We start from the raw sequence: 230,075 nt of genomic DNA, 5'->3' as shown, positions 1-230,075 counted from the left end.
CACCTCGGCGTGGGGCGGCTCCGGGCGGTCGTCGGCGGCAGCGTCGGCGGGATGAACGCCTTGGAGTGGGCGAAGCGGTACCCGGACGACGTCGACCGCGTGGTCGCGATCGCGACGGCCGGACGCCTCGACGCGCAGTGTCTCGCGCTCGACGCGGTGGCGCGCCGGGCGATCCGCGCGGACGCGGACTGGAACGGGGGCGACTACTACGGCGACGACCGGCCGGCCCCGACCGAGGGGCTCGCGATCGCCCGCCAGATCGGCCACATCATGTACCTCTCGAAGGCGTCGATGGAGCGGAAGTTCGGGCGCCGGTCGGCCGGCCGCGACTCCCTGACGCGCGAGGACGGGGACCTCGGGCTGCCGCCGGAGCCGACGGCCGGGTTCTTCCCGTACCGCGAGGTCGAGTCGTACCTCGACTACCAGGCGGAGGGGTTCGGCGACCGCTTCGACGCGAACAGCTACCTCTATCTGACGCGCGCGATGGACGAGTACGACCTCGCCGCCGGCCACGGGACCGACGCCGACGCCCTCGCCGCGTTCGAGGGCGAGACGCTGCTGATGAGCTTCACCGCCGACTGGCACTTCACCGTCGAGCAGTCGGCGTCGTTGGGCGACGCGTTCCGCGAGGCCGGAGTGCCGGTCGCCCACCACGTGGTCGACTCCGACCACGGCCACGACGCGTTCCTCGTCGAGCCGGAACACGTCGGCCCGCCGGTCCGAGACTTCCTCGCCGACGGCGTCGACGGCCGCGCCGTCTCCGACGAGGACGGCGACGACGGCGACGACCCGCGGCCCGACTCCGACCACGCGCCGGTCCACGCGAGCCTGTTTCGGGGGTAATCCACTCGCTTGAATTGGGTGCGGTGGCGCGCGCCTCCGAGCGGGCCACCGGCCCGCGAGGAGCGCGTGCGAGGTCGCCGGCGCTACGCGCCGGCTGCCGGGGAATATTCGATTCTCGCTGGAGTCGGCCGACCGGAGCGAAGCGGAGGGAGGCCGACGAGGCTGGGGCGGCGTGAGGTGCGGTGCTGTGCGGTGCGGGGCGGGACGCGAAGGGGCAGCCGCGAGGCGGCCGCAGGCGACGTAAGCACCGCAGGAGCGACTGACACGAGCGACGGGGTGCGTGGTGCGAGACGCCAGAGGCGTCTCGTCATCACGAAAGGCGCTCCGGACCTTTCGACCGGCAGCGAGCGTACGCCCGCCTCGCGGCTGGGGCTCCGGTGGTGTTCGTGTCGATCGGCCATTTATATGCAGATGCGTAGAGACAGGCGTCCGGGGCTTCGGCGGCGTCCACCGAGGATCCGCGATCAATCAGTTACTCGTAAAGAATCACGATCAATCATGATAACGTTCATAGTTCCAGACCGCGTGAGGTGAGAGGTATGCCAGGCGGACACGCGCAGACCCTGCGACCGTTCATGTGGCGCGCCGAGCGACTGTACCCCGACACCGAGATCGTCTCGCGGACGCACGAGGGGCGGACGCGGCACACGTATGCCGAGTACGCCGACCGGACGGCCCGGCTCGCGAACGCCTTAGACGACCACGGGATCGAGCGCGGCGACCGCGTCGCGACGTTCTGTTGGAACCACACGCGGCACTTCGAGACGTACTTCGGCGTCCCGAACACGGGCGCGCAGCTCCACACGATCAACCCGCTGCTGCCCGACGAGCACATCCGGTACATCGTCGACGACGCCCAAGACGAGATCATCTTCGTCGACCCGTCGCTCGCCGAGAAGATCGCGGGCGCCGCGGAGGGGGCGGAAGAGTTCGACGGCGTCGACTTCGTCGCGATGGGCTCGGAGGGCATCGACGCGCTCGACGCGCCCGCCTACGAGGAGTTCATCGCGGACCACTCGACCGAGTACGACTGGCCGGACCTCGACGGCGACCAGCCCGCCGGCCTCTGTTACACCTCCGGCACGACGGGGAAGCCGAAGGGGGTCGAGTACACCCACTCGATGCTGTGGAGCCACACGATGGCCTCCCAGACCCCGCAGGGGATCCCGATGGAGGACTCCGACGTGGTGATGCCCGTCGTTCCCATGTTCCACGTCAACGCGTGGGGGATGCCGTTCACCGCCGCCGCCGCGGGCGCGAAGCACGTCTACCCCGGTCCCTCGCCGGACCCCGCGGACCTCGCGGCGCTGATCGAAGAGGAGGGCGTGACCATCTCCGCGGGCGTGCCGACGGTGTGGCTCGGCCTCCGCGAGTACATCGAGGAGGGTAACGAGGTAGACCTCTCGACGCTCGACACCGTGATCATCGGCGGCGCGGCCGCGCCGCAGGCGCTGATCGAGTGGTACGACGAGCGCGACGTGGAGGTGCTCCACGCGTGGGGGATGACGGAGCTGTCGCCGATCGGCACCGTCTCGCATCTCAAAGACGACCTTCGCGACGCCGAGTACGAGACTCAGGTGAACAAGCGCTCGAAGCAGGGGCTCGTCGCTCCCGGCCTGGAGTTCGAGGTCATCGACGAGGACGGCGAGGAGATCCCGTGGGACGGCGAGGCGTTCGGCGAGCTCCGGATCCGCGGCCCGTGGGTCACGAAGGAGTACTTCAAGCGCCCCGAGGCGAACGAGGAGGAGTTCGTCGACGGCTGGCTGAAGACCGGCGACGTGGTCACCGTCGACGAGGACGGCTACATGCAGCTCGTCGACCGGACGAAGGACGTGATCAAGTCCGGCGGCGAGTGGATCTCCAGCGTCGAGTTGGAGAACGCGATCATGGCCTACGACGGCGTCAGCGAGGCGGCCGTCGTCGGCGTGCCCCACGAGCGCTGGCAGGAGCGCCCCGTGGCGTTCATCGTCGTGGCCGAGGGCGTCGACCGCGACGAGCTCGTCGAGCGGATCGAGACCGGGCTCCGCGAGGAGTACCCCAAGTGGTGGGTCCCGGACGCGGTGGAGTTCATCGACGAGGTTCCCAAGACCGCCACCGGGAAGTTCTCGAAGAAGGACCTCCGGGAGCAGTACGGCGACCAGTCGCTCGTCGAGGGGGCCGTCCCGGAAGACGACGCGCCCGAGCAGGAGTAGTCGAGCCGAGCGGGTAGCCGGTCGCTCGGCGGGCTTTCAGTCGTCGCGGTCGCCGACGACCCACTTGTGCGAGTAGCTCTCGCCGCAGGTACAGTGAGCGTACGCGTGGACCACGTCGCCCTCGGCGTAGAGGCCGCCGACCTCCTCGTTTTGCGCCTCGGCGAACGCGAAGATGAACTGGATGTCGTGGTCGGCTTCGGGATCCTCGCTCGCGTCGTCCGCGTCCGGGCCGTCCGCGAACGGACACGCGCCGTCGTCGAGCGAGCGCGCGATCTCGCCCTCCGCGGCCATCGCCGTCTTCGCGAACTCCATCGCGCCCATGCCCGTGCCGGCCTGGAACGCCGACCGCCCGGTCTCGCCGTCGAGGATCAGCCGCACGCCGCCGGCGGTCTCGGTGCCGACCTCGCGCAGCCGGGAGTCGTCGTCGAGGTACGCGTCGCTCAGGTAGAAGACCACGTCGTCGAGCCGCTCGCCCGCGAGGAACTCGTCGAGGTTGCTCATGCCGGCCGGAGGCGCGTGAGCGGTAAAAGGCGTGCGTGTCGCCCCGAGCGGAACCGGCTCCGGTCGCGGGCGATCGCGGAGCGGCGATCCGCCGAGCAGATAATAGATCGTGTGGAATCGGGGTAACTGTTAATACGCACCACGGAGATCCGTCGCGTGATGAGCACGCAGAACAGATCCGACGACCGGCTCGCGGAGTGGGCGCAGCTGGTCGACGAGGACGTTCCGGAGGAGCTCCGAGAGGAGCGTTCCGTCGACGGATAACTTTCACCCCGCTTCGCGAAGGCTTTAGGCCGACGGCGGCGAAGCACCGCCGATGGCGACCGAGGCCGCCGGGATCGACAGACCCCTGCTCGTCGACGACTTCCTCCAGCGGCGCCGCTACCAGCTCCAGCTGGCGGACGCCGCCGCCGACGAACACACGCTGGTCTGTCTCCCGACCGGCCTCGGCAAGACGACGGTCAGCCTGCTCGTCACCGTCGAGCGCCTCCACGAGGCGGGCGGGAAGGCGCTCTTCTTGGCCCCCACGAAGCCCCTCGTCCAGCAGCACGCGGACTTCTACCGCGAGGCGCTTGAGATTCCGGACGACGAGATCGTCGTGTTCACCGGCGACGTGAAGCCCGACGACCGTGCCGCGCTCTGGGACGACGCGCGCATCGCGATCGCGACGCCGCAGGTCGTCGAGAACGACCTCGTCGGCAACCGGATCTCGCTGCGCGACGTGACCCACCTCACCTTCGACGAGTGCCACCGCGCGACCGGCGACTACGCGTACGTCTACATCGCGGAGCGGTACCACGCCGACGCGGCCGACCCCCTCGTCACCGGGATGTCGGCCTCGCCGGGCGGCGACACCGAGGAGATCGAGACGGTCTGCGAGAACCTCGGGCTCGTCAACGTCGAGGTGATGACCGAGGAGGACGCCGACGTCGACGAGTACACTCACGACACCGACGTCCAGTGGGAGCAAGTCACCTTGCCGGACGAGGTGCTCGCGATCCGGGACGCGCTCAACGAGGTGATCACGGACCGGCTGGAGAAGCTGAAACAGCTCGGCGTGACGAACACGACGAACCCCGACCTCTCGCAGAAGGACCTCAACAAGATGCGGGGGCAGCTGAAACAGATGATGGACAACGACCAGTCGGAGGGGTACAAGGGGATGAGTACCCACGCCGAGGTGATGAAGCTCCGGCGCGCGACCGAGCTTGTCGAGACGCAGTCCGTCGAGTCCGTGCGTCGCTACTTCGAGCGCCAGCGCGAGGCCGCCCGGTCGTCGGGCGCGTCGAAGGCGAGCCAGCGCATGGTCGCGGACCCCAAAGTGAGAGAAGCGATGCGGAAGGCGGAGTCGTTCGACGGGCTCCACCCGAAGTTCTCGAAGGCCCGCATCCTGCTGGCGGAGACGCTCGGGATCAACGAGGGCGAGCGCGCCATCCTGTTCACCGAGTCCCGCGACACCGCCGAGGCGCTCGTGGAGTTCCTCTCCGCCAGCTTCGACGTGCGCAAGTTCGTCGGACAGGGCGACAAGGACGGCTCCGACGGGATGAGCCAGAAACAGCAACAGGAGACGCTCGACGAGTTCAAGGCGGGCGAGTTCGAGGTGCTCGTCTCCACCTCGGTCGCGGAGGAGGGCCTCGACGTGCCCGAGGTCGACCTCGTCTGCTTCTACGAGCCGGTCCCCACTGCGATCCGCTCGATCCAGCGCAAGGGGCGGACGGGCCGGCAGGCCGAGGGAAAGGTCGTCGTCCTGATGGCCGAGGACACCCGCGACGAGGCGTTCTTCTGGATCTCACGGCGCCGCGAAAAGAAGATGGCCAGCCAGCTCGCCGAGCTGAAGGAGGCCACCGACGACATCGAGGAGTCAGTCGGCGACGAGGGACAGGCGGGCCTCGACGCGTTCGCCGGCGGGTCCGCGAGCGAGGGCGACTCTGGCGAAGGCGGCTCGGGCGATGACCAGGGTGAGGCTGAGGGCGAAGTCGATGGTGACGATGAAGGCGAGATCGGCGGTGACGACGAGGGCGACGCCGGTCTCACCGACTTCGCTGCGGAAGCGCGGGAGGGAGAAGACGACGTGGACGACGTGGAGGCCGAGGCTGACGGAGAGACGGAGGTCGAGGGAGAGACGGACGCAGGCGACGACGGCGTCGTCGCCACCGCCGGCGTCGACGAGGGCGTCGAGGTCGTCGTCGACCAGCGCGAGCTCGACTCCTCGATCGCGAAGGACCTCTCGACGCGCGACGGCCTCGTCACCCGGCTGGAGACGCTCGCGGTCGGCGACTACGCCCTCTCGGACCGCGTCGCGGTCGAGCGCAAGTCGGCGGCCGACTTCGTCGACTCGATGCTCGATTCCGACCGGTCGATGTTCGAGCAAGTGGGCGAGCTCTCGCGGGCGTACGCTCGCCCCGTCATGGTCGTCGAAGGGACGAACCTCTACGGCCAGCGCGATATCGACCCGAACGCGATCCGCGGCGCGCTCGCGTCGCTCGCGGTCGACTTCGACGTGAGCGTCCTCCGCACCGAGGGCGAGGAGGACACCACCGAGCTGCTCGCGACGATCGCCAAGCGGGAGCAGGAGACGCGCGACCGCGAGGTGAGCGTCCACGGCGAGAAGACGACGAAGACCCGCGCGGAACAGCAGGAGTACGTCGTCTCCTCGATCGCCGACATCGGGCCCGTGACGGCGCGGACGCTGCTGGAACACTTCGGCACCGTCGAGGCCGTGATGACCGCGCCCGAAGACGACTTACTGGACGTCGACGGCGTCGGCCCGGTGACCGCGGAGCGCATCCGCGAGGTCGTCGGGACCGAGTACGAGTGAGGCCGGACCGGCCGCGGAGTTAGTCGAACCCGCTCACCAGCGTCACCACCCACTGCCCGAGGTCGTACTCCGACCGGACCTCCACGCGCGTCACCCATTTCACCCACTGGAAACCCCGGCGGTCGGGCGCGACCAGTCGGGCGGGCGCGCCGTGCCCGTGGCTCAGCCGCTCTCCGCCCACGTGCGTCGCGAGCAGCGCGTCCTCGGCCTCGTCGAGGGGGAGACTCCAGCGGTAGCCGGTGACGGACGTGAACCGGACGTAGGCCGCGTCGTCGTCGATATCTCCGGCCGCGTCGAGCAGGTCGCCGACGCGGATCCCGCCCCACTCCTGGACCGTGTACCAGCCGCTCGTACAGTCGAGCAGCGCCTCCGTCTCGTGACCCGCCGCCAGCTCGTCGGCGGTCAGTTCGACGGCGTCGCTCACGAGGCCGTCGACCGCCAGCCGGTACGCGTCGCGGTCGATCGGGTCGGGGTCGTCGGCGACCCACGAGGTGATCGGGAAGGCGCCGTTTCCGTCGCCCTCGCGGGGCTGCGAGCCGGTGAACCGCCGGTCTGCCCCGGCCGTGTCGAGCGCGTCGTTGATCCCCTGCTGGAGGCGGTAGGTCGTGCCGCCGGCCGCGAGCAGCGCGAAGTAGGTGACTGCGGTCCGACGGCGCTCGAAGTCGACGCGCCGAGGCGGGCGGAACCGGGTGGCGGCGTGCGCGGCCACGAGCGGGACGAGCGCGAGCCCGAACCCGACGTGAACGGAGAGGAGCGTCCAGTAGGAGAGCCGCACGTCAAGGCCGAACACCCACGTGGTGCCGGTCGCGAGTGCGCCGACCGCGGCGACGAGCGTCAGGACGGAGAGCGCGGTCGACCGCCGCCACAGGTTCGGGTCGGTGAGCCGACGCCGGACGCGGGCGAGCTTCCACCCGAGCAGCGCGACGATGCCGACGCCGAGCGCGCGGTGGAGCCAGAACAGCGGCCACCCTTCCGGGACGCCGACGGTGAAGGAGACCAGCCCGGTGGCCGCCTCGGCGACGACGAACGCGAACAGCGACCAGTCGACCGCGCGCGGCGGCGGCTCCAAGCGGTCGAGCGCGGTTCGGAGTCGGTCCGTCGCGGCCATCTACGCGTGCTACGTGCTAGCGAGACAAAAGGATACAGCCCGCGGAGAATCGCCGTGCTCGCTACAGCTCGTACACCTCGCCGTCGACCGCGAGCGGCTCCTCGAACGCCTCGTCGGCGGGGTAGTAGTGGGCGAGGTGGACGAGCCGCGTCCGGTCGGGGTCGAGCTCGTCCGCGAGCGCGAGCGCCCCCTCCCGGGTCATGTGCTTCGTGCCGAACGTGCGGGCGACGCCGTCCGGCCCCTCGTGTCGGCCGCCGATCGGGTGGTGTTCACAGAGCGAGGCGGGGACGATGGCGTCGGCGAGGAGGAGGTCCGCGCCGGCGAGCGCCTCGCGGGAGCGTTCGGGAACGTCGTAGCTGGTGTCGCCCGTGAGCGAGAGTTTCGCGCCGGTCACCGGATCTCGGACGACGACCCCGTAACAGACGAGCGGCGGGTGGTCGACCGGGACGAACCGCACCTCGAAGCCGCAGGTCTCGAAGGGCTCGAAGGGGTCGCGGGCGTGGACGCCGATCCGGTCTTCGAGGTAGTCGTACTTGTCTCGGATCGTCTCCGCGACGCTCTCGTCGGTCGCTGGGTCGGTCTCCGCTGGCGCGTGGACCGGCAGCCCGTCGACGAGCCGGTAGACGTTCCCCAGCCCGTCGAGGTGGTCGAAGTGGATGTGCGTCACGAGGCCGGCGTCCGGCAGCGGGACGTCGGCCGCGAGGAACTGCTGTCTGAAGTCGGGGCTGAAGTCGACGAGCAGCGACTCGCCGGTCCGCTCGTTGGCGACGTGGACGGAGAAGCGCGACCGCGACACCCCGCGCTCGCGAGCCGTCTCGCAGGTGTCGCAGTCGCAGCCGACCGTCGGCGTCCCCGTCGTGTCGCCCGTCCCGAGCAGGGTGACGCGCATGGAACGTGGTGTGCGGGCCACGGCCTTAGCGTCCGCGGTCGGACGGGGGTCCGTAGGGGTCAGAGTCACACCCGGACGTATAACTCCGAGCCGGCCCGAGCCGCTCGCATGCACACAAGTCGCAGCCTCACCCTCGCGCGGCTCCCGTCGGGCGTGCCGATCCGGACGACCGTCCACGCCTACGGCGAGGGGGAGATCGTCCACGGAGACGGCGGGCCAGAGCTCGACGCGCCCGGAGACGCGCCCGTGGTGTACGCGCAGGCGGCTCAGCACGGTCGGGAGGTGAACGGGACCGCGGTGCTCCGGCGGCTCCACGACCGGCTCGTCGGCGACGGCGCCGAGGGCGCGTCCGGAGCCGAAACCGGGGACGGAGCCGAGCCCACGGCCGCCGGTCTCACCGGCACGCTCGTGACGGTCCCCGTCGCCGACCCGCTCACCTTCGACCGGGTCTCGTACACGACGCCGGAGTCGCTCGACTCGCGCCAGCCGAACATGAACCGATGCTGGCCCGGCGACCCGGAGGGGTCGCTCCACGACCGGATGGCCGCCCGGCTCTGGGCGTTCGCGGGCGAGGCGGACGCGATCGTCGACCTCCACACCGGGTCGCCGTCGATGGCGACCCACGCGGTGTACATGCGCGGTGACGACGCCTGCCGCGGGCTCGCGGAGGCGTTCGGCACCGACCTGCTGCTCGCGGAGGCGGCCGGAGACGACGCGGACACGGAGTGGGACGAGCGCGGGTTCGCCGGGAAGCTCCGGGTCGCGGCCACCCGCGAGGGGATCCCGACGATCACGCCCGAGCTCGCCCACAGCCGGGAGGTCGTCCCGGCGGCGGTCGAGACCGGCGTGGCCGGGATGATCGGCGCGCTGCGACACGAGGGGCTGCTCGACGGCGAGCCCGAGCCGTGGGACGGCGTCGTCGCGCGCAACCACCTCGGGCGGGTGACCGCCGGCGACTCCGGGCTGTTCGTCCCCGAGCCAGACCTCGCCGTCGGGGACCGGGTGACCGAGGGCGACCGCGTCGGCGAGGTGTTCGACCCGACGACGTTCGAGACGCATCAGGTCGCGCGCGCCGACCGCGGCGGGATCGCGTACTCGGTCGCCCGCGAGGCAACGGTCACCGCGGGCGCGACGCTCGTCGGCGTCGCGGAGCGGATCGACGTGGAGTGAGAGAGCGGAAACCGACTGCGGCGCGAGGCTACGGCCGCCGGACGCGGATCTGCCCGTCGGCGGCGACCGTGACGAACAGCCGGTTGCGGACCTCGCGGCCGTGGACCGCGTCGCCCGCGCGGTCGCCGATCGCCTTCATCAGCTCCGGGGCGGTCTGGTTCACCTTGACGCCCGCCTCGTCGCAGGCGTCGTACACCCGCTTCGGCGCGTCGTAGAGGTCGGTTCCCGCCTCGATCTCGACGCGGACCGGCGAGGACAGCGCCTCCGCGAACGCGACCGTCTCGCGGGCGCGCTCGACGTTGTCGCGGGCGCTCGCCTCGACGCTGGAGACGTTCGCGCGCGAGGTGCCGAGTCGGTCGGCGATGTCCGACTGTCGGAGCCCGCGCTCGCGGAGCGCTAACACCTCCGCCTGCCGGCGCGTGAGCACGCTCTCGTCGGCGTCGAACCCGGCCCCCTCCAGGATCGAGTCGGCGTCGACGTCGGCCGGCTCCGGCTGCTCGTCGTCTGCCACCATGTGGTCATCGACGGGCCGGTCGGTCAAAAAACGGCGGTTTCAGGCGACGGGCGTCGCGGGAGTCGGGCGGCGGAGAATCGCGCGACGGATCGACGGCGTCCGGACTGTCCGTGGGGCGGGGCTCCCCCGAGACGCCGTCACTTGCCCCAGAAGTTCTCGCGGCTGCCGAGCCGTTCGCGGTCCGGGCGGTCGCGGCGACTGCGACCCTCGTCGTCCTCGCTCTCCTCTTCGTCGTTCCCCTCGGCGTCCGCGTCGTCGTCGGACTCCTCGGCGTCCGGGTCGTCGGGGAGGCGCTCGACGACTTCCTGCGCCGTCGCGTGGCTGGACTTCACGCGGTGGATCTTGACCTCGGCGCGCGCCGGGGGGAGGAGCCCGTCGACGAGGACGATGAACCCGTCGTCGGTGCGGCCGACGCCAGCACCGCTCTCGTGGATGTCGTCGACCTCGACGACGACCGCCTCGCCGGGCTGGACCGGCTGCTGTTTCAGCTCGTAGATCGGCATGTCGTAGTGGTTACACCACTCCGCGCCGCCTTTGTTGCCGTAGTGTTGACACCCCATCCCCTGGATCCGTTCGTCGAAGCTGGGGCAGTCGTCGGCGAGTGGACAGTCCGCCATACCGTAGGGGAGACCGGCCGCTGTTGTAAACGTTTTCGACTCTCAGACCGAAGTTCGCGAAAAACGTCGCCTCACGCGGGCGAGCGGCGGCTGTTTCGGTGGGGTCCGACGACGCAGAGCGGCGGCAGAGAAGCTTCGACGCTCGGCGGCGCGGGCGGCGGCCTCAGAGGAACTCGCGGACCTCGGAGTACCACATGTCGTGGTGGTCGACGGCGTCGAGCGCGTCCGCGACGTCGACCGCGATGGCGTGCCAGCAGCGCTCGTCGGGGTCGTCGGCGTCGAGGTTGTACGTCGCGTCCGCGCAGGTACACTCCCCGTCTTCGACCACGTACTCGTCCTCGTGGCCGACGACGACGGTGAAATCGCGGTACCGCTTCACGCGCCCCTCGCCGACGGCCTCGATCGCGCGCTGGCCGCGGTCGCCGTGGGCCTCGACGAGGGCCGCGGCGATCGGGCCGGTCAGCTCGCCGGCCTCGGCGATCGCCGACCGCCAGTCGTCGACCGGTTCCATACCCCCTCGTTCTCGGGCGTTCGGTTAAACAGCGTCGGTCAGATCGGCCCGACCGACGTCGCGGTCCCCCCGCTCCGACTCGGGTGCGGCCCTACGCGGCCGCGTCGAACTCGAACCGCGCGCCGCCGTCGCTCCCCTCCGTCACGGCGACCGTCCAGCCGTGCGCCTCCGCGATGTCGGCCACGATCGAGAGCCCGAAGCCGGTCCCTCCGTCGCTGGACGTGACGCCGTGACGGAGCACCTCGTCGCGTCGATCCGGCGGGATCCCGCTCCCGTCGTCCTCCACGTAGAAGCCCCCGTCACCGTCCAGCCGCCCGACGGTCACCGAGACGGTCGACCCGCCGTGTTCGACCGCGTTCCGGAAGAGGTTCTCGAAGAGCTGCGTCAGGCGCCCCGGATCGCCGGTGACCGTCGGGACGGCGTCCGCGACCGCGAGCGCCGCCTCGTCCGTGTCGACGTACCCCCACGCCTCCGTCGTCACGGTCCCGAGGTCCACGGTCTCGGCGTCCTCGACCGCGGTCTCGCCGCGAGCCAGCGCGAGCAGGTCGTCGATGAGCCGCTCGGTCCGGTCGTGCGCCGACTGTACCCGGTCGAAGTGGTCCGGGTCGCCCGTCTCCGCCGCGATTTCGAGGAATCCCTGCGCGACGGTGATCGGGTTCCTGAGGTCGTGGGCGACGACGCTCGCGAACTCGTCGAGCCGCTCGTTCTGTCGCTGGAGCTCCGCCTCACGGCTCGCCCGCGCGAAGGCCGCCTCGACGGTCGCGCCGAGGATCCGGAACAGGTCGACGTCGGTCTCGGAGAACTCGCGGGGCGACGTCGACCCGGTGATCATGACGCCGTACTCGCCCAGCGGGACGATGACCACGCTCTGGATCGCCGTGTCGGGGTCGTATCGGCGGTCCGCGTCGTCGAGGTCGTCGTACACCCGCGTCTCCCCCGACTCGAACGCGTCCCACGCGAGCCCCTCGCCGCGGTCTAACCGAGGCGCCGCTCCGAACAGGTCCGTCGTCGCCGGCGTTTCGCTGATCGGGACGAGCGCGTCCGCCCGCTCGTCGTGCTCCCACGCCGCGGTGACGTCGAGGCCGAGCACGTCGGCCGCGGCGTCGACGGCGACGGAGCCGATCGCCCCGGCGGACTCGGCGCTGCTGAGCCGCTGAGCGGTCTCCTGGAGCGCCCGGAGCCGGCCCTCCAGCTGCTTCTGGTTGGAGATGTCCTCGACGACGGCGAGCGTGCCCGTGACCTCGGCGTCGGGATCCGTTATCGGGGCGATAGACAGGAGGAGATCCAGCTCCGCCCCGGCCCTCGTCTCCAGCCGTACCTCCTCGGCGCGGACCCGCTCGCCGCGGAGCGCCCGCCGCCGGTGCGCGGCGAACTCGTCCCACCGCTCCGCCGAGACGAGCGGGTTCTCCTCGCCGCGCACCTCCTCGTGGGACCAGCCGAACATGGTCTCGGCCTCCTCGTTCCAGCGGACGACGCTCCCGTCGGCGTCGACTTCCATGACGGTGAGCGGGGTCGCCTCGATGAGCGACTCCAGTCGCTGGTTCGTCGCCTCGAGCTCCCGCTCCCGTTCGACCCGCTCGGTCACGTTCCGGGCGATACCCACGAGCCGGACCGTCTCGCCGTCGACGATCACCGGTGCGAGGCTGGTCTCCCAGAAGCGGCCGTCGGCGACGGTCTCGAGCTCCTCGCTGTACGATATCGGCTCGCCTTCCGCGACGCAGCGGGCGTAGTTGGCCGCGAGTTCGGCCCCCTGCTCCTCCCCGAACACCGCCCGCGGCGTCTCGCCCCGGACGTCCGCGGTCGTGAGCCCGGTCTGCGACTCGTAGCCGGGGCTGAGTCGGGCGAACTCGAACGACGGCTCGTCGCCGGCGGCGTCGACGTCGAGCAGGAATATCGCGTCGCCGGACGTCTCCAGCAGCGCCGCGTACTCCTCCGCGAGCGCCTGGTGTTCGCGCCGCTTCGCCTCCCGCTCCGTCACGTCTTGGAACACGCCGCGAAGCGCCGCGTCGCCCCGCCGCGCGTCCTCGACGTACTCCCCCCACGCTCGGACGTCGCGCACCTCGCCGTCCGTCCGCTCGATCCGGAGGTCGAGGTCGTACCGCTCCCCGTCCTCGACCGCGGCCTCGACCGCGTCGGTGATCGTCGCGCGGTCGTCCGGATGGTAGAACTCGACCGCGTTGTCGATCGACGGCTCGTACCCCGCGTCGACGCCGTGGATCCGGCGCGTCCCGTCCGACCACGTGAGCTCCTCTCGCGACGGGAAGTACTCCCAGACGCCGATGTCCGCGATGTCCTGGACGCGGTCGAAGAGGAACTCCTGTCGCTCCAGTTCGGCGCGGTCTCGCGCCCGGGAGAGCTCGGCGCTCACGAGCTCGGCCAACAGCTCGACGAACGTCCGTTCGAGCGCCCCGAACGGGGCAACCCGCGTCGTCGGGCTCGAGAAGTTGACCGTCCCGTAGCGGGCGTCGTCGACGACGAGCGGCACGCCGATGTACGACTCGAGTTCGAGGTCGCGGTACGCGGGATGCGTCTCCTTCCCGTCGCTGACCGCGTCGGCGAACGAGCAGACGGAGTCGGTCTCGACGACTTCCGCGCAGTACGTCGTTTCGAGGTCGAACCGATCGCCGGCCTCGAGGTCGGCGTCCGGCGCGTGAACCGCTTCGACCGTGTAGTCGTCGTCGCGGATCCGCGAGACGATGCCGATCTCGAGCCCGAGCGTCCGGCAGCCGACACGGAGGAGGTCCCGGAGGCGAGCCGTGGCCGAGATGTCGTTTTTCCCCATGACGGTCTGGAGCTCTCGGAGCGCGTCTCGCTCCCGTTCCAGCTGGCGTTTCGCCCCGCTCTGTTCGGTCAAGTCGCGGGCGACGACGAGCACCTGGTTGGTCGATCGGCGCTGGAACGGCGTCAGCCGAATGTCGAACGTCCGCTGGCCGCCTCCGACGGCGACGTCCATCTGGAGGTCTGCGTCGTAGAACCCTGAGGTCCCGCCGTCGCTCTCCATCTCGTCGAGCGTCAGGTCGACGGTCTCGGAGAACGCGCGAGCGTCCGACTCGCCGACGCGGTCGCCGACGAGGTCGGAGAGCCGCTCCCCCGTGAGGTCCGCCGACCGATCGTCCGACAGCAGTCGGCCCGCGGCCGCGTTCGCGAAGACGACGGACCGGTCCTCGTCGACGACCGTCACCGCGTCGTGGACGTTCTCCAGTACCGCTTCGCTGCGCTCCAGCTCCAGTTCGCGTTCCCGGTCGTCAGTGATCTCCCGCGAGAAGACGGTGAGCCCGTCCTCGTCCGGGAACGCCCGCACCTCGACCCAGTAGTCGAACGGCTCGCCGAGCCGCTGCTCGAACGACGCCGGTTCCCCGGTGGCCATCGCCGTGCGATACCGCTCTTCGAGCTCCGTTCCCACTATCGACGGGAACGCCTCCCAGATCGTGTTCCCGACGATACGCTCCGGGTCGCGGTCGACCCGCTCGGCCATCGTGTCGTTCATGTACTCCACCCGCCAGTCGTCGTCGACCGCGTAGATCGCGTCGGTGGCGCGTTCGAGCGTCCGCTGGAAGCGGTCCGACAACAGCTCGGCGGCCGCCTGCTTGCGCGCCGCGTCGACGAGCGTCCGGATCCGCCCGGCGAGCAGTTCGAAGCTGTCCTGGGTCCCGTGGATCGGGATGTAGTCCGACACGCCGGCCTGAGTCGCCTCGCTGGCGATCCGTTCGCTGCCCCTCCCGGTGAAGAGGACCGTCGGCAGGTCGGGGCGCTCGGTCTCGACTCGCGAGACGAGGTCGATCCCGGTCCCCTCCGGCAGCGAGTACGAGGTGACGAGGCAGTCGGCGGAGCCCTCGATCGCCCGATCGAGGGCGCCCCGCGCGTCGCCGACGGTCGTCACCGTGACTCGCGGGGCGATCCGTTCGAGTTTCGCCCGGGCGAGTTCGGCGAAGTCGGCGTCGCCGTTCACGTACAGCACGTGAATCCGCTCCGGGTGTTCGTCGCTCGGGTGTTCCATTACGGACTCTCGGCGACGCGGTCGTATCAATCATTCCCGCCGATTATTTCCAGTGATAGAGCCACCGAGAGTGCCGTGAGAGACGGGTTCGTCACCGAGGAAACGCGCGAAGCGACTCGCGGGGACGGGAGTCCGACTACTCCAACACGATCAGCACGTCGCCCATGTCGACGCTGTCGCCCTCCGCGACGTGGACCCCCGCGACGGTGCCGCCGCGCTCGGCGACCACGTCGTTCTCCATCTTCATCGCCTCGAGGACGCAGACCACGTCGCCGGCGGCGACCTCGTCGCCCTCCGCGACGTCGACCGAGAGGATCGTTCCCTGCATCTCCGCGTCGATCGCCTCGCCGCCCTCCGCGACGTCGACGTCGCCCTCGTCGCCGCCGTCGTCGGATTTCGCTTGCGGCGGGCGTTGCTGGCCGCTCCCACCGCCCTCCGGGACCGGGATCGCGGGCGCGCCGCGCTCCTCTAACTCGACGTCGAAGCGCTTGCCGTTCACCTCGACGGTGAATTCGCGTTCGGTCACCTCCTCGTCGTCGTCCGCGGCGCCGACCGTCTCGGAGCCCCAGCGCTCCTGCGCCTCGGCGACCAGCTCCCGGTCGAGCTCCTCGTCGAGGTACTTCGTCGTGTGCGTCCCGTCGACGAAGCGCTCGTCGTCGAGCATGAGCCGGTGGAACGGGACGATGGTGACGACGCCGTCGATGTCGTACTCCGCGAGCGCGCGCTTCGAGCGGGCAAGACAGGTCTCGCGGTCGCCGGCTCGTACGATCAGCTTCGCGATCATCGAGTCGTAGTCCGTGACAAGCTCGTCGCCCTGCCGGAGCGCGTCGTCGACGCGGACGCCGATCCCGCCCGGCGGGTCGTACGTGTCCAGCGACCCCTCGTTGGCGGGCTGGAAGTCGTCCGCGGCGTTCTCGGCGTTGATCCGGAACTCGATCGCGTGGCCCTCCAGCTCGACGTCGTCCTGCGAGACGGAGAGCCCCTCGCCGCTGGCGACCCGGAGCTGCTCTTTGACGATGTCGATCCCGGTCAGCTCCTCGGTGACGGTGTGTTCGACCTGAATCCGAGTGTTGACCTCGAGGAAGTAGAATGGGGTGTCGGGCCCGAGCGGCTCCGACGGGTCGCGGTCGGGGTCCTCCTCGACGAGGAACTCGACGGTGCCGGCGTTGGTGTAGTCGGCGGCGGCGACGCCCCGGCGGGCGGCCTCGCCGATCTTCTCGCGCAGCTCGTCGGAGAGCGCGGGGGAGGGCCCCTCCTCGATCACCTTCTGGTGGCGGCGCTGGAGCGAGCAGTCGCGCTCGCCGAGGTGGACCACGTCGGACGTGTCGGCGGGGCCCTCGCCGTCGTCGCCCTCGTCGGCGACGATCTGGACCTCGACGTGGCGGGGGGTCTGGAGGTAGCGTTCGAGGTACACCGAGTCGTTCGAGAAGTACGCCTCGCCCTCGCGTTTGGCGGATTCGAGCGCCTCCTCGGCCTCGTCGGCGCTCTCGACGACCTTCATCCCGCGGCCGCCGCCGCCGCCCTCCGCTTTGATCGCGACGGGGTAGCCGTACTCGTCGCCGAACGCCGTGACGGCCTCCACGTCGGTGACCGGCTCCGTCGTCCCGGGGACGATCGGCACGTCCGCGTCGTCCATCACGCGGCGCGCGTGCGTCTTCTCGCCGAGCCGCTCCATCGCGTCGCTCGCGGGACCGATCCACGTGATCCCGTCGGCGGCCTCGACGCGGGCGGCGAACTCGGCGTTCTCAGCGAGGAAGCCGTAGCCGGGGTGGATCGCGTCGGCGCCGGCGGACCGCGCCGCGTCGACGACCGCCTCGCCGTCGAGGTACGAGTCGGCTGCGCGGGCGGGCCCGACGTTGTACGCCTCGTCCGCGTACCGGACGTGGCCGCCGTGCTTGTCGGCGTCGCTGTAGACGGCGACGGTGTCGACGCCGAGCTCTTCACAGGCGCGCATCACGCGGACCGCGATCTCGCCGCGGTTCGCCACGAGAACCTTATCGAACATTCCTGTCGGTTCTTCCACGAACTGCTACCAAACTCTGTCGGTCCGTGCCGAGACGGTTAAGAGGGCGGCGGGCGCCACGGTGAGGTATGCTCGACGCCGGGAACCCGTACATGCTGCCGTCGGTCCTCGTCGGCGCCGCCGTCTACCTCGGACTCACGGTAGCGACCGACGCGTCGCTGTTGGTCCGAGTCGGCGCCCTCCTCGCCTTCGTGGTCGTCGTTCCGATGGTCCTCAACCGGCTGTTCGGCGACCGGGGTGGGCCGTCGACCTCCGGCGGCGACGAGCTCGGAGAGGAGTGACCGACCGCGAGAGAGACTACCACAGGTATATATGTCAGTGGACGGATCTACGAACGCGCCCTGAGTCAGGGCCGGGTCGACGGCGCGACGGGTCGACGGCGCGCCGTCGGGGGAATGTACGCGGCCGGACGCCACCGCGTCCGGCGACGCTATTCGACGTGTCGAGTGTCCGACCAGCGACGGCGCGAGCGACCGTCTGAACTCGACCGTCACAGAGCGAAGCGAAGTGGGTCTGGCGAGAAGTCGGGGTCGGTCGCCTCCGCCGAGAGGGTCAGAACCGGTCGCTCCGACCGGCCGCGGTCCACGGCTCCGTCGGCGCGTCGACGGGGACGCGCACCCGGCGGCGGTGGAGCCGGTCGATCCGGGCGGCGAAGCCCCAGCGGTCCTCGTCGCGGTCGTCGTCCGCGTCGCTCGCGGCGGCCGCCGCGGCGAGTTCGCCGTCCCGGAGGTGCGCGGCGACCGCGGCGGCGATCGCGGCCGCCTCGTCGTCGCGGGCGTCGTCGGGGATCGAGAGGCCGGCGAGCGCGGGCGCCGGATCTGTGGTCGGAGCCTCGTCGGCCGCACCCTCGCCCGCCGACCCCTCGCGGCCCGGTTCGTGGTCGGTCGCCATCAGATCGGGATGTTGCCGTGCTTCTTCGCGGGCTGGTCCGAGCGCTTCCCCTTCAGCATTTTCAGGTCCTCGATCAGGCGGGCGCGCGTCTCGGTCGGTTCGATCACGTCGTCGACGAAGCCGCGGTCGGCGGCGGTGTAGGGGTTCGCGAACTCCTCGCGGTACTCGTCGATGAGCTCCTGTCTGCGCGCGTCGGGGTCGTCCGCCTCGGCCAGCTCCTCGCGGTAGAGGACGTTGACCGCGCCTTTCGGTCCCATCACCGCGATCTCCGCGGTGGGCCACGCGTAGTTGACGTCCCCGCCGATGTGCTTCGACGACATCACGCAGTAGGCGCCGCCGTACGCCTTCCGGGTGATGACGGTGAGCAGCGGGACGGTCGCCTCGGAGAAGGCGTACAGCAGCTTCGCGCCGTGGCGGATGATCCCGTTGTGCTCCTGATCCGTGCCGGGCATGAACCCGGGCACGTCCTCGAAGGTGACGATGGGGATGTTGAACGCGTCGCAGAAGCGGACGAACCGCGCGCCCTTCTGGCTCGACTCGATGTCGAGGGTGCCGGCGTTCACGCGGGGGTTGTTCGCGACGACGCCGACGGAGTGGCCGTCGAGCCGGGCGAAGCCGACCACGATGTTCTTCGCGAAGTTCTCCTGAACCTCGAAGAAGGAGCCCTCGTCGGTGACGCTCTCGATCACGTCTTTCATGTCGTACGGCTTCCGGGGGGCGTCGGGGACGATCTCGGCGAGCGCGTCGTCCGCGCGCTCCGGGTCGTCCCACGGCTCGACGCGCGGCGGGTCCTCCACGTTGTTCGCCGGGAGGTACGACAGCAGCCGCGCGATGTTGTCCAGCGCCTCCTCCTCGCTCTCCTCGGCGAAGTGCGCCACGCCGGATGTCGACGAGTGGGTCACTGCGCCGCCCAGCTCCTCGAAGCTCACCTCCTCGCCGGTGACCGTCTCGATGACGTCCGGCCCGGTGATGAACATGTGCGACGTGTCTTTCACCATGAAGGTGAAGTCCGTGATCGCCGGGGAGTACACCGCGCCGCCGGCGCACGGCCCCATGATCGCCGATATCTGGGGGATCACGCCCGAGGCCTCCGTGTTGCGCCGGAAGATCTCGGCGAAGCCGCCGAGCGAGGCGACCCCCTCCTGAATGCGGGCGCCCGCGGAGTCGTTGAGGCCGACGACCGGCGCGCCCACGTCCATCGCCTTGTCCATCACCTTACACACCTTCTCGGCGAACACCTCGCCGAGGGACCCGCCGAAGACGGTGAAGTCGTGCGCGAAGACGAACGTCTTCCGGCCGTTCACCTCGCCGTAGCCGGTCACCACGCCGTCGCCCGGGATCTGCTTCTCCTCCATCCCGAAGGTGTGGTTGCGGTGGGTGCGGAACCGGTCGAACTCGTGGAACGTGCCGTCGTCGAGGAAGTAGTCGATCCGCTCGCGAGCGGTCATCTTCCCCTTGTCGTGTTGCGACTGGATCCGGTCTTCGCCGCCGCCCTTGGCCGCCCGCTCGCGGCGGTCCCGGAGGTCGTCGATGCGGTCGTCCATCGTCACGGCGGACCACCCTGCGTCATTACTTCGTGGGTCGAAGAGCGCCGTCAAAAGGGTTCCCCTATCCGACGTTTTGGCGTTCGACGCCCGTCGAATCCGAGTCCTGCGGCCCGGCGAAGCGGGCGCGACCGCGTGACCGCCGGCGAGCGGCCCTGCCTCCGGTTCACACGGCGACCGGCGGTTCGACGCTTTTAAACCTCCGATGAACCACTCTCCGATGAGACAGGCTTCGCCTGTTTCACTGACCCGTAGGAGCGACCTGCGTACTACGGAGGTGAAAATGGCAGACACAATACAAGAGGCCGTAACCCTCGCACTCGACGATGCGCCCGAGCGGAACTTCCGCGAGACCGTGGACATCGCGATCAACCTGCGAGACCTCGACCTCAACGATCCGTCGAACCGTATCGACGAGTCCGTCGTGCTGCCGGCTGGAACGGGGCAGGAGACACAGATCGTCGTCTTCGCGGAGGGCGAAACCGCCGTCCGCGCAGAGGAGGTCGCTGACGAAGTGCTGGACAGCGACGACCTCGAAGACTTAGGAGACGACGACGACCGCGCAAAGGACCTCGCCGGCGAGACCGACTTCTTCGTCGCGGAGGCCAACCTGATGCAGGACATCGGTCGGTACCTCGGTACCGTCCTCGGTCCGCGCGGGAAGATGCCTACCCCACTGCAGCCGGACGACGACGTCGTCGACACAGTCAACCGGATGAAGAACACGGTGCAGCTCCGGTCGCGCGACCGGCGCACGTTCCACACCCGCGTGGGCGCCGAGGACATGGGCGCCGACGCGATCTCGGACAACATCGACGTCATCATCCGGCGACTCGAAGCAGACCTCGAGAAGGGCCCGCTCAACATCGACGGGATCTACGTGAAGACCACGATGGGTCCCGCGAAGGAGGTGCCCGTATGAGCTCGGTCCGCAAGACCGAGACGATCCCCGAGTGGAAACGGGAGGAAGTCGACGAGCTCGTCGAGTTCATCGACTCCTACCAGTCCGTCGGGATCGTCGGCGTGGCCGGCATCCCGAGCCGGCAGCTCCAGGCCATGCGCCGGGAGCTCCACGGCTCGGCCGCCGTCCGCATGAGCCGCAACACGCTCACGACCCGAGCGCTCGAGGAGGTCGGCGACAGCGTCGAGGCGCTGACGGAGTACGTCAGCGGCCAGGTGGCGCTCGTCGGCACCAACGACAACCCGTTCGGCCTCTTCAAGCAGCTCGAAGCCTCGAAGACCCCCGCCCCGATCAACGCGGGCGAGGTGGCCCCCAACGACATCGTGATCCCCGAGGGCGACACCGGCGTCGACCCGGGACCGTTCGTCGGCGAGCTCCAGACGGTCGGCGCGTCCGCCCGCATCATGGACGGCTCGATCAAGGTGACCGAGGACTCGACCGTGCTGGAGGAGGGCGAGGTCGTCGACGACGACCTCGCGAACGTCCTCGTCGAGCTCGGCATCGAGCCCAAGGAGGTCGGTCTCGACCTGCGCGCCGTCTACTCCGAGGGCGTCCTGTTCGAGCCGGAAGAACTCGAACTCGACGTCGACGAGTACGAGGCGGACATCCGGTCCGCCGCGGCCGCCGCGCGAAACCTCTCGGTCAACGCCGCGTACCCGACGGCCGCCACCGCCGGCACCCTTCTCACGAAGGCGTCCGGCGAGGCGAAGTCCGTCGGGTTGTTCGCGGAGATCGAGAGCCCGGACGTCGTGCCCGACCTGATCGGGAAGGCCGACGCCCAGCTGCGCGCGCTCGCGGCGCAGATCGACGACGACGAGGCGCTCCCCGAGGAGCTCCAGGGCGTCGAGGCCGCGCCGGCGGCGGAGCCGGCGACGGACGACGCCGACGACGAGGAGGAACAGGCGGACGACAACACGGAAGACGCCGAGGAGGCCGACGCCGACGACGCCGACGAGGACGACGGCGACGACGGCGGCGACGGTCTCGGCGCGATGTTCGGATAACACGAGGTACACACCAATGGAATACGTTTACGCTGCGCTCATCCTGAACGAGACTGGCGAAGAGATCAACGAAGACAACGTCACCGGCGTGCTGGAAGCCGCCGGCGTCGACGTCGAGGAGTCCCGCGTCAAGGCGCTCGTCGCCGCGCTGGAGGACGTCGACATCGAGGAGGCCATCGAGACGGCCGCCGCGGCCCCGGCCGCCGGCGCGTCCGCCGGTGGCGCCGCCGACGCCGACGCCGCCGACGAGGCGGACGACGACGAGGAGGAAGAGGCCGACGAGGCCGAGGAGGCCGACGAGGCCGACGACGACGAAGAGGACGGCGACGGCGGCGAGGGCCTCGGCGAGCTCTTCGGCTAACGCCGGAGTCTACCGACCCCCGACCGCATCGACCGACGCTCGAACGCGATTTTTTCGACCGCCGATATCCGGAGTGATAACGCCGGCCGCGATTTTATGTACGGATCCCGGGTACCGAGAGGCGATGAAGATCGTCGACGGCGACAAGGCGGAGTGCGACCGGTGCGAGTCGGTGTTCCCGCTCGAAGACGTCTCCCTGTTGGAGAAGGAAACGAACCGCGACTACGAGCGGGTGCTGTGCGCCGACTGCCTGGAGGTCGTCGGCGTGCCGCGGGGGTACAGCCTGCGGCGGGACATCACCCATCTCGCGCGGTGAGCCGCCGGGCGGGACGCCCATCGAAGTCCTTTTTTAGCGGCGACGGGAAGCCGCAGCCATGGAAATCGACGCGGAACTCCGTCGGCAGATCACCGTCTCGCTGGCGGCGGCCGCGGTGTTCATCGTCGGGTTAGTCGGGATCGGGGTCACCTTCGGCGGGTCGACGGTCCTCCCCGAGGCAGGGGCGATCGCGCTCATCGCGCTGCTGGCCGGATTCGTCCTGCTGATGGCCGGCATCGGGACGTACCTGATGCGCGCGAAAGACGAGCCGTAGCCGGTCCGACCTCGCCGACTCTTTCTCCGCGTCCGGGGCGTCGCGTTCACGCCCCGGTCGTCTCGTCCGGGCGTCGCTCGGCCCGCCAGTCCGTCACCTCGTCGGCGGCCGCCACGCGCTTCTCGTAGTACGAGAGCGGGTCGACCGCGACCTGCATGTGGTCGTCCTCGTTGTGGCAGATCCCGTAGTTCGCGAGCGTCTCGCAGGTCGGCGGGGGGTACTGGGTGCCCCGGTCGTCGGTCAGGAACTCGGTCTGGTAGCGGATCCCCTCGGCGTCGAGGCTCGTGTCGGCACAGAAGGCGACGACCTCATCGGGCGTCATCCCGATGCCGACGAGGAACGCCATCAGCGCGAACGACTCGGCCGACGAGAGCGCGGCGTCGCGCTCGGCCTTCTCGACCAGGTTGGTCATACACGGCGGGAACAGCGGGGGGGCGACCACGTCCGGCGGTTCGGCGTACGTCCGCTCGGAGAGCAGGCGCCGGAGGTCGGCCACGCGGGACTCCAGCGCCTCGGCGAGCGATTCCCCGAGGTCCTCGAACGGGAGCCCCTCGGCGACGCGCTCCTCGACGGCGGCCTCCAGCGCCGCCAGTAGCTCGTCGCGCGTGACGCGCACCGCGCCGTCGGCGAGCGCGCGGTTGACGAGCCGCCACGAGTCCCCCCACTCGGGCGAGGTGAGCCGGAGGTAGGATCCGACGTCGATCCGGTAGTGGTCGGGGTCGCGGCCCGCGGCGTTCCCGGTCGGTCCCCCGGCCGCGCCGCCCCTCGAACCGCCGCTGACGCCGGCGGGGGCGCTACGGTCGGGGCGCACCGCGTCCGCGAGGTCGAACTCGGCGAGCAGGTCGTCGAGCGCAACCGTCGCGGTCGACACCGACCGCAACTCGTCGTCGGTCTCGAGGTCGCGACGAACCCGGTCCATGGCAGTCGCCGCCTCAGCGGCGGCGTACTTCTCGATGGCGGGGTCGGAGTCGAGCAGCGAGACGAGGATCCGGGCGATGGGGTACGAGAGGAGTTCGGCCTGTACGTCGTACGCCGACTCGCCGGGGAACGCGCCGCTCTCCGAGGCGACCGTTCCTTCGAGGAGCGCGCGCTCGACGCGCTCGCGGGCGCGCTCGACGGCCGGGGCGTCGGCCGCGACGAGGTCGGGCAGCGACACCCCGGCGGACGCGACCGCCTCGCGGGCGCTCGCGAAGAACGGGTACTTGGCGTCGAGCGCGTCCATGTCGGCCCGAGGTAGTGAGGGCCGGCGAATAAGCGGTGCGGTCCGCGGTCGGTCGAGCGGGATCGGACCGGGCGGGTCGAAGCCGCGGACCGGGCGGGCGGTGCTACTCCTCGGATCCCTCGGCGTCTCCGGGCTCCTCGACGGCCGCGCCCGGCGCGTTCGACTTGACGCTGCGCAGCCCCTGTTTCGCCTTCTGTTTGGAGGCGTACCCCTGTCCCCCGTCGGCGATGACGTTGCCGTTGTCGTGCCGGAGCCGCCAGCGGTACTTGTCCGCCTTGTCGCGGAACAGCTCGAAGACGGCGTCGCTGCCTCCCTCGTCTGGCGCCTCCTCGTCGCGCGAGACGTCGACGACGTGCGCGCCCGGGGCGTTCCGCTGGACGCTCTCGATCCCCGAGCGGGCGTCGCGCTTGTCGGCGTACCCCTCACCGCCGTCGGCGATGATGTTCCCGTTGTCGTGTCGGAGCCGCCAGCGGTACTGGTCGGCGCTGTCGGCGTACAGCTCGAACGTGGCCTTGCTCGCAGTCGCGTCGGCGTCGACCGCGGCCTCCTCGTCGGGCCACTCCATCTCGACCTCGAGGTGGACCGTCTCGTCGTCGCGTTCGAGTTCGACCTCGACATCGCCGGTGGCGGCCGCGTCGACGGTCACCGTGCCGGCCTCGTCGACCGGCACCGGCTCGCCGCGTCCCAGCGCCCGAGCGATCCGGCGGAGGTACGTGGCCAGCCCCTGTCGGGTCCGCGACCGCTTCGACTCGTGGATGGTATCGTCTGACATACGCGATAACGGTCACTGCCGCGAAACAAAAGCGTATGCCCGAACTCGGATGTCGGTCGTGCGGTCCGAGGCGACGCCCGACTCGACGCCGTGCGCGACAGCGCCGCGCGAGGGGTCCGGAGCCGTTCGACCGCGTCGCGCAAGGGAGCTAAGGATCGTCCGGCCGCTCCGCGATGATCGTCTCGCCCGCGCGCACGCCGTCGCCCTCCCTGACGAGGAGGTCGTCGCGCGTCACGTCCGCGGGCAACACGACGTCCGCGCGCGAGCCGAAGGAGACGTGTCCGACGCGGTCGCCGCGCTCGACCCGGTCGCCCGCCTCGACCGAGGGGTGGATCCGGCGGGCGAACCAGCCGGCGATGACGAGCAGTTCGTAGTCGCCGAAGTCGATCGCGACCTGCTCGTTGCGGTCCGACTCCTTGTCGAACGCGGGGCGGTTCGCGCCGGGGCGGTGGCGGACCTCCGTGACCTCGCCCGCGATCGGCGCGCGGTTGACGTGGACGTCGGTGACGTTCATGAACACGCCGACGCGGATCCGCGAGCCCTCCTCGCGCACGACGGAGACCGTGCCGTCGGCGGGGGAGACGACCGCTTCCTCCGGGTCGGGCGGATCGCGTTCCGGGTCGCGGTGGAACCAGAGGATCCCGACCGCGAGCGCGACGAGCGCGACGCCGACCGGCGAGAGGACGGGCAGCGCGACGGCGCCCGCGAGCGCCGGGACGAGCGCCAGGTCCCACGCGGCGTCGACCACCGGGAACGGGAGGAGCCGCGAGAGCGGCGGCGCGCGGCTCACGGGGGCACCTCCGCGTCCCGCAGTCCGGGCGAGAGCTCGGTCCGTCCCGCGGCCCACGCCGCGAGCAGGTGGACGAGGTGCGTCGTGTCGTCGAGCCCGTCTGTCATGTCGAGGTCGGCCTCGCCGGCGAGCGCGTGGAGCCGCGCGAGGTCGTCGCCGCCGAACTCGGAGCCGGCGCGGGCGACGCGGAGCGTCTCGCGGAGCAGCTCCTGCCCGCTGTACCCCTCGTCGAGGAGGTCGTCGAGCGTCGAGCGCGCGCCCTTCAGGTCGCCGTCGCGGGCGGCGGCGAGCGCCTCGCGGAGCGCGTCGTCGTCGCCGACCTCGCCGAGCGTCTCGTAGGCGGTCGACATGGTGATCTCGTCGCCCTCCACGGCGGTCGCCTGCGCCGAGAGGATCGCCTCTCGGAGGTCGCCGCCGGCCGCGCTGGCGACGAACTCCAGCCCGTCGCCGTCGTAGTCGACGCCCTCGCGGTCGCAGATCGTTTCGAGGACGTCGATTGTCTCGTCGGTCGTCGGGGAACGCACGCGGACCGGGAAGCAGCGCGACCGGATCGGGGCGATGAGCTTCGAGGGCTGGCGGGTCGCGATCACGAACTGCGTGGTCCGATGGTGCTTCTCCATCACGCGGCGCAGCGCCTGCTGGAAGTCCTCGCGGATCGCCTCCGCGTTGTCCAACAGGACCGTCTTGTACTCGCCGGACATCGGCGCGTACGACGCGGACTCCTTCAGGACGCGGTTTATCATGTCGCGTTTCGCCATGCCGCTCCGCCCCGCGAGGAAGCCCTCGAACCGCGGGTCGGTGCGGATCTCTTTTTTCGTCCGGCCGAAGAAGTCGGCGACGTTGATCTCGATCAGGTCGGCGTCCGGGTCGGCGTGCGACGCGTCGGCGAGCGCGCGCGCGGCCGCCGTCTTCCCGACCCCCGGCGGCCCCTGAACGACGAGGTTCATCGGCTCGTCGACGGCCCGGCGCAGGCGGTCGCGGGCCTCGTCTTGCCGGATCTCGTCGAGATCTGGCGCGTGCGTGTCTATCCACAGCGGTCCCTGCATTACCGTCACCTCCGGGCCGCCCGGTCAAGAATCGGTCGGTCGCGGCGCCCCCGGGGCGTGCGTTCGGCGGCCGACGGGCGCGGCCTACCGTCGCCTCGCGCGCTCGACGGCGCGACCCAGGAGGTACGCGGCCACGAGAAGGCCGTACGCGAGGACGAGGGTCCCGGCGAGGGGGCCGAGACGCGACAGGGTGAACAGCGCGCCGCCGACCCCGACGGTGACCACGAGCGCGGTGAAGCCGAGCGTCCAGCCGAAGAAATACGCCGCGTGTCCGGCGACCGGGCGGACGGCGTCCGGGGAGAACGCTCCGCGGAGCGACCCCTCGCGCCCGTACACGGTCAACGCGATCGGCGCGAGATACGTGCCGAGGATGCCGAGGAAGAGGACGGCCGTCGAGCCGGCGAGGATCCGACCGACAGGCGCGTTCGCGCCGGGTTCCAGCGAGACGACCCCGTAGAGCGTCACGAGGAGGGCGGCGAGCGGAACGCCGAGGTACGCCAGACAGACGACCGCTCCCCCGATCGACCGACGAACGAGCGTCCGCGGCTCGGAGAGGAACGGCGGGATCGACTCGCCGCGCTCGCTGGCGGCCAACACGCGGACGAGGTAGCCGACGACCGGCACCGCCGGGAGCACGGGGACGACGACCGACAGCGCGAACAGCAGCCAGACGGCAAGCAGCGGTCGCTCGGCGGCGTCGCCGGCGATCGGGTACGTGACGGCGGCGATCGAGGGGCGCATGAGTACGCTCATCGCCCGAACCGTGGTATGCCCGTCGGTCCCGGGTCGCTCGGGACAGAAACCGTCCGTAAAGAAATCCGTCAGAAATAGTTCTAAAAAAATGAGTAAGTATATATGCCAAAGATCCATTGTACATCGTGAAGTACCATGACAGATCAAGACAAGCGGTTGTCGCGGCGACACTTCGTCGGAGCGACGGGGGCAGCGACGCTCGCAGGCCTCGCTGGCTGTTCCGGCGGCAACGGCGGCGACGGTAGCGACGGCGGCGACGGCGACGGAAGTGACGGCGGCGACGGCGGGAGCGGTAACACGCTCGAAGTGCTCCACGCGTGGACCGGCGGCGACGGCGCCCGCGCGGCCGAAGCACTCGTCGCGGCCTTCGAGGAGGAGTATCCGGACGTCGACCACGAGTTCAACCCGATCGGCGGCGGCGGGAATCAGAACCTCGACGCGGTCGTCGCGAACCGGCTCCAGAACGGCGACCCGCCGAGTTCCTTCGCCAACTGGCCCGGCCCGAACCTCCAGCGGTACGAGGGCGTGCTGGGCGAGGTCGGCGGCGTCTGGGAGTCCGAAGGCTTCGAGGACGTGATGGTCGACGAGGCGGTCGACCTCCACCAGTACAACGGCGCGTACCGGGCCGTTCCGCTCGGTTCGCACCGGCTGAACTGCCTGTTCTACAACACGTCGGTCGTCGAGGAGGCGGGCGTCGACCCCGACTCGCTGACGAGCGTCTCGGCGCTGATCGACGCGCTGGAGACGGTCCAGAGCGAGACCGACGCGATTCCGATGACCCACGGCGCGAGCGGCACCTGGACGACGACCCAGCTGTTCGCCTCGACGATGCTCGGACAGGAGGGGTACGACGCGTACATGAGCTTCCTCGACGGGAGCCCGGACGAGGCCGCCGTCCGCGCGACCTTCGAGTCGCTCGCGGAGATCCTCGGGAACTACATCAACGATGACGCCTCCTCGATCGGACTCACCGAGTCCAACCAGAACATCATCGAGGGGAACGCGGCGTTCATCCACCAGGGGAACTGGGCGGCCGGCGCCTACCGGAACGCCGAGGACTTCAATTACGACGAGGACTGGGGCTTCAAGACGTACCCCGGCTCGGAGGGCATGTACATGCTCCACTTCGACTCGTTCCTCTACCCCTCGGACAACCCGAGTCCGGAGGCCACGGAGCAGTTCATGGCCTTCGTCGGGAGCGAGGCGGCACAGGTCGCGTTCAACCAGTATAAGGGCTCGATCCCCACGCGCACCGACGTGGACATGAGCCAGTTCGGCCCGTACCTCCAGGAGACGCAGGAGGACTTCGCCAGCGCGGACCAGCGACCGCCGAACCTCCAGCACGGTCTCGGCGTCCCCTCGGAGACCATGACGTCGCTGAACGACGTGATCTCCAGCGAATTCTCCGGACCGTACGACGTCGACGCCGCCACGCAAGGATTCGTCGACGCGGTCTCTAACTGACTCCGGTCCACGATGCGACCGGATTTCGGCGGTTTCGGCGCACGAAGAACCATATGACACGAAATACTGACACCGGCGACGACAGTGGCGACGCGGTCACGGACGGCGGCGTCGCCGAGGACGGGCAGCGCTCCGGGTTCAGTCCGATCGCCGCGCTGAACGAGCGCTTCGGCAGCGACTTCGTGGAGTCGTCGCAGTTCTGGCTCCCGCCGTTCCTGTTGGTGGGACTGTTCGTCTACGGAGCGATCATCTGGAACCTCCTGATATCGCTGACGGACTTCACCGGATTCGGGACCCCGGACTACAGCGACCTCGACCTCCAGATGTACAGCCGCGCGTTGGCGGACAGCGGGTTCGTCGACGCCGCGATCAACACCTTCATCCTGCTCGTCGGGTTCACCCTCGTGACGCTGGCGCTCGGGCTCGGGCTGGCGATCCTCATCGACCGGAACATCCGGTTCGAGAACACCTTCCGGACGATCTACCTGCTGCCGATGAGCCTCTCGTTCGTCGTCACCGCCCAGTTCTGGGCGTGGATGTTCAACTTCAACAACGGGGTGATCAACATCGTGATCACGTCGCTCGGACTCGGCCGAGTCGACTGGATCGGGAACCCGGACATCGTCCTCTGGGCGGTCATGTTCGCGCTGATGTGGCAGTTCGCTGGGTACGCGATGGTCGTGTTCCTCGCGGGCCTACGGGCGATTCCGAACGAACACTACGAGGCGGCGAAGGTCGACGGGGCCTCCACGGTCAGGATGTACTGGCGCGTGATCATCCCCCAGCTGAAGGGGTCGACGATCAGCGCCTCGGTCGTCCTGATGGTGTTCGCGCTGAAGGCGTTCGACTTCCTCTACTCGCTCGTCGGCGGGTACCGACCACCGAACGGGGCCGACATCCTCGCGACGAAGATGGTCCGCGAGGCGTACGCGAACCTGAACTGGGCGTACGCGTCCGCGGTCGCCATCACCCTGTTCGTGATGACGCTCGGCATCGTCGGTCCGTACCTCTACTACCAGTACAACCGAGGGAACCTATGAGCAACGACGCACGAACCGACGGCGGTACGGTAACGGAAGCGGACCCCGGAGCGTCCGCTGGACTACTCTCGGGCCTCGACGCGTACCGGGTCCTCCTGTACCTCGGGCTGCTCGGGATGTTGACGTTCTTCCTGATCCCGATCGAGTCGGGGCTCGTCACCTCGTTCAAGACGGCCAGCGGCGTGAGCGGGTCCCTTCCCTTCGCGCCGCCGACGGGCGGTACGTTCACGTTTGAGAAGTGGCGGGCGGCGTTCGACGCGCTCGGCCGGGGACTCATCAACAGCGCGCTGTACGCGATCCCGGCGACCGTCATCTCGGCGCTCCTCGGGAGTTTCACCGCCTACGGGCTCACCCAGTCGAACTGGAAGCAGAAGTACAAGGCGCCGGTCCTCGCGCTGTTGGTCGCCGGGGTATTCATTCCCTATCAGGCCGTTCTCGTGCCGCTCTCGCAGTTCTGGTCGATGATCCCGCTCCAGGAGTGGTTAGGGTTCCTGTGGGCGCTCGGGATCAACAACGACTACGCCAGCGTCATCGAACTGATCATCACGCACGTGGCGTACGGCCTGCCGATCTGTACTGTTCTGTTCAGGTCGTACTACAAGAACATGAGCGACGAGATGATCGAGGCGGCGCGGCTGGACGGCGCGTCGATTCGCCGGATCTACCGCCGCATCGTGCTCCCGCTCTCGGGACCGATGTTCGCGGTGGTCCTGATCTATCAGTTCACACAGATCTGGAACGACCTCCTGTTCACCCTCGTGTTGGTCCAAACGGAGTCCAGCGCGGCCGCGCCGATCGTGTTGATCCTCGCGGGACTGGGAACGTCGCTCGAAGGCCAAGACTTCGCGCTCCGCATGGCGGGCGCGTTCATCGCCGCCCTCCCGACGCTCGCGGTGTACATCGCGTTCGGCGAGGAGTTCGCCGAGGGGGTGGCGACGTGACCGCCATCGCTCGCCAGCAGCAATCTATGACTCGACAGCACTCACGCAGCCGACCGGAGGAATCGCTCTCAAACCGCCGCGCCGACTCGCGGGGGCGATAGGATGGGAACGCTCGAACTCGACGGCGTGACGAAGGTGTTCCCCGACGGCGACGGCGAGATTGTCGCCGTCGACGACGTCGACATCGAGATGCGCGACGGCGAGTTCCTCGTCGTCGTCGGTCCCTCGGGCTGTGGCAAGTCGACGACGCTCCGGATGGTCGCTGGCCTTGAAACGATCTCCAGCGGGGAGATCCGCCTCGCGGGCCAGCGGGTCAACGACGTGAAACCGCAGCACCGGGACATCGCGATGGTGTTCCAGTCGTACGCCCTGTACCCCCACATGACCGTGGAGGAGAACATGGCGTTCGGGTTAGAGGAGTCGACGGATCTCTCCGACGGGGAGATCGAGACGCGCGTCGCCGACGCCGCGGAGACGATGGGCATCGCCGAGCTGCTGGACCGGAAGCCAGCCGACCTCTCCGGCGGCCAGCGGCAGCGGGTGGCGCTCGGGCGGGCGATCGTCCGCGACCCGGAGGTGTTTCTCATGGACGAGCCGCTCAGCAACCTCGACGCCAAGCTCCGGTCGGAGATGCGGACGGAGCTTCAGCGCCTCCAAGACGAGCTCGACGTGACGACGATGTACGTCACGCACGACCAGACCGAGGCGATGACGATGGGCGACCGGATCGCGATCCTCAACGCCGGCGAGCTCCAGCAGGTCGCGACGCCGCTGGAGTGTTACCACGAGCCGGCGAACCGGTTCGTCGCCGGGTTCATCGGCGACCCGTCGATGAACTTCTTCCCCGTCGAGCGGGACGGCGAGACCCTCATCGGCGACATGTTCGACTACCCGCTCTCGGGGTCGACGCTCGACGACGTGGGCGACGTGACCGACCTCACCCTCGGGGTCCGTCCGGAGGACATCTCGCTGGCCGGCGACTCGGCCGGCGACCACACCTTCTCGACGGTCGTCGAGGTCGTCGAGCCGATGGGCGACGAGAACACCGTGTACCTCCGGTTCGCGGACGCACCGGAGGGCGAGACGTTCATCGCCACCGTCGGCGGCCTCCAGCAGGTCTCGGCCGGCGACGAGATCACCGTCGAGATCCCCGAAGAGACGATCCACCTCTTCGACGGGACCTCCGGCGAAGCGGTCCACAACCGCGAGATCGACGAGTAACGCGCCGGAATCGCTTTCGGGAGGTGGCCTCGTTTTCACTCCCGCAGCCGCTCTACCTCGCGCCGGACGCCCTCGCGGACCCTGTTCGCGACATCCTCGCCGGGGGCGTCGACCGTCTCGGCGTCCTCGGTTTCGAGGAGGCGGTCCAGCTTGCGTTCGAACTCGCGTTCGTCGATGTCGCCGTTCGCGTAGCGCTCGCGGAGGGCGTCGAGCGCGGGGTCGCCGGTCGCGTGCGCGTCCTCGTCGGAGCCGTCGTCCGGGACCGGCTTCACCAGCGTGTGGAGGATCGGGAGCGCGATGAAGAGGCCGAAGAACCACACGAGCGGGAGCCACCACCAGACGCCGGTGAGGAGGGGCGCGGCGACGCCGGCGCCGACGACGCAGAGCGCGAACATCCGCCGCCAGCGGTGGCGGAGGTTCCACGCGATCCGGGCGGGGAGTCCGGTCATGGTCGTGGCGACGCCGGCGAGGCTGAAAGCGGTTTCGTCGCCGGGCGCGACCGCGGCGCCGCGGCGTCACTCGCGGTCGATCACCAGTCGGTCGCCGGGGTCGACGCCGTGGCGCTCGCTCCACCCGCGGGGGACTTCGAGGACGTACTTCCCGGTGCCCTCGTAGCGCGTGAGCGAGCCTGACTCCGGCGCGGCCTCGTGGATCGTCGTGACGGTCCCGTCGGTATCGACGAAGACGATATCGATTGGGAACGCCATGTCGCGCATCACGTAGGCGCGCTCGGCGGCGTCGCCGTGAACGAACAGCATCCCCTCGCCCGCGTCGAGGTCGTCGGTCGCGGAGAGTCCGACGTACTGCTTCAGGAAGCCGTCGGCGACGCGGGCCTCGACCGTCGCGAGCGACTCCCCGGTGTCGCCGTCGACGGCCTCAACCGTGGTCGTGTCGTAGCCGGTGATCAGGAACGCGGGATTGGTCGCGGCGACGGCGGCGACGGCGAGGAGGACGAGCGCGAGCGCGGCCGCGACCCCGGCGAGACGGCGGTTCACGGTCGATCGTCGCGCCGGAGAAAGAAACCGTTTTCCGCTCCCGGTGGGTTCAGACGGGTGAGGGCTCGTGGTCTAGCTGGTTATGACGCGGCCTTTACAAGGCTGAGATCGGCGGTTCGAACCCGCCCGAGCCCACTTATATACCTGTCGCCTACAATCGACGTAAGGCGTCGGGGTTGGGGGTTATAAACGCTGCCTGAATCACAGAGTCCAACAACTCTGTTAGCGCCCCTTTCTGCCATCTGCTGATTCTGTTAAGATTATGCGCCCGAGCGAACTAGGTTGTTACGGTATGGTTTAGCATAGCTATTTTAGTCGTGTAGTCTCAGGAATAACTTGATGTCTGAAGCCAGAAAAGAGGAAGTCCGAGAAGTGTTGGAAGAGTATATGGAGGTAGAAGGTAGGGAAATCATCCGACAGGAAGTTGATAGAGAAACAGTTGATAAAGAAGAGTTAGTTGAAGAAATTGCGGATGAAGTAGAGAGTCGTCTACGCTAAATCCAATCGACCTTAGCGATTTCTTCCGATTGGTGTTCTTCTGAAAAGTCCTGTAAGTAGTGGTCTCGAAAGGTCTGCCAATCATCCCAACCACCCCACATCATCACTTGTAACGGACTCACGTCATCGTCCAATAATGCGTTAGCCCATGTTCTACGTCCGTCGTGTAAACTGATGTAGTTCCAACCTTCGTCAGAGAAGCCTTCAGCTGCTGCTTGGATGTGACGACTGACTGTCCGCATTGATGACGATATCACTTCATCACTCTCCTGCTCTGCTACTGTCTCCGCTATAGTGTTGATTTGAACAGCAAGCTCACTCGGAACAGGTGTCTCTCTGTATTTGGAACGTTTCGCTCCATCTTCCCAGACCCTCAAGACCCAATCGCCTGTATCTCTCTTCTTGATGTCTTTAAATCGGACGTGTTCAATCTCTTGCCGACGTAGACCGCATTGGGATGCTAGTTTCCAACCAATACGGCTGTCCGTTTCTTCAACCTCGTCGCTTAGTTTCTCCCTCTCTTTTTCAGATAGAACTATTCGATATCCATCTTGGTTTTCATAATTCTCTAACCTCATGTGTCAAATATACAATATTTAAGGACAAAGGTTTACTGGCGAACCCAGATTCAGGGCGATATAGCGGTCTAAGTTGGTTTAGATGAGGTCAAACCGTAGGGTTTTGTCCAACTTCACAGTATTCTTAGACAAAACAAGAAGTCAATTATCAGGCGGATAGTTGAACTCATCATACTCATACGTCTGTTCGAACTCTGTTAGTTCCTCATTACGTGTGGAAATCGTAATATCGTAGTTAGTGATTTCGTCGTAGAGGTCTGGAGTTGTATCTACTAGTCCCATATCATCGGTTTCAGTTGTACCAGCTGGTAGGTCTCCGATACTCAAGCCACCATCATCTACTCGCTCATCATCGACGTACAAGTTCGCATCAATACTGATTAAGTCGAGAGTGTTTTCGCTCACGTTCTCGACTGTTACTTCTAACAGAATCCCACTACCTACTTGTGTGGGTTTAAATTCGTGACCTTGTAGTTGAACATAGTCTTCAAGACCTTCGCTTTCTTCACCATCTCCAGATTCTCCGTCGTCTGTCTCACCACTACAACCTGCTAATACCCCAACGAATCCAACACCAGCAGTTGTAAGGTACTGTCTTCGATTCATATTTTAACTAACAAACCCCTTCATAAATCAGTTTTCGGTGTCAGATTCTTCGCTCTCGGATTCTCGAAGTTCCTGTTTTAGTTCCTGCTGCTTCTCGAAGTCCTCTGGATTGGTGAATAAGTAAACATCTCCTTCTACGTGTCCGATTATATCACCGCCATGATTCTCAACAGTTTCAGGGTCGATTTCCTCAGCATAGAGCATTTGATTGTTATACTGCCGAATTCCGACATTCGACTCGTCGTCATCCTGAAGAAACTGATACACATCAATCAGAGTTTTCACACTACTAACGAGCAGGATTCCAACAGAAACATCGAATGCTGTTACTGACTGTCGCTTCATTTCTCCCCCATACTCAATCTCATCTTCAGCGTCTAACTGTTGAGCGAGGTCTTCTACTAACTCTCGCCGTTCTTCTTCTGTGAAGTCTTCCTCAGTATCAAGAAGCCATTCAATCTTGTATTGGTCTGTCTCCATACCTTCCATTATGATATTTAACATACATAAGTGTCCATCTATAGGTATCTCACCCCCTCCTCCCCGTACACACTCCAATGCGCCCGAGCGCACGTGCGCACGAGTCCCCGAGTTTTGACTCCACCCCCTGCTTTGAGTCAATAAAATCCGACTTACCTCCCCTCTATCTGCTAAAAATAGCCGCTATCAGTAGTTAGCGAGATAATCCTCGTCGTAGTGATTGCGACAGAACGAACAGAACTTATCGGTCGTAGGGCTGCCGCAAGCATTTCCTGCGGTCATGTGACCGTGCGAAACCCGAGGGTCTTGCTGTTTCAACACGACAGAACACTCCGATATCTCCTGCTCTTCATCATTCTCGTCGTCTACGTCGTGGGTCCATTCTCCCTTACCCCAGTAATCGACAGAAGTGCTCGGGACCGCATCACTTCGGAATATGATTTCTTCAGGGTTCCCTTCTCGGTCGGTTCCATCGGCAAAGACCATCAGTTTAGGATTGGTGTCTGAAGGCTTGTGGCGTACATCAAACCTATTTCGTACCTCAGGCGCAACCTGCCTCTGGGAAGTCATCAGAATGTGAGCGTTGTTGTGCCGCATCAGTTTGATTCGATTACCTAGTTCGTTTGCTCGTTGAACCGATTTCCCGCTACCTCCAAACAATTGGTCTCCTTCGTCCAGACAGACGATTATCTCCCAGTCTGACTTACTACCGAATTCCTCAACTACTTCGTCCAGTTCACTTGTACGTGTGACTTTGATATGTTTGTCGAGCTCGGTTGTGTCGGTGTCAACGCTGTAGTTGCTGATTCCAAGAACCTCCTTCCCTGTCTTCTCCTGAACAACCTTCGGAGCAATAACGAACCCCTCTTGGTTCATCCAATTGGTCTTCCCTGCTCCTTCATCCCCATTTACCAGAGATTTCTGGACAGCGTTTCCGTCTATCCGTTTCTCCCACTCCGAGCGGACGAAGTGAACAACATTGTAGAACGCATCATCTCCATCATCAACAATACCCTTGTGCGCCGATACACGAGCACCCGCACCCATTTGGTACACAGCTTCACTAACACTCTGAGTATGAATTCTCCGTATTTCCTCTCTCCAGAAATCAGACTTAGTGGGGTCGTCATATCCGTCGTACAATAGTGTGTTGTACAGTTTGATGATATAGTTCGAATGATATCGATTACAACCGAGAGCTGCCGATATAGCTGCAACATCTCCTCTTTCACAAGCTTCTTTCAAGTAAGCTGGCGAACTTATATTATCACTCATAGTTCATGTATATAGAAGAGAAAGAAGAATATTGGTTTACTGCCCTTCTTCAGATTCAGATTCTCTATATTCTTCTGGGGGAGTTGGAGTCTCCTCTTCGGCGTCCTGTTGATAGTCTCGGTCTCGTTCACCGAGCTGGTCTTCTATCGCCTGAAGCTCGACCGCTCTTTCAATCGGAGTCTGGGATTCCTTTGGTATATCGTGGTCAATTCCCTTGCGCTCCTTTCTAGTTCGGAGAATCTCTTTACGAGCCTCTTGCCTGCTGATTTGGTCGATATTAGCAACTGTCTCGATTGCTTTGTCTGCTATCTCCTCTAAGTCATCGACCAAGTAATCCACTCTGTGACGGTAGGAACGGAGTTCAGTCGGAGTAGCTGTTCCAGTCCATGTTACTGCGATTTTGTTCTTTTCTTCATTGAAGGCGAATGCCTCATACGCTTGTTCTCCCGTACCTGATTCTACCCGATGAAGAGCGGATTTTCGGAGCTCTGGAGCGTCCCAATTGATGGCTCCTTCATCATCAAATTCGAGGTCTACGACAGTTGCTTCAGACCACTCATCATCATCGAATTCCCGAACGCCAAAGTCACCGTTCTGTGTCCACATCAAGTGTAAAAGGGTCTTGTCAGCAGCACGGTACACGAAAATATACCACGCTAGAGCGGCGCTAAACGGTGCTGACGGGAGTAGTCCTAAGCCAACTAAGTGAACGTATGGAACTAAGACATCAACCTGTGAAGGCCACCATTCAAGACCGAATACAATTAGGAGGAACCACCAGAAGACGATGAGCGTGAGGACTATCGGAGAGATGAGCAGCATTCGAACGACAGCATATTTTATCTTAGCCCATACCTGAACACCCAGATAAAACTGTAATATCCCTAATATAGCCGACACGACGGCTAACAGTACGCTTAGTTCAACTGCATTTTCTGTGACTTGTGTTATTATTGTGTCTATCATCTTGAATCACCTATGCTCGCCACTTATCCCGATTTTTGGCTGATAGTATTGTGAATGCCATCGCTGCGAACGTCAGTAGGAAGGCCGCTATTACACCGCCAGCAATACCTTCACTCGAACTCCCCTGCGGAACTACATTCAGTGCTTGTTCATCGGACAGGGGCCACACTTGATTACCATCAGAGACGCCAACTATCTTGGTATAGTCCGTCCTGTATTTTACTGTCTTAGTCTTCCCAGCATCAATTTCGTAGGTCAGAATTTCAATTGCGCCTTTTGATTGCCAGACAGCATCTTGTGTGACCGCCTCTTGGATTGAGATTGATTCTTCTGTCTCGCCTGAATTCTGGATAGTAACTGAAACCGTATTATCGTCCCATTCAGAGTCTAAAATACGTAAACTACTTTCGTCAAAATCGAAGACTATGCTATCAGTCTCTTCGCCTTGAGCACCTTCTGATTTGCTCGTTTCAGCTGCTTACCTACTTGTTTTAGCCATTCTTCTTTCTGCTCGACATACACATCTACGTCGTCTGTATAGACGACATCCCGCTCCACACCGAACAAATCAACCTCACCCATGTTCCGCAGTTCTTTCGTCTTCTGTGCGCCATTTCGACCGCTAGTGCTCGTATGGTGACCGACTAAATTCGTGTAATCAGAGAGCAGAAGTTCCTTGTAGATTTCAGCTACTCTCTCAGTATCAAGCTTATACGTGAACTGCTTCAGAGCTCGCTCTGATTTTTGTTTTGCCCTGTATTTACTGTATTGAGCCTCGTCCTGTACAATCTCAGTAACTTCGTCAACCGTCCAAATGTCTTTACTATCATCTTGCTTAATGTGTGTGTGGATGATGTCAGGGTGGTCAACGTTCCGACCTTTCATGTTCTCAATCGAGACCTCCTGATTCTCTTCCGAAGTTGTGGAGGTCTCAGAACTGTTCTGCGTGTGTGTGTGGTTACTGGGGGACTCTGACTGCTGACTAACTACGTCGACTCTCGAAGATTCAGCTGCTTCACTATCGACTATATCCTTCAACTGATTAGGCGCATATTCAGTCAAGTTGATTAGCTCTTCAACGACCTGACCCTGCTTTTTCTGCGAATTGAAGAGGTCTTCCGCCATTTTCTCCAAAGCTTCTGCGTGCTCTTCACTCACTCGGAGGTTCTTCTGTACTCTTTCGCCCTTTTCTTTCTTTGACATTGTAAGTTAATTTATGTTACACACGAATAAAGGCTTTACTACTAAAACACTACTATACTATACTACTATACTACTAAAATACTACAATATAATAGTAGTATGTGTAGTGTGTAGTGTATCTACATACTACAACTGCCGTATTTTGGACGTTCAACCAGAATCCTATTTAGACAAATCGCCAGAAGGCTCTACAATAGTCTAAATTAGATGTTCTGGTACTCCCTATCCCTTCTATTTCTAACCTCTCCCCATAGTCCCACACACACATAGAAACGTAGGAACCTCAAGTATCAACAGTTACCAAGGAGAACGCATCGTTTCGTTCTCACTCTTCACCTCTCTATCTCAAAAGTCAGAGTACTCATAATAATACGTCACTCGCTCTATGTCTCCCTCAACTTCCTCATTCTCCTCAACATACTGTTCTGCTAAACTTCTGGACTGGAAAACGGGCTTACAACGTATCGTCTTGTTGTTCACGGTCGCCACGGAGATGACATAGACAATCTCGCTCTCTCTTTCGTTCATGGTTCTCTCACTATAATCATAAGAAATATGACCACAAAGGGATGGGGGTCCCAATGGCGGGTCGTCGTTATTATACAAAATTGGGAGACAGCGGCCAAATTCAGAATTTAGAGGATATAAAAGGGAACCAGAGAGTTACAGGTGTGAGAACAAGTTGTATTTATGCTTGTTAGTCCCGTCTCACCTCAGCTTGTTCGAGGTGTAATATCAATCGCTTAGTGGACTCTATGGCAGTCCTCAAATCGTCGGCTTTGCTCACCTCTCCTACCATTACTTTGCCGTCACGGTCGTACACAGCTGTTATTGACGTGTTTTCCCGCATCCAACAGTAGCAATTCAGTAAGTCCATCATGACAGCGGTTTTGTCGCTTACGTCTTTTTGATTAGCTGTTTTCTGGAGTTTGCGTTGAAAGGTCTCACTTGGAAACTCTTCGACCATCTGCTCCAATTCTTTCTCGTTCATTATTCCTCACTCTGTCGAGACATCGCCTTATCTCCAGTCACCCACATGCCTCTCACTCGATTCCCCAGACTGTCGAAATATGACAGAAAGACGGTCTCTCGCAACTTATTAGAGTTTTTATACATTATCGTCTGATACCGACCGATATGCGGGAACGGTGTGTCTTTCTCCCTTGGGAAGCTGTGTATTTGCTTCCCCCGAGAATCGAATATCTTCAGCTTCGGCTCGTCATATGCCTCGAATTTTTGAATCACAATTTTGATTTCACCCTGTACGCCTCTGCGAAACACGTATTTTTCGGCTTCTGAGTTCTGAGGTTTGGTATCTATAAAGTCGTCTAAGACCAGAGTAGCGGTCGCAGCTGTGCTAATGGTCTTGATGTAATCTCGTCTGTTCATCATTCACCACCAATTCCGATGAACGTCGGCTGCGGATAGTCCTCTATCTCCTGTAATTCGGCCCTCAGGCGCTCCTGTTCCATCCGACTCATTTCTTCGCTCGCCAGCTTCATCAGTTCCTCAGCCGACTCAGCTCCTTCAATCCGAACGGTCATCGAGTGATTATCCAATTTTATCGTCGTACTATCGTCTTCCATTTTTAGACCACAACCAGCAAAAACATCCGCTTCCTTTTGTTATTACCTCGATAAACGTTAGCACACCACACGAAAGAAAGAAAAGTAGACTTAGACGTTATCGAGATACGACCGCCGTTGCTCCATTTTCTCTTTCTCGCCACGAGAATCGTAGTGTTTCTCTAAGACATCTTCACTCACATCGGCCCTGTCAGAGACCACCTTCATCGGCAGGTCATTCCGCAGAAAATGAGTTATGGAACCACGACGGACGGCATGTGGTGATACAGAGTCATCACATCGGTATGCTTCGTTCGAATTATTCTGGCACTCACAATCATCTTCTCCCCGAAACGACGGACAGGTCAGACTGTAGCACCACCTTCTCATCGTATTGCGGTGAACTCTACCGTGCGCAGATGAAATCAAGGGGTTACGTCCATGCTCGTCCTCTACCTCGGTTCGGTTCTGAGCGAGATAGTCATCGAGGACGGCACAGGTCTCGTCGGAGAGAGCAACAGGGCGTTCTCCTGTCATCCCGTTTTTGAGTTTGGTGCTGTCTCTCTCCTTGTAGTAGATGTACTGTTCCTCTTCATCGTAGTCACGCACGTCTAACGCACGCAAACTACTGATTCTAGCAGATGTTCGCCACGCTAGCAAAAACCAGACGTGTCTCACACTAGCATAGTGATATCGGTCAAGCGTTTCCAATATCGAACGGGCTTCTTCGGCTCCTACTATGCGGTCGTTTCTCTCTTCACTTCGGGACATCGTTACGGAAGGGACGGCTTCATGAAGGTCGGGTTCGACGGCTCCGACTCTCCCGAGATACCGCAAAAAGGCCCGTAAGGTGTCCATTTGGCCCTTCATCGAGGCTTTGGTGAGGTCTCCATCCTCTCGACGCCAGTTAGCATACGAATCTATCTCGGGCCTTGTGAGTGTGGAGACATCATCGATGTCGTTGATATCGCACCAGCGCACGAAGTGCTTCAGCCTGTAATGGTGCGTTTGTAGGGTTGATTCCCGTAGGTCGGTGCGTCTGGATTCCAAATACGTCGCCTTGGCTTCCTCGGGTTCTAACTTGGGGTTCGGCATCTCTATTGTCTCCAGAATCACCAGACGGCGAGGCGAGGAGGCTGGTCGAACCCGCCCGAGCCCATTTCTGGGACGAACGAAGTGAGTCACAGAGATGTCTGCGAGGGCTGTCGAACCCTATCGGTCGCGCGCAGCGAGCGGAGCGAACGAGCACGTCCGATTTCGGTTCGAACCCGCCCGAGCCCACTGTCGCTGTCGCGAACACACCGTGAGCGACAGCGACGTGCGTGTCTGAGGGCGCGATTCGAATCCCCCCGATCCAACTTCCTGCGGCGAGCAACTCCGCGAGCCGCAGGCGCGGCCCCCGCTTACAGGTCGTCGGCGTCGAACTTCAGCAGGCCGGCGAGCGGCGGTGCGAGCGTCCAGAAGACTAACATCGCGGCCGCGGAGAGCTGCCGGTTCGCCGTCTCGCCGCTGAACAGCTGTTCGCCGAGGAACGCGTTCGACAGCGCCTCCACCGCGGTCGTGGGGTTCGAGACGCGGAGGAACACCCGGAGCTGCGTCGCCGACACCGGGAGCGCGTCGACGAGGGGGCCGGCCGCCCCGACGAGCCGCCCGGTGACCGCGCCCCAGAGCAGGACGAAGAGGACGTAGATCGCGACGCCGCCGATGAGCGCCCGGCGCTGGGTCGACGACGCGGCGGAGAAGCCCACCGCGATCGAGACGAACACGACGCCGAGCGCGGCCGCGAACACCGTGTACCCGAGGAACGCGCCGCCGTTGAACACGACGGGCGCGGCGATCAACACGAGCGCAGGGAGCAGGAAGCCGGCGAACACCGCGAGCGCGAGCGCCGCGCCGCGGCCGACGACCTTGCCGAAGACCACGTCCGCCCGCGAGTGCGGCAGCGACAGGAGCAGTTTCAGCGAGCCGGACTCGCGCTCGCCGCTCACCGCGTTGTAGCCGACGACGACGCCGACGAGCGGGACGAGCGTCGTGACGAGGAACGGACCAATGAAGACGCTCAACAGCACCTCCGTGGCGAACTGCTCGCTCTCGGCCGTGGGGCGCACGGCGAACGCGAACGCCGCGACGAGCAGCGAGAACAGCACCACCAGAGCGATCATGCCCCGCGACCGGACCGTCTCTTGGAAGTCCTTCCGGGCGATGGCGACGAGGCTCATCGGTCCACCTCCTCGGACGCCGAATCGTCGTCCGTCGCGTCGTCGGTCGGTTCGCCTTCGGTCGGCGCGGAGGCGGCGGCGCCGGCGTCGCGCGTCGCCGCGTCGCCCTCCGTGTAGGCGAGGAAGAGGTCCTCCAGCGACGCCTCGCGGGTGTGGAAGTCGGCGACCGCGACGCCGGCGTCCTCCAAGGCGGCGATGACCTCGGTCTTCGCGTCGCTGTCGCAGTTCACCACCAGTTCGTCGCCGTCGCGGGTGACGCCCGAGACGCCGTCGAGCGCGCGGACCGCCGCCACCGCCTCGTCGTCGGCGCCGGCAGCCGCGACGTCGAGCGTCTCCTCGCCGCCGACGGCCTCGCGGAGCCCCTCGACGGAGTCTTCGGCCACCAGTTCGCCGTCGCGGAGGATGCCCACGCGGTCGCAGACGGCGTCGACCTGTTCGAGGATGTGCGAGGAGAAGAAGACGGTCGCACCGCGCTCGGCCTCCGCGCGGACGATCTCGCGCATCTCCTTCGCGCCGGCCGGGTCGAGGCCGGAGGAGGGCTCGTCGAGGACCAGCAGGTCGGGGTCGTCGACGAGCGCCATCGCGAGGGCGAGCCGCTGGCGCATCCCCTTCGAGTACTCCCCGGCGGCCCGGTCGGCGGCGTCGGCGAGCCCGACGCGCGCCAACAGCGCGTCTGGGTCGTCCGCGGCCTCTTTCGACTCCACGGCGAACTCGACGTGTTTCCGCCCGGAGAGGCGGTCGTACACAGAGAATCCGTCGGGGAGCACGCCGGTCCGACGCCGGACATCGACCCCGTCGGTCGCCACGTCGGCACCGAGGACGCGGACCGTCCCCGCCGTCGGGCGGACGAGGTCCAAGAGCATGTCGATCGTCGTCGACTTGCCCGCGCCGTTCGGGCCGAGGAACCCGTACACCTCGCCGTCTTCGACGGTGAGATCGAGGTCGCGGACGGCCGTGACGTCGCCGAACTCCTTGGTCACGCCCCGCAGTTCGATCGCGGTCATATCATTCGGTTCCGTCGTAAGTTGATAAATGGTTGCGGGTCGCCGCGGAGCGCGGCCGACGGTGCCCCCGTTCCCGTCGCCTCAGTCGTCGGTCGGCGGCCAGTCGACGCCGCGGTCCGCGAGCAGGTCGCCGAACCCGTCCTCGTCGACGACCGGCACGTCCTCGGCGGCCGCGTCGTCGCGCTTCGACCGGCCCGGGTTCTCGCCGGCGACGAGGTAATCCGTGTTCCCGGAGACGCTCGACGTCGCCGACGCGCCGTGCGCCTCGACGTGCGCCTGGGCCTCGCTCCGCGGGACGGAGAGCGACCCGGTGAACACGAAGGTGAGGCCGTCGAGCGCGTCGGCCGGACCGTCACCCACGTCGCTCTCGAACGGCTCGGGGTCGACGCCGCGCTCGCGGAGCCCCGCGATCGCGGCGCGGTTCTCCTCGCGGTCGAAGAACGAGCGGATCGACCCGGCCACTTCGGGGCCGACGTCGTCGACCTCGCGGAGGGCCGCCTCGTCGGCGTCGAGGAGGGCGTCGAGCGTCCCGAAGTGCGCGGCGAGCGCCCGCGCCGTCGTCGCGCCGACGTCCGGGATCCCGAGTCCGGCGAGGAAGTCGTCGAGCGGCGGGTCGCGGGTGGCGTCGAGCTCGGCGATCAGGTTCTCGGCGCTCGTCTCGCCCCACCCTTCCAGTGCCGCGAGATCGGCGGCGGTCAGGTCGTACAGGTCCGGCAGCGACTCGACGAGGCCGGCCTCGCGGAGCTGTTCGACGCGCTCCGGGCCGAGCCCCTCCACGTCGAGCGCGTCGCGGCGCGCCCAGTGTTCGACCGCCCGCTCCAGCTGCGCGGGGCAGCCGAGCCCGCCGGTACAGAACGCGAGCGGGCCGTCGCGCTCGACCGCGGCGCCGCAGACCGGGCAGGCGTCGGGGAACTCGTAGGTCCCCTCCGACCGCTTCTCGACGACCTCCGGGACGTAGGGGATCACGTCGCCCGCGCGGTAGATCCGGACCCGGTCGCCGACGTTCACGCCGAGCGCCTCGATCTCCGCGGGGTTGTGGAGCGTCGCGCGCGAGACGGTGACCCCGCCGACCGCGACGGGGTCGAGCTCGGCGACGGGCGTGAGCCGTCCGGTGCGGCCCACCTGGACCGTGACGCCCTCGACCGTTGTCGTCGCGGTCCGCGGCGGGAACTTATGCGCGAACGCCCACCGCGGCGCGCGCGACGTGCTCCCGAGCGCCTCGCGGTGCGCTTGCGCGTCGACCTTGATCACGACGCCGTCGACCGCGTAGTTCAGCTCGTCGCGGGCGGCGAGGATCTCGTCGCGATAGTCGATCGCGGCCTCGACATCGTCGACGACTTTCACGCGGTCGTTCCGCCGGAGGCCGAGCGACGCGAACGCGTCGAGCGCGTCGCGGTGGCGCGCGGGGCGCTCGGGGCCGTCGTCGCCCGCCTCCCACGCCAGCACGTCGAAGAAGAAGACGTCGAGGGGGCGCTCGGCGACGACCGCGGGGTCGAGCTGGCGGAGCGTCCCGGCCGCTGCGTTCCGAGGGTTCGCGAAGGGCTCCTCGCCGCGCTCCATGAGCGCCTCGTTGTACGCCTCGAATGCGTCGCGGGGCATGTACACCTCCCCGCGGACCGCGAGGCGCTCGGGGTGGTCGTCGCCCCGGAGCCGCGCGGGGACCGATCCGATCGTCCGGACCTGCTCGGTCACGTCGTCGCCCTCGCGCCCGTCACCGCGCGTGGCCGCGCGGACGTACGCGCCGCCTTCGTACACCACCTCGACGGAGAGCCCGTCGAACTTCGGCTCGCAGACGTACGCGAGGTCGCCGGGGTCGAACCCGGGGAGGTCGCCGGCGTCGGCCGCGTCCGCCAACCCCTCGCGGACGCGCTCGTCGAACTCGCGGACGGCGTCGGCGTCGGTGTCGTTGTCGACCGAGCGCATCGGCGCGACGTGCTCGACGCTCTCCAGCTCGTCGAGCGGTTCGCCACCGACTCGGCGCGTCGGCGAGTCCTCGGTCGGGAGGTCGAACGCCGCTTCGAGGTCCGCCAGTCGGGCGAACAGCCGGTCGTACTCCTCGTCGGTGACGAGGGGGGCGGCCTCGACGTAGTACCGGTGGTCGTGTTCGCGGACGGCCGCCCGGAGCAGGGCGGCCTGTTCGGCGGCCTCGTCCTCGGAGAGGTCGGCGACCGGGTCGAAGTCTGTCGGCGGGTCTTCGACGTAAGGGTTCTCGTCCGGGTCCGCGTGCCGGGTCGACGAGGTCGTCATCGGTCGATCGTCGGGGCGCGACCCGGTAAAAAGGCCGGTTCGCGAGCGGCCGTCGGACGGTGTCCGGGTCGGCCGTCAGGCGACGCGCTCGCCGCGGGCGAACACCGCGTCCGGGTCCCGCCACGCCTCGACGTCCTCGGTCGGGTCGGCGTCGAGGACGACGAGGTCGGCCCGATACCCCTCGGCGACGAGCCCCACGTCGTCGAGTCCGAGCAGGTCGGCGGCGTTGACGGTGGCGGCCTCCAGCGCGCGCTCCGGCGAGAGCCCGTAATCGACCATGTACCCCATCTCCTGCGGGATCTCCTCGAAGAAGTTGAACGGCGTGCCCGCGTCGGTCCCCATCGCGATCGGGACGCCCGCGTCGAGCGCGTGGTCCCACGCGTCGCCGAAGCGCTCGGCGGCGTCCTCGGCCTTCGCGACGGCGTCTTCGGGGATCCCGGCCTCGATCCCGTTGTCGACGATTCCGCGGAGGGCGCTCGCGGTCGGCACCCAGTAGGTGCCGCGCTCGGCCATCATTTCGGCGGCCTCGCGGTCCATGAACGTCCCGTGTTCGATACTGGAGATGCCGGCCTCCACCGCGTTCTTGATCCCGACCTCGCCGTGAGCGTGGGCCGCGGTCGGCGTGTCCGTGGGCGCCGCGGCGTCGGTGAACGCGGCGAGCTCCTCGGGTGTCAGTTCGGGCGCACCCGTCACCGCGCCCTCGGTGAGCACACCGCCGGTGGCCATACACTTGAGCACGTCCGCGCCCGCCTTCAGCTGCTCGCGGGCCGCCTTCCGCACCTCTGCGGGGCCGTCGGCCTCCCGACCGAACCAGTTGCCGTGGCCGCCGGTCATGATCACGTTGCGGCCGCAGGCGAGCACGCGCGGCCCGTCGATGTCGCCGGCCGCGATCGCCTCGCCGGCGTCGAGCGCGAGCGTCCCGCGGCTGCCGAGGTCGCGGACGGTCGTGACGCCCGCTTCGACCGCGGCCTCGAGGTTGCTCGCGGCCCGGTAGCTCGCCGCGTAGTCGCTGTCGGAGACCGCCGTCGAGACGTCCGGTCGCCCGTCCATCATCGCGTGGACGTGCGCGTCGATCAGTCCGGGCGAGACGACCCGCCCGTCGGCGTCGACCTCCGTGACCTCCCCCGCGTCGCGCTCCGCGACCGCGTCGTCGACCGCCGCCGGCTCGCCGACCGCGACGATATCGCCGTCCGCGACCGCCACGTCGGCCTCGCGGGTCCCCTCGGCGTCCGCCACGCGACCGCCTCGCAGTACGTACATGCCACCACGAGGGAGCGTCAGGGTCGTAAACGCTCGGGTCGCGGTAGTCGGGGAGGCGAACGCGCGCTCGTGTCAATCGCCACTACATATAACCGGCTGGCCGGAGTCAGCCGTCATATGGCAACAGATGACAAACAAGACGGCGGCGGACTGTACCGGCGGCGAATCGGCACGCCGACGACGACCGACGAGGTGAACGGCTACTGGCTGTTCGGCTTCGGCGTGCTGCTCGGCCTCGCCGGCGTCGCGGTGTTTCTCCTCACCGAGTCGGCGACCGTCGCCCGCGGCGTCGGGTACGCGCTGGCCGCGCTGGCCCCGCCGTTCGTGATGCTCGGGGCCGTGATCCGGTTCCCGCTCCGGCGGACCGGGACGTACCTCGGCTACCTCGGCACGGCGGTGAGCGTCCTCGGCGTCGTGTGGTTCGTGAACGTCTTCCCGGACGGGTGGCTCACCGCGTCGGGCGACCCGGCCGTGATCACCGTCTACGGGGTCGGGCTCCTCCTGATCGGGGTCGCGGGGACGGTCGTCCCCCTGCTCTCGGACCCCGTCTACGAGGACTACGAGCGCATGCGCGACGAGGCCGCCGCGGCGACCGCGACGGCCGAGGAGGCGGGTGAGGAGCTGGCGGCGACCCGCGGCGAGCTGGCGGCGACGGAGTCCGAGCTGGAGGCGGCCCGTGAAGATCTCTCGGAGACAGAGGCCGACCTCGAAGCGACCCGTGACGAGCTGACGGCCGCGGAGGCCGTCGTCGCGTCGCTGCGCGAGAGCAAGGCCCGGTTCGAGCTGTTCGAGGACGCGAGCGGGAAGCCGCGCTGGCGGCTCCGCCACCGCAACGGCAACGTCATCGCGACCGCCGGACAGGGGTACAGCAGCCGCGGGAAAGCCCAGCAGGGCCTCCACAGCGTGCGCCGGAACGCGCTCGGCGCCGGCCTCCTCCGGATCGAGACGCCGGTCGAGGAGGCGGCGGCCGTGGCCGACGACGACGGCCCGGAGCCGACCGACGCGACGGACCCGGACGTGGCCATCCCGGACGAGACGGAGGGCCCGGAGAGCGACGCGACGTTCGAGCTGTACGCCGACGCCGCCGACGAGTGGCGCTTTCGGCTCCGCCACGACAACGGCGAGATCGTCGGCGACTCCGGCGAGGGGTACGCCTCCAAGTCGAACGCGAAGCGCGCGCTCTCGAAGCTGCGCGACCACGTCGCGGCCGCGGACTACCTCCGGATCGACCCCGCCGCGTTCGAGGTGTTCGAGGACGCGGCCAGCGAGTACCGCTGGCGGCTCGTCCACCAGAACGGGAACGTCATCGCCGACTCCGGCCAGGGGTACGCCTCCCGGTCGAAGGCACAGCAGGGGCTCGACAGCGTCAGGTCCAACGCGGGCGGCGCGGGGCTCGAGTTCCCGGACGACGAGGAGGCGGAGGGCCGGGCGGGCGACGGCGAGAGCAAGGCGACGTTCGAAGCCTACGAGGACAGGGGCGGCAAGTGGCGCTGGCGGCTCGTCCACGACAACGGGAACATCATCGCCGACTCCGGCCAGGGGTACGCCTCCGAGTCGAACGCGACGGACGCGGTCGAGCGCGTCGGCGAGTACGCCCCCAACGCGAGCGCGCTGGCGGCCGGCGGGGCGGCGTTCGAGATATACGAGGACGCCGCCGACGAGTGGCGCTGGCGGCTCCGTCACCGCAACGGCAACGTCCTCGCGGACTCAGGCGAGGGGTACGCCTCCCGGTCGAACGCCGTCGAGGCCGTGACGGGCGTGAAGGCCAACGCGCCCGGGGCGGAGACGGTCGAGCAGTAGACCGGGCGGTAGAGCCGGGCGGTCCGTCGCGCGTTTTCACCCGGATCAGGTCGCCGCGAGGAGCTTCAGCCGCAGGTCGCGCTCGTCGACCTCGTACTTGAACGCCGGGTGGCCGTCGACCAGCACGTAGGGGACGCGCTCGCCGTACTCGTCGGCCAGTTCCGGGTCGGTATCGACGTCTATCTCGTCGATATCGACCGTCACGGGGTCGAGGTCGGCGGCGACCGACTCGATCGTCTCGCGGGCGACGACGCACAACGAGCAGTTCTCGCGGGTGTAGAGGGTGACCGGGACGGTCGTCGGGCCGTCGTCGGCCGAGGCTTCGTCCCCGGTCACGGCTCGGAGGGGCCGTCCGCGTCGTCGGCCGGTTCGGCGGGGTCGTCCGCGTCGCCGGTCAGCTCCTCGGCGACCGTCGCGGCGTCCAGCAGTTCGGGGCCGACCGCGAGGTCGGCGACCGTCGCGACGAACTCCGGCAGCGACCGGCTCGCGTACGTCACGATCTGGACCTCCGGATTCTTTTCTTTCGCGACCGGGATACCGGTCGCTTCCTCCACGTCGGTGAGGACGAAGTACGCGGCGTCGGCGATGCCGGCCTCGGCGAGCGCGTCGGCGGTGACGAGCCCCTCGATACGGTTGATCGCGACGCCGCACGCGGCGAGCTCCTCGCCGAGCCCGTGCTCGTCGGGGCCGGCGACGACGGCGAGTGGTTGGTCCGTCATCACTCGTACTCGATCGTCGCGGGCGGCTTGTGGGTCACGTCGTAGACGACCCGCGCCACGTTCTCGTTCTCGCCGGTGATCCGGCTCTGGATCCGCTGGAGCGTACTCCAGTCGAGCTCCTGCGCGCGGGCGGTCATCCCGTCACGGCTCTCGACGGAGCGCACGGCGACTACCCAGCCGTGGACGCGGTTGTCGCCCTTGACGCCGGTCGCCTTGCCGAGGACCGCGGCGAACGCCTGCCACGGGTCGTACTCCGCTAACTCCTCCTCGACGACGTGGGTCGCCTCGCGGGCGACCGCGGCCTTCTCGGGGGTCACCTCGCCGACGATCCGGACGGCGAGCCCGGGCCCGGGGAACGGCATGCGCTCGGAGATGATCTCCTCGAGGCCGAGCTCCCGGGCGACCTCGCGCACCTCGTCCTTGTAGAGGTCGCGGACGGGCTCGACGATCCCCTCGAAGTCGACGACCTCGGGGAGCCCGCCGACGTTGTGGTGCGACTTGATGTTCCCCTCCGACTCGATGCGGTCGGGGTAGATCGTCCCCTGAACGAGGTAGTCGGCGTCCACGTCGCGCGCGACCGTCTCGAACTCGTCGATGAACCCCTCGCCGATGACGTGGCGCTTCTCCTCGGGGTCGGTGACGCCTTCGAGCCGGTCGAAGAACCGGTCCTGCGCCTCGATGACGCGCAGCGACTCCATGAAGTCGAACGTGTCGCGTATCTCCGCGGTCTCCCCCTTCCGCATCAGTCCCGTGTCGACGTAGACGGGGGTGAGCTGGTCGCCGACCGCCTCGTAGGCGAGCGTCGCCGCGACCGAGGAGTCGACCCCGCCGGATAAGGCGATCACGGCGTTCGCGTCGCCGATCGCCTCCCGTATCTCCGCTTTCGCCTCCGCGATGAATTCCTCCGTCTCGACCATCTATAGCCTCACGTCCGCGTTCCGCTCGGTTGTGTCCGTCGATCCCAGCGCCGCCTCGACGAGGGAGACGAACGGCGGGCTCGCGCGGTCGGGCCGCGACCGGAACTCGGGGTGCGCCTGCGTCCCGAAGAAGAACGGGTGGTCCGGGCGTTCGAGTATCTCCATCCGGTTGTCGGCGCGCCCCGAGAAGACGAGTCCGTCGGCCTCCAGATCGTCGATGTACTCGGGGTTCACCTCGTAGCGGTGGCGGTGGCGCTCGGTACAGGCGTCGGCGTCGTACACCCGGGCGGCGAGCGTGTCGGGCTCGATGTCGGTCTCGTGGGCGCCGAGCCGCATCGTCCCGCCCATGTCCTCCGTCTCGTACTGCTCGGGGAGCAGGTCGATGACGGGGTGCGGCGTGTCGGGGTCGATCTCCGCGGAGTGGGCGCCGTCGAGCCCGAGGATGTTGCGCGCGTGTTCGACGACGGCCATCTGGAAGCCCAAGCAGAGCCCGAGGAACGGCACGCCGTTCTCGCGGGCGTAGCGGATCGCCTCGATCTTCCCGTCGGTCCCGCGGGAGCCGAAGCCGCCGGGGACGACGACCGCGTCGGCCTCGGCGAGCCGCTTCTCGTGTTCGGCCTGCGTCTCGTCGGCATCGACCCACAGCACGTTCACCTCGGTGCCGGTCTGGATGCCGGCGTGTTTCAGCGCCTCGTGGATCGACATGTACGCGTCTTCAAGCGCGTACTTGCCCACGAGCGCCACGTCGATCTCCTCGTCGCGGTCGCGGGTGACCAGCTCGCGCCACTCCGTCGACCGTTCTTCCTTCGGAAGCGCCTCGTCGGCGAGGCCGAGCCGCTCCATCACGTACTCGTCTAATCCCTCGTCTTCGACCATCAGCGGGACGTGGTAGATGTCCTCGACATCGGGGTTCGAGAAGACGGCGTCCGTGGGCACGTCACAGAAGAGCGCGATCTTCTCTTTCGTCTCCGGGTCGAGCCGGTCCTCCGAGCGGCCGACGAGGATGTCGGGCTGGAGGCCGATCGAGCGCAGCTCTTTCACGGAGTGCTGGGTGGGCTTCGTCTTCTGCTCGCCGTTCTTCGAGTACGGGACGAGGGTGACGTGCGTGAAGAGGATGTCATCGTCGTCCTCCTCGTGGGCGAACTGGCGGAGGGCTTCGAGGAACGGCATCGACTCGATATCTCCGACCGTCCCGCCGATCTCGACGAGACAGACGTCGCTCCCCTCGGCGGCCTCCCGGATGCGACGCTTGATGTCGTCGGTGACGTGCGGGATGATCTGGACGGTCTTGCCGAGGTAGTCGCCGGCGCGCTCGCGCTCGATGACGTGCTGGTACGTCTTCCCCGTGGTAACGTTGTGGTCGAACGTCATGTCGGTGCCGAGGAAGCGCTCGTAGTTGCCGAGGTCGAGGTCGACCTCGCCGCCGTCCTTGAGGACGTACACCTCACCGTGCTCGTACGGGTTCATCGTCCCGGCGTCGACGTTGAGGTACGGGTCCACCTTGACGGCGGTGACGTCGAAGCCCGCGTTGGCGAGAAGGCGCCCGGTGCTGGCGGCGGTGATGCCCTTGCCCAGCCCGGACATCACTCCGCCCGTGACGAACACGAACTTCCGACCCAGCGAGGGGTCGTACCCCGTGTCGGGATCTGCTGGCATATCGACCGTCCGGCAGGCCGGGGCAAAACCGTTTCGGACCCCGCGGTTCGCTGGACGTTCGTGTCGTTTCGGGACGTGTCGGATCACCGTGGAGAACTGTGTGGTAGCGGCGAGGTGATCGAGGCCGTCAGGTCGACCGCTTGTTCGGAAGTCGGTGACCGTGGATCATCGGCGAACACCGCCAAAGCCCCGGTCGCGAGGACTCGCGCGACTCGCTGTGGTCCTCAGTCGCTCACTCCGCTCGCTCCCTGCGGTGTTTGTTCGTCGTGCTTCGCCGTCGCGACCGCCCGTTTGAGTCCCGCCCCACACAGCAACCGCACCTCGCGCCTCCCCGGCCTCGTCAGTCGTCCTCGCTTCGCTTCGGACGACTGACTCCAGCGAGGGACCGAAGGTCCCTCTGGCAGCCGATTTGACAGAGCAGTCGCTCGCGGCGTTCGAGTGGATTTTGCGAGGGAAGAGCGCTCCGAGAGCGTCTTCCCGCATCACGGGGGGTGGACCCCGGCGATGCGAGGGGAGGGATTTGAACCCACGGACCTCTACAGGAGCGGAGCTTGAATCCGCCGCCGTTTCCGGGCTTGGCTACCCTCGCACGCGGACTGGCGTTGGATCGGCCTCCTCTTTATCCCGTCGGTTCCGCACCGACCAGCGTCGCCCGGAAGCCCCCCTCTGGGGACTCGTCGACTTCGAGCGTCCAGCCGTGCGCGACCGCCACGCGCTCGACGATAGCGAGCCCGATCCCGGTCCCGCCCCCGGGAGAGACGCCGAAGTCAGTCAGTTCCGCGCGGTCGCGCTCGTCGTCCGAGAGCCCGGGACCGTCGTCGGCCACGTACAGCCCGCGGTCGTCGACGCCGACTCGAACCGTGGGGGCGTCCCCGCCGTACTCGAAGGCGTTGCCGATGAGGTTCCCGACGGCGCGCCGGAGCAGGGTCGGGTCGCCGGTGACGGCGCCGGCGTCCGCGACGACGAGGTCGGCGCCGGCGGGGATCTCGCCGAAGTCGCCCGACTCCAGGCAGTCGGCCGCGAGGTCGGCGAGGTCGACCGCGGCGTCCTCCGTCTCGATCGCGTCCGGATCGCGGGCCATTACGAGCGCCTCGTCGATCATCGACTCGATCCGACCGAACGCGCTCTCGGCGGCGGCTAACTGCTTGGTGTCGCCGGTCTCGCGCGCGAGGTCGACGTACCCCCGCGCGACCGACAGGGGGTTCCGGAGGTCGTGCGAGATGAACCCCGCGAGCCGTTCGAGCCGCTCGTTGAGGCGCTCCAGTTCGCGCTCGCGCTCGACCCGCGCCGTGACGTCGCGGATGACTCCCACCGCGCCGACGACGGCGCCGCCGCGCTCGATCGGCGTCAGCCGCGTTTCCGTCGTTACGTCGCTCCCGTCGTCGTGAGCTGGACGCGCTCGTCGTCGGCTTCGGCCCCGAGGACGCGCTCGACCGCGGTGCGGTAGCGCTCGCCCGCCTCCTCGCTCCAGCGCCCCTCCGCGACGAGTCGCTCGGGGTGTTTCGCGTGGAGGACCGCCTCGTCGAAGCCGGTCACCTCGCGGAGGCGGTCGTTGACGAACACGCGGTTCCGGTCGGCGTCGAGGACGTACGCGCCGTCGCCGAGGGCGTTCACGATCGACTCGGCGTGATCGATCGGGACCGACTCCGGCGGGGTTTCCATACGGTCCGTACGGGCCCCAGAGACGAGTGTTACTCGGGTAGCGACGGGCGTGGCGGCGAGCGGCCGACCGCGTCAGCCGGCGATCATCGCGACGCCGGCGACCGCGAGGACCGCCGCGGCGAGCCGGAGCCGGAAGTGCCGCTCGCCGAGCAGCACGCCCCCGAGGACCACCGCGACGATCGCCTGCGTGTTGATCACGGGGGAGGCGACGCTCGCGGGCAGCGCCGCGAACGCGACCGTCGTCAGGTGCTCGCCGAGCGCGACGAGCCCGCCGGCCGCGAGGAACTTCGGGAGGTCCCGCCGGGTGACCGCGAACGGGCTCCGGAGCGCCGCCGGAAAGAGGACGACCGCGACGCCGGCGAGCAGGAGCGGCACCCACAGCGTGCCGGGGATCGAGAACTCCTGGAGCGCGACCCGCTTGCCCACGTCGGCGACCGCGTAGCAGGCCGCGCTCGCGAGCGCCAGCTGCGCCGGCCGGGAGCGCGCGGCCCGCGCGAACGGCGCGAAGAAACCCCCCGGCTCGTAGTTCGCGACGTACACCGCGAGGGTGGTGACGACGACGCCGGCGACCTGGACCGGCGCGAGGACCTGCCCGAGCAGTCCGACCTCCAGCGGGAGGACGAACATCGGGACGATCTTGTTGATCGGCGCGACGTACGACACCGCCCCCTGGTCGATGGCGCGCAAGAAGAGGACGAAGGCGGCGGCCGTCCCGAGGGTCGTGACGGCGACGACCGCGGCCCGACGCGGCGCGACGAGCCCGGACACCCCCGCCGCGGCGTCGCCGAACCCGACCGTCAGCCCGGTCCCGGCGAGGAACCACGAGACCGCCGCGACGTTGATCGCCACCGTCAGCGCGGCGGGCGGGTATCCGGCGAAGGCGCGCTTCAGGACGAAGAGGTACGCGCCCCAGACGACGGCGGCGGCGACCGCGGCGAGGAGTCCGGCGTCCATGCGGTCGACCCGAGCGCGAGCGGGGGAAAGAAGGGTTCGGTTCGCGGGCCGGTCGGCTTCGCCGCCGGCGCCGCGAAACGGTTAGGTCGCTGCCGCGTGAACGGCACGCACATGGACGACCACACTCGGGACCCCGGCGTCGCCCCGCCGCTCGGGAACCCGACCGGGTGGCACGCGGGCGACGAGTCGCGCGCGGCGTCCGGAGAGGCGGAAGCGTCGTCCGGCGACGCGGACGCGTCATCCGGCGACGCGGACGGGCTGCCAGACGCGCAGGCGGTCGGCGGGTACTGGGAACACGCGACGCTCCGACGCGCGACCGAACACGGCGTGCGGCTGTTCAACGACGGCGCCTACCACGAGAGCCACGACTGCTTCGAGGACGAGTGGTACAACTACGGCAGCGGCACGGCCGAGAGCGCCTTCCTCCACGGGATGGTCCAGGTGGCCGCGGGCGCGTACAAGCGCGTCGACTTCGAGAACGACGCGGGGATGCGGTCGCTGTTCGAGACGGCCCTCCAGTACCTCGACGGGATCCCGAGCGACTTCTACGGGGTCGACGTCGACGACGTGCGAGAGACGCTCCGGGCCGCGCTCGACGACCCCGCCGCGGTCGACGGGTGGCAGATACCCCTCGACGGCGCACGTCAGCCGGCGTACCCCGCCGACTACGAGTACACTGAGCGCGTCGACGAGGGGCACTGATCCCGGGCGTTGCCTGACGCACGGGGATCGGACCGCTCGCCGCGGATCCGAACGCCACTTATTCGCCGCCCGTCAGGGTGTGGTATGGAGATCCACGATCTGGGCGACGGGGAGCCCGAGGTCGCCGTTGTCGGCGCGATCCACGGCGACGAGCCCTGCGGCGCCCGCGCCGTCGAGCGCCTGCTCGACGCCGACCTCGACCCCGAGCGACCGGTCCGCCTCGTCACCGCAAACGAGGCGGCGCTCGACGCGGGCGAGCGCTACCTCGACGCCGACCTCAACCGGGCGTTCCCCGGGAACCCCGACGCGGAGGCCCACGAGGTCCGGCTCGCGGCCGAACTGGTCGACGCGCTGGAAGGGTGTACGACCCTCGCGATCCACTCGACGCAGTCGTACGCGGAGCCGTTCGCGGTCATCGACTCGATGGACGAAGTGACCCGCGCTGTCGCGCCGCACCTCCCCGTGGACGCGGTGATCCAGACGGACGCGTTCACCGAGGGCCGACTCATCGAGCACCCGCACACGCTCGAAGTGGAGGCGGGGCTCCAGGGCTCCGAGGCGGCCGCTGACAACGCCTACTGGCTGTCGCGCGCGTTCCTCGCCGCGACCGGCGCCATCTCCGCGCCCGGCGCCGACGACGTGCTCGACGCCGGCGGTCGGGAGGACGTGTCGGTGTTCCGACTCCGCGAGCGGATCCCGAAGCCGGAGGCGGAGGCGTACGAGGTGTTCGCGCGCAACTTCGAGCGCGTCGAGCCCGGCGAGCGGTTCGCGGCCGCCGACGGCGAACCGCTGCTCGCCGACGAGCCATTCTACCCCGTACTGTTATCGCCGAACGGCTACCGCGACCAGTTCGGCTACGTCGCCGACCGCGTCGGCACGCTGGAGTAGGTGCCCGCCTCGCGGCGCGCGAGGCCGAGCCCGGACGCCCGCTACTCGACGAGTTCGATCGCGTCGTCGCCGTTCGGCACCGCACAGATGAACGCGCCGGGCTCGTCGCGCTCGTTGCGGTACCAGTGTTCGACCCCCGGCGGGATCAGGAGAGTGTCGCCGGCCGACACGGTGCGTTCCTCGTCGCCGATCCCGACGACGTACTCCCCGGCGAGGACGTACTGCTCGTGTTCGATCGCGTTGGTGTGGCGGGGGACCTCGGCGCCCGGTTCGAGCTCGAACCGGCGCATCGCGAAGGTCGGCGCGCCGTCCGACTCGTCGAGGAGGACGCCCTTCGAGAGCCCCTCGGCGGCCTCGACGGGCTCGTACGCGATGTCGTCGCCGCGCTTCACGACCGACTCGGCGTCGCCTGCGTCGCTCATACGCGACCGTGACGGGAGGCGCGTATTTAATTGCTCACCGCCCGGTCCGGGCGGCTCGAACGTCGACCGACCCCTGTGACTTAACCGCACACCGGCCGAACGCGATGGCATGCGTGGAATCAAGATCGGGAGCGCGTTCGGAATTCCGATCCGGCTCAACTGGACGTTTCTGATCGTCTTACCGCTGTTCGCGTACCTGATCGGGTCGCAGGTCGGGATGATCGCGGAGGTGATGAACGAGACGGCCGGTCTCGGGATCGACGCGACCGCGGTCGCGAGCGGCACCACGCCGTGGGTACTCGGGCTGTCGGCCGTGATCGGGCTGTTCGTCGGGGTGCTGCTCCACGAGTTCGGCCACTCGCTGGTCGCCATGCGATACGGCTACGAGATCGAGTCGATCACGCTGTGGCTGCTCGGCGGCCTCGCCAGCTTCGCCGAGTTCCCCGAAGACTGGAGACACGAGTTCTGGATCGCGATCGCCGGCCCGCTCGTCAGCGTCGCGGTGGGGATCGCCTGCTACGGGGTCGTCCTCGTCGCGCCCGTCGGCTCGAACGCCGTCCTCTTCGTCTTCGGCTACCTCGCGCTCCTGAACATCGTCCTCGCCGTGTTCAACATGCTGCCCGCGTTCCCGATGGACGGCGGGCGGGTCCTCCGGGCGCTGCTCGCGCGGAACCAGCCGCACGCGCAGGCGACCCAGCGGGCCGCCTCCGTGGGGAAGGTGTTCGCGTTCCTGATGGGGATCTTCGGCCTGTTCACCTTCCAGCTGCTGCTCATCGTGCTCGCCTTCTTCGTCTACATCGCCGCCTCGGGCGAGGCCCAGCAGACGACCCTGAAGGCCGCCTTCGAGGACGTGACCGTCGGCGACGTGATGACGCCCCGTGAGGGGCTCCACACGGTGACGGAGGACACCTCGGTCGGCGACCTGATGAGCCGGATGTTCGAGGAGCGCCACACTGGCTACCCCGTCCTCGACGGCGACGAGCTCGTCGGGATGGTCACCCTCGAAGACGCCCGGTCGGTCCGCGAAGTCGAGCGCGACGCCTACCGCGTCGACGACGTGATGGTGACCGACCTCGTCGCCGTCGACCCGGACGCCGACGCCCTGACCGCCCTCCAGACCATGCAGGAACACGGCGTCGGCCGCCTCCCCGTGGTCGACGCCGACGGCGAACTCGTCGGCCTCATCTCGCGGTCGGACCTGATGACCGCGTTCAACATCATCCAGACGGGCGGGACGCCGGGCGTCATCAGCGGCCGGCGACAGCAGGCCGGCGAAGAGCCCCGAATCCTCTGACCGCTCGCTCCCGCGGTGGCGGTCCGCGACCGCCCCCGGCGTGGGGTATATACGCGGCAACGATCTACTCGGGATGTGACAACCCGGACCATCCGCGCCCGCGACCGGCCGGTGTTCGGCGTCGACGTCCACAGCGGCGACGTCCGCGGCGACAGCCCCTCCTACGCGCTGGTCATCCTGGACCCCGTCGACGAGGACGACCCGGACGCCCCCGACGCCGACGGTCCGATGGCCCGGATCACCCGCGACGTGGTCTCGTTCCGGAAGCTCTGCCGGCTGATCGACGACCGCGAGCCCCTCTACGTCGCCACCGACAACGCCTACGAGCTGGCGGCGGACAAGGGGGAGCTCGTCAACTTCCTCCGGTCGCTGCCAGACGGGACCCGCCTCGTCCAGGTGACCGGCGCGGAACGGCCGGAGCCGCTCTCGCGGGTCGCCTCCCGGCACGGCATCCCCTACGGCAAGAAGCCGATGAAGGAGGCGGAGGCGTCGGCGCGGCTCGCCGCCGCGAACGTCGGCCACGAGGTGACCGCGTTCACCGACGAGACGACCGTCAAGGTGTCCCGCGGGCGCTCGACCGGAAATGGCGGGTGGAGTCAGGACCGCTACACGCGGCGGATCCACGGTAACGTCCGCAAGCGGACGCGCCAGGTCCAGTCGAAGCTGAAGGATGCGAACCTCGACTTCGAGCGGGACGTGACCGAGAAGTACGGCGGCTACGCGAACGCGACGTTCACCGTCGAGGCCCGCCCCGAGGATATCCCGGTGTCGAACTCGCGGGCGGGCGACGTGCGCGTCGAGGTCGAGCGGGAACGCCGCGACGGGATCGAGTACGAGCCGCTGGTGAAGCGGCGCGACCGCGTCATCGTCGGGATCGACCCCGGGACGACCACCGCGGCCGCGGTCGTCGGCCTCGACGGCACGGTCCACGCGCTGTACTCCTCCCGCACCGGCGACACCGCCGAGGTGACCGAGTGGATCGTCGAGCAGGGGCGACCGATCATCGTCGCCGCCGACGTGGAGCCGATGCCGGAGACGGTCGAGAAGTTCCGGCGCTCGTTCGACGCCGCCGGGTGGCGGCCGACGACCGACCTCCCGGTCGACGAGAAGCTCCACCGCACCCGCGAGGCGAGCTACGCGAACGACCACGAGCGCGACGCGCTGGCGGCCGCGCTGTACGCCTACGACGACCACGAGGACCAGTTCGAGCGGATCGCGGCGAAGACGCCGCCGCGGCTCGACCGCGGGGCGGTGATCGCCGGCGTCGTCGCGGGCGGCTCGTCCGTCGAGGCCGTCATCGAGGACCTGAGCGAGGACGACGGCGGGGACGGAGACGAGGACGACGCGGACGAGGCGGACCCCACCGAGCCCGACCGCACCGAGGAGGAGGAGACGATCCGCCGGCTTCGCGAGCGCGTCGACCGGCTGGAGTCGCACGCCGAGTCGCTGGAGGAGGACTTAGAGGAGCGCGACGACCGGATCGCTGAGCTGGAGGGCGAGCTGGAGGAGGCGAAACGCGAGGAGCGCATCGAGGCGCGCTCGCGGCGCGCGGTCTCGCGGCTCGAACGCGAGACGGACCGGCTGGAGCGCGAGCGCGACGAGGCAGAAGAGCGCGTCGCCGACCTCGAACGCAAGGTGGAGACGCTGAAGGAGCTGTGGCGGCTCGACCACTCGAACTTCGGCGACGTGGCCGAGGGGCGGGGGCTGGTGAGCGTGAAGGTGGTCGAGCAGTTCACGCTTGACGCGCTCGACGCCGCGGACGACGCCTACGGGCTCGTCGCCGGCGACGTGGTCTACCTCCGGGACGCGTCGGGCGCTGGCCGGCGGACCGCGGAGCGGCTCGCGGAGGCGGAGCCGCGGGCCGTGATCCGCGGCGAGGGGAACCTCTCGGACGTCGCCGACGAGGTGCTGTTCGAGCGCGCCGTCCCCGTGGTGCCGGCCGACGCCGTGCCGGTCCGCGAGGTGGACGAGCTGGCGGTCGCGAGCGAGGAGGACCTCGCGGCCGCCGTCGAGGACTGGGAGGAGCGCGCCGAGCAGCGCCGGCGCGACGAGAAGGCCGAGCGGATCGACCGGATCATCTCCGAACACCGGGCGGGGCGGACGCTGCCCGAGACGGAGGAGTGAGCGCGCCCGAGGACGACCGGAAGGCGAGTCAAAGCGGCCGACGGGCGCGCTGGCGGCGCTCCGCGTGAGTCGTCGGCACGCATCCAGAAGTCATATGTCCGGGAACGCACACTCGGAGGTATGGACGCTCACGAGCTGATCACCCGGAACGCGGCCGAGGTGGTCACCGAGTCGGAGATCGAGGCGCTGGCCGACGACCCCGAAGGAAAGCGGGCGTACGTCGGCTACGAGCCCTCGGGCGTGCTCCACATCGGTCACATGCTCACCGCGAACAAGCTCATCGACCTCCAGGAGGCGGGCTTCGAGGTCACGGTCCTCCTCGCGGACGTACACGCCTACCTCAACGACAAGGGGTCGTTCGAGGAGATCCGCCACACCGCCGAGCGGATGCGCGACCAGTTCATCGCCTACGGGCTCGACGAGTCGAACACGCAGTTCGTGCTCGGCTCGGACTTCCAGCTCGACGACGACTACACGCTCGACCTCCACGCCCTGGAGCTCGAGACCACCCTCGCGCGGGCCGAGCGGGCGATGGCCGAGATCAGCTCGGGCGACTCGGTGAAGGTGTCGCAGGCCGTCTACCCGCTGATGCAGGCGCTCGACATCCCGTACCTCGGCGTTGACATCGCGGTCGGCGGGATGGAGCAGCGGAAGGTCCACATGCTCGCGCGCGACGTGCTGCCGAGCATCGACCGCGAGCCGCCGACGAGCCTCCACACGCCGCTGATCGCCGACCTCGCGACCGGCCGCGGCAAGATGTCCTCCAGCGAGGGCGTCACCATCTCGATGGAGGACTCCCGCGAGGACATCGAGTCGAAGGTGAACGACGCCTACTGCCCGCCGACGGCAGATCCGGAGCCGACCGACGACGGCGCGGAGCGCGAGAACCCCGTCCTCCAGGTGTTCGAGTACCACGTCTTCCCGCGGTTCGACGCGGTCACCGTCGAGCGCCCGGAGGAGTACGGCGGAGACTTGGAGTACGACGCCTACGACGCCCTCGAAGCCGACTTGGAGTCGGGTGAACTCCACCCCGCGGACGCGAAGGGCGCGCTCGCCGAGTACCTCGACCGCCTCATCGCGCCGGGCCGCCAGCAGCTCGCCGAGTAAGCCACCCCCGCCGAGCGGAGCGCTGTTAGCCGTCTCTTTTCCCTGTGAGCTCCGGCTTTTCGCCCGTCGCGCGGCCGTCGACCTCGCAGGTCCCGTCAAGACAACCTAGTCCGGCCGCCGTCTCGAAGACGGGGAGCCCGCAGTCGCACTCGTCGACGGCGACCCCCGCGGGGAACGAGAAGGAGGTCTCGCAGTCGGGATAGCGCTCGCAGCCGAGGTAAACGCGACCCGGCGCGGAGCGGACCCGGAGGTCCCCCTCGCAGTCCGGGCACTCCCAAGCGCCGTCGAACCGGTCGCTGACGGCCGCCTCCATCGGGTCGCACGCGGGGTCGAGACAGAGGTGGAACGGCTCGCCGCGCTCGACGCGGATCTTCGGGAGCCCGCAGTCGTCGCAGGTCGCGTCCGTGACGCTCGCGCCCGCCGGGAGCCCCCAGCGCGCCTCGCAGTCGAGACACGCCACGTCGCCGCGCGACCGCACGAGCGGGCCGCCGTCGTCGGGGCAGGTGCCGACCGGGACGCCCGCCTCCGTGACGGGGAGCGCCCGGCTGGCTGTCGCCTCCTCGGCGACGACGCGGAGCCGCCGCGATCCGTCGCGAGCGGTGACAGTGAACCCGTCGCCGTCACCCTCGACGACGACGCTCTCGGGGCGGGTGAGCCACGCGACGGGCTGGTAGCCGTCAGCGTCGTGGACGAGCGTCGTGTCGTCGGGTTTGATCAGTACCACGACGCGGCCCCGATGGGTTCGGGTGCGGTCGCCGCGGTCGGTCACCTGACAGTCGCCTGCGAGCACGCGGAGTCGTTCCGGCATAGGACGGGTGGCCGCGGAATGGGTGTTAAGCGGTCGTTGCGGGAGTTTAAGAGAGATACCGGGCGGGTGGCGGTGAGAACGGGTGACGCGACGAGACGGCAGATCGCTCGAACGTCCCGGCCGCTCGTTGATAAGCGGATACCGACGGATCGCAAGATCGGGTTCGGACGCCGGCGCGCCTACGCCACCCGAACCGTCCGCGTCGCCGTGACGGGCAACAGCGGGAGGTCCGGGAAGACGACCTCGACGACGAACTCCAGTTCGTCGGCGTCCGGCGGGCCGAACACGCCGACCGGGACCGTCGTCTCCCCGTCGAGGTACGTCGTCGTCGCGGTCATCTCCACGTCGTTGACGGTGACGCGGATCCCCGCGCGGGCGCTCCCCGAGACGGCCGTGACGGCGACCTCGCACATATCGTTCTCGCCGACCGCGATGCCGTCGGGGAACTCACCCCAGTCGACATCGATCCGGGGGCAGTCGCGGGCGGCGTCGACGATCCGATCCGCCACGGAGTCGCTCATCCCGGCGTTCGCCAGTTCCGCCGGACCGGCGTCGACGACGTCGGCCGGCGAGGTGAGCCCGGCGTCCGCGAGGCGCTCCGCGCGGCCGGAGCCGACCCCCTCGATCGCCGTGAGCGCGACCGCCTCGCGGGAGACGCCGTGTTCGACGCGCGCCTCCACGCGACGGGCGAGGTTGGCGGCGCGCGGGCCCGCGAACCGGTCGAGGAACTCCGCGAGCGCGGCGAGCAGGCGGAGCGCGTTCTGCCGGATCACCCACGCGTCGGAGCGGAGGTCGGAGGGGATGGAGTCGGCCATCCCCGCCAGCAGGATGGCGAACACCTTGCGGTGACCGTCCTCCAGATCGGTGTCGCGGCCGTCGAGGATGCGGTCGACCGCGTCGGCCTCGGCCGAGCGCGCGGAGACGGAGTCGAACTCGCCCGCCGACGCGACGGTCTCTAACACGGCGTCGGCAGTCAGCGTCTCGCGGTCGGCGAGGCGCCGGAACCGGCGGGCGGTGTCGAGCCGGAGGTAGTACTTCGAGGCCAGCCGACCGAGGGCGGTCGGCTCGATCGCGAGGTCGTCGTCGGCCGCGACGAAGCCGTCGTCGACGAGCGATTCGAGGGTGTTCCGCACCCGGTCGCGGAGCGTCGAGAAGTCGTACTGGTCGGGCTTCGACTGCGCGCGAACGTAGTAGAACGTCGTCTCCAACCACGCCATCACGTCTTCGAGCCCGCGGATCGTCCCCATCGCGATCTCGGCGTTGAGGTGCGACTCGAGGTCGGCGGCGAGCCGCGACTCGATCGCCTTCCCCTCGCGCAGCAGTTTCCGGTACTTGTCCGCGTCGGCGCGGTCGCAGACCACCCAGCCGTACCCGACGTCGTCGTACTCCGGCCGACCGGCGCGCCCGAGCATCTGGAGCACGTCCAGCGGCGAGATGTCCGTCTCCCCCTCCAGCGGGTCGTGGTACTTCGTGTCACGGATGACGACGCAGCGAGCGGGGAGGTTCACGCCCCACGCGAGCGTCGACGTCGAGAAGAGGAACTTGATCTTCCCCTGTTTGAACCACTCCTCGACTCGGTCGCGGTCGTCCTTCCCGAGGCCGGCGTGGTGGAACCCGACGCCGTCGGTGACCGACTGGCGGAGCGTGTCGTTGGTGAGCTCTTTCGCCTCGTTGTGGAAGTCGTAGTCGTCGCGCGAGTCGATCGGGATGTCGCGTTCGGTGATCTCGTCGCGCGCCTTCTTCGCGGCTTGGACGGTGTCCTGCCGCGAGGAGACGAACACGAGCGTCTGCCCGTCCTCGCGGACGTGCGGCTCGGCGAGGTCGAGCGCGCGGTAGAGCCGGCGGTACTTGTCCGCGAACGCGTTCGAGCCGTGCGAGTACGTCTTCACGCCGGTCTCGAGGTCGACGGGACGGTACTCGTCGCCGAAAGCGTACGTCGTCTCCGCGGGCGCGTCGAGCCACTCCGCCACGTCGCCGATGTTCGGCATCGTCGCCGAGAGCGCGACCACGCGGGGGTCTTGGAGCCGGCGGAGCCGCGAGACGGTGACTTCGAGCACCGCGCCGCGCTTCTCGGAGTCGAGCAGGTGGACCTCGTCGATGACGACGCAGTCCACGTCGGTGATAAAGGAGTACCGCGCCGAGTCGTGTTTCCGCGTCGCGCTGTCGGCCTTCTCCGGCGTCGTCACCAGCACGTCCGCGCGCTCGGCGCGGCGGGGGTTCAAGTCGCGCTCGCCGGAGACGACGTACACGGAGTAGCCGAGATCCTCGAAGCGCTCCCACTCGCTCTCCTTCTCGTTCGTGAGCGCCCGCAGCGGCGCGACGAAGAGCGCGGTCCCGCCCGCGGCGAGCGTCTTACAGATGGCGAGCTCCGCGAGCGCCGTCTTCCCGGAGGCGGTCGGCGCCGACGCGACCACGTTGTGGTCGGTCTCCAAGATCCCCGGCAGCGCCTCCCGCTGCATCCGGTTGAACTCGTCGAACCCGAAGGCCTCCGCGAACTCCGGCACCGCGTCCGCGACCTTCACGGCACACCACACCCGTGCGCGAGTCGTCGGGAACCGCGGCTGTGTCGCATCGGATCGAGAGGGGGGCTTCGAGGGCAAAGGCGTTTCTCATGCGGGCGCGGCGGGACTCGGGCCGCGCGAGCGGCGAGATGTCGAGGTCGCCGAGCGCCGAAGCGTCGCCGCGGACCCACACCGTTTAGGCGACCGCGGTCGACCGCACGGGTATGATCCCCTCGTCGCCGCTCGTCGTCGGTGCGGGCGTCGCGGTCGCGCTGTTCGCGCTGTTCGCGGTCGCCCGTCGGCTCCGCGGCCCGTCGACGGAGGCGCGCGAGTCGAAACGCGCTCACGAGGCGGCCCAGGAACGCGAACCGCCGGTCGAGATCGGCGAGACGTACGAGTTCGGCGTCACCGAACTCACCGACCACCACTCGGGGAACGAGGTCGCCGTCGGCAAGGTGGAGGGATTCGTCCTCTTCACCGAGGACATCCCGAGCGGACTCGAACCCGGCGACGTGATCCGCGCGAAGGTCCTCTCGTTCAACGAGGGGCGCACCTCAGCCGACGCGACCTTCGTCGGGCGGGCGTAGTTCGGTCGGTTGGGGCGCGGTCGCCGCCGAGTCGGCCGGCGCGACGACGCCGGACGCCGCACCCGAGGCGACCACGTCCGCCCCGAACCGGAGGTTGATACGTGATGGTGACGAAGAGGTGTCGCAATGGCTCAGGCCGGCACCCAGGACCTCACGGAGCGGTTCATTCAGTTCTATCGCAACTACTACCGGGAGGAGATCGGACAGCTCGCCCAACGGTACCCCAACGAGCAGCGCTCGCTGTACGTCTCCTACGACGACCTCTTTCAGTTCGACCGCGACCTCGCCGAGGACTTCCTGAACAAGCCGGAACAGATGCGCGAGTACGCCGAGGAGGCGCTACGGCTCTATGACCTCCCCGCCGACGTCAGCCTCGGCCGCGCGCATGTCCGCATCGAGGACCTCCCCGATAGCGTCGACATCCGCGGTATCCGCGTCCACGACGACCATATCGGGAAGCTCGTCTCGATTCAAGGGATCGTTCGTAAGGCCACCGACGTACGCCCGAAGGTGACGGAGGCCGCCTTCGAGTGCCAGCGCTGCGGCACCATGACGTACATCCCGCAGTCCGACGGTGGCTTCCAAGAGCCCCACGAGTGCCAGGGCTGCGAGCGACAGGGCCCGTTCCGCGTCAACTTCGATCAGTCCGAGTTCGTCGACTCACAGAAGCTCCGTATCCAAGAGTCGCCCGAGGGGCTCCGCGGCGGCGAGACGCCCCAGTCGCTGGACGTCGACATCGTCGACGACATCACCGGGAAAGTGAGCCCCGGCGACCACGTTACCTGCGTCGGTATCCTCCACATCGAGCAGGTCGAACAGGGCAACGAGAAGTCCGCCATCTTCGACCTGTACATGGACGGCGTCTCTATCGCCATCGAGGACGAGGAGTTCGAGGACATGGACATCACCGAGGCGGACAAACGCGACATCATCGAGCTCTCCGAGCGCGACGACATCTACGAGGCGATGGTGGGTTCGATCGCGCCCGCCATCTACGGGTATGAAGAGGAGAAGCTCGCGATGATCCTCCAGCTGTTCTCCGGCGTGACGAAGCATCTCCCCGACGGGTCGCGGATTCGGGGCGACCTGCACATGCTCCTGATCGGTGACCCCGGCACGGGTAAGTGTCTTAAATTTGATACCAATGTGACACTTGCTGATGGACGAGAAGTTCCGATAGGCGATCTCGTCGAGGACAATCTCGATGATCCGAAACCGATCGACGACGGCGTCTTCGACGAGGTCGATTTCGAAGTACCCTCGCTACAGTCGGACGGAACGATCGGATCCGCGCGAGCGACGAAAGTCTGGAAGCGGGAGGCTCCCGAGACGATGTATCGTGTCGAGACTGCCTCCGGCATGGAACTGGAGGTGACGCCGTCGCATCCGCTGTTCGTTCAGACTGGTGCCGGACACGTTCCGCGGCGTGCGGATGAACTCGACGTCGGTGACCGTGTGGCCGTCGCATCGCGCGCTGCCACAGATGGCGGTATCGCCGTGTCTGGTAGTCAGAACACCTCGGTCGTAGAGGAAGTCCGATGGGACTCGATCGAGTCCATCGAACGGGTCGAATCCGATGAAGACTGGGTCTACGATCTCGAAGTGGAGAGAACGCACAACTACGTCTCGAACGGGGTCGTCTCTCACAACTCCCAGATGATTTCGTACGTCGAGAACATCGCACCGCGGTCCGTCTACACCTCTGGGAAGGGATCGTCGGCGGCCGGCCTTACAGCTGCAGCCGTGAGAGACGACTTCGGCGACGGCCAGCAGTGGTCGCTCGAAGCCGGCGCTCTCGTCCTCGCGGACAAGGGAATTGCGGCAGTTGACGAGCTCGACAAAATGGACTGCGTCACGGGCGACGCGCTGGTCTCGCTCGCGGACGGCCGCGTCGAGCGCATCGACGAACTGGCGCGGGAGGCCGCCGAAGACGGAGATGTCGAGGAACTCTCGAACGGACGCCATATCCGCGACGTCGACCTCGACGTCTGGTCGATGGACGAGGACGGGAACCTCGTCGAACGGTCCGTCTCCGCGGTCCACGAGTACGACGCGCCGTCGGAGCTGACCCGAGTGACGACGGAGACCGGCAAGTCGCTGACTGCGACCGCCGACCACCCGTTCTTCGTCCTCGACGACGGGGAGCGTGTCGAGCGCGAGGCGGCCGCCCTCGACGGGGGCGACTGGGTGTACGTCCCTCGCGAGATTCCGACGAAGGCGGCGGACGGCGGAGCGGTGGCTGCGAGCGGTGGAAATGGGCCAGCGGCCGAGCCCGGCGACGGGGAGAGCGTCGACGCCGCGATGGCGAGCGTCCTCGGATACCTCTCCGGCGACGGGAACGTCTACTACGACCGCGACGAGGGCGTCTACGGCGTTTGGTTCACCAACACGGACGACGACCTCTTAGACGACTTTGAACGCGCGGCGCGCGAGGCGTTCGACGCGGAGCCGGTCCGCCCGCCGAGCGAACGGCGCGACGGCGGCGTCGAGACGGTCCGCGTCACCGGGAAGGAACACGCCGACGCCGTCCTCAACGCGGGGATGAACCTCGGCCGGTACGACGAGAAGTGCTTCCCGACTCCCGTTTCGACCGGAAGCCGCGCGGCGAAGGCCGCGTTCGTCCGGGCGCTCGCCGACAGCGAAGGCCACGTCGACGAGTCGGCCGGAAACGTTCGGATAGCGTCGGCGAGTCGGGACCTGCTCCGCGGCACGCGGAACCTCCTCTTAGGGTTCGGCGTGTCGAGCCAGCTCCAGTACCGCGAGCGAGACGGCGGTCGCGACGTGTACTACCTCACGGTGACCGACGCGGATTCGCTCGCGGCGTTCCGGCGCTTCGTCGGATTCACGACCACCCGGAAGGCCGAAGCCCTCGACCGCGTCGTCGATTCGGCCGACGGCGGCCGAACGATCCTCGACGTGGTCCCGGAGGTCGGCGACGCGCTCGCGCGGTCTCGCGAGTCGCTCCGGCTTCACCAGCGCGAGTGCGGGCTCGACGCGGTCACGTACCACGACTTCGAGAGCGGGACTGCGAACGTCTCGCTCCACCGCGCCGACCGGATACTCTCGGCGTTCGAGGATCGGCGTGAACGCGCGACCGAAGACGTGGACGCGCTCGACGCGACGGCGGCGTGGGAGACGCTCTCGGAGCTTCGGCACCGATACCACGTCTCGCAGTCCGAGCTTGCCGAAGGGACGGCGCTGTCCCAACAGCAGATTTCCCGCGAATGGGGCGAACGCGACGAGGTCCGCCGGACGGTGACCGAGCGGCTCCGAGAGATTCTCACCGGAGTCGGGGAGACCGACCTCGACGACCTCCGCGAGTTCGTCCGCGGCGACGTGAAGTGGCGTCGGGTCGAGTCGGTCGAAACCGTTCCGCCGGAGTCGACCGAACACCGCGGCGAGGTGCTCCGACAGCGGCTCGCAGACGTCATCGAGGGACCGGTCGAGACGGCCGAAGAGCGCGCTCGCGACCTGCTCGACCGCGGTCCGGTCGGCGAGACGCGATCGGAGCTGTCGGCGGCGCTGGACGCGTACGGCGTCGGTCAGTCGGACGTGGCGTCGAGGCTCGACGTGACGCAGGCGACCGTCTCCCGCTGGCTGTCCGGCGCCGTCGAGACCGACCGGCTCGACGACGTGCGTGAGGCGGTCGTGGAGGAGGTAAACGCCGTGAAGGCGGAACTGCGGTCGATACTGGCGCGGATCGAGGACGGCGAGCGACCCCGGGTGTACGACCTGACCGTCGAGGAGACGCACAACTTCGTCGCGAACGGGCTCGTCGTCCACAACTCCTCGGACCGCTCCGCGATGCACGAGGGGCTCGAACAGCAGAAGATCTCCGTCTCGAAGGCGGGGATCAACGCGACGCTGAAGGCGCGGTGTTCGCTGCTCGGCGCCGCAAACCCCAAGTACGGCCGGTTCGACCAGTACGAGCCGATCGGCGAGCAGATCGACTTGGAGCCGGCGCTGATCTCGCGGTTCGACCTCATCTTCACCGTGACGGACAGCCCGGACCCGGAGCACGACTCCCGGCTGGCGAAACACATCATCAAGACGAACTACGCCGGCGAGCTCAACACCCAGCGCGAGGAGCTGGCGAGCTCGGAGTTCACCTCCGAACAGGTGGCGGAGGTGACCGAGGAGGTCGCGCCGGAGATCGACTCCGAGCTTCTCCGCAAGTACATCGCCCACGCGAAGCGGTCCTGCTTCCCGACGATGACGGAGGAGGCGAAGGAGGTGATAGAGGAGTTCTACGTCGACCTGCGCTCGAAGGGCGCCGACGAGGACGCGCCCGTGCCGGTCACCGCCCGGAAGCTGGAGGCGATGGTGCGGCTCTCCGAGGCGAGCGCGCGGGTACGGCTCTCGGACACCGTCGAGCGCGAGGACGCGGACCGCGCGACGGACATCGTCGAGTCCTGTCTCAAGGACATCGGCGTCGACCCGGAGACGGGCCAGTTCGACGCCGACGTGGTCGAGACGGGCACGTCGAAGAGCCAGCGCGACCGCATCAAGAACATCAAGGGGCTCATCGCCGACATCGAAGAGGAGTATCAGGAGGGCGCGCCCGTCGAGGAGGTGCTCGACCGCGCGGGCGAGATCGGGATGGACCAAGGAAAGGCGGAGGGAGAGATCGAGAAGCTCCGCACGAAGGGCGAAGTGTACGAGCCCAAGCAGGGCCACCTCCGGACGACGTAGATGGACCGGATCTCCGCGATACGGAACGTCGAGGACGCGCTCCGCGAGTTCGAGGACGGCGATGCCGACCTCGCGGCCACCGAGCGTCGCGTCGCGGCCGTGCTCCGGACGTACGCGACCGAGTTCGACGGCGAGGGCGACGTGTTCCGCGCGGTCGGGGACGACCCGGTCGACGGCACCGTGGTCGTCGCGCCCTCTGAACCGGCCGCGCGCGAGCGCGTCCTCGCGGCCAGCGGGGTCGACGACGCACCGGACGGCGGGGAGGAGCCCGCGTTCGACGTCGAGCGGTTCTAGTTACTGACCCCGGCCCCGCGGACGCTGAATCGATTCGGCGTCACTGACGCCGACTGAAACGTTCCGGTCCGGAACGGATATATTTCAAAATCGACCACCGGCGGGCGTGCTGCTGGTCGTGACGTACTCGGCGGCCGCCAGGACCGGCCTCCGAAACCTCTGTCGTCGCCACGAGTCGGTCGTCGCGCGGCGGTTCGGTCGCGCCGCGCTGCTCGACGAGACGGAGTACGCGGCGTTCCTCGCGCTGCGGCTGCGGGAGTCGCACGGCGGGGACGTACAGATAGAGCGCACCGAGCCGTTCAACGAGTTCGTCGCCGTCGACGACGCGGTCCGAGAGGCGGCCGCGGCCTACGCCGACCGGTCCGCGAAGTCGACGCCGTACGCCGCCTTCGCGGCGGGGACGGACCACCCGGACCCGGACGCGATGCGCGGCAGAGAGCTGTGACCGGGGCGAGGTCGACGCAGTCGGGGTCGAACCGAGAGGACAGCGAGGACGGGTCGGACGCCGTCAGGGGGAGTCCCGCTCCGGGCGAGGTTCTCGGACGACTCCCCACCGACGCCGGGCTCCGGCGACAGCTCGCGGCGGCCGCGCGCTCGCGGGGGCGGACCGCGTCCGTCGCGGGAGAGATCGCGGACATCGAGGCGGAGCTCGCGGGGATCGAGGTCGAACCAGTCGACCTGACGGCGGCGCGGCGGCGGGTCGCCGAGGCGACCGGAGAGATCGAGCGGCTGAAAGAGCGGGTCGCGGCGCTGCGGGGCGACGCGCGAGCGCGCCGCGCGGTCGACGCCGAGACGGACGAGACGCTCGACGACTTGGAGGCGGCGGCCGCGGAGCTGTCGGCCGCGCAGACGGAGGCGATCGCCGCCGAGCAGGCGCTCGAACGCGCGAGAGCCGAAGCCGCCCGCGCCCGGGACGAGCGTCGGCGTCGACTGCGGCTCCGCGACCGGCTCCGAAACCGGCGCGGCGTCGCGCGCCGCGAACTCGCCGAGGCGATGTATCCCGAGTTCCGGCGCGCGCTCGCGGTCGTCCCAGGCGGCGATCCGAGCGCGGCCGGGACGGGACCGGGCGCGTACGACGGAGACCCGGTCGCGGCGTCGCTCGCGGCCGTCAGGGCCGCGGCGCTCGACGGACCGGTCGAGCTGCGCGGCAGCGCGGCGCGGCGGATCGAGGAGTCGGGGCGGAGCCCGCGGTCGCTCCTTCGGACGGCCGATGTTCGCTTTCGAGGCGCGCACGACGGGCGCTGAACCCGACGGGGGCGGGTTCGCCTGAGCGTTAAATACGATTCCGCGGGACCCGGCGCATGGAACTCGACTGGTCCGTCGACCGCGAGGGGGACGCGTCGCTCGTCGGTTTTCGGGTGCGCAACGACGGGGCGGTCCCGCGGCGTGTTCGGATGGAGAGCCGGCTGAACGGTCCGCTGCTCCCGCCGCGGCGCGGCGGCGTCCCCGAAGCCGGGTGGGACGCAGCGGGTGTGACCGCGGTACTCGACCCGGGCGAGCGCGCGGCGTTCGGGTTCGCCGCGCTCGCCGACCCCGTCGACCCGCCGGTCGAGATCGCGAACGTCGAGCCCGTGTCGTCGGACGCCGACGAGGCGCACGAGACGGCCGCAGGCGGGACCGACCTCGCACGGGCGGCGGTCCGGGACCTCGAATCGTATCGGCCGCCGCGCGCCGCCGTGGACGGAGCGGAAGGGCGCCACGGGACCCCGGACGCGGGCGGCGACGCGGGGGCCTCCGGTTCGGACGGGCACTTGCCGGGCCGGGAGGATGCCGAGGGCGACGGCAACGCGGAGAGAGTCGCGGCGCGAGTCGAGCGCGACCCGGACCAGTCGGCTACGCCCGAGTCACCGCGGGGAAGTGCGGCCGGTGGCGGCGTCGACGCGTGGTTCGCGGCCGTCGAGGCGCGGATCGAGCGGGCGGAGCGCCTGACCGACGCCGACCTCGCGGCGGCGACGACGGTCGTCGAGGAGGTCGACGGCCTCGACGGGGCCGGAGCGCTCGACGAGCGCGTCGCGGCCGACGCCGAGCGGCTGCGGGCGGTCCGCGACCGCGCCGCGGCGCTGGCGGACCGCGCCGAGGAGAGCGAGATCCCGGTCGAGGCGCTGGAGGCGCTGGCGTGATCCTCGCGGTTGCGGGCGGGAAAGGCGGCGTGGGGAAGACGACGCTCGCGTACAACGTCGCCGCCGCGCTCGACGCCGTCGTCGTCGACGCGGACCTCGGGATGGCGGACCTGCCCGACGGCCGCGGCCCCGACCTCCACGACGTGCTCGCCGGCGCGGCGGCCCCGACGGAGGCGCTCCGTCCCGGCCCGGTCGACATCGTCCCGTGCGGGCGGACGCTGGCGGGCGCTCGGGCGGCCGACCTGACGCGGTTGGCGGAGGCGGTCGCCGCGGTCGAGCGCGAGTTCGGGACGGTCGTCGTCGACTGTCCCGCCGGACGCCGCGCCGACGCCGGCTTGCCGCTCGCGGTCGCGGACGCCTGCCTCCTCGTCGTCTCGCCGCGCGCGTTCGCGCTCGCCGACGCGATCCGGACGCGAGAGCTGGCCCGAGAACTCGACGCCGGGTTGGTCGGCTGCGCGGTCAACCGCGTGACCGAGCCGCCGCCGGTCGACCCGATCGGCGACGCGCTCGGGGCGCCCGCGGAGGTCGTCCCGGCCGACCCCCGCGTCGGCCGCTCGGTGGCGACGGAGCGGCCGGTCACGACCGCCGCGCCCCAGAGCGAGGCCGCCGCGGCGGTCCGGGCGCTCGCGCGACGCGTTCCGGAGTGAACGCCGGAGGGGGCGCCGCCGTCGCGACGGGCGCGGCGCGACATCGGGCCTTTTTACCTCGGGCGTGCCCTCAGCGAGGACGATGCTCGGAGTCGCGTTCGTCGTCGGCGTCGCGGTCGTCGCCGCGCTCGCGGTCGCCGTGGGGCCGCTGTACGCGGCCGACCGGTTCCGCGACCTGCGGGAACCGACGGACGCGGAGCGAGCGCAGATCGTGGCGCTGGCGGAACCGGGCGGACTCGCCGTCGAGCGCGTCGCGATCGAAGCCGTCGACGGCGCGGGCGGGGACGGCGCCGCAGCCGACGGTCCCGCCGAGGTGTCGGTCCGGGGACCGCCCCGTAGACGGGTGCTGTTCCTCACCGAAGACGTGTTGACCGACCTCGACGAGGACGCCGCGGTCGGGCTGTTCGCGGCGGAGGCCGGCCGCGTGACGACGTACTACGCCGAGTTCCGCGCCGTCGCCGTCGGCGCCGTGCTCGGGGCGCTGGCCGCGGTCGTCACGACCCTCGTCCCCTTCGAGTCCGGGTTCGCCGCGCTCGTCGCCGTGGGGCTCGTTTCTTTCTGGGCCGGTCGGCGGGTCCAGTACGCGGCGGACGCCCGCGCCGCGGACGCGGTCGGCGCCGACCGCGTCGCCGACGCGTTCGAGCGCGTCGCGGAGCGCCGCGGCGTCGAGCCGGAGACCGGCGACTGGTCGACGTGGTTCGAGGTACAGCCCCCGCTCGGGGATCGGGTCGCGCGGCTCCGCGAGCGGGCTGCCGACGCGGAGTAACGAGTGAAGGGACCGAGGCGGCCGGGGTCAGTTCCCCGAGCGCTGAGCGACGGCGGAGTCGGGGCCGACGCGGACGTCGTAACCCGCGACGGTGAGGGAGACGTCGGCGTCGGACCGCCCGGCGACGAGCGAGTTCAGCGCGTCGGGGTCGACGTGTTCGTACAGTACCACGCCCTCCTCGGGGAGGTCCGCCGGATCGACGCCGGCGAGATCAGCTATCGCTTCGACGACGGCGAGACTGGGACTGGGACCGCTGCCCCCGTGACGGACGCGGGCCCGCTCCGGAACCGAACCGGAGCCGCTCGATTCGGCCGTTACGCTGCTCATACCCCCTAGAGGCGGATATCACACATAAATCAGTCGTTCAATTTATCATATATGATGCCTTGCCCGCGACAGAGTCTCTGAACCGGGAGCCGGGCGCGTCTCGGTCCCGGAACCGTTACCAACCAGCCGCACGCGTGTAGAGACAACTCGAATGCGACTCCCGGAACGACAGCTCGCGGTCCTCGAGGCCGCGAGCGCGACGGACGAACGAACGGTGGCAGAGATAGCCGCGGAGACCGACCTGAAGCCGGAGACGGTGGCCGGCGCGGCCTTCGACCTCGCCGACGAGGGGCTCGTCGAGGTCGGCTCGGTGACCGACCGGACGCTCGCGCTCACCGACGAGGGGCGGCGCTACGTCGACGAGGGGCTACCCGAGACGCGGCTCTACCGCGCCGGCCGCGACGCGGGGGCCGACGCCGACTCGGTCTCGATGGGCGCAGTCATCGGTGAGGCGGCGTTGGACGGTCCGGAGGTCGACATCGCGCTCGCGAACTTCGCGCGGAAGGGGTACGGGACCGTCGACGGCGGCGAGCTCTCGGTCGACCCCGACGCCGATCCCGACGACGCCGAGGCGACGGCGCTCGCGGCGCTCGCGGAGGCCGACGCCGGCGGGGAGAGTCTCGACGGGGACGCCCTCGACGTTGACGAGGCCGTGATCGATCGGCTCGACTCGCGCGGGCTGATCGCGGTCGGCGAGTCCGTCACGCGGACGGTCCGGCTCACAGACGAGGGCGTCGACGCGCTGATGACCGGCGTGGAGGCGACCGAGACGGTCGGGGCGCTCACGCCTGAGCTCCTCGCCAGCGGCGAGTGGCGGGACGCCGAGTTCGCCGCGTACAACGTCGAGGCGGAGGCGGAGACGGCCCGCGGCGGTCGCAAGCACGTCCTCCGTCGGACCGCCGACCGCGTGAAGGACGTCCTCGTCGGCATGGGGTTCCAAGAGATGGAGGGCCCGCACGCCGACGCCGACTTCTGGATCAACGACTGCCTGTTCATGCCGCAGGACCACCCTGCCCGGACCCACTGGGACCGGTTCGCGCTCGACGTGGACCGCATGGAGTCGATTTCGGACGAACTGATGGCCCGCGTCGAGTCGGCCCACCGCGACGGGTGGGGCGACGACGGCGACGGCTACCACTCGCCGTGGTCGGAGGAGTTCGCCCGCGAGGTCGCCCTCCGCGGACACACCACGTCGCTGTCGATGCGATACCTCTCCGGGGTTGCCGGCGCGGAGCTGGAGCCGCCGCAGCGCTACTTCTCGGTCGAGAAGGTGTACCGCAACGACACCCTCGACCCGACGCACCTCCTGGAGTTCTTCCAGATCGAGGGGTGGGTGATGGCCGAGGACCTCTCGGTGCGCGACCTGATGGGCACCTTCGAGGAGTTCTACCGGCAGTTCGGGATCACGGACATCCGGTTCAAGCCGCACTACAACCCGTACACCGAACCCTCCTTCGAGCTGTTCGGGGAACACCCGGAGACGGGCGAGGAGATCGAGATCGGCAACTCCGGCGTGTTCCGGGAGGAAGTCACCGGCCCCCTCGGCGTCGACTGTGACGTGATGGCGTGGGGGCTCGCCTTAGAGCGGCTCGCGATGCTCACCACCGGCGCGGAGGACATCCGCGACCTCCACGGGACGCTCGCGGACATCGAGTTCCTGCGGGACGCGGAGGTGAGCTACTGATGCCCGTCGTCGACGTCGACCCGGACGAGCTCCGCGAGCTCACCGGTCACGAGGAGAAAGACGACGAGGAGCTGAAGGCGGACCTGTTCGGGCTCGGCCTGGAGTTCGAAGGCGAGACCGACGACGGCATGTACCAGTTCGAGTTCGCGCCCGACCGGCTCGACCGTCTCTCCGTCGAGGGGGTCGCCCGCTCGCTGCGCTACCACTACGGCGACGCGCGAGGCGTCTACGTGCCGAACACGAACGACCCCGAGTGGAGGATCGAGGTCGACGAGTCGGTGCCCGACGAGCGCCCGTACGTCACCGGCGCGGTGGTCCGCGGCCTCGACCTCGACGAGGCGGCGCTGGAGTCGCTGATCCAGCTCCAAGAGAAGCTCCACGCGACGATGGGACGGGGGCGCGCGAAGGGCGCCATCGGCATCCACGACCTCGCGATGGTGAAGGGCGCGCCGCTCCAGGAGGGCGCAGAACCGTCGATCACCTACCGCGGCGTCGACCCCGAGGGCGACACGTTCGTCCCCCTCGACGCGAACGACGAGCTGAGCCCGGCCGCGGTGCTGGAGGAGCACGCCACGGGCGAGACGTACGCCGACCTCGTCACGGACCTCGATCGCTACCCGGCGATCTACGACGAGCTCGGGCTGTTCTCGTTCCCGCCGGTGATAAACGGGAAGCGCACCGAGGTGACGACGGGGTCCCGCGAGCTGCTCGTCGAGCTCACGGGCACCGACCAGTGGACTATCGACCGGATGTGTAACATCATCTGTTACGCCCTGTCGGCCCGCGGCGCGACGATCGAGGAGGTCGAGGTGAACTACGCCGACGGCGCGACGCACCCGAGCGAGTACGGCGCGGAGCTCGTCCGGCCGAACCTCGACGTCGATGAGAAGACGGTGTCGCACGAGCGGATCGAGACGCTGCTCGGCGTCGACTTCGAGCCCGAGGAGGTCGTCGACTGCTTCGAGCGCGCCGGACTGGACGCCTCGTACACGCTCGGCGAGGACGTCCGCTACGAGGTGGAGATCCCGCCGTACCGCGTCGACGTGCTCCACCCCCTCGACCTCGTCGACGACGTGGGGCGCGCGTACGGCTTCGACAACCTGACGCCGCGCTACCCCGACGTGGGCACCGTCGGCGGGCGCCACGAGCGCTCCCGGCTGGAGGACGCGGTCCGTACGAGTCTCGTCGGGCTGGGCTTCGAGGATCTGCTGAACTTCCACATGACGAGCGGGACCGAGAACTACGACCGGATGCGGATCGAACCGGGCACGGGCGGCGCCGCGGTCGGAGACGGCGACGGGGTATTCGGCGGCGGCTCCCCCGTCGAGATCACCGAGCCGTACAGCGAGGAGTACACCCAGCTCCGAACGTGGGCCCTCCCGTCGCTCGTCATGCTGTTGGAGCGGAACACCCACAACGCCTACCCGCAGGACGTCGCCGAGGTCGGCTTCGTCGCCGAGCGCGACGACGACGCGGACACGAACGTCGCCGAGTCGCGGCACGTCGCCGGCGCGGTCGCCCGGCGCGACGCCTCCTATGAGGCCGCGAAAGGCCGGCTTCAGGCGCTGTGCGACGACTTCGACGCCGACCTAGCGACACCCCGAGTCGAGCATCCGACGTTCATCGATGGCCGCGCCGCCGCGGTCGTGATCGACGGTGAACGCGTCGGCGTGATCGGTGAGATCCATCCCGCGGTACTCGTCGAGCACGATTTGGAGGTGCCGGTCGCCGCCTTCGAGTTCGACCTCGACGCGCTGCGGTAGACTCTCGACCGGATCACGTACCGACGCCGGACTTTCCGTTCGGTCGGTTCTATCACGGATTATCACGGAGAGTGGCTGGAGCAGAAGACATATATTCCCCTTAGCTCAGTTCTCGAGCATGGACTGCGAGAGATGCGGCGTCGACGCCACGCTCACGCACCGGGACGTCGACGGGTTCGCGTACTACCTGTGTGAGGCCTGTATCGGCGGGTGGGACGCGGTTCGGACGCGATCGCCCGAGGCTTCGGACGAGAGTCGCTCGGCCGCGCAGTAGGCCCGAGCACCGGGTCGGCGGCGCGCGGTGACGCCGGGGGGACGCTCGCCAGCGAGAGCGACGCGCAGTGCCCCCGACAAGATGCGTGCCCGCGAGAGCGACGCGCGCAGAGTGGTCAGTAGGATCGAAACGGAAGGCGGTGATCGGGGCGCCCCCCCCTCCCACCGCTTCTCGGCAGGGAGCACGCCGACGCGGGGGAATGATCCCGCGACGCGGTCGATGACGGGATCAGGTCTGTGTGGCGAAATCTAGCTCTGAATACCCGTACCTGTAGCACGTAATGCCGTTCTCCTCACAGTGCTTCGCAAGCTCTCTCGGCGGGACATCCTCCTCGAAATCCCCAAAGAATTCGACTGTTACATTGTCATCGACCGTGTAGCCGAACACCTCGAAGTCGTGCCCGGAGAAGCTCTCGGAGTTACACCGTCGGATCGCTTCCTCGTTTTCTCCGTCGTCGTACATCGCAAGCTGTCCGGCGATCCGGCTGGCGTGTCCCGAGTCGTCGCTCATTCGCCTGGCCCACCGTCGAGATCTCGGTCGTAGGGGCCGATCGGCGTCACCAGTTGAACGAACTCACGGTACTACCGTATCACCGACCGCGGTCAGGCGTATCTCGCGGGCGAAATCGACCCCGGCGAGCTCGAATAGCTACGCGAGACAAAGCGCACGAGCCGCGTCCGCCGAGATCGTCACGTTGTGACCGCTCACCGTGACTGACTCGCCGGTCACGTCTGTCAGAAACTCGCTCAGTCCCTCAAGGTACGTCTGCGACCGTTTTTCTTGTACTACCAGCGTGCGTTTCTCCGAGTACTCCCGTGCGTGGTGGTTGACATAAATCCGAGCGAACGACTCGCGAGCGGCTGTTGGAACGTCCCACACGACTGGCGGGAACTCGTCGAGATCCACCTTCTCACCCGCCGGCGCACCCATGGTGACGAGGCACCGACCGAGAACCGACCTGTCCGACTCCGGTAGTACTTCAGTCGCACGTCCACTGTCGTTAGCCCGACGAACGACCGACTCAACTCCAATCCGATCGAAGACTGCCTGAACGTCGTCGAGAACGACGCGTCGGCCCGTGGTCACCGACGGGACATACGTCTGACTCGTGATACTGCCGCCGGCGAGGACGTGCGCGAGCAATTCGACGAGAGCGGCGGCGGTCTCGCCTTCAGGGTCGGGGCCGAGCCAGCCGCGGTCGATCGCAATCTGGATTCCGCGGACCGAGTCAGGCATTCCATTGCTAATCCATCCACGTACACGGCTGAGGGGGAGATCGAGAGCTTTTCCGACGCGGGTGCGGCCGTGGTTCGGATGTTCGGCAGCGTATTCCTGTACACGCCGATAGTCGAGGAGCTTCTCCCACGGATCCGGGTACTCCCGGTCACTGTACGTCCGGGCAAGGGCTTGTGCCGTGGGTTTCATATCTTGAGTAATGGACACTTAGGGCTTGAACGTGTCATACTAATTTTCACGAATGAGAGGCAGGCCATCAAGTATATATGTAGGATCTGGTTACGTTAACATAGCCAGCCACCCGATAGACGCGGCCCGCGAGTAATCCGGAATCGCGCCTGTCGGCCCCAGCTGGGTTCAACAATGAAACCAAGTAACCTATTCAACAAAGACGACCGCGGAGTGAGTCCCGTTATAGGGGTCATATTGATGGTCGCTATTACCGTTATTCTGGCCGCCGTCATTGGGACATTCGTGCTCGGACTCGGCGATCAAATCGGTGGATCAGCTACTGCCGGTGTCAGTGTTGACGGAGACAACGTAACGTTAGCCAACGGAGGTACAGCCGACTACGTGTACGTCGTGGACTCCGGCGGGGCTACAGTCGGCTCCTCCAATCTAACGAGTGTTGGAGACACTATCGACCTCACCACGGCTACCAACGGGGCACCATATCAGATAATTGCGGTGAGTGAGAGCGGAGAAGAAACGCTCCTTCGCACGGTAGAATAGACTGATTAGGCGACGGGGAGCTATTACTGTTGGTTGATGACGATTTTGCTTCCTATTTTCTGAAGCAATTATTTGAAACGGCTCTCTCCGAGTAGGATAGAATCACCGCCAGCGGCTTTCCACACCTGTTCTGTACCGCAGTCTAATTAGATCAATGTTGAAAATTGAATTGTCATCGGATCTAATTTTTTCGTGCGTTCCGCATATTCCTCTCCGACTGAATCAGGTGTGCGAGAGCAGCATCAATTACTACACTCATTGGTGGATTGTCGTCGGGGCCACTTGCCACGATCTCGCTCGCCTTCTCGAGTTGGCGTTCGGGGTCGTCAGTGATCTTGAGGCTGGTTCGACGGCTCATTTATACTACATTGTATGTATGGGGGGCTCGATCCCGTCGTTCTGGAGTGACTGAACCGGTCCATGTTGAAGTACCACTCCAGGATCGACCATGATCGACGCGGCCGCCACCCGTAACCCGGCCGATTTCTATGTACCTCGCACGCCAATCGCGGCAGTCGAAATACATAAATCTCGGATCATGAATACATCTGCGTCGGACCCCACGAGGTCGCACCGAGAACCCCTTTCCACGAGGTGTCACGCTCGTCCCACGAGTTCTAGCAGCGTCGGCACCTCACCGTCTTCGGGGAAGCGCACCAGGTACGCGCGCTCGCCGACCCGCTGCGTGTGAGCGTCGGCTTCCTTGATCGAGCCGTCCTCGGCGACTAATCCGTCGAGTTCGAGGTGCTGTTTGTCGATCGTCACGGTTCCGCTACCCTCGCGGTCGACGAGACTTCTGAATCCCATTGACCCTCGCGGGCACGGTGGTTCAATTAAGGATAGCTCAAGGTGACACCAATAGATTATTTAGATACCACCCGGTGGTTGACTCGAAATCACCAGACAGGAGCGACCCCCGTGATGTTACATTACAGACTTGATCCGGGGGACGGTAGGATTCTTTATAAAGACTTCCACGCAGTCTTGTGCTTCAGAAACGTAATGTAGCGACACGGGCGCGACGGGAGAAAGACGGCAACTCGCAAAAGTTGGTGATTCGCTGAACGGGTGTCGAAGGCCACGCCTGCGTGTGGTTCGAGACCGATCGAACCATGGAACTCGAACCTATCGACCCTGAAACGGCGCTCGAGCTGTACATCGCAGAGAAAGAGACCTCGGTTGCGGACGCGACGGTCACCTCCCACGAGTCACGCTTGGGATTTCTGATCCGGTGGTGTGAGGAACGGGACATCAAGAATTTGAACAACCTGACCGGCCGGCGGCTTCAGGAGTTCCGGCTCTGGCGGCGCAACGTCGGCGATCTCACGAAGGCGAGCGAGAAGACGCAGATGGACACACTTCGCGTCTTCGTCAAGTGGCTGGAATCAATCGACGCCGTCGAGCAAGACCTCCATAAGAAGGTCCGGTCCCCAGACCTCACTCCGGGAGAAAACAGTCGCGACGTGATGCTCGAGACAGACGACGCCGAGGCGATGTTGGCGTACCTCGAACGGTACGAGTATGCCTCGATCGATCACGTCGCCGCGACGCTACTGTGGCACACGATGCTCCGGATGGGCTCCATCCGTGCGCTCGATGTCGGAGATTACGATCCGAAAGAGCAGTCACTCACCATTCGACACCGACCCGAGTCCGACACACCGCTCAAGAACAAGCAGGAAGGCGAGCGGATTATCGCCGTCTCGAACGATGTCTGTCTCGTTCTCGATGACTGGCTCCGAGAGAAACGTCCCAACGTGGCGGATGACTACGGACGGAGTCCGCTCCTCGCGACGGATCACGGACGAATAGCAACGACCACGATTCGAACGCACTGCTATCAGATGACTCGTCCCTGTGCGTACGGTCAAGAGTGTCCGCACGGCCGTAATGAGGACGAGTGTGAAGCCACAGACAGAGGTCACTCGGCACAATGTCCGTCGAGCGTGAGCCCGCATCCGTTCCGTCGTGGAGCAATCACACACTACTTGCAGAGTGACGTGCCCGAGACGGTCGTCAGCGACCGGGCGAACGTGACGCCCGACGTCATCGATCAACACTACGACCAGCGGTCGCAGAAGGAGAAGATGGAGCAACGGAGGGGATACTTAGACGACGTCTGAAACCCACCCTGAGAATGCTCTGTCGACGGTAGAAATTGTAGGAACACAGGTTCGTTTTAGAATGAGCTAAATTGAACCTATGTCAAGACAAGCACGCGGATTAATCGCTCATTTCCGCGCTTCGTCGGAGAGTTGGTTTAGCTGATCGGCATACCAAGACAATTTTTCCCCGAAGCGGAGACTTTCAGTCGGTATTTCTACTTTGACCGGAGCTTGAATCGAGGCGTATGGTGACGGATTCTTGTGGAAGCATCCGAGGATCGGGTTGAGATCCTAACGAGCTGTTGAATTTGTTTCAAATGGGATGATAGCCTTCGTTTAAGTCGCGGCCCGCAATAATTCGAATTGATGGCAAAGCCAGTCTTGAAATGGGCGGGTGGAAAGCGACAACTCTTGGACGAGATCTACGCGCGGTTTCCTGAAGAGTATGGACACTTTCACGAACCATTCTTTGGCGGTGGTGCGGTATTTTTCGACTTAGAGCCTGGGGACGGAACGATCAACGACACGAATCCACGCTTAGTGAACTTCTACGAAATCGTTCGAGACCGGCCGGACGAACTCATTGAGCGACTGGAAGAGTTTCGAGATCCTAGCAGTGAGCCAAATCCAGAAGAGGATTTTGCGACAGAAAATTGGAAAGGCAAGTCCATAGACGAATACTTCTATCAGCAGCGAGCGCTCTTCAACCGACGTCCCTACGCAGACGAAACGTGGCCGGAAACATCTGAGGACAAATTAGAGGAGGCTGCCTTACTGCTATATCTCAACCGGACATGCTACAATGGGCTTTACCGCGAGAACAGTAATGGTGGCTTCAACGTCCCTATCGGTCGGTACGAAAATCCAGACTGGGTACGAGAGAGCGAGATCCGTGCTGCAAGTACAGCCCTCAAAAACACAGAGATTCGTAACGATGATTTCGAGTACATCGGTGAGGTTGTCAGTCAAGGGGATCTGGTATATTTCGACCCTCCTTACGAACCGATGTCTCAGACAGCTAACTTCGCAGAATACAGTGCTGAAGGGTTCGAACGCGAGGATCAAGAACGATTGCTGGGGATCTGTAAAGAACTCCAAGAGAACGGTGTGTTCTTCGTTCTCTCGAACAGCGCAGTTATGTTCGACCTTTACGACGAGGTCGAGGGCTTCACCGTCGAGAACGAGGGAGCCACGCGAAGTATCAACAGTGACGAGACATCTCGCGGCGAGGTCAATGAAATAATCGCGACAAACGTACCAGTCGATAACCAACGACGAACTATCCAACAAGCCTCGATTGGGGATTTTGAACCGTAATCAGCAGACCTGGTTATTCCAGTAAAGGCATCCAACGATCGATCGGCTAAGGATTCCACATCTCAAACGTTCCAAGAAGGCGAGCGGCAGAAAGCGATTTACCTGTCCTCTCTCAGCTCTTTCCAAGATGGCCCCGCGATACTGTCTCCGTCCACCCAGAGAACTACGATGCTCTTCGTCGTAAGATGTTCGAGATATCGACGCAACTCCTCTCCGGGCGGCCGGTCCAGTAGAAGACACTTCCTCGACTGTATCGACTGCCAATCGTCTCTACTGATGACGTCGTAGTATTCGTACTCGAAGAGCTGACCGATAGCGCGTCGAATTTGATCGAAGGCTGACGATGGGTCCACTGTCTTCGCCTCCACAATTAGCACTCTTTCGTCGTCAACGGCGAGTAGGTCACTGTGTTCCGTCTCGAAACAATCGAATCCGAGGGAATCGAGTTCCAATTCGAGAGTATCCAGTACCTGCTCGTGTGTTTCGGTCTTTCGAGAGATTGTCTGCAGATCAGCGACGTAGCTGATCTCCGTGGAGTCTGTGGTATTTCCACTTCCTTGCTGTGTTGAAGAGCGCCTTCTCAGTTCGCTTGGGGCTCGAGACTCGATCGGACGCTGGTTACCTGACGTGTTCCCGGAAACCCTGCGTCCGAAATCGGTGAGGACATACTGACCGTCGACCTTCTCAACGTAGCCGAGAGCTTCAAGCCAAATATAATGCTTCTGGTCGACTCCGTCGGGCACTTCCCGTAAGTCGAAGGCCCCTTCCAGTACAGATCGACGCTCATCGACGTCGATCGGCCCCTCCTGCAATTCGTTGAGAAGATGGTCAAACCCGATTACGTGGGTCGAGAGTGCTTCGAAAATAGAGTGTTCAACAGGTTCGCCAGCGTCTTTCGCATCTAATATCTTGGTACCGAACGAACCAACGCTGAATTGTGCATTTCCCTCATTCAGATTCCCGTCAAAGATATTAAGCAAGCGGATGTTGACGATGAATTTGATGTGCTTATAGAACGTTGACTCTGTCCCAAGAGCGGTGTGAGTCTTCATCCAATCGAACAGCGTCGATTGGTTAGGCCGGTTTTCGGAAACGAACTCAAGAACGGCTACAACGTTCTTGACTCGATGCTTCTTCCCACCCACGAACCGGTTCGCTGTTGGCCACCTGTCCTCTTGCATTGACTGCTCTTTCGGATGTCCAGATGAAATACGCTCTGGTAGCCTAAATCCGGTCCTGGAAGTTACACTTCCAAGTAGTATAGTGTGAGAAGGCTCTGTTGAAATCTTCTAAACCTTATATAAACGGCGTGCTGAATACAGGGCGCTTATACAGCAATTTCTTTGATCAATTATGCGAGATATACGTGGAGACTGCTGCCAGAATCAGGATGGTTTATTGAGTCAAGAAAATCGCTCGTATTACTCCTAATAGAGTCTTTTGTTTCCACCATACCGCCATGGATTCTATCTGTTTCTGAGGGAGTGCCTACCGTTCTAATCTCGTGCTGATGATCTTTGTTGGGGGTCTGGTAGACCTTTGCAACGTCTTTTCCTTGGCTTGTCTGAACTTCGGCAAGCAGTTTCGCCATATCACTTACGCTGACATCCACCGCCGAAAATCTAGCGGTGGTAAATACACGCTCTATATTCAGCACGGTCGCAAGAATATATCACCGATAGAGGATTTCAACAGAGCCGTACTACCCACTTTTCAATATACTGTTTGAGTAGTACGCGCTCTCTCGCAGCCTTCATCAGCACGTCACGGATCGGATACGGGAAGGCGGCGTCTGTGTCTGCGACACCCGATAGTCGGACGTGACGACTAGGTGTACGACGAGCCACGACCGCCCACATCGTCAAGAGCTTCCTGCCGCTGCTTCATTTTGTCCTCTTTCGACCGAACGTCGTAATGCTGGTCGATGATCGTCGGCGAGACGTTACACCGGTCGCTGACGATTTCGACCGGAACGCCTGCCCGGAGCAGCTGCGTGATGTACCCCCGGCGGATGGGATGGGGAGTGACACTCGACGGACAGCGCGCGAATCGCGCCTCGTTGTTGGCGGCTTCGCAGTCGTCGGGGTCGCGGTCGTGTGGACACTCCCGACCGATAGCGCATGGCCGCGACCACCGGTACACGTAGGTCCGGATGGTCGACGTCCCCACGCGGCCTCGCTGGGTCGCGAGGAGCGGCTCTCGGCCGTGGTCGTCGACGACGTCCGGACGGCGCTGTTCGAGGTAGTTGTCAATCACGTCACACGCCTCTTCGCTGATTGCGACGCGACGCTCACCCGGTTCCTTGTTCTTGATTGGTGTATCTGAGTCCGGGCGATGATGGATCTCGATGTGGGGCGTCTCCGCGTCGGCTTGGTAGTCGCCCACGTCGAGGGCACGAGCTCCTCCCAAGCGTACACCCGTTTCCGTGAGAACGACCCAGCAGATGTGCTCCGTCGTGGCGTACTCGTATCGCTCGAGGTAGGCGAGGATCTCTTGGGCGCGTTCCGCGTTGAGTACGGTATCTCGCGCGTTCTCAGCGTTGTCGAGGTTCGGTGAGTCGACCTTTCGGTACAGTCCGGACTCGACGGCGTCGATAGTCTCGCACCACTCGATGAACACGCGCAGCGAGTCCATCTGTGTCTTCTCGCTGACGACGTTGAGGTCCTCGCGCCGCCACACGCGGAACTCGTGGAGGTCGCGAGCGGAGAGTTGGTCGAGCGTATCGATGCCTTGGTCGTTACACCAATCGACGAAGAATCCGAGCCGGGAGCGATGGGCATTGACGGTCGCCTCCTGGCAGTCGCGGGCCTTGTCGTCAAGGTAGAGTTCGAGGGCTCGCTCCGGAGCGGTCGGTTCGAGCGATTCGGTCGTCTGCTCGAGCAGTTCCTCGAGACGATTCTCCAGGCTGTCCGGCTCGGCGATGGAAGGGACTTCGTTGGACACGGTTACTCTAACCCCTCGAGCATTTCCTCGACAAATCCATCCGGTGATTCCTCAGATGTAGTGGTCATCGCCTGGTCGGAACCCCGGGAAGAAGACGATTCGAGTGCTCGAAGATCGCGGGGGTTCCGGTCGATGTGTTCCTCGATAACGCCCTCGAGGTATGCCGAGACGGTGAGGTTACACTCCTTGGCAGCGCGGGTGAGCTTGGTCCTCGACTCCGAGTCGATACGAGCGGCGACCGATTCAGTGCGATTGGTCACGTCAGTGCGCAGACCGAACTTACTGATATAGGTTGGTTAGAATTGGTGGTTGGACAGCCTATATCCACCAATTCCTGTCAAAATTGGTTGTGATTCCGGGACAAATATGATCGATTGGATTCTTCTGTTACCAATTATGCTTCTGTATCAGCGTCTGGTTGCCAACTACGGAGGCGGAATCACAGGCTATCTACCAATTCACATCGACGAACGATCCATCTCGTCGAATCACCATACAGCACGCCGATATTGGTGTTTCATATCCTCCACAAAGAGGTTCGTCCACCCGTGAGAAGCGCATCAATATCGGGGTGTTTGTGTCGGGGAAGTTCTCGCGCGACAGTGACGAGTTGGGTCGCTCGATTCGTTCCGGACACCCACTTAGCAGAATGTCCAAGATCGATCTAGCCCTCAGTATCAGCAGAACTAACAGGATATCCGAAGTCGCGTGACTCGTGGAAACCACTAGCGGCCTCCGGCACAATCAGTCCGTAACGGGCCCGTTGGAGGTGACGGTCCACGACGTCAACACCCATCCCAAGCCGCCTCGAGACGTGGAACTCATCGCGACTGATGCTGACAGGGTGGAGCTACAGGTCGTTACTTGGAAGAAACACGACGTAACGGTCGAGTGGGAGGTCGGTGCTACGTACGCGATCAGGGGCGGACGAGCGAAGCGATACATCGACGCTTCGGGTCCGGAGCTGCGGATCCATAGTAACGCGGATTTTGCTGTCGAGCGGGTTACACCCGAATCAGACCGGTTACGGCTCCTTGTCCTCGGCGATACGCACGTCGGGTATCGCCATCGGGCGTCAAATACCAAGCCGCCGTGGGCCCGAGAGGTCGACAACAGACAGACGTTCAGTCGGAGTCTCGCCCGTGCTCGGGGCCTCGACGTCGACGCAGTCGTCCACGCTGGCGACGTGTTCGACCACGAGATAACCCAGAACGATAGGGATCACGTTCGCGAGGAGATCCGACGCACCCACGAGGCGGGGGTCCCGCTGTACTACATCCACGGGAACCACGACAACGAAGCGGGTAACAGAACGTTACGTCAGGGTCCAGAAATCCATATCGGTGGTGAGACCGTGGTGCTTGGCGACGGTGCCGTCCGACTTTCTGGACTTGATTACGGGGCGGGAGGGTTTTCGAGTCCGCCGCCGGAGAAGCCCGGCGACGACGGGGAATCGGTATCGATCCTCGTCCTACACGACACGCCGTATCCGGCAGTCGACGAGAATGGGTCACCGATCCATCGGACTGATCCGAATCATCTAGATCTCAGGGAGTTCCTCGACTCGGCCGAGGGGTGGTTGGACCTAATCGTCTCGGGGCATCTACACGTCGGGAGTCGCGCTTCCATAGCGGGCTACGAGACACCTCTCATCATCACGGGCCCGACTGCGGAGATTAGCACATCGACACGGGAAAACGTCCCCTCCACATGGTTAGTGACGGTTTTAGGGGGAGAAGCTCAAGTCGAGCGGCAGAGGTTGGGGTAATTCAAAATAGAACCTAGGGGAGGGGGGGGGTGCGTCCGACAAGACAGGGAGGATGGAAGGCACCTACACAGCGAGCTCGTTACACCAATAGAAGCAACGATCAGTTGGAGCCGAGAGCGGAAAGACGTGGTTCGAACTCCTCCTGGAATTCGTCCATCGCATCCACCCCCCATTCCACCAAGTGATTTCGCTGGTCTGCGGTGAGATCGGTGATGGTCCGATCAATATCTTCAGGCTGTTTGATCCGGGATGCTTGTTTCTCAGGCAAACGTTCCCACGCTAACTCGACGCCTATATTGCTCTCGATCTCCGTTCGGTCGCGTTTCAGCGCCTCGAATATCTCCTCGTTGCGTTCCTTATCCGACGTGGAGATGTAGAGTTCGACGGAGAACTCCGGCCCCTGGTGGAACACCCAGCCGAATCGGACGCCTGAGATACCGGCGCTGAACGTCAGGTAGTTCCGAGGCCCAGGTTTGAGTTTGTACCAGTTCGGACGTCGCTGCGCGTACGCCTCAACCATCTCGGCGAAGAACTGACGGTAGCTGTGCTCGGAATCGGAAAGCGACTCGGTACTCACCTCGCGTTCCCATTCGTTCGGCTCAACGACGACTTCGAACTCGAACCCACGCTCCTCGGATCCCTCGATACTCACGATACGGGGTCTGATCGCGAAGAACTTCGCACCCTTCGGCCCGGTTTCGTTCAACCATTCGAGGACGCTCCGGTGCTCCGGCCGGAACTCCTCGGCGAGCCACATCGTGAACCCGGCGTTCTTCCCCGACGAGTACGTCAGAAGCTTCCCCAAGTGGTCGTGGTCCGTCCGATTGTATTGATTCTCGATGACAACGGTCTCGCCCGTGTTCATCTCCCGTGCGACGATGTCGGCCGAAAAGTCGCCGACGGCTTCTTCGGCTCGCGCGTCTTCAATTTCTATCCCCAACTCAGACGCGAGCAGGTCGATGTTCTCTGTCAACCATCTCGTGAAATCCCGCTCTTCGTTCTCCCACACCGAGCGGAGGTCGTGCTCGTGGATTCGCGAGACGTTTTGACCCATAGACATGCGTCTCCGGGAGTTTTGATAAAATGTTGTGAGCCGACTATTCTTGAAGCGTCATTCGCTGCGGTCCGTTGCCGGACGCACCCCCCTCCCAGGGTTACGCGGTCCTGAGCCGATGAATACGAGTGTCGTATCGGGTACAGAGCAGTTCTGGGATCGTGGCTGGTTATGGGGACACTGGAGCAACAGTCGAGTATCTCAGTGGTTTGCTGGACGCACCCCCCTCCATCCCCCGCTGCCACCCAGAGCACAGTAGAACCGGAAGAGAACTGGTGGTGGCTTTCAGGACGCATACCCGTATCTCAGACAGGAAGACATGTAGGACACGGGGGTTTATGTATAATACCTGAAAACGGGAGCGTATGAAGGCGTTCGGCGACGAGGACACGATCTTCGAGGACATGGACGTCCTCAACCCCAACGAGCAGACGTATCAGCCCGAGTCGCTGCCGGAGCGCGAGGTGGAACTCGATCAGATCCACTCCGCCCTCCGTCCAGCGACAATGGGCTCAACGCCGCTCAACCTGATCGTGTACGGGCAGTCCGGGCAGGGGAAGACCGTCGGAATCCGCCTCAAGACCGACCAACTCCAGGAGTACGCTGCCGACTCTGAGATGGATCTCACTGTGGTCCACATTCGTTGTAAGGGCATGGACGGCTCCTACCACGTCCTGACACATCTCGTCAAGCGACTCCGTGAGAAGCGATTTGGGCCCGGTGAGGAGCTCCCGAGCGGTCACCAGCGGAAGACCCTCCTCAACATGGTGATCGAGAATCTGGAGAAGGTCGGCGGGACGGTCATCGTTGTCCTCGACGAGATCGATGCCATCGGTGACGACGACTACATCCTCTACGAACTCCCGCGGTCGAATCCGGATGGCGTCCGTCTCTCCCTCATTGGAATTACGAACGACCTCCAGTTCCGCGAGAACCTCGATGCCGACGTCCGGTCGAGCCTCGGTGAGGACGAGGTCCGCTTCGAGCCCTACGACGCTGACCAACTCCGCAACATCCTCGCACGGCGTGCCATCGGTGCCCTCCGTGACACGTATTTCGAGGACGGTATCGAGGACTACCAGCATCTCCGAAGCGAGATTCTGAGCGACGACACGATCCCGCTTGCCGCGGCGCTAGGCGCACAGGATACGGGAGACGCTCGCGAGGCGATCCGCCTGTTGTTCCGTGCGACTCGGTTTGCCGACGATAGGGGCGAGACGACCGTCACAGAAGAGCACGTGCGCGAGGCACGGGACTTCCTTGAGACGAAGGCCATCGAGTCGGGGATTCAGACGCTCCCGAACCAGCGAATGCTCGCGCTCATGGCAGTCACGTATCACGGAATACAGGGCGACACACCTGTGACGACGACACCGATCTACACTCAGTACAAGACCTTCTGTGAGTACGTGGACGTGAACGTGCTCTCAAACCGCCGGTTCCGTGACCGGCTCAATGATCTCGCCGATACGAACGTGCTCAACAAGCGACAGGGACGGGGTCGTGGCGACGAAAACCAGTACTCGCTTGCGGTCGATCTTGATACGGCGCTTGAGAACCTCCCGAAGGAATCGGAGCGTCTGGGGGATGTCGCAACGGTTCTTCGAGAACAGGGTGATGTCTGAACTCGCACATTACATTTCACCGACAGCATCGACAGCACACACCTCCGGCACTCAGATAAACTGGGTTCTCCCCGGAAAGCGGTTTTTTACAGTTCTCACACCGAACACTGTCTGTTACACCAGCACCAATTGCGTACGGAGCACGCATGACAGCAGTCCTCCCACCAGTTCCCAGTTCTAATTCGATCTCTCCACGCTCGTATAGAACGACCGTGAACGCCTTCGGTTCTGTGTTGACTTTGATCGCGTGTCGTCGGTCGATCTCCTCCTTTTGTTGTGAATACCCACTAGACTTCTCTTGGAGGATTCCCTCGAGTTCGCTTTCGATTTGCTCCTTCTCCTCTTTGAGTTCTTTTCGCTTCTCAAGTGCTTCTACACGTTGTTGCGGTGATTCCACCTCGTCAACTTCTGTACTGAGCCCTTGAAGACGGGTCGAGAGAGAACTGATCTCCTTTTGAAGCTCGCTTATGCGTTGTTCCTGTAGCTGCCGATACTCTTCGAATTCCGAATCTGCCGCTCGTGATGCCGATTGACGGACTTCAGCGATCTCATCCTCTACATTTTCTACTGCGGCTTTCTGTCCAGTCGAAAACACGTCGTGTAGCTTCTCAGTTGCGATTGTTTCTGCCCGGGACACATCATCTTCAGTTGCTTCTGTTGGCCAGGCCGATTTGGGCGTGAAAAACTGCTCAACGAGTAGCTCCGTCATATTCGGAAGTGGCTCATTCGATTCGACATCGACAGTTACCGCTTCCAGGAACTGCGTCTGGTACTCGCTGACAGTCTCGATATCGATCCGGACGAACACACAGATCGCGGTCCGATCATAATACGGGCTAAACGTAGCGTCGTCCACGTCGACATCGCTTTCGAGAATCCATGGGGGATACTGATACTCGCCATTAGTCACCGCCTCGGTAAGGGACACCTGACCGATAGGGGCCACTTCCGACGCTTCCTCGAGCAGTCGTTGGGCAAATCCGCTTTCGGGTGACAGGATGTGCGTGGAGTCCAGTTCCGCTCCCGTCTCTGTATCTAGAACGATATCGAACTCGTGGGAGTCGGTAAATTGGACGTCGACGTGGCTTGGCAGCTGTACCTGCCACCGGTCGCCGTCATCACGTATCGTCGCCCCGAGTTCGGAGAGGTACTCGCGAGCAAACGATTCCAACGCCGACTGTGTCACCGCGTGAGTCGCATCAGTCATCGTTTGCCCCCAGATCGAAACTCTCGAAGACGCCGGTGTTGAACGCCTTGACCTTCTGTGAGAGATCCTGCTGTTGCTCGAGATCGATCGCCATCGAATCGAAGTCATTCTCCAGATCGACCTCGGAGTCAGCGTTCACGAGCCGTTCGAAGATCTCATCTTCGAAGCTCTGCCCGGAGTCTTCCAGCCGGGTCAGTATCGTGCTCAGCTCGCCGACCGTCTGTTGGAAGAGGTCGATCTTGTGGTAGAGCCGGTCGAGGACGTACTCCTCGATCGTTCCCTTGAGTCCCATGTTGAAGACGTACACCTCACGTTTCTGGCCGATCCGGTGGATTCGCCCGATTCGCTGTTCGACCTTCATCGGGTTCCACGGCAGGTCGTAGTTGACCATGATGTTACAGAACTGGAGGTTGCGCCCCTCGTTCATCGCGTCGGTGGACACCAAGACGCCGCCTTCCTCGCGGAATCGGTCCACGATCTCCTCCTTCTCTTGACTCGAATGGCCCCCGTGGAACGCGTGGGTCGTGTACCCCTGTTCGTCCAGCCCGTTGAGCACCTGCCGCTGCGTCGCTCGGAACTGGGTGAACACGATAACGCGGCCCATCTCGACGTGGTTCCGGGCTTCCTCGACGATGTCGAATAGTCGGTCCTGCTTGGTGACCGATTCTATCGCATCAATCTTGTCGAGAATCGTTTCGAGTTCGTCGCGGTGGGTCAGCTCGTTCTGTTCGTCGAGCTGCTTCCGAATCGTTCCCTCCAAGGCGGCCGGACTGCTCACGACCTCCTTCTGGAGCAGCATCAACACCAACTTCTGTCCGTTGTCCTGGCTGTACGCGCCGCGGACATATTCAGTGACGGCGTCGTAGAGGTCTTTCTCTGCCTCGCTCGGCTCGAACGTTCGAGTTTCGATGATGCGGTCCGTGAAGTCGATGTCCGTCTCCTCACGCCGGTTCCGGATCATTACCTGTCCCAGGCGGCGCTGGAGCTCGTTCTGGTTCACCAGCGTCTCCTGGCTGCTGTCGATGAAGTACTGGTGGAAGGTGTCTCGACTGCCGAACAGTCCGGGGCGAAGCAGGGTGACGATGTTGTAGAGGTCGGTGAGTTCGTTCTGGATGGGCGTCGCGGTGAGGAAGAACGCGTAGTCGTAGGTGAGGTTCTCGATGAGCTCGTACCGCTCCGTCTCCTCGTTTTTGACGTAGTGCGCCTCATCCATGACGAGGACATCCCAGTCGCGGGCAAGCACGGTAGGCCGATGCCGATCGCTCTTCGCGGTGTCGATACTCGCGATGATCCGGTCGTGGGCGTCGAACCCCTGAAACTCGTCGTCGTAGTTACAGACGAACTCCAACCCGAACTTCTCACGGAGCTCCCCCTGCCACTGTTTGGCCAACTGCGCCGGGGTGAGGATCAACACCGACCCGTCGGTCTCGCGGTAGTGCATCTCCTTGAGGATCATCCCGACTTCGATCGTCTTTCCGAGGCCGACCTCGTCGGCGAGCAGCGCCTTGCCATCCATCTCAAAGAGCGCGCGGTGGGCGGCGTCAACCTGGTGTTCGAGGAGCTTCACCTGCTCCGTATCGACGCCGGCGAGGGATCGGAGCTCGGTGTCAGGCTGGCCGGCAAGGAGGCGATTTGCGACGACGGTCTGCCGGTGGAAGAGAAAATCTGCGATTCCTGACGAATAGGAGTCGAAAATATCGTCCGGGTCATCGTGCGTGACCTCGATATCGACGAGGTCCTGCTCGTCCATGTATCAAGCAAATCGGTAGGCCATCAAATAGGTTGTGTAGAAGACTCGATCACACCGCAATCCGAAGTGAGGACTTATCTGTCTTCCTCGTAACCCTCCTGATATCCGATATGGAACAGGAATCCTCCCGTCTCTCAGAAAGCCGACCCGAACTCCCCATCGAACGCGGCTTTCCGATCGAACGAATAAACGAAATAGCTGAAAAAGAAGGCCGAGCGAAGCAGTGGTATCGCCCCGTATATACGATGCACAAGTGGTGGGCACGTCGACCAGGCTGTCTTTTCCGGGCTATCTCTCTGTACACCTTACTTGACGATCCCGAGGCGGTCGAGATCTTTGAGCCGGGCGAAAACGGGACACTCAGTGATTTCGGTGGCGGCCACAGCAACATCGAGAACCTCATCGAGAACGTTGACCTGGCTGATTCGGAGTCGCTGTGGGAGCTCTATCCCAAAGACGTGCGTATTGACGACAAGAAAATCCTCGACCCGTTCATGGGAGGAGGAACATCGCTAGTCGAAGCCTCACGATTCGGGGCTGAATCAACCGGATACGATTTGAATCCGGTTGCGTGGTTTATCACGAAGAAAGAACTGGAAGCAGGAGAGACAAGCGTTGAGGATCTCGAAGACGCCTTCGAGCAGGTCAAGGCGGACGTTGCCGACGAAATTCTTGACTACTATAAAACGGAGTGTCCTCACGGTGATCATGAAGCGGACGTGATGTACAATTTCTGGGTCAAGGAGATAGACTGCCGGTCCTGTGAACACACTATTCCGTTACACCAGGATTTCCGTATCGGGAAGGGACGATACGAGAACGACGACAAGTACAACGTCCTCTGCCCAGATTGTGAATCCGTCTTCTTAGTTGATGATTGGCGTGAAGAGTGTTCGTGTGACGAATGTGGGTATGAGTTCGTACCGGAACAGGGCAACGTAGATTACGGCGACTACATCTGTACTGAGTGTGGTCAAAAGTATTCTATTACTGAACAGATCGAGGAAGGTGATGAATTTGGCCTGCGACTCTATGCTTTAGAGTATTATTGCCAGTATTGTGATGATAAGGGGCGATCAAAATCGACTGTCAAAGGGTACAAATCAGTCACGAGCGTGGACGAAGAACGTTATCAGAAAGCAAAACAAGAATGGAAAAATTCTGGTTCTCTTCGCCAGTTCGTGCCGAACAAGTCTATTCGTCCGGGATGGAAGACTGACGCAACTCAATTTGAGGGCTCTATGCCGGGGAACGGGAATTTGCCCCGACACGGAATTGAAAACTGGACAGATATGTTTAATGAAAGACAGCTACTTTCCCTCTCAAAAATCCTTGAGGCAATAGAGGATCTCGAAGACCAGAATATAAAGGAATATCTCTTAATGACACTTTCTGGTACTCTCCGTACGAACTCTATGATGGTCGGTTATGATTATTCATATAACAAAGTTGTAAATATATTTAAATCAAACTCTTTTGATCCCCCTCGAGAGATGTGTGAAGGAAACGTCTGGGGCACGAAGTATGGCCGCGGAACGTTCGAATCGATCTGGGACATGGTGAAACGTGGGGTCGAATACGCCAACGCTCCCACTGAGCGTTACGTGGAGGACGGCGAGACCCATGAAACCGGCAAATTTAGTCAGCCGATCGGACGGAACACCACCATCCATCAGGGTGATATGCGTCTCATTGAGGCAGAAGACGAGTACGACGCTGTCATCACAGATCCACCTTACTACAATAACATTCTCTACTCCGAACTCTCTGATTTCTTCTACGTTTGGCTGAAGCCGAGGCTCGAAGACGAATATGACTGCTTCGAGCCCGAGCACACACCCCGGGCGGAGAGTATCGTCGTCAATCCCGCTTCAAACAAGGGAGACACTGAATTCGAGTCAGAACTGAAACAAGCGTTCTCTCGCATCAACACAGCGCTGAAAGACGACGGCGTGGTGGCGTTCACATACCATCACAGTAGCTCAAAATCGTGGGGCGAACTGCTCGAATCGCTCTGTGAAACGGGATTCGAGGTAACGGCAACTTACCCGATTAACTCCGACCTAAACAAGTTCATGAAGGGCGAATCGGTGTCGTTCGACATCGTCATCGTCGCACGTCCAGCTGGCGATCGACAGCCAATCTCGTGGAACTCGCTCCGCCGGAACATCGTTCGCACGGCCACACAGACCCACGAGCGACTCACCGAGAACCGTGATCTCTCGGACGGCAACATCGGCGTGATCGAGATGGGGCGGGCGTTCCACGAATACTCGAAACACCACGGCGCGGTCAATCGTGACGGCGACGTGATGAGCGCGAAGGAAGTCGTCGACGAAATCTACGGTATCATCCAACAGGGTAGCGACCTCGGTGAGATCGACGTTTTCCTTGATCTCCTCGAACTCGACAGCCCGACCTACGACGATCTGAACATGCTGACGCGCGGAACAGACGCGAACTCAGACGAAATGAAAGAGATGTGTCTCTATTGGATGGACGGCGGAGAACTCGTCCTCGGGACGTGGGAAGACGAGAAGCGTCTCGCGTACGTCCAAGACCGGCTGGCTGATGACGAGGCCGGGATGACGCCACTCGATAAGGCTCAGTTCCTGCGCTACTGCTATGAGCAGGGTAAGTCGATCCAGCCCTACCTCGAAAAATGGACTGTGTCTGACGACCTCCGCGACCTCTGCAATGAATTGGCCGACGCCAGCGGCGATGATACCTACCGGCGACTCTTCGGCGGCGACCGAACCATCGGAGACTACTAAGGCCGACGTGGACTTCCCGGCGCTCGGCCGCCGTCGCCACGTCGCACTCCGGTTGAGCCTCTCCCGATGTCGTCACGTGTTGGATCGGATTATCGCACCGTGTTTTATGATAGCTCCCCGATATCAGTCGGGTAATGAGTGGCCGGAAGCCGAGTTTCCAGGATTACGATCGAGAGGAGGCCGAGGAGTACAGCGGATTTCTCCTCAGTAACGCCGCCACGGCAAAGGATTTCATCACCCGAACGACCGATCCGGAGGCGATCCGCTACTTGGTCGAAGACCACACCATCGATGTCGACGTTCCTGGTGCCGGCATCCAGCTCAAAGAAGCGGTCCTCACCTCGGAGACGGCACCGCTCGATGTGAAGCAGACGGTCGCCCAGCGCAACGCCGATCTCGGTGACGTCCTCGTCCCGGACACCGTCGAGCGCAACGCTCGCACCGCACTCGCCGTCGGCAAACCTATCGTGCTCTACGGACCGACCGGCACGGGCAAGACCTACTTCGCAAAGCAACTCGCCTTGGCGACCTGCGTCGACTACGAGGTCCACACCGCGACGCCGACCTGGACCCCGGCGGACATCACCGGTAGCATCCAGCCAGAGACCAAAGACGGCGAGATTACCTACCACCGCCGCGCCGGCTGTGTCTCGCAGGGGATCCAGCAGGCCGAGCGATACGGCGACAACTACGCCGTCATCATCGACGAGATCACTCGTGCGGATATCTCGCAGGTGTTTGGCCCGCTGTACACCGCCATCGAGGACCAAGACCAGGTCATCTTCCGCGACGAGGAGGGCAACGGGCTGACGCTGAACGACGATCTGAAGCTGATCTGTACGATGAACATGTCCGACCGGACGGTCAACGAGTTGGACAACGCAATCACTCGTCGCTTCGCAATGATCGAGTTGAGCCGATACGGCGACGAGGCCAGATCGTCGCTGTTCGACGACTGGATCGGCGAGTTAGAGCCGGGCCCGGACCGCAACATCGACACCGACGAGCTGAAAGACCTCTTCGAGAAGCATCACCGCGGTATCAACGAGGGGACCACGACGAACAGCGAGGGCGGCATCATGGAGTTCGGCCCGATGCACTACGTCGACGTGACGAAGTTCCTGAAATACGCCTGTGAACCGGGCGGGCCCTACGCCGGCGAGGCCATCACGGCGGTCGGACAGGCGTTCGCTACCTACGTCGCGCCGCGTCTTCTGAATACGGCGTCGCTCCCGCAGATCAATCGTATCGCAAGCCACTACGAGACGCTCGACGACCAGTACCGGTTCGACATGAGCGCGCCAGCCGACTTGGCGCGTCGACAAGCCGCCGCCGAGGAACGCGACATGGGCGTCAGCGCCTATGAGTAGGCCAGTACGGTGCGAGTACGGGACGTCGCTGTGTAGCGTCCAAGAGAACCACAAGCTGGTCGTCGAAGGCTGTGACCCGGACCGTGTCGAAGACGAACTCCGTGCGGCAAACTTTGTTCGGGAAGGGAGCAAGTTCGTCAAACGACGCACACGGCTACGCCGTAGACGGTCTAACGCCGACGAGGAGGAGGATGGACTACAAGTTCTCACCGCTCGGATCGTGGAGGATACACTCCACGTAGAACCTTCCGACGTCGTCGGTGTCGTCCGACTGCTGCCGGGGATGAGTGTTCAGATAGAACCGAAGGTTGACTGGGACGACGTCGTCCGGATGCTGTTGACGGTTTATGAGATCGAACGAACAGACTCACCCTACGGGATTCCGCTGGATGAGATGACGACCGGGGGGATCGACGCGTCTAGAATTATCGCCATCTTCGCGATCAACTACGTCCAAGGGTTGCGTACGATCAAGCGAAAGGGGTTCATCCGGAACCTCGAAATCCGCCGCCGGACCGGATTCGAGGGGATCGGTTCGATCGATATGTCACAGACGCTGCTGAACCAGGCAAGCGGGAACCCAGAGCCGACGTGGGTCGAGACTCAAGTCGAGTACAGCAACATCGTCAACGAGACGATCCATATGGCGGGGAAGCTGCTGCTCCGGTTGCTCCAGCAGACACCTCACGAGCAGGCACATCCCCAACAGAACGCCTTGTTTTCGATGGTTCACGCGGAGCTCGAGCGAATCGAGGAACGGGGTGTCAGGAGTTCACAGAAACGTCTCGGCGCGTATCGAGAAATCTCGCTGTCCGATCTTCCGCGGCAACGCCACTACTACCGGCGGGCACTCCACACGTCCCGGTCTATTCTCGCCTCGACTCTTCTCGGACGGGCCGGGAGCGGTCCCGAAGAGCTGCTCGTAGACTACGCGCTCAGTATGAACTCGCTGTTTGAGGACTATACACAACGCGTGCTATCGCGAACGCTCGGGTCGCTCGACGATATTGATCATCTCGACCAACTAGATACAATCGAGTGTGAGGCGGAGCCCCCCGTTTACCCGTTCGAAGGGAATACCGATGCGACCTATTACCCGGATCATCTGCTTACGGACGGTGAAGAGACGCTCGCGGTCTTGGACTCGAAGTACTACCGTGAAGGGAAGAACCCAGCCCACGAGTCCGGATCCCGTTCGCGTATGTTCTCCTACGCGTACCTGACTACGTCCGAACAAATGGCGTTCCTCTGTCCGCTTTATCATCGGACGTCACTCGACGTGAACCGCGCCGGTGCCACGGTGGATATCGTCTCTCCCGACGGAGAATTTTCCTGTGAAAGCTACGAGTCACTCCTCCGAGAATACCTGCTCGACGTGTTAACCGAGTCGTATCCGGAGTTGGGGGTGTTCGACGCCGTCAACGAGGGAATACTCTGTCTCGATACCGCAACCATCGAAGACCTTTCACAAATAAAGGACGTGAACGGACCATTCAGTATTGCGAATCCGTCGTCGTTCGCGAACAAGATCATCTCCGCAATCACGTTCTCTACGAGGGGGCCAAACAAACTCGAGCTTGAGAATGGCGGAGGATGGACGAAATCTCGAATCAAGGACATTTGTACCGAACAGAACGACGATGGGAGTCCAAAGTATCCTCCCGACCAGACGACGTGTGTTCCGGTCTACGATCCCGACGGCAACGACGATCACGGAACGATCACGCTCTTTCTTGTCCGGCAGATGGAGGACGGAAGCACAGCGACAGAATCGGAGACCCGCGCGCTACTATAGCCGCTAGACTCGGAACGGTGTGGCTAGCCACCCATCACGTCGTCGTTTGATCTGGCGACCGAAGATCGGTTCGAGCGCATAGAACTCGCCAGCGATCTGTACTTCGAAACTGTCGCCGACGCTCTGAAACTCTCCGTCAACGGCGAACTGGATCGAGGGGAGTGGGTGCTGATTGTTCAAGAAATCCATCTCGGACCGCATGACCGAAACGAGTCGTTCTCGGAGGTCATCGTCCTCGGTGAGTGCCTCTTCGAGTCCGACAACGCAGACCTCCTTCGGGAGTGTCCGCTCTTCCAGTTGATGGATGAATTCGTCGAGTGGAAGCTGGTAATCGGCCGTGGTCTGGCTCTCTTTATTTACGATGTTGTACATTCCCGCCACTGCGTCGATATCGCTCATCGTTCACCCCGAATGTCTTCACTGTCGTGGCTGGTTTCACTCATGAAAGAGTCCTCGATAGCCGTCGTCGTTCGTAAGTCTGGCTAGCTCTGCCGCCAATTCGACGAGCTCGTCTGTTGTATCCATCTCTCGTTGGTCGCGGAGCTCACCGGTGGTTTCCGACTCCTGTCGGAGCAGATGTATTTTGTCGAGAGGCGTCAGATCTGGGTCCGGGGTCGACGCGAGATACTCCTTCCGGGATTCACCACCCCAGGTAGCGACGTCGAACGTGTCGCCGTCCGTAATAAGCCCCTTGCGCTGGAGGTCATCAGGAGAAACGTTGGTGCTGTAGCAGAGTCGTTGGAGGTCTCGCCGTGACGGCGTCTCTATTTCGAGGAGGCTGAGATAGATCTCATCAGGCGTGATTTCGCCGGAAACGAGGTTCTGGAATTCAGCGACTACTTCGACTGAACCCATTGTCTCTCCCCTACGGTGGACCTGCGCATAGTGTTGCGAGTACTCTCGGAGGCATCGTCCGAGTTCCATCAGTGAGATCTCTCCCTCGGACGGCGATTGATCGCTTTCCTCGATTTGCTCTCTCGCACGCTTGGCTGACCGATGTGCTTTCCGTCGGAGGGCTGACCAGCTAATTGGCTCTCTCTGCGGAGAAGTTACGGGACGTGCGACGACGATAACCGTAACATTCGGCTTATTATCACCGAAAAGCTCGCTCGCGTTCGCAGCGATCGGGTACATGGCTGTCAGCTCGAACTGCGACGAGCATAATGCGTCGACGAGACCTCCCCACGTGTCAGCGTCGCCGTTACGATAGGTGAACACCAAAATTCCATCGTCAGCGAGTACCTCTCGTATTCTCCCGAATGCGGTTCTGAGTTCGTCCTCGAACGTGCCTCCGTCCTTTCCTGTCGCGGGATTAGAAACGATACTGTCCGACCGTGGAGTCGTTTCGGGTTCGAAACAGTCGTACGAATCCGACAGGAGAAGCCGTTGCCAAACGTAGAAGAAATCGGATACCTCCGAGTAGACGACGTTGTCGTAGTACGGCGGGTCCGTGATGACCGCATCGTACTCCTCCTCTAGTGAAACATCACGCATATCACCCTGAAGCAGCGTGTACTCTCCACTGATTAGTTCCTCGAACGATTCTGTCTCATGGAGCTCCTCGTTCTCGAGATACCGCTCAGTCGGCTCATGAGCGAAATCGACCGCGTCACGGAGTTTCTGCCAAGTTGTGGTGAAGGTACCCCTCCCGGCCCTCGTCCCCCAGACGTTGTTCTCCGCGTAGCTCGTCCGTGGAGTGTAGGAGTTCCGACCGAGCGCACCCTCGATCTTGCTCCCCGCACTGTTGTACCGAGCGAAGTTGTTCTGGAACAACAAGGAATCGCTAAACGCCAACAAAAGGAATTCCTTGACGTCGGAATCGTCGATATTGTCGATCGATCGGAGGAGTGTGGCGAGACAGTATAACTGCCTATCATTGAACATGTCTCGCCACGTCTCGTACCCATGCTGGAAGATATCGTTTCCACTAATCGAAGAAGCAGCTGTGATCGAACCGTCCGGAATCTCTCCGTCTGGGGTATACTTCGATAAGTCGTCGTTCTCCGCCCACCGTTTAGCAGCGTCCTCGTAGCGTTTGACATCCCCGGGGCTCGGGGACGTATATCCCTTGTACGTTGACCGCTCTTCCCCCTCGTCCTCACAGTCGGTACAGTAGTACTCTATCGCGTACAGCTCTTCCTCGTACGACTGACCTTCCGCGATCGCGTCGACGATCGGGTATTTGAGCCCGCACGAGGGGCATCCGTACATCCCACCCTGAGACACCGGTCCGTTGGCCGGAATGAACTCGTTCCCACACTCCGAGCAGACGGATTCTGTCGAGATGTCGTTCGTCAAGAAGAGCTCACCACAGTCCGGACAAAGGACATGATCGTGGTCGCTATCCGCGTACCGGCCCTTCGCGACACGGTAGTCTTTGAACAGCGGAATTGTCTCGTCACAAGAGACGCAATCGAGCGAACGGACCCAGAGTGCGTATACGACATCGGCTACGTGGCTGCTGTCATGCGGGCAGTCTGTTTGGTATAGCTCGGTGAGTTCGTCCGAAACGTCTGCCTCAACCTGTTCGAATGCGTCCGCAAGATCTTCCGGGTCGATTTCGGACGCCTCGAACTCTTTCTTTGTCACAAACCACGCGACAGGATTCAGATCAACTCCAGTCACCGAGGCACCGAAGCGGCCGGCTTCGAGTAGGCTGGTCCCCCCACCCATAAACGGGTCGAGAACGGTGCTATCCGCTACCTGGACGTCTTGCGGGTACAGTTCCCAGAGTTCACCCGGAGTTTCCAGATCCACGTTGTCAATCAGTGCGCCGATGTCGAGTTCATTGTCTCCGTTGTCGTCTGTAAACTCCGAGAGAGATGCGTCGTTTCCGGCTCCGGGATAATCGCGGATATTGACCCGGTTTGGGTCGTCGAGCAGCGTGTACAGACAGATAGCTCTGAAAACGCTTCCCAGCTGACGAGCCCACCACTTGTGCATCGTGGTCAGAGGGCGGTAGTGGAGCTTCGCTCGTCCCTCTCGCTCGGCCAGGGCGCTGACTTCTGAAATGGGAAATCCGCGCTCTATCGGCCGACGATCAGGCCCTTCAGCTGGATCAGTCATGTCGATTCGTGGTCCCGAGATGGTATTTGAATCCTCGTCTCATTCGAACTCAAGACTGATGTCGATACCCGTCGCACTCTCAGGGATTCGTTCGAAGATATTGGCAACCGTATCATGTGACTGTCCGACCTGTAGTTGTAGCTCTGCGTGGGTCTTTTCGAACGTCGCATCATCTCCGAAGCCAGCTGGCGCCGCGTCGTCACCCTGGCAAGTGAATGAGACCGCTCCGTAGCTTATCGTGCCTGCCTCGTGGGACTGCTGCCACTCAGATCGAAGGTCAGCCGCACTATCTCCCTGGTATTCGAACGTCCACGTATCGTCTTTCGGGACACGGAAGCCCGCACCGGGGAACCAGTCAGACGGGTCCGTCGAACCCATCGTTCCGAGTTCGTACTCGGGGTCGTCGCCCCCGAGATGGGCCAGCAAGAAGTGTCGCACTTCGTCTTCAGTCGCATCAGGAGCGCAGTTCGTCTGAACGTCGCCGATGCTGAATGTCGTTTCGTCGTCGAGATCTCCGATATATCCGAGGATCTTTTCTCCGGTCTCATCGTCGACCATCGGAACGAGCGTGACGGACAGCGGATCACGGTTACCGAGCGAACTGACGTAGTCGCCGCCGGTGTTGATCCGGTAGCCGTCCGAAACGAGTCCACTCACAGCTCCGCGGAACGCAGATTCCGTCTCGTCACTCGGAAGGAATACCTCGGGATCATTACGTATCGCAGTCAGCACCTGACTTGTGTCCGCCTCTCCTGCCGCATCGATGGCGCCCTCGATACGGGACCGAACCTCGGCCATGCCGAGCCGCTCGGTGTCGGACACGTCACGGAGTGTCGCATCCGACCGAGCCTTGGAGATGATCTCGCTCCCGCTAAACAGGACGTACTGGTCGTCGGCCGCGAGGCGTCCCACCGCCATCATGATGTTGTCGTGGGGGTCGTCACCCTCTACCCAGACGTCCGTTCGTTCCAGAACCTCCAGCTCGAACGTTCCGACATCGACCTCGGTCGTACCGCTGCTGAACTGGCGCCGTAGTTCGTTCTCGACGTCGTCAACTGTCCATCGCTCGACATCGTCCTGTAACACCAGGATCGTGTCGGGACTCAGGTTCTGTAACTCGTCGGTGAAGCCAGTACTACCGTGTGCGAGGACGGGCTTGTCTTCGAGCCCGTCTTCGACCGCGTTGACGACCGCCTGCTTGCTCCCGGGGATCGGGTAAGTCGGATCCATCAGGAACTGTTCGTAGATGTCGTCAATCGTCGCTTCGCCGCGACTACGGAGCCGGTCCTGAACCAGATCCCACACGTGTCGCTGGAGATCAAACGGATCTGCTTCGGCGGCCGCGGCGATATTGCTCGCACTCAGTTCGTCCTCCGCAGAGACGAAGTTCTCGAGCGTCATCTCCGCGGCGTAGTCGAACTCGTTCAGCAGATTGTCTCCGTCGATGACCTCACCGTACGCGCTCCGTAGGCGTTCTTCGAGGTCTTCGGTGTACTCCACGTGGAGTTCCTCGATCCCCTCGACGATCTCGTCGCTCAGGTTCGGGTCGTCTTTGCGGATCTCCGCACCGATCACCTCCTTCGCCTTTCCGAGGAACTTCTCCTGCTGATCGGTCGGCGAGATCTGGTTGTCGTTTTTCGGCTGTACGAACACCAGCGTGTTCCGCCACTGTCGCCCGGCCGGCTGATTTTTGATGATCTCAGCCACGGTCGACTCGCTCCACGGCCCGTTTTTCACGACAACCTTGATGTTCTGGCTATCTGGGACGCTTTCGAGTTCCCCGTCGGCGTTGAATCCGACGGGGTACGAGCCGGCACCGAAGATGGATTCCACCGTCTCCCCGAGGAGCGTCATCGCGTCAGCGTCGTCGACATCTCTTGCGGCGTTTTTCACCAGCGATCGGGGGTTCTCGTCCTCTCGGATGACGAACTGGTCGTCGTTGCGCCACAGGTGGTACACTTCTCCCTGGAGCCGTTCCAGGTCGACGATAATGTCGTTCACCCGGTCGTCGGCGTGGTAGGTGCCCAAAATGATGTCCGAGGTCGTCGCACCTTCGGCGAGCCCTGGCGTGAGCGAGTAGATGAGAACGGTACTGAGGATGGGGCGTCCAAACGGGATGTCCGTGTCGGCCAGCCGGTCGACGATGTCGTCGTAACACCGGTCCGGCCGCGCGTGTTCGACGTTGATGCGGGTGAGTTCGTCGTTGTATTCGACCGCGTCGACCGTTCCGTGAGTGATGATGTCCGTTTCCTGGTGGTTGTCGACGAGTACCTTCGCGAACAGGTACAACATCCCACGGGTGGCGCCGGACTCGGTCTCCGCGAAGTAGCGCGTTTTCAGCGAATCGATCAGCTCCGGATGGAACGGATAGGTCTCCTCCATGTCTCCGCGAAGTCCATCTGGGAGGTCGACGTAATCCGTCCCGTCGTATGCCTGGATGTACTCGTCGACGAGCGATTCGACGGCAGGGGTGTCCACCGACCCGGGTTCGACGAGGCGGTGACGGAGCACATCTCGGATGTCCACCTGATTGGACATGTTCACCTCGACGCGCGTCTGCCGCGAGAGGATATCGTGGACATCAGATCCCTCTCGCAGTACGGAAACGATGGCGAAGAGATTCGTCCGTGAGGTGGTTTCTAGGAGCGCTTGGAGGAACCCCCTGTTGGCGCTCAGACGTCGGCCGTCCAGTGCGCCGAACCAGTCTTCGAGTTCGTCCATGAAGAAGGCGACCGTCCGGTCACCCACCGCGTCCTCGATCACGTCGATGGTCGGGTAGCCGCCCTCCTCGTCGTAGTCTTCCTCAGTGACCTCGTAGTCAAGTGCGTCAAACAGCGGCTCCCAGAGGTATTCGTACTGCTCTTTCTGGAGGGAGACGACGACCGGCAGGGCGTCACGGGGGAGGGTGCCGTCGAAGTCTTCGATCCGGCCGTCCGCCCAGTTTTCAACGACGTCCGGCGAGTCGAAGCAGTGGTACATCGCCACCATCTGGTGGGACTTCCCCGTCCCGTAGGGACCGTACATCTCGTGGATGCGGGTGTTGTCTTCGCCGGAGAACGTGTCGCGGAGCCGCTTCAGCGAGTCCTCCAACCCGCCGGTCAGCAGCGTGCGCTGGAAGAACCGCTCCGGGTCCGCCTCCAGCGACCCCTCGTCGTCTTCGACGTCGTACAGCCGGATCTGACCCTTTATCAGACCGTCTCCCTCGGTCAGTTCTCGACTGAGGGAAAGCACGTCATCGATGTGCGTTCCGGTCGTTTGGTCCGTGCTCATCTTGATTCGATACGTCGGCAGGACCGTTAATGAAGGTACGTATCTTCGGATCGTCCCCGTCCCGCGCTTTCGCCCTCCGAACGCCGGCGTGTTCGAGCAGGCCCACCACTGATCCGGGACGTACCGACCGGGCGTGAGTGGTTCACTTGTCTCGGTTCACTTGCAGTCTCGTACTGGGATTTATTCGTCCCTGTCCAGTTGGCTGCCATATGTCGAGTACGGAGTGGCGTCCGGCCGATGACGAAGACGGTCCGGACGAAGACGTTGGCTTCAGCGACGCACTCGCCGAACTCGCCGTCGAGGACGCTCCAGCGATAGACTCCGTGGACGCCGTTCGTAGGTCCCGCGAAGACGTGTGGAAATCGAACGCTACCCGAACAGAGCCGGAACCCGAATTGAAACGATTTACTCGGACTGGAACTCGCTCATATCAACATCGACGCCGAGCATCTTGAGATAGGTGTCGTCGCCGCTGGCCTCGGCCAGCCCCTCACAGAGTTCGCGGAGGTCATCATCCTCCCACTCCGCGCGGTACTCGCTCGTCGATTTGTCCTCCTCGTAGCGGTACCGGAGGAAGTGCGCTCGTTCGAGCGGCGTCGACTCCCCCGCCCCGGCGTCGACCTTCTCGACGACGTACGCCTGGCGTTCGGCGTCGCTCCAGTCGCCGAGGTGGAAGTCGCCGCCGTCCATCCGGAAGAGCGCCTTCTCGCGGAGTTCCTCCTCGGAGACGTCGCTCCGGCGAAGCAGCTTGTTTAGGTCGTCGTAGCCGGGGTCCCGGCTCCGAAGCAGGTCGAGGAAGATGTCATCCTCGCCGAGCGCGCCCTCGGCGATGATGTCGTAAATCTCCGCGACGGCCTCCTTGGCGGTCATGATCTCACCGTCACGCCGGACCTCATCGTGGTGTTTGGAGTACTCGGCGAAGCAGGCACCCATCGCCACGACGCCGATGTCGCCCTGCGTGAGCTCGCGGTCTTCGAGGCTCTCACGGAGCGTTTCGAGCCGATTCAGGATGTCGATCCGGAGACGGCGCCAGGAGGTTGGTGTCTGTTCGTCGGCGGGGCGGGCAACGATGACGATGTCGAACGAGACTGCCTCGCCCCCGATAAACTTGTGAAGATCAGAGTTGATGGGATACGTCGCCGTCACCTCGAAGCCGGTGTTACACAGCGATTCGAGAAGTTCACCCCACGATTCCTCGTCGCTGTGGTGGTAGGTAAACGCGAGCGTCCCATCGTCTTTGAGTGCTCGATTGATAACCTCTAGCGCTTGACCCATCTCGTGTTCGAAGTCCTCCGCGGTCTTGTCTAAGTAGGGGTTAGTAACGATCGACTCCGCGCGCGGAGTCTTCTCGTGTTGGAAGCACTCGTACTCGTCTTTGAGAAGGATCTTCTGCCAGACGTAGAAGTAGTCCGAGACCTCAGAGTATATGATGTTGTCGTAGTATGGAGGGTCCGTCAGGACCATGTCGTACTCGTTCTCTGTGTCAATGTTTCTCATATCTCCCTGATGAGCCACAGAGTTTTCTCCGGTAGACTGGGCAAATTTGTCTGTTTCCCTCGTCTCACCCCCAGATACATATCGCTCAGTGGGAGAATTTGCGTATTTAACGCCACTAAGAACCATGTCCCAGCTCTTCCGGAATGTGATCATCCCGTACCTTGTTCCCCAAAGGTTGTTCTCCGCTGGACTAGTCGGGGGATCATAAGAATTTGTCCTCCAGATATCTGCGATTTTGGAGGCACTCGCCTGATAACCAACCATCATGGTATTACAGCGTAAGCATTCACTGAATGCCAAAAGAAGGTACTCCCGAGCATTCTTGTCTGTAATTGATTGAATTGATTTTAGAAGCTTTGATAGATTGAGTAATTGTCTGGGGTTATAGAAGTCTGTCCAGGCTTCGTACCCATGGTCGAAGACCGGATTTCGTTCCGATGTCATGTGGCCTGCCGGGATTTCTTCGTCCGGAACATAGTCGTGGAGGTCCGTACGAGTCTCCCATTCTTGCTTCGCGTCTTCGAAGAGCCTCTTGTCAGCTACAGATGCCTGCTTGTAACCCTTGTAATCGCTCTTCTGTTTCCCCTGATTATCGCAGTCCTCGCAGTAATACTCGACTGCGTAGAGTCGCAGATCGTATCCGCTTTGATCCGCGATCCCATCTGTAATCGACTTCTTTTGCCCACACTCGGGGCAGTTGTAGTACCCGCCTCGACTCACGTTTCCTTCTTTCGGCACCCATTCGTGGGCACACTCGTTACACTCGCTCTCCTCCTGCCAGTCGTCGACGAGCGTAATGGCCCCGCAGTCCGGGCAGAGAACGTTGTACTTGTCGTCATTCTCGTAGCGACCCTTTGCGACCCGATAATCCTTGAATAGCGGAACAGTGTGGTCACAAGAGGCGCAGTCGAGTTCTTTCACCCAGAAGTTGTACATCACATCCGCTTCGTGACCGTCTTCATGGTCGTGGTTGGCGTTGGGACAGGGCGTTCGGTAGTACTGTTTGATTTCCTCGGCGACATCCGCTTTGACTCGGTTGAAAGCGGCCTGTAGCTCCTCGGGGTCGGTCCGGCCGGCTTCAAGCTCTTTCTTAGTGACGAACCACGCGACAGGATTCAGGTCGTAGCCGATGGTCTCAGCGCCGAATCGTGAGGCCTCGATGAGCGAGGTACCACCACCCATGAACGGATCGAGGATCTTCTTGTCGTTAATACGGACATCTTTCGGATAGAATTCCCAGAGTGCCTCCGGTTCGTCAACGCTCGTTTCGGCGATCGCCTGTATGAGTTGGTTGGTCGTCAGTCCGTTCGCGCCGAGCGTTTGATTCTCACCGGGCTCATACACTTCGACATCGTCAGTGGTTGTATTCTCATCTAGCAACGAGTATAGCGAAATAGCACGAAAAAGACATCCCGGACGGCGAGCCCACCACTTGTGCATCGTATACAACGGCCGGTAGTGCTGTTTGGCCCGGCTTTCCTTTGCGGCGATCTCGTTCACCCGCTCGATCGGAAAGCCGCGCTCGATTGGGAGTTCGGGACGGCCCTCCGACCCAGTGGAGTGTTCTTGTTCGGACATGTGGAGTCTTATCTTGGCTATCCCCAGCGAACACATAAAACACGCACCTCCGATCTCGGCCTCGTCTCCGAAATTGCTATGACGGCGACGCATGGAGGTGTTATCAACGGAGTAGTGTACTCGATACGTGGATCTCCCAATTGACCCGACTCAAAACGACGCATCACCGACAGATCTCGTCCGCGACCTCCCCTCACAAGCCGCCCGTCGTCGCGTCCTCCAGGCGGCCGACCTCTCTATCGACGTCGACGACCGGAGCTTTCCCGAAACGCTCGACGAACTCTCCCAGATCGAACTCCGGCGGGTGGCCTCGCAGCTCCGATTTGCGGGGACCCGGACGGTCCACTACTACCACGTCGATGGACTCCAGCGAGTGTCTCCCGACGATGCGACCGGCCGAGCTAGAGATGTCAGTTCTTCGGGCGCGTACGGCCCCGAGATCCAGACGGCCGTCAGGGACCACGACCGCGTCTACGTCGTCTGCGACGTGCCCGATACCGGGTCACAGACACAGCTGACGATCTCCGATGAGGACCGAACGACGACCGTGGCCACGTTCGAGCCGCGAACACCGTCCCTCGCGGTACGTACACCCGATACCGAAACCGCAGACGCGACTATGCGAGCAGTGGTAGACTTCCTCGGACTAGACAACGCGAGCCGGATCTCGTTTCTCGACGGCGGCTTTCGCGGCCGATTCGAGGACACCTGTGTGGTCGGCTACTCGTCGGTTCGACTTCTGACCACAGGCAATCGTGGTTCCGCTTCCGAGATTGGGATTCGACCAGAGGAGTCCGGAAATGGGACTCACACTGATGTCCGGACCGACGCAGTCGTGAGTGATCTGCTTCAACGGAATGACACAGAACTCGACGAGGCGACTGGACTCGTGGCAATTTTCGGTGGCGTCCAACCACCGTCAACAGGCGAGCAGTTCCGCCCGCGGGTCACGATCGGGTTCCCCGATGGTCGCGTGCGCTTCGAGCAGTTCGTTCCCGAGCAGGTGCTGCTAGAACTCGACGAGATCGTGCGGGACTCACTCTGAAGAGCCATAGTAGGTTCTGAGGAATTACCAATTCTCGAACTCGCACCATCTGGATCGATTCCATCGCTCATCTATTTCCAAACTGGACATAGATTTATGAGTCAATATTGAATTGGCGTGATTTGTGTCGGGTCACAACACTGAGATTTTTCGTCATATCGACGGAGAGGAACCACTGAATGACTTTTTTGTATCACTCTTGGCTCGATCAGATATCTCTCGGATCCTCAATACGATCCACGACGATATCGAGTTCGGAAATGAGGCTTCTCTCGTAGCCACACAACGCAGCGGCCTACAAGACCATCCGGAGGGGAATACAAAACGTCGAACCTTAGACTGGGTAGTGAGAGATGACGAGAAACTGGTGGGCTATGAGTCTAAGACGAACGATAGTCTAGAATCCGATCAGCTGCGTGAGGAGCGCCGGAAGTTAGATGAGAACGCTCCCAAGAGAGACGTGTATCTCTACGCGATTACGGAGGACGTACGGAAGCCAGACCGATCTGCGGAGTTCACTTGGATGAGCTGGTCAGACGTTGGAAAGGCAATTCACGATATCGAGAACAAATCACCAATAATTCAACTGATGTCAGACATGCTCAAGAATGAAGGCTACGACGGATTTCGAGGGTTTACGCCGTACGAACAAGACGAAGGATGGTTTATTAAACATCAAAACGAAGCCATTGATCTCGCCGTCGAGGCTGCGGAGCGTGCTGAAGAAATAGAATTTTATCACAGAGATCGGATAGACCCTCATAATAGGGTACAAGATAGCGTTTCAACTGTTAAAAGTCGTCCTTCTAGATGTTTAGGACCCTCATATTACGTTTTTCCAAATCATCCAATCGGATACCAGGAGACGGAAACCACGTACAACATTCGTGGGGATTATGGCTGGTATATCGCGATCGTCGTCCCTGCGCTTCATAATCAGGTGTATGTCCAGATGAATGTGTATCTCAGCAAGAATCCGGAATTCAGAGCATTATTTAAACGAAACGCTACGGAGCTGTCAAATATTATTGACACTGAAGGGATGACCGTCTGGCCATCGTGGAATAGCCTATTCCAAGAAGAAACCCCGGACGAATTTGATGATCCGGACCGCATAGAGAAGATCTTCGAGAAAGAAGGTGGGAAGAGGAAATATAAACGAATCAGAATGGGGTGGGAGATCGATACCGAGAAAGAATCTGACGAGATAATTATAGAGACAGCTAGGAAGATGGAGCGACTCCATGAGATATTCTATGATGGGATAACACGGAGAAAGTCGTTTGATTGATTATCCAATCCTAAATACGGCCGACTTCTGAGTTTGCTATTCCGATAGAAATCACAGGAATAGAGCACAGCGACGATATCGCTATTGGAAGTGTGAGATCACCCAAAGGATTTTACCCCGACTCCGTCACGTGTATTTCACGAACCGCACGAAGGCGACGACCCCCGTCACGCTGCGTGACGAACTCAAACCCGTCACTGGGGGTTCGCCTTATATACACCCGGCTGCCGTCCTGTCAATTTGCCCCGTCAGAAAACGTGACGGGCGCGACGGGATTTGAACCCGCGGCATCTTGGTCCGGAACCAAGTGCTCTGTCCGCTGAGCTACGCGCCCTCACGAGCCGGTATCCGCGGCGAGCGTTTAACGCTTCTGACTCGGATCGTCGTCCGAGGCCCGCGGGTCAGTCTGCCACTCGAACGCTTCGGCCGGAGAGTCGGCGGCGGCGCCACCGGCGGACGCGCCGCCGTCGGTTCGGGCTCGGTCGGTCGTGTCGCTCTCGCCGTCGATCGCGCCCGCGGCGTCGAACAGGCGGCCGACGAACAGCAGTCCGGGGCGGCGCTCGACGACGGCGACCCAGACGACGAGCGCCGGGGGCAACACGATCAGCGACGCGAAGTAGGCGAGCGTGATGCTGGCGGCGGTGAGGAGTCCGAACTGCCCCAGGACGGGGGTGATCGCCAACACGAGGACCCCGGTCCCGAGCGCGGTCGTCGCCCACGTGCCCGTGAGCGCGCCGCCCGTCCCGCGGAGCGTGGTGATCACCGCGGCGTCGACGTCGCCGCCGCGCGCGTACTCGTCGTGGAAGCGGTGCGCGACGTGGACGGTGTAGTCGACGCCGAGCCCGATGGTGATCGCGAGAATCGTCGCGGTGATCGCGTTGAACGGGATCCCGCCGAGCCGCATCGTGGCGGTGAGCGTCGCGACCGCGACCGTCACGGGCACGAGCGTGACCAGCCCGAGCGTCGGGCTACCGAGCAACAGCCAGAAGAGGATGACGAGGAACACCGCGGAGAGCCCGAGCGCGGCCGCGAGCGAGACGATCGCGGAGTCGAATATCGTGTCGGCGACCGCCTGAAAGACGACGATCTGGCCGGTCGCGATCGCGTCGCCGCGGTAACGGTCGGCGACGCGGCGGGCGTCGGCGGCGATCTCGGCGTCGCTGGCGTCGGACTCGACGGCGTACACGATCCGCGTCGAACGGTCGTCGTCCGCGAGGTACTCGCCGGTGAAGTCGTCGTACGGCGAGTCGCGCAGCTCCGCGTAGATCCGGTCGAGGTTGCGGTTGGGACGACCGTCGTCGAGCGACGACTCCTCGACGAGCTGTTCGAACTCGGGGTCTTCCGAGGCGTACGCGTCGATCGCGCCCTGGACGCTGTCGGTGCTGGCCCGGCCGTCGACCGTGACGAACGTGTCGGGCGGGTCGCGCTCGGCGCGCGCCAGGCTGCGGAGGGCGGCGTCGCTGGTCATGCGCCGCTCGACGTAGATCGTGACGGTGTCGTCCTCGCTCGTGGCGAAGTTGTCGGAGAGGAAGTTGATCGTCTCCGTGGCGGTGTACTCGCCCGGCTGGAGCGGGCCGGGGAGGTAGTCGACGTACGCCGGCTCCTCGCTCGGCGGCAGGAAGTCGTCGTCCTCGAACGTCGTATCGACGCCGGCGCCGTAGCCCGCGGCGCCGGCCGTGATCAGCAGGACGACGACGAGGAAGACGGCGGGCGCGGGCCGCGAGATCCCCGAGAGCCGCGGGAGGAGCCGACCGAGCGCGGAGTCCTCGGAGCCGAGCGGGCGCGAGCCGAACTCGGGCAGCGAGCGCTCGGCGCGCCAGCGGTCGAGGAGCAGCTTCGCCGCCGGCAGGAAGCCGACGAAGATGACGAGGGTGAAACAGATCCCCAGCCCGGCGACGAGGCCGAACTCGCGGAGCGGCGGCAGCGAGCTCGTGAGGTTCGCGAGGAAGCCGATGATCGTCGTCCCGGCGATGATCGAGTAAGCGACCACGAGCTGACCGAGCGCGCCGCGCATCGCCGTCTCCGGGGGCGCGCCCGCGGCGCGGTCCTCGCGGTAGCGGTTCACCGTGTGGATCCCGAAGTCGATCCCGATCGCGAGGAGGAGGACTGGCACCGCGATCAGCACCTCCGAGAAGGCGATCCCCGCGTAGCCGGTGAAGCCGAACGTCCAGACGACGGTCATCAGCAGCGCGATCCCGCCGAGGACGAAGTCGAACGGGTCGCGGTAGGCGTACGCCAGCAGGCCGAGTATCACCGCGAGCGCCGCGGGCACGACGATGCCGAGCGAGTCGAAGATGACGCGCTGGAACTCGTCGTCGACGATGCCGCTCCCGAACGCGGTGATGTCGCCCGGGGCCTCCTCGGCGACCGTCTGCGCCTCGGACTGGATCGCCTGCGTGTCGGCCGACGCCGGGAACCCGTGGTTGACGACGCCGAGCGACGCCGAGGCCGTTCCGGACTCCTTGTTGAAGTCGTCCGAGAGGAGCGTCGCGAAGCCGGGGTCCCGCGCGGCGGCGGCCACCGCGTCCTCGATCTGCCCGTCGCTGGCGCGCTCGATTGCGTCGCGAGCCGCTTCCGGGGTGTCGGCGTCCTCGTCGAGCTCGGCCGCGACGTCCATCGCCGGCGCGGAGAAGCTGGTTACCCGCAGGCTGTCGCGCTCGTCGAGCCGTTCGGCGGTCGCCAACATGTCGAGGAGCCCGCGGCGGTCGAGCACGTTGGTGTCGCGCTGGATCAGCTGCGTCGTCGGGTCGTCGCCACCGAAGGCGGGCTCGAACTGCTCGTTCACGCGGTCGAGCGCGTCCGACTCCTCGATCCCGTCGGTGAACTGGTCGCTGCCCGCGCTCGCCTCCAACAGCGCCATGCCGGGCGCGAACAGGGCAGTCACGACGAGGCAGGCGATCACGACCCGGCGCGGCTGCTCGATGACCCGATCGGTGATCGCGCCGAACAGTCGGGTGACCGGGTCCATCTATCGGGAGCGGAGTCGACCGCGGAGCCGTGAGATCGCTCCGCTCACCCGACCGCGCTGCCAGACGACCACCCCGCCGACCGCGAGGACGCCGAGCAGGGCGACGATCCCCAGCGGCGAGGAGAGTGCCCCGCTGTCGTCGGCGGTGACGACCTCGACCGGGAGCCGGTAGGTGTCGGAGAGCTGTTCGTCGCCGTCCGCGTCGTCGTATCGGAAGTCGACCGCAGCCGCGTACGTCTTCGGCGTGGCCCCGCCGTCGACCTCGACCTCGAAGGTGACCGTTGTCGCCTCGCCCGGGTCGAGCGAGGTGACGAACGCCTCGTCGTCGGACGACGAGAGCGGCGAGTCGACGAACAGTTTCGCCTGGACGTTCGAGATCGGCTCCGGACCGGTGTTGCGGACGACAGCGTGGTACTGGACGGTCGACCCCGGCGTGACCGCCGAGGGGTCGGTGGCGTTCGGCTCCGCCGGCGACACCGCGAACACGTCCGCCTCGGGCGCGACGTCGACGACAGCGTCGAGCGCGTCGGAGGTGACCACGTCGCCGGCCGATCCGGTCGACACGAGCGAGATGCCCCCGTCGTCCGTCCGCCTTGCGCTCACGCCCTCGTCGGTGCCGATCCCGCGGTAGCGGACGGCCACGTTGACGGTCCGGGGACCCGGATTCGCGTCCGTCCGGAGGCCGGCGTCGAACGTGGCGGTCGCCGTCTCGCCGACCGCGAGGTCGCCGACCGTGTCGCGAGTGGAGCGCGGCACGATGTTCTGGTCCGTCTGGACCGTGTCCTGTCCCACGCCCTCGGGGGCGGGTGCCTGATTGCTGAACACGACGACCGCGTTCTCGATCTCGCGGGGGCCGCGGTTGCGCACCTCGACGGTGAACGAGCCGTCCTCGCCGACGCGCAGCGTGCTGTTGACGGCCTCGGCGACGAACGACTGGGGGGGCAGCGGCGTCACGCCCGTCCGGACCGTCCGGGCGGCCGCGTCTGCGCGCTCGGCGTCGCGGTAGTCGACCTCGAACTCCACCGTCGACGACCGGGCGGTCGCCTCGCCCGCGGAGGCGAACCGGTAGGCGAACGTGCGGTTCTCGCCCGGGGCCCACGCGCCGACGTACGTCTCGGTCGTGCCCGCGTCGGTGGCGAAGGTGAGGTCGGGGTCGATCGGGTTCGCGGCGACGGAGGCCTCGTGTGCGGTCTCGTTGCGCACGTTCCGCATCGTCACCTCGACGATGCCGTTGTCGCCGGCCTGGACGACGCCGTCGACGTCGACGACCGCGAACTGTGCGCGGTCGGTGATCTCGACGGAGACGTACACTGTCTCGGACGTGATCTCCTCGTCGCGGACCGTCGAGCCGTCGTCGACCTCCGCGCTCTCGACGTTCCGGTACTCCAGTCGGATCGGGACGCGGTAGACGCCGGGTTCGGCGTCCTCGTTGGGGACGACTGTGAACTCGATCGGCCCGGTGACCCCGCGGGCGACGTCGCCGACCGTCTGCTCGCCGGTCCGCACGTCGAAGGGGACCTCCCGGTTCGCCTCGTCGCCGGCGAGGATCCGCGCCGTCGTCTCGTGGGCGGTCACGACCTCGCTCTCGAGGTCGTCGGCGCCTTGTTCGTCGATGTCGCCGCGGTTGTTCAGGTTCACCTGAAGGGTGGACTCCTCGCCGGGGACGAACGCGGTCTCCGGCGCGAACGCCTCGATGTCGGGGTCGCCGCGCACCGTGTCGTTGGCCTCCTGCGCGACTACCGCTCCGGTCGCGACGAGGGACACGACGAGAAGCAGGACGACGACCGTCCGGATTCGGCTCATGTTGGTTACCACCGGATTGGAGGCTACGACGTAATACCCTTCGGGAACCCGCGACAACAACGTATCTGTTTCCGTATAGGTGTCGCAGACGGGTCTCGGTAGTCGATGCGACAGAAATTCGATACACACCGGATTCTACCGGTTTGACGCCAGTTGCTGTCGAACTGCCGAGAGGCGCAGAAGCGATCATCAAAACGATCTATCGTTTCGCGATCGCTTTTTTATATACTTAACCGGCGTCAAGCGCCGAGGCTTTGTGGGGGCGTCACGGAGGGCGCATATGGAGTCGCTCCGCGACCTCGGGCTGTCGAGCTACGAAGACCGGGCGTACCGCGCGCTGCTCGCCCTCGGCACCGGGACCGCCGCGGCCGTCGCCGAGGAGAGCGGCGTGCCGAAGGGGCGGATCTACGACGCGCTCGGCGGCCTGGAGTCGCGCGGGCTGGTCCGGGTCCAGACCGACCGGGAGCCGAAGCGGTACGCGCCCGTCGAGCCCGCCGTCGCCGTCGACCGGCTGGTCGAGGCGAAGCGCCGGGAACTCAACCGGCGGATCGAGACGTACGAGTCGGGGAAAGGGGAGCTGATCGACCGGCTGGCGGACGCCGAAACGGCGGACGACGAGTTCTGGACCGCCGCGGTCGGCGCCGACGACTCCCTCGACCTCCTCTTCGAGCGGATCGACGCCGCCGAGGAGTCGATCGTGGTCGTCGCCACCGATGTCTCCGCGCAGTTCGACGTCGACCGCGACGGACCGGCGCTCCTCGACCGGCTCCTCGCGGCGATCCGGGGCGGCGTCGACGTCTCCGTACTCATCTCGCCGAGCGTGTTCGACGACGCGCGCGCCGCCGTCGACGAGGACCGGGCGACGCTGACGATCGCGCAGGGGCCCTTCGAGCTACGCGTCACCGAAGACGCGTACGGGAACTTCTATCTCATCGACGGCGAGGAAGTGTGCCTAGAGGTCGCCGACCCGCTTTCGCCCGACCGGCTGTTCGGCATGCTCGACCTCCGCGACCGGAGATTCGCGGCGCGCGTGAACGAGGGCTTCGAGGCCGCGTGGGCGGACGGGACCGTCGTCGACGAGGTGTGACGCCCGCGGATCCGGCCGCTCGGAGGGTCGTCGGAGCGCGACCTGACCACCAGTCCGGACGGCCGCACCGGGTCCGGATGGATCGGGGCGTCCGCCGATTATCAAAACCGATTTCTCCGGCGCGCAGCTTTATCACCCTGCGTCCGTATCGTCGGTAGAACCCATAGTGACCCTCCGGCCATCCGACACGTCGACGCCCGACCGCGGCGGCGACGAGGGCGACGCCTCGGCGACGGATCCCCCCGAGACCGACGACGCAGAGCGGGCGGCTCGCGCGGAAACACGACCGGAGACCGTCAGAACGTGCGGCGCGCCCGCCGACCGGGAGTCGGGGACTCGCGACGGGGCGCCCCCGGACGGCGGCTCGGTCGAAGCGGACCGGTTCCTCCTCGCCGTCGCCGTGGACGGCGAGGTGTTGTTCGCCGGCCCGTCGGCGACGGACGTCGTTGGCGTCGAGCGCGACGCGCTCGTCGGGAGCGACCTCCTCGACCGCGTCCACCCGAGCGACCGCGACCCGGTGGCCGACGCGCTGTCGGCGGTCACGGCGAACCGGACGGTCACCCACCGCATCCGCCGCGCGAGCGGCGGGTACGCGTGGGTCGAGTCGATCGTCGACGAGGAGCTCGCCCCGGAGTTCGGCGGCCGGATCGTCACGGTCCGTCGAGTCGACGTCGACCGAACCTTCCCAGAGCGCTACCGGGCCTTCCTCGAGTACGGTAGCGACCTCGTCACCGTCGTCGACGGCGACGGCCTCGTCGTCTACGAGAGCCCCTCCGTCGAGGAGGTGCTCGGCTACGAGCAGGGGGCGACCGTCGGGCGCTCCCCGCTCGGCTACGTCCACCCCGACGACCGCGAGCGGGTGACGGAGCGGTTCTATCGCGCGCTCGACGAGCCGAACGCGGCGCCCACCCTGGAGTACCGCTACCGCACCGCCGACGGCGACTGGGTCTGGCTCGAGTCGCGGACGCGCTCGCTGCCGGCCGACAGCCCCGTCGGCGAACTGCTCGTCAACTCCCGCGACGTCACCGAGCGGAAGGCGCGCGAGCGGCGGCTCACCGACCGGAACGAGCGGCTCGACCGCTTCGCGAGCATCGTCTCGCACGACCTCCGGAACCCGCTGTCGGTGATCCGCGGCTCCATCGAGATGGCGCGGCTGCGCGGCGAGACGGAGCCCCTCGAACGCGGCGAGCGCGCCGTCGAACGGATCGACCAGCTCGTCTCGGAGCTGCTCACCCTCGCCCGGCAGGGGACCGGCATGGACGAGCCGACCGAGTTCGCGCTCGCGAGCGTCGCCCGCGACGCGTGGGAGACCGCCGCCGAGGGCGACGAGCGCGCAGAGCTGGTCGTCGCCGGCGACGCGCAGGTGTACGGCGACCGGGGGCGGATGCGGCAGGCCCTGGAGAACCTGTTCCGCAACGCGAGGGAGCACGGGACGCCGGGCGCGGCGGAAGCCGCGGTCGACGGTTGCGAGGACGTGCCGACAGACGGGGACGAGGAGGCGCCGGCGTCCGGCGACGACGCGCTCACCGTGCTCCTCACCGCCACCGACGAGGGGTTCCTCGTCGCGGACGACGGGGCCGGGATCGACCCCGAGGACCGCGGCTCCGTGTTCGAGTCCGGGTTCACGACCCGAGCCGACGGGACGGGGTACGGGCTCGACATCGTCCGCGAGATCGTCGAGTCCCACGGGTGGACGGTCGAACTCCGCTGCGACGCCGACGGCCCCGTCGGGCTCCCGGACGGGCGGCGGCTCCGGATCCCGGAGGGCGCGTGCTTCGAGGTGTGCGCCCCCGATCCGGCCGACACCGACCCCGAGGAGCCCTGGATCGATCGGTAGGGGGAGGACCCGGCGCGTTTATTCCTCGCGGCCGCCAATTCGGCCCGTGAGCGTCGCCGACCTGACGGTCCGGCAGGCCGAGCGCGCCGACCTCCTCGCGGTGGTCCGGATCGAGCGCGCCTGCTTCTCGGACCCGTGGCCGCACGACGCCTTCGAGCGACTGCTGGACGAGCCGGCGTTCCTCGTGGCGGAGCGTGAGGGCGCGGTCGTCGGGTTCGTCGTCGCCGACCGGACGCCGAACCACGGCCGGGACATCGGCCACGTCAAGGACCTGGCCGTCCACCCCGACGCCCGCGGCGAGGGGATCGGGCGGACCCTCCTCCGGTCGGCGCTGACGCGGCTCCGCGCGACCGGCGTCGCGGTCGTCCGCCTGGAGGTGCGCGAGGGGAACGACCCCGCCCGCTCGCTGTACGCCGACGAGGGGTTCGAACCGGTCCGGCGGGTCGGCGGCTACTACCGCGACGGCGAGGACGCGCTCGTGCTCGTCGTCGACCTCGCCGCGTGGGCCGGGCGAGCGGGGTCGGGCGGCGGCGACGGTGTAGAGTCGAGGTAACGCGCCGCACGCCTATCGGCTTGCGGCGCGGGGTTTGCCAAGGCTTAGTGTCCGGGAGGCCGACCCGATCGGTATGAGTTCGGTTCCCGAGCGGTCCGAGATCGACGCCGAGTACAAGTGGGACCTCGACGGCATCTACGCCGACGACGAGGCGTGGGAGGCCGCCTACGAGACGGTTTCCGACCGGATCGGCGAGCTGGCCGACTACGAGGGGCGCGCGACCGAGGACGCCGCGACCCTCCTCGAGCTCCTCGAACTGCGCGAGGAGATATTCCGCAAGCTCCAGCAGGTGATGACGTACGCCCGGCTCCGGAGCGCCGAGGACACGCGGAACCAGGAGTACCAGGCGATGTCGGCGAAGGCGTCGTCGCTCGGCTCCGAGGCGTCGAGCGCGATCTCGTATCTCGACCCCGAGATCCAGTCGCTGACCGAGGCGGACGTGGCGGACTTCGTCAACGACGAGCCCGGGCTCGCGGAGTACGAACACTACTTCGACGACGTGCTGCGCAAGAAGCCGCACACGCGGTCGAGCGAGGTCGAGGAGGTGCTCGCGGACCTCTCGGAGGTCACCGACGCGCCGAGCGAGATCTACTCGATGTTGACGAACGCCGACATGACCTACGGCGTCGTCGAGGACCCGGACGGCGAGGAAGTCGAGATCACGCAGGCGAACTTCACGAAGCTCCAGACCAACCCGGACCGCGAGTTCCGCGAGCGCGTCCACGAGACGTTCTACGACGAGTGGGCCGACGTGCGCAACACGGTCGGCACGTCGCTGGAGAAGGCCGTCCGCGAACACGTCACGAGCGCCGAGATCCGCGACTACGACTCCGCGCGCGCCGCCGCGCTCGACGGTTCGAACGTCCCCGTCGAGGTGTACGACACGCTCGTCGACACCGTCGACGACAACCTCGACGTGCTCCACCGCCACGCCGACCTGAAGGCCGAGGCGCTCGGCGTCGACCGGCTACAGAGCCACGACCTCTACATGTCGCTGACGGGCGACCAGGGTCCGGACGTGGAGTACGAACAGGCCCGCGAGTGGGTGATCGAGGCGGTCGCGCCGCTGGGCGAGGAGTATCAGGAGCGACTGGCCGAGGGGCTCGACTCGCGGTGGGTCGACGTGTACGAGAACCGCGGGAAGCGCTCGGGCGCGTTCTCCTCGGGCACCTACGACACCCAGCCGTACATCATGATGAACTACCAGGACGACATCGCCTCGATGTACACGCTGGCCCACGAGCTCGGCCACTCGATGCACTCCGAGCTGGCGGGCGACGCGCAGCCGTGGCACGACGCGAGCTACGAGATATTCGTCGCGGAGATCGCGTCGACGGTCAACGAGACCCTGCTCACCCACCACCTGCTCGACACCGTCGAGGACGACGAGCTCCGCACCCACGTCCTCGACGAGTACCTCGAACGCTTCCGCTCGACCCTCTTCCGCCAGACGATGTTCGCGACGTTCGAACAGGAGATCCACGAGCGCGTGGAGGCCGGCGACGCGCTCACCCCCGACGCGTTCGACGAGATCTACGGCGATTTGAAGGGGGACTACTACGCGGCCGCTGAGCTCACGGGCGGCATCGAGCGCGAGTGGCAGCGTATTCCGCACTTCTACTACGACTTCTACGTCTACCAGTACGCGACCGGCATCTCCGCCGCGGCCGCGATCGTCGAGCGCGTCCTCGACGAGGGCGACGAGGCCGCCGCCGACTACCGCGAGATGCTGCGGGCGGGCGGCTCCGACTACCCGCTCGACGTGGTCGAACTCGCCGGCATCGACATGGCCTCGCCCGACCCGATCGAGTCCGCCGTCGGGATCTACGACGAGTACCTCGACGAGATCGCGGCGCTGCTCGACCTAGAGTAACGCCGACGCGCGGGAGTCGACTGATCCCTCCGACGGGCCGGCGCAGTCCGGCCCCCGAACGACCGAGCCGGCGGCCCAAAGCATATGATTCGCTCGGCCGAACCCGCCCGCCGGGATGGACCGCAGGCTGCTCGTCGTCCCGGGTGTCCTCCTCCTGCTCGCCCTGATCGCGGACGTGAGGGTCGTCCGCTGGGAGGCGGCGCTCCGCGCGGGACCGGGGCTCGAACGACACCGGACCGTGAACGCGACCGGCCTCCCCGCGAGGTGCGCAGAGGCCGCCGTCGCCCTCGCCGACGGCGACGACGTCTCGATGCGGGGGTATCGGATCGCTCCCGGCTCCCTCGATCTCGTCGTCGAACGCACCTCCGCCTCCGGTCGGTGGGCGCTCGGCGACGCGAACTGCGCGGACCGCCTCGCCGGAGTCGACGACCTGCGCGTCGACGGCCGCTCGTACCGGGTGCTCGGTCAGTACTTGCGCGGGCGGGTTGACCGGACCGCGCTGTTCGGGCTGGCGCGGCTCGGGAGCGGAGTCGTGGGCGTCGGACTGCTCGCGGTCGGGCTCCTCGCGACCGTCGGTCGGGAATCCGAGTGACGGCGGTCGGGAATCCGAGTGACGGCGGTCGGGAATCCGAGTGACGGCGGTGGCCGGTTCCGACCGGCCGCTCACCGGGAACCACCGCCGCTCATCCTCCAATTTTATTAGCTGTCTGAGCAGTTACCGACGGTATGGAGTGGCACGAGCGTTCGGAGGCCGGGGCGGACACGCTGCGCCGACAGGCGGTTCGAATTCCGCTCCCCGACAGGGAGGCGGAACGGGACCTCCACGAGAACATGGCCCGGATCGCGGACGCCGGCGAGCGGAAGGCCCGGCTACTCGACGATCCGGACGTCCCGCTGACGGAAGTGTACGAGGACGAACTGGACGAGATGCGACAGAGCTTCGAGTACCGCTTACAGCAGGTCGCCGGCGAGGAGTACTACGACGTCGCGACCGCGTATCTCGACGGCGAACGCGACGACTGGATCGGAGCGCTCGCCGCGTACTACTTGGAGTGTTACTACCGCTTACAGGAACGCTACACTGTCGACGAACAGATCTTCTTTCTGTTGATCCTCCGATACCCGGACTGTTTCACGGTGAACCTCAGTTTCCTCGGCGGTGAGATCAGCCGAGACGCGGTTCGGTACGAGTCCTCCGCGCTCGCGGACGCGGACCTCACGGAGCGCGGTCAGGAGCAGTACTACGCGGACAGCCAGTACTCCCAACACGAGGCCGCGGAGTACCTCCGCGAGAGCGTCGGCTGTATCCGCGAGGCGTTCCCGGACCCGGACGCGACCTCGGCCGAACGGCGGCAGTACGGCGGGTTCATCCATCTCACCGGACGGCAGGGGCCGACGTTCGCGGAGCTCCTCGACTCCTGGGCTCCGGACCCGGACCGGTTCGACGAGCCGGCCGCCACGCCCGATATCGTTCCGGAGGGGCCGGAGGCAAGACGAGCGAAGCGAACGCTCCTCACCGACGCCGAAGTGTTGATCTGACGGTCGCGGACCGGTCTCGACGGTCGGCGGCAACCGGGCGGACTCGTCGCGGCCCAGCTTGCGGGGACCGGTCCGACCGTCCCGGCACCGATTTACCGCTCCCCCGCGACACGAGTAATCATGGACGAACGCGTACGCGAGCACGCCGAGGTGCTTGTCGACTGGAGCGCGCGGATCGAGGCCGGCGACGACGTGGTTGTCAGCGTCGCGGAGGACGCCCACGAGCTGGGGGTCGCGGTCGCCGAAGCCCTCGGCGAGCGGGGCGCGAACGCCACGACGATGTACGGCTCCGCGGAGCTCTCCCGCGCCTATCTGAAAGGCGTCGAGGCCGGGAACGACGGCGATGTCGAGGCGGACGACTTCGACTCGGACCCCGCGGTCGAGCGCGCGATGTTCGAGGCCGCCGACGCCTACCTCCGAGTCGGGGGCGGGCGCAACACCACCGCGGTCGCGGACGTCGACCGCCCGACCCGGCAAGCGTACGCGAAGGCGCGGCAGGGCGTCCGCGAGGCGCGGATGGACACTGACTGGGTGTCGACGGTCCACCCGACGCGGAGCCTCGCCCAGCAGGCGGGGATGGCCTACGAGGAGTACCAAGAGTTCGTCTACGACGCCGTCCTCCGCGACTGGGAGTCCCTCGCCGACGAGATGGCCGAGATGAAGTCGGTCCTCGACGCGGGCGACGAGGTCCGGATCGTCACCGAGCGCGACGGCGCTCCCGACACCGACGTGACGATGTCGATCGCGGGCCGCACCGCGGTTAACTCCGCCGCCTCCGTCGCGTACGACTCGCACAACCTCCCTTCCGGTGAGGTGTTCACCGCGCCGTACGACACCGAGGGCGAGGTCTTCTTCGACGTGCCGATGACGATCGACGCGACGCGGGTCCGGAACGTTCACCTCGCGTTCGAGGGCGGCGAGGTCGTCGACTTCTCGGCGGAGTCCGGCGAGGAGGCAGTCGCGGACGTCCTCGACACCGACGACGGCGCGCGGCGGCTGGGCGAGCTCGGGATCGGGATGAACCGCGGCATCGACCGGTTCACCGACTCGATCCTCTTCGACGAGAAGATGGGCGACACCGTCCACCTCGCGGTCGGCCGCGCCTACGACGCCTGCCTGCCGGAGGGCGAGTCCGGCAACGACAGCGCGGTCCACGTCGACATGATCTCCGACGTGAGCGAGCGCTCCCGGATGGAGATCGACGGCGAGGTCGTCCAGCGGAACGGGACGTTCCGGTGGGAGGACGGCTTCGAGGCGGAGAACTGACCCTGTCAGAAACGGGGCAGCGAAGGGCGGACCGCGGCTATTCGGTCGCCGCCTCGATAGCCGCTTCGAGGTCGGCGACGATGTCGGCGGGGTCCTCGATGCCGACGGAGAGGCGCACCATGTCTGGGGTGACGCCGGCGGCCTCCTGTTCCGCTTCGGTCAGCTGCTGGTGCGTTGTCGACGCCGGGTGGATGACGAGCGTCTTCGCGTCGCCGACGTTCGCGACGAGCGATGCGAGGTCGGCCTCCTCGACGGTCGCGCGAGCCGCCTCGTAGCCGGCCTCCAGCCCGAACGTGAGCATCCCGCCGTAGCCGCCTTCCAGGTACTCGCTCGCCTCCTCGTGGGTCTCGTGGCTCTCCAGCCCGGGGTAGTTCACCCACGCCACGTCGTCGTGGTCGTCGAGGTACTCGGCGACGATCCCCGCGTTCTCGCAGTGGCGGTCCATGCGCAGCGGGAGCGACTCCGTCTGCTGGAGCGTGTTCCACGCGTCGAACGGCGACTGCTGGTCGCCCAAGTCGCGCAGGCCGCGAGTGATCGCCGCGAAGGTGAACGCCGCGTCGCCGAACCGCTCGGCGAAGTTGATCCCGTGGTACGCGGGGTTGTCCTGCGCGATCTCGGGGTACTTCTCGGCGTGGTCGGCCCACGGGAACGAGCCGCCGTCGACGACGACGCCGCCGACCGTGGTGCCGTTGCCGGTGAGCCACTTCGTCGTCGACTCCCAGACGAGGTCCGCGCCGTGTTCGAGCGGCCGGCAGAGCGCGGGCGTCGCGAAGGTGTTGTCGACGAACAGCGGGGCGCCGTGTTCGTGGGCGATGTCCGCGATCCGCTGGATGTCGGGCGTGACGAGTGCGGGGTTGCCGATCGTTTCGAGGTGGACGTAGGCGGTGTCCTCGTCGATCGCCTCGGCGTACCCCTCGTAGTCGAGCGGGTCGACGAATCGCGTCGAGACGCCGCGGCGCTCGACGGAATGGGTGAGGTACGTGTAGGTGCCGCCGTACAGCGCCGACGACGTGACGACGTTGTCGCCCGCCGAGGCGAGCAGGAAGGTCGTCACGTCGAGCGCGGCCATGCCCGAGGCGGTCGCGACCGCGCCGACGCCGCCTTCGAGCGATGCGATCCGCTCTTCTAAGGCGGCGTTGGTCGGGTTCATCAGTCGAGAGTAGACGTTGCCGGCCTCCTCTAAGGCGAAGAGGTCCGCGGCGTGGTCGGCGTCGTCGAACTGGTAGGCGGTGGTCTGGTAGATGGGGGTCGCACGCGCGCCGGTCGCTGGGTCCGGGTCGGACCCGGCGTGAACGCTTCGCGTGCTGAACTTCCGGTCGTCGTCCCCCTCGTCGGATGGCATGGATCGACCTTCCGCCGCCGCGTAGTTAAAGCCGACCGGCATACGCGGGCGTTTCCGGTATCTCCGAGATAGGGGGCGAGAATGGCGGGGCGGAGACGAGAGCGACGGCGGCGCCGAAGCGCCGGGCGCAACGCGCTCCGCCGCGACGACTCGTGCCAACCGTTAACAGCGTCGGGCCGTAACCTCACGTATGGGAACACAAGGTCCGCGCGGCGAGTCCGCCGAGCTGGAGGATCTGCTGGCGGAGGTCCCGGACGGGGTCTGGCAGTACCTCGCGCTCGGCGTCGCCCTCCTCGTCGCCGTCGCCCTCCTCGGGCAGAGCCTCGCGTTCGGCGTCGCGGCGCTGGCGGTGCTTTTGGCGGCCGTCACGGTCGTCAGCGCCGTCGAGATCGTCGACGCCTACGACAAGGAGGCGCTCACCGTCTTCGGCGAGTACCGCGAGCTGCTCGAACCGGGCGTCCACCTCATCCCCCCGTTCGTCTCGCGGACGTACGCGTTCGACATGCGGACCCAGACGATCGACGTGCCGAGCCAGTCGGCGATCACGCGGGACAACTCCCCCGTGACCGCCGACGCGGTCGTCTACATCAAGGTGATGGACGCGAAGAAGGCGTTCCTCGAAGTCGACGACTACAAGAACGCCGTCTCGAACCTCGCACAGACCACCCTCCGCGCCGTCATCGGCGACATGGAGCTCGACGACACGCTCTCGCAGCGGGAGCTGATCAACGACCGGATCAACGAGGAGTTAGACGAACCCACCGACGAGTGGGGGATCCGCGTCGAGGCCGTCGAGGTCCGCGAGGTGAGCCCCTCACAGGAGGTCCAGCGCGCGATGGAGCAACAGACCGGCGCGGAGCGCCGCCGCCGCGCGATGATCCTCGAAGCGCAGGGTGAACGCCGCTCCGCGGTCGAGCAGGCCGAGGGTGACAAGCAGTCCAACATCATCCGCGCGCAGGGTGAAAAGCAGTCCCAGATCCTCGAAGCGCAGGGGGACGCCATCTCGACGGTCCTCCGCGCCCGCTCCGCCGAGTCGATGGGCGAACGCGCCATCATCGAGCGCGGCATGGAGACCCTAGAGGAGATCGGGAAAGGCGAGTCCACCACCTTCGTCCTCCCGCAGGAGCTCACCAGCCTCGTCGGCCGCTACGGCAAGGCCCTCTCCGGCTCCGACGTTCAGCAGATGGAGGGGCTCGACGGGAAGGAGTTCGACGAGGAGACGGAGAAGCTGCTCGGGTTGGAAGACATCGAGAGCGCCCTGGAACAGATCGACACCGTGGCCGACGACGACCTCCGCACCGACGAGACCCGGGACGGGGACGCGGCCCGCGACGTCGACCTCGCCAAGCAGGAGGCGGCGACCCGCGAGGCCGACCGCGACATCGAACTGGAGGCCGAAAGCGAGCGGCCGAGCGACTGAGACGCGCGGGCGATCGTGAGCCGGGTCAGGGCCGCCAGCGGTCCGGGTCGACCGCCCAGAGGAGGGCGACTGCGACCGCGCCGCCGACTCCTCCAGTGACCAACGAGAGGGGGTCGGACGCCCCCGCCGCGAGCGCCGCGAGCAGCAGGACGGAGCCGGCGAGGAGGGCGACGGTGTCCTCGGTTGTCGTCGCGCGGACCACCGGCGCCACGGCGCCGCCGACGGCCGCACCGGCGGCGATCCGCGCGGGCGGACCGGTCGTGAGGACGGCGTGTGCCGCCGGGTTCGTCGCCGTCGCGGGGGCCGATCCGGGCGCCGCGACGAGGCCGACGCCGAACGCGAGCGCGGCGACGGCGCCGAACGCGGGCGCGACCAGCGCCGCGCGGGCGGAGCCGTCGCCCCCGGTCGCGGCGGCCGCGCCGCCGACGAGCAGGACCGACCCGGCCGCGAGGAGCGCGGGGGCGGCGAGCGACGAGAGAGGAGCGGGTGCGGTCAGTGCGATTCCGTCGGCCGCGGACGAGGAGGGGACGAACGCCGGCGCGACCGTTCCCGCGAGACCGACCGCGGTGACGCCGACGACGAGGAGGGCCGAACCGAGGAGTCGACTGCGGAGTGACATGCGTGGCCGGAAGCGTCCCGGCCACAAAACGATCGCGGGACCGAGCCGGGATCGCGGCGGAGGGGGGCCCGACCGTCACACCGTGATGCCGGCGCGCTCGTCGCCGATGGCGACGATCACGCGCTCCGGGGGGCCGCGCTCGTCCGCGAGGCGCAACAGGAGCGTCTTGACGACCGGCTCGTCGGCGTCGATCTCGCCGCGGACGCCGCCTTGGTCGACGGCGATCCGAAGCGAGTGGTCGCCGGTGCGGCTGATCCCGCCGAGCCGGAGGCGGACCTCGGGCGCGGTGAGCCGCTGGGCGATCACTAAGATCGCGTCGCCCCCGTCGTCGACGAAGTCGGTGCGCTCGACGAACGCGCGGGACTCGGTCGCGTCGGGTTTGAGCGCGCCGCGGGCCGCGGCGGCGGACCGGAAGGAAGCGGCGTGAGTCGGTAGCTCCTCCGGGCGCGCGAGGACGCTGCGCGCGTCGACCATCGGGTTGCCGTCGACGTACCGGCTCCGCACGCCGAGGTCGCGCGGCGTCGAGGCGGCCACGTCGTGGAGGCGGTCGACGCACCCGGCGGTGGCGACCGCGAGCGCTCCGGAGACGACAGCACGACGGTACACGGGCGAGAGTGTGGCACAGCGACGTAAAAACCCCGCCGCCACGGTGACGCGGGCTGAGAATCGGGCGCTACTCGTCGATCATCGGCGCGGGCACGCCCTCGTCGCCGCCGTCGATCTCGAACGCGCGGCGCAGCTCCGCGATCCGGTCGCGGATGTCGGCCGCCAGCTCGAACTCGAGGTTGCTCGCGGCCTCATCCATGCGGTCCTCGAGGGCCTCGATCTGGGCTTTCGCCTCGGCTTCGCTCTCCACGTCGCCGACGCTGACCGACGAGGTGTCCGTCTTCGAGCCGGGGAGGTTCGTCTCGCTGACCGGCTTGTCGATGGTGGTCGCCTCGTAGCCGTGCTCGGCGTTGTACTCCAGTTGGATCTCGCGCCGGCGCTGGGTCTCCTCGATCGCCGCCTCCATCGAGTCGGTCACCTCGTCGGCGTAGAGGACGACCTCGCCGTTGACGTTGCGCGCGGCCCGCCCCATGGTCTGGACGAGCGTCGTGGTGGAGCGGAGGAACCCCTCTTGGTCGGCGTCGAGGATGGCGACGAGGCTCACCTCCGGGATGTCGAGCCCCTCGCGGAGCAGGTTGATCCCGACGAGCACGTCGATGTTGCCCAGGCGGAGGTCGCGGATGATCTCGTGGCGTTCGAGGGTGTCGGTCTCGTCGTGCATGTACGCCACGTCGACGCCCGCTTCCTCGAGGTACTCCGTGAGGTCCTCGGCCATCCGCTTGGTGAGCGTGGTGACGAGGACGCGCTCGTCGCGCTCGATCCGGTCGTCGACGCGCTCGAGGAGGTCGTCGACCTGCCCGGTGGCCCCCGTCACCTCCACCTTCGGATCGACGAGGTGGGTCGGCCGGACGATCTGCTCGACGATCCGGTCGGAGGTCTCGCGCTCGTAGTCGCCCGGCGTCGCGGAGACGTAGAGGGTGCGGTCCGTCTTCTCCTCGAACTCCTCGAACGTCAGGGGGCGGTTGTCGTAGGCGGTCGGGAGCCGGAACCCGTTCTCGACGAGCGAGTCCTTCCGCGACTTGTCGCCCTCGTACTGCCCTTTGATCTGCGGGATCGTCTGGTGGGACTCGTCGACGACGGTGAGGAAGTCGTCGGGGAAGTAGTCCAGCAGGGTGTAGGGGGCGTCGCCGGACTCGCGGTCGTCCATGTGGACCGAGTAGTTCTCGATCCCGGAGCAGTAGCCCGCCTCCCGCAGCATCTCGATGTCGAAGGTGGTCCGCTCCTCGATGCGCTGGGCGGCCACGAGGTCGCCCTGCCGCTCGAAGTAGCTCACCCGCTTCTCCATCAGGTCCTCGATCTCCGCGATCGCCTGCTCCAGCTTGTCGTCCGGGATCGAGTAGTGCTCCGCCGGGTGGAGCATCACCGCGGGCTCCTCGGAGACGACCTCGCCGTGCATCGGGTCCACCTTGATCATCCGGTCGATCTCCTCGCCCCACAGCTCGACGCGCACCGCGTAGCGCCCGTACATCGGGTATATCTCGACGGTGTCGCCCCGGACGCGGAACGTCCCCTGCGTGAAGTCCACGTCGTTGCGCTCGTAGTTCAGGTCGACGAGCCGGGTGAGCAGCTCCTCGCGGCCGACCTCCTCGCCGACCTCCAGGCGGAGCGCCATGTCGCGGTAGTTCCCCGGGTCGCCTAGCCCGTAGATGGCCGAGACGCTCGCGACGACGATCACGTCGTCGCGGGTCAGCAGGGAGCGCGTCGCGGAGTGGCGCAGGCGGTCGATCTCCTCGTTTATCGACATCTCCTTGTCGATGAACGTGTCCGTCTGCTCGACGTACGCCTCCGGCTGGTAGTAGTCGTAGTAGGAGACGAAGTACTCGACGGCGTTGTCCGGGAACAGCTCGCGGAACTCCTCGTACAGCTGGGCCGCGAGCGTCTTGTTGTGGGCGAGAACGAGAGTGGGCTGGTCCAACTCCTCGGCGACCCACGAGACGGTGTTGGTCTTCCCGGACCCCGTCACGCCGAGCAGCGTCTGCTTTGTCGCGCCCGACTCGTACCCCTCGACGAGTTGCTCGATCGCCTCGGGCTGGTCGCCCGCGGGCTCGAACGGGGCGTCGACGCGGAGCGGGCGGTCGACGGTCGGGCGGTCCTCCGAGAGGGGGGAGTCGGCGTCGCTCACGATACGCGTCGTTGGGCGGCGAGCCACTTGAGCGGCGCGGCTACGTCGGTGACTGCGACGAAACCGGTTCCGCGCGGACGGTTCCGCTCGGGGAAAAACCGATTACGGATCCGGCGGAACACCCGGTCGTGTCCCTTCTCACTCCCCCCGTCGCCTTCGGCGCCGCCCTAGTGCTGTTCGTCTGGCTCGCATCCGGCGTCTGGGTGAACCTCGACGCGCACGCCCGCGGAAGTGACTATCCGGCCGTCTGGGGCGTCTTCGCACCGCTCTCGGGAATTGTGCTGCTCTACTACCTGCTGTGGTGGCGCCGCGGACGGTCTCGCGAGTACCCGCCGTCGCGGTGGGAGCGGGCCACCGCGATCGTCGCCGTCGCCGGTCCCGCGGGGCTGGTCGTCGGGAGCCTCGTCTCGCCGCCCGATCCGATCTCCCAGCTGACCGTCTGGCCGGTCGCGTTCGCCGGCTGCCTCCCCGTCGCGTACTGGGTGGTCGGAAGAAGATTCGACGCGACCGGCGACTCGTATATAAGCGGTTGGTAACGAATCGGCGACGAACACCGCCAAAGCCCCAACTGCGAGGGCGCAGTACGCTTGTTGCGCTCCTCGGTTGCTCACTCCGTTCGCTCCCTGCGGTGCTTACGTCGTCATCAGAACGCTCCGCGTTCTGATTGGCTCATGAGAGCTTCGCTCTCCTGAACGCCTACTGCGCCCTCGCGGCAGCGTGGCGCTACGCGCCACGGGCAGCCGGCGGCTTCGCCGCCGGCGACTACCCCTTTGGGTCCCACCCCGCACGGCACCGCGCCTCACACCTCCCCAGCCTCGTCGGTCGCCGTCGCTTCGCTCGGCGACCGACTCCCTCGCGCGTGCGGTTCGCGGCCTGACGGTCGCTCACCGGCACGCGCCACCGCATCTGTTTATAACCAGTCTCGCGTCGCTACCAGTCCCGCCCCTCCGGACGAAAACGTTTCCCCCTGTCCGCGCGACGCTCCCCGTATGCGCATCGCCGTCCCCAACAAGGGCCGCCTACACGAGCCGACGCTCTCGCTGTTGGAGCGCGCGGGGCTCCACGTCGAGGAGACCGCCGACCGCCAGCTGTACGCCGACACCGTCGACGAGGACGTGACGGTGCTGTTCGCGCGGGCGGCCGACATCCCCGAGTACGTCCGCGACGGCGCGGCCGACCTCGGCGTCACCGGCCTCGATCAGGCGGCCGAGTCCGGCGGCGTCGTCGACGCCGCGAGCGCGGCGGCCGAGGGCGACCTCGTCGACCTGCTCGACCTGGGCTACGGTTCCTGTCGGCTCGTCCTCGCCGCGCCCGAGGCCGGCGGGGTGTCGGCGGTCGAGGACCTAGCGGACAGGACGGTCGCGACCGAGTTTCCGAACGTCACCCGCGACTACCTCGACCGCGTGGGCGTCGACGCCGACGTGGTCACGGTGACGGGCGCGACGGAGCTGACCCCGCACGTCGACATGGCGGACGCCATCGTCGACATCACCTCGACGGGGACGACGCTGAAAGTGAACCGGCTGGCGGTGATCGACGACGTGCTCGACTCCTCCGTCCGGCTGTTCGCGCGCCCCGACGTGGTCGACGACACGAAGGTCGAGCAGGTCGTGACCGCCTTCGAGTCCGTCCTCGCCGCGGACGGCCGTCGCTACCTGATGATGAACGCGCCGAAAGAGCGGCTCGACGCAGTGAAGGACGTGATCCCCGGGCTCGGCGGCCCGACCGTGATGGACGTCGAGGCCGACGAGAACGGCAACGGGATGGTGGCGGTCCACGCCGTCGTCGACGAGCGCGACGTGTTCGAGACGATTTCGGAGCTCCGGTCGGTCGGCGCGACCGGCATCCTCGTCACGGAAATCGAGCGCCTCGTGGAGTGAGCGAGAGGCGAAGCGGTCAGTCCCCCGCGTCGTCGCCCTCGCCGATCAGCCGCTCTTTCTCGGCGCGCGACAGCGACTTGACCGCGTACTCCCGCGACATCGCCGCCGACTTCGAGTCGAACGACTCGACGTGGCGGAGGGTGACGGGGGTCCGCCCGCGGGTGTACTTCGCGCCCTCGCCGGCGTCGTGTTCGGCGACGCGCCGCTCGACGTCGGTCGTGTACCCGGTGTAGAGGGTGCCGTCGGCGCACTCGATGACGTACACGTGGTGGTCGGCCACGGTCGGCCGTCCGAGCGCGAGCGGCAAGTGTGTGCGGGTGTGCCCGGAGGGGCAGGCGAACGGAGCAGTCGCTCCCCGTGCGCTCGTCCTTCGATCGGCGTTTCGCCGGTCAGTCCCCGGTTCGAGTCCGCTCGCGAGACACCTCTGCGATGCCCGCGTTCGCGGAGCACTTCGGGCACGCGTTCAGGTCGCCGCGTTCGTCCGCGAAGACGCGAGCGAAGCGGTCCGAGACGTGCGACCCGCAGTGGTCACAGCGTGGCATGTGATGCCGACGTGCGTCGGCAACTACCATACGGGCTCGACGAACTAATACCCTTTTTCGACCCAGTCGGCTGCCGGTATACGGTCGGTTAAGAGAGTCCGGATGTCGCCGGATCTCCTCGCTCGATCCCCCCGCTCACTCGGCGCGCGCGGCGTCGACCGCGCGGGCGATCAGCCCGGCCTGCGCACCGGCGACGAACCCGGCGTCGACGTTGACGGTCGTCAGCACGGAGCACGACTGAAGCGCCCCCTCCAAAGCCGCCACTCCCTCGCCGCCGACGCCGTAGCCGGTCGAGACGGGGAGCGCGATCACGGGGGCGTCGACGAGGCCGGCGACGACCGTCGGGAGCGCCCCCTCGCGACCCGCCGCGACCACGACGGCGTCCGCCTCGCGGACCCGGTCGGCCTGGTCTACGATCCGGTCGAGGTTGGCGACGCCGACGTCGTCGACCCGGTCGACGGTCGCCCCGATCTCGCGGGCGACGACCGCGGCCTCGCCGGCGACGGGCGCGTCCGCGGTGCCGGCGGCCACGACCGCGACCGCGGCGTCGAGCGAGGGGAGTTCGAAGTCGGCCGCGTGCGCGACGACGGTCCCGGTCCGATCGTCGCGCTCGACCGTCGCGTCCGGTCCCACGTCGCCGACCGCCGACGCCACCGCGGCCGCCGTCGCCTCGTCCGCCCGCGTCACGAGCGCCCGGCCGGTGGTGTCGAGCGCCGTCGTCGCCAGGGCGGCGACCTCCGCGGGTGTCTTCCCCTCCGCGAGGATCGCCTCCGGGATCCCGCGGCGTCGCTCGCGGGCGGCGTCGAAGCGCCCCGCGTCCGTGGTCGCGTAGCCCGCGAGCCGCGACTCCGCCTCCTCGATGCCGATCTCACCCGCCTCCAGCGCCGCTAACGTCTCTCGCATGGGGCGTCGTCGGGGGCGGCCTCGGTCGAAGCTGTCGGTTCGAGCCGGGCGCGCCGCGCGCGAGGTCGAGCCGGGGTCGAAGCGCGTTCGCGAGCGTCACGCGACGACGCGCGCTCCGTCCGGACCGCGCTCGGAGCGGGGTCGGGCCGCGTTTCGCGTCGTGCTCGCGGCGGGGCGGAGACGAGAATCTCACAAGACTTATACGCGCTTGTACTCGCGGCCTCCCGCGAACGGGCCGCACGGCGCCCCTCGCGGTCGAATTCAGGAACTCTTATTAACCATCACCGGGTAGGCCCGATCGCATGGCAGACCTCATTGTCAAAGCGGCCGTCAAGGAAGCCCTGGACGACAAGAACGTCGCTTCGGACTTCTACGACGCGCTGGACGACGAAGTGGACGAGCTGCTCGAAGACGCCGCGCGCCGCGCCGAGGCCAACGACCGGAAGACGGTCCAGCCGCGCGACCTCTAAGACGGAACTCGTTTCCGTTCCATTTTATTTGCGTGCCGCCCGCCGAGCGGCCGCGCTGCGGGGCGTCGCCCGGGGATATCAGACCGACTCGATCCGGACGCCGGACTCGGTGCCGACATGTATCTCGTCGGTCATCCCGACGAACAGCCCGTGCTCGACCACGCCCGGAACCTCGGCCAGCGTCGCCGACAGGGCGACCGGGTCGGCGATCTCGCCGAACGCGCAGTCGAGCACGAGGTTCCCGTTGTCAGTCACCACCGGACCGTCCTTCCGCTCCGCGCGCCGCAGCGTCGGCTCGCCGTCGGCCTCCCGGACGGCCGCGGCGACGGCAGTCCGCCCCGATGGCAGCACCTCGACCGGGACCGGCCGGTCCAGCCGCGGCGACTCCTTCGAGGGGTCCGCGACGACGAGGAAGCGGTCGGCCGCGGCGTCGACCAACTTCTCGCGGGCGTGGGCCGCGCCGCCGCCCTTTATCAGAGCCCCGCCGGTGTCGGGGGCGCCGCCCCCGTCGACGCCGGTCGCCACCTGGTCCGCGCCGTCGATGGCGAGGTCGATACCCGGGCCGTCGAGACCGACCGCCTCGGAGAGGTCGAGGCAGGGAATCCCCGCCCCGACCGCGAGTTCGCGGCTCGCGAACGAGGTCGGGACGCCCCGGACGTCGAGGCCGGCGTCGACCCGGTCCCCGAGCCGCCGGATCGCGTGCGCCGCCGTCGACCCCGTCCCCAGTCCGACCACGTCGCCGTCGGTGACGGCCTCGGCCGCCGACTCGCCGGCGCGCCGCTTCATCGCGTCGCTCCCGCCGCTCGTCTTCATGCGACGAGGTGCGGGCGGAGCTATTGAAAAGGCGTCGGCGGTTCGCTCCGACCGCGCGACCGCCGAAATGTATTACTCGCGACGCGATCAGTCGGAAGTGTGTCCTCGGCAACCGCTGTCCTCCCGCTGTTCGGCCTGACGCTCCTCGGTGCGATGTTCGTGACCGCGGCGCTTCAGTCGCGCGGTCGACTCCCCTTCGCGGTCCCCGAAGGCGCGTACGTCGCCGTCTCGGTCGGGGCCGTCTCCGTCGTCGCGCAGTCCCTCGTCGGGTCGGACCGAGAGACCGTCGCGATCCTCGCCGTCGGGGCCCTCGCATGGGCGACTGGGTACGAGACGGCGCGTGGTGACGACGAGAGGTAGGTCGCCGCCTACTCCAACCGGTCCAAGACGGCCTCCGCGTCGTAGGCCAAGGAGAGTTCGCGGGAGCGGCCGCGGCCGTCGACGTCGGCGTACTCCGCGTCGATCACGCCGAGCTGATCGAGCTTGTTGATGATCTCCGAGTAGCGGGTGTAGCCGAGCCCCGTCTCGTCGTTAAACGCGTCGTACACCGCGCCGGCGCGCTCGCCGTCGTGCTCGGCGAGGACGCGGACGAGGTCACGCTCGGAGTCGGAGAGCCCGCGCAGCGACCGCGAGAGGTGGACGTGCTTCGACTTGTCGTACGCGTCCTCGACGTCCTCCTTCGAGACGGTCTTCGAGGCGCGCATCTCCGCGTTGAGCCCGGCCCGGCGCAGGAGGTCGATCCCGACCCGGAGGTCGCCGCTCTCGGCGGTGAGGTCGGCGACCCGCTCCAGTTCGGCGTCACCGATGACGCCCTCGTGGAAGCCGCGCTTGGCGCGCTCGGCGAGGATGTCGTAGATCTCGGTCGCGTCGTAGACGGGGAAGTACACCTCCTCGGGCCGGAAGACCGACTGGACACGGGTGTCGAGGTCGTCGATCACGTCGAGCCCGAGGTCCGAGGAGACGACGATGACGCCGATCTTCGCGCCGGAGTGCGCCTCGTGGGCGCGGAGGAGCGAGTACAGCGTGTCGGAGGCCTCGTTCTCGTAGAAGAGGTAGTTCACGTCGTCCAAGGCGACGACGAGCACCTCGTCCTCCTCGACGAGGCGGTCGGTGATCTGGCCGAACAACTTCTTGAAGGAGATGCCCGACGACGGGGGTTCGTACTCGAAGATCCCCTCGAACAGCCGGGAGAACACCGCGTAGCGCGTGGAGTCGACCTGGCAGTTGACGCGGACCGTCCGCACCTCGGTCCGGGCGCCGAGCTCGCCGAAGAGCTTCTGGACCGCGGTGGTCTTGCCGGTTCCCGGCGGTCCGCGAACCATCGTGTTGAGCGGGCGGGAGCCGCGAACCGCGGGGCGGAGCGCGTACTTGAGGTTCTCCAGTTGGCTCTCGCGGTGGCGGAACGTCTCGGGGACGTGGTCGATCTCGAACACCGACTCGTCGCGGAACACCGACTCGTCCCACGAGAGCATGTCCCCGCCGTCCCCGGTCATGCGAGTACCACGAGAGGCCGCGCACTTAACCGTTGCCCGGCGTCGGGGCGGAACTGAAACTTGTCGCGCCAGCGTCGGATAAGAGCGATTCCGCCGATCGGTCGTTCACTCTCGGTCCGGCAAGCTTCCGTCCGCGTCGGGCGAGATATCCGCCGGGTCCGCCTCGCCTCCCGCGTCCGCCTCGCGGCGCAACACCAGCACGTGGCGCGTCAGCGACCGGTGAACCCGGCGCTCGAACGCCGCGTCGACGGTCCACCCGGCGTCGCGGGCGGGGCCGCGCCAGTCGCGGTCGGCGATCAGCACCGCGCGCGGCGCGACCCGGGCCGCCTCCGCAAGCGCGCCCGCGACGAGGTCGGCCAGCTCGTGGCGCGCGATCTTCGACTGTCGGCCGTAGGGGGCGTCGAACGCGACCCCGTCGACGGCGTCGTCGGGAAGCGGGAGCGCGGTCGCGTCGCCGCGGGCGACGTGCCAGTCGGGGGAGGGAGCGTCGGCGTCGTCGGCGAGGTATGCGCGGAAGTTCCGCCGCGCGCCGTCGGCCATCTTCGCCTGCGCGTCGCAGGCGACCGCGTCGGCGCCGACGAGGCCCGCTTCGAGGGGGAGACCGCCGGTGCCGCACATGGGATCGAGCAGGGTCCGCCCGGGGGCGGCGCCCGCGAGGTTGGCGTAGGCGCGGGCGTCGGCCGGGGCCATGCTCCCCGGCTGGAAGAAGGGGCGGTCGGTGGGGCCCGGCGCGAAGTCGCGGGCGGCCTCGGCGGCGACCCACCCGAGCGCGCACAGGTCCGCGTCGCCGCCGTCCGCGCCGGCCACCGCGTCGTGTTCGGCGCGCGGGCCGGCGGCGAAGAGCGCGCGGAGGACGTGGTCGGGGTCGTCGAGGTCGACGTCGAACCCGCGGTCGACGAGGACGCTCCCGAGTTCGCGCTCGACCGCCTCGGTGGAGACTCCCGACGTTCCCCGGACGTTGCGGGCGCGGACCGCCACGCTTCCGGAGCGGTCGAGCGGCGCGGCGCGGAGCGCGGCGACCGCGGCGTCGACGTCGGCGTCCGTCCGCGCGACCGCATCGTGGGCGGCGCGCGTGTACGCGAGGCGCCGGACGTGCGCGCCGTCGATCCCGCCGGTCCGAGCGATCCCCGGCGCGAGGAGGTCGACGCCGGTCGCCGCGGTCGCCGCTTCGCGGGCGGCGAAGGCGTCGGTCTCGCCGGCGAGTTCGAGCCAGTACACGCCGACCGCTCCGCGCGGCGACGCCAATAGCGTGGCGGTTCCGACCAGCCACCTTTTTAAGTCGTTCGGGCGAGGATGGAGGTAATGAGGGCCGACCCGAAGGAGACGATCACCGTCGAAAACGTCGTCGCTTCCACGGGGATCGGGCAGGAACTCGATCTCCAGAGCGTCGCGATGGACCTCGAGGGCGCCGACTACGACCCCGAGCAGTTCCCCGGGCTCGTCTACCGCACCACGGACCCGAAGTCGGCCGCCCTGATCTTCCGCTCCGGGAAGATCGTCTGTACGGGCGCGAACTCGGTCGAGGCGGTCCACGAGAGCCTCGACATCGTGTTCGCGGAGCTCCGCGCGCTCCAGATCCCGATCGAGGACCCGGAGGTCACCGTCCAGAACATCGTCACGTCGGCCGACCTCGGCGAGAGCCTGAACCTGAACGCGATCGCGATCGGGCTCGGCTTGGAACACATCGAGTACGAGCCGGAGCAGTTCCCCGGGCTCGTCTACCGGCTCGACGAGCCGGAGGTCGTCGCGCTGCTCTTCGGCAGCGGGAAAGTGGTCGTCACCGGCGGCACGAGCCCCGCCGACGCCGAGGCAGCCGTCGACGTGATCGTCGAGGAGCTGAACGGCCTCGGGCTGTTGGACTGACGCGGCGAGCCCGCGATCGAGACGGGGCCGCGATGCGGCGACACCGCGACCGCGTTCCGCGATCACTTTTACCCGTCCCCGCGTATGGCGACCATGCTCTTACAGACGGTGACGCCGGTCTCCGTGCTCGGGACGACCGTCCTGTTGGCGCTGTTCCTCTGTCTCACCGCGCACGTCGCGGCCCGGAACGTCCTCGGCGACGCCGACCCGCGGCGGGCCCTCTACATCGGCCCGCTGCCCGCGGTGATCAGCGTCGCCGGCAACGGGCTCGAACTCCCCGGGGGGCTCATCCTCCTCGCGGCGCTCCTCGTCGACGGGACGATGTTCTGGTGGAGCTACGAGCAGCCGCGGCGGGCGGTCGCCGCGATGACGCTGATCCACGCCGTGGTCACGACGCTGCTGGCCGGGCTCCTGATCCTGGTCTCGATCCTGCTCGCGTCGATGCCCGGATAGGACGGCCGGAAGTGACGTCGAGGCGAGCGCCCGGGAAAGTGACGTCGAGGCGAGCGCCCGGGAGCGAGACCGCGCGCCCGCGTCACGGCGACGGCGGCGGGCCGTCGTACGCGTCGTGGTCCTGATAGAAGTTCAGCATCGCGAACTTCAGCTTCGCGGGGTCGACGTCGAGCAGCTCCTCGCGCTCCTCGGGCGGGAACGCGGACCGGACCGAGTACTTCCCCATGTCGGCGGTCGTGTAGCGCCGGTCCGCGAGGATCCGGACGCCGTAGTCGTCGGGGCCGCGGATCACTCGGCCGAGCGCCTGTCGCGTCTTGCGGATCGTCGGGACCTCGACCGCGTACGTCCACCCCGGGTCGCGGGCGCGGTCGCGGTCCGCGAACGCGCGGTCGTAGGCGTCCTGGACCGCCTCCGTGCGGTCCGAGAGGTGCGGGTACGGGACGCCCACGACGACGACCGTCCGGGCGTCGTCGCCGTCGAAGCTCACGCCCTCGCCGAGCGTCCCCCACAGCGAGGTGAACAGCGCGGCGCCGTCGCTCTCGACGAACTCGCTGCGGAGCCGCTCCTCGTCCTCGCCCGGCCCGTCGAGGTGGATCGGACCGAGGTCGACGGCGTCCGCCGCAGCGCCGCCGGCGGCGCTTCCGCCCCCGCTCGCCCCCGCGAGCCGCTCGTGGTAGCGCTCGGCCTCGGCGTACGACGGGAAGAAGGCGAGCATGTTGCCCGGGGTAAAGCGGATTGCGTCGCGGAGCAGCGACGACACGGCCTCCTGCGTCTCCGGGTCGTTTCGGTCGGCGGCGAACAGCGGCGGCACGTCGGCGGCGAACGTCCGGCGGTTCGCCTCGGGGTACCCCATCTCGTAGGCCATCGAGGCGACGTCCTCCAGCCCCAGCACGTCCTCGGTCACGTCGAACGGGCGCAGCGTCGCGCTCATCAGGACCGAGGCGGCCACCTCGTCGAACAGCTCGCTCGTGACGCTCCGCGGGATACAGGTGTACAGCTCCGCCCGGCCGTACACCTCGTCGGTGCCGCCGTCGCGCCGGACGGAGAGCACGGGATACTGGCCGAACTCCGCGCCCTCGTCCATCCACGTCGAGACGAACCGGGCGGCCGCGAGCGTCTGCGACTCCGACCGGGTGGTCGCCTCCCCGTCCCGGTAGCGGCGCTCGTACTCCTCGTCTATCGCCTGGCCGAGCTGGACGGCGAGCTCGGTCTCCGCGTCGATCCCCGTCCCCTCGTAGTTGCGGAGGAACGCGAGCGTGAGGTCGTCGCGGCGGTCGTCGTTGGCGACCGCAATGTCCTCCCAGTTCTCCGTCACGGACTCGGAGCCGCCGAAGCCGAGCGCGTCCTCGTACGTCTCGACGAGGGCGTCGCGGAAGGCGCGGAGGACGTTCTCGGCGGGCTCCGCGCGGGAGTCGTCGCTGTCGGCCACCTCGTCTAAGGCGGCGTCGAGCGTGTTCTCCGTCAGCGTTCGGGTGGCGTGGTCGCGGGCGGCGTCCTCGATGTTGTGCGCCTCGTCGAACACGGTGATTATCTCGCTCGGGTCGCGGTCGATCCACCGGAAGAACTGCTCGCGGATGTTCGGGTCGAGCAGGTGGTGGTAGTTACAAACGACCAAGTCGACCCCCTCCATCCCCTTCTTCAGCAGCTCGTAGCCGCACAGCGCGCGCTCGTCGGCGTACTCGTACACGTCGTCGGGGGTGCGGACGTCCTCGAAGAGCCACCCGAAGAAGTCGTCCGTGTCGCGGGTGAGATTGTTGCGGTAGTGTTCGCAGACGTTCGCGGCGTCGTACTCCTCCATCTCCGCCTCCAGCTCGTCGAGTTCGTCCATGACCGACTCGCGGGCCTCGGCGGCGCCCGTATCGCCCTCGCGGCTCTCGGCCAGCAGCTCGCGCTGTCGCGACTCCAGCTCGCGGACCTCGCTCTCCGTCTCGACCATCTCGCGGGTGGTGTCGCGGAGGGTCTGACACTCCTGGTAGTCGACGTCGATGTGGCACATCGACGACTTCCCCTTGAACACGACCGCGCGGATGGGTTCTTCGCGCGTGATCGCGCGGGCGTCCTCGACGAACTGCCGCATCTGCTGGTGGACGTTGGTCGTGATGACGACCGTGCGGTCGTGCTCGCGCGCGTGTTCCAGCGCGGGCACGAGCGCCGAGAGGGTCTTCCCGGTCCCGGGCGCCCCCTCGAACAGCACGTCCTGTCCGCGGTCCAGCGCGTTGGCGACCCGGTCCATCGCCTCGCGCTGGTTCGGGTACGGCTCCTCGTACGGGAAGAACCGCAGGTGCGGCGACTCTGACACGGGGCGGAGTTCGGCGGCGTCGGCTAAAAGGGGTCGGGTGGCGGGGCGGAAGTGGTCCGGGCCGGCGGGGTCGCCGGACGACCGCGACGCGACCGGCCGCGACGCACCCGCCTTTTTAACGCCCGGCCGCGACCACTCCCGACAACGAATGTTCGACGAGATCCTCGAGAAGTTCGAGGGGTCACCCAGCCAGCAGGCGGTGATCCGGCTGTTCTTGGAGCGCGGCTTCTCCGTCAACGAGGAGGGGCGGGTCGTCTCCGGCGGGATCGAGATCCCTTACACCGGCATCGCGCGCGAGCTCGACGTGGACCGGCGCGTCGTGGACTCGACGACCGACGCGATCCTGGCCGACCCCGAGCTGAAGCGCATCTTCACCAACATCTCGTCGGTCCCGAGCCTGATGGACCTCGCCCCGGTCCTCGACCTGACGGTACTCACCATCGAGGTCGCGGCCGCCGACGAGGCCGGGATCGTCGCCGAGGTGACGGGGATCCTGGCCGACCGCGGCGTCTCGATCCGGCAGGTGCTGAGCGAGGACCCCGAGTTCACCGACGACCCGAAGCTGTACGTGATCACCGACGCCGAGCTGTCGGGCGACCTGCTCGTGGAGATCCGCGACCTCGGGTACGTCCGCCGCGTCGGCTTCTGAGGACCCGACCGCCGGGTCGCCCCTGACCCCTCGACCAGTTTCACCGCGCGACGGAGCGGGCCGCTCCGACGAACGCTTTCGAGAGATAGCGAACCGCGACCGAGCGGTGACGCTCGGCGAACTTCACTTTCACTCGGGTGTAAACCAGTCTTTATACGGGATGGCAAACAAGCACTGTGTACATGCCTGAAGACGAACTCGAGGACCTCCCCGGCGTCGGCCCGGCAACCGCGGACAAGCTCGTGGACAACGGATTCGAGAGTTACCAGTCGATCGCCGTCGCGAGCCCCGGCGAGATGTCGAACACGGCCGACATCGGCGAGTCGTCCGCCGCCGACATCATCAACGCCGCCCGCGACGCCGCCGACGTCGGCGGCTTCGAGACCGGCGCGAGCGTGCTGGAGCGCCGCCAGGAGATCGGCAAGCTCTCCTGGCAGATCGACGAGGTGGACGACCTGCTCGGCGGCGGCATCGAGACGCAGTCGATCACGGAGGTGTACGGCGAGTTCGGGTCCGGGAAGTCACAGGTTACCCATCAGATGGCGGTCAACGTCCAGCTAGAGCCGGAGAACGGCGGCCTCGACGGCGGCTGTATCTTCGTCGACTCCGAGGACACGTTCCGACCGGAGCGGATCGACGACATGGTCCGCGGGCTCGACGACGAGATCCTCGCCGACGAGATGGAGCGCCGCGAGATCGAGGGGACGCCCTCGGACGAGGAGGCGCTCGAAGAGCTCGTTGAGGCGTTCCTCGACCAGATCCACGTCGCGAAGGCGTTCAACTCCAACCACCAGATCCTGCTCGCCGAGAAGGCGAAGGAGCTGGCCGGCGAACACGAGGAGACGGAATGGCCGATCCGGATCGTCTGCGTCGACTCGCTCACCGCGCACTTCCGCGCGGAGTACGTCGGTCGGGGCGAGCTTGCGGATCGCCAGCAGAAGCTCAACAAACACCTCCACGACCTGATGCGGATCGGCGACCTGTTCAACACCGCCATCCTCGTCACGAACCAGGTCGCGTCGAATCCCGACTCGTACTTCGGCGACCCGACGCAGGCGATCGGCGGCAACATCCTCGGACACGCCTCCACGTTCCGGATGTACCTCCGCAAGTCGAAGGGCGACAAGCGGATCGTCCGCCTCGTCGACGCGCCGAACCTCGCCGACGGCGAGGCCGTGATGCGCGTCCAGAACGAGGGTCTGAAGCCGGAATAACGGTGTTTCCGGGACATCGGTCGGCGGAGAGGGCAGTCTGACACCGCCGAGATATCGATTCCGTCGAGGGACCGCGAGACGGGTTGACAAACGTCTACTTCTGCCGACGAGGCCGGAACGACCCGAATTCGGGACGGAGAGCCCGTGCGACGCCCAAGCGCGGGACGGCGGCGCGGCAATACTCGCCAGAGGGGACCGCGCCCGCCCCGAGAGCGCCGCTCGGCGACGGATCACGCCGAAATAGATAGCTGAGCTACACAACGACCGTCGAGTTCGAGCGCAACAATTGCGGCGGAACCGCGAGAAAAACGTCCTTATATTCCATAGCCACGTCCTTATATCGGACGACCGCCGTATTATCAACCGTGTTTTTTGTGAAACTCAACTCTAACGTTTATGTATAGGCGTTCCCGGGAATCGAAACGTGATTCAGCACATGAACACGAGCGAAGCACGGTTTGAATCGGACGAGCGTTCAGTAGAGGTGGATGAATTGTGACGGGCGGCGTCCTCGCCACGATCGATCCGAGCACGTTCGCGTCCGCGATGAACGGGACGTGGATCCTTGTCGTGACGTTCCTCATCTTCTTCATGCACGCCGGCTTCGCCATGCTGGAGGCCGGGCAGGTGCGGTCGAAGAACGTCGCCAACCAGCTGACGAAGAACCTCCTGACGTGGAGCGTCGGGGTGGCGGTGTTCTTCCTCATCGGCACGGCGTTCACGAGCCTCGTGAACGGGTCGTCGGGGATCGCCTCCGCCGCGGGATCGCTGTACTCCGGCGGCGAACTCGCCGTCGAGTCGGGCGTGGTCGGTCCCTACGTCAACTGGCTCTACGGCGCGGTGTTCGCGATGACCGCAGCGACGATCGTCTCCGGGGCGGTCGCGGGTCGCGCGAAGCTCCGCGCGTACGTCACCTACACGTTCCTCCTGGCCGCGGTCATCTACCCGATGGTCATCGCCTTCACGTGGTCGGCCTCCGGTGACGGGCTCGTCGCACAGCTGACGGGCACCGCGTTCCACGACTTCGCCGGCGGCATGATCGTCCACGGCATGGGCGGCATCGCGGGCCTCACGGCCGCGGCCATCCTCGGGCCGCGGATGGACCGCTACGGGAAGGACGGCTCGACGAACGTCATCCCCGGTCACTCGCTGACGTTCGCCGTGCTGGGGACGCTCGTCCTCGCGTTCGGCTGGTACGGCTTCAACGTCGGCACGGCGTCGGTGGTCAGCGGCGGCGTGTTCAACACGCTGACGCTCAACCTCGTCGCGATGGGGACGACGATCGCGATGGCGTCCGGCGGGATCGGCGCCGCGCTCGTTGTCTGGGCGAAGACCGGGAAGGTCGACACCCTCTACGTCGCCAACGGCCTGCTCGCCGGGCTCGTCGGCATCACCGCAATCCCCGACACCACGGCATGGTGGGGCGCCGTCGTCGTCGGCGGGCTCGCCGGCGCGCAGCTCCCGATCGTCTTCGAGTTCGTCTCGGACAACCTGAAGATCGACGACGTCTGCGCGGTGTTCCCGGTTCACGGGAGTGCTGGCGTTCTCGGGACGCTCCTCTTCCCGTTCGTCGCCGCACCGGGTCAGCTCAGCGCGGGCATCGGCGCCCACTTCGTCGCTCAGCTCGTCGGCGTGGTCATCATCGGCGGCTGGACGATCACCGCAACCGGTGCGGTCTGGTACGTGCTCAAGCTCGCCGGCGAGGCGCGCGTCACCGCCGAGCACGAACAGGAGGGCCTCGACATCTCCGAACACGGCGTCGAGACCTACCCCGAGTTCGGCGGCGACCGCGTCGCGACCGACGGCGGCCCGTCGGTGATCGACACGACCGAGTCCGATGGGGAGTCTCCCCGGGCCGACGGCGGCGCGGCGGCCGGCACGGACATCAAGATGGTCACGGCGGTCGTCCGCCCCGACAAGCTCGGAGACATCAAGCAGGCGCTCGCGGAGATCAACGCCCCCTCGCTGACGGTGACGAACGTCTCCGGTCGCGGCAGCCAGCCCGCGAAGAAGGGCCAGTGGCGCGGCGAGGAGTTCACCGTCGATCTCCACCAGAAGGTGAAAGTCGAGGTCGTCGTGGCCGACATCCCGGCCGACGAGGTCGCGGACGCCATCGCCGACGCCGCGAAGACCGGCGAGGCCGGCGACGGCAAGGTGTTCATCATGCCGGTGGAGGACGCGCTCCAAGTCCGCACCGGTGCGACCGGAACGGAGGCGGTGTAGCGACGCTCCCGGCGGGCAGACACCGCGCACGGATCGACGGACGGACTTTTTTCGGGCGGGCGTGACGGCGGTTCGGCAACTACTTTCAGCCCGCCGACCCAACCGGTCGGTATGAACCACGAGCGCTCGCGCGAGTTGTACGACCGCGCGCTGTCGGTCATGCCGGGCGGCGTCAACTCCTCGGTCCGGGCGACGATGCCGCACCCGTTCTTCGTCGAGCGCGGCGACGGCGGCCACGTGATCGACGCCGACGGGAACCGCTACGTCGACTGGGTGATGGGGTACGGCCCCCTCCTTTACGGCCACGACCTGCCCGACCCGGTGGAGGCGGCGGTCCAGTCGCACGTCGCGGAGGGACCGATGTACGGCGCGCCCACGGAGATCGAGGTCGAACACGCCGAGTTCGTGGCGCGGCACGTCCCGAGCGTCGAGTCGATCCGCTTCGTCAACTCCGGCACGGAGGCGACCGTCTCGGCGGTCCGACTGGCGCGCGGCCACACCGACCGCGACAAGATCGTCGTGATGCGGGGCGGCTACCACGGCGCGCAGGAGTCGACGCTCGTGGAAGGGTCGCCGGGCGACGCGCACCCGTCGACGGCGGGGATCCCGGAGGCGTTCGCCGAGCACACCTTGCCGATCCCGTTCAACGACCCGCAGGCGGCGAAGGAGGTGTTCGCGGAACACGGCGACGAGATCGCGGCCGTCCTCGTCGAGCCGATACTCGCCAACAAGGGGATCGTGATGCCCGTCGACGGCTACCACGAGACGCTGCGGGACCTCTGTGACGACCACGGCTCGCTACTGATCTTCGACGAGGTGATCACCGGGTTCCGGGTGGGCGGCCTCGGCTGCGCCCAGTCGAAGTTCGGCGTCACCCCCGACGTGACGACGTTCGGGAAGATCATCGGCGGCGGCTTCCCGGTCGGCGCGATCGGCGGGAAAGCGGAGATCATCGAGGGGTTCACGCCCGCTGGCGAGGTGTTCCAGTCCGGCACCTTCTCCGGGCACCCGGTGACGATGGCCGCCGGGAAGGCCGGGCTGGAGTACGCGGCCGAAAACGACGTGTACGAGCACGTCAACCGCCTCGGTCGGCAGCTCCGGGAGGGGATCGCCGAGATCTGCGCCGAGCGCGCGCCGGAGTACACCGTCGTCGGCACCGACTCGATGTTCAAGACGGTGTTCACCCGCGAGGCGCCGGACGACGTCGACGCCTGTTGCGCGGGCGGCTGTCGGCAGGACCCGGACTGCGCCCGGTACGACTCGTGCCCGAAGACGGGCGCCGACGTGGCCGACGCTGCGACCGACCGCTGGGAGCGGGTGTTCTGGCAGAAGATGAAAGACCGAGGCGTGTTCCTCACCGCGAACCAGTACGAGTGTCAGTTCACCTCCTACGCGCACACGGAGGAGGACGTCGAGACGACGCTCGAAGCGTACCGCGAGGCGCTGTAGACCGGGCGACCGGCGATTTCCGGGCCGTCCGGCAAACCTTGCGCGCGCCGGGCGGTGCGGAACAGTTTTATATCGGAGATCGGTACATACACGCGATGACCGCAGTGGCTCGTCTCGACGCCGCCCTTCTCCGAGGCCGACGAGCCCTGCGACCGCGACGAGATGTCCGACCGCCGCGACCGGCTTCCGGCGCGGCGCGACGACGAGGCCCTTCGGGCCAGTAATCTTCATCCCTCGTCGCGTTCGCGCCGTTCCGTTCCGGAGAGTCTCGACTATCGTCACCGCGAGCGGCCGCGCTGTCTTTTTCTTACAATCTTGAAACCGCTGAATTTAAGACCGTAGGCCGGGTGTACTCTGGTAATGACGAGCGTTGCACTCGCGTTCAGCGGGGGACTCGACACCACGGTCTGCGTACCGCTGCTGAAAGAGGAGTACGGCTACGACGAGGTCATCGGCGTGAACGTCGACGTCGGCCAGCCCACCGAGGAGTTCGACGAGGCCGAGGAGACCGCCGAGGCGCTGGGGCTCGACATCCACGTCGTCGACGCGAAGGATGAGTTCGCGGACCTCTGTTTCGACGCGGTGAAGTCCAATGCCAGCTATCAGGGCTACCCGCTCGGGACCGCCCTCGCGCGCCCGGTCATCGCCGAGGCGATCCTCGGCGTCGCCGAGGAGCAGGGCTGTGACGCCATCGCCCACGGTTGTACGGGGAAGGGGAACGACCAGCTCCGGTTCGAGGCCGTCTGGCGCGGCTCCGATCTTGAAGTGATCGCCCCCGTGCGCGAACTCGGCCTCACCCGCGAGTGGGAGATCGACTACGCCGCGGAGAAGGACCTGCCCGTCAAGGCCGGCGACGGCGGCGTCTGGTCCATCGACGAGAACATCTGGTCGCGCGCGGTCGAGGGCGGGAAGCTGGAGAACCCGAACTACGAGCCGCCGGAGGACATCTACGAGTGGACCGCCGAGCCGGAGGGCGAGACCACCATCGAGGTGACGTTCGAGGAGGGGATCCCCGTCGCCGTCGACGGCGAGGCGATGGACCCCGTGCCGCTCATCCAGCACCTCAACGAGCACGCCGGGGGGTACGGCGTCGGCCGCACCGACGTGATGGAGGACCGCATGCTCGGGCTGAAGGTGCGCGAGAACTACGAGCACCCGGCCGCGACGGTCCTGCTGACGGCCCACCAGGCACTCGAAGATCTCGTCCTGACGAAGAACGAGCGCTCGTTCAAGAAGGGGATCGAGCAGGAGTGGTCGGAGAAGGCGTACGAGGGGCTCGTGTTCGCGCCCGTCGTCGACGCGCTGAACGCCTTCGTCGACGAGACGCAGGACGTGGTGACCGGCACGGCGACCGTGAAGGTGTCCGGCGGCGACTGCCGCGTCGTCGCCCGCGACTCCGAGTACGCCGTCTACTCCGAGGAGATGGCCTCGTTCAACACCGAGGACGTCGCCGGCATCGCCCAGTCGGACGCGACGGGCGTCGCGAAGTACCACGGACTCCAGGAGCGCCTCGCCAACGACGTGAAGGCGAGCGTCTCGAAGCCCGAGCTCGCGACGGACGGGTCCGGCGAGACGGACGGGTCCGACGCGGACGATAACTAGATGACCGACGACGATCCCGACGCGAGCGACGCGGACGAGGCGGCCGGCGGTGACGACACCGCCGTCCGGCGCGAGCGCTTCAGCGGCGGACCCGCCCGCGAGTTCCTGTCGAGCCTCGCGGCCGACGCCGCAATCTTCGAGGCGGACCTCGCCGTCGACCGGGCGCACACGGTGATGCTCGCCGAACAGGGGATCGTCGACGGCGGGGTCGCGGGCGAGATACTCGCCGCGCTCGACGAGGTGGAGGCCACCGGCCACGGCGCGCTCCCGGACGGCGAGGACGTCCACGAGGCGATCGAGACCGCCGTCATCGACCGGGTCGGCCCGGACGGCGGCCGGATGCACACCGCCCGCTCGCGCAACGACGAGGTGGCGACGTGTATCCGGTACCGGCTGCGCGAGGACCTGCTCGACGCCGCCGAGGCGACCGTCGCCGCCCGGGAGGCGCTCGTCGAGGTCGCCGAGGAACACGCGGAGACGGTGATGCCGGGGTACACCCACCTCCAGCCGGCACAGCCGACGACGGTCGCGCACTACCTGCTGTCGTACGAGGGCGGGCTCGCGCGCGACACGGAGCGGCTCCTGGACGCGTACGACCGCGTCAACCGGTCACCGCTCGGCGCGGCCGCGTTCGCCGGGACGCCGTTCGACGTCGACCGCGACCGGACCGCGGAGCTGCTCGGCTTCGACGGGACGGTCCGCAACTCGATGGACGCCGCCTCGGCGCGCGACTTCCTCGCGGAGACGGCGACGGCGCTCGCGACGCTCGCGACGACGCTATCGGGGCTCGCCGAGGACCTGATCGTTTTCTCGAACAAGGGGGTCCTCGGGCTGGCGGACGCGTACGCCTCGACCTCGTCGATCATGCCCCAGAAAAAGAACCCCGACACGCTGGAGCTGACCCGCGGCGTCGCGGGCGACGCGATCGGGGAGGCGACCGGTACGTTGAGCCTCCTGAAGGGGCTGCCGCGGGCGTACAACCGCGACCTCCAGCGCGCCCACGCGAGCGTCTTCGATATCGCCGGCGACGTGCGCGAAGCGACCGAGATCGCTGCGGGCGCGGTCGCGACCGCCGAGTGGGACGCGGACGCGCTCGCGGCCGCCGCGGGCGAGGGGTTCTCGACGGCCACGGGGGTCGCCGACCTGCTCGCGATGGCGGGCCTCCCGTTCCGGACCGCCCACGAGATCGTCGCGAGCGCCGCCCCCGCGGTCGGAGACGGCGACGGCCCAGCGACCGCCGCCGCAAAAGTTGACGAGGCCGCACAGGCGGTACTGGGCGAGTCCCTCTTCGAGCGCGTGTCCCGCGACGAGGTGGAACGCGTCCTCGATCCGGCCGCGAGCGTCGCGAGCCGCGACTCCGCGGGCGGCCCCGCGCCGGAGGCGGTCGCGGCGGACCTGACGGCCGCGACCGCAGGGATCGACGCGGACGCGACGGCGCTCGACGACCGCCGCGAGGCGCTGGCGGCGGCGGCCGAGGCGCTCGACGCGGAGGTGGCGACGTATGAGTGATCGTGGGACCGACCGCGGTGGTCGCCGCGGGCGGACACCGAACCGGCCGCCGCCGCCGAACCGACCGCCGCAGCCGGACCGACTGCGACGACCGCCGCGACCGGGGGTCGACCGACGACCCCCGGTCGCGAACTCGTCTCCGCGAGGGGACGAACAAGTAACTAGGATCTGATAGTCCGGTTCGTCCGGGCGCTTTCGGCCGCTCTCGAACCGATAGCCGGTGCTTTAGCTAGTGTATATTTTTTGGTAAGTTCGGAAGATTTATAGTATCGAGTCACCCAGAGTGGAGTACGATGACAAGCGACACCGACACGCTGACCGCGGAGGACCCGATCGCGGGCGAGGAAATCGAGATCCCGGCCGACGTGGAGGTCGGCGAGATCATCGACAGTCCGGTCACGGGGACCGAGCTGGAGGTCATCTCGCTCGACCCGGTCGTCTTGGAGGAGGCGCCAGAGCTCGAGGAGGATTGGGGCGAGTAGATGGCGACGACCGCCGCGGCCGCGACACCCGAGTGGTCGACATGCGCGTGAACACCGACCCGAACGGAGGGGAATCGACGTGCGCGTAGGCGTCCTCTACTCGCGGATCCGGAAAGACGAGAAGCTCCTGCTCGGCGAGCTCCGCGAGCGGGGCCACGACGTGGCGAAGATCGACGTGCGCAAGGAGCGGTTCGGCCTGGACTCGACGACGGCCGCCGTCGACGACCTCGACCTCGTGGTCGACCGCTGCCTGTCGACGAGCCGGTCGCTGTACGCGACGCGGTTCCTCGACAGCTACGGCGTCCCCGTGGTGAACGGCCCGGAGACGGGCGACGTCTGCGCCGACAAGGCGAAGAACTCGCTCGCGCTCGCCGAGGCGGACGTGCCGACCCCGGCGACGGAGGTCGCGTTCACGACGGAGGCCGCCCTAGAGGCGATCGAGTCGTTCGGCTACCCGTGCGTCCTCAAGCCCGTGACCGGCTCGTGGGGGCGGCTGATGGCGAAGATCGACTCGCGGAACGCCGCCGAAGCGATCTTGGAACACAAGGAGACGCTCGGCCACTACGAGCACAAGGTGTTCTACGTCCAGGAGTTCGTCGACAAGCCCGGCCGCGATATCCGCGTGCTGGCGGTCGACGGCGAGCCGGTCGCGGCGATGACGCGCTCCTCGGACCACTGGCTCACGAACGCCGCGAAGGGCGGCGAGACGGAGCCGTTCGAGCTCGACGAACGCGCGACCGAACTCGTCGAGAAGGCCTCGGAGGCCGTCGGCGGCGGTATGCTCGGCGTCGACCTGATGGAGGTGGGAGTCGAGGCGGAATCGGACACCGCCGAGACCGGCGTCGGCGCGGACGGCGACGGCGCGGCCGACGACTATACCGTCCACGAGGTGAACCACACCGTCGAGTTCAAGGCGCTCGACGCGGCCACCGACGTCGACGTCCCGGCGCGGGTCGTCGACTGGCTGGAGGCGAAGGCGACCGAGCTGGCCGACGGAGCCGTCGCGGGGGCCGACGCGTGACCGTAGACGCCGAGGCCAGCGGCGCGGCCGCCGACGCCTACACCGCCAGCGTCGTCGGCGGCACCGGGTTCACCGGCGGCGAGCTGCTGCGGCTCCTCGCCGGCCATCCGAACTTCGAGGTCGTCCAGGCGACCTCGCGGTCGGCCGACAACATGACCGTCGGGCGCTCGCACCCGAACCTGCGCGGGCTCGATCTTCGCTTCTCGGACCCCGAAGACCTCGAATCGGTCGACGTGCTGTTCGCGGCGACGCCGCACGGCGTCTCGATGGAACGCATCGACGAGTTCACCGAGGCCGCCGACACCGTGGTCGACCTCTCGGCGGACTTCCGGCTCCCCGAGGCCGACGCCTACGACGAGTGGTACGACGGGCACGAGTCGCCGGAGTACTTGGAGCGCGCGGAGTACGCGCTCCCGGAGATCAACCGCGGGAACCTCCCCGGCGCCGACCTGATCGCCGGCGGGGGCTGTAACGCGACCGCGACGATCCTCGGGCTGAAGCCCCTCGTCGACGCCGGCGCGCTCGGTCCCGAGAGCGGCGAGGTCGTCGTCGACGTGAAGGTCGGCTCTTCGGAGGGCGGCGCGGGCGGCGGCGCGGCCTCCTCGCACCCGGAGCGCTCGGGCGTCGTGCGCCCGTACGCCCCGACCGGCCACCGCCACGAGGCGGAGATAGAGGCGTACATCGGACTCTCCGTCTCCTTCACGGTCCACGCGGTCGACATGGTCCGCGGCGCGAGCGCGACGTGTCACGTCTTCCCCGACGAGCCGGTCTCGAAGGGGGACCTCTGGGGCGCGTACCGCGACGCCTACGCGGACGAACCGTTCGAGCGGATCGTCTCGGGCGGGGGCGGCGTCTACCGCTACCCCGAGCCGAAGGCGGTCGCCGGGACGAACCACGGCGAGGTCGGCTTCGAGCTCGACCCCGGCAACCGCCGTGTGGTCGTCTTCTCGGCGATCGACAACATGATGAAAGGCTCCGCCGGGCAGGCGGTCCACGCGGCGAACGTCGCCCTCGGACTGCCCGAGACGGCGGGCCTCGAGTTCGCCGGGCTCCACCCGGTGGGTGCGCCGTGACGGGGAGTGGTTCCGAACCGGCGGCCGAGCCGCCCGTCGTCGTCAAGGTCGGCGGCGCGAAGGCGGTCGACCCGGCCGGCGCGGTCGGCGACGTCGCGCACCTCGCGGCCAACGGGCGCCCCGTCGTCGTCGTCCACGGCGGCTCGACGGTCGTCGACGAGACGCTCGAACGGCTCGGCATCGAGCCCGACTACGTCGAGTCCGCCTCGGGCGTCACCGGGCGGTTCACCGACGCGGAGACGATGGAGGCGTTCGCGATGGCGATGGCCGGCAAGCTCAACACCGAACTGACGGCACAGTTCCGCTCGGCCGGAGTCGACGCGGTCGGCCTCTCCGGGGTCGACGGCGGCCTCCTTGCCGGGCCGCGTAAGTCCGCGGTCCGCGTCGTCGAGGACGGGAAGCGGAAGATCCGGCGCGGCGACCACTCCGGGCGGATCGAGTCGGTGAACGCCGACCTCCTCGCCGGCCTCCTCGACGGCGGCTACACGCCGGTCGTCTCGCCGCCGATGGCGGGCGACGAGGGCGACGGCGAGGTGACGGCGGTCAACGCCGACGCCGACCGCGCGGCCGCGGCGGTCGCGGGCGCGCTCGACGCCGACCTCGTCCTCCTGACCGACGTGGCGGGCGTGTACGCCGACCCGGACGACCCCGAGACGCGCATCGACGCGGCCGCGACGCCCGACGAGTTGGCGGCCGTCGAGGACGCGGCCGAGGGGTTCATGGGCAAGAAGGTGATGGCCGCGAGAGAGGCGCTCGAAGGCGGAGCGGGCCGCGTCGTGATCGCGGACGCCAACGTCCGCGACCCGGTCGTCGCCGCGCTCGGCGGCGAGGGGACGACAATCGAGCGGGCGGCGCTCGGCGGCGACGGAACAGCGGGGGGAGACGACGAGGCAGCGGACGGCCAAACCGGAGAGGCGGACGGCGACAGCGGACCCGCCGAGCCCGACGGAGGTGAGACCGCGTGAGCGGCTTCGTCTTCTCGGAGAAGCCGATCGGGATCGCCTCGGGAGATGGGGTACACCTCACCGACATGAACGGCACGGAGTACCTGGACTTCGGGGCCAGCTACGCCTGTACGCCGGTCGGCCACTGCCACCCGGAGGTCGTCGACGCCGCGACGAGCCAACTGGAGGAGCTGCTGTACGTCCAGGCGTCGTACCCGCACGCGGCGCGGACGGCGCTGTACGAGCGGTTGGCCGAGGTCGCGCCCGTCGACGTCGACAACGTCTGGCTCTGTAACTCCGGGACGGAGGCGAACGAGGCCGCGCTGAAGTTCGCCCGGCACGCGACGGGCCGCGAGAAGATAATCGCGACCACGCAGGGGTTCCACGGCCGGACGATGGGGACCCTCGCGACGACGTGGAAGGACAAGTACAAGGACGGGTTCGGCCCGCTCGCGGGCGGCGTCGAGTTCGTCGAGTACGGCGACGCCGAGGCGATGCGCGAGGCGGTCGACGGGGACACCGCCGCGGTCATCTTGGAGCCGCTCCAAGGCGAGGGCGGGATCAACCCCGTCCCGACCGAGTACCTTCAGGCTGTCCGCGTCGCGACCGCCACCTCCGGCGCGGCGATGATCCTCGACGAGATCCAGACCGGGCTCGGGCGCACCGGAGACATGTGGGCCGCCGACCGCCACGACGTGGTACCGGACATCCTCACGACCGCGAAGGGGCTCGGCAGCGGGCTCCCGATCGGCGCGACGCTGTGTCGCGACTGGATCGCCGAGGACTCGGGCGATCACGGCTCGACGTTCTCCGGCGGGCCCGTGGTGTCGGCCGCGGCGGGCGCCACCCTTGACGTGATCGAGCGCGAGGACCTCCCGGCCCACGCCGAGGCGGTCGGGAACTACCTCCGCAGCGAGCTCCGCGACCGCCTCGGCGACGACGTGCGCGACGTGCGCGGCGACGGGCTGATGGTCGGGATCGAGGTGCGCCGCGGGTCGAACCGCCTGCTGCGCGACCTCGCCATCGACCACCAGATCCTCGCGCTGCCGGCGGGGCGGACCGTGCTGCGCCTGCTGCCGCCGCTGACGATCGAGCGCGAGCACGCCGACGCCGTCGTCGACGCGATAGCCGAGGTGGTCGGCTGATGGCGGCCGGCAAGGAACAGGATCGGGAGGGCGGCGAGGCGGCCGACGACGCCGCGGCCGGCGGCACCGACGTCGTCGCCGGCGGCGGCTACCCCGCGGCCTGCGACACGCCCACCCGGAAGCTGCTGTACGACATGGTCTCGATCCCCTCGCCGTCGCGCAACGAGGAGCGGGCGGCCGAGCGCCTCGTCGACTTCTTCGAGGCGAACGGCCGGGAGGCGTGGATCGACGAGGTCGGCAACGTCCGCGCCCCGGCGAACGACGCCGTGCTCCTCACCTCGCACGTCGACACCGTCCCCGGCGACATCCCTGTCGAGGTGCGGCCCGCGCCGTCCGAGGACGAGCTGCCGGAGCCCTCCGACGTCCGCGTCGGCGACCCCGGCGACCCCGTGTTGTGGGGTCGCGGGTCAGTCGACGCGACCGGACCGCTCGTCTCGATGGCGGTCGCCGCGGTGAAGACCGGCGTCTCCTTCGCGGGCGTCGTCCGCGAGGAGGTCGACTCCGGCGGCGCGCGCCACCTCATCGGCGACCGCGACGCGCCGGAGGCGGTGGTCAACGGCGAGCCGTCGGGCTGGCAGGGGATCACGCTCGGCTACCGCGGCCTGCTCGAGGGGACGTACGTGAACACCAGCGAGTCGGGCCACTCCTCGCGGCCGGAGCCGAACGCGATCCAGCACGCGATCGACTGGTGGCACGGCGTCGAGAAGGCGTTCACGCCGGACGACGCGGAGACCGCCGTGTTCGACCAGGTGACGACCAAGCCCATCTCGGTCGACGGCGGCCTGAGCGACGACGGCCTCGCCGTGGAGGCGACAGTGGACGTCCAGCTGCGGATCCCGCCGTCGCGGCCGGTCGACGAGATCCACGAGCTCGCGGAGGCGGAGCTGTCGACCGGCACCGTCCGCTGGGGCGAGCCGATGCCGCCCGTGATGGAGAGTCCGCGGACCGACCTCGCGCGGGCGTTCCGCGTCGCGATCCGGTCCGCGGGCGGCGACGTGCGCCTGCTCCGGAAGACCGGCACGAGCGACATGAACCTCTTCGCGGCCGCGTGGGACTGCCCGATGGTCACCTACGGGCCCGGGAACTCCGACCTCGACCACGCGCCCGACGAGCGGCTCCCGCTACCCGACCTCGACCGCGCCGTGCGCGTGCTGACCGAGGTCTGCCGCGAGCGACTGTAACCCGACGCACCTCCCCGAAACCGACTGTTTTCGAACGACACCACCACCCGACACCACACCAACGATGCCCCTCGCAACCGACGACTTCCTCGACATCGACGACGTGACGCCCGCCGAACTGGACGCCCTGCTCGACCGCGCCGCCGCGATGAAGGCGGGCGAGACCGACCCTCGACTCGGGGACGCGACGCTGGGGATGATCTTCGAGAAACCCTCGACGCGCACCCGGGTCTCCTTCGAGACGGGCATGACTCGACTCGGCGGCCACGCGATGTTCCTCGGCCCCGACGACATCCAGCTCGGCCACGGCGAGCCGCTGAAGGACACGGCGCGGGTCCTCGGCCGGTACGTCGACGGCGTGATGGCCCGGCTGTTCGACCACGAGGACGTGGAGACCCTCGCCGAGTACGCCGACTGTCCCGTGATCAACGGGCTCACCGACGAGGCGCACCCCTGTCAGACGCTCGCCGACCTCCTCACGATCCGGGAGACGGTCGGCGAGGACGCCACGGTCGCGTGGGTCGGCGACGGCAACAACGTCGGGCAGTCGTTCGTCGTCGGCGCGGCGATGGCCGGCGTCGACGTGGAGGTCGCCACGCCCGCCGACTACGGGATGGACCCCGACGTGTTCGACCGCGCCGCCGAGTTCGGCGCGGACGTGGCGCCAACGGCTGATCCGGCGACCGCTATCGAGGGCGCCGACGTCGTTTACACCGACGTCTGGATCTCGATGGGGCAGGAGGACGAGCGCGAGGAGAAGCTCGCCGCCTTCGACGGGTTCCAGGTGAACGCCGACCTGCTCGCGGACACCGGCGCGAAGGTGATGCACTGCCTGCCCGCGCACCGCGGCGAGGAGATCACGGACGGCGTGCTCGAATCCGACCGGGCATTGGTCTGGGACCAAGCGGAGAACCGGATGCACGCGCAGAACGCGCTGCTCGTCGAGCTGCTCGGCGAGTCGTGAGGGCGCCGCTGGCGGGGCCGAACCGGAACTGCCGCGGCCTCACCGGCGGTACGGCGGCTCGCGGTCGTCCATGAGGAAGACGCTGTCTTGGTTCGGGTCGAAGTACACCTCCAGCGCGCGGAGGGCGCCCACGTACGCCGCGACCGCGGCGAACACGAACGAGATAGCTGCCGGAACGACGAGGCCGAGGACCATACCGAGTCGATCCTGCCGCGGCGGACTAATGCGTGTCGGCGGAGCGGAGCCGCGTGTCGGCGGAGCGGAGCCGCGTGTCGGCGGAGCGGCGGCGCGTGCCGACGAGCGCCCGCGGGGCGCGAGTCGCACGCGCGAGGGACGCGGTGAGCGACGGGCGACCGAAGGGAGCCCGGAGTGAACCGCGAGGCTGGGGCGGTGTGAGGTGCGGCGCCGTGTGGTCGGGGCGGGACTCGAAGGGGCAGTCGCCGGCGGCGAAGCCGCCGGCTGCCCGTGGCGCGTAGCGCCACGCTGCCGCGAGGCCGAAGCACGCCGCAGTAAGCACCGCAACGAGGGAGCGTCAGCGACCGAGTGAGGCGCGCAACAGGGCGCGCGAGTCTCGCGGCTAGGGCTTCGGAGGTGTCGTCGGCGATCAGCAGGTGTCTGCGTAGAGCCGGGCGGCTGGGGATTGGGAGGCGGTCGCCGTAGAACCGCAGTTCACGAACGACCGAGCGTCTGAGGCGCTGACAGTGCCTGCCGTCGATCCGCAATCAGTGGTAGAAACAGCACCGACCGGATCTAGTTCCCGGTCCAGCGCAGTATCGCGAGCGTCCCCTCGAAGAGGGCGATCATCGTGAGCGTCACGATGATCGGCGCCATCCCGGTCGGATCGGGGCTGAACAGGAACGCGATCCCGAGGAACGACCCCCAGAAGATCAGCCGCTTCGCCTCCAGCCACTGCCGGGTGACGAGGTTCATCATGATCGCGAGCATGATGAAAAGCGGGATCTGGAAGACGATCGCCATGAACGCGAGCATGATGACGATCAGGTTGAACGTCTCCGCGAGCCCGAAGGCGATCGTCGCGGCGTCGGAGGTGTAGGTGGTGAAATACGAGAAGATCGCGGGCAACACGAGGAAGTGCGCGAACGCGATCCCGACACCGCCTAAGATTAGGCTCGTCGGGACCGCCGCGAGGTAGTAGCGGCGCTCCGTCTCGTAGAGTCCCGGGCGCATGAACCGGTACGTCTCGTAGACGAACGCCGGGAGCCCGACCACGACGCCCGCGAGACCGGCCACCTTCAGGCGGGTGAGCGGGAGTTCGAGCGGGCCGTACAGCCGCGGGCGGTTCTCCAGCGGCGCCGGGATGTGGTAGCTCCAGAAGTAGTTGATCAGCTCCGTCGACTCGGTGACGACGACGAGCGTCGCCAGCCCGCCGATGAGGAAGACGACCGCGAGCCGGCGCATCATCTCCTCGATGTGCGCGGCCAGCGGCATCTCCTCGTCCGTCTCCGGCCCTTCGATACCCTCGAACGGCTCGTCCTCGACGGCCGTGGCGGCGTCGGCGGTCGGTGCGTCCGCGGTCGTCGCCGGCGTGCCGCCGTCGCCGAGGCTCTGGCCGTCGTCCGTCGCCGGGAGGCCGTCAGTCGACGGGTCGGCGGCGTCCGCGGAGCCGGTGGCCGCGGAGGCGGCCGAGTCGGCGTCAGCGGAGGCGGTCGAGTCGGCGTCAGCGGAGGCGGTCGAGTCGGCGTCGACCGCGGCGGGGTCCACCTCGGGTCCGACCTCTGCTTCGACCTCGGACTCGACGCTCTCGGACGCGGCGTCGACGGACTCGACGCTCTCGCCGCCCTCTCCGGCGGCGTCGCTCTCGGGTTCGTCCTCGTCGGTCGACCCGTCAGCGGCGGCCGAGTCGTCGTCGCGCGGCCGGTCCGAGTCGTCCATTCAGTTGCCCTACGCGACCGGGCGGTTATCAACCTTTTCGGATGGCTGCGTCGCGCGGGGGCGAAACCGGGTCTCGCGGCGGCGACGGAGCGACCGAAGCGGCGGCCTGGCCGGGCCCGGCGGGCTCGTAACTGCTCAACGGCCCCGCGACGGCTCGGTGGCCGGAGCGCCCGCGGTCGAAAAGGTTGATAACGGCGACGACCGTCGCCTTTCGTATGGCGAGCGCCCTCGACGAAGACACCCAGCAGTCGATCGCGGAGGGCCGCGAGACGGCGAAGGCGTTCCTTCGATCGATCCAGAAGGATCTCCAGAAGGTGTTCGTCGTCTTCCTCATCGGCTTCCTCGCGACGTTCTGGGCGCTCCGAACGTACATCTGGGACCGGCTGCGGGAGGTGACCGAGTCCAACATGAGCGCCGCCGTCGCCGAGGAGGCGGACATCATCGCGACGACCCCGTTCGAAGTGATCCTCCTCCAGGCGAAGATCGGGCTGATCGTGGGCGCGATCGCCGCGATCCCGCCGCTGATCTACGTCACCCGCGACGAACTCCGCGCTCGCGGTATGTGGCCGCAGTCGCCGATCGCCCGCTGGAAGCTCGCGCTCCTCGGACTGCTCGCCGCGGGGCTGTTCTCCGCCGGCGTCGCCTACGGCGTCTTCGCCTTCTTCCCGCTGATGTTCGGCTTTCTCGCGGAGTTCGGGCTGGAGGCCGACATCCAGCCCACCTACGGGATCGTGATGTGGACTGAGTTCATCGTCTTCCTCTCCCTCTCGTTCGGCCTCGCCGGACAGATGCCGATGGTCATCACCGGGCTGTCGTACGCCGAGATCGTCCCGTACGAGACGTTCCGCGACAAGTGGCGCTACGCGGTCGTCGCCATCTTCGTGTTCGGCGCCGTCTTCTCGCCGCCGGACCCGTTCACCCAGCTACTGTGGGCGTTCCCGCTGGTCGCGCTGTACGGCTTCAGCCTCTACCTCGCGAAGCTCGTCGTCACGGCGAAACGGAGCTCCGACCGGATCGACGTGCTCGGCGCCGTGCGGAACCACTGGAACGTCGTCGGGGGGGCGACCGTCCTCGGTGGCGCGCTCGTGTACGGCTTCTACGAGTACGGCGGTCGAACCGCGGTCAACGACCTGCTCCGGCTCGCGGGGAGCACGCGGCGGTTCCTCGAACCGGGCGCCGGGCTCGGCGTCGACCCGACGACCGCGCTCGGCGTCTACGCGGCCGCGTGGGCGATCGCGTTCGCGGCCGTCGCGACGCTGTGGGCGGTGTACACCGACCTCGACACCGCGAGCGCGGGCTACCGGTACGGCGACCCGACCGCCATCGACGTGGGCGAACTCGACGCCGCGGGCGTGCGGGCGGCCCCCGCGGACGCGTTCGCCGAGATGGGCGAAGAGGAGTCGCTCGCGCTCGCGCAATCCGCGATCGACGACGACGACCCGGAGAAGGCGCAGGCGATCCTCGACCGCTTCGACGAGGCGAACGAGGGGAGCGACGGCGACAGTGGCGCGGACGGCGACGGCGGCGCGGACGACGCCGGCGAGGACGGGCTCGTCGGGAACGTCCAGAACCGGACCTCGCGGGCGAGTTCGACGTTCCTCGCGGAGCTCACCGACGGCAACGAGGAGGAGGCCGAAGACGACATCGGCGGCTACTACACGGACCTCAAGTTCATCTTCGACTCGCTGCGCACGCGGTCGTTCCGGATCGTCGCGGTGTTCGGCGCCGTGATGGCGGCCGCGTTCACGTGGCTGTACCTCGGCGGGCTCGGAACGGTCCGGGGCGACCTCGAACGGCGCGTGCCCGCGGAGGTCGAGGGCGGGATCAACATCATCACGCTCCACCCGGTCGAGGCGCTCATCTTCATGGTGAAGTTCTCGGTGATGCTCGGGATCTTCGCCGCGTTCCCCGTGGCCCTCTACTACGCGTGGCCCGCGCTCCGCGAGCGCGGCTTCGTCGCCGGGCGGCTCTATCAGGTGTACCTGTGGGCGGGCGCGCTCGGCGCCGGGATGATCGGCGGCTTCGCGCTCGGGTACGCGTACATCGCCCCCGGGATCATCGGCTGGCTCGTCACCGACGCGCGCCTCGCGGACATGGTCATCACCTACCAGGTGAGCGACTTCCTCTGGCTCGTCATCTACACGACCATCGGGATCGGCTTCCTCGCGGACATCCCCATCGCGATGGTCCTGCTGAACAACGCCGGCGTCCCGTACCGCGTGTTCCGCGCCCGCTGGCGCGAGGTGACGATCGGGATCTTGCTCGTCGCGGCCGTGTTCACCCCCGCCGACGTGATCACGATGTTCCTCGCGACGATCCCGTTGATGTTGGCGTACGGCGTCGGCGTCGGCGTCCTCTTCCTCGTCACCTTCGGGGGGCGGCGGGACCTCTCTCCGCCCGCGGAGTTCGTCGGGGAGTGAGTCCCCGCGCTCGGCGCGGCCGACGGCGAGAACGGGCGCTGCCGGTCCCCGCGACCGACGACTATTCCCGCGCGCGCCCGCAACGGACGAAGTGAAATGAGCAAGGACTACATCGAGGTCCGCGGCGCCGAGGAACACAACCTCAAGGACCTCGACGTCCGGATCCCGCGGGAGGAGTTCACCGTCGTCACCGGGCTCTCTGGCTCGGGGAAGTCGTCGCTCGCGTTCGACACCGTCTACGCAGAGGGACAGCGCCGCTACATCGAGTCGCTGTCGGCGTACGCGCGCAACTTCCTCGGACAGATGGACAAACCGCAGGTGGAGTCCGTCGAGGGGCTCTCGCCGGCGATCTCGATCGACCAGAAGAACGCGGCGAACAACCCACGGTCGACGGTGGGGACCGTCACCGAACTCCACGACTACCTCCGGCTGCTGTACGCCCGGATCGGCACCCAGTACGACCCCGTCACGGGCGAGGAGGTCGGCGAGCAGTCCGCCCAGGACATGGTGAAGCAGATCCTCGACCTGCCCGAGGGCACGCGGGCGAAGATCGCCGCCCCGGTCGTCCGCGACCAGAAGGGCGCCTTCGAGGACTTATTCGAGGAGCTGGTGAGCGACGGGTACAGCCGCGTCGAGATCGACGGCGAGCCCGTCGATCTCACCCTCGACGACCCCGACCTCGACGAGAACTACGACCACACGATCGACGTGATCGTCGACCGCGTTCGGGTGGCCCCGGACGCGCGCTCGCGGATCACCGACTCGGTCGAGACCGCCCTCGAGGAGGCGGGCGGCGTCCTCAAGCTGATCGTCCCCGACCCGCCCGAGGACGTTCCCTTCGCGTCGAACGCGCGCTCGACGGGATCGCTCGCGGCCGACGCCGACGGCGACGACCGCCTCGTCGTCGAGTTCTCCGAGGAGCTGGGCAACCCCAACTCCGACGTACAGTTCTCCGCGATCGAGACGCGCTCGTTCTCCTTCAACAGTCCGTACGGCGCCTGCCCGGAGTGCGAGGGGATCGGCTCGACGAAGGAGGTCGACGAGGACCTCGTCGTCGAGGACCCCTCGAAGCCGCTGAAGCACGTGTTCGAGCCGTGGAGCTACGACCGCACCTACTACTCGCGCCAGCTCGACAACGTCGCGGAGCACTTCGGCGTCGACCTCGACACGCCCTTCGAGGAGCTCGACGAGTCGATCCGGCGGCAGTTCCTCTACGGCACCGACGGGATGGTCCACTTCGAGTGGACGACGAAGAACGGCACGCGCGAGAAGACGGAGCGCTTCGAGGGCGTCATCCCCAACTTGGAGCGCCGCCACGTCGAGACCGACTCCGAGCGCGCCCGCGACCACATCGAGGAGTACATGGCCGTGACCACCTGTCCCGAGTGCGAGGGCACCCGACTGAAGGAGCAGTCGCGGCACGTCCTCGTCGCCGGCACGTCGATCACCGAGGTGAACGAGCTGTCGATCGCCGACGCCCGCGAGCACTTCGAGGGAATGGAGGCGGAGCTGAACGAGCGCGAGACGACGATCGCCGAGGAGATTCTGAAGGAGATCCGCGCGCGGCTCGGCTTCATGGAGGAGGTCGGGCTGGAGTACCTCACGCTCGACCGCGAGGCGTCGACGCTGTCCGGCGGCGAGAGCCAGCGCATCCGGCTCGCGACGCAGGTCGGCTCCGGGCTGGTGGGCGTCCTCTACGTCCTCGACGAGCCCTCCATCGGCCTCCACCAGCGCGACAACGACCGTCTGCTCGACACGCTCGAAGGGCTCCGCGACCTCGGCAACACGCTGCTCGTCGTCGAACACGACGAGGAGACGATGCGGCGCGCCGACGAGATCATCGACATGGGCCCCGGCCCCGGCAAGCGCGGCGGCGAGGTCGTCGCGCAGGGCGACTTCGACGAGGTGGTCGGGACCGACGAGTCGGTGACCGCCGACTACCTCGCGGGCCGGAAGTCGATCCCGGTGCCCGACGAGCGGCGCGAGCCAGACGGCGAACTCGTGGTGACGGGCGCGCGCCAGCACAACCTGAAGGACCTCGACGTGCCGATCCCGCTCGGCACGTTGACGACCGTCACCGGCGTCTCCGGCTCGGGGAAGTCGACGCTCGTCAACGACATCCTCTACAAGGGGCTGGCGCGAGAGATGAACGACAACACCTCGGTCGATCCCGGCGCACACGACGCGATCGAGGGGCTCGACGGGGTCGAGACGGTGCGGCTCATCGACCAGTCGCCGATCGGGCGGACGCCGCGGTCGAACCCCGCGACGTACACGGACGTGTTCGACCACGTCCGAGAGCTGTTCGCGGAGACGAAGCTCTCGAAGCGCCGCGGCTACGAGAAGGGCCGCTTCTCGTTCAACGTGAAAGGCGGCCGCTGTGAGGAGTGCGGCGGGCAGGGGACCGTCAAGATCGAGATGAACTTCCTCTCGGACGTGTACGTCCCCTGCGAGGAGTGCGGCGGCGCCCGCTACAACGACGAGACGCTCGACGTGGAGTACAAGGGGAAGACCATCGCCGACGTGCTCGACATGAGCGTCGCGGAGGCGTACGACTTCTTCGAGAGCCACCGCGGGCTCGAACGCCGCCTGAAACTGCTGAAGGACGTGGGGCTCGGCTACATGGAGCTGGGCCAGCCCTCCACCACCCTCTCGGGCGGCGAGGCGCAGCGCGTCAAGCTCGCCGAGGAGCTCGGCAAGCGCGCGACCGGCGACACGCTCTACCTGCTCGATGAGCCGACGACGGGGCTCCACAAGGAGGACGAGCGCAAGCTGATCGACGTGCTCCACCGCCTCGTCGACGCCGGCAACACCGTGGTCGTCATCGAACACGAGCTCGACCTCGTGAAGAACGCCGACCACGTGATCGACCTCGGCCCCGAGGGCGGCGACGGCGGCGGCGAACTCGTCGCGAGCGGTACCCCCGAGGAGATCGCTCGGGAAGACGCCTCGCACACCGGGCGCTACCTCCGCGACATGCTGCCCGACGTGGACCTCGACGGCCCCCGCGACGACCGGCGGAAGCCCGCGGTCGCGGACGACGACTGAGCGGCGTCTGTGGCGGCTTTCGGGGCGAAATTGGGAAAAGAACTTTTGCTCGACATCGCTTGACACACGGTCATGGAACGACGGTCGTTCCTCTCCGTTGGCGGCGCAGCGGTCCTCGCGCTCGCGGCCGGGCGCTCCTCCACCGCCGAAGGCGCCGGCGGTCCCGCGGCGGCGGTCGAGGCGTACTACCGGCGGGCGAGCGCGAGCGAAGACGCAGAGGCGTTCGCGGCGGACGTTCCGGCGCTCGCGCACCCCGTCTCCCCGCTCTCGACGCTCGCCGAGGACGTGCCGATGGCGTTCGACACCACGGTGAGACAGGAACTCGCCGACGCCGCGGTCGTCGAGGAGAACGTCTCGGCCGACCGGATCCGCTCGATATCCGGATTCCTGTCGGCCTCGCTCACCGACGAGGAGCTGGAGTCGATCGCCGCGGAGAACGCGGTCGTCTCGGCGACCGTCGTCGGTGGCGACGGGGGCGAGTTCGAGCGTCGGTGGCTCGTCGCGACCGACGACGGCGAGTGGGGCGTCGTGTGGCCCGGCGAACCGGAGGGACCGGTGACAGTCGTCAGGGAGTACTACCGGCGGGCGGGCGAGGCCGAGAGCGCGGCAGCGTTCGCCGACGACGTCCGGGAGCTCTCGCACCCCGCGTCGCCGCTGGGCGAGGTGGCGGCGGACGTGCCGGGCCTCTTCGACGGCGCGCGGCGTCAGGGGCTCGTCGAGGCCGCCGTCGTCGCCGAGGACGTGGACGCCGAGCGCGTCCGGAGCGTCTCGGACTTCTTCGCCGGGGCCGCGGACGACGAGACGATCGAGACCGTCGCCGCGGAGAACGCGGTCGTCTCGGTGACAGTCACCGACGGCGACGGCGACGAGTTCGAACTGGAGTGGCTCGTCGCGACCGCGGACGGCGAGTGGCGGCTCGTCTGGCTCTGAGGGTGCGATCGTAACCGGGACGACGCGGCGCCGAGACCGTCGCGTTACCCCGCCGTCGGCCGACGGCCGGGCGATCCGACGGCTCTCGCAACGACGAGGAGCGCGATCAGGTCGACGGTGAGCGCCGCGATGGAACCGAAGCGGAACAGGATCAAGAGACCCAGTACCGCCACGGCGAGCCCGACGGCCGCGCGACGGGCGCGGTCACGGTCGGGGAGCAAGCGGGACACCTGAGCGCCGACGCCGACCTGCGCCGCGAAGAGGAGGACGCCGAACGGGGACACGGCTGGCATACGGCTCGATTCCGACCGAGCCTGTATGAATATGTCGGCGGGGCGACGAACGCCCGGACGGGGCGTGGGTCGGGGCGACCGCCTCGCGGCGGTGTCGGAGCGGCCGAGGCGACCCCCGCGACCCGCATCTTGATGCCGCGGCGCGCCGTCGCCCCGGTCATGCGAGAGATCACGACGGACGACGTCCCGGAAGCGCTCGGCCCGTACTCGCAGGGGATCGTCTCGGGCGACACGGTCCACGTCTCCGGGAAGACGGGCGTGGACCCCGACACGGGGGAGGCGCCCGACTCGGTCGGCGAACAGACGACGCAGACGCTCGAAAACGTCGCCGCGATTCTGGAGGCGGCGGGGACGACCCCGGACGCGATCGTGTCGGCGACCGTCTACCTCACCGACATGGACGACTACGACGCGGTGAACGAGGCGTACCGGTCGTTCCTCTCGGAGCCGTACCCGGCGCGGACCTGCGTCGAGGTGTCTCGGCTCCCCGCGCCGCTCGACGTCGAGATCACGGTCACGGCGGAGCTCGACGGCGGCGACTGAGTTCTCGGGGCGGGGGGAGACCCGCTCCCGGCTCAGAACTTCTCCAACAGGTCGCCGTAGAACTCGCCGCCGCGGTCGTCCGCGAGCTTCTCGACGATGAGCTCCGGCGTCGACCGCGCGAGGTGCCCCTTCTTCGGCGAGCGGTTCACGCGGAGTTCGCCGTCGACGAGCCCCGCGGCCTCGATGCCGTCGACCGCGACTTCGAAGTCGGTGGCGGCGCGGATCTCGCGGGCGAGGTGCGAGACGAAGACGGCGGTCGCGTCCTGGTCGTCGAGCGCCTCCAAGATGCCCGCGATGATCTTCGCGGAGGCGCCCGGCTCGGTGATGGATTCGAGTTCGTCCACCAAGACCAGCCGACCGTCGGCGCCGTCGACGAGGTCGCCGAAGTCCCGCAGCGTCGCCTCGAACGCGCCGGCGTCGAGAGTGCCCTGCGACTTCGCGTAGTAGTGGATCTCCTCGAACCGCTCGACGGTCGCCGACTCGGCCGGCACGGGCATCCCCATCTGTGCGAGCACGACGACCAGCGCGACCAGATCGAGCGTCGAGGTCTTCCCGCCGGAGTTCACCCCGGAGAGCAGCGTCGCGCCCGACACGCCGTAGTCGACGGGCTCGACATCGGGGAAGTCGACGTCGAGGAGCGGGGAGCGACCGCCCTCGATGCGGAAGCCGGCGGGCGGGGCCTCGCCGCCGTCGTCGTCGCCCGCCGGCTCGACCACCTCGGGCAGCGTACAGTCGAAGTCGCGCGCGAACCGCGCGACGGCGAGCTCGACGTCGAGCTCCAGGGCGTCGCGGACCAGCTCCTCGACCGGCTGGCGGAGGTCCCCGAGGTCGCTCGCGAGGTCGGCCTTCAGCTTCGCCGCCCGGCGGTCCCGGGCCGCGGAGAGCTCGGTCCGGAGCCGCGAGACGGCGCTCTCGTCGTGGTCGACCGGGAAAGATGGGTCGCCGCCGAAGACGCGCTCCGCGAGCTCCGCCTCCTCGGGTTCCAGTCGGAGCGCGTCGGCGAGGTGTTCGCGGGCGGCGTCGACGGCCGCGTCGTACTCGTCGGCGAGCTCGCGGTCCAGCAGGGAGTCCACGCGGGCGCCCTGCTCGACGAGGGAGAGGAAGTCGGTCCCCTCGATGGTGACGTCGCGCTCGCGGATCGCCTCGCGCAGCCGGTCGTCGGCGACGGAGGCGGCCGTCGACACCGCGGCGTCGAGGTCGTCGACGGCGGCGGTGAGCCGGTCCAGCTCCGCGTCGCCGGCGATCGTGCCGTCGTCGTCGAGCCGCGAGAGCGCGTCGCGCAGGCGGTCGAGGGCGACCGGAGGGCCGCCGCCCGAGACGGGGTCGCCGGCCGCCGCGGCCGCCTCGTGGACCGCCGCGGCCGCCTCCAGCCGGTCGCGGTTCTCGGCGAAGAAGGCGAGCAGCCGCTCGGGCACCGTCTCCGCCGGCGCCTCCAGCGCGTCCGGCCGCACGCTCACGTCGCCCTCCACGTCGAGCCCGGCGAACGACTCGTCCAAGACGATCACGGACGCGTACGAGCGGCCCAGCTCGGAGACGTCACGCGCGTCCTCGACGGTCTCGACGGAGAGCTCGGGAACCTCCGCCTCGGCGCGCGCGAGCGTCTCGGCGTCGGCCGTCGCGAGGCAGCGGTCGCGGACGCGGACGGTCGGGGGGTCCGACAGGGGCGCGCAGTCCGCGAGCGCCTCGCGGACCGCCGGGTCGGGGTCGCGGTCGGCCGCGGCGGCGGCGAACGACTGCGCCTCCGCGATCCGCGAGGCGGACGCGCTCGGGTAGAACGTCTCCAGCCGCTTCGCCGCGTAGTCAGTGACGGTGCGCTCGCGCAGCAGGTCGATCGCCTCCCGGTACAGCTCGCGGGCGCGGTCGGTGGCCAGCACGCGACCGTCGTCGCCGTGGCGGCGCCGGATCGCTCCGCGAGCGATGCGGGCCGCGCGGGCCTCGTTGACGCCCGGCGCGCGGGCGATGGCGGCCACGTCGCCGGACTCGACGGTCGCGACCGGGTCGTCGAGTTCGCGCAGCGAAGCGGCCGTCTTGGCGCCGACGCCGGGGATCGCCTCCAGCTCCATCTACCCGCCGGTATCACGGCAACGGTGTAAAGCGTGCGGGTCGCTCCCGCGGATCCCCGCGGCGTCCGGCGGGTCGGGGGGCGGCGCGCGTCTCAGAGCGAGGACCAGCGCGCCGGGTGCGACGCCCTTTTTCGCGCTCGTCGCCAACGCCTGCCATGAGTCAGGACGCGCGTGCCGTCGGCGACGGGTCGCTCGACCCCGAGGCGGCGGCGAAGGCGGCGACCGCCCGCGAGGCGCTCGGCGAGCGCGACGGGGTGCTCGTCGCGTTCTCGGGCGGCGTCGACTCCGCGGTGGTGGCCGCGCTGGCAACGGAGGCGCTCGGCGACGACGCCGTGGCGTGTACCGCCCGCAGCGAGACGCTCCCCGCGGCGGAGCTCGACGACGCGAAGCGAGTCGCCGACGAGATCGGGGTCCGCCACGAGACGGTGACGTTCTCCGAGCTCGACGACCCGAACTTCGTCGCCAACGACGGCGACCGGTGTTACCACTGCCGGACCATGCGGCTCGGCCGGATGTACGAGACCGCGAAGGAGCTGGGGATCGACACCGTCTGCGACGGGACGAACGCGGACGACCCCGGCGAGGGGCACCGACCGGGGCTCCGCGCGGTCGAGGAGCTCGACGTGTTCTCGCCGCTGCTCGACGCCGGGATCACGAAGGCGGAGGTCCGCGCGATCGCCGAGTCTCGCGACCTCTCCGTGGCCGACAAGCCCTCGATGGCGTGTCTCTCCTCGCGGATCCCGACCGGGCTGGAGGTCACCGAGGAGCGGCTGACCCGCGTCGAGAAGGCGGAGCGGGTGCTCCGCGAGTGGGGCTTCGAGGGGTTCCGGGTTCGCGACCACGACGGCCTCGCACGCGTCGAGATCGCCCCCGACGAACTGGAGCGCGCGCTCGACCCGGCCTTCGCCGACGCCGTCCACGAACACCTCACCGACCTCGGCTTCGAGTACGTCACCCTCGACATGGCCGGCTACCGAACCGGGAGCGTGAGTCCGGGCGGCGAGGAGGTGGGCGACGGGGATGCGGGCGACGAGAACTCCGACAACGCGAACGGAGAGCCCGCCGGGAGCGACGCGGCGGACGACGGCGCCGACCTCGGGCGGCGGTACCCGCGCTGAGGCGCCGGCGACCGCCGAGAGCGGCACCGGCGCCGGAATGAGGGCGGCGTTATCACCGGAGAGAACCCGGCGGGAACGCTTATAACCCGTGTTACTAAAGCGACACCTATGCGGGAGGCACAGACGCTGGCGGTGATCGCCGGCGGCGTCGGGGGGGCCGTCGGGGCGTTCGTGGGCGTCGCGATCGGCGGCTCGGCGCTCTCGGTGACGATGACCACCCTCGGGGTCGCCACCGTGGTCGGCGTCGGCGTCATCGCGAGCGCGGTCATCGCCGGCGACGTGGAGTTCCTCGCCGACGCTGACGGCGAGTGAGGAGGGCGGCGCGAAGCGCTGCGACGCGGCCGAAAGGGGCCGGGCGGGCGCGAGTTCGGAGTACCGTTCAAATGCGAGTTTCACGTAAACGGACACGATGGCCGCTGCGGCGTCGTTCTGGGAGGAGTGCGACCGATACCACGAGCTCGCGGAGCGGTTCCAGCGCGGCATCGAGATCACCCACCCCGATCGGCTCACCGGGCGGAGCGGCTACTACAGCGAGTGCGGCTGCGCCTGGTGCGCCGAGGAGGTCAGGTACTTCGAGTACCGCGGCGAGCGGCTGTGAGCGGGCCGTGTCCGAGAGGCGCTCCCGCCGGTGAAAATCGGGGGCGACCGCGCGCTTCAAGGCCCCGCCGCGACGAACGGACGCCATGAGTCTCATCGCGTTCGACTTCGACGGGACGCTCTCCGACTCCGAGATGACGGTCCTGCTCGCGGAGCGGGCGGGCGTCGCCGACGAGGTCGCCGAGATCACCGAGCGGGCGATGAACGACGAACTCAGCTACGCCGAGAGCCTCTACCGGCGCGCGGAGCTGCTGGAAGCCCTTCCCGAGGCGGAGGTCGAGGACGCGTTCGACGCGGTGCGGATCCGGCCCGGCGCCGCGCGTCTCATCGAGCGCCTCCGCGACGAGGGGCACCACGTCGCCGTCCTCACCGGGGGGTTCGAGCGCGGCGTCGAGGCGGCGCTCGCTCGCGAGGGGGTCGCCGTCGACACGATCGTCGCCAACCGACTGCCGACCGGACCGGACGGCGCCCTCACCGGCGAGGCGGAGGGACCGCTGATCGAGGGGACGAAGGACGACGCGCTCGCCGACCTCGCGGCCGAGGTCGGCGTCCCGATGCGCGAGACGGTGGCGGTCGGCGACGGCGCGAACGACCTCCCGATGCTGGAGGTCGCGGGCCTGGCGGTCGGCTTCGTCCCGAAGTCCGCGGTGCGGCCGGTCTGTGATTCGGTCGTCGCCTCCATGTACCGGCTGGGGAAGGTGCTGGAGGCGCACGGCGTCCTCGCGGCCGGGGACTGATCACCGAACCGGTTCGGGCCGGCGATACCTGACCACGTTGGGCTGAAGGGTTAAACAGAAACGGGGGCGATATGTTGGCATGAGCGTCTTCGCCGGGGTGGTCCGATGCTACCGACGCTGACGTATCTCCAGTTTCATCTCGTCTTCAGTCTCCCCGTGCTGGCGCTGCTGTGGTACCTCGCCCCGCGGTACGAGGCGACGCGGCAGCGCCGGGCGGTCGGTGGGATCGCGATCCTCGTCGCCATCGCGTACGCCTACACCACCCCGTGGATCAGCTACATGATCCGCCGGGGCGCCTGGGGGTACGCGGACGGCGCCGTCGTCGCGCGGGCGCTCTCGATCCCGCTCGGCGAGTACCTGTTCTTCGCGATCCAGACGATCGTGGTCGCGTTCGCGCTCCACCGGATCGGTTTCGATCCGACGTTCCGCGAGGGCGACTTCGACCGCGTGCCCCGGGCCGCCGGCGTCCTCGTCGGCCTCGCGATGGTCCCGATCGGGCTGGGGCTCGCATGGCTCGACCCGTCGTTCCTGTACCTCGGCGGGCTGATCGCGTGGGTCGGGCCCGTCCTCGCGCTCCAGTGGGGCGTCGGCGGCGGCTACCTCGCGCGCACGCCGCGGCTGTGGATCACGGCGACGCTCGCCCCGGCGGCGTACTTCTGGGTCGCCGACCGGATCGCGATCGGCATGGGGACGTGGTACCTCTCGCCGGAGTTGACGACCGGGATCGCGGTCCTCGGCCTCCCGATCGAAGAGATGCTGTTCTTCGTCGCCGCGGGAGTGATGACGATCAACGGCCTCGTCTTGTTCGAGTGGGTGCTCGACTGGAACGACCGCCGCCGGGCGGCGGCGGACGCTGTCGCCGGCGCCGGGTCGGAGCCCGAGCGGGACGTTCGCGGCCCCGAGTCCCCGGCCGACCCGGACCCGGACGTGGTCGATGACTGAGGCGTCGGAGGCGTCGCGGAGCGCGGCGGACGCCCGGTCCGTCGCGACCGCGGGACGCGGGGCCGACGAGAGCGTCGGCGACGGGCGCGACGCCGACCCGGCGGCCGAGCGGGTCGACCGGTGGTTCGCGCGACGTCCGGCGCTGGCGCTGGCGGCGCTGTTGCCGGTCGGCGCCGCGACCCCCCTGTTTCCGGTCGAACTCGGCGTCGCGACGTTCGCGCTCGGCACCCTCGCCGTCGGGATGGCGCACGGGGCAGTGGACCACCTCGTCCCCCTACGGGCCGCGCCGGGCGTGTCGCTCCGGCGGTCGATCGCGGTCGTCTCCGTCGGCTACGCGGTCCTCGGCGGGGCGGTCGTCGCAGCGTTCTTCGCCGCGCCCGTCGCCGCGTTCGTCGGGTTCATCGCGCTCACGTGGCTCCACTGGGGGCAGGGCGACGTGGCGACGCTCGCGATCGCGGGCGTCGACCACCTCCCCACCTCGGCCGAGCGCTGGCTGGCGCTTATCGTCCGCGGCGGCCTCCCGATGGGCGTCCCGCTCCTCGCGCACCCCGAGGAGTACCGGCTGGTGGCCGAGTGGATCGTCGGCCTGTTCCTCGTCGACGGGGGCGCGGCCGCGACGGCCGTCGACCCCCTGTTCGCGCCCGCGGTCCGCGCCGGGGTCGGCGTCGGGATGGCGGCCGCGACGCTGGCGTCGGTCGGGCTCGGCTACCGGCGGGTTCGGAGCGGGCGCGACGCCGGCGGCTGGCGCCGCGACGCCGGCGAGCTGGCCGTGCTGTGGGCGTGGTTCCTGCTCGCCGCGCCGGTGTTCGCGATCGGGGTGTACTTCGCGCTGTGGCACGCGCTCCGGCACGTCGGCCGGCTCGTCCTCGTCGACCCAGCGGCGGCGAGCGCGGCGTCGGCCGGCGACGCGGTCGGCGCGCTCGCCCGCTTCGGGCGCGACGCGGCGCCGCTCACGCTCGGCGGGTTCCTCGTGGTCGGCGCGGTCGGCGTCTCGGTCCCCGCGGGCGTGGCGGCGCCGGGCGACCTGCTCGCCGTGTCGCTCGTCGCCATCGCCGCCATGACGCTCCCGCACGTCGTCGTCGTGGCGTGGCTCGACCGGCGGGAGGGAGTCTGGCGGCCGGGCGCCGGGGCCTGATCGGCGCCGACCGGAGGCGGCCGGTGCCGGCACCGCACCGCTCTTGGTCGGCGACGGCGTCCGTCCGGTAGATGGACGAGATCGCGATCCGCGAGCCGCGACCGGGCGACGCCGAGCCGCTGGAGGCGCTCATCACCTCTCATTTCACCGAGGGGAGCTCCTACGGCGTGGACCTCGGGATCGACGACCCGACGTACCACGTGCTGGTCGCGGTCGAGGGGGACGCCGTCGAGTCGGCGGGAGACGCGGTTGACGGCGAGAGTGACCGAACCGACGCTGTCGACGGCGAGGGCGACCGGGACGGCGCGATCCTCGGCGTCATGGCGCTCCGCGAGTTCACCGATCCGACCGCCGTCGCCGACGAGATGTACTTCTTCGACGACCCCGACCTGCTGCCCGCCGCGGAGCGGTACGGCCACCTCGAAATGGGGTACGTCAGGGAGGGCGCGACGGGTCGGGGGATCGGCAGTCGGCTGCTCGGTCGCCTCCACGAGGCCGGCGCGGAGCGGGGCGTCGACCTGTTCCTCGCGGACTCGTGGTACCACGGCGGCGACGACTCCCCGGAGAAGCTGTTCGACGCGCACGGCTACGAGACGATCCACCGCGACCCGATCGAGCGCCCCGCGGCGGAGTGCCCGAAGTGCGAGGAGACGTGTACCTGCGAGGGCGCGCTCGCCGTGCGGCGCGTCGCGGGCGACGCGACCGACGCGGAGGCGAGCCGGTCGTGAACCACGACCGCGTCCACGCCAGGGAACCGTCGCACCACGTCGACCAGTGGTCGGTCGGCGTCGTCGAATCGATCGGCGAGCGCGACGGCCACTGCGTCGTGACGGTGCGGCCGATCGTGCCGGAGAGAGAGGCGGGAGGAGATGAAGCGGTGGCAGACGGGGACCGCGGCGAGCCCGTCGAGTTGACGCTCACGCTCGCCGTGCGGGACCTGTTCGTGAGCCGGCTCCCGATCGACGACGGCGAGTCGCCGGTCGGCGAGCGCGTCTGGTACCGGGAGCGGGGCGGGTGAAGGAGGGACGAGCGGAGCGGGCCGTCGCTACTCTAGCTGGTGGTAGTCCAGCTCGTGTCCCTCGTCGAGGGCGGCCTGGACGGCGTCGCTCGGCTGATCGACCGGTTCGGTGCGGAGCGTCATGCCGCCGACGTCGGCCGCGTCGAAGTAGACGTTGCGCCGCCAGTCGGGGTCGGTGTCGGGGTGGTCGGTGCGGTAGTGCGCGCCGCGCGACTCCTCGCGTTCGAGCGCGCCGCGGAGGACCGCCTCGGCGGCGACAAGCATGAAGCCGGCGTCGACGGCGAGCTCGAACGACTCGCTGGTGACCGGCCCGACGCGCATGTCCGCGGCGCGGTCGCGGACGGCGGCGAGGCGGTCGAGCCCCTCCCGGAGCGACGACTCGTCGCGGAGGATGCCCGCGTGCTCCCACATCAGCTCGCGGAGGTCGGCGAGCACCGCGTCGACCTCGTTGGCGCCGTCGTTGTCCGCCATCGCGCGCAGGTCGCGGAGGTGCGGCTCGACGGTCTCCTCGCGGAGGGCGTCGGGCACCTCGCCCGGGCCGTCGACGCGGTCGGCGATCCGCTCGCCCGCAACGACGCCGTACGCGACCGTCTCGGCCAGCGAGTTGCCGCCGAGGCGGTTCGCGCCGTGAACGCCCGCCATCGTCTCCCCGATGGCGAAGAGGCCGTCAACGTCGGTCTCGCCGTGGTCGTCGACGGCGACGCCGCCCATCCCGTAGTGGGAGGTCGGCGCGACCTCGACGGGCTCCTCGGCCATGTCCACGCCGAGGTCTTGGAACCGCTCGTACATTCTGGGGAGCCGCTCCTCGATGAAGTCGGCGTCGCGGTGAGAGATGTCGAGGTAGACGCCGCCGTGCTCCGTGCCGCGCCCCTCGCCGATCTCGCGGGCGATGGCGCGGGCGACCACGTCGCGGGCGTCGAGCTCCATCTGGTCCGGAGAGTAGCGCTCCATGAACCGCTCGCCCTCGGCGTTGAACAGGCGGCCCCCCTCGCCGCGGACGGCCTCGGTCACGAGGCGGCCGCTCCACGGCGCCCACTCGGGGTCGGCCTCGTCGACGGCCATCCCCGTCGGGTGGAACTGCATGAACTCCATGTCCATCAGCGACGCGCCGGCGTCGAAGGCCAGCGCCGCGCCGTCGCCGTTGTTCTCGTCGTCGCGGGAGGTGTGCCGGTTGTAGATCGCTGCGTGGCCGCCGGCGGCGAGAACGACGGTGCCCGCGTTGAACAGCACGAACTCGCCGTCGTCCATGTCGAAGCCGACCGCACCGTGGACGGCCTCGCCGTCGGAGACCAGCTTCGTGATCATCACGTTCTCGCGGTAGGGGACCGACAGCGCCTGCGCGCGGTCGACGAGCGTGTTCAGCAGCGACTCGCCGGTGTGGTCGCCGGCGAAGGCGGTCCGGCGGAACGACTGCGCGCCGAAGAACCGCTGGTCGATCGCGCCGTCGTTGGTGCGGGAGTACGCCATCCCCCAGTCGTCGAGCTCGCGGAGCCGCTCGGGCATCTGCGCGGTCACTGTCTCGACCTTCCCGGGATCGTTGATCAGGTGGCCCTCGTTGAGGGTGTCCGCCGCGTGGATCGCGGGCGAGTCCTCGGGGTCGTGGGTCCCGAGCGCGCCGTTGATCCCGCCCCGAGCCCACGTGGTGTGGGCGTCGCCGTGTCCGCGCTTCCCGAGGACGAGCACGTCGTCGACGCCGCGCTCGGCGAGTTCGATCGCCGCGCGCGCGCCGGCGGCGCCGGCGCCCACGACGAGGACGGACACGTCCTCTCGCGCGTACTCGACCGGCTCGTCAGTCGGGGCTCGTTCGTCCATGTTCGAACGGAGGGTCCGGAGACGGGTAAGCCTCACGCGCGTGTGCGTGCGCGCGAGAAGGCGGCGCGAACACACGACCGAGGACGGTCGGCGCGTCCCCTATCGCTCCGCGTCCCAGCCGGGCGTGCCGGGCGCGCCGGCGTCGTCCTCGACGGCGCGGGCGAGGCGGTCGCGCGCGTCGCGGTCGAGGCCGACCCGCTCGCGTCGGCGCCGGCGCGCTCCGTCCACTCGCGGATCGCGGACCCGACCCACGAGTCGGCCTCGCGGGCGTCGTCCCGAGCCTCGGCCATGCGGTCGCGCGTCACCGACAGCGATCCGGGGCGAGAGCCGACGGCGGCGCCGGCGAAGCGGGCGCGGTCGTCGGCGGTCGCCCCGCCGTCGCGGAGCCGGGCGACGACGCCGTCGAGGTCCTCCGGGTCGGGGTACGCGAACACCGTCGCGCCGAGCGCCTGCGGGCCGAACGCGGGCGCCGGGAGGTCGTCGGCCGGCTCGTCGTCGAGGAGCCGGTCCCCGCCCCCGGCGGCCTCGACGCGCTCGCACTCGGTCTCGGCGTCGAGTTCGAGGTTGTGACCCGGGTAGCTCGAACAGGTGCGCGGGTAGCGGTCGTCGCCGTGGATCCGGCACTGGAGCGTCGTCGGGTCGAGGAAGGCGCAGGCGCCGAGCCAGCGCGGCTCGTCGGTCCCGATCGGTGCGACCGGTTTGGGGGGCTTCCGGAGGCCGACGACGAAGACGGGGCGGCCGTCGATCGCGGCGAGGTCGGTCCCGTCGATCCGAACGCGCTCGTCGCGCTCGGCCGGCTCGAACAGTCGGGGGACCAGAGCGTCGCCCAGACCGTCGTCGACGATGCCTACGACCTCGTCGCGGGTGAGCGGGACGAGGTCGTAGGTGTCGTCGAGCGGGGGACGAGGCCCGGTGCGGTCTGAGCCCGCCGCGGCCGGATCGAGCGGACGCCAGTCGACGCAGCAGCCGGCGCAGCCCTCACAGCGGAGTTCCATACGGCCCTGCCAACGGTTCGCAGTGTGATAAGTTGTCGGTGGAACGCGAACCGGACGCGAACCGAGTCCGGACGGAACGCGAACCGGGCGCGTCCCGGACCCGGACCGTTTTGCCGACCCCGGCCGAACGTCGTCACGAGATGGACTCGGAACGGGCGGAACTCGGACGGCTCGCGGTCCGGATCGTCCGAGAACACGAGGCCGCGGCGGTGACGCCGGGGGTGGTCGTCCAGCGGCTGGCGGTCGAGTACGACCGCGAACACGAGTACAGCGAGGTGTTCGACCTGCTCCACGAGCTGGAAGAGACGGGCGAGCTCGTATACCACAACGGGGAGTACAACGAGTTCGCCGCGCCCGAGTGACCCCGAGCGACGCCGCCTCAGAGCTCGCCCTTCGTGCTTGGCGTGTCGCTGCGGCGCTCGTCGAGCCGGGTGGCGTCGTCGAGCGCGCGCGCCAGCGCCTTGAACAGCGCCTCGACCTCGTGGTGGGCGTTGTCGCCGCGCTCGACCGCGGCGTGGAGCGTCAGCCCGGCGTTGTGGGCTACGGAGAGCGCGAAGTGGTCGGCCATGACGCTGGTGAACTCCCCGACAGACTCCTGTGAGAACTCTCCGGAGAACTCGTAGTACGGCCGCCCCGCCACGTCGACGACAACGCTCGCGACCGCCTCGTCGAGCGGGACGCGGCGGTCGGCGTACCGCCGGATGCCGCGCTTGTCGCCGAGCGCCTCGTCGAACGCCTCGCCGAGGCAGATCGCCACGTCCTCGACGGTGTGGTGGTCGTCGATGTCGAGGTCACCGTCGCAGCGGACCGTGAGGTCGAACAGGCCGTGCTTCGCGAACGATTCGAGCATGTGGTCGTAGAAGCCGACCCCCGTGTCGACCTCGCTGTCGCCGTCGCCGTCAACCGCGAGCGTGAGTTCGATGGTCGTCTCGCTCGTCTCGCGGGTGACGGCCGCGGTCCGGTCGTGGTCGCTCATACCGGCCCGTCGCGGGGGATTCGTAAGTCGGTTGCGGGTGGCGCGGGGGCCACGGCGGCCGACCGGCGGCGGTCCCGGTCCGCGCTGGGGCAGGCGGGCCGGGTCAGTCAGACCGAGGCCAGCGGTGGATATTTGTCGCGTCGGGGAGGCGTCTCTACACGTATGGACGGCCCCGAGCCCGACGAGACGCGCGACACCGCGCCTTCACCCGCCGACGTCGAGGACCCCGACGCCGTCGACGCGGACACCGGAGAGGGAGAGCTCGAACGGACGATCGGGCTCGCCGGCGGCCTCGCGATCGGCATCGGCACGATGATCGGTGCGGGGATCTTCGTGTTCCCGGGGCTCGCGGCCGAGAACGCCGGACCGGCGGCCGCCGCGTCGTTCGCGATCGGCGCAGTGGTCGCCCTGCTGGTCGCGCTGCCGGCCGCCGAACTCGCCACGGCGATGCCGCGCAGCGGCGGCGGCTACTTCTTCATCTCGCGGGGGCTGGGCACCGGCCCGGGCGCGGTGGTCGGGCTCGGCCTCTGGCTCGGGCTCGTGTTCGCCTCCGCGTTCTACCTCGTCGGGCTCGGGAGCTACGCCGGGCAGGTGTTCCTCGAGGCGGGGATCGCGCTCCCGGTCGACCCTGCGGTCCCGCTCGGCGTCGCGTTCGGCGTCGGGCTCACCGCGCTCAGCGTCTTCGGGACGGAGAACACGGCGGCGCTCCAGAACGCGATCGTGATCGTGTTGCTCGTTATCCTCACGCTGTTCCTGAGCTACGGGAGCCTCGACGCGCTGGGCGTCTTCGGGGCCGAGAGTACCCCCGAGCGCTTCTTCCCGCCCGGCGGGGCGCTTCCGGTCCTCCAGACCGCCGCGCTCGTGTTCACGTCGTACCTCGGCTTCGCGCAGGTCGCGACGGTCGCCGGGGACATCAAGGAGCCCTCGCGGAACCTCCCGCTGGCGATGGTCGGCTCCGTGGTCGTGGTCGGCGTCTTCTACGTCGTCACCATCTTCGTGGCGACGAGCGCGTTCGGGAGCGCGCGGCTCGGCGAGTTCGGCGAGACCGCGATGGTCGAGGTCACCCGCGAGTTCGTCGGCTTCCCCGGCGCGCTCGCCATCGTGATCGCCGGGCTGCTGGCGACGTTCTCCAGCGCGAACGCGTCGATACTCAGCGCGTCGCGGGCGGTGTACGCGGTGAGCCGCGACGACCTCATCCCCGAGGCCGCGAGTCGGGTCAACCTCGCGTACGGGACCCCGCACGTCGCCTTGGGGCTCGCCGGTGGCCCGATCGTCGTGCTCGCGGCGACGGGACAGGTGGAGCTGCTCGCGGAGGTGGCGTCGTTCCTCCACCTCGTGATGTACGGCCTGCTCTGCGTGGCGCTGGTCCGGCTCCGCCGCGAGCAGCCCGACTGGTACGCGCCCGCGTTCCGCTGTCCGGCCGGGGTCCCCGTCGCCGCCGTCGGCGGGGTCGCGAGCTTCGCGCTCATCGCGTTCATGCAGCCGGCGTCGATCGGCGTCGGCGTCGCGATCATGGTCGCCGCCTACGGCTGGTACCGGTACTACGCGACCGACGTGGAACTGAGAGGTGACTTCTAAGATGTCCGACACACCCGCGAACGACGACGAGGCACAGCCCGGGACCGGCGAGAACGACTCAGGTCCCGAACCCGACGGCGAGGGACCGCCCGAGTCCGGGGGGGACGCGCGGCCCGACCCCGACCGGCCGTCGGTGTTGGTCCCGCTGGCGGTGTTGGAGGGGGAGTCGCTCCCCACCGGAACGCCCGAACTGCTCGCGAACGCCCGCGTCGTGCTGCTCGGGTACCACGTGATCCCCGACCAGACCGCGACCGAGCAGGCGCGCGAGCAGTTCGGCGAGAAGGCCATGTCGAAGCTCGACGAGTTCGCGGCCCGGCTCGCCGCGGCCGGGGCCGACGTCGAGACGCGGCTCGTGTTTACACACGACAAGGAGACGACGGTCGACCGGCTCAGCTACGAGTACGACAGCCTCGCGGTGTTGGTCCCGAACAGCACGGACCGTGTGGAATCGGTCCTCGTGGCGCTCCGCGGGACCGTCGGCGCCAGCCGGAACGCCCGGCTCGTCGCCGGCCTGTTCGCCGACGCGGGCGTTGCGGTGACGCTGTACCACGCGCTCGACGAGGGGGAGTCCCGCGGCGACGGCGAGGCGTTCTTGAACGGGGTGAAAAGCGACCTCGCCGAGCGCGGGGTCGACTCGGACCGGGTCGAGCTGGTGGTGGAGACCGGTGACGTCCCGATCGACGACATCGCGAGCCGGGCCGAGTCGCACGACGCAGTCGTGATGGGCGAGACCGACCCGTCGGTCACCACGTTCGTCTTCGGGATGCCGTCGGAGCAGATCGCCGAGCGCTTCCTCGGCCCGGTGTTAGTCGTTCAGCGCGAGCGTCCGGAGGAGTAGTCGGCGGCGACGCCGCCGGGAGCGCGTCGTCGCCGGCTGAGTAGAGCGCTCAGGCCTCGTCCGCGGCCGCCTGTGCCTCTCGGAGCGTGAACTCGCCCTCGTATAACGCCGTCCCGACGACGACCGCGGCCGCGCCCGCCTCCTTCAGCGCGACCACGTCGTCGACCGCCGCCACGCCGCCGGAGGCGATCACCGGGATCTCGACCGCGTCGACCACGCTCGCGACCGCCTCGCGGTCGATCCCATCCAGCTGCCCCTCCACGTCGACGTTCGTGAAGAGGATCGCGCCGGCCCCCAGTTCCTCGTAGCGGGCGGCGGCCTCGGCGGGGTCGAGCCCGGTCCCCTCGGTCCAGCCAGAGACGACGACCTCGCCGTCCTTCGCGTCGAGGCTGACGACGACGCTCCCCGGGTGGGTCTCGTCGATCTCCGCGACGATCTCCGGGGTCTCGACCGCCGCGGTCCCGAGGATGACGCGGTCGAGCCCCAAGTCGAGCAGCGCGCGCGCGCCCTCGGCGGCCCGGATGCCGCCGCCGAGCTGGAGGCCGACCGCGTCCGCGCCGTCGCCGCCGACCGCGTCCACGACCGACTCGATCGCGCCGGCGTTGACGCGCTCGCCCTCGAACGCGCCGTCGAGATCGACGAGATGGAGGGTTTCGGCGCCCGCCTCGACCCAGCGCTCGGCGGCCGCGACGGGGTCGCCGTAGCGCTTGCCCGTCCCGCGCTCGCCGCCGACCAGCTGGACGACCTCGCCGTCCTGCACGTCGACGGCGGGGATCACTTCGAACTCCGAGAAGTGGCTCATGCGGGACTGAAGCCCGCGACGGCGATTAAACGGGTCGGTTCGAGGCGGAAGGAGGGCCGAGCGGGGGGGGCTCCGGGGGGCCGTCGGCTCACACCACCGAGATGAGCAACTGCGAGACGTCCTCGTCGTAGGCGGCGGGGTCGGTCGCGAGCGCCTCGGCGCTCTCGGCGCCGGCGAGCCGTCGCACAGCGCTCTCGGCGTCGATCGAGTCCGGCAGCGCCGCGTCGAAGGCGTCGAGAAGGGGATCGGTCGGATACGCGCCGCCGGCGACGATCACGTCGGTTCCGTCGTGCCAGACGCCGAGGCGGGCCCCGATGTCGAGGGGTCGATCGAGTCCCGCGGCGGTCCCGTCCGGGAGCGGGACCTCGCCGTCGAGCGCGTACTCGCCGGTCAGCCGCCACACGGTCGCCGTGTTGCCGGACCGGACGGTGGAGATCCCCTCGTCGGCGATTTCGACGTTCTCGATGCCAGCGCTCCGGAGCTGCCCGCGGAAGGCGTCGGTCGCGGCCGCCTCCACCTCGCGCATGATCCGCTCGCGCCCGATCTCGGCCGGGAGTCGGTCGACGGCGGGCCGGAGGTCGATCCGCGTCGCGAAGAAGACGACCGGCGACCCGGACCCGCCGAGCGTCTCGGCGAGCGCGTCCGCGACGGGCGCGTACTCGTAGATTCCCGTGTGTTCGAGCGCCCGGACGGTGACGGGACCGTACGACCGCTCGAACACCGTCCGCTCGAACTCGTCGGTCCGTCGCCAGTCGTCGATCCGGTCGCTCGTCACCTCGGGGGCCGGGACTGGCCCGTCGCGGGCGCCGAGACAGCCGGCGAGCCCGGCGACGCCGACCGCCGCGCCGCCGGCGATCAGGCGGCGTCGGGTGGTCGTCTCGCGTGGGGGCGGCGTCGCCGCAGATCCGTTCGTCGGACGCTGCTTCATACGAATTCGACGGCCGCGACGGGGAAATCGGTGTCGCCCCGACCCGGATCCCTTATGTAACCACCGAGTACAACAACCGAGTGATGACCGACGACGAAAGCAGGACACGGCGGCGACGCGCTCGGCCACACACCCGACGGCGGTTCCTGACTGCGGCCGGGGCGGCGGGGGCCGTCGCGCTCGCCGGCTGTAGCGCGGAGCAGGTCGACGACGGGGGCGACGGCGGGGACGGGGGCGGCGGCAACGGAACCGACGACGGCGGATCGGAGAGCGGCGACGGCGGCGACGAGACGCCGACCCTGACGGTCGCCACGTACACGAACTTCATCGACGCGCCGTCGGTGAGCCCCGGCGAGTGGCTCAAAGAGGAGTTCGAGAGCCGGTACGACGCCACGCTGGAGTGGGCGACGCCCGACAACGAGGTGAACTACTACGTTGAGCGCGCCGCCTCTGGCGCGGGCATCGACGCCGACCTCTACGTCGGGCTCACGACGGAGGACCTCGTCCGCGTCGACGGGGCGCTCGACGAGGACCTCTTCGCCGAGGCGGGCGACGTCGACGGGCGCGACGCGGTCAAGGAGGGACTCCGGTTCGACCCGTTCGAGCGGGCGGTCCCGTTCGACACCGGCTACGTCAGCCTCGTGTACGACAGCACGACCACAGAGGCGCCGGAGACGTTCGACGGACTGCTCGACGACGAGCACGCGGGCGCGCTCATCGCGCAGAACCCCGGCGGCTCCGCGACCGGGCGGGCGTTCCTCCTCCACACGATCAGCCGCTTCGGCGACGGCGGGGTCGCGAGCGACGGCGACGGCGAGGCCGTCGCGGGCGGGGACGGCGACCCCGACTACGACTACCTCGACTACTGGGCGGAACTCCAAGCGAACGACGTGCGCGTGCTGGGGAGTTGGGACGACGCGTACGCGGCGTGGAGCGAGGGGGAGGCGCCGATCGTCGTCTCCTACTCCACCGATCAGGTGTTCGCGGACATGGAGGGCGCGGACCTCCAGAAGCACCAGATCCGCTTTTTGAACGACCAGGCGTACGCGAACCCGGAGGGGATGGCCCTCTTCGCCGACGCAGACGAGCCCGACCTCGCCCGCGAGTTCATGTCGTTCATGCTGGAGCCGGACGTTCAGGGGGAAATCGCTCAGCGCAACGTCGCGTTCCCGTCGACCGACGGCGCGGAGCTGCCGAGCGACTACGCCGAGCTGGCGAAGGAGCCGGCCGACCCGGTGACGTTCACCTACGACGAGCTCCAGGGCTCGGTCGACGCGTGGGTCGAGGCCTGGGAGCGGCAGTACGCCGGGAACTGATCGCGTGTCCGACGAGGGACCGAGCGCGTGACCGACCACGACGGGCGACTGTCTCGGCTCGGGAACTGGGCCGAGGCGCACGCGCTGACGGCGCTCGCGGTCCTCACCAGCGCCGCACTCGTCGTCGCCTTCTACTACCCGACGGCGACCGTCCTGATTGAGGCGGTCGTCGTCGACGGCGCCGTCACCCTCGGCGCCTTCGCCGAGGTGCTCACCGACCCGTTCTACTTCGGCGAGCTCGCCCGGCTGCTGTCGGGCGAGTCCCCGGTCGCGGTCGCGCGGGCGCTCCTCTCGCCGGACCGCCGGCTCGGGATCGTCGGCTTCACCGCGTACCAAGCGGTCCTCTCGACCGTCGCGAGCGTCGCCCTGGGCCTCCCGGCCGCCTACCTGCTCGCGCGCTTCGAGTTCCCCGGGCGGCGAACCCTGCGCTCGCTCACCATCGTCCCGTTCGTCCTCCCGTCGATCATGGTGGCGGTCGGGTTCGTCGCCACGTTCGGCGAGAACGGCACGTTGAACGCCGCCCTGACGACGCTCGGACTCCCGCGGGTCGAACTCATGTTCACCCTCGAAGCGGTGGTGATCGCCCACGCGTTCTACAACGCGCCGCTGGTGGCGCGCGTGACGACCGCGGCGTGGGAGTCGGTAGACGCGAGCGCGGTCGAGACCGCCCGCAGCCTCGGCGCCGGGCCGGTCCGGGCGTTCGTCGACGTGGTCGCGCCGCAGGTGTACCCCGCCGTCCTCACGGGCGCGGCGCTGACGTTCGTGTTCACCTTCGGAACCTTCCCCATCGTCCTGGCGCTCGGGGGGTTCGAGCTCGTGACCGTCGAGGTGCTCGTCTACCGGTTGGTGCGGGACCTGAGCTACGCCGAGGCCGCCGTGCTTGCGATCATCGAACTCGCGGTCTCGCTCGGCGTCCTGCTCGCGTACCTCCGGTACGAGGCCCGGCAGTCGACCGGCGCGCGCGGCGCTCGGCCGCTCCCCCGGCGCCCGCTCTCCCCGCCCGCCGCGACGCTCCGCGAGCTGTTGCCGCGGGCCGGGCTGGCCGCCTACGCGGTCGTCGCCGGGGTCGTCTTCCTCGCGCCCATCGCGTCGATGGTCCTCGCGTCGGTGACCGGCGGCGACGGCGCGCTCACGCTCGACCACTACCGATTTCTGGTCGAGCGCCAGCAGACGGGGGCGGCGTTTCAGGTGCGGCCGTGGCCCGCGATCCGGAACTCGCTCGCGTTCGCGACGGGCGCGACGCTGCTCGCGCTCCCGATGGGCGTCGTCGTCGCGGTGTTGACCACGCGGCGGTACCGCGGGCGGACGCTGGTCGACGCAGCCGCGATGGCGCCGCTGGCGGTGTCGGGGATCATCGTCGGGCTCGGTCTCCTGCGGGGGCTCGTCTTCGGCGTCGAGATCGGGGGGTGGCGGATCGCCGCGAGCGGCGCGGCCGCGATCGTCGTCGCGCACGCGGTCTCGGGCTACCCGTTCGTCGTGCGCACCGTCTCGCCCGGGCTCGCCGGGCTGGACCGCTCGCTCGTCGAGTCCGCGCGGGCGCTCGGCGCCTCGCGGGCGCGGGTGATCCGGGACGTGGAGATCCCCCTCGTCTGGCCCGCGGTCGTCGCGGGCGCGGCGTTCGCGTTCGCCGTCTCGATCGGCGAGTTCACCTCGACCGTCGTGCTGGCGACCGGCGCCGACGCGTACACGATGCCCGTCGCGATCGAACGGTTCATCGGGCGGCGGCTCGGACCGGCGACCGCCATGGGCGTCGTCCTGCTCGTCGTCACCGGGGTCAGCTTCGTCGTCATCGAGCGGCTCGGGGGTGACCACCGTGGGCTCTGAACCGAAGTCGGAGTCTGCGCCCGACCCACCGGTCGCGGTCGAACTCGACGGGGTGACGAAGCGCTACGGCGAGACGGCCGCGGTCGACGACGTGCGCCTCCGGGTGCGGGAGGGCGAGTTCTTCACGCTCGTCGGTCCCTCCGGCTGCGGGAAGACGACGACGCTCCGCCTGATCGCCGGGTTCGAGGAGCCGACGAGCGGGACGGTCCGGTTCGGCGGCGAGTCGGTCGCCGGCGTGCCCCCGGAGGACCGCGACGTGGGCGTCGTCTTCCAGAGCTACGCGCTGTTCCCGCACATGACCGTCGGAGAGAACGTCGCGTACGGGCTCAACTTCGCCGACCCGCCCGACGGCGTCACGCGCGACGAGCGCGTCGCGGAACTCCTCGAACTGGTCGACCTGCCGGACGCCGCCGACCGCGACCCGGAGAGCCTCTCGGGCGGCCAACAGCAGCGGATCGCGATGGCGCGGGCGCTCGCGCCCGGCCCCGACGTGCTCCTCCTCGACGAGCCGATGAGCGCGCTCGACGCGCGGCTCCGCGAACGGCTCCGCGCGCAGGTGAAGCGGATCCAGTCCGAACTGTCGATTACCACGATATACGTCACGCACGACCAGGAGGAGGCGCTGGCCGTCTCCGACCGCGTCGCGGTGATGAACGACGGGACGCCGGAGCAGGTGGCACCCCCGCGGACGGTGTACCGCGAGCCCGCGACGCGGTTCGTCGCGGAGTTCGTCGGCGACAATAACGTGTTCGCGGGCCGCGTCGTGGAGTCGCTCGGCGAAGGCGAACTCGCGGTCGACGTCGACGGCGGCGACGAGACCCTCCGCGTCGCACCCGGGGGCGGCGGCGATGCGGGGGAGGGCGCGCCCGCGACGAACTCGCCCGAAGTCGGCGACCGGATCGCGTTCTGCGTCCGTCCGGAACACCTGCGCGTCGCGAGCGCGGGCGGGGCAGGAGGCGGCGAGACCGCCGCTCCGGTCGGCGAAAACACGCTGCGCGCGACGGTCGCCAGCGCGGAGTTCCTCGGCGAGACGACGCGCGTCACGCTCGACTGGGGCGACCGCGAACTGCTCGTCCGGACCGTCGACCCCCTCGACGGCGCGGTCGCGGTCGGGTTCGACCCGAGCGACGGACACGTTATCGACGCGGAGCAGCGCTGAATCCCTCACGGTGGCGCGTGCCTGCGAGCGGCCGCCCTCGGCGGCCGCGACGGAGCGCGCGAGGTCGCCGGCGCTACGCGCCGGCTGCCAGAGAATCTTCGATTCTCGCTGGACGCGGTGAGCGCTCGGAGAGCGCGAACCGCGAGGCTGGGGAGGCGTGAGGCGCCGTGCGGTTGCGGTCGGGCGGGACTCAAAGGGGCAGCCGGCGAGGCGGGCGCAGGCGACGTAAGCACCGAACGAGGGAGCGACAGCGACCGAGTGAGGCGCGCAGCGAGCGTGCGCCCGCCCCGCCGGCTGGGGCTTTGGGAGTGTTCGCCGCCGGTCTGCTGATAGTCGGTTATAAACGAGTGGGTGCTGATGGAGCGGTGTTCACCGCAGAGCTGTCAATCGCGTCTCTCCAAACAGCGGCGATATATAATTACCGAGGCGACACGCCTTACCCCGCGGACCCCGTGAGAGACGCGTATGGCCTCCGAGGCGTGCGACGTGTGCGAGCGGTCCGTGCGGATCGCCGGCGGGATCGGCGACCTGTGGAACTTCGCGTTCGAGTCGACGCAGGGGCTGACGCTCGAACTCACCGACGGCTCGGAGTTCTTCCTCTGTTTCGACTGTATGGATCGGCTCCCCGACGACCACGAGCCGACCGCCGAGGACGTCGCCGCCCTCCGGGAGCGCACCGACCCGGTCGAGGACGACGACAACCACTTCTGGCACTGGGGGTAACGCCGCTCCCGGACGACTGACGACGGGCCGGCGCCGCGTTCACTCCCGCTGCGAGCCGAACGCCTCCAGCGACCCCGTCTCGAAGGGGGCGGGCGAGAGCAGCGAGACGACGTCGCCGGCCTGGAACCTCGTTTCGCCCTTCGGCGTGAGCACCTCGCCGTCTCGCTCGACGCCGACGACGTGAGAGTCGCCCGATATCAGTTCGTCCGCGACCGCCTCCTCGATGGTCTTCCCCGCGATCTCGGCGCCCTCCGAGACGGTGAACTCGGCGACCTCGGCGTCGCCCGCGAGGCTCATGAAGTCGGTGAGCGACGGCCCCCTCGGGACGGTCTCGGGACCGAACGGGTCGTACGGCCTGTGGTACTCGCCTTGCATCACGCTCTCGTCTTCGATCCGCAGTCCGAGGTCGGAGAGTTCCCCCGCGATGTGGTTGATGTCGTCGGTGTCCCCGCCGACCGCGGTGACGAGGAGGTTCGCCGACCCCGACATCAGCTCTTGGACGCCGACGACCCCGGAGACGTCCAACGCCGACTGCGCGAGCGGCGTTCGCTCCGGGATCGGCGCCGTACACCTGAACAGGTACGTGATGTAGCCGCCGATCGCTTTGTAATCGACGTCCGCGGGGTAGCCGCGGAGGATGCCGCGCTCTTCGAGCTGGTCGATCCGGTTTCGGATCGTCGCCGGCGTCACTCCCATTTCCTCGGCGACGTCGGACGTGGCGGTGTTGCGCGCGTCCGCGGCGAAGTGGTAGAGGATGCGCTTGTCGATCTCGTCGATGCGATGTCCCATGTTCGAACGACGGCCAGCGCGTACAAATGATTTCTCGTACCCGCGTCGGGAGGCCGGAACGGTTGGCTCAGAAGGACCGAGACAGGACAGTAACCCGGTTTGGAAAAAATAGAAAGCCAATATTTATGACTTAGCGAAAATTTTGAGGGTTATAGATCCCGTATCGAAAGCGTCGCTGGCGTGGGCAGCGGTCGGACACCCGGCCCACATCGCCCGGGATCGACGCGGTCGCAACACGCACAAACCATGACAGAACCCCACACAGATCCGCCGGGAAGCGTCTCTGACGACGTGGTCGACGCGCTCGAAGGGTACGACGACACGCAACTCAGGGAGGTCATTCACTACGCGCAGCGACTCCTTCGAGAGCATCCGACGCTGACGGACGCGATCGAGTCGAGACCCGGAGAAGAGCTCGTCCGCACGGAGGACCACGGCGCATACACGCTCGCGGTCGTGGAGCGGCCGGACGAGACGGGGAGTGCGCGCGGCCCCTTCGCGTACAGGGTCGCTTGGGATCCCGCGAGGGAGGAAGGAGACGGGCAGTATCGGTGGCACTACCTCGGACGCCTCCACGGCGACGCCGAGGAGAGCGCCTAGGACGACGGCTGACGGGAACACACAACAGACATGTACATCATCATCGTCGGAGCCGGCGACATCGGAACGCCGCTCATCGGAATCGCAACGGGCGCCGGATACGAGGTCGTCGTCATCGAGAACGATCCGGAGAAGGCGGACGAGATCGCGAGCAAGTACGACTGTATGGTACTCAACGCCGACGCGACGGTCAAGGAGACCCTCGTCGACGCCGGCAGCGACCGCGCGGACGCGATCATCACGACGACGGACCAAGACGCGACCAACGTGATGGTCTCGCTGCTCGCGCAGGAGCTCGGCATCCCCGACGTCGTCTCCGTCGTCCACAGCCCCGAACACATGAACTTGTTCCGCCAGATCGGCGTGAACACCATGCAGAACCCGCAGCGACTCATCGCCGAGTCGCTGTTCCGGTCGGTCGACCGGCCGTCCATCGTCGACTACATGCGGGTCGGCGAGGTCGCCGAGGTGTTCGAGATCACGGTCGCCGAGGAGGCACCGATCGCCGGGAAAACCCTCGTCGAGGCCGACGACGAGGGGCTCGTCGGCGACGAGACGCTCATCGTCGCGATCGAGCGGGAGGACGCGGACGCGCCGATCACGCCCCGCGGACAGACCCGCATCGAGACGGGCGACCTGCTGACCGTCTACTCCGGTACCGGTGCGACGCCGGACGTGACGGACATCTTCGGTCACTACGAGGACCAAGAGAACGGGTCGAACGGGGTGAGCCTGTGACCGGTCGACCGTTGTCGCGGGGGAGTCCCCCCGGGCCGAGGGAGTCATGAAGGTGAAAAACGACACCGTCGGTCGCGACGTCGGTCGGATCATCCAAGCGGTCTCACTGATGATGCTGATCTCGCTCGTCGTGGCCGCGGTCAACGGCGAGTTCTATACGGTACCGGCGTTCGTGGTCTCCGCGGTCATCATGGCGGGGATCGGCACCGCGCTGGTCCGCCGGTACCGCGGTGCCGACCCGCCGGAGAAGCGCGAGGCGATGGTCACCGCGGCCACGGCGTGGGCGCTCGTCGGAATCTTAGGCGGCCTCCCGTTCGTCCTCATCGCGTGGACGATCCACGTCGACCCGTTCCCCGCGTGGGCGAACACGCCGCCGATGGACCCGACCACCGCGACCTTCCGTCATCCCCTCAACGCGGTGTTCGAGAGCATGAGCGGCTTCACCGGCACCGGACTCACGATGGCGACCGTCGAGGAGGAGCTCCCGCGGGCGATCCACTGGTGGCGGTCGTTCATCGAGTGGGTCGGCGGCGTCGGCGTGATCGTCTTGACGGTCGCGATCCTTCGCCGGTCCGGCGGGAGCAGCGGCTCGTACACGCTCTACGAGAGCGAGGCACGGTCCGAGAAGATCCACCCGAGCATCGTGACGACCGTCCGCGAGATCTGGAAGATCTTCCTCGGTCTCACGCTCGGCTCGATCGCTCTGTTCCTCCTCGCCGGGATGCCCCTGTGGGACGCGATCAACCACGGGATGACCGGGATCGCGACGGGCGGATTCTCCGTCCACGCGGACTCGATCGGCCACTACGGGAGCCCGCTGATCGAGTACGCCACGGTCCCGATCATGGTCGCGGGGAGCATCGCGTTCCCGATCCACTACCTGATCTTCAAGGGTGAACTGCGGAACTTCTACGCCGACCTCCAGACGCGGTGGGTGTTCATCTGGTTCGGCGCCGGGACGCTCGTCTTGACCGCGATCCTCTACGCGAACGGGCAGTACCCGACGCTCGAAGAGACGTTTCGGGTGAGCCTGTTCCAGTTCGTCTCCGCGACGTCGAACACCGGGTTCGGCAGCGCGTCGGTCGGTAACGGCACCGAGCGCGTCTGGACCGCGGGCCCGACGCTGTTCGCGTGCCTCGGGATGCTCACCGGCGCGGCGGCCGGGTCGACGGTGAGCGGGATCAAGCTCATTCGCGTCGTCACGCTGGTCAAGGGGACGGTCTGGCAGATACAGGACGTCTTTCGGCCGCAGGCCGCGATCCGGTACCTCCAGATCGGCGACCGACGCCTCAGCGAGGCGCAGGCGCAGCGCGAGTACACCGAGGCGACGGTCGTGTTCCTGCTGTGGATCACGTTCCTCGTGATCGGCGTCGCGGTCCTCCTTCGGGTCCTTCCGCCGACGTACCCGCTGGAGTACGTGATATTCGACGTGATGAGCGCACAGAGCAACGTCGGCCTCGACTCGGGAGTCACCGGGGCGACCATGCCCGGCACGGCGAAGGCGATGCTGATAATAAACATGTGGGTCGGACGACTCGAAATAATCCCGGTGGCGGTGTTGATCGGGTCGGTCGTCCGCCGGCTCGACCGGTCGGCGTAGGAGAGGCGCGAGCGCCCGGCGGGGACGGTTCGCGGGCGGCGTCCACGCGGACAGCGATCAGGCGTCGTTCGTCGAGTCGTCGACCTCCGGCGTGGACGGGTCGGGCGTGACGCCGGTTTCTCCGGTGGAAACCTCCGCACTGGTGACGTCGTTTTCCCGCGCACCCCCGCCGAAGAGCCGGTCGAAGAAACCGCGCTCGCTACGGGGCTCAGCGAGCAGCACGGAACACTCCACCTCGTTGAGCACGTCCAACACGAGCGACCCGCTGACCAGCCGCGAGAGCAGTCCCTTCTGGGTCGCGCCGATGATGAGCATCGTCGCGTCGCGGGCGGCGCGCTCGATGCTGTTCTCGACGTCGCCGCTTTCGATCCGGAGCGTGGCGTCGGAGAGGTCGTGCGCGTCGGCCCACTCAGTGAGGAACGCGCGGCCCGCCTCCTCCTCGCCGTCCTCGGCGACGTGGAGCAGCGTGACCTCGCCGCCGAACTCGGTCTGGAGCATCTTCGCGACGGCGCCGGAGAGGTCCGAGGCCGGACCGCCCGCGGTCGGCACGAGGATGCGCGAGGCGTCGAACCCGCGGTCGCGGAACACGAGGAAGTCCGAGGGCAGCGAGTACGCCAGCTCGTCGATCGCGGACTCGGCGCGCCCCGGCGCCCCGTGGGAGTCCTCGCCCCAGCCCATCACGGTCATGTCGGCGCCGTAGGTGCGGGCGGCGTCGAACACCTCCTCGAACACGCGGTGCGACAAGACGACGTGGGTCTCCACGTCGACGCCGAACGTCTCCGCGTCCTCGCGGGCCTGATCGAGGAGACCGTGTGCCGCCTCGTGGGCGCCGCGGTCGCGCGCCGCCTCGAGCGGCGTCTGGTCGGGGACGTTGGCGATGTTGACCGCGACGACCGTCCCGTCGCGCTGTTTGGCGATCGCCGACGCTAGCGTGATCAGGTGCTCCTCGGTCTTGGGGTTCGCGAGCGGCACCATCACGCGGTAGTCGCCGCCGCTCGGCTGGACGGAGGTGGCCGCCGAGACGGCCTGCTCGGGCAGGTCCTCGGAGCGGTCGAGGATCCACCGACCGAGGAGCCCGGTGCGTTCGACCTTCCGGCGGGCGTACAGGAAGTACCACAGCACCGCGGCGACGATGAACGCCCCGGCGAGCGCGACCTCGACGGCGCCGACGAACGGGAGCAGGCCGAGCGAGAAGACGATCCCCGCGATCGGCGTGAGCGGATAGAAGGGGACCTCGAAGTCGGGGTCGTACTCGGCGATATCGGCCTCGCGGAAGACGATGAGCGCCACGTTCATCAGCGCGTACACGACCAAGTGGAGCACGCTCGCTGCCTTCGAGAGGATCTCGACGTCCTGGCCGAGCGCCGCGATGAAGACGATGATCATGATCCCGGTGACGAGGATCGACCGGTACGGCGTCGCGAACTGCGGGTGGATCTGGTTGAGCCAGTTCGTGACGATCTTGTCGCGTCCCATCGCGAAGTTGATCCGCGCCGACGCGAGGATCGACGCGTTCGCGCTCGACGCGGTCGCGAGCAGCGCGCCGCCGGTAACGATCGTCACCGCGATCGCGGTGACCGCGGGGGTGTACGCGCCCGAGAACGCCACTTCGGTGGCCTGCGTCAGCGGCGCGTCAGTGCTCAGCTCCGGCCACGAGACGACGCCGAGCATGATACTGACGAGGATGGCGTAGATCACCGTGACGATGGCGACGCTGCCGATGACCGCCCGCGGGAGGTTCTTGCCGGGATTCTTCAGTTCCTCGGCGACGGTGGCTATCTTCGCGTACCCGAGGAAGGAGACGAACACCAGCGCCGTGCCCGGAAGGATCGCGCCGTATCCCATCGGAGCGAGGCCGCCGGTCCCGGAGAGGGTCGCGTAGTCGAAGGAGAGCCAGCCCTGGATCGCGAACAGGCCGAGGATGATCAGGAGTCCGGTGACGATGACGGTCTGAACGCCGCCGGTCTCCTTCGCGCCGACGTAGTTGACGAGGACGAAGAGGCTGCCCGCGATCAGCGCGCCGATCTGGATGTCAGTGAGGAACAGGACGCCCGGGATCGGCGCGAGCGTCGCGAGGTACTGTCCGAATCCGATGCTGTAGAACGCGGAGGCGAACGCCAGTCCCATCCAGTCGCCCATCCCGGCTATCGACCCGAACAGCGGTCCGAGCGCGCGGTTGACGTAGTAGTACCCGCCGCCAGCTCGCGGCATGGCGGTCCCGAGCTCCGAGACGGAGAAGGCGTTCACCATGGCGATGATCCCGCCGACGACGAACGAGACGACGACGATGGGGCCCGCCTCGCGGGCCGCGAGTCCGGGGAGGACGAAGATCCCCGCACCGATCATCGTGCCGATCCCGATCGTCATGGCCGAGACCAGCCCGAGGTCCTTCGCGAGCTCCTCGTCGCCGCTCACGGCGGGCCACCCCGGGCGGTTGCGACTCTCGGTGTGTGTATCATACCATGATTCTCTGCTCTGTGCCTATAAAGACGGTTGATCCGCGCAACTCCACCGCGGTGCCGCCTCGGCCCGCCGCCGGTCGCGCCCGGCGCCGGCGTTCCCGGTTTTTGAACGTAACACAAGGAACATACCCGCACGCGTCCCGGTACGAACTAACAGGTGGATCCCGTGACGAAGAAACGCGAATACCGCGACGACTACGACGAGAAGACGCTGTACATCCCCGGCCCGACGGAGGTCCGCGACGACGTCATCGAGGCGATGGCCGAGCCGATGTTCGGGCACCGGATGGACCGGATGACCGACCTGTACACCACTATCGTCGAGGACACGAAGGAGTTCCTCGGCACCGACCACGAGGTCGTGATTCTCACCGGCTCCGGCACGGAGTTCTGGGAGGCGACGACGCTCAACCTCGTCGACGAGCACGTCCTCGTCCCGACTTGCGGCGCGTTCAGCGAGCGCTACGCCAACGTCGCCGAGCGGCTCGGCAAGGACGTCGACCGGCTAGAGTACGAGTGGGGCGAGGCGGTCAAACCCGCGGACGTGCGCGAGGCGATCGAGTCCGCGGACGCGAAGTACGACATGGTCGCGGGCGTGATGAACGAGTCGTCCACCGGCGTGCGGAACCCGGTCGAGGAGATCGGCGACGTGATCGCCGAGTACCCGGACACGTACTTCGCGGTCGACGCCGTCTCGTCGCTCGGCGGCGACTACGTCGACATCGACGAACACGGCATCGACGTGATCTTCGCGTCCACTCAGAAGGCGTTCGCGATGCCGCCGGGGCTCGCGGTCTGCGTCGTGAGCGACGACGCCTACGACCGCGAGGTCGAGAAGGGCGACTCCTCGTGGTACGGCGGCTTCCGCCGGACGATCGACTACTACGACCGGAAGGGACAGACCCACTCGACGCCCGCCATTCCGATCATGCTGGCGTATCGCAAGCAGATGAAACGCATGCTGGAGGAGGGCCACCGCGCCCGCGACGAGCGCCACCGCGAGATGACGGAGTACGTCCACGACTGGGCCGACGAACACTTCGCGATGTTCCCCGAGGCGGGGTACGAGTCGCAGACGGTCGCCTGCATCGAGAACACGCAGGGGATCGACGTGGCCGCGACGATCGAGGAAGTGAGCGAGGAGTACGACATGGCGTTCTCGAACGGCTACGGCGACCTCGGCGAGGAGACGTTCCGGATCGGCCACATGGGCGAGCACACCGTCGAGAGCGTGAAGGAACTCACCGACGCCATCGAGGACGTCGCCGGGCTCTGATCGGGTTTCGCCACCCGGTCCGGCCCGTCTTCCGAGTCGATCCGTCTCCCGATCCTCAGTCTCCCTCGCGGTCGGCGACGAGTTCGATCCGGTAGATCCGCCCGCCGCTCTCGGTGCGGTCGGCGTCGACGACGACGAAGGCGTGGTCGCCCACGTCGACGATGTCCCCCGTGTCGAGCGGCTCCGTCGGTCGGTCGTCCGGTTCGTCGCCCGGGGCCGCGCCTTCGCCGACGGCGTCCGCGCCGACGCCGAGCGCGGCCTCCCCGCGGTCGATCGCGCGCCGCCAGAAGGCGTCGGACGGCGGCCGCGGCCCCACCCGCGACGCCAGTTCGCTCCGCGTGAGTCGTCTCATCGGATTCGTCTCGTCGCCCGCGCCCTTAGCCGGTTCGGATCCCGGCGAGACGCGGGCGGCGACGCGCCGCTACAGCCAGAGCAACTGCGCGTGCCGCGTCTCCTCGAACTCCAAGACGGTCTCCTCGTCGACGAGCCCCGCGTCGACGGCGACGCCGACCGCCTCGGTGCCGACGATGTTCGCGACCTGTGCGCGCTGAAGTCCCGCGACGACCTCCTCGGCGGTCGCCTCGACGGCGTCGTCGCCGCCGTAGAACTCCTCGCTCACGGTGATCGTCGCGCGGCCGTTGTCGTACGTCTCGCCGAGGCAGTCCGGATCACAGACGGAGACGAGCCGTCCCTCGGCGGTCTCGCGCTCGCGGAGGAGCATTCAGAAGCCCTCTGGCCCCTCGCCCTGAAGCTCTCGCTCCGGGCCCTCGGGGTCGCCGCCCCGCCCGCCGCCGGCCTGCCCGCCCTGACGGCCCTGTCCGCCGGGAGCGCCGCGACCGCCCTGACGACCCTGCCCGCCGGGTCCGGGGGCCTGCCCAGTCTGCTCTTCGACCATCTGCTCTTCGGCCTCGCGACGGAGTTCCTCGGCGCGGTCGGCGACCTCCTCGGCCTGCTCGTGCTCGCCGGCCTCCTCGAGGGCGCGCGCCTTCTCTTCGAGGACCCCCGCGTCGCGGTAGCCGAGGCGGATCGCGTTGTCGAAGCACTTGACCGCGTCCTCGGCGAGCCCGCGCTCGACCAGCAGGAACCCGCGGTTGTACCACGCTTCCGCGAAGCGCGGGTCGGTCTCGACTGCGCGCTCGGCGTGTTCGAGCGCCTGCTCGCTCCGGCCGGACTCCCAGAGCGAGTACGCGAGGTTCGTCTCGGCGGTCGCGGCGTGTTCGGACTCCTCGTCGATCCGGAGCGCCTCCTGATACGCGCCGATCGCCTGGTCGAACTCCTCCAACTGGGCGTGGGCGGCGCCCTTGTTCACCCACGCCTCCTGCGCTTCCAGCGAGTCCTCCTCGGCGAAGTTGGCGGCGCGTTCGAACGTCTCCGTCGCCTCTTCGAACCGGTTGATCCCCATGTACGAGAGGCCCACGTCGATCAGCTGCTCGACGTCGACGTCCTCGCTGCCGATGTTCCGGCGGTCCAGCTCCTCGGTCAGCACCCGGGAGTCGACCGGGTCGACGCGGCTCGGGTCCTCGCCGAGCTCCGGCGGGTCGAGCGTGAACGCGTCGTAGTCGGCGTCGACGCCCTGCCCCGAGGAGAACTCGTGGCCGTCGTCGTCGCGTTCGTCGGTCATATGGCCAGAGTTGGCGGTCACGACCGGTAAGGGTTGCGTCGCGCCGGGGTCTTCGGGTCGGAGTCGCACGGGTGGGTACCTTTTATCGGTTCGGCGCGTGTCTCCGGCCGCATGCCCTCCGAATCCGTGCTCTCCACGCGGCTCCGGTTCGGCGTCGCGGTCCTCCTCGTCGCCGTCGGCGCCGCCGCAAGCCTCGCAGTCGCACCGGACCTCCCGCAGCGAATGGTAACGCAGTGGAACGCCGCCGGCGAGCCGACCGAGACGCTCTCGCGGACGGCCGGGATGTGGCTCGTGCCGGGACTCGCGGCCGGACTGATCGGCCTGTTCGCCGTGCTCCCGCGGATCGATCCCCTGCGGGAGAACGTCGCGGCGTTCCGGGTCCACTACGACCGGTTCGTCGTCGTCCTCACGGCGTTCCTCGTCGCCCTCCACCTCGCCGTCCTCGCCGTCAACCTCGGCTACGCGGTCGACGTGACGACGGTCGCGGCCGCCGGCGGCGCCGCGCTGTTCTACTACCTCGGGACCCTGCTCCCGCACGTCGAGCCGAACTGGTTCCTCGGGATCCGGACGCCGTGGACGCTCAGCGACGACGCCGTCTGGGACCGCACCCACGCGCTCGGTGCTCGGCTGTTCAAGCTCTCGGCCGCGATCGCCGCCGTCGGTCTCTTCGCCGGCGAGTACGCCGTGTACTTCCTCGTCGGCCCGGCGCTCGCGACCGCCGCGGTCACCGTGGCGTACTCGTACCTCCTGTACGCAAGGGGAACGGACGAGGGTGACGACGGGGCGGCCCGGACCCCGAAGTAGCGTCGAGCGCCGACGACCGGTCCGGACCGCGAAGCGCATCGACCCCCGGCGATCCGGCGCGTCCGGCGTTCGAGCGAGTTCCGCCCCGGTGCCCGGCGTTTATATTCGCGGCCCCGAAGGTGTGTGTATGACCGAGGAGTCACGCGCTGACCGACGGTCCCCCGTCGGCGAACCGGTGGTCCGGTCGGACCCGTCGGTGACCGGCGACCGGGCCGCGGACGCGGTGGGGTTCGACCCGAACGACCCCGACAGCGTCGCCGAGGCCGCGAGGACCGTGGGCCGCTTCGCGGCCGGCGACGTCGGCGACGACGACAACGTCCTGATGCTGCGCGGCGCCGCCGCCTGCGCGGCGCTCGTCCGCGGTGTCGGGTCGTACAAGGAAGCCGCCGAACGTGCCGGAGACGACGTGAGCGTCGCGTTTATCCGGAAGTGGGCGCGGGTCCACGACCTCCCGCAGGCGATCCGGCGGCAGGTCGCCAACGGGCGAATCGCCCCCAGCGCGGCGAAACACGTCGCGCGGCTCGGCGGGCGGGACCGCTACCTGCTCGCGTGGGCGACGATCGACGGCGACCTCACAGTGCGGGAGGTCCGCGCGATCGCGTCCGCGGTCAACGACGGCGCGGAGGTCGAGACCGCCGTCCGCGAGGCCGGGGTCGAACTCGGTCGGCTTCAGGTCCGGCTCCCGGCGGAGACGTACGTCGAGCTGCGCCGACGGGCGTCGATGGAGAGCGTCGATCCGGGGTCGATCGTCGCCGACGCGGTCGACGAGTACCTCGACGGCGACCGGTAGGAACTGCCCGTCACCGGACGACTACGCCGCGTAGTCGCGCGCGAACCGTCCTGCGGCGGCGGCGATCGCGTCGCGTGCCCGGACGACCTCCTCCCACGCGATCGTCTCGTCGGGGTAGTGCGCCTCGTCGATGGTACCGGGCCCGAACAGCACCGCGGGGATCCCGGCCGCGACGAAGTGTCGCGAGTCGGCGCCGTACGTCGCGCCCCGCGGCTCGACGTCCGGGAGCCCCGTCGCGACGAGGCCGGCACGGACCGCCTCGACGACCGGTTCGTCGACGGCGACCTCGGCCGGCTCGAACTGGACGGAGAACCGCTCGAACCGCGGCGGGTGATCGCGCAGCCAAGGGTCGGCGTCGACGACATCGTCCAGGCGCTCGCGGAACGCCGCCTCCACCTCCGCGACGGTCTCCCCGGGCGCGACGCCGATCCGGAACTCCGCTTCGAGCGTCGCCGGGACCGTCGACGCCCACGAGCCCGCCTCGACCCGGCCGCAGACGACCGGCCACGGAACAGCGAACGACCCGTACAGCGGGTGCGAGACCGACTCGCCGCGCTCGGTCTCCAAGTCCGCGAACGCCTCCCGCACGGCCTCGAAGCGCGGGAGCACGTCCTCGCCGCGCCACCGGGTGGCCGCGTGGGCGCTCCGGCCGTCGATCTCGATCCGGGCCATGAGCGACCCCTCGCAGGCGACGACGGGACGTAGCTCGGTCGGCTCGGCGACGATCGCCGCGTCGCGCTCGAAGGGGTACGGGTTCGCGAGCGCGGCGGTCGCGGCGCCGTACCCGCCGTCCTCCTCGCCGGCGACGGCCTCAACGACGAGTCGGAGCCCGGACGGCGGCAGGTCGACTGCGCCGTCGGCGACCCCGTCGCGGACATCGACGGCGGCGGCGACGCAGGCCGCGAGCCCGCACTTCATGTCGGCCGCGCCGCGGGCCGTGAGGGTGTCGCAGCCCTCGTCGGCGGCGGCCGGGTCCGCGTTTCGCTCCGACGTGTCGCGCCAGACCGGCTCGAAGGGGTCGCTCGACCACTCCGCCGCCTCCGCGGGCACGACGTCGAGGTGGCCGTTCAGGACCAGCGTGGGGACCGAGTCGGCGGCGGCGGACTCGGGGGCCGCGTCGTCGCCGTCGCTCGCGCCACCGTCGTCGCCCGCACCGCCCAGTTCGAGCACGCCGGCGACGCTGCGCCGCCCGTCGACGGCCGCTGCGTCGAGGTCGTCCGGGAAGGAGGGGTGGTCCGCGAGGACGGCGGGGTCGGCGTCCCAGGCGTACGTCTCGAAGCCGAGGTCGGCGAGCCGCTCGGCGACGAACGCGGCCGCGGCCGCCTCCTCGCCGGCGGTCGACCGGTGGCGACAGAGCTCGGCGGCGAACGCGCGCATGTCGAATGGCATGCTCCCGGCGACGGCTGGGGGTCGGAAACCGTTTCGGGTGGCGACGCCGACGCCTTCCGCGGTTCTAAACGTTTATCCGTCGGCTGCCCCTACGGCGATTCGTCTGGGCCGGTAGCTCAGTTAGGGAGAGCGTCCGGCTTTTAACCGGACGGTCGGGGGTTCGAATCCCTCCCGGCCCGTATCCTCGCGGCGAGCAACTCCGCCAGCCGCGAGGCCGTCGAGAAGGGAAAGGTTCGAAACCGCCGAGCGTGGCGCTACCGCGGAACCGACGCGGCGGTCCTCGGAGGATCGGGGACGGGTTACAGTCTCACCGTCTCGGCGTCGCACGGTGGGGGCTGGCGGTCGTCCAAAGGGAGAAATCGTGTGCTCTGTCGGCGTGTATCGCGCGGCCGCGGGAGATCAGTAGCCGAGCTGCTCGCGCACGAGAACGACCGTCGTCCGGCCCTCCTCGGTCTCGCGCCGGTAGACGAGCTGTTTCGCGATCGCGGACTCGGCGCCGTACGCCTCCTGCGCGCGCTCGTTCTCCAGCGGGTACGCGACCGACTCCAGCCGATCGAAGGCGTCCGAGAGCGTCGGGACGATCTTGTTGATCCCGGTGACGATGACGACGTTGCCAGCGGCGAACGGGTACGCGCCGATCCGGCTGCCGGAGAGGTCGGCGGCGACGAGCTCGCCGGTCTGTGCGACCGCGTTGATCCCACCGAGGAAGTAGTCGGCCGTCTGCGAATCGCGCCGCGCGGCCTGTCGCTCCGCGTCGTCGTCGATGCTCCAGATCTGGTCCGGGAGGCTCTCCCACTCGTGGTCGCCCTCGCTCAGGAACTCGTCGAACCCGATCTCTTCGAGCGTCGTCGAGTGCCCGTTCATCACCGAGGCCTCGTCTGGTATCTGGGCGGTAACAGTCTCCAGCGCCTCGTCGGCGTCGTCGACGACGAGCACGTCGAAGCCGCGCTCCGCTAAGTTCGCGACCGTCTCCTCGACGGTCTCGTCGTCTGGGAGCTCGTCCAGTTCGGCGTTGATCTCGGTGTCGTCGGCGTAGTCGGCTTTCTGCTGTGGCATCGTAAACGTGAGAACCTCGTCGGGAGAACGAACGGGCGGGAGTCACTTAACCGCTCGCTGACACCGCCGTCCAGTGGTTACGCGGGTGTTACCGTCGTGTCGCGCGGATCGAATGTGGGTGTCGCTAGCGCGGACCGAATGTGGGTGTCGCTAGCGCGGATCGTAACTGACGGGGAGCGAGACGGTCGCGTCGCTGGAGCGTCGGCGTCGATAAAAATCGCGTGTCGTCGTGGCCCGAAGGGGCGCGCGACGGTCGATCGGTGAAGCGGTCCAGCGGAACAGCTGCGGTCGGGGTAGGGGTGAAGGCGTTAGCCGAACTTCACATCGCGCCGCCCATGCCGCCCATGCCGCCCATGCCGCCGCCCATGCCGCCGGGCGCGCCGCCGGGGCCGCCCTCGTCACCGCCGTCGTCGGTGCCGCCGCCCTTGAGGTCGCCGGCCGCGATGACATCGTCGATGCGGAGGATCATGACGGCCGCCTCGGTGGCGGACTCGATGGCCTGGGTCTTGACGCGGAGCGGCTCCACGACGCCCTCGGCCTCCATGTCGATCACGTCGCCCGTGTAGGCGTCGAGACCGGCGCCGAACTCGCCGCCGTCGTGGCGGGAGCGGAGGTCGACCAGCGAGTCGATGGGGTCGAGACCCGCGTTCTCGGCGAGGGTGCGCGGGACGACTTCCAGCGCGTCGGCGAACGCCTCGACGGCGAGCTGCTCGCGGCCGCCGACGGAGTCGGCGAAGTCGCGGAGCTGCAGCGCGAGCTCGGCCTCGGGGGCGCCGCCGCCGGGCAGCACCTGCCCGTCGAGCAGCGTCGTGCGGACGACGCCGAGCGAGTCATCGATGGCGCGCTCGACCTCGTCGACGACGTGCTCGGTGCCGCCGCGGAGGATGAGGGTGACGGACTTCGCCTCTTCGACGTCCTCGACGAAGATGCGCTCGTCGCCGCCGATGTCCTTCTGGGCGACGGAGCCGGCGAAGCCGAGGTCGTCCGACTCGATGTCGTCGAGGTTGGAGACGACGCGGCCGCCGGTCGCGCGGGCGAGGCGGTTCAGGTCGTCGGACTTCGCGCGGCGGACGGCGAGGATACCCTCCTGCGCGAGGTAGTGCTGGGCCATGTCGTCGATGCCGTCGCCGACGAAGACGACGTCGGCGCCGATGTCGACGAGGTGGTCGACCATCTCGCGGAGCTGCTCCTCTTCCTGGTCGAGGAACTGCTGGAGCTGGTCGGGGTCCGTGACGTTGACCTCGGCGTCGATCTCCGTCTCCTTCACCTCGATGGCGCCGTCGAACAGCGCCACGTCGGCGTCCTCGACCGCGAAGGGCATGTTCTCGTCGACGCGCTCCTTGTCGACGATGACGCCCTCGACGAGCTCAGACTCGTCGATGGAGCTGCCGACGACCTTCTCGACGGAGACGTTCTCCGTGTCGATGCCGTCGTCGTCCTGGACCGCGAGGACGGCGTCGACGACGAGCTCGGCGAGGAGGTCCTTGGAGTTCTCCGCGCCCTTGCCCGTCATCGCCGTCTCGGCGATCTCGACGAGTGTGTCGCGGTCGTCCGCGGAGACGTCGATTGCCTCCTCGTCGAGGATCTCCTTGGCCTTCTCGGCGGCCTGACGGTACCCCTGCGCGAGGGTCGTCGCGTGGATGTCCTGGTCGAGGAGCTCCTCGGCCTGATCGAGGAGCTCACCGGCGACCACGACCGCGGAGGTGGTGCCGTCGCCGACCTCCTCCTCCTGCGTCTCGGAGACCTCGACGATCATGTTGGCCGCCGGGTGGTCGATGTCCATCTCTTTCAGGATGGTGACGCCGTCGTTCGTGACGACGACGGACCCGCCGGAGTCGACGAGCATCTTGTCCATCCCTTTCGGGCCGAGCGTGGTGCGGACGGACTCCGCGACCGCCTTGCCGGCCGTGATGTTCATGTTCTGCGCGTCCTTTCCGGATGTTCGCTGCGATTCCTCGGAAAGTACGATCATGGGCTGATTGCCCATCCGCTGGCGCTGTGACATTACGACCATTGATTGTTTGTGATTCTATATAAGCCCTTTGTTCAGGTCGTGCGAAATCGCAACACGGTGGGGAGTATCGGCCAGTATGCGGTGCGTTCACACGACCCTTTATATAGTACGCTAACTCGACCGTTGAGGCCGAGGTTGAGCGGCGCCAAACTACGGCGGCGCGTGCCTGCGAGGCCGCTCTACGGCCGGATAGCACGCGCGAGGTCGGCGACGCAACGCGTCGGCTGCCAGATGGACCGGAGGTCCTTCGCCGGAGTCGGCCGACTGAAGGAAGGCCGACGAGGCTGGGGCTTTGGCGGAGATCAGCGTATCCCGGTAGAGGTCGTCGTTAGTCGAAAAGCGACCGCGGCCGCAACGGGAAAAAGATATTCTCTGTTATTGCGGCGCGTTGAAGCTCACGTCGTCGTCGAGCTCGTTCGACATGCGCTCCAAGTACGAGTACACCGCGCCGTGCGGAGCCCCGTCGAGCAGCATTCCGACAGCGCGCCGCACCACCTCCAGCTCCTCGGGCTGCCCCACCGCGCCCACGGTCGACCCGTAGACGACGACGTTCGCGCCCGACAGCTCCTCGATGAGCTCCCGAGTCCGGCCGTTCTCGCCGATTATCCGGCCCTTCTTACGCTGGAGGTCGTTGTCGTTGCGAGTGTGTTCGGAGAGGTCGACCAGGTCGAGCGTCCGGAGGTCGTGGTCGAGGATCGACAGCGCGGTCTCCGGCTTGAAGCCGCGGCCGATCGCCTTGATCACGTCCGGGGCCACCATCGCCGCCACGGGGTCGTCGCGCTCCTCGATGGCGACGCTGCCGGACTCGGAGTCGATGTCGAGCCGCACGTTCGCCCGCTCTTCGATTTCTCGCATCGTCTCGCCGCCGGCGCCGATGACGACGCCGATCCGGTCCTGCGGAACCGTCACGTGTTGCATATCACGGAGTACCCGGCGGAGCCTTTTAAGAGTGTTCCGCGGCGGGCGCCGTGTGGCCGCGTGACGGTGGTCTCCGGCCGGTTGTCCGTCCGAAGGCGTGTCACACCGGAATGAGGTTTTTCTGTCGACTCCGCGAGCGACGCGTATGGAGATCAGACCGCCGGCGTCGGACCCGGACTCCGGGGGACTGATCCGCGTACAGGGGTTGTCCGAGGAAACCTATCCGACCGCGATCTACGCCCGCGAGGTCTGAGCCTCGACGCCGCGACGGAAGCGCCCCGAATTACGCCTCGTCGGAGGCTCCGGTCGACTTCCCGTCTGCCTCCGCGTTCGACTCCGTCTTCCCGCCCGACGCCGGCTCCCCGGTCGGGTCGGCCTCGGGCTCCGTCACGTACGCGCGGAGGTCGTCAGGGTCGACGTCGAGCCCCTGCCGGGTGAAAAACGTCGCCACGTTCTCGCAGTCGCGGACGAGGAACTCCCCGGCGTTGGGGTGGTGAACCGTCACGGCCTGCCCTAGGTCGATGATCACCAGCTCGCCGTCGTGGATGATCATGTTGTACTCCGAGAGGTCGCCGTGGATCAGGCCGGCACCGTACAGCCGGCGCATGTACTCGCGGACGACCTCGTAGGCGGTCTCCGGGTTCTCCACGTCGACCTCGCTCAGCCGCCTTGCGCGCTCCGCGGCGTGGCCGACGAGCTCCATCACGAGGACGTTCCGCTGGACCGCGATCGGTTCCGGGACCCGGACGCCGGCCTTCTGCGCGCGCGAGAGGTTCGCGAACTCCTTGCGCGTCCACGCCAGCACGACCGCCTTCTTGTCGCTCGCGATGCCCTCGAAGCGCGGGTCGCCCTCCAGGTAGTCGCGCATTTGCCGGAAGTTCGAGGAGTTGATCCGGTACACCTTCACCGCGACCTCGCGCTCGGGCGTGACGCCCTCGGGGCCGCCGCCGGCCGCCTCCGACCCCGGCTCCGGCCGCTCGCCCGCCTGCCCGCCGAGTGCCTCGAAGACGCTCGCCTCCTTCCCCGTCGACACCGGCCCGCCGAAGGCGTCGACGTAGCCGTCCTGGACCAGCTTGTACACCGCCGCCAGCGTGGCGTCGTCGAACACCGACTCCTGGAGCTTGAACTGCTCGGTGTCTTTGATCCGCTTGCGGAACTCGTCGAACTCGCGGTCCTGCCGCCGGGCGATCCGGTCGGCCTCGGTGTCGGAGACGTCGAGTTTCTCCCACTCGTCGCCGGGCTGGTCCGCCGGTTCGAGCAGGCCGAAGTCCTCGCTCATTCGTCCCGGGGTTCGACGCGGCGAGGGATAAGCGAGGGGGTCCGCGGGCCGTCGAGGCGACCCGGGAAGGCGGCCGCGCCGACCGTCACAGCACGTCGAGCGCGTCCGCGACCGGCATGTGCCCGTCGCGGACGGCCTCTAAGATCGTCCGCCGCTCCTCGGTCTCCGGGTCGGTCGCGTCGCCGTCGTCGCCGTCGTCGCCGACTTCCGCGAGCGTCACCTTCTCGGTCTCGCCGACGAACTCGGGGAAGTCGGTGCCGTCGGCCAGCGCTTTCTCCTTTTTCACCCGGTACGAGCCGGCGTCGGTGGTGTAGAGGTCGCCGGGGTGGAAGAAGTACCAGTCCTCGCGGTCGAACCGCACCGCGATCCGCGCCTTCGCGCCGAAGTTCCGCGCGAAGAACAACAGCGCTTCTACCTCCTCGCCGGTGAGGTAGATCGGGTCGCCCGCGCTCGACTTCGCCTCGATGGCGTAGAACGTCTCGCCGTCGCCCGCGAGCACGTCGGGGAGCTCGCGCTCGGTCGCGGAGCCGCTGGCCGGCGCGCGCATCACGGCGAAGCCCGCCTCGTCCAAGGCGTTCACCAGTTCGCGCTCGCGGCGGTCCCCCTTCCGGTTAGCGGACACGGTCGTCGTCACCCGGTTCGGTCATGGGCGACGTAGACGCGAGCCGGGCAAAAGCCCGGCGGGTCGCGGAGCGTCGACGGCGGGGTCGTAGGGTGTCGACGGCGGGGTCGCGAGACGCCGGTGACGAACTCGCAGACGCGATCGACTTCACCCGCGCAGCCGCCACCACAGCGACCGGAGCTTGTACCCGAGCGAGTCCCGCTCGTACCCGTTCCAGCCGCTCATCCCGCCGGAGAGCGTCGACGCCTCGTAGCCCGCCTCGTCGAGGACGCGGGTCGCGCGCTTGGCGACGATCCCCATCTTACAGACGGTGACGACCTCGCTGTCGTCGGGAATCTCGTCGAGCCGGCGGCGGAGCGCGGCGTCGTCGCCGCTCCGGAGGTCGTCGTACACGGGCACGTTCCGGCTCCCGTCGATCGCGCCGCTCCCGTAGTCCGACTCGGGGCGGATGTCCAGCAGGAACGGCTCGTCGTCCGTGCCGAGGCGCTCGTCCAGCTCGTCCGGGCGGATACGGCTCATCGGCGGACGATCGGTCTCGCGGGGCAAATCCCTGCCGGCTGCGGCGCGTCGAGCGCGGCGACCGCGGGGCCGCGACCGGTCTCACTCCCGCAGCCGCTCCGAGTGTTCGACGACGACCCGTCCGAGCCGCTCGGTGCGCCGGCGGAGGTCGTCGTCGGTGATCCGCGGACCGTCGTCCGGGGCGTCCGCGTCTCCCGGTCCGCCTGTCTCGACCTTCGAGGAGGCGCCCCGGATCCCGACCTCGTGGGGGACCGTCCACGCGTGGACGTTCCGGAACGTCGAGCGGAGGTGTTCGAGCGTCCCGCCGTAGGAGCCGCCGCCGGCGGTCGCGAGCAGGCCGACGGCGGTATCTGCGTACTCGTCGGAGCCGCAGAAGTCGTGGAAGTTCTTGAACGTCGACGAGTAGGATCCGCGGTAGACGGGCGTGCCGGCGAGGACGCCGTCGGCCTCGCGGACGCGGCGCTTCAGCGCCTCGCTGTCGCCTTGGGCGTCCTCTTCGGGGTGGTACAGCGGGAGGTCGACCGCGGCCAGGTCGATCAGGTCCGTCTCGGCGCCGGCGTCGGCCGCGGCGTCGAGCGCGACGCGGAGGGCGGCCCGCGTGGTGCTGGCCGCGCTCCGGCTGCCGGAGACGGCGACGATTCGGGTCATACCTCGAGTTCGAGACCAGATAGTAAAAACGGAGGCGATCGACGGGGAGCGGACCCGAAACTCCGACCGTTAGTGCCTTGGAACTAATTGGCAAGGTCGATTCGCGCCGTCATAACTCCGGCCCCTCGATTGTAAGTAGCCGGTAGCAGATCGGCGGCGGCCACCTCCGAAGCCCCGGCCTCGCGGCGCCCCGGTGAGTCCCCTCTGCCCAGCACAGCACCTCACGCCTCCCCAGCCTCGTCGGACCGGCGCAGTCGCGCCGGTCCGACTCCCTCGCGCGTGCTCCTCACGTCCTGCGGGCGTTCGGAGGCACGCGCCGCCGCGGTTTATTTATCAATAGCCGCGGGCGATCCGCTCGCGCAACCTTCGCGGCCGACACGGGGCATTATTGTCCCCGCCGCCGACGTGGCCGACATGGACCAGATAGCCTTCGGCACGGACGGGTGGCGCGCGACACTCGACACGTTCACCGACGAGCGCGTGCGGATCGTGGGACAGGCGATCGCCGACCACCTCGACGCGGCGGGGCACGACGAACCGGTCGCGGTGGGGTACGACGCCCGCGAGACCTCGGAGGGGTTCGCCGAGAGCCTCGCGGAGGTGTTCGCGGGCAACGGCTTCGACGTGATCCTCCCCGAGCGCGACGCGCCGACGCCGGTGATCGCCCACGCTATCGTCGACCGCGGACTGGCCGGCGCGTGTATGATCACCGCCTCGCACAACCCGCCCGAGTACAACGGCGTGAAGTTCATCCCGCACGACGGCGCGCCGGCGCTGCCGGACGTGACCGAGGATGTCGTCGACCGGCTCGCCGAGCCCGACCTGCTCCCCGAAGCCGAGCGCGGCGACATCTCTCGGGTCGACCTCGTGAGCGAACACGCCGACGCGGCCCGCGAGGTCGTCGGCCGCGTCGCCGGAGACGGGGACGGCGTCGACCTCGACGGGCTCACGGTCGCGTACGACGCGATGCACGGGAGCGGGCGCGGCGTCACGGACGCGCTCCTCGAGTCGGCCGGCGCGGAGGTGGAGCGCCTGCGTTGCGAGCGCGACGTGACCTTCGGCGGCGACTCCCCCGAGCCGTCGGCCGAACACCTCGGAGAACTGGCCGAGCGCGTCACCGACCCCGAGAGCGACGTGGATCTGGGGATCGCCAACGACGGCGACGCCGACCGGATCGCTGTCGTCACGCCCGAGCGCGGCGTCCTCGACGCGAACCTCTTCTACGCCGCCTGCTACGACCGGCTCTTGGAGACCGACTCCGGGCCCGCGGTCCGCACCGTCTCGACGACGTTCCTCGTCGACCGCATCGCCGAGGCGCACGGCGAGGCGGTGTACGAGACCCCGGTCGGCTTCAAGTGGGTCGCCGAGGCGATGGGTGAGCACGACGCGCTGTTCGGCGGCGAGGAGTCCGGCGGGTTCACCCTCCGCGGTCACGTCCGGGAGAAGGACGGCGTGCTGATGGGGCTGCTCGCGGCCGCGACCCACGCCGCCGAGCCGTTCGACGCGCGCGTCGACCGCCTGCTCGACGAGCACGGCCACATCGCGGCCGGAAAAGTGTCGCTCGACTGCCCGGACGACCGGAAGGAAGCGGTCCTCGACGAGCTGGAGGACCACATCCCGGAGGCAGTCGGCGGGTCCCCCGTAGCGAAGGTCGTCACGCTCGACGGGTTCAAGCTCCTCTTAGAGAGCGGCTCGTGGCTGCTCGTCCGCCCCTCGGGCACCGAGCCGAAGCTCCGGGTGTACGCCGAGGCCGACTCCGACGAGGCCGTCGACGACCTGCTCGCCGAGGGGCGCGACCTCGTCGAGCCGCTCGTCTGAGGGCCGCGCGCGACGACCGGCGCGATCGGTCCGGGAGCCCGATCCCGCGCGGACGAGTTTCAGTTCCGTCTTGCGTTCGGCTCGTCTACTCATGAATTACCCTCGTACCGTCGTGTACCGCCTGGCGCGGCGCAGGCCACACACGGTCGACGAGCCACTGCCAGCGCCCGAGCGGACCGACGTGAACCCGACACCGCTCGCGGAGCCGGCCGACAGCGCCCCGACGGACGGGCCGATCCGAGCCGCCGAGCCGCCGCCCGACCCCGGCGACGGAGCGCCCCGCGGCCCCGGTAGCGAGGAGCCCCGCGACCTCACGCGCGAGCCGGCGGACGACGGCGCGGACGCGGAGGCGAGAGGCCGGGACGCCGACGAGGCGGAGACCCTCGAATACCGGCTCGAACGGCTCCGCCCGCTGCGAGCCGTGGTGACGCTCGGGGTCGTCGTCGCCCGGCTCATCCGGTCGGTTTGAGCGTTTCCGTGCCGACCCGATCGGGTGTCTTTTTAGGGGATACCGCCCTAGCCGAACGTATATGTTCAAGGCCATCGTGGGCGCGTCGACGTTTCAGGACGCGCTCGATTCGGTGAGCGTGTTGGTCGACGAGTGTAAGATCCGCCTGAACGAGGAGGAGCTCTCCATCCGGGCCGTCGACCCCGCCAACGTCGGCATGGTCGACCTCACGCTGGAGGCGGCCGCGTTCGAGTCCTACGACGCCGACGGCGGCGTCATCGGCGTCAACCTCGCCCGCCTGGAGGACATCGCCGGCATGGCCAACTCGGGCGACCTGATCCACCTCGAACTCGACGAGGAGACCCGCAAGCTCCACATCGAGATCGACGGCCTATCCTACACCCTCGCGCTCATCGACCCCGACTCGATCCGCCAGGAGCCGGACATCCCGGACCTCGATCTCGCCTCCGAGATCGTCGTCGAGGGCGCCCAGCTCGACCGCGGGATCAAGGCCGCCGACATGGTCTCCGACCACATCCGCCTCCGCGTCGACGAGGGCGACGAGGCGTTCTTCATCGAGGCCGAGGGCGACACCGACGACGTGAACCTCAAGCTCGACCGCGAGGACCTCATCGCGCTCACCGCCGGCCCCGCTGACTCGCTGTTCAGCCTCGACTACCTCAAGGACATGAACAAGGCGATCCCCTCCGACGCCGAGGTCACCGTCGAGCTCGGCGAGGAGTTCCCCGTCAAGCTCCACTACGGCTTCGCCGAGGGGCTCGGACAGGCAACGTATATGCTTGCACCGAGGATTCAGAGCGAGTAAATTACCGAGGGAAGCGTGTCCAAGATGCGGAGAGTCGTTCAAGCGGGTCGGTAGTCACTGGGCACGCGGAAGCTGTTACTACCCCGAAACACCCACGTACCTTCGCGAGATCCTCGTCGGCTGTTTCATGGGTGACGGGGAGTCCGTCCCAAAGACGAACGACGGGGCTCACGGCCTGTTCCGTCTCTCGATGGTTACAAGCAATCCTTGGAGTGGTTCGACCACGAGATGGGGGTGTTGAGCACCGGTGTCCGATTAAAAAAAAGACGGCAGCGGAGCTGGCACATAGTAACCGTGAATCGGGGTCAGTCCAAATGCGAGGGCTGAGAACTATCACGATAGGTATACCGTCATATCGCGATCTCACCCGTTCATGCGGTCACTTCGTCGGTGGTACCGGTCCGGCGAGAAGCGGTTCCCAGAGAGTCTATCGCTGACGCCACGGATCGCCAAGATGTGGTACGTCTGTGACGGGTGTCTCGATGTTCAGGAGTAGGGCGAACCGAGAGCAGCAATACGGATACGACACCGAGACGACCGTCAGGAGTTCTTTTTAAATCCATTCGAGGAGATTGGCCTCTCACCGTCGTACGGCCGCGAAACGATCCGCTTCGGGGTCGAAGAGGCTCGCTCGTTCCTCGACTGAAGCACCCCACCGCCCGGATTCGAGTACAAGTGGGTACTCGACTCGCGAGAGCGCTACGATCGTCTGAAGGCACAGGCGTACGGCGAGGCACACGCTTTATAAGCCGTCTACGACCGGAACCGACACCGTCACCCGCGTCCCCCGCGGCTCCCGGTCGGCGTACTCGACGTCGGCGCCGACCGCGGCGGCGCCCCACGCGACGACCCACAGGCCCAGCCCCGACCCGTGTTCGAGGGCGGTCTCCCGCCCGGACTCGACCGCCTCGACTTCGTGCTCGGGGATCCCGGGCCCGTCGTCCGCGACGGTGAGCACGAACCGCGCGTCGCCCTCGCCCTCGTGGCCGCCGTCGCCTCCGCGCTCCTCTCGACGGAGCGCGACCCGTACCCACGCCCCGCCGTCATCGCGTTCTGTTCCCTGACCGTCGTGGTGATCGAGCGCGTTCTCCACCGTGTTCTCGACGACCGCGCGGAGCGCGTCGAGCCGGACCCGCGTGACCCACTCGTCGGCGTCGGCGTCTCCGGTCGTCCGCTCGCCGACGGAAGTCGCCGCCCCGCCGTCGGCGGTCGTCGGCTCGCCGTCGACCGCGAGTTCGATCGCCGCGTCGTCGCGGCCACGGGCGTCCGCGACGGCCGATGTCACGAGGTCGCGCACGTCCGTCGGCTCGGGGTCCCGATCTTCGAGCAGCCGCTCGACGGTCCCGGCCTTCTCGCCGAGCGCGGCCAGCGCGCCCGCGCGACGCTCGACCGCGTCGGCCATCTGAACGAGTTCCGAGTCGTCGACGCGATCGCGGAGGATCTCGCCGTACCCGCGGACGACGCCCGCGTCGTTGCGGAGGTTGTGTCGCAGGATGCGGTTGAGCACCTCCAGCTGCTGGCGTCGGCGCTCGCGGTCGGTGACGTCCGAGAGGACGAGAGTGTACCCGACGTGGGTGCCGTTGGGGTCGGTGAGCCGGGAGACTGACACCGCGTACGTGCGGCTGCGGGCCCCGTCGCCGGCGTCGATCTCGACCGTCTCGCGGGAACCGCCCGCTTCGTCGTCCGGGCCGGACTCGCCGCCGTCCGGTTCGCCCTCGCCCGCGTCGCCGATGCGGACCGGGAGATCGAGGAAATCGGCGAGCGGGCGGTCGCGGGCGGTCTGGGCGTCGACGCCGAGCACCGTTTCGGCCGCGGGGTTGATCCGGACGATGCGGCGGTCGAGCGCCAGCGCCACGATGGGGTCGCGGAGGTCGTCGATCGCGGTGCGCTCCGCGGCGCGGCTGGTGGTCGGGTTCCGGTCGAACATCTCCGCGCGGTCGAACGCGTACGCGTCGAGGAGCAGGTGCGGGACGAACATCACCGGCGCGAGTTGGAGTTGGGGCACCGGGCCGAGCGCCAGCGCCCACGCGACCAGCGCGAACCCGGGCGGCAGCGAGCTCAGCGCGACCGCGGCGCTCTCGCGGCGGTACAGCGGCCCGTAGCTGAGCAGCGTGTCGACGAGGAGGAACACGGCGCTGGCGACGAGGACCGTCTCCGCGGCGACCGTCAGGTACGCCCACGGCCCGAACGCGTACGAGACGGTCTCGACGCCGAAGGCGGGGTCGCGCGCGAAGTCGGTCCAGAAGACACCGTGGAGCGAGTTCGTGACGACGAGCGCGGACGAGAGTGCGCCGAACCCGACGACCGCCGCGAACAGGCGGCTCCGGACCACGTCGCTCCGGCCCGTGTACTCCAGTGCGAACCCGAGGAAGGCGATCCCTGTCCAGATCACGCCCAGCCACATCGTCGCCTCCAGCGCGGCTCGGATCGCCGGTTCGGAGACCAGCAGGCCGACGCCGTAGGAGAGACACCACGTCGCCTGCGCGGCGAACACGCCGAGGAACCAGTCGACGCCGGGGCGGCCGCGGTGTTCGCGGATCGCCCACGCGAGCGCGAGCGCCCCCGCCCCGCCCGCGAGTGAGCCGACGGCGGGCCACGCGGGAACGAGGTCGAGGGCCATTCGTCGGGTACGACGGCGACGGCGGGGGTAAAGCTGTCGTGGGGCGGCGGTCCGTCCGGTCCGCGCTCCGGACGAACCGGCGCTACAGATGCCGCTCGATGACGCGCTTCGCGGCCTGTCCCTTCTCCTTCCAGCCGTACCCCTCGTCGTACACGTGGCGCTTGGCGTCGACGAGCTCGCCGGGCGTTGACTCCTCGAAGCCGCCGCGGTCCCACGCGCCCGACTCGCGGAGCCACTCGATCACGTTCTCGCGGGTCTCGGGCCACGAGAGCCCGACCATCTCGTACCACGCCACCATCGCGAACACCGCGTTGTCGTGACAGCCCGGGACCGAGCCGTGCTCGTAGACGGTGCGCATCGGGTCGCGAGTCGGCTCCGAGACGCGTTCCTTGAACTCCGCGGCGGTGAGCAGGCGGAGCCGGTCGCCGTCCTCGACGACGCGCTGGTCGCGGCGGAGCGCGCCGAGCGCGGCCTTGTGGAGCCCGCCCCACTCCGCCGGGACCGCGTCCCGCAGCGCCGCTTCCGGGAGGCCGTCGGGCTCCGCGGACAGCACCGACAGGAGGTCGGTGTACGCCTTCTCGACGGTCGGCCAGCTCACGCCCTCGAACTCACAGTCGGCGTCGTGAAGGCTGTTCGTCGTCCGACAGCCGGGGCACGGGTAGCGGAACGTCGGCACGAGGCGACGCTTCGACGCCGCGGGAGTTAGGGGTTTCGCGATGACGGTCACGAACGTTAGCGGGGTTCCGAAACGTTTACTCACCGGCCGGTCGCGAATCTACACGGTATGACAAAGGTCAGCGTTATCGGTGCGGCGGGGACCGTCGGAGCCGCGGCCGGCTACAACCTCGCGTTACGCGACGTGGTCGACGAGCTCGTCTTCGTGGACATTCCGGATCAGCGCGAGACGACGATCGGACAGGCCGCCGACGCGAACCACGGCGTCGCGTACGACTCGAACACGACCGTCCGGCAGGGCGAGTACGAGGACACCGCCGGCTCGGACGTGGTCGTCATCACGGCGGGCATCCCGCGCAAGGAGGGGCAGACCCGGATCGACCTCGCCGGCGACAACGCGCCGATCATGGAGGACATCGGGTCCTCGATCGCCGAGCACAACGACGACTTCGTCACCGTCACCACCTCGAACCCGGTCGACCTGCTCAACCGCCACCTCTACGAGGCGGGCGACCGCGACCGCCACAAGGTGGTCGGCTTCGGCGGCCGGCTCGACTCCGCGCGCTTCCGCTACGTCCTCTCCGAGCGCTTCGACGCGCCCGTCCAGAACGTCGAGGCGACGATCCTCGGCGAACACGGCGACGCGCAGGCGCCCGTCTTCTCGAAGGTGCGCGTCGACGGCCGCGACCCGTCGTTCGACGCCGACGAGAAAGAGCAGATCCTCGCGGACCTCCAGGAGTCCGCGATGGACGTGATCAGCCGGAAGGGCGCGACGCAGTGGGGACCCGCCACCGGCGTCGCCCACACCGTCGAGGCCATCCTCAACGACACCGGCGAGGTGCTCCCCTGCTCGGTCGTGCTCGACGGCGAGTACGGCTACGACGACACCGCGCTCGGCGTCCCCGCGAAGCTCGGCGCGAACGGCGTCGAGGAGGTCGTCGAGTGGGACCTCGACGAGTACGAGGCCGAACTGCTCGACGAGGCCGCCGAGAAGCTCTCCGAGCAGTACGAGAAGATCGCGTAGCGAGCGCCCGGTTTTACCACCGTCTTTTTATCGCTGCCGCACCCCCGTCTGGCCATGAACCGCGCCGAGATCGACACCGACGACCTCCTGAAGATCGTGCTGCTGCTCGTCGTCGTGTGGCTTCTCCTGGAGATCGTCGGGGCCGTCCTCGAGGTCGCCTTCTGGCTGCTCGACGCCCTCCCGACGCTGATCGGGATCGCGCTCGTCGTCGTGATCGCCTTACACCTCACCGATCGGATCTGAGGCGGACGCCGACGTGTTCAGCCTCAACGTCCCGCTCCCGCCCGCGATCGACCGCCTCGCCGGCGATCTCCACCCGAAACTGACGGGGTTCGATCGCGTCCGCGAGCGTCACACCCTCGTCTGTAAGCGCTTCGGCGTCGAGGACGTGCGACGCGGAGAGCGCGACGGAGGCGATGAACGCGGAGAGGGCGAGGGGTGCGAGGAACGTGGAGGGGACCGACCCGTCCCGCCTCGTCAGGAGGCCCTCGACCGGCTGCGCGAACGCCTTCGTCGACCGCTCGCGCCCGCCGACCCGTTCGAGGTCGCCGTGACCGGGATCGACGTCTTCGACGCGCCGCGGTCGGGGTCGCGGCCGATCGTGTATCTGACGGTCGAGAGCGACGGGCTCGTTCGGCTTCACCGCAGGCTCTGTGCGGCGTTCGGGACGGTGGAGGGAATCGAGGGCGACGCGTACGTCCCGCACGTGACGCTGGCGCGGGGCGGCGACCCGGAACCGGGCGCGGTCGCCGACCTCGTCGAGACCGAGTTCGACCCGGTCCGGTGGCGCGTCCATGCGCTCGACGCGTGGGACCCGGAGTACCGGGAGGTCGCGGCGACGGTCGATCTGTAGGGCGAACCGGAGGTTACGCGTCGTCGACCGCGTCCGGTTCCTCGACCGCGTGGTGCGGCCCCACCGGCCCGTGGGTCGGGCAGACGCCCGCGATCGGGGTGGCGTTGAGACAGCAGGCGCGGCGTTCGGTCGCAACGAGACCGCTCGAGAGCGGATCGCCGCACCGGGCGCAGTACGCGTCGGCGGGGGCGGACATCTACCGCTCGCGGATCCGCATCGGCACCGGATGGCTCGGGTGCATGGTGAGCGAGCCGCGCAAGGAGAGGTCCGGTCCCTCGTAGCCGAGTTCGAACTGCGAGCAGATCTCCGCGAGGATGATCTTCGCCTCCAGCAGCGAGAACGCCTTCCCGATACAGTGGCGCGGGCCCCCGCCGAAGGGGAAGAAGGCGAACCGGGGGCGCTCGCTCCGGCGCTTGGGCGTCCAGCGGTCGGGGTCGAACGTCTCGGGGGCGTCGTACCACCGCTCGGACCGGTGGGTCACCCACTGCGACACCATCAGCGCGGACCCCTCCGGGATCCGGTACCCCCCCAGTTTCACGTCGAGCTTCGGCTCGCGAAACAGGGTGTAGACGGGCGGGTAGAGGCGCATCGACTCGTTGAGCACGCGCTCGGTGTACGCCATGTCGCGGACGTCGGCCGCGGTCGGCGGGCCGTCGGCGGTCGCCGTCTCGGCCTCGCGCTCGACCTCGCGACGAGCCTCAGGGTGATTCGAGAGCAGGTAGAACGTGTACGTCAGCGCGAGCGCGGTCGTGTCGTGGCCGGCGAGCAGCATCGTCACCAGCTCGTCGCGGAGGTTCTCGTCGGTCTGCTCGCCGCGGTCGCGGGCGCGCAGGAGGACCGAGAGCAGGTCCATCGGCAGGTCGCCGTCGCCGTCCCCGGCCGGGCCGGGCACCGCGACGCCCTCCGCGCCGGCGGGGTCGACGCTCGGGTCGCGCTCCGTGCCCCGGCGGCGGTCGACGATCCCGTCGATGACGGATTCGAGGGTGTCGATCGCGGCGTCGAACTCGCGGTTCTCGCGGGTCGGCACCCAGTTCGGGATCAGGAACCGCCGCGGGTCGGGCTCGAACCGCGCGCCGAGCGGCTCCAAGTTCTCTTGGACCGTCTTCACCTCCTCGTCGGTGATGTCGGCGCCGAACATCGCCGAGACGATGATCTTCACGGTGAGGCGGGCGACCTCGAGCTGGATGTCGACGACCTCGCCGTCGGCCCAGTCCGCGAGCTGCGACTCCGTGTGGTCGACCATCGTCCCGTCGAGCGCGCCGATCCGGCGGTTGTGGAACGAGGGGTTCGCGAGCGTGCGCTGGCGCTGCCACGTGTCGCCGTCGCTCATGAGGAGACCGTCGCCGAGCAGCGTGTCCATCGCGTCGTCGCCGAACTGGGGCTTCCGGTAGCGTTCGGCGTCGGCGACGAGCACGCGCTCGACGTCGGCGGGGTTCGTGAGCAGGTACGTCTCTCTGGGACCGAGGTCGAGCCGCACCACGTCACCGTAGCTGTCGGCGCAGGCGCGGAGGAAACCGAAGGGGTCGTCAGCGAACTGGCGACCGTTCCCGAACAGGGGGTCGCCGAGCGGCCCGGGCGGCGTAACGGACATACGTTTTGTGGGGGCTGAGCGGGGTTAAACGTTCGGCGGTGCCGAGAGAACGGGGGAGCGAAAGCGGACGGGACTGGGGGCGGTAGGGGAGTTATCTGGCGTCGAGCTGTTCGACGCGGGCGATCAGCTCGTCGACGGCCGCCTCTTGATCGTCGGTGGCGTCGACGATGCGTTCGGTCGCCTCCTCGGTGCGGTCGGAGCGCTCGCGGACCGCCTCCAGCGACGAGGTGAGCTCCTCGACGGTCGCCGCCTGGTCGTCGGTGGTGCGCGCGACCTCCGCGACGCCCGCGGCCGCCTCGTCGACCGCGTCAGCGATCTCTTCGAGCGAGTCGAGGACCGTCTCGATCTCGGTGCCCGCGTCCTCGATCCGGTCGTGCGAGCGCTCGACCGCGGTCGTGGTCTCCGCGGACTGCGCCTGGAGCTTGTCGAGGCTCTCCGTGATCTCCTCGGTGTAGCCGCGGGTCTCGTCGGCGAGCTTCTTCACCTCCTCGGCGACGACCGCGAAGCCGTCGCCGCCCTCGCCGGCGCGGGCGGCCTCGATGTTGGCGTTCAGGGCGAGCAGGTTCGTCTGCTCGGCCACGTCGGAGATGACCTCGATGACCTCCTCGATGTCGTCCATGCGCTCGGAGAGCGCGCCGACGCTCTCGACGAGTTCGTCGCCGATCTCCACCACGTCCTCGGTCGCCTCGCGGGCGTCCTCGCTGGCGTCTAACCCCTCGTCGGCGGCGTCGGCGGCCGCGACCGCGGCGGAGTCGACCTGGTCAGCCGTCGCCGCGACCTCCTCCATCCCCGCGGAGAACGACTGCATCTCCGAGACGCTCTCCTCTAAGAGCTCGTTCTGCTCGTCGACGTTCTCGGCGATGTCGGCTGCCGCGGCGCTCGCCTCCTCGACGGTGCCGTCGAGGTCGCGCGCCTTCTCGTGGACGCTCTCGGAGAGGGTCTGGAGGTTCTCCGCCATCCGGTTTACGACGCCGATGACGCTCAACAGCTCTTCGTTGAGAATTTCGCACTCCTCGCGGCAGACGGCGCGGGCCTCTAGGTTTCCCTCCCCGATCTCCTCGGCGGTCTGGCGGATCTCGGCGACCAGCTCCGCCGTCGCCTCGCGCTCGTTGACGTTCTCGGTGCGGTCGATGACGACCTCAGTCACGCCGACCAACTCGTCGCCGTCGTACATCGGGGTCGCGGTGAACTCGATGTGCTTCTCCTCGCCGTGGCGGTCGACCATCGTGCTCGTGTCGCGGTAGCGGATCCGTGCCGAGCCGGACCGCTCGACATCGTACACCTCGTCCGCGTCCTCGGGCGCGTCGAGCACCTTGTCCGCGAGTGTGTCGGCGCGCCGACCGTCGGGGTAGAATAGCTCCGAGGCGTAGTCGTGGCCGAGGGCGTCCGCGCGGTCGACGCCGGTGAGCGCCGCGAGCGACTCGTTCCACTCGGCGACGTTCCCCTCGGTGTCGAGGATGAACGTCGGGACGCCCGTGGCGTTGAACACCTCGGCGAAGCCGGCACCCCCTAAGGTCTTGGTCCGGTCCACGCCGTCCGCCTCGGTGACGCTGTACTCCTCGTCGCTCGGGCCACCGGACTCGCCGGCTGGGACCGTCGCGTCGTCCGTCCCCGCGGGCTCCCCGACGACGACGCCCCCGTCGGGGACCGACCGGGAGTCACCTCCCCGCCCGAGCACGCGCCGTAACAGCCCTCGAACTCCCGTCATATCTGTTTCCCTCTCCCCCAAGCATCGGCATAAACGGTTCTCCCCGTGACTCAGGTTTGATAACTACCCAGTTCGCGAAGTGACATGAACGGACCGTGACCTCGCTTCGGCTCGTCCCCGCAGCGTTCAATGGCGTCGGGCGGCTACGGCGATCCGAGACCGATGGACGCCGGCGCGGTGCGCGAGCGGGCCCGAGACCTCCCGACGGAGCCGGGCGTCTACCAGTTCCGGGCGGGGGAGACGACGCTGTACGTCGGGAAGGCGCTCGACCTCCGCGACCGGGTGCGGTCGTACGCGGACCCGCGCTCGGGCCGGATCCGAGGGATGGTCGAGCGCGCCGACCGGGTCGAGTTCGCGGTCACCGACACGGAGACGCAGGCGCTGCTGCTCGAGGCGAACCTCATCAAGCGGCTGCGCCCGCGGTACAACGTCCGGCTGAAGGACGACAAGTCGTACCCGTTGGTCGCCTTCTCGGACCACGAGGTGCCCCGGATCGAGGTGACCCGCGACCCCGAGGCGGGCGCGGTCGCGTACGGCCCGTTCACAGACGTGGGCCGCGTCGAGACCGTGGTGAAGGCGGTCCGCGACGAGTACCGGCTGCGCGGCTGTTCGGACCACAAGTACGAGGGGCGCGACCGCCCCTGCCTCGACTACGAGATGGGCATCTGTTCGGCGCCGTGTACCGGCGAGATATCGCCGGAGGCGTACACCGAGGACGTGGCCGCCGCGCGGCGCTTCTTCGAGGGCGAGACGGGCGTCCTCGCCGACCCCCTCCGACGCCGCATGGAGGCCGCGGCCGAGGCGAACGAGTTCGAGCGCGCGGCGAATCTCCGCGACCGCCTCGAAGCGGTCGAGGCGTTCCACGGCGAGGGGGGCGAGGCCGTCAGCGACCGGAACGACGACCGCACCGTCGACGTGCTGGCGGCCGCGGTCGAGGGCGACACGGCTCGGGTGGCCCGGCTCCACAGCGAGCGCGGGCAACTGGTCGACCGGAGCCGCCACCAGCTGGACGCGGCGGCGGTGGCGGACGCGGCCGAATCGGGGGCCTCCGGCGGCGACGCGACCCCGGCGGACCCCGACGCCAACACCCCCGCCGCCGTGCTCAGCGCGTTCCTCGCGCAGTACTACGCCGAGCGGGAGTTCCCGGACGCGGTCCTCCTCGCCGAACGACCCGCCGACCGGGACGTTGTCGACTGGCTGGAGCGCGAGGGGGTCGCGGTCCGGGTCCCGGGCGCCGGCCGCGAGGCGAAGCTCGTCGAACTCGCGCTGAAGAACGCCCGGAAGCGCGGCGGCCGCGACGACCCCGTGGGCGCGCTCGGCGACCGGCTCGGGATCGCCCGCCCCGAGCGCGTCGAGGGGTTCGACGTGAGCCACGCGCAGGGCACCGCCGTGGTCGGCTCCGACGTGTGCTTCGTCGACGGGAGCGCGGAGACGGCCGATTACCGCCGGAAGAAGCTCACCGAACGCAACGACGACTACGCGAACATGCGCGAGCTGGTCCGGTGGCGCGCTGAGCGCGCGCTCGCCGGCGAGGACGACCGCCCGGACCCCGACCTCCTCCTCATCGACGGCGGCGAGGGGCAGCTCGGGGCCGCCCGCGACGCGCTCGCGGAGACCGGGTGGGACGTGCCCGTCGTCGCCCTCGCGAAGGCGGAGGAGCTGGTCGTCACTCCGACCGGGACCCGGCGCTGGGACGACGACGCCCCCGAGCTCCACCTGCTCCAGCGCGTGCGCGACGAGGCGCACCGGTTCGCCGTCTCCTACCACCAGACCGTCCGCGACGAGGTCAGGACGGTCCTCGACGACGTGCCGGGGGTCGGCCCCGAGACGCGCCGCTGCCTCCTCCGGCGGTTCGGCTCGGTCGAGAACGTCCGCGACGCCTCCCGGGACGACCTCACCGACGTCGACGGCGTGGGCGACGCGACCGCCGACACGCTCCGCGAGCGGCTGTGAACCGACGGCGGGTCGGCGTCCGGGACGGCGGCGGCCGTCACGCCGATTCGACGGCGCGCTCGACGACCGCCGCCTCGGCCTTCCGGAGCAGTTCGCCGGCCGTGCTCGTCGCGCAGCCGAGCGCGGCCGCCACGTCCGCGACGGTCCCCTCGCGCGGAACCTCGTAGTACCCCGTCGAGACCGCCGTCTCCAGCGCCGCGCGCTGTCGGTCGGTCAGCCGCGACGGTTCCCGTCGGCGCTCGAACTCGTGGACCCACTCGATAGTGAGGTCGGCGAGGGTCCCGAGGTCGTCGTGGAACTCGCTGAGCGCCGCCGTCGCGCCCACTGCCTCGAACCGGACGTCGCCCGACTCGCGGAAGACGACCGGCGGGAGGAATATCACCCGCGACGCCGCGACGGTGTCGAGGAGCGCCGCCGGGAACTCGTAGGCGTCCTGCCGAAGGAACGCGTAGGTCCCGTCGGCGTCGCTCACGAGGCTGCTCGCGACCAGCGAGTCGAGCGCGTCGAGGGCAGACGCCGTCGCGTCGCGGTCGCCGTCGAACCAGAGCAGCGTCGTCGCGTCCGCCGTCGGGCTCCACATCAGCAGCTCCGCGCGACGGATCGGCGAGTCGCCGGCGATCGCCTCGTGGAGGGGGTGGCGGAGCCGCTCGGGGTAGGCGGCCGAGAACCTGATCCGTTTCATGACGCCGTCGCTCGACGTTCGAGCGTGCCGTACATCAATCCGCGTGGTTCGGGACCGCCCGCGGGAGGGGCCCGGGACGAGGTCGGAGAGGAGGGCCGAACCGGTCAGCGGGGACGCAACGGCGTCTCGGGGACGGACTCGGGCAGGGCCGGATTGATCAGTGGGGACGAAACGGCGTTTCAGGGGCGAACTCGGGGGGAGAGCCAGCGATCAGCGGGAACGCGACAGCGCCTCGGGGGCGGCCCGGAGGAGCGTCCCGAGGTGGTCCGCGCCGTCGAGGACGCGGAGTTCGGCGGTCGGAAGCGCCTCGGCCAGTCGTTCCGCCCCGGCGACGGGGACGTTCGCGTCGTCGGTCCCGTGCCACAGGCGCACCGGGGCGTCGACCGCGTCGAGGTCGATCCCCCAGTCGCTGCCGGCGTCGCGGAACTCGGTGACCGCGCCGTTCCGGTGGCGCTCGAACGCCGCGAGGAAGTCCTCCTTCACCACGGTCGCGGCGTCCTCGGGGACGGCGTCGGCGTCCTCGGCGTACTGGGCCACCACGAACGACGGGTCCGCGCGCGACGCGACCCACGCCTGACCGCGGAGCAGTGCCCCGAGGACCGACGGCGTCGCGGCCGCGAGGCCGGACAGGAGGCGCTGGACCGCGGGCGTGTCGTCGCCGAACGACGGCGGCGTCGCGCCGGCGACGAGGTCGACGCCGGTGACCCGGTCGCCGAGCGACGCGGCCGTCGCGAGGGCGTAGGGCGCGCCGCCGGAGAACGCGACGAGGGCCGCGCGCTCGACTCCGAGGTCGTTCAGGACGGGCCGCACGGACGCGGCGGCGTCGCCGACGGTCCGACCCGACTGGGGGGGCGAGCGTCCGTAGCCGGGTCTGTCGGGCGCGATCACGCGGACGTCGTTCGCTCGCGCCGCCGGTTCGAGGAGCGCGCCCAGCCGGCGGGACCCGGGCGTCCCGTGGAAGAAGACGACCGGGTCGCCGTCGGGAGGCCCGTACGTCGCGTAGGCGATCCGGCGACCGTCCGCCGAGCGGGCGACGCTCGACATCTCGCGCGCCGGCGCCCGACGCTCCGAGGGCGGGTCCGGTCGCGCGGAGTCGGTGGTGGCCATCACATGCGAGTATGGGAGGGTCACTACTGGGAATTGTGCCGGACTGATACGGTGGTATTTATGTAGGGCGCTGGTTCGACCACCACAAGCGGTATCCGTCGCTCGGCCGATCCGGCGACCGAGATGCGAGCGTTCTTCGCCGTCGACCTCCCGGACTCGCTCGCGCCCGCCGTCGCGGAGGCACAGGCCCCATTCGCGGACGCGTCGGGCGTCAACCCGGTCGACCCCGAACAGGCGCACGTGACGCTGAAGTTCCTCGGCGACATCGGCACGGAGGACGACGAGGGCGACCCCGCCCTCGACGACGTGGCCGCCGCCGGCGAGCGCGCCGTCGACCGCGCCGCAGTCTCCCCCTTCGAGGCCGAGATCCGCGGCCTCGGCGTCTTTCCGAACCGCGAGTACGTCTCGGTCGTCTGGGCGGGCGTCGGCCGCGGCGGCGACGACCTCGCCGCGCTCTACGAGGCGCTCGAAGCGGAGACGACCGCGCTCGGCGTCGACCCCAAAGCCCACGCGTTCACGCCGCACGTGACGCTGGCCCGCGTGGAGAGCGCGACCGGGGCAGAGGCGGTCCGAGACGCGCTCGACGCGGGAGATCCGGAAGTCGGGACGTTCTCGGTCGACGAGATTCGGCTGGTGGAGTCGGCGCTTACCGCGTCCGGGCCAGAGTACGGTGTCGTCCGGGGGTTCGGACTCGAATAACGCGGCACCGCGCGCCGGTCGCGTCGGATTCTCATCGGTGATAGCCGCGGCCATACGTTTAATCTACCGGATCGGTGAGGTGTTCACAGATGGACGACAGGCCGCGACCGGACGGGGCCGATGGATCGGCGGAGAGCGGCGGCACCGGGCGCGGCGGGCGGCCGACCGACGACGATCCCCCGGCGTTGGCGCGGCTCGATCGGCGGTTCGACGCGTCGACGCGACGCGAGGCGGCGGAGGCGCTCGGCAGCCCGTCCAGTTCGATGAGCGCCGCCGCGAGCCGGATCGTGGATGGGTTGTTCGAGGCGGCGCTCGACGACCCCGACGAGACCGTCCGCGCGGCGGCGATCGAGTCGCTGTACTTCCACGGCGACGACCACCTCGACCGACTGGGGCGGCGGGTTGCCGACCGGCGAGGCGGCGGCGCCGAGGACGGAAGCGGGAAGACGAGCGGGGCTGCCGAGACGTTCTCGCGGTGGCTGAGACACGACCGGGCCGCGTATCGGATGCTGGGGGCGACCGGACTGTCGACCGTCGGCGACGAGGGCGCCGCCCCCCGGCTCCGCGAGGCGTTCGATGACGGCGACGCGCGGGTCCGCGCTCGGGCCGTCAGGGGGTACGCGCGGGTGGGCGGGGAGGCGGTCGAGGCGGTTCGCCCGCTCGTGAACGCGCGGAACGACCTGGTGCGCGGGGCCGCGGTCGACGCGCTTGTCACGATGGAGAGCGACGACGCGGTCGAACTGCTCGCGCGCGCGGCACGGCGCGGCAACGAGGGACTCAGGCTCGCCGTCGTGCGTCGGCTCGGAGCGCTCGGTCGCCGGGACGCGACCGGCGTGTTGCTCGGCTCGCTGCGGGACCCCTCGGCATCGGTTCGCCGGGCAGCCGCGCGGTCCGTCGCCGCGGTGATCGCCGAGGCGGACGCCGTCCCGGCGGGCGATGTCCGCGACCGGCTCCTCGCGGAGCGACCCTTCGAGGCCGACGGACTGCTCGCGGTGTTCCGGGCAGTCGCCGCGGAGCGAACCGGAGCCGACCGGAGGGCAGCGCCCGCCGACGCGACCGCGGGATCGGAGGAGCGCGTCGACACCGAGACCAAGCGGTACGCGGCGTGGCTGTACTGCGAACTCCTCGAATCCGCGGACCCGACCGCGGCGGACCGTTCGACCGCGGTCGAGTGGCTGATCGACGCGCTCGACCACCGCGACCGGCTGGTCGCCGATCTCGCCGCCGCGTACCTGCCCCGGATCGCCTCGACGAGCGGGACTGGGGACGGTCTGCCGGACGACGAGACCGACTCCGCCCTCGGGGTCGACATCAAGCGGAACCTCCGCGCGCTCGCCGGCGACGAGGCCGCCTCCGACGCCGCGCGGGAGCGCGCCAGGGCGGTGTTGCGGCGGTTCAAGCGGGCCGTCGTCGAGGCGGCCGCGGACCGCGACGTGGAGTACGTCTACGTCCGCTGGCCCGCGGACTACACGGAGAGCTACAACGAGTGAGAGCGCAGCGACGCCGAGTGACTGGACCCAGCGACGCCGAGTGAAGGGCGATTACGACGGGTGAGCGAGGACGGGGAACGGGAGACAAGTTCCCGCAGTCACGGCCGCCGAACGAACTGCCCGTCGTCGACCGCGACCGTCAGGTCGATCGTCTCGTCGAGGAGGTTCAGAACGGTGGCGACGTTACGGTCCGCGTCCGCGTCGACGTACAGCTGTAAGACGCCGCCCGCGTCGGCAAGGCGCGCGGCGAGCATACGGACGAAGGCCACCGACCGTTCGACGTCGAAGGCGGCGACGATCTGGTGGAAGACGCTCACCTCCAGCGAGACGCGCTCGCCGGGTTCGTGGTTGTCGTCGAGGATCCGCGAGACCGTCTCGCCGACCTCGGCCGGGGAGAGCCGCGGGTCGAGTTCGACGATCTCGACGTTCCGGCCCTGGAAGTCCACATCGGGCGTCGCCTCGAAGTCGTACTCCCCGGTGCTGACGATCACCGCCCGCCGTGGCCACGCGTCGAGGGCCTCGTCGAGCGCGCGGACCAGCCGCTCCGGGGAGGGGGTCACGGCCACCACGAGCCCCGCGGCGGCGTGGAAGTGGGTCCGGAGCGCGTCGGCCTCGTCGCCGGCGGCCGACGCGTCGACGCGGACGACCCCGTCCCAGTTGACCCGCTCGGCCACGTGTGTTCCGTCGGCGACCCGGTCGGCGACGTGTTCGTACAGGTGCCTTTTGAACTCGGCAACGGCGCCGCCGCTGTCGTAGGTGGTCTTGGCCGTGGCGCAGTACGGGCAGTCCCAACTTACACGGAAGTCAGACGTAGAGAGCGCGTCGGAGTCGTGTGCGAGCAGGTGGGACCCGGTCACGTCGACCATCTCCGAGCGGTCCCGCGTCCACGCGACGAACCCGCACCGGCCACACGCCCAACGGCTCACCATGATCAGAGACGTGTCTCTCGGGAACCGTCGGAAGCACATGTATGTTGGGTAATGTGTGTGGAGACCGCGGCGTCGGAGGAGCGGCGGTCACTCGGGCCCGAGCGAGCCGGCGTCACCGCCGTCGGGACCGACAGACGCGTCGACCGCGAACCCGTTCTCGTCGGCGTGTTCGACCCGGACGCGCGTGACCCGGGTCGCGGTCGCGCCGGTGACGGCGAGCGTGACCTCGCCGACCGCGACGCGGTCACCTTCCTTCGGGAGCCGCCCGAGCTGACGGGTGACGAGCCCCGCGACGGTCTCGACGCCTGCGTCCGCGGGCAGCGAGAGGCCGAGCGCCTCGTTGAGGTGGCCGACCGTCGTCCAGCCGCGGACCACGGCGGCGTCGGGCGCGACCACGTCGACCGCGTCCGTCTCCCAGCGGCCGACCAGCTCGCCGACGACCTCCTCGAAGAGGTCCTCCAACGTCGCGATTCCCACGACCGCGCCGTGCTCGTCAACGACGATCACCATTCGCGTCTCGCTCGCGCGCATCTCCGTGAACAGCTCGTCGAGCGGCTTCGTCTCGGGGACGAACGCCGGCTCGCTGAGCGCGCTCGCGAGGTCGGCACCGCTCTCGTCGGCGCGGATCGCGTCGCGGACGTCGACGACCCCGACCACGTCGTCGCGGTTCTCGCCGTACACCGGCATCCGGGTGACTCCCTCGCTCGCGGCCCGCAAGAGCGCGTCCGCCGGGGTCGCCGTGTCGGGGAGCGCGACCACGTCGGTCCGGGGGACCATCACCGCGGCGACGGTGGTGGTCTCCAGATCGAGGACGCCCCGGATCATCGCGCCCTCGTCAGGGTCGAGCGCGCCCGCGACCTCGCCGGAGCGCACGAGCGTCGCGATCTCCTCCCGGGTGAGGTACGACTCGATGGCGGACTCGCCGCCGGTGAAGCGGTTGACGACGCCGGAGGCCGCCTCGAACACGTACAGGACGGGACGGAGCACGCGCTGGACCGCGACGACGATCCGGGAGACCCGGAGCGCGTGTCGCTCCGCGTTGGCGACGGCGTACGACTTCGGCGCGATCTCGCCGAAGACGATGACGAACACCGAGGTGACGAGCGTCGACCCCGTGGCCGCCTGGCCGCCGGAGAAGCCGAACCGGACGAACACCGCGGTCGCGACCGACGCGGCGGCGATGTTGGCGACGTTATTGCTCACCAAGGCCGTGACGAGGAACCGGTGGGAGTCGTCGCGCAGCGCCGACAGCGCCCGGGCGCCGGGAGCGTCGGTCGCGACGAGCGAGTCGATCCGGTGGGCGGGGACGGAGAACACCGCGAGTTCCGAGCTGGAGAAGAAGGCGCTCACCGCGGTCAGCGCAAGGATGGCGCCGACGCCGACGAACGCGATCGTGAGGTTCATGCGCGGAACGTGCGGCCCAATATAAAAGGGAGTACCGGCGGCGAACATACCCACGAACGCGCATTCTCCAGTCGAAACAGAGGGGTCGATACCCACGAGCGCGGATCCGTTCGGGCGGCAAAACGGCGCGATGAGGAAAGCGTTAACCCCGCGCCGCGGGTGCGTTTCGACATGAAGGTACTCGTGACCGACCCCATCGCGGACGCGGGGTTGGACCGACTCCGAGACGCCGGCCACGAGGTCGTCACCGACTACGAGGCGGAGGGGGAGGCGCTGCTCGACGTCGTCGCCGACGCCAACGCGCTGATCGTGCGGTCCGGAACCGACGTGAACGAGGCGGTCTTCGAGGCCGCGAGCGAGCTCGTCATCGTCGGCCGGGCGGGCATCGGCGTCGATAACATCGACATCGAGGCCGCGACCGACCACGGGGTCATCGTCGCAAACGCCCCCGAGGGGAACGTCCGCGCCGCCGCCGAGCACACCGTCGCGATGACGTTCGCCGTCGCGCGCTCGATCCCGCAGGCGCACGGTCGCCTGATCGGCGGCGAGTGGGCGAAAGGCGAGTTCCTCGGTACCGAGGTGAACAACAAGACGCTCACCATCGTCGGCCTCGGCCGCGTCGGGCAGGAAGTCGCCAAGCGCCTCGACTCGCTCGGGATGGACCTCGTCGTCTACGACCCGTACATCTCTGAGGAGCGCGCCGACCGGATGGGGGCGGAGCTCGTCGAGGACCTCCACGACGCGCTCGCCGCGGGCGACTTCGCGACGATCCACACCCCGCTTCTCCCCGAGACCGAGGGGATGATCGGCGAGGCCGAGCTGGCCCAGCTGGAGGGCGGCTACCTCATCAACTGCGCCCGCGGCGGCATCGTCGACGAGGATGCGCTCGCTGAGGCGGTCGAGGACGGCGTCCTCGCCGGCGCCGCGCTCGACTCCTTCGCCGAGGAGCCGCTCCCCGAGGACTCGCCGCTGCTCGACGTCGAGGAGATCGTCTTGACCCCGCACCTCGGCGCGTCGACGGAGGCGGCCCAGGAGAACGTCGCGGTCGACACCGCCGAGGCCGTCCTCGCGGCGTTCGACGACGAGCCGGTCCTCACCGCGCTCAACGCGCCCTCGGTCGACGAGAGCGCGTTCCCGCGAATCGAGCCGTACATCGACGTGGCCGAGACCGCCGGGAAGGTCGCCGCCCAGCTGCTCGACGGTCGGATCACCGGGGTCGAGGCGACCTACGAGGGCGACATCGCCGCGGAGGACGTCGACCTCGTCACCGCGAGCGCCCTGAAGGGCGTCTTCGAGCCGCTGGAGTGGCAGGTGAACGCGGTGAACGCGCCGCGGCTCGCCGAGGAGCGCGGCATCGAGGTGACCGAGTCGAAGACCCGGCAGACCGACGACTTCCAGAGCCTCGTGCGCGTCACCGTCCACAACGGCGACGACGAGATCGCGGTCGAGGGAACGCTGTTCGCCGGCGAGGACGCCCGCATCGTCCGGATCGACGGGTTCCGGGTCGACGCGGTCCCGTACGGCCACATGCTCGTCGCGCGAAACACCGACGAGCCCGGCGTCATCGGGCTCATCGGGACCGTCCTCGGCGACCACGACGTCAACATCGCCGGGATGTTCAACGGCCGCGAGACGCAGGGCGGGGAGGCGCTCACCGTCTACAACCTCGACTCGGCCGTCCCCGACGCCGCGACCGAGGAGCTGCTCGCGGACGACCGCGTCGTCGAGATCACCGAGATCACCCTGGACGGCGCCGACGGGCGTGCGGACGAGTAACGCGGGACTCGCCGAGTAGGCGGCGAGTACTTCGCAGCCCCGGAGAAGAGATCGGACCGTCCCCGGACGGGCTACGACTCCGCCGCGGGCGACTCCGAGACCGCGACGAGCGCGTCCGCGTCGGCGACGACGGGCGACGCGACGGCTTCGATCGGTCGATCCCCGAAGGCGACGACGAACGCCGCGCCGTCGCCGACCGTCGTGTCCGACAGGCAGGCGTCCCCTTCTGCGGCCCCGCGACCCGCACCGACGCCGACCGTCCAGCCGTGCGACTCGGCGAGCGCCGCGACCGACGCGAGGCCGATCCCGGTCCCCTCGTCCGCGGTCGTGTAGCCCCGGTCGAACACGCGGTCGCGCTCCGCCGGCGGGACGCCGGGGCCGTCGTCGATGACCGCGAACCCGCCGTCGAGCGCGACGGCGGCGACGGTCGCGTCGGACCCGGCGTGGACAGCCGCGTTCCGGAAGAGGTTCTCCAAGACGCTCCGCACCGCAGTCCTGTCCGCGGCGTACGACTCGTCGCCCGCCACCGTCAGCGTCGCTCCCGCCGTCTCGGCGGTCCGCCAAGCCGCCTCGGCCGCGGCCGCGAACGAGAACGACTCGGCACCGGCGTCTGGGTCCGGGTGGTCGACGGCCGCGAGCGTCTCGTCGACGATCTCGAAGATCCGGTCGTGAGCGCTCTCGACCCGCTCGGCCGCCGCCTCGTCGCCCGCGGTCGCGAGGTCCGTGAACCCGTCCGCGACCGTCAACGGGTTCTTAATGTCGTGCGCCAGCGCGTGCGTCAGCGTCTGGAGCCGGTCGTTCGCCACTTCGAGGTCCCGCCGGTTGCGCTCCGAGTCGGTCACGTCGCGAAACAGCAACACCGTCCCCTGCGAGCGGCTGCCGAGCGTCGGAAGCGAAACGGCAGAGAGCGAGACGAACCGCGGCTCGCCGGCGACCTCGACGCGGAGCGGTTCGTCAGGGGCCTCGCCGCGGCGGTACGCGGCGCGGACCTCCGGGGCGTCGGCGAGCGCGTCCGCGATCGGGACGCCGACCGCGACGCCCTCGCCGAGCCACGCGCGGGCCGCCGGGTTCGCGTCCGCGATCCGCCCGCTTCGGTCGACGACGACGATCGGGTCGGGGACCGCCTCCAGGGTCACCTGCCGGGCGACCGGCGTCACGCCCAGCGTCCGCCCCCGCCGGACCGCGATCGTGAATGCGACGCCCGTGAGCACGAACAGGAGTTCGGGCCGGAACGCCGGGCCGCCCCCGAGCACGACGAACTGCGCGCCCCACGGCGCGGCAGAGCCGACGAGCAGCAGCCCCGCGGACGCGCGGAACGCGGGCGCCGAGTCGTACACGCCGTACGCGAGCGTCGCGAACGTCCCGACGAGCAGGACCTGCGAGTAGAGCCAGCCGACCCACCACACCGGGCCGAACTCCCGGACGAGCACCGTCCCCGAGCCGACCGCGACGAGGTCGGTCCCGGTCCGGACCAGCCCGTGGACATCGTTCGTCCAGCTCAGCAGGGTCAACGCGGCGAGCGGGGCGAGCAGCGCGAGCAGGCGGCGCCGGGAGAGCCACGCGTCGTAGCCGAGGTAGGACGCGACGAACGCGACCGCCGCGACCGGGACGACCGCGGTCGCGGGGTACTGGACGTTGAGCCAGAACAGCTTCCCGGCCTCAGTCGTCGCGACGGCCTCGCCGAACAGCCCCGCGGACCACCAGGCGATCGCGGCCATGAACGCGACCGCGGCGCGACCGCCCGACTCGTCGCGGGAGTCGAACGCGACCGCCGTCGCACAGACCGCAACGACGGCGGCGAGCGCGGCGAGCGGTGCGGTCGTCGGGACGTCTATCAACTTGTCTGTCGTTCAAGTGTTTACTACTTAATACAAACTGTCGGGGCGACGTGTTCGGCAATCGGTGATAGCGCCAACGGCTCTGGGGTGTCGAGGGCGCGGGTCGAGAGCGGGAGGTGGGCGGCCGCACCGACCGGCCCCGTCGGGCGATCAGTCGTGGAGGTGGTCGACGACGGCGTCGGCGTCGTTCGGGACCGGCTCGGGGTCGCCGCCGGCCTCGTAGGCGGCGTCGGGGTCCTTGAGGAGGTGGCCGGTCGTCAGGCAGACCACGCGCTCGTCGTCGTCGACGACGCCCTCGCGCCGAAGCTTCTTGAGGCCCGCGAGGCTCGCGGCGGAGGCGGGCTCGACGCCGACGCCCTCGCTGGCGAGGTGGCGCTGCGCGGCGGTGATCTCCGGGTCGCTCACGGCAACGGCGGTGCCGCCGGTGTTCCGGATGCCGGGGAGCGCCTTCGGCGCGTTGACGGGGTTGCCGATGCGGATCGCGGTCGCCCGCGTCTCGACCTCCTCCCAGCGGCGGATCTCGTCGTTCCCCTCCTCGACCGCCTCGACCATCGGCGCGGCGCCCTCCGCCTGGACGCCGGTGAGCTTGGGGACCTCGTCGGGGTCGAGCGCGCCCGACTGGACGAGCTCGCGGAACCCCTTGTACAGCGCCGAGGTGTTGCCCGCGTTGCCGACGGGCAGGACGATGCGGTCCGGGAACGTCCCGTAGTCGGCGTAGAACTCCTCTAATATCTCGAAGCCGATCGTCTTCTGCCCCTCCAGCCGAAACGGGTTCAGCGAATTGAGCAGGTACGCCTCGCCGCGGGCGGCCAGCTCCTGGACGATGTCGAGGCACGCGTCGAAGTTGCCGTCGACCTCCAAGATGCGCGCGCCGTGGAGGCTCGCCTGCGCGATCTTCCCGGCGGCGACCTTCCCCTCCGGGAGGAGGACGAGGGTCTGCATCCCGCCGCGGCCGCCGTAGGCCGCGAGCGCGGCCGAGGTGTTGCCGGTGGAGGCGCACGCGAGCGCGCCGACGCCCAGCTCCTTCGCGACGCGGACGCCGACGGTCATCCCGCGGTCCTTGAACGAGCCGGTGGGGTTCATCCCCTCGTGTTTGATCCGAAGCGCGTCGACGCCGACCGCCTCCTCGATGCGCGGGACGCGGTGGAGCGGCGTGTCGCCCTCGGGGAGGGTAACGCCGAGGTCGAACGGGAGCCCCTCGCGGTAGCGCCAGACGCCGCGGTCGGGGCCGTCGGAGGACGCACCGGACCCGAACTCGTCGAACGTCGGGGGGTCGTCGTACCGGACTTCGAGCAGGCCGTCGCACTCGTCGCAGGTGTAGCGCACCGCCTCGAACGGGGCGAACGTCTCGTCGCACGCGATACACGCGAGCCACGTCCCGTCGTCGGCGCAGTCTGGCGCCGCCGGGGCCGGGGCGTCGATGGCGAGATCCATTACCACGGCGTCCGTCCCGCCGGGGCTTAAGACGGGCGGTCGAGACGGACGTTGCCGGCCGACGCGAACGCGTTCGGCCTCAGTCGACGATGATCTCGGAGCTCTCGTCGCCCCCGTCGTCGCCGGAGCCGAGGCGGTCCTGGTAGCGCTGGATCCAGTCGGCGAAGCAGTCGGGGCAGAGCCGCTGGGTGTCGATGTTCGCCCGGTCGACGCTCAGCCGGACGGTGCGCGCGAGCGCGTCCGTCGTGGCCTCGCCGCAGGCGTCGCAGGGCGCAGTCGTCGGCGCGTCGCTCATATGGTGTCGGTCGCGGCGGCGGCTCTTAAATCTACGTCGGGAGCGGTGGCGGGGAACGTCGGGAGGGGTGTAGAG

The 230,075-nt window shown here is 67.7% G+C and carries 205 protein-coding genes, 4 tRNA genes and 3 pseudogenes (1 of these 212 running past the window's edge); 106 read left to right on the top strand and 106 right to left on the bottom strand.

Annotated elements, in window-relative coordinates; translation table 11 throughout:
* A protein-coding gene (gene metX, locus EXE51_RS05500; protein WP_094494433.1) for a homoserine O-acetyltransferase crosses the window boundary here: on the top strand, positions 1–843 show its 3' portion. The gene continues 456 nt to the left of window position 1, outside the view; the window shows 843 of its 1,299 coding nt (coding positions 457–1,299); its start codon lies beyond the left edge, outside the window; the stop codon is at positions 841–843.
* Positions 844–1,382: 539 nt separating this feature from the next.
* The gene (locus EXE51_RS05495; protein WP_137692168.1) at positions 1,383–3,035 is read left to right on the top strand and encodes a long-chain fatty acid--CoA ligase; all 1,653 of its coding nucleotides are present in this window, start codon (positions 1,383–1,385) and stop codon (positions 3,033–3,035) included.
* A 36-nt stretch (positions 3,036–3,071) separates the two neighbouring features.
* On the opposite strand, the gene EXE51_RS05490 is transcribed toward EXE51_RS05495, so the two are convergent.
* Positions 3,072–3,536 (bottom strand): DUF5807 family protein, encoded by a 465-nt coding sequence (locus EXE51_RS05490; RefSeq protein ID WP_049932670.1) that lies wholly within the window; start codon positions 3,534–3,536, stop codon positions 3,072–3,074.
* 316 nt (positions 3,537–3,852) lie between these two features.
* Between EXE51_RS05490 and EXE51_RS05485 the strand changes: the two genes are divergently transcribed.
* Positions 3,853–6,354: a DEAD/DEAH box helicase gene (locus EXE51_RS05485; protein ID WP_137692167.1), complete on the top strand. Its 2,502-nt coding sequence runs from the start codon at positions 3,853–3,855 to the stop codon at positions 6,352–6,354.
* 19 nt (positions 6,355–6,373) lie between these two features.
* On the opposite strand, the gene EXE51_RS05480 is transcribed toward EXE51_RS05485, so the two are convergent.
* On the bottom strand, positions 6,374–7,462 hold the full coding sequence (locus EXE51_RS05480) for a molybdopterin-dependent oxidoreductase (RefSeq protein ID WP_094494430.1): 1,089 nt from the start codon (positions 7,460–7,462) through the stop codon (positions 6,374–6,376).
* A 61-nt stretch (positions 7,463–7,523) separates the two neighbouring features.
* A complete protein-coding gene (locus EXE51_RS05475) occupies positions 7,524–8,351 on the bottom strand; it encodes an MBL fold metallo-hydrolase (RefSeq protein WP_094582219.1) in 828 nt (275 codons plus the stop codon).
* Between the two features lie 108 nt (positions 8,352–8,459).
* Between EXE51_RS05475 and EXE51_RS05470 the strand changes: the two genes are divergently transcribed.
* Positions 8,460–9,521: a succinylglutamate desuccinylase/aspartoacylase family protein gene (locus EXE51_RS05470; protein WP_094582217.1), complete on the top strand. Its 1,062-nt coding sequence runs from the start codon at positions 8,460–8,462 to the stop codon at positions 9,519–9,521.
* 28 nt (positions 9,522–9,549) lie between these two features.
* Here the strand turns inward: EXE51_RS05470 and EXE51_RS05465 are convergent, their stop codons facing one another.
* The 5 genes from EXE51_RS05465 to EXE51_RS05445 form a co-directional block, all read right to left on the bottom strand.
* Complete coding sequence (locus tag EXE51_RS05465) at positions 9,550–10,035, bottom strand: Tfx family DNA-binding protein (RefSeq protein ID WP_089308436.1); 486 nt, start codon at positions 10,033–10,035, stop codon at positions 9,550–9,552.
* Between the two features lie 137 nt (positions 10,036–10,172).
* Entirely contained in the window at positions 10,173–10,652 is a 480-nt protein-coding gene (locus EXE51_RS05460) for a TRAM domain-containing protein (protein ID WP_049932679.1), read from the bottom strand.
* Between the two features lie 163 nt (positions 10,653–10,815).
* A complete protein-coding gene (locus tag EXE51_RS05455; protein ID WP_049932681.1) occupies positions 10,816–11,163 on the bottom strand; it encodes a hypothetical protein in 348 nt (115 codons plus the stop codon).
* Positions 11,164–11,254: 91 nt separating this feature from the next.
* Complete coding sequence (locus EXE51_RS05450) at positions 11,255–15,160, bottom strand: PAS domain-containing protein (RefSeq protein WP_137692166.1); 3,906 nt, start codon at positions 15,158–15,160, stop codon at positions 11,255–11,257.
* A 136-nt stretch (positions 15,161–15,296) separates the two neighbouring features.
* Entirely contained in the window at positions 15,297–17,165 is a 1,869-nt protein-coding gene (locus EXE51_RS05445; protein ID WP_049932684.1) for a biotin carboxylase N-terminal domain-containing protein, read from the bottom strand.
* A gap of 86 nt (positions 17,166–17,251) precedes the next feature.
* Here EXE51_RS05445 and EXE51_RS05440 point away from each other — a divergent pair, with 86 nt between their 5' ends.
* A complete protein-coding gene (locus EXE51_RS05440) occupies positions 17,252–17,464 on the top strand; it encodes a hypothetical protein (RefSeq protein ID WP_049932686.1) in 213 nt (70 codons plus the stop codon).
* Positions 17,465–17,735: 271 nt separating this feature from the next.
* On the opposite strand, the gene EXE51_RS05435 is transcribed toward EXE51_RS05440, so the two are convergent.
* A complete protein-coding gene (locus EXE51_RS05435) occupies positions 17,736–18,074 on the bottom strand; it encodes a hypothetical protein (protein WP_094593201.1) in 339 nt (112 codons plus the stop codon).
* The gene (locus tag EXE51_RS05430; protein WP_094582213.1) at positions 18,074–19,618 is read right to left on the bottom strand and encodes an acyl-CoA carboxylase subunit beta; all 1,545 of its coding nucleotides are present in this window, start codon (positions 19,616–19,618) and stop codon (positions 18,074–18,076) included. The genes EXE51_RS05435 and EXE51_RS05430 overlap by 1 nt, the downstream gene beginning before the upstream one ends.
* A 283-nt stretch (positions 19,619–19,901) precedes the next feature.
* Here EXE51_RS05430 and EXE51_RS05425 point away from each other — a divergent pair, with 283 nt between their 5' ends.
* From EXE51_RS05425 to EXE51_RS05405, 5 genes are all read left to right on the top strand, one after another.
* Entirely contained in the window at positions 19,902–20,540 is a 639-nt protein-coding gene (locus EXE51_RS05425; RefSeq protein WP_049932691.1) for a 50S ribosomal protein L1, read from the top strand.
* Complete coding sequence (locus tag EXE51_RS05420) at positions 20,537–21,583, top strand: 50S ribosomal protein L10 (RefSeq protein WP_137692165.1); 1,047 nt, start codon at positions 20,537–20,539, stop codon at positions 21,581–21,583. Before EXE51_RS05425 ends, EXE51_RS05420 begins: the two co-directional genes overlap by 4 nt.
* Before the next feature lie 16 nt (positions 21,584–21,599).
* The gene (rpl12p, locus tag EXE51_RS05415; protein WP_049932695.1) at positions 21,600–21,944 is read left to right on the top strand and encodes a 50S ribosomal protein P1; all 345 of its coding nucleotides are present in this window, start codon (positions 21,600–21,602) and stop codon (positions 21,942–21,944) included.
* A gap of 124 nt (positions 21,945–22,068) precedes the next feature.
* Positions 22,069–22,260, top strand: a complete 192-nt coding sequence (locus tag EXE51_RS05410) for a hypothetical protein (protein WP_094494425.1) — start codon at positions 22,069–22,071, stop codon at positions 22,258–22,260.
* Positions 22,261–22,318: 58 nt separating this feature from the next.
* Positions 22,319–22,534 (top strand): hypothetical protein, encoded by a 216-nt coding sequence (locus tag EXE51_RS05405; RefSeq protein WP_094494424.1) that lies wholly within the window; start codon positions 22,319–22,321, stop codon positions 22,532–22,534.
* A 46-nt stretch (positions 22,535–22,580) separates the two neighbouring features.
* On the opposite strand, the gene EXE51_RS05400 is transcribed toward EXE51_RS05405, so the two are convergent.
* From EXE51_RS05400 to EXE51_RS05380, 5 genes are all read right to left on the bottom strand, one after another.
* Positions 22,581–23,756 carry a DNA primase gene (locus EXE51_RS05400; RefSeq protein WP_137692164.1) on the bottom strand — a complete coding sequence of 392 codons (1,176 nt, stop codon included), beginning with the start codon at positions 23,754–23,756 and terminating at the stop codon, positions 22,581–22,583.
* Positions 23,757–23,859: 103 nt separating this feature from the next.
* The gene (locus tag EXE51_RS05395) at positions 23,860–24,528 is read right to left on the bottom strand and encodes an HVO_2922 family protein (protein ID WP_137692163.1); all 669 of its coding nucleotides are present in this window, start codon (positions 24,526–24,528) and stop codon (positions 23,860–23,862) included.
* A 148-nt stretch (positions 24,529–24,676) separates the two neighbouring features.
* On the bottom strand, positions 24,677–25,318 hold the full coding sequence (locus tag EXE51_RS05390) for a protein sorting system archaetidylserine decarboxylase (RefSeq protein WP_137692162.1): 642 nt from the start codon (positions 25,316–25,318) through the stop codon (positions 24,677–24,679).
* On the bottom strand, positions 25,315–26,364 hold the full coding sequence (locus tag EXE51_RS05385; RefSeq protein ID WP_094495657.1) for an AAA family ATPase: 1,050 nt from the start codon (positions 26,362–26,364) through the stop codon (positions 25,315–25,317). The genes EXE51_RS05390 and EXE51_RS05385 overlap by 4 nt, the downstream gene beginning before the upstream one ends.
* A gap of 84 nt (positions 26,365–26,448) precedes the next feature.
* The gene (locus EXE51_RS05380; protein ID WP_049932702.1) at positions 26,449–27,105 is read right to left on the bottom strand and encodes a DUF4013 domain-containing protein; all 657 of its coding nucleotides are present in this window, start codon (positions 27,103–27,105) and stop codon (positions 26,449–26,451) included.
* 147 nt (positions 27,106–27,252) lie between these two features.
* Between EXE51_RS05380 and EXE51_RS05375 the strand changes: the two genes are divergently transcribed.
* The 4 genes from EXE51_RS05375 to EXE51_RS05360 all read left to right on the top strand — a co-directional run bounded on the left by EXE51_RS05375 (position 27,253) and on the right by EXE51_RS05360 (position 31,783).
* The gene (locus EXE51_RS05375) at positions 27,253–28,581 is read left to right on the top strand and encodes an ABC transporter substrate-binding protein (RefSeq protein ID WP_094552267.1); all 1,329 of its coding nucleotides are present in this window, start codon (positions 27,253–27,255) and stop codon (positions 28,579–28,581) included.
* A 53-nt stretch (positions 28,582–28,634) separates the two neighbouring features.
* Positions 28,635–29,621: a carbohydrate ABC transporter permease gene (locus EXE51_RS05370; protein WP_137692161.1), complete on the top strand. Its 987-nt coding sequence runs from the start codon at positions 28,635–28,637 to the stop codon at positions 29,619–29,621.
* A complete protein-coding gene (locus tag EXE51_RS05365; RefSeq protein ID WP_094495655.1) occupies positions 29,618–30,562 on the top strand; it encodes a carbohydrate ABC transporter permease in 945 nt (314 codons plus the stop codon). Before EXE51_RS05370 ends, EXE51_RS05365 begins: the two co-directional genes overlap by 4 nt.
* Before the next feature lie 102 nt (positions 30,563–30,664).
* Positions 30,665–31,783 carry an ABC transporter ATP-binding protein gene (locus tag EXE51_RS05360; RefSeq protein WP_089308445.1) on the top strand — a complete coding sequence of 373 codons (1,119 nt, stop codon included), beginning with the start codon at positions 30,665–30,667 and terminating at the stop codon, positions 31,781–31,783.
* A gap of 35 nt (positions 31,784–31,818) precedes the next feature.
* Here EXE51_RS05360 and EXE51_RS05355 read toward each other — a convergent pair whose 3' ends face one another.
* A complete protein-coding gene (locus EXE51_RS05355) occupies positions 31,819–32,232 on the bottom strand; it encodes an SHOCT domain-containing protein (RefSeq protein WP_089308446.1) in 414 nt (137 codons plus the stop codon).
* A gap of 66 nt (positions 32,233–32,298) precedes the next feature.
* Positions 32,299–32,778, bottom strand: coding sequence for a DUF192 domain-containing protein (locus tag EXE51_RS05350; RefSeq protein ID WP_089308447.1), 480 nt, complete (start codon positions 32,776–32,778; stop codon positions 32,299–32,301).
* Between the two features lie 61 nt (positions 32,779–32,839).
* Between EXE51_RS05350 and EXE51_RS05345 the strand changes: the two genes are divergently transcribed.
* Positions 32,840–32,913: transfer RNA gene (locus EXE51_RS05345), tRNA-Val, on the top strand.
* A gap of 204 nt (positions 32,914–33,117) precedes the next feature.
* Positions 33,118–33,276 carry a hypothetical protein gene (locus EXE51_RS17495; RefSeq protein ID WP_158413877.1) on the top strand — a complete coding sequence of 53 codons (159 nt, stop codon included), beginning with the start codon at positions 33,118–33,120 and terminating at the stop codon, positions 33,274–33,276.
* On the opposite strand, the gene EXE51_RS05340 is transcribed toward EXE51_RS17495, so the two are convergent.
* The 14 genes from EXE51_RS05340 to EXE51_RS05275 form a co-directional block, all read right to left on the bottom strand.
* The gene (locus tag EXE51_RS05340; protein ID WP_137692160.1) at positions 33,273–33,854 is read right to left on the bottom strand and encodes a site-specific integrase; all 582 of its coding nucleotides are present in this window, start codon (positions 33,852–33,854) and stop codon (positions 33,273–33,275) included. The two genes, EXE51_RS17495 and EXE51_RS05340, sit on opposite strands and share 4 nt — an antisense overlap.
* A gap of 141 nt (positions 33,855–33,995) precedes the next feature.
* Positions 33,996–34,460 carry a hypothetical protein gene (locus EXE51_RS05335; protein WP_137692159.1) on the bottom strand — a complete coding sequence of 155 codons (465 nt, stop codon included), beginning with the start codon at positions 34,458–34,460 and terminating at the stop codon, positions 33,996–33,998.
* Positions 34,461–34,487: 27 nt separating this feature from the next.
* Positions 34,488–34,940 (bottom strand): hypothetical protein, encoded by a 453-nt coding sequence (locus EXE51_RS05330; protein WP_137692158.1) that lies wholly within the window; start codon positions 34,938–34,940, stop codon positions 34,488–34,490.
* A gap of 186 nt (positions 34,941–35,126) precedes the next feature.
* A complete protein-coding gene (locus EXE51_RS05325) occupies positions 35,127–36,215 on the bottom strand; it encodes a hypothetical protein (protein ID WP_137692157.1) in 1,089 nt (362 codons plus the stop codon).
* Between the two features lie 36 nt (positions 36,216–36,251).
* A complete protein-coding gene (locus EXE51_RS05320) occupies positions 36,252–37,181 on the bottom strand; it encodes a hypothetical protein (RefSeq protein WP_137692156.1) in 930 nt (309 codons plus the stop codon).
* A 423-nt stretch (positions 37,182–37,604) separates the two neighbouring features.
* Positions 37,605–38,384 carry a hypothetical protein gene (locus tag EXE51_RS05315; RefSeq protein ID WP_137692155.1) on the bottom strand — a complete coding sequence of 260 codons (780 nt, stop codon included), beginning with the start codon at positions 38,382–38,384 and terminating at the stop codon, positions 37,605–37,607.
* A 345-nt stretch (positions 38,385–38,729) separates the two neighbouring features.
* Positions 38,730–38,912: a hypothetical protein gene (locus tag EXE51_RS05310; RefSeq protein ID WP_137692154.1), complete on the bottom strand. Its 183-nt coding sequence runs from the start codon at positions 38,910–38,912 to the stop codon at positions 38,730–38,732.
* 169 nt (positions 38,913–39,081) lie between these two features.
* Positions 39,082–39,375 (bottom strand): hypothetical protein, encoded by a 294-nt coding sequence (locus EXE51_RS05305; protein ID WP_137692153.1) that lies wholly within the window; start codon positions 39,373–39,375, stop codon positions 39,082–39,084.
* A 397-nt stretch (positions 39,376–39,772) separates the two neighbouring features.
* Entirely contained in the window at positions 39,773–39,970 is a 198-nt protein-coding gene (locus EXE51_RS05300) for a hypothetical protein (protein ID WP_137692152.1), read from the bottom strand.
* A 90-nt stretch (positions 39,971–40,060) separates the two neighbouring features.
* Complete coding sequence (locus tag EXE51_RS18205; protein WP_158413876.1) at positions 40,061–41,044, bottom strand: site-specific integrase; 984 nt, start codon at positions 41,042–41,044, stop codon at positions 40,061–40,063.
* A gap of 308 nt (positions 41,045–41,352) precedes the next feature.
* On the bottom strand, positions 41,353–42,168 hold the full coding sequence (locus EXE51_RS05290) for an ABC transporter permease subunit (RefSeq protein WP_089308448.1): 816 nt from the start codon (positions 42,166–42,168) through the stop codon (positions 41,353–41,355).
* Positions 42,165–43,172, bottom strand: coding sequence for an ABC transporter ATP-binding protein (locus EXE51_RS05285; RefSeq protein WP_137692150.1), 1,008 nt, complete (start codon positions 43,170–43,172; stop codon positions 42,165–42,167). Before EXE51_RS05285 ends, EXE51_RS05290 begins: the two co-directional genes overlap by 4 nt.
* 81 nt (positions 43,173–43,253) lie before the next feature.
* Positions 43,254–45,419, bottom strand: a complete 2,166-nt coding sequence (gene ligA, locus EXE51_RS05280; RefSeq protein ID WP_137692149.1) for an NAD-dependent DNA ligase LigA — start codon at positions 45,417–45,419, stop codon at positions 43,254–43,256.
* A 75-nt stretch (positions 45,420–45,494) separates the two neighbouring features.
* A complete protein-coding gene (locus tag EXE51_RS05275; RefSeq protein ID WP_176450643.1) occupies positions 45,495–46,679 on the bottom strand; it encodes an amidohydrolase family protein in 1,185 nt (394 codons plus the stop codon).
* 117 nt (positions 46,680–46,796) lie between these two features.
* Here EXE51_RS05275 and EXE51_RS05270 point away from each other — a divergent pair, with 117 nt between their 5' ends.
* A complete protein-coding gene (locus tag EXE51_RS05270) occupies positions 46,797–48,479 on the top strand; it encodes an HVO_2922 family protein (RefSeq protein ID WP_137692148.1) in 1,683 nt (560 codons plus the stop codon).
* 45 nt (positions 48,480–48,524) lie between these two features.
* On the opposite strand, the gene EXE51_RS05265 is transcribed toward EXE51_RS05270, so the two are convergent.
* The 7 genes and pseudogenes from EXE51_RS05265 to EXE51_RS05235 form a co-directional block, all read right to left on the bottom strand.
* Complete coding sequence (locus EXE51_RS05265) at positions 48,525–48,815, bottom strand: glutaredoxin family protein (protein ID WP_049932718.1); 291 nt, start codon at positions 48,813–48,815, stop codon at positions 48,525–48,527.
* A complete protein-coding gene (locus tag EXE51_RS05260; RefSeq protein WP_094552272.1) occupies positions 48,812–49,198 on the bottom strand; it encodes a CTP synthetase in 387 nt (128 codons plus the stop codon). The genes EXE51_RS05265 and EXE51_RS05260 overlap by 4 nt, the downstream gene beginning before the upstream one ends.
* Positions 49,198–50,115 carry a glutamine-hydrolyzing GMP synthase gene (gene guaA / locus EXE51_RS05255; protein WP_049932721.1) on the bottom strand — a complete coding sequence of 306 codons (918 nt, stop codon included), beginning with the start codon at positions 50,113–50,115 and terminating at the stop codon, positions 49,198–49,200. Before guaA ends, EXE51_RS05260 begins: the two co-directional genes overlap by 1 nt.
* Entirely contained in the window at positions 50,116–51,771 is a 1,656-nt protein-coding gene (locus EXE51_RS05250) for a CTP synthase (RefSeq protein WP_049932723.1), read from the bottom strand.
* Positions 51,772–52,276: 505 nt separating this feature from the next.
* A tRNA-Leu gene (locus tag EXE51_RS05245) sits at positions 52,277–52,360 on the bottom strand.
* 30 nt (positions 52,361–52,390) lie between these two features.
* A pseudogene (locus tag EXE51_RS05240) lies at positions 52,391–53,433 on the bottom strand (ATP-binding protein).
* 72 nt (positions 53,434–53,505) lie between these two features.
* On the bottom strand, positions 53,506–54,387 hold the full coding sequence (locus EXE51_RS05235; RefSeq protein WP_049932727.1) for an EamA family transporter: 882 nt from the start codon (positions 54,385–54,387) through the stop codon (positions 53,506–53,508).
* Positions 54,388–54,498: 111 nt separating this feature from the next.
* On the opposite strand from EXE51_RS05235, the gene EXE51_RS05230 reads away from it, so the two are divergent.
* Both EXE51_RS05230 and EXE51_RS05225 read left to right on the top strand, forming a co-directional pair.
* Positions 54,499–55,089 carry a DUF309 domain-containing protein gene (locus EXE51_RS05230; protein WP_086220063.1) on the top strand — a complete coding sequence of 197 codons (591 nt, stop codon included), beginning with the start codon at positions 54,499–54,501 and terminating at the stop codon, positions 55,087–55,089.
* A gap of 84 nt (positions 55,090–55,173) precedes the next feature.
* Positions 55,174–55,977 carry a succinylglutamate desuccinylase/aspartoacylase family protein gene (locus EXE51_RS05225; RefSeq protein ID WP_086215233.1) on the top strand — a complete coding sequence of 268 codons (804 nt, stop codon included), beginning with the start codon at positions 55,174–55,176 and terminating at the stop codon, positions 55,975–55,977.
* A gap of 41 nt (positions 55,978–56,018) precedes the next feature.
* Here EXE51_RS05225 and EXE51_RS05220 read toward each other — a convergent pair whose 3' ends face one another.
* On the bottom strand, positions 56,019–56,399 hold the full coding sequence (locus EXE51_RS05220) for a cupin domain-containing protein (protein ID WP_049932736.1): 381 nt from the start codon (positions 56,397–56,399) through the stop codon (positions 56,019–56,021).
* A 109-nt stretch (positions 56,400–56,508) separates the two neighbouring features.
* Here EXE51_RS05220 and EXE51_RS05215 point away from each other — a divergent pair, with 109 nt between their 5' ends.
* From EXE51_RS05215 to EXE51_RS05205, 3 genes are all read left to right on the top strand, one after another.
* Positions 56,509–57,693 (top strand): CBS domain-containing protein, encoded by a 1,185-nt coding sequence (locus EXE51_RS05215; RefSeq protein WP_049932738.1) that lies wholly within the window; start codon positions 56,509–56,511, stop codon positions 57,691–57,693.
* Positions 57,694–57,768: 75 nt separating this feature from the next.
* A complete protein-coding gene (locus tag EXE51_RS05210; RefSeq protein ID WP_094495183.1) occupies positions 57,769–59,817 on the top strand; it encodes a DUF460 domain-containing protein in 2,049 nt (682 codons plus the stop codon).
* A 120-nt stretch (positions 59,818–59,937) separates the two neighbouring features.
* The gene (locus EXE51_RS05205; protein WP_094552275.1) at positions 59,938–60,924 is read left to right on the top strand and encodes a tyrosine--tRNA ligase; all 987 of its coding nucleotides are present in this window, start codon (positions 59,938–59,940) and stop codon (positions 60,922–60,924) included.
* 25 nt (positions 60,925–60,949) lie between these two features.
* Here the strand turns inward: EXE51_RS05205 and EXE51_RS05200 are convergent, their stop codons facing one another.
* Positions 60,950–61,732 (bottom strand): topoisomerase DNA-binding C4 zinc finger domain-containing protein, encoded by a 783-nt coding sequence (locus EXE51_RS05200; RefSeq protein ID WP_179233221.1) that lies wholly within the window; start codon positions 61,730–61,732, stop codon positions 60,950–60,952.
* Positions 61,733–61,911: 179 nt separating this feature from the next.
* Entirely contained in the window at positions 61,912–64,254 is a 2,343-nt protein-coding gene (locus tag EXE51_RS05195; RefSeq protein ID WP_137692147.1) for a DEAD/DEAH box helicase, read from the bottom strand.
* Positions 64,255–64,457: 203 nt separating this feature from the next.
* On the opposite strand from EXE51_RS05195, the gene EXE51_RS05190 reads away from it, so the two are divergent.
* From EXE51_RS05190 to EXE51_RS05155, 8 genes are all read left to right on the top strand, one after another.
* Positions 64,458–64,820 (top strand): TRAM domain-containing protein, encoded by a 363-nt coding sequence (locus EXE51_RS05190; RefSeq protein WP_049932746.1) that lies wholly within the window; start codon positions 64,458–64,460, stop codon positions 64,818–64,820.
* A gap of 126 nt (positions 64,821–64,946) precedes the next feature.
* Complete coding sequence (locus EXE51_RS05185; RefSeq protein WP_137692146.1) at positions 64,947–69,512, top strand: LAGLIDADG family homing endonuclease; 4,566 nt, start codon at positions 64,947–64,949, stop codon at positions 69,510–69,512.
* Positions 69,513–69,806 (top strand): hypothetical protein, encoded by a 294-nt coding sequence (locus EXE51_RS05180; RefSeq protein ID WP_086215228.1) that lies wholly within the window; start codon positions 69,513–69,515, stop codon positions 69,804–69,806.
* A 106-nt stretch (positions 69,807–69,912) separates the two neighbouring features.
* Entirely contained in the window at positions 69,913–70,251 is a 339-nt protein-coding gene (locus EXE51_RS05175; protein WP_086215227.1) for a hypothetical protein, read from the top strand.
* Positions 70,248–71,051: a hypothetical protein gene (locus tag EXE51_RS05170; RefSeq protein WP_137692145.1), complete on the top strand. Its 804-nt coding sequence runs from the start codon at positions 70,248–70,250 to the stop codon at positions 71,049–71,051. The genes EXE51_RS05175 and EXE51_RS05170 overlap by 4 nt, the downstream gene beginning before the upstream one ends.
* Positions 71,052–71,107: 56 nt before the next feature.
* The gene (locus EXE51_RS05165) at positions 71,108–71,926 is read left to right on the top strand and encodes a hypothetical protein (RefSeq protein ID WP_137692144.1); all 819 of its coding nucleotides are present in this window, start codon (positions 71,108–71,110) and stop codon (positions 71,924–71,926) included.
* Positions 71,923–72,573 (top strand): chromosome partitioning protein ParA, encoded by a 651-nt coding sequence (locus EXE51_RS05160; protein ID WP_137692143.1) that lies wholly within the window; start codon positions 71,923–71,925, stop codon positions 72,571–72,573. The genes EXE51_RS05165 and EXE51_RS05160 overlap by 4 nt, the downstream gene beginning before the upstream one ends.
* A gap of 82 nt (positions 72,574–72,655) precedes the next feature.
* Positions 72,656–73,339 (top strand): peptidase, encoded by a 684-nt coding sequence (locus EXE51_RS05155; protein WP_094579660.1) that lies wholly within the window; start codon positions 72,656–72,658, stop codon positions 73,337–73,339.
* Between the two features lie 27 nt (positions 73,340–73,366).
* Here EXE51_RS05155 and EXE51_RS05150 read toward each other — a convergent pair whose 3' ends face one another.
* Positions 73,367–73,666, bottom strand: coding sequence for a HalOD1 output domain-containing protein (locus tag EXE51_RS05150; protein ID WP_049932767.1), 300 nt, complete (start codon positions 73,664–73,666; stop codon positions 73,367–73,369).
* A 151-nt stretch (positions 73,667–73,817) separates the two neighbouring features.
* Between EXE51_RS05150 and EXE51_RS05145 the strand changes: the two genes are divergently transcribed.
* From EXE51_RS05145 to EXE51_RS17490, 3 genes are all read left to right on the top strand, one after another.
* Entirely contained in the window at positions 73,818–75,350 is a 1,533-nt protein-coding gene (locus EXE51_RS05145; RefSeq protein ID WP_089308463.1) for a phenylalanine--tRNA ligase subunit alpha, read from the top strand.
* On the top strand, positions 75,350–77,113 hold the full coding sequence (pheT, locus tag EXE51_RS05140; RefSeq protein WP_094552282.1) for a phenylalanine--tRNA ligase subunit beta: 1,764 nt from the start codon (positions 75,350–75,352) through the stop codon (positions 77,111–77,113). Before EXE51_RS05145 ends, pheT begins: the two co-directional genes overlap by 1 nt.
* A 118-nt stretch (positions 77,114–77,231) precedes the next feature.
* Complete coding sequence (locus EXE51_RS17490) at positions 77,232–77,387, top strand: hypothetical protein (RefSeq protein ID WP_155120046.1); 156 nt, start codon at positions 77,232–77,234, stop codon at positions 77,385–77,387.
* 228 nt (positions 77,388–77,615) lie between these two features.
* On the opposite strand, the gene EXE51_RS05135 is transcribed toward EXE51_RS17490, so the two are convergent.
* Both EXE51_RS05135 and EXE51_RS05130 read right to left on the bottom strand, forming a co-directional pair.
* Entirely contained in the window at positions 77,616–77,897 is a 282-nt protein-coding gene (locus EXE51_RS05135) for a hypothetical protein (protein ID WP_137692142.1), read from the bottom strand.
* A gap of 138 nt (positions 77,898–78,035) precedes the next feature.
* Positions 78,036–78,812: a hypothetical protein gene (locus tag EXE51_RS05130; RefSeq protein ID WP_137692141.1), complete on the bottom strand. Its 777-nt coding sequence runs from the start codon at positions 78,810–78,812 to the stop codon at positions 78,036–78,038.
* Positions 78,813–78,986: 174 nt separating this feature from the next.
* Here EXE51_RS05130 and EXE51_RS05125 point away from each other — a divergent pair, with 174 nt between their 5' ends.
* On the top strand, positions 78,987–79,355 hold the full coding sequence (locus EXE51_RS05125) for a type IV pilin (protein WP_137692140.1): 369 nt from the start codon (positions 78,987–78,989) through the stop codon (positions 79,353–79,355).
* Between the two features lie 102 nt (positions 79,356–79,457).
* On the opposite strand, the pseudogene EXE51_RS18195 reads toward EXE51_RS05125, so the two are convergent.
* Together EXE51_RS18195 and EXE51_RS05115 are read right to left on the bottom strand one after the other, a co-directional pair.
* Positions 79,458–79,713, bottom strand: a pseudogene (locus EXE51_RS18195) (hypothetical protein).
* A gap of 239 nt (positions 79,714–79,952) precedes the next feature.
* The gene (locus EXE51_RS05115; RefSeq protein ID WP_137692139.1) at positions 79,953–80,162 is read right to left on the bottom strand and encodes a hypothetical protein; all 210 of its coding nucleotides are present in this window, start codon (positions 80,160–80,162) and stop codon (positions 79,953–79,955) included.
* A gap of 305 nt (positions 80,163–80,467) precedes the next feature.
* On the opposite strand from EXE51_RS05115, the gene EXE51_RS05110 reads away from it, so the two are divergent.
* Both EXE51_RS05110 and EXE51_RS05105 read left to right on the top strand, forming a co-directional pair.
* Positions 80,468–81,478, top strand: a complete 1,011-nt coding sequence (locus EXE51_RS05110) for a site-specific integrase (RefSeq protein WP_137692138.1) — start codon at positions 80,468–80,470, stop codon at positions 81,476–81,478.
* A gap of 348 nt (positions 81,479–81,826) precedes the next feature.
* Positions 81,827–82,777, top strand: a complete 951-nt coding sequence (locus EXE51_RS05105) for a Dam family site-specific DNA-(adenine-N6)-methyltransferase (RefSeq protein ID WP_137692137.1) — start codon at positions 81,827–81,829, stop codon at positions 82,775–82,777.
* A 98-nt stretch (positions 82,778–82,875) separates the two neighbouring features.
* On the opposite strand, the gene EXE51_RS05100 is transcribed toward EXE51_RS05105, so the two are convergent.
* The 4 genes from EXE51_RS05100 to EXE51_RS05080 all read right to left on the bottom strand — a co-directional run bounded on the left by EXE51_RS05100 (position 82,876) and on the right by EXE51_RS05080 (position 85,980).
* Positions 82,876–83,958 (bottom strand): hypothetical protein, encoded by a 1,083-nt coding sequence (locus EXE51_RS05100; RefSeq protein ID WP_137692136.1) that lies wholly within the window; start codon positions 83,956–83,958, stop codon positions 82,876–82,878.
* Positions 83,959–84,128: 170 nt separating this feature from the next.
* Positions 84,129–84,368 (bottom strand): hypothetical protein, encoded by a 240-nt coding sequence (locus EXE51_RS05095; RefSeq protein WP_137692135.1) that lies wholly within the window; start codon positions 84,366–84,368, stop codon positions 84,129–84,131.
* Positions 84,369–84,604: 236 nt separating this feature from the next.
* Complete coding sequence (locus EXE51_RS05085; RefSeq protein ID WP_137692134.1) at positions 84,605–85,720, bottom strand: site-specific integrase; 1,116 nt, start codon at positions 85,718–85,720, stop codon at positions 84,605–84,607.
* Positions 85,721–85,722: 2 nt separating this feature from the next.
* A complete protein-coding gene (locus EXE51_RS05080; protein WP_137692133.1) occupies positions 85,723–85,980 on the bottom strand; it encodes a hypothetical protein in 258 nt (85 codons plus the stop codon).
* 455 nt (positions 85,981–86,435) lie between these two features.
* On the opposite strand from EXE51_RS05080, the gene EXE51_RS05075 reads away from it, so the two are divergent.
* Positions 86,436–87,488 (top strand): metallophosphoesterase, encoded by a 1,053-nt coding sequence (locus EXE51_RS05075; protein ID WP_241990584.1) that lies wholly within the window; start codon positions 86,436–86,438, stop codon positions 87,486–87,488.
* A 100-nt stretch (positions 87,489–87,588) separates the two neighbouring features.
* Here the strand turns inward: EXE51_RS05075 and EXE51_RS05070 are convergent, their stop codons facing one another.
* A complete protein-coding gene (locus tag EXE51_RS05070) occupies positions 87,589–88,542 on the bottom strand; it encodes a DUF4268 domain-containing protein (protein ID WP_137692132.1) in 954 nt (317 codons plus the stop codon).
* Positions 88,543–88,907: 365 nt separating this feature from the next.
* On the opposite strand from EXE51_RS05070, the gene EXE51_RS05065 reads away from it, so the two are divergent.
* Positions 88,908–90,167: a Cdc6/Cdc18 family protein gene (locus tag EXE51_RS05065; protein ID WP_137692131.1), complete on the top strand. Its 1,260-nt coding sequence runs from the start codon at positions 88,908–88,910 to the stop codon at positions 90,165–90,167.
* 16 nt (positions 90,168–90,183) lie between these two features.
* On the opposite strand, the gene EXE51_RS05060 is transcribed toward EXE51_RS05065, so the two are convergent.
* Both EXE51_RS05060 and EXE51_RS05055 read right to left on the bottom strand, forming a co-directional pair.
* Complete coding sequence (locus EXE51_RS05060) at positions 90,184–91,374, bottom strand: hypothetical protein (protein WP_137692130.1); 1,191 nt, start codon at positions 91,372–91,374, stop codon at positions 90,184–90,186.
* The gene (locus EXE51_RS05055) at positions 91,367–93,124 is read right to left on the bottom strand and encodes a DEAD/DEAH box helicase (RefSeq protein WP_137692129.1); all 1,758 of its coding nucleotides are present in this window, start codon (positions 93,122–93,124) and stop codon (positions 91,367–91,369) included. Before EXE51_RS05055 ends, EXE51_RS05060 begins: the two co-directional genes overlap by 8 nt.
* A gap of 110 nt (positions 93,125–93,234) precedes the next feature.
* On the opposite strand from EXE51_RS05055, the gene EXE51_RS05050 reads away from it, so the two are divergent.
* The 3 genes from EXE51_RS05050 (at position 93,235) to EXE51_RS05040 (ending at position 99,063) form a co-directional block, all read left to right on the top strand.
* Positions 93,235–95,898, top strand: coding sequence for a DUF1156 domain-containing protein (locus tag EXE51_RS05050; protein WP_137692128.1), 2,664 nt, complete (start codon positions 93,235–93,237; stop codon positions 95,896–95,898).
* Positions 95,899–96,032: 134 nt separating this feature from the next.
* Positions 96,033–97,268 (top strand): AAA family ATPase, encoded by a 1,236-nt coding sequence (locus EXE51_RS05045; protein WP_137692127.1) that lies wholly within the window; start codon positions 96,033–96,035, stop codon positions 97,266–97,268.
* Positions 97,261–99,063 carry a hypothetical protein gene (locus EXE51_RS05040; RefSeq protein WP_137692126.1) on the top strand — a complete coding sequence of 601 codons (1,803 nt, stop codon included), beginning with the start codon at positions 97,261–97,263 and terminating at the stop codon, positions 99,061–99,063. Before EXE51_RS05045 ends, EXE51_RS05040 begins: the two co-directional genes overlap by 8 nt.
* Before the next feature lie 3 nt (positions 99,064–99,066).
* Here EXE51_RS05040 and EXE51_RS05035 read toward each other — a convergent pair whose 3' ends face one another.
* The 5 genes from EXE51_RS05035 to EXE51_RS17705 all read right to left on the bottom strand — a co-directional run bounded on the left by EXE51_RS05035 (position 99,067) and on the right by EXE51_RS17705 (position 108,829).
* The gene (locus EXE51_RS05035; protein ID WP_137692125.1) at positions 99,067–99,462 is read right to left on the bottom strand and encodes a hypothetical protein; all 396 of its coding nucleotides are present in this window, start codon (positions 99,460–99,462) and stop codon (positions 99,067–99,069) included.
* 36 nt (positions 99,463–99,498) lie between these two features.
* Positions 99,499–102,129, bottom strand: coding sequence for a DUF1156 domain-containing protein (locus EXE51_RS05030; RefSeq protein WP_137692124.1), 2,631 nt, complete (start codon positions 102,127–102,129; stop codon positions 99,499–99,501).
* A gap of 39 nt (positions 102,130–102,168) precedes the next feature.
* The gene (locus EXE51_RS05025) at positions 102,169–105,399 is read right to left on the bottom strand and encodes a DUF499 domain-containing protein (protein ID WP_137692123.1); all 3,231 of its coding nucleotides are present in this window, start codon (positions 105,397–105,399) and stop codon (positions 102,169–102,171) included.
* Positions 105,400–105,804: 405 nt separating this feature from the next.
* Positions 105,805–108,474, bottom strand: coding sequence for a DUF1156 domain-containing protein (locus EXE51_RS05020; RefSeq protein ID WP_137692176.1), 2,670 nt, complete (start codon positions 108,472–108,474; stop codon positions 105,805–105,807).
* Positions 108,475–108,667: 193 nt separating this feature from the next.
* On the bottom strand, positions 108,668–108,829 hold the full coding sequence (locus EXE51_RS17705; RefSeq protein ID WP_199234026.1) for a hypothetical protein: 162 nt from the start codon (positions 108,827–108,829) through the stop codon (positions 108,668–108,670).
* 18 nt (positions 108,830–108,847) lie between these two features.
* On the opposite strand from EXE51_RS17705, the gene EXE51_RS05015 reads away from it, so the two are divergent.
* On the top strand, positions 108,848–109,519 hold the full coding sequence (locus tag EXE51_RS05015; RefSeq protein WP_199234025.1) for a hypothetical protein: 672 nt from the start codon (positions 108,848–108,850) through the stop codon (positions 109,517–109,519).
* 124 nt (positions 109,520–109,643) lie between these two features.
* On the top strand, positions 109,644–110,810 hold the full coding sequence (locus tag EXE51_RS05010) for a hypothetical protein (RefSeq protein ID WP_137692121.1): 1,167 nt from the start codon (positions 109,644–109,646) through the stop codon (positions 110,808–110,810).
* 261 nt (positions 110,811–111,071) lie between these two features.
* Here EXE51_RS05010 and EXE51_RS05005 read toward each other — a convergent pair.
* The 3 genes from EXE51_RS05005 to EXE51_RS04995 all read right to left on the bottom strand — a co-directional run bounded on the left by EXE51_RS05005 (position 111,072) and on the right by EXE51_RS04995 (position 115,581).
* Positions 111,072–111,144: transfer RNA gene (locus EXE51_RS05005), tRNA-Arg, on the bottom strand.
* 27 nt (positions 111,145–111,171) lie between these two features.
* Entirely contained in the window at positions 111,172–113,778 is a 2,607-nt protein-coding gene (locus EXE51_RS05000) for an RND family transporter (protein WP_137692120.1), read from the bottom strand.
* Positions 113,779–115,581 carry a COG1361 S-layer family protein gene (locus EXE51_RS04995; RefSeq protein WP_094552286.1) on the bottom strand — a complete coding sequence of 601 codons (1,803 nt, stop codon included), beginning with the start codon at positions 115,579–115,581 and terminating at the stop codon, positions 113,779–113,781. It abuts the gene before it with no gap.
* A 280-nt stretch (positions 115,582–115,861) separates the two neighbouring features.
* Between EXE51_RS04995 and EXE51_RS04990 the strand changes: the two genes are divergently transcribed.
* From EXE51_RS04990 to EXE51_RS04960, 7 genes are all read left to right on the top strand, one after another.
* Positions 115,862–116,668 carry a TrmB family transcriptional regulator gene (locus EXE51_RS04990; protein ID WP_137692119.1) on the top strand — a complete coding sequence of 269 codons (807 nt, stop codon included), beginning with the start codon at positions 115,862–115,864 and terminating at the stop codon, positions 116,666–116,668.
* A 166-nt stretch (positions 116,669–116,834) separates the two neighbouring features.
* Complete coding sequence (locus EXE51_RS04985) at positions 116,835–118,505, top strand: PAS domain-containing protein (RefSeq protein ID WP_137692118.1); 1,671 nt, start codon at positions 116,835–116,837, stop codon at positions 118,503–118,505.
* A 46-nt stretch (positions 118,506–118,551) separates the two neighbouring features.
* A complete protein-coding gene (gene rimI / locus EXE51_RS04980; protein ID WP_094580426.1) occupies positions 118,552–119,058 on the top strand; it encodes a ribosomal protein S18-alanine N-acetyltransferase in 507 nt (168 codons plus the stop codon).
* Positions 119,059–119,131: 73 nt separating this feature from the next.
* Positions 119,132–120,931 carry an oligoendopeptidase F gene (gene pepF, locus EXE51_RS04975; RefSeq protein WP_137692117.1) on the top strand — a complete coding sequence of 600 codons (1,800 nt, stop codon included), beginning with the start codon at positions 119,132–119,134 and terminating at the stop codon, positions 120,929–120,931.
* Between the two features lie 115 nt (positions 120,932–121,046).
* The gene (locus EXE51_RS04970) at positions 121,047–121,523 is read left to right on the top strand and encodes a hypothetical protein (RefSeq protein ID WP_094520610.1); all 477 of its coding nucleotides are present in this window, start codon (positions 121,047–121,049) and stop codon (positions 121,521–121,523) included.
* A gap of 134 nt (positions 121,524–121,657) precedes the next feature.
* A complete protein-coding gene (locus tag EXE51_RS04965; RefSeq protein ID WP_094552289.1) occupies positions 121,658–122,470 on the top strand; it encodes a hypothetical protein in 813 nt (270 codons plus the stop codon).
* A gap of 120 nt (positions 122,471–122,590) precedes the next feature.
* The gene (locus EXE51_RS04960; RefSeq protein ID WP_137692116.1) at positions 122,591–123,736 is read left to right on the top strand and encodes an aminopeptidase; all 1,146 of its coding nucleotides are present in this window, start codon (positions 122,591–122,593) and stop codon (positions 123,734–123,736) included.
* 37 nt (positions 123,737–123,773) lie between these two features.
* Here the strand turns inward: EXE51_RS04960 and EXE51_RS04955 are convergent, their stop codons facing one another.
* Positions 123,774–125,078 carry an O-acetylhomoserine aminocarboxypropyltransferase/cysteine synthase family protein gene (locus EXE51_RS04955; RefSeq protein ID WP_137692115.1) on the bottom strand — a complete coding sequence of 435 codons (1,305 nt, stop codon included), beginning with the start codon at positions 125,076–125,078 and terminating at the stop codon, positions 123,774–123,776.
* A gap of 190 nt (positions 125,079–125,268) precedes the next feature.
* On the opposite strand from EXE51_RS04955, the gene EXE51_RS04950 reads away from it, so the two are divergent.
* Positions 125,269–126,498: an SPFH domain-containing protein gene (locus EXE51_RS04950; RefSeq protein ID WP_137692114.1), complete on the top strand. Its 1,230-nt coding sequence runs from the start codon at positions 125,269–125,271 to the stop codon at positions 126,496–126,498.
* A gap of 25 nt (positions 126,499–126,523) precedes the next feature.
* Here EXE51_RS04950 and EXE51_RS04945 read toward each other — a convergent pair whose 3' ends face one another.
* From EXE51_RS04945 to uvrB, 3 genes are all read right to left on the bottom strand, one after another.
* Positions 126,524–127,117 carry a hypothetical protein gene (locus tag EXE51_RS04945; protein WP_137692113.1) on the bottom strand — a complete coding sequence of 198 codons (594 nt, stop codon included), beginning with the start codon at positions 127,115–127,117 and terminating at the stop codon, positions 126,524–126,526.
* Positions 127,118–127,192: 75 nt separating this feature from the next.
* Entirely contained in the window at positions 127,193–127,723 is a 531-nt protein-coding gene (locus tag EXE51_RS04940; protein WP_086216333.1) for a hypothetical protein, read from the bottom strand.
* Between the two features lie 67 nt (positions 127,724–127,790).
* Positions 127,791–129,845: an excinuclease ABC subunit UvrB gene (uvrB, locus tag EXE51_RS04935; RefSeq protein ID WP_086216334.1), complete on the bottom strand. Its 2,055-nt coding sequence runs from the start codon at positions 129,843–129,845 to the stop codon at positions 127,791–127,793.
* Positions 129,846–129,973: 128 nt separating this feature from the next.
* Here uvrB and EXE51_RS04930 point away from each other — a divergent pair, with 128 nt between their 5' ends.
* Together EXE51_RS04930 and hisG are read left to right on the top strand one after the other, a co-directional pair.
* Complete coding sequence (locus EXE51_RS04930; RefSeq protein ID WP_137692112.1) at positions 129,974–130,381, top strand: hypothetical protein; 408 nt, start codon at positions 129,974–129,976, stop codon at positions 130,379–130,381.
* A gap of 453 nt (positions 130,382–130,834) precedes the next feature.
* Positions 130,835–131,725 carry an ATP phosphoribosyltransferase gene (gene hisG, locus EXE51_RS04925; RefSeq protein ID WP_137692111.1) on the top strand — a complete coding sequence of 297 codons (891 nt, stop codon included), beginning with the start codon at positions 130,835–130,837 and terminating at the stop codon, positions 131,723–131,725.
* 16 nt (positions 131,726–131,741) lie between these two features.
* On the opposite strand, the gene EXE51_RS04920 is transcribed toward hisG, so the two are convergent.
* The 3 genes from EXE51_RS04920 to larB form a co-directional block, all read right to left on the bottom strand.
* Complete coding sequence (locus EXE51_RS04920; RefSeq protein WP_049932157.1) at positions 131,742–132,005, bottom strand: GIY-YIG nuclease family protein; 264 nt, start codon at positions 132,003–132,005, stop codon at positions 131,742–131,744.
* A gap of 109 nt (positions 132,006–132,114) precedes the next feature.
* Positions 132,115–132,267 carry a hypothetical protein gene (locus EXE51_RS17700; RefSeq protein ID WP_008440770.1) on the bottom strand — a complete coding sequence of 51 codons (153 nt, stop codon included), beginning with the start codon at positions 132,265–132,267 and terminating at the stop codon, positions 132,115–132,117.
* Positions 132,268–132,402: 135 nt separating this feature from the next.
* Entirely contained in the window at positions 132,403–133,170 is a 768-nt protein-coding gene (gene larB / locus EXE51_RS04915) for a nickel pincer cofactor biosynthesis protein LarB (protein WP_094494219.1), read from the bottom strand.
* 302 nt (positions 133,171–133,472) lie between these two features.
* Here larB and EXE51_RS04910 point away from each other — a divergent pair, with 302 nt between their 5' ends.
* Positions 133,473–133,640 (top strand): DUF1931 family protein, encoded by a 168-nt coding sequence (locus EXE51_RS04910; protein WP_004047560.1) that lies wholly within the window; start codon positions 133,473–133,475, stop codon positions 133,638–133,640.
* 78 nt (positions 133,641–133,718) lie between these two features.
* Here the strand turns inward: EXE51_RS04910 and rpiA are convergent, their stop codons facing one another.
* Positions 133,719–134,453 (bottom strand): ribose-5-phosphate isomerase RpiA, encoded by a 735-nt coding sequence (gene rpiA / locus EXE51_RS04905; RefSeq protein WP_137692110.1) that lies wholly within the window; start codon positions 134,451–134,453, stop codon positions 133,719–133,721.
* Positions 134,454–134,552: 99 nt separating this feature from the next.
* Between rpiA and EXE51_RS04900 the strand changes: the two genes are divergently transcribed.
* Positions 134,553–134,813: a hypothetical protein gene (locus EXE51_RS04900; RefSeq protein ID WP_049932131.1), complete on the top strand. Its 261-nt coding sequence runs from the start codon at positions 134,553–134,555 to the stop codon at positions 134,811–134,813.
* Positions 134,814–134,821: 8 nt separating this feature from the next.
* Here the strand turns inward: EXE51_RS04900 and EXE51_RS04895 are convergent, their stop codons facing one another.
* A complete protein-coding gene (locus EXE51_RS04895; protein ID WP_049932129.1) occupies positions 134,822–135,946 on the bottom strand; it encodes an ORC1-type DNA replication protein in 1,125 nt (374 codons plus the stop codon).
* 105 nt (positions 135,947–136,051) lie between these two features.
* Positions 136,052–137,164: a TIGR01177 family methyltransferase gene (locus EXE51_RS04890; protein ID WP_241990583.1), complete on the bottom strand. Its 1,113-nt coding sequence runs from the start codon at positions 137,162–137,164 to the stop codon at positions 136,052–136,054.
* An 84-nt stretch (positions 137,165–137,248) separates the two neighbouring features.
* On the opposite strand from EXE51_RS04890, the gene EXE51_RS04885 reads away from it, so the two are divergent.
* Entirely contained in the window at positions 137,249–137,809 is a 561-nt protein-coding gene (locus EXE51_RS04885) for a TATA-box-binding protein (protein ID WP_049932128.1), read from the top strand.
* A 93-nt stretch (positions 137,810–137,902) separates the two neighbouring features.
* Positions 137,903–138,262: a hypothetical protein gene (locus tag EXE51_RS04880; RefSeq protein WP_049932127.1), complete on the top strand. Its 360-nt coding sequence runs from the start codon at positions 137,903–137,905 to the stop codon at positions 138,260–138,262.
* Between the two features lie 82 nt (positions 138,263–138,344).
* On the opposite strand, the gene EXE51_RS04875 is transcribed toward EXE51_RS04880, so the two are convergent.
* Positions 138,345–140,561 (bottom strand): ATP-dependent DNA helicase, encoded by a 2,217-nt coding sequence (locus EXE51_RS04875; protein WP_137692109.1) that lies wholly within the window; start codon positions 140,559–140,561, stop codon positions 138,345–138,347.
* A gap of 148 nt (positions 140,562–140,709) precedes the next feature.
* Here EXE51_RS04875 and EXE51_RS04870 point away from each other — a divergent pair, with 148 nt between their 5' ends.
* The 13 genes from EXE51_RS04870 (at position 140,710) to argF (ending at position 156,017) form a co-directional block, all read left to right on the top strand.
* Complete coding sequence (locus tag EXE51_RS04870; protein ID WP_089308480.1) at positions 140,710–141,210, top strand: ACT domain-containing protein; 501 nt, start codon at positions 140,710–140,712, stop codon at positions 141,208–141,210.
* 182 nt (positions 141,211–141,392) lie between these two features.
* On the top strand, positions 141,393–142,424 hold the full coding sequence (radA, locus tag EXE51_RS04865) for a DNA repair and recombination protein RadA (protein ID WP_049932122.1): 1,032 nt from the start codon (positions 141,393–141,395) through the stop codon (positions 142,422–142,424).
* 495 nt (positions 142,425–142,919) lie between these two features.
* Complete coding sequence (locus tag EXE51_RS04860; protein ID WP_176454938.1) at positions 142,920–144,647, top strand: ammonium transporter; 1,728 nt, start codon at positions 142,920–142,922, stop codon at positions 144,645–144,647.
* A 111-nt stretch (positions 144,648–144,758) separates the two neighbouring features.
* Positions 144,759–146,096, top strand: a complete 1,338-nt coding sequence (locus EXE51_RS04855; protein ID WP_086216037.1) for a glutamate-1-semialdehyde 2,1-aminomutase — start codon at positions 144,759–144,761, stop codon at positions 146,094–146,096.
* 360 nt (positions 146,097–146,456) lie between these two features.
* Positions 146,457–147,698 (top strand): argininosuccinate synthase, encoded by a 1,242-nt coding sequence (locus tag EXE51_RS04850; protein ID WP_094519692.1) that lies wholly within the window; start codon positions 146,457–146,459, stop codon positions 147,696–147,698.
* On the top strand, positions 147,699–149,207 hold the full coding sequence (gene argH / locus EXE51_RS04845; RefSeq protein WP_137692108.1) for an argininosuccinate lyase: 1,509 nt from the start codon (positions 147,699–147,701) through the stop codon (positions 149,205–149,207).
* A 293-nt stretch (positions 149,208–149,500) separates the two neighbouring features.
* On the top strand, positions 149,501–149,689 hold the full coding sequence (gene lysW, locus EXE51_RS04840) for a lysine biosynthesis protein LysW (RefSeq protein WP_049932116.1): 189 nt from the start codon (positions 149,501–149,503) through the stop codon (positions 149,687–149,689).
* A gap of 79 nt (positions 149,690–149,768) precedes the next feature.
* A complete protein-coding gene (lysX, locus tag EXE51_RS04835; protein ID WP_094494213.1) occupies positions 149,769–150,710 on the top strand; it encodes a lysine biosynthesis protein LysX in 942 nt (313 codons plus the stop codon).
* Entirely contained in the window at positions 150,707–151,783 is a 1,077-nt protein-coding gene (gene argC / locus EXE51_RS04830; protein ID WP_137692107.1) for an N-acetyl-gamma-glutamyl-phosphate reductase, read from the top strand. Before lysX ends, argC begins: the two co-directional genes overlap by 4 nt.
* Positions 151,780–152,748 carry an acetylglutamate/acetylaminoadipate kinase gene (locus EXE51_RS04825; RefSeq protein WP_099289010.1) on the top strand — a complete coding sequence of 323 codons (969 nt, stop codon included), beginning with the start codon at positions 151,780–151,782 and terminating at the stop codon, positions 152,746–152,748. The genes argC and EXE51_RS04825 overlap by 4 nt, the downstream gene beginning before the upstream one ends.
* Positions 152,745–153,872 carry an aspartate aminotransferase family protein gene (locus EXE51_RS04820; RefSeq protein ID WP_137692106.1) on the top strand — a complete coding sequence of 376 codons (1,128 nt, stop codon included), beginning with the start codon at positions 152,745–152,747 and terminating at the stop codon, positions 153,870–153,872. The genes EXE51_RS04825 and EXE51_RS04820 overlap by 4 nt, the downstream gene beginning before the upstream one ends.
* Complete coding sequence (locus EXE51_RS04815) at positions 153,872–155,053, top strand: [LysW]-lysine hydrolase (RefSeq protein WP_137692105.1); 1,182 nt, start codon at positions 153,872–153,874, stop codon at positions 155,051–155,053. Before EXE51_RS04820 ends, EXE51_RS04815 begins: the two co-directional genes overlap by 1 nt.
* Before the next feature lie 64 nt (positions 155,054–155,117).
* On the top strand, positions 155,118–156,017 hold the full coding sequence (gene argF, locus EXE51_RS04810; RefSeq protein ID WP_086216043.1) for an ornithine carbamoyltransferase: 900 nt from the start codon (positions 155,118–155,120) through the stop codon (positions 156,015–156,017).
* 39 nt (positions 156,018–156,056) lie between these two features.
* Here the strand turns inward: argF and EXE51_RS17695 are convergent, their stop codons facing one another.
* Positions 156,057–156,212 (bottom strand): hypothetical protein, encoded by a 156-nt coding sequence (locus EXE51_RS17695; protein WP_167373085.1) that lies wholly within the window; start codon positions 156,210–156,212, stop codon positions 156,057–156,059.
* 555 nt (positions 156,213–156,767) lie between these two features.
* The gene (locus tag EXE51_RS04805; RefSeq protein WP_137692104.1) at positions 156,768–157,910 is read right to left on the bottom strand and encodes a twin-arginine translocase subunit TatC; all 1,143 of its coding nucleotides are present in this window, start codon (positions 157,908–157,910) and stop codon (positions 156,768–156,770) included.
* 215 nt (positions 157,911–158,125) lie between these two features.
* Here EXE51_RS04805 and EXE51_RS04800 point away from each other — a divergent pair, with 215 nt between their 5' ends.
* The 3 genes from EXE51_RS04800 (at position 158,126) to EXE51_RS04790 (ending at position 164,308) form a co-directional block, all read left to right on the top strand.
* The gene (locus tag EXE51_RS04800; protein WP_137692103.1) at positions 158,126–160,330 is read left to right on the top strand and encodes a twin-arginine translocase subunit TatC; all 2,205 of its coding nucleotides are present in this window, start codon (positions 158,126–158,128) and stop codon (positions 160,328–160,330) included.
* 96 nt (positions 160,331–160,426) lie between these two features.
* The gene (gene uvrA / locus EXE51_RS04795) at positions 160,427–163,378 is read left to right on the top strand and encodes an excinuclease ABC subunit UvrA (protein WP_094552656.1); all 2,952 of its coding nucleotides are present in this window, start codon (positions 160,427–160,429) and stop codon (positions 163,376–163,378) included.
* Between the two features lie 72 nt (positions 163,379–163,450).
* Positions 163,451–164,308, top strand: a complete 858-nt coding sequence (locus tag EXE51_RS04790; protein ID WP_049932097.1) for a hypothetical protein — start codon at positions 163,451–163,453, stop codon at positions 164,306–164,308.
* 44 nt (positions 164,309–164,352) lie between these two features.
* On the opposite strand, the gene EXE51_RS04785 is transcribed toward EXE51_RS04790, so the two are convergent.
* Entirely contained in the window at positions 164,353–164,601 is a 249-nt protein-coding gene (locus tag EXE51_RS04785) for a hypothetical protein (protein WP_049932095.1), read from the bottom strand.
* 159 nt (positions 164,602–164,760) lie between these two features.
* Here EXE51_RS04785 and EXE51_RS04780 point away from each other — a divergent pair, with 159 nt between their 5' ends.
* Complete coding sequence (locus EXE51_RS04780) at positions 164,761–165,144, top strand: RidA family protein (RefSeq protein ID WP_049932094.1); 384 nt, start codon at positions 164,761–164,763, stop codon at positions 165,142–165,144.
* Positions 165,145–165,176: 32 nt separating this feature from the next.
* Here EXE51_RS04780 and EXE51_RS04775 read toward each other — a convergent pair whose 3' ends face one another.
* Positions 165,177–167,207, bottom strand: a complete 2,031-nt coding sequence (locus tag EXE51_RS04775) for a helix-hairpin-helix domain-containing protein (RefSeq protein ID WP_137692102.1) — start codon at positions 167,205–167,207, stop codon at positions 165,177–165,179.
* A 155-nt stretch (positions 167,208–167,362) separates the two neighbouring features.
* Between EXE51_RS04775 and larE the strand changes: the two genes are divergently transcribed.
* The 8 genes from larE to EXE51_RS04735 all read left to right on the top strand — a co-directional run bounded on the left by larE (position 167,363) and on the right by EXE51_RS04735 (position 172,754).
* Entirely contained in the window at positions 167,363–168,325 is a 963-nt protein-coding gene (larE, locus tag EXE51_RS04770; RefSeq protein ID WP_089308494.1) for an ATP-dependent sacrificial sulfur transferase LarE, read from the top strand.
* 108 nt (positions 168,326–168,433) lie between these two features.
* The gene (locus EXE51_RS04765; RefSeq protein WP_049932090.1) at positions 168,434–168,637 is read left to right on the top strand and encodes a hypothetical protein; all 204 of its coding nucleotides are present in this window, start codon (positions 168,434–168,436) and stop codon (positions 168,635–168,637) included.
* Between the two features lie 97 nt (positions 168,638–168,734).
* Complete coding sequence (locus EXE51_RS04760) at positions 168,735–168,923, top strand: hypothetical protein (protein WP_049932088.1); 189 nt, start codon at positions 168,735–168,737, stop codon at positions 168,921–168,923.
* Between the two features lie 85 nt (positions 168,924–169,008).
* Positions 169,009–169,659, top strand: coding sequence for a phosphoserine phosphatase SerB (serB, locus tag EXE51_RS04755; protein WP_049932087.1), 651 nt, complete (start codon positions 169,009–169,011; stop codon positions 169,657–169,659).
* Positions 169,660–169,764: 105 nt separating this feature from the next.
* On the top strand, positions 169,765–170,601 hold the full coding sequence (locus tag EXE51_RS04750; RefSeq protein ID WP_089308496.1) for a lycopene cyclase domain-containing protein: 837 nt from the start codon (positions 169,765–169,767) through the stop codon (positions 170,599–170,601).
* Positions 170,594–171,736: a Brp/Blh family beta-carotene 15,15'-dioxygenase gene (locus EXE51_RS04745; RefSeq protein WP_049932084.1), complete on the top strand. Its 1,143-nt coding sequence runs from the start codon at positions 170,594–170,596 to the stop codon at positions 171,734–171,736. Before EXE51_RS04750 ends, EXE51_RS04745 begins: the two co-directional genes overlap by 8 nt.
* A 71-nt stretch (positions 171,737–171,807) precedes the next feature.
* Positions 171,808–172,464 carry a GNAT family N-acetyltransferase gene (locus EXE51_RS04740; protein ID WP_086216054.1) on the top strand — a complete coding sequence of 219 codons (657 nt, stop codon included), beginning with the start codon at positions 171,808–171,810 and terminating at the stop codon, positions 172,462–172,464.
* Positions 172,461–172,754 (top strand): hypothetical protein, encoded by a 294-nt coding sequence (locus tag EXE51_RS04735; RefSeq protein WP_049932083.1) that lies wholly within the window; start codon positions 172,461–172,463, stop codon positions 172,752–172,754. Before EXE51_RS04740 ends, EXE51_RS04735 begins: the two co-directional genes overlap by 4 nt.
* A gap of 27 nt (positions 172,755–172,781) precedes the next feature.
* On the opposite strand, the gene EXE51_RS04730 is transcribed toward EXE51_RS04735, so the two are convergent.
* Positions 172,782–174,566 (bottom strand): L-aspartate oxidase, encoded by a 1,785-nt coding sequence (locus EXE51_RS04730; protein ID WP_049932080.1) that lies wholly within the window; start codon positions 174,564–174,566, stop codon positions 172,782–172,784.
* A gap of 99 nt (positions 174,567–174,665) precedes the next feature.
* A pseudogene (locus tag EXE51_RS04725) lies at positions 174,666–175,561 on the bottom strand (YkgJ family cysteine cluster protein).
* A 140-nt stretch (positions 175,562–175,701) separates the two neighbouring features.
* On the opposite strand from EXE51_RS04725, the gene EXE51_RS04720 reads away from it, so the two are divergent.
* Positions 175,702–175,923, top strand: a complete 222-nt coding sequence (locus EXE51_RS04720) for a hypothetical protein (RefSeq protein ID WP_049932077.1) — start codon at positions 175,702–175,704, stop codon at positions 175,921–175,923.
* 17 nt (positions 175,924–175,940) lie between these two features.
* Here the strand turns inward: EXE51_RS04720 and hisB are convergent, their stop codons facing one another.
* Positions 175,941–176,537, bottom strand: a complete 597-nt coding sequence (gene hisB / locus EXE51_RS04715; protein ID WP_089308503.1) for an imidazoleglycerol-phosphate dehydratase HisB — start codon at positions 176,535–176,537, stop codon at positions 175,941–175,943.
* Positions 176,538–176,699: 162 nt separating this feature from the next.
* Here hisB and EXE51_RS04710 point away from each other — a divergent pair, with 162 nt between their 5' ends.
* Positions 176,700–178,115, top strand: coding sequence for an APC family permease (locus EXE51_RS04710; RefSeq protein WP_137692101.1), 1,416 nt, complete (start codon positions 176,700–176,702; stop codon positions 178,113–178,115).
* 1 nt (position 178,116) lies between these two features.
* Positions 178,117–178,953: a universal stress protein gene (locus EXE51_RS04705; RefSeq protein ID WP_199234024.1), complete on the top strand. Its 837-nt coding sequence runs from the start codon at positions 178,117–178,119 to the stop codon at positions 178,951–178,953.
* 49 nt (positions 178,954–179,002) lie between these two features.
* Here the strand turns inward: EXE51_RS04705 and hisA are convergent, their stop codons facing one another.
* Both hisA and EXE51_RS04695 read right to left on the bottom strand, forming a co-directional pair.
* Positions 179,003–179,755, bottom strand: coding sequence for a 1-(5-phosphoribosyl)-5-[(5-phosphoribosylamino)methylideneamino]imidazole-4-carboxamide isomerase (gene hisA, locus EXE51_RS04700; protein WP_137692100.1), 753 nt, complete (start codon positions 179,753–179,755; stop codon positions 179,003–179,005).
* An 88-nt stretch (positions 179,756–179,843) separates the two neighbouring features.
* Complete coding sequence (locus EXE51_RS04695; protein WP_094583705.1) at positions 179,844–180,683, bottom strand: hypothetical protein; 840 nt, start codon at positions 180,681–180,683, stop codon at positions 179,844–179,846.
* Between the two features lie 83 nt (positions 180,684–180,766).
* On the opposite strand from EXE51_RS04695, the gene EXE51_RS04690 reads away from it, so the two are divergent.
* From EXE51_RS04690 to EXE51_RS04675, 4 genes are all read left to right on the top strand, one after another.
* Positions 180,767–181,999, top strand: coding sequence for a thiamine ABC transporter substrate binding subunit (locus EXE51_RS04690; protein ID WP_094494198.1), 1,233 nt, complete (start codon positions 180,767–180,769; stop codon positions 181,997–181,999).
* 27 nt (positions 182,000–182,026) lie between these two features.
* A complete protein-coding gene (locus EXE51_RS04685; protein ID WP_137692099.1) occupies positions 182,027–183,823 on the top strand; it encodes an iron ABC transporter permease in 1,797 nt (598 codons plus the stop codon).
* Entirely contained in the window at positions 183,813–184,982 is a 1,170-nt protein-coding gene (locus EXE51_RS04680) for an ABC transporter ATP-binding protein (RefSeq protein ID WP_086216879.1), read from the top strand. The genes EXE51_RS04685 and EXE51_RS04680 overlap by 11 nt, the downstream gene beginning before the upstream one ends.
* A 465-nt stretch (positions 184,983–185,447) precedes the next feature.
* Positions 185,448–185,705 (top strand): hypothetical protein, encoded by a 258-nt coding sequence (locus EXE51_RS04675; protein ID WP_137692098.1) that lies wholly within the window; start codon positions 185,448–185,450, stop codon positions 185,703–185,705.
* Between the two features lie 39 nt (positions 185,706–185,744).
* On the opposite strand, the gene EXE51_RS04670 is transcribed toward EXE51_RS04675, so the two are convergent.
* On the bottom strand, positions 185,745–186,494 hold the full coding sequence (locus EXE51_RS04670; RefSeq protein WP_049932057.1) for a TrkA C-terminal domain-containing protein: 750 nt from the start codon (positions 186,492–186,494) through the stop codon (positions 185,745–185,747).
* A gap of 246 nt (positions 186,495–186,740) precedes the next feature.
* Here EXE51_RS04670 and EXE51_RS04665 point away from each other — a divergent pair, with 246 nt between their 5' ends.
* From EXE51_RS04665 to EXE51_RS04655, 3 genes are read left to right on the top strand one after another with little or no spacing between them, the layout of a single operon-like run.
* On the top strand, positions 186,741–187,094 hold the full coding sequence (locus EXE51_RS04665; RefSeq protein ID WP_049932056.1) for a hypothetical protein: 354 nt from the start codon (positions 186,741–186,743) through the stop codon (positions 187,092–187,094).
* 30 nt (positions 187,095–187,124) lie between these two features.
* A complete protein-coding gene (locus EXE51_RS04660) occupies positions 187,125–187,832 on the top strand; it encodes a TrkA family potassium uptake protein (RefSeq protein ID WP_049932055.1) in 708 nt (235 codons plus the stop codon).
* 46 nt (positions 187,833–187,878) lie between these two features.
* A complete protein-coding gene (locus EXE51_RS04655) occupies positions 187,879–189,432 on the top strand; it encodes a TrkH family potassium uptake protein (RefSeq protein WP_094579686.1) in 1,554 nt (517 codons plus the stop codon).
* A gap of 57 nt (positions 189,433–189,489) precedes the next feature.
* Here EXE51_RS04655 and EXE51_RS04650 read toward each other — a convergent pair whose 3' ends face one another.
* Positions 189,490–191,847, bottom strand: coding sequence for an amino acid permease (locus tag EXE51_RS04650; RefSeq protein WP_094519671.1), 2,358 nt, complete (start codon positions 191,845–191,847; stop codon positions 189,490–189,492).
* A 213-nt stretch (positions 191,848–192,060) separates the two neighbouring features.
* On the opposite strand from EXE51_RS04650, the gene EXE51_RS04645 reads away from it, so the two are divergent.
* Complete coding sequence (locus EXE51_RS04645; RefSeq protein WP_094494303.1) at positions 192,061–193,170, top strand: alanine--glyoxylate aminotransferase family protein; 1,110 nt, start codon at positions 192,061–192,063, stop codon at positions 193,168–193,170.
* A 55-nt stretch (positions 193,171–193,225) separates the two neighbouring features.
* Here the strand turns inward: EXE51_RS04645 and EXE51_RS04640 are convergent, their stop codons facing one another.
* The 3 genes from EXE51_RS04640 to EXE51_RS04630 form a co-directional block, all read right to left on the bottom strand.
* Positions 193,226–193,522: a hypothetical protein gene (locus EXE51_RS04640; RefSeq protein WP_137692097.1), complete on the bottom strand. Its 297-nt coding sequence runs from the start codon at positions 193,520–193,522 to the stop codon at positions 193,226–193,228.
* A gap of 69 nt (positions 193,523–193,591) precedes the next feature.
* Positions 193,592–193,891 carry a DUF424 domain-containing protein gene (locus EXE51_RS04635; protein WP_049932049.1) on the bottom strand — a complete coding sequence of 100 codons (300 nt, stop codon included), beginning with the start codon at positions 193,889–193,891 and terminating at the stop codon, positions 193,592–193,594.
* Positions 193,892–194,791 carry a tetratricopeptide repeat protein gene (locus EXE51_RS04630; RefSeq protein ID WP_089308510.1) on the bottom strand — a complete coding sequence of 300 codons (900 nt, stop codon included), beginning with the start codon at positions 194,789–194,791 and terminating at the stop codon, positions 193,892–193,894.
* A 111-nt stretch (positions 194,792–194,902) separates the two neighbouring features.
* Between EXE51_RS04630 and EXE51_RS04625 the strand changes: the two genes are divergently transcribed.
* Entirely contained in the window at positions 194,903–195,595 is a 693-nt protein-coding gene (locus EXE51_RS04625) for an SdpI family protein (RefSeq protein WP_137692096.1), read from the top strand.
* A 127-nt stretch (positions 195,596–195,722) separates the two neighbouring features.
* Positions 195,723–196,385, top strand: coding sequence for a hypothetical protein (locus EXE51_RS04620; protein WP_137692095.1), 663 nt, complete (start codon positions 195,723–195,725; stop codon positions 196,383–196,385).
* Between the two features lie 21 nt (positions 196,386–196,406).
* Here EXE51_RS04620 and EXE51_RS04615 read toward each other — a convergent pair whose 3' ends face one another.
* A complete protein-coding gene (locus EXE51_RS04615) occupies positions 196,407–197,774 on the bottom strand; it encodes a M20/M25/M40 family metallo-hydrolase (protein WP_137692094.1) in 1,368 nt (455 codons plus the stop codon).
* A 105-nt stretch (positions 197,775–197,879) separates the two neighbouring features.
* On the opposite strand from EXE51_RS04615, the gene EXE51_RS04610 reads away from it, so the two are divergent.
* Positions 197,880–197,953: transfer RNA gene (locus tag EXE51_RS04610), tRNA-Lys, on the top strand.
* 220 nt (positions 197,954–198,173) lie between these two features.
* On the opposite strand, the gene EXE51_RS04605 is transcribed toward EXE51_RS04610, so the two are convergent.
* The 7 genes from EXE51_RS04605 to EXE51_RS04575 form a co-directional block, all read right to left on the bottom strand.
* The gene (locus EXE51_RS04605) at positions 198,174–198,830 is read right to left on the bottom strand and encodes a lactate utilization protein (protein WP_049932039.1); all 657 of its coding nucleotides are present in this window, start codon (positions 198,828–198,830) and stop codon (positions 198,174–198,176) included.
* A 319-nt stretch (positions 198,831–199,149) separates the two neighbouring features.
* Positions 199,150–200,802, bottom strand: a complete 1,653-nt coding sequence (gene thsA / locus EXE51_RS04600; protein ID WP_080508593.1) for a thermosome subunit alpha — start codon at positions 200,800–200,802, stop codon at positions 199,150–199,152.
* Positions 200,803–201,219: 417 nt separating this feature from the next.
* Positions 201,220–201,762 carry a KH domain-containing protein gene (locus EXE51_RS04595; protein WP_006114650.1) on the bottom strand — a complete coding sequence of 181 codons (543 nt, stop codon included), beginning with the start codon at positions 201,760–201,762 and terminating at the stop codon, positions 201,220–201,222.
* A 283-nt stretch (positions 201,763–202,045) separates the two neighbouring features.
* Positions 202,046–203,041, bottom strand: coding sequence for a serine/threonine-protein kinase Rio1 (gene rio1 / locus EXE51_RS04590; RefSeq protein ID WP_086216315.1), 996 nt, complete (start codon positions 203,039–203,041; stop codon positions 202,046–202,048).
* An 85-nt stretch (positions 203,042–203,126) separates the two neighbouring features.
* Complete coding sequence (gene hjc / locus EXE51_RS04585; protein ID WP_049932036.1) at positions 203,127–203,675, bottom strand: Holliday junction resolvase Hjc; 549 nt, start codon at positions 203,673–203,675, stop codon at positions 203,127–203,129.
* A gap of 135 nt (positions 203,676–203,810) precedes the next feature.
* Positions 203,811–204,182 carry a rhodanese-like domain-containing protein gene (locus tag EXE51_RS04580; RefSeq protein WP_049932035.1) on the bottom strand — a complete coding sequence of 124 codons (372 nt, stop codon included), beginning with the start codon at positions 204,180–204,182 and terminating at the stop codon, positions 203,811–203,813.
* Between the two features lie 81 nt (positions 204,183–204,263).
* Positions 204,264–204,830, bottom strand: coding sequence for an NADPH-dependent FMN reductase (locus EXE51_RS04575; protein WP_049932033.1), 567 nt, complete (start codon positions 204,828–204,830; stop codon positions 204,264–204,266).
* 414 nt (positions 204,831–205,244) lie between these two features.
* Here EXE51_RS04575 and EXE51_RS04570 point away from each other — a divergent pair, with 414 nt between their 5' ends.
* The 3 genes from EXE51_RS04570 to EXE51_RS04560 all read left to right on the top strand — a co-directional run bounded on the left by EXE51_RS04570 (position 205,245) and on the right by EXE51_RS04560 (position 207,922).
* Entirely contained in the window at positions 205,245–206,648 is a 1,404-nt protein-coding gene (locus EXE51_RS04570; RefSeq protein WP_086220180.1) for a phosphoglucomutase/phosphomannomutase family protein, read from the top strand.
* A 91-nt stretch (positions 206,649–206,739) separates the two neighbouring features.
* Positions 206,740–207,117: a hypothetical protein gene (locus tag EXE51_RS04565; RefSeq protein ID WP_094519664.1), complete on the top strand. Its 378-nt coding sequence runs from the start codon at positions 206,740–206,742 to the stop codon at positions 207,115–207,117.
* Between the two features lie 61 nt (positions 207,118–207,178).
* Positions 207,179–207,922: a DNA polymerase sliding clamp gene (locus EXE51_RS04560; protein ID WP_089308514.1), complete on the top strand. Its 744-nt coding sequence runs from the start codon at positions 207,179–207,181 to the stop codon at positions 207,920–207,922.
* A gap of 742 nt (positions 207,923–208,664) precedes the next feature.
* Here the strand turns inward: EXE51_RS04560 and EXE51_RS04555 are convergent.
* Both EXE51_RS04555 and EXE51_RS04550 read right to left on the bottom strand, forming a co-directional pair.
* Positions 208,665–210,542 (bottom strand): histidine kinase N-terminal 7TM domain-containing protein, encoded by a 1,878-nt coding sequence (locus tag EXE51_RS04555; RefSeq protein WP_137692093.1) that lies wholly within the window; start codon positions 210,540–210,542, stop codon positions 208,665–208,667.
* An 82-nt stretch (positions 210,543–210,624) separates the two neighbouring features.
* On the bottom strand, positions 210,625–211,218 hold the full coding sequence (locus tag EXE51_RS04550) for a hypothetical protein (protein WP_049932148.1): 594 nt from the start codon (positions 211,216–211,218) through the stop codon (positions 210,625–210,627).
* Between the two features lie 108 nt (positions 211,219–211,326).
* On the opposite strand from EXE51_RS04550, the gene mdh reads away from it, so the two are divergent.
* From mdh to EXE51_RS04535, 3 genes are read left to right on the top strand one after another with little or no spacing between them, the layout of a single operon-like run.
* Entirely contained in the window at positions 211,327–212,241 is a 915-nt protein-coding gene (gene mdh / locus EXE51_RS04545) for a malate dehydrogenase (protein WP_049932026.1), read from the top strand.
* A gap of 54 nt (positions 212,242–212,295) precedes the next feature.
* Entirely contained in the window at positions 212,296–212,484 is a 189-nt protein-coding gene (locus EXE51_RS04540; protein ID WP_049932025.1) for a hypothetical protein, read from the top strand.
* A 13-nt stretch (positions 212,485–212,497) separates the two neighbouring features.
* Complete coding sequence (locus EXE51_RS04535; protein WP_137692092.1) at positions 212,498–213,094, top strand: 2'-5' RNA ligase family protein; 597 nt, start codon at positions 212,498–212,500, stop codon at positions 213,092–213,094.
* Positions 213,095–213,107: 13 nt separating this feature from the next.
* Here the strand turns inward: EXE51_RS04535 and EXE51_RS04530 are convergent, their stop codons facing one another.
* The 3 genes from EXE51_RS04530 to EXE51_RS04520 form a co-directional block, all read right to left on the bottom strand.
* Positions 213,108–213,290 (bottom strand): hypothetical protein, encoded by a 183-nt coding sequence (locus tag EXE51_RS04530; RefSeq protein ID WP_137692091.1) that lies wholly within the window; start codon positions 213,288–213,290, stop codon positions 213,108–213,110.
* Positions 213,291–214,685: a cytochrome P450 gene (locus EXE51_RS04525; protein ID WP_049932021.1), complete on the bottom strand. Its 1,395-nt coding sequence runs from the start codon at positions 214,683–214,685 to the stop codon at positions 213,291–213,293.
* Between the two features lie 91 nt (positions 214,686–214,776).
* Entirely contained in the window at positions 214,777–216,393 is a 1,617-nt protein-coding gene (locus tag EXE51_RS04520) for a methyl-accepting chemotaxis protein (RefSeq protein ID WP_089308518.1), read from the bottom strand.
* Between the two features lie 162 nt (positions 216,394–216,555).
* On the opposite strand from EXE51_RS04520, the gene EXE51_RS04515 reads away from it, so the two are divergent.
* Positions 216,556–218,346: an excinuclease ABC subunit C gene (locus EXE51_RS04515; RefSeq protein ID WP_137692090.1), complete on the top strand. Its 1,791-nt coding sequence runs from the start codon at positions 216,556–216,558 to the stop codon at positions 218,344–218,346.
* Positions 218,347–218,383: 37 nt separating this feature from the next.
* On the opposite strand, the gene EXE51_RS04510 is transcribed toward EXE51_RS04515, so the two are convergent.
* Positions 218,384–219,028, bottom strand: coding sequence for a helix-turn-helix domain-containing protein (locus EXE51_RS04510; protein WP_137692089.1), 645 nt, complete (start codon positions 219,026–219,028; stop codon positions 218,384–218,386).
* 210 nt (positions 219,029–219,238) lie between these two features.
* Entirely contained in the window at positions 219,239–220,135 is an 897-nt protein-coding gene (locus tag EXE51_RS04505; protein ID WP_049932016.1) for an alpha/beta fold hydrolase, read from the bottom strand.
* Positions 220,136–220,258: 123 nt separating this feature from the next.
* Between EXE51_RS04505 and thpR the strand changes: the two genes are divergently transcribed.
* Both thpR and EXE51_RS04495 read left to right on the top strand, forming a co-directional pair.
* Positions 220,259–220,834 carry an RNA 2',3'-cyclic phosphodiesterase gene (thpR, locus tag EXE51_RS04500; protein ID WP_094583715.1) on the top strand — a complete coding sequence of 192 codons (576 nt, stop codon included), beginning with the start codon at positions 220,259–220,261 and terminating at the stop codon, positions 220,832–220,834.
* An 89-nt stretch (positions 220,835–220,923) separates the two neighbouring features.
* Positions 220,924–222,324 carry a HEAT repeat domain-containing protein gene (locus EXE51_RS04495; RefSeq protein ID WP_137692088.1) on the top strand — a complete coding sequence of 467 codons (1,401 nt, stop codon included), beginning with the start codon at positions 220,924–220,926 and terminating at the stop codon, positions 222,322–222,324.
* A gap of 98 nt (positions 222,325–222,422) precedes the next feature.
* Here EXE51_RS04495 and EXE51_RS04490 read toward each other — a convergent pair whose 3' ends face one another.
* Entirely contained in the window at positions 222,423–223,253 is an 831-nt protein-coding gene (locus EXE51_RS04490) for a hypothetical protein (RefSeq protein WP_137692087.1), read from the bottom strand.
* A gap of 87 nt (positions 223,254–223,340) precedes the next feature.
* A complete protein-coding gene (locus EXE51_RS04485; RefSeq protein ID WP_137692086.1) occupies positions 223,341–224,657 on the bottom strand; it encodes a hemolysin family protein in 1,317 nt (438 codons plus the stop codon).
* Between the two features lie 171 nt (positions 224,658–224,828).
* On the opposite strand from EXE51_RS04485, the gene serA reads away from it, so the two are divergent.
* Positions 224,829–226,433 (top strand): phosphoglycerate dehydrogenase, encoded by a 1,605-nt coding sequence (gene serA / locus EXE51_RS04480; protein WP_137692085.1) that lies wholly within the window; start codon positions 224,829–224,831, stop codon positions 226,431–226,433.
* Positions 226,434–226,504: 71 nt separating this feature from the next.
* Here serA and EXE51_RS04475 read toward each other — a convergent pair whose 3' ends face one another.
* From EXE51_RS04475 to EXE51_RS04465, 3 genes are all read right to left on the bottom strand, one after another.
* Positions 226,505–228,271, bottom strand: a complete 1,767-nt coding sequence (locus tag EXE51_RS04475) for a histidine kinase N-terminal 7TM domain-containing protein (RefSeq protein WP_137692084.1) — start codon at positions 228,269–228,271, stop codon at positions 226,505–226,507.
* 150 nt (positions 228,272–228,421) lie between these two features.
* Positions 228,422–229,705, bottom strand: coding sequence for a threonine synthase (gene thrC, locus EXE51_RS04470; protein WP_137691504.1), 1,284 nt, complete (start codon positions 229,703–229,705; stop codon positions 228,422–228,424).
* Between the two features lie 79 nt (positions 229,706–229,784).
* Positions 229,785–230,000, bottom strand: coding sequence for a hypothetical protein (locus tag EXE51_RS04465; RefSeq protein ID WP_049932009.1), 216 nt, complete (start codon positions 229,998–230,000; stop codon positions 229,785–229,787).
* Between the last annotated feature and the right edge of the window lie 75 nt (positions 230,001–230,075).

The sequence above is a fragment of the Halorubrum sp. CGM5_25_10-8B genome (assembly GCF_005435095.1).
In the GTDB taxonomy this organism is placed as follows: domain Archaea; phylum Halobacteriota; class Halobacteria; order Halobacteriales; family Haloferacaceae; genus Halorubrum; species Halorubrum ezzemoulense.
This window is presented reverse-complemented; position numbering and strand designations above follow the sequence as displayed.

Coding starts and splice junctions, on each gene's coding strand:
- EXE51_RS05495 (WP_137692168.1), top strand. CDS start 1,383: ATGCCAGGCGGACACGCGCAGACCCTGCGACCGTTCATGTGGCGCGCC.
- EXE51_RS05490 (WP_049932670.1), bottom strand. CDS start 3,536: ATGAGCAACCTCGACGAGTTCCTCGCGGGCGAGCGGCTCGACGACGTG.
- EXE51_RS05485 (WP_137692167.1), top strand. CDS start 3,853: ATGGCGACCGAGGCCGCCGGGATCGACAGACCCCTGCTCGTCGACGAC.
- EXE51_RS05480 (WP_094494430.1), bottom strand. CDS start 7,462: ATGGCCGCGACGGACCGACTCCGAACCGCGCTCGACCGCTTGGAGCCG.
- EXE51_RS05475 (WP_094582219.1), bottom strand. CDS start 8,351: ATGCGCGTCACCCTGCTCGGGACGGGCGACACGACGGGGACGCCGACG.
- EXE51_RS05470 (WP_094582217.1), top strand. CDS start 8,460: ATGCACACAAGTCGCAGCCTCACCCTCGCGCGGCTCCCGTCGGGCGTG.
- EXE51_RS05465 (WP_089308436.1), bottom strand. CDS start 10,035: ATGGTGGCAGACGACGAGCAGCCGGAGCCGGCCGACGTCGACGCCGAC.
- EXE51_RS05460 (WP_049932679.1), bottom strand. CDS start 10,652: ATGGCGGACTGTCCACTCGCCGACGACTGCCCCAGCTTCGACGAACGG.
- EXE51_RS05455 (WP_049932681.1), bottom strand. CDS start 11,163: ATGGAACCGGTCGACGACTGGCGGTCGGCGATCGCCGAGGCCGGCGAG.
- EXE51_RS05450 (WP_137692166.1), bottom strand. CDS start 15,160: ATGGAACACCCGAGCGACGAACACCCGGAGCGGATTCACGTGCTGTAC.
- EXE51_RS05445 (WP_049932684.1), bottom strand. CDS start 17,165: ATGTTCGATAAGGTTCTCGTGGCGAACCGCGGCGAGATCGCGGTCCGC.
- EXE51_RS05440 (WP_049932686.1), top strand. CDS start 17,252: ATGCTCGACGCCGGGAACCCGTACATGCTGCCGTCGGTCCTCGTCGGC.
- EXE51_RS05435 (WP_094593201.1), bottom strand. CDS start 18,074: ATGGCGACCGACCACGAACCGGGCCGCGAGGGGTCGGCGGGCGAGGGT.
- EXE51_RS05430 (WP_094582213.1), bottom strand. CDS start 19,618: ATGGACGACCGCATCGACGACCTCCGGGACCGCCGCGAGCGGGCGGCC.
- EXE51_RS05425 (WP_049932691.1), top strand. CDS start 19,902: ATGGCAGACACAATACAAGAGGCCGTAACCCTCGCACTCGACGATGCG.
- EXE51_RS05420 (WP_137692165.1), top strand. CDS start 20,537: ATGAGCTCGGTCCGCAAGACCGAGACGATCCCCGAGTGGAAACGGGAG.
- rpl12p (WP_049932695.1), top strand. CDS start 21,600: ATGGAATACGTTTACGCTGCGCTCATCCTGAACGAGACTGGCGAAGAG.
- EXE51_RS05410 (WP_094494425.1), top strand. CDS start 22,069: ATGAAGATCGTCGACGGCGACAAGGCGGAGTGCGACCGGTGCGAGTCG.
- EXE51_RS05405 (WP_094494424.1), top strand. CDS start 22,319: ATGGAAATCGACGCGGAACTCCGTCGGCAGATCACCGTCTCGCTGGCG.
- EXE51_RS05400 (WP_137692164.1), bottom strand. CDS start 23,756: ATGGACGCGCTCGACGCCAAGTACCCGTTCTTCGCGAGCGCCCGCGAG.
- EXE51_RS05395 (WP_137692163.1), bottom strand. CDS start 24,528: ATGTCAGACGATACCATCCACGAGTCGAAGCGGTCGCGGACCCGACAG.
- EXE51_RS05385 (WP_094495657.1), bottom strand. CDS start 26,364: ATGCAGGGACCGCTGTGGATAGACACGCACGCGCCAGATCTCGACGAG.
- EXE51_RS05380 (WP_049932702.1), bottom strand. CDS start 27,105: ATGCGCCCCTCGATCGCCGCCGTCACGTACCCGATCGCCGGCGACGCC.
- EXE51_RS05375 (WP_094552267.1), top strand. CDS start 27,253: ATGACAGATCAAGACAAGCGGTTGTCGCGGCGACACTTCGTCGGAGCG.
- EXE51_RS05370 (WP_137692161.1), top strand. CDS start 28,635: ATGACACGAAATACTGACACCGGCGACGACAGTGGCGACGCGGTCACG.
- EXE51_RS05365 (WP_094495655.1), top strand. CDS start 29,618: ATGAGCAACGACGCACGAACCGACGGCGGTACGGTAACGGAAGCGGAC.
- EXE51_RS05360 (WP_089308445.1), top strand. CDS start 30,665: ATGGGAACGCTCGAACTCGACGGCGTGACGAAGGTGTTCCCCGACGGC.
- EXE51_RS05355 (WP_089308446.1), bottom strand. CDS start 32,232: ATGACCGGACTCCCCGCCCGGATCGCGTGGAACCTCCGCCACCGCTGG.
- EXE51_RS17495 (WP_158413877.1), top strand. CDS start 33,118: ATGTCTGAAGCCAGAAAAGAGGAAGTCCGAGAAGTGTTGGAAGAGTAT.
- EXE51_RS05340 (WP_137692160.1), bottom strand. CDS start 33,854: ATGAGGTTAGAGAATTATGAAAACCAAGATGGATATCGAATAGTTCTA.
- EXE51_RS05335 (WP_137692159.1), bottom strand. CDS start 34,460: ATGAATCGAAGACAGTACCTTACAACTGCTGGTGTTGGATTCGTTGGG.
- EXE51_RS05330 (WP_137692158.1), bottom strand. CDS start 34,940: ATGGAGACAGACCAATACAAGATTGAATGGCTTCTTGATACTGAGGAA.
- EXE51_RS05325 (WP_137692157.1), bottom strand. CDS start 36,215: ATGAGTGATAATATAAGTTCGCCAGCTTACTTGAAAGAAGCTTGTGAA.
- EXE51_RS05320 (WP_137692156.1), bottom strand. CDS start 37,181: ATGATAGACACAATAATAACACAAGTCACAGAAAATGCAGTTGAACTA.
- EXE51_RS05315 (WP_137692155.1), bottom strand. CDS start 38,384: ATGTCAAAGAAAGAAAAGGGCGAAAGAGTACAGAAGAACCTCCGAGTG.
- EXE51_RS05310 (WP_137692154.1), bottom strand. CDS start 38,912: ATGAACGAAAGAGAGAGCGAGATTGTCTATGTCATCTCCGTGGCGACC.
- EXE51_RS05305 (WP_137692153.1), bottom strand. CDS start 39,375: ATGAACGAGAAAGAATTGGAGCAGATGGTCGAAGAGTTTCCAAGTGAG.
- EXE51_RS05300 (WP_137692152.1), bottom strand. CDS start 39,970: ATGGAAGACGATAGTACGACGATAAAATTGGATAATCACTCGATGACC.
- EXE51_RS18205 (WP_158413876.1), bottom strand. CDS start 41,044: ATGCCGAACCCCAAGTTAGAACCCGAGGAAGCCAAGGCGACGTATTTG.
- EXE51_RS05290 (WP_089308448.1), bottom strand. CDS start 42,168: ATGAGCCTCGTCGCCATCGCCCGGAAGGACTTCCAAGAGACGGTCCGG.
- EXE51_RS05285 (WP_137692150.1), bottom strand. CDS start 43,172: ATGACCGCGATCGAACTGCGGGGCGTGACCAAGGAGTTCGGCGACGTC.
- ligA (WP_137692149.1), bottom strand. CDS start 45,419: ATGACGACCTCGTCGACCCGGCACGCGGACCCGGACGAGAACCCTTAC.
- EXE51_RS05275 (WP_176450643.1), bottom strand. CDS start 46,679: ATGTACGTACTGCGAGGCGGTCGCGTGGCGGACGCCGAGGGGACCCGC.
- EXE51_RS05270 (WP_137692148.1), top strand. CDS start 46,797: ATGGCAACAGATGACAAACAAGACGGCGGCGGACTGTACCGGCGGCGA.
- EXE51_RS05260 (WP_094552272.1), bottom strand. CDS start 49,198: ATGACGGACCAACCACTCGCCGTCGTCGCCGGCCCCGACGAGCACGGG.
- guaA (WP_049932721.1), bottom strand. CDS start 50,115: ATGGTCGAGACGGAGGAATTCATCGCGGAGGCGAAAGCGGAGATACGG.
- EXE51_RS05250 (WP_049932723.1), bottom strand. CDS start 51,771: ATGCCAGCAGATCCCGACACGGGGTACGACCCCTCGCTGGGTCGGAAG.
- EXE51_RS05235 (WP_049932727.1), bottom strand. CDS start 54,387: ATGGACGCCGGACTCCTCGCCGCGGTCGCCGCCGCCGTCGTCTGGGGC.
- EXE51_RS05230 (WP_086220063.1), top strand. CDS start 54,499: ATGGACGACCACACTCGGGACCCCGGCGTCGCCCCGCCGCTCGGGAAC.
- EXE51_RS05225 (WP_086215233.1), top strand. CDS start 55,174: ATGGAGATCCACGATCTGGGCGACGGGGAGCCCGAGGTCGCCGTTGTC.
- EXE51_RS05220 (WP_049932736.1), bottom strand. CDS start 56,399: ATGAGCGACGCAGGCGACGCCGAGTCGGTCGTGAAGCGCGGCGACGAC.
- EXE51_RS05215 (WP_049932738.1), top strand. CDS start 56,509: ATGCGTGGAATCAAGATCGGGAGCGCGTTCGGAATTCCGATCCGGCTC.
- EXE51_RS05205 (WP_094552275.1), top strand. CDS start 59,938: ATGGACGCTCACGAGCTGATCACCCGGAACGCGGCCGAGGTGGTCACC.
- EXE51_RS05200 (WP_179233221.1), bottom strand. CDS start 61,732: ATGCCGGAACGACTCCGCGTGCTCGCAGGCGACTGTCAGGTGACCGAC.
- EXE51_RS05190 (WP_049932746.1), top strand. CDS start 64,458: ATGATCCCCTCGTCGCCGCTCGTCGTCGGTGCGGGCGTCGCGGTCGCG.
- EXE51_RS05185 (WP_137692146.1), top strand. CDS start 64,947: ATGGCTCAGGCCGGCACCCAGGACCTCACGGAGCGGTTCATTCAGTTC.
- EXE51_RS05180 (WP_086215228.1), top strand. CDS start 69,513: ATGGACCGGATCTCCGCGATACGGAACGTCGAGGACGCGCTCCGCGAG.
- EXE51_RS05165 (WP_137692144.1), top strand. CDS start 71,108: ATGGAACTCGACTGGTCCGTCGACCGCGAGGGGGACGCGTCGCTCGTC.
- EXE51_RS05155 (WP_094579660.1), top strand. CDS start 72,656: ATGCTCGGAGTCGCGTTCGTCGTCGGCGTCGCGGTCGTCGCCGCGCTC.
- EXE51_RS05150 (WP_049932767.1), bottom strand. CDS start 73,666: ATGAGCAGCGTAACGGCCGAATCGAGCGGCTCCGGTTCGGTTCCGGAG.
- EXE51_RS05145 (WP_089308463.1), top strand. CDS start 73,818: ATGCGACTCCCGGAACGACAGCTCGCGGTCCTCGAGGCCGCGAGCGCG.
- pheT (WP_094552282.1), top strand. CDS start 75,350: ATGCCCGTCGTCGACGTCGACCCGGACGAGCTCCGCGAGCTCACCGGT.
- EXE51_RS17490 (WP_155120046.1), top strand. CDS start 77,232: ATGGACTGCGAGAGATGCGGCGTCGACGCCACGCTCACGCACCGGGAC.
- EXE51_RS05135 (WP_137692142.1), bottom strand. CDS start 77,897: ATGAGCGACGACTCGGGACACGCCAGCCGGATCGCCGGACAGCTTGCG.
- EXE51_RS05130 (WP_137692141.1), bottom strand. CDS start 78,812: ATGAAACCCACGGCACAAGCCCTTGCCCGGACGTACAGTGACCGGGAG.
- EXE51_RS05125 (WP_137692140.1), top strand. CDS start 78,987: ATGAAACCAAGTAACCTATTCAACAAAGACGACCGCGGAGTGAGTCCC.
- EXE51_RS05115 (WP_137692139.1), bottom strand. CDS start 80,162: ATGGGATTCAGAAGTCTCGTCGACCGCGAGGGTAGCGGAACCGTGACG.
- EXE51_RS05110 (WP_137692138.1), top strand. CDS start 80,468: ATGGAACTCGAACCTATCGACCCTGAAACGGCGCTCGAGCTGTACATC.
- EXE51_RS05105 (WP_137692137.1), top strand. CDS start 81,827: ATGGCAAAGCCAGTCTTGAAATGGGCGGGTGGAAAGCGACAACTCTTG.
- EXE51_RS05100 (WP_137692136.1), bottom strand. CDS start 83,958: ATGCAAGAGGACAGGTGGCCAACAGCGAACCGGTTCGTGGGTGGGAAG.
- EXE51_RS05095 (WP_137692135.1), bottom strand. CDS start 84,368: ATGGCGAAACTGCTTGCCGAAGTTCAGACAAGCCAAGGAAAAGACGTT.
- EXE51_RS05070 (WP_137692132.1), bottom strand. CDS start 88,542: ATGGGTCAAAACGTCTCGCGAATCCACGAGCACGACCTCCGCTCGGTG.
- EXE51_RS05065 (WP_137692131.1), top strand. CDS start 88,908: ATGAAGGCGTTCGGCGACGAGGACACGATCTTCGAGGACATGGACGTC.
- EXE51_RS05060 (WP_137692130.1), bottom strand. CDS start 91,374: ATGACTGATGCGACTCACGCGGTGACACAGTCGGCGTTGGAATCGTTT.
- EXE51_RS05055 (WP_137692129.1), bottom strand. CDS start 93,124: ATGGACGAGCAGGACCTCGTCGATATCGAGGTCACGCACGATGACCCG.
- EXE51_RS05050 (WP_137692128.1), top strand. CDS start 93,235: ATGGAACAGGAATCCTCCCGTCTCTCAGAAAGCCGACCCGAACTCCCC.
- EXE51_RS05045 (WP_137692127.1), top strand. CDS start 96,033: ATGAGTGGCCGGAAGCCGAGTTTCCAGGATTACGATCGAGAGGAGGCC.
- EXE51_RS05040 (WP_137692126.1), top strand. CDS start 97,261: ATGAGTAGGCCAGTACGGTGCGAGTACGGGACGTCGCTGTGTAGCGTC.
- EXE51_RS05035 (WP_137692125.1), bottom strand. CDS start 99,462: ATGAGCGATATCGACGCAGTGGCGGGAATGTACAACATCGTAAATAAA.
- EXE51_RS05030 (WP_137692124.1), bottom strand. CDS start 102,129: ATGACTGATCCAGCTGAAGGGCCTGATCGTCGGCCGATAGAGCGCGGA.
- EXE51_RS05025 (WP_137692123.1), bottom strand. CDS start 105,399: ATGAGCACGGACCAAACGACCGGAACGCACATCGATGACGTGCTTTCC.
- EXE51_RS05020 (WP_137692176.1), bottom strand. CDS start 108,474: ATGTCCGAACAAGAACACTCCACTGGGTCGGAGGGCCGTCCCGAACTC.
- EXE51_RS05000 (WP_137692120.1), bottom strand. CDS start 113,778: ATGGACCCGGTCACCCGACTGTTCGGCGCGATCACCGATCGGGTCATC.
- EXE51_RS04995 (WP_094552286.1), bottom strand. CDS start 115,581: ATGAGCCGAATCCGGACGGTCGTCGTCCTGCTTCTCGTCGTGTCCCTC.
- EXE51_RS04990 (WP_137692119.1), top strand. CDS start 115,862: ATGGAGTCGCTCCGCGACCTCGGGCTGTCGAGCTACGAAGACCGGGCG.
- pepF (WP_137692117.1), top strand. CDS start 119,132: ATGAGTTCGGTTCCCGAGCGGTCCGAGATCGACGCCGAGTACAAGTGG.
- EXE51_RS04970 (WP_094520610.1), top strand. CDS start 121,047: ATGGACCGCAGGCTGCTCGTCGTCCCGGGTGTCCTCCTCCTGCTCGCC.
- EXE51_RS04965 (WP_094552289.1), top strand. CDS start 121,658: ATGGAGTGGCACGAGCGTTCGGAGGCCGGGGCGGACACGCTGCGCCGA.
- EXE51_RS04960 (WP_137692116.1), top strand. CDS start 122,591: ATGGACGAACGCGTACGCGAGCACGCCGAGGTGCTTGTCGACTGGAGC.
- EXE51_RS04955 (WP_137692115.1), bottom strand. CDS start 125,078: ATGCCATCCGACGAGGGGGACGACGACCGGAAGTTCAGCACGCGAAGC.
- EXE51_RS04950 (WP_137692114.1), top strand. CDS start 125,269: ATGGGAACACAAGGTCCGCGCGGCGAGTCCGCCGAGCTGGAGGATCTG.
- EXE51_RS04945 (WP_137692113.1), bottom strand. CDS start 127,117: ATGTCACTCCGCAGTCGACTCCTCGGTTCGGCCCTCCTCGTCGTCGGC.
- hisG (WP_137692111.1), top strand. CDS start 130,835: ATGCGCATCGCCGTCCCCAACAAGGGCCGCCTACACGAGCCGACGCTC.
- EXE51_RS17700 (WP_008440770.1), bottom strand. CDS start 132,267: ATGCCACGCTGTGACCACTGCGGGTCGCACGTCTCGGACCGCTTCGCT.
- larB (WP_094494219.1), bottom strand. CDS start 133,170: ATGCGAGAGACGTTAGCGGCGCTGGAGGCGGGTGAGATCGGCATCGAG.
- EXE51_RS04910 (WP_004047560.1), top strand. CDS start 133,473: ATGGCAGACCTCATTGTCAAAGCGGCCGTCAAGGAAGCCCTGGACGAC.
- rpiA (WP_137692110.1), bottom strand. CDS start 134,453: ATGAAGACGAGCGGCGGGAGCGACGCGATGAAGCGGCGCGCCGGCGAG.
- EXE51_RS04895 (WP_049932129.1), bottom strand. CDS start 135,946: ATGACCGGGGACGGCGGGGACATGCTCTCGTGGGACGAGTCGGTGTTC.
- EXE51_RS04885 (WP_049932128.1), top strand. CDS start 137,249: ATGAGGGCCGACCCGAAGGAGACGATCACCGTCGAAAACGTCGTCGCT.
- EXE51_RS04880 (WP_049932127.1), top strand. CDS start 137,903: ATGCTCTTACAGACGGTGACGCCGGTCTCCGTGCTCGGGACGACCGTC.
- EXE51_RS04870 (WP_089308480.1), top strand. CDS start 140,710: ATGTTCGACGAGATCCTCGAGAAGTTCGAGGGGTCACCCAGCCAGCAG.
- radA (WP_049932122.1), top strand. CDS start 141,393: ATGCCTGAAGACGAACTCGAGGACCTCCCCGGCGTCGGCCCGGCAACC.
- EXE51_RS04855 (WP_086216037.1), top strand. CDS start 144,759: ATGAACCACGAGCGCTCGCGCGAGTTGTACGACCGCGCGCTGTCGGTC.
- EXE51_RS04850 (WP_094519692.1), top strand. CDS start 146,457: ATGACGAGCGTTGCACTCGCGTTCAGCGGGGGACTCGACACCACGGTC.
- argH (WP_137692108.1), top strand. CDS start 147,699: ATGACCGACGACGATCCCGACGCGAGCGACGCGGACGAGGCGGCCGGC.
- lysW (WP_049932116.1), top strand. CDS start 149,501: ATGACAAGCGACACCGACACGCTGACCGCGGAGGACCCGATCGCGGGC.
- EXE51_RS04815 (WP_137692105.1), top strand. CDS start 153,872: ATGGCGGCCGGCAAGGAACAGGATCGGGAGGGCGGCGAGGCGGCCGAC.
- argF (WP_086216043.1), top strand. CDS start 155,118: ATGCCCCTCGCAACCGACGACTTCCTCGACATCGACGACGTGACGCCC.
- EXE51_RS17695 (WP_167373085.1), bottom strand. CDS start 156,212: ATGGTCCTCGGCCTCGTCGTTCCGGCAGCTATCTCGTTCGTGTTCGCC.
- EXE51_RS04805 (WP_137692104.1), bottom strand. CDS start 157,910: ATGGACGACTCGGACCGGCCGCGCGACGACGACTCGGCCGCCGCTGAC.
- EXE51_RS04800 (WP_137692103.1), top strand. CDS start 158,126: ATGGCGAGCGCCCTCGACGAAGACACCCAGCAGTCGATCGCGGAGGGC.
- uvrA (WP_094552656.1), top strand. CDS start 160,427: ATGAGCAAGGACTACATCGAGGTCCGCGGCGCCGAGGAACACAACCTC.
- EXE51_RS04790 (WP_049932097.1), top strand. CDS start 163,451: ATGGAACGACGGTCGTTCCTCTCCGTTGGCGGCGCAGCGGTCCTCGCG.
- EXE51_RS04785 (WP_049932095.1), bottom strand. CDS start 164,601: ATGCCAGCCGTGTCCCCGTTCGGCGTCCTCCTCTTCGCGGCGCAGGTC.
- EXE51_RS04780 (WP_049932094.1), top strand. CDS start 164,761: ATGCGAGAGATCACGACGGACGACGTCCCGGAAGCGCTCGGCCCGTAC.
- EXE51_RS04775 (WP_137692102.1), bottom strand. CDS start 167,207: ATGGAGCTGGAGGCGATCCCCGGCGTCGGCGCCAAGACGGCCGCTTCG.
- larE (WP_089308494.1), top strand. CDS start 167,363: ATGAGTCAGGACGCGCGTGCCGTCGGCGACGGGTCGCTCGACCCCGAG.
- EXE51_RS04765 (WP_049932090.1), top strand. CDS start 168,434: ATGCGGGAGGCACAGACGCTGGCGGTGATCGCCGGCGGCGTCGGGGGG.
- EXE51_RS04760 (WP_049932088.1), top strand. CDS start 168,735: ATGGCCGCTGCGGCGTCGTTCTGGGAGGAGTGCGACCGATACCACGAG.
- serB (WP_049932087.1), top strand. CDS start 169,009: ATGAGTCTCATCGCGTTCGACTTCGACGGGACGCTCTCCGACTCCGAG.
- EXE51_RS04750 (WP_089308496.1), top strand. CDS start 169,765: ATGCTACCGACGCTGACGTATCTCCAGTTTCATCTCGTCTTCAGTCTC.
- EXE51_RS04745 (WP_049932084.1), top strand. CDS start 170,594: ATGACTGAGGCGTCGGAGGCGTCGCGGAGCGCGGCGGACGCCCGGTCC.
- EXE51_RS04740 (WP_086216054.1), top strand. CDS start 171,808: ATGGACGAGATCGCGATCCGCGAGCCGCGACCGGGCGACGCCGAGCCG.
- EXE51_RS04730 (WP_049932080.1), bottom strand. CDS start 174,566: ATGGACGAACGAGCCCCGACTGACGAGCCGGTCGAGTACGCGCGAGAG.
- EXE51_RS04720 (WP_049932077.1), top strand. CDS start 175,702: ATGGACTCGGAACGGGCGGAACTCGGACGGCTCGCGGTCCGGATCGTC.
- hisB (WP_089308503.1), bottom strand. CDS start 176,537: ATGAGCGACCACGACCGGACCGCGGCCGTCACCCGCGAGACGAGCGAG.
- EXE51_RS04710 (WP_137692101.1), top strand. CDS start 176,700: ATGGACGGCCCCGAGCCCGACGAGACGCGCGACACCGCGCCTTCACCC.
- EXE51_RS04705 (WP_199234024.1), top strand. CDS start 178,117: ATGTCCGACACACCCGCGAACGACGACGAGGCACAGCCCGGGACCGGC.
- hisA (WP_137692100.1), bottom strand. CDS start 179,755: ATGAGCCACTTCTCGGAGTTCGAAGTGATCCCCGCCGTCGACGTGCAG.
- EXE51_RS04695 (WP_094583705.1), bottom strand. CDS start 180,683: ATGAAGCAGCGTCCGACGAACGGATCTGCGGCGACGCCGCCCCCACGC.
- EXE51_RS04690 (WP_094494198.1), top strand. CDS start 180,767: ATGACCGACGACGAAAGCAGGACACGGCGGCGACGCGCTCGGCCACAC.
- EXE51_RS04675 (WP_137692098.1), top strand. CDS start 185,448: ATGGCCTCCGAGGCGTGCGACGTGTGCGAGCGGTCCGTGCGGATCGCC.
- EXE51_RS04670 (WP_049932057.1), bottom strand. CDS start 186,494: ATGGGACATCGCATCGACGAGATCGACAAGCGCATCCTCTACCACTTC.
- EXE51_RS04665 (WP_049932056.1), top strand. CDS start 186,741: ATGACAGAACCCCACACAGATCCGCCGGGAAGCGTCTCTGACGACGTG.
- EXE51_RS04660 (WP_049932055.1), top strand. CDS start 187,125: ATGTACATCATCATCGTCGGAGCCGGCGACATCGGAACGCCGCTCATC.
- EXE51_RS04655 (WP_094579686.1), top strand. CDS start 187,879: ATGAAGGTGAAAAACGACACCGTCGGTCGCGACGTCGGTCGGATCATC.
- EXE51_RS04640 (WP_137692097.1), bottom strand. CDS start 193,522: ATGAGACGACTCACGCGGAGCGAACTGGCGTCGCGGGTGGGGCCGCGG.
- EXE51_RS04635 (WP_049932049.1), bottom strand. CDS start 193,891: ATGCTCCTCCGCGAGCGCGAGACCGCCGAGGGACGGCTCGTCTCCGTC.
- EXE51_RS04630 (WP_089308510.1), bottom strand. CDS start 194,791: ATGACCGACGAACGCGACGACGACGGCCACGAGTTCTCCTCGGGGCAG.
- EXE51_RS04625 (WP_137692096.1), top strand. CDS start 194,903: ATGCCCTCCGAATCCGTGCTCTCCACGCGGCTCCGGTTCGGCGTCGCG.
- EXE51_RS04620 (WP_137692095.1), top strand. CDS start 195,723: ATGACCGAGGAGTCACGCGCTGACCGACGGTCCCCCGTCGGCGAACCG.
- EXE51_RS04615 (WP_137692094.1), bottom strand. CDS start 197,774: ATGCCATTCGACATGCGCGCGTTCGCCGCCGAGCTCTGTCGCCACCGG.
- EXE51_RS04605 (WP_049932039.1), bottom strand. CDS start 198,830: ATGCCACAGCAGAAAGCCGACTACGCCGACGACACCGAGATCAACGCC.
- thsA (WP_080508593.1), bottom strand. CDS start 200,802: ATGATCGTACTTTCCGAGGAATCGCAGCGAACATCCGGAAAGGACGCG.
- EXE51_RS04595 (WP_006114650.1), bottom strand. CDS start 201,762: ATGCAACACGTGACGGTTCCGCAGGACCGGATCGGCGTCGTCATCGGC.
- rio1 (WP_086216315.1), bottom strand. CDS start 203,041: ATGAGCGAGGACTTCGGCCTGCTCGAACCGGCGGACCAGCCCGGCGAC.
- EXE51_RS04580 (WP_049932035.1), bottom strand. CDS start 204,182: ATGAGCCGTATCCGCCCGGACGAGCTGGACGAGCGCCTCGGCACGGAC.
- EXE51_RS04575 (WP_049932033.1), bottom strand. CDS start 204,830: ATGACCCGAATCGTCGCCGTCTCCGGCAGCCGGAGCGCGGCCAGCACC.
- EXE51_RS04570 (WP_086220180.1), top strand. CDS start 205,245: ATGGACCAGATAGCCTTCGGCACGGACGGGTGGCGCGCGACACTCGAC.
- EXE51_RS04565 (WP_094519664.1), top strand. CDS start 206,740: ATGAATTACCCTCGTACCGTCGTGTACCGCCTGGCGCGGCGCAGGCCA.
- EXE51_RS04560 (WP_089308514.1), top strand. CDS start 207,179: ATGTTCAAGGCCATCGTGGGCGCGTCGACGTTTCAGGACGCGCTCGAT.
- EXE51_RS04555 (WP_137692093.1), bottom strand. CDS start 210,542: ATGGCCCTCGACCTCGTTCCCGCGTGGCCCGCCGTCGGCTCACTCGCG.
- mdh (WP_049932026.1), top strand. CDS start 211,327: ATGACAAAGGTCAGCGTTATCGGTGCGGCGGGGACCGTCGGAGCCGCG.
- EXE51_RS04540 (WP_049932025.1), top strand. CDS start 212,296: ATGAACCGCGCCGAGATCGACACCGACGACCTCCTGAAGATCGTGCTG.
- EXE51_RS04530 (WP_137692091.1), bottom strand. CDS start 213,290: ATGTCCGCCCCCGCCGACGCGTACTGCGCCCGGTGCGGCGATCCGCTC.
- EXE51_RS04525 (WP_049932021.1), bottom strand. CDS start 214,685: ATGTCCGTTACGCCGCCCGGGCCGCTCGGCGACCCCCTGTTCGGGAAC.
- EXE51_RS04520 (WP_089308518.1), bottom strand. CDS start 216,393: ATGACGGGAGTTCGAGGGCTGTTACGGCGCGTGCTCGGGCGGGGAGGT.
- EXE51_RS04515 (WP_137692090.1), top strand. CDS start 216,556: ATGGACGCCGGCGCGGTGCGCGAGCGGGCCCGAGACCTCCCGACGGAG.
- EXE51_RS04510 (WP_137692089.1), bottom strand. CDS start 219,028: ATGAAACGGATCAGGTTCTCGGCCGCCTACCCCGAGCGGCTCCGCCAC.
- EXE51_RS04505 (WP_049932016.1), bottom strand. CDS start 220,135: ATGGCCACCACCGACTCCGCGCGACCGGACCCGCCCTCGGAGCGTCGG.
- thpR (WP_094583715.1), top strand. CDS start 220,259: ATGCGAGCGTTCTTCGCCGTCGACCTCCCGGACTCGCTCGCGCCCGCC.
- EXE51_RS04495 (WP_137692088.1), top strand. CDS start 220,924: ATGGACGACAGGCCGCGACCGGACGGGGCCGATGGATCGGCGGAGAGC.
- EXE51_RS04490 (WP_137692087.1), bottom strand. CDS start 223,253: ATGGTGAGCCGTTGGGCGTGTGGCCGGTGCGGGTTCGTCGCGTGGACG.
- EXE51_RS04485 (WP_137692086.1), bottom strand. CDS start 224,657: ATGAACCTCACGATCGCGTTCGTCGGCGTCGGCGCCATCCTTGCGCTG.
- serA (WP_137692085.1), top strand. CDS start 224,829: ATGAAGGTACTCGTGACCGACCCCATCGCGGACGCGGGGTTGGACCGA.
- thrC (WP_137691504.1), bottom strand. CDS start 229,705: ATGGATCTCGCCATCGACGCCCCGGCCCCGGCGGCGCCAGACTGCGCC.
- EXE51_RS04465 (WP_049932009.1), bottom strand. CDS start 230,000: ATGAGCGACGCGCCGACGACTGCGCCCTGCGACGCCTGCGGCGAGGCC.